The organism is Polaribacter sp. BAL334 (assembly GCF_015767435.1).
Classification (GTDB): domain Bacteria; phylum Bacteroidota; class Bacteroidia; order Flavobacteriales; family Flavobacteriaceae; genus Polaribacter.
Genome location: NZ_JADWOV010000255.1, coordinates 1 through 193,292 on the forward strand (window position 1 = coordinate 1; position 193,292 = coordinate 193,292).

The window sequence follows — 193,292 nt, forward strand, 5'->3', positions numbered from 1 at the left end:
AATGGCAACAATCTGGTTTTCGGTAAATTGGGTTGTCTTCATAAGTTTTCGGCTTTAAATTTAATAATTTTTACTGAACGCGCTCCTGCGTCGCTTGTCGAATTCTATTTTTAAATGGCCGAATTTTGGGGAAGCTTACAAGTGCATTCCAAATTCTTCAAGAAATGGGCACGCTTTACAATCCGTCAAATGCTAAAATTCAATTAGCAAATCTTGACCCAATTCGTGCTTCATTGCAAACAACCCTCAATGAGCTGAATAGCAAAAAACCAATTTATAAAAATGCGGTTTCAGAACGAGAAGATGCCATGGCATCCCTTGGAAAATTGGTCACCAAAGTATTAAACTATGCCAAATCCATAGACATTTCGGCAGCAGACAAAGAAAACATTGCCAATCAAGCTAAGAAAATTCGTGGCGACCAAAAGGCAAAAAAAACAAACCCAGAAACCACAGAGGCAATAGGCATTTCTACCTCGCAAATGAGTTATGACAGTCGTATTGCTAATTTAGATGTATTCATCAAACAATTAGGGTCTCATGCCAATTACGCACCCAATGAATCTGAAATACAAGTGGCTAGTTTGGAAACCTTACATGGCAATCTTGCCACGCTAAGCACCACCGTAAACACGGCAGGCAATGCCTTGATTACCGCAAGAATCAATAGAAACAATGTGTTATACAACAATGATAACAATGTCATCCAATTGATGCGGGATGTGAAATCCTATTTAAAATCTTTAGGAGACAGCGCAAAACCATATCATAGCGCCATGGTAAAACTGAAATTCATAGAAAAAGTATAAACAACATTCATAAAGAAAAGGGCAATCGCCCTTTTTTTTATGTGTTTTCAAAAAATAACTGTTTAATAATAAAATCCTATTAACAAACCGTCATTTCCTATTAACGCATCGCCAAACCTTATTAACACATCGTCAATTCCTATTAATCAACCGATATTTCCTATAAACGCATCGCCAATTCCTATTAACGCATCGTCAAATCCTTTTATTGCATCGTTAATTCCTATTAACATACCGACATTTCCTATAAATGCATCGCCAATTCCTATTAATGTACCGACATTTCCTATGAATGTATCGTAAAATCCTTTTAATCAATCGTAAATCCCTATGTATATACCGACATTTTTTATAAGTAGATTGCCAATTCTTATAAATAAACAGGTATTCCTTACATATAAATCAGTGTTTACAGTGTATTGGGAGATTGAATGCTATAAAAAGTAAAAGGTGTTGTTTTTAGGATATTGTGGTACATTATTTTTTTTCTTTCAATTTTTTAAAGCTTTTCAGTAGGTATATATTTTATGAATTTTGGGATTTTTCTTGCTACAAATTTCTTATTTTTGAAAGACAATCTACACCATCAACCGTATGAAAACGAAACACTTAATTCCAATCTTTATTGCCTTTTTTACCATTATTTCATGCAATAAAAAGAACATTGAACCCAATAATATTTATAAATTCAAAGAGTATATCAAGTATACTACATCAGGAGTTGTTTCTGTGGAAGAAAAAATTACGGTGAATCTTGCCAAAGATGTGGATGGTTGGGAACCAAATCAAGAAATTACTGCCGAAATTATTGACATCAATCCTATTGTAAATGGGAAAATCAAGATTTTAAATAAGCACGCGTTTGAGTTTATTCCTGATGAAAATTTAACTCCAAATACAGCCTATGCAGTTACTGTAAAATTAGGAAATTTGTATAAAAATACTCCCAAAGAATTTGAAACATACACGTTTCAATTTAAAACAATTACACCAAGTTTTAGTATCAAAATAGGTACAATTCAATCCTATTCTAGAGAGTATCAATACATAGAAGGAATATTGCAATCTGCTGACATCATTGATTTACAAAAAGCTAAAATGCTGATTCAAGCTTCCCAAAAAGGCACAAAAAAAAAAATTATTTGGAACGAATCGTACCAAAAAGAACGTTTTTTTGAGTTTAAAATAGACAGTGTGCAGCGTTTTGATACGAAATCTGTTGTCAAAGTTTCTTGGGATGGAAAACCAATAGATGCTGATTCAAAAGGAGAAAATGACATTTCGATTCTAGGAAAAGAGATTTTTAAAGTGTTGAGCATTTCACCCATAGATGCTGATGAACAGTATATTTCCATCAATTTTTCTGATCCTTTACATAAACAACAAAATTTTGATGGTTTGGTAACCATTGAAAATGAAAAAAATCCGCGTTTTATCATCAATGGAAATGAATTAAAAGTGTTTTCAGAAGTGAAATTTTCTGGAAATATCAAAGTTTCCGTTTTTCAGGGAATTAAAAGTACGGACGATTTTTTAATCAAAAATCCCTTTTCTGAAACCATTACTTTTGAACAACAAAAACCTGAAATTAGAGCTATTTCAAGTGGTGTGATTTTGCCTGATTCACGCAATTTGGTCTATAATTTTGAAGCCATCAATCTGAAAGCGGTTGATGTAAAAATCATCAAAATTTATGAAAAAAACATATTGCAATTTTTGCAAGAGAATAATTTGAATAGTACAGACGAATACCAACTAAAAAGGGTAGGAAGGAGAGTGGCAAAAAAAACCATTACGTTGGTTGCTGACCCAAAGAATTACATCCAAAATTGGAGAGCCTATAGCATTGATATTTCTAAATTGGTAAAAACGGAACCTGGTGCTATTTACAGAATTGAAATTAGTTTTAACCAGCATCAAAGTTTGTATTCATGTGATGAAAATACCATTTCAAAAGAAATGGATGAGCACAAAAATCCAGCTGATTTTTCGGATGAAGATGAAAATGAAGAGTTGTATTGGGACAATCAATTGTATGATTATCGCGATTATGAGTATGATTGGAATGAACGAAATAATCCCTGTAATAAAGCCTATTATAAAAGTGGTGAGCGTTTTATTGCTCAAAATTTATTGGCTTCCAATCTTGGAATTACCGCCAAAAAAGGAACCAATAACGAGTACTTTTTTGCCATTACAAATATTGTAACCTCCAAACCTGAAGGCAATGCAAAAGTGCAATTGTTCAATTATCAACAACAAGAAATTGCAACTAAAAACACCAATTTAGAAGGGATTACAACAATTGTAAGCGAAAAAAATGCGGCTTTTGCAGTGGTTACAAAAGGCAGAAACAAAGGATATATCAAACTTGAAGATGGCAATACGTTGTCTGTCAGTAATTTTGATGTTGAAGGAACACAAACTCAAAAAGGAATCAAAGGATATTTGTATGGAGAACGTGGCGTTTGGAGACCTGGAGATGCTATGTATTTGACATTCTTATTGAATGATATTGAAAATCCATTGCCCAAAAATCATCCCGTAAAATTGGAAATTTTAGACCCTCAAGGCAAATTGATGTATAAAAAGGTAACCTCGGAAAACGTCAATAATTTTTATAGTTTCAGAGTACATACGGCTCCTGAAGCAAAAACCGGAAATTATGAAGCGATTGTTTCTGTGGGTGGTGCCAAGTTTTACAAGTCTTTAAAAGTAGAAACTGTAAAGCCAAATCGCCTGAAAATTAAGGTAGATTTTGAAGATGAAATGCTATCCAATCAAAAACCCATTAATGGAACATTAGATGTAAAATGGCTTCATGGAACACCTGCAAAGAATTTAAAAGCAACCATTACAGCAAAAATTTCAGCAACAAATTTCAATTTTAAAAAGTATCAAAACTATTTATTTTCAGATCCTTCTAGAAGTTTTGAAACCGAAGAAATTAGTTTTTTTGATGGAAATTTGAATGAAAATGGAATTTCAAAAATCAATAAAAATATCAAAATTGGTGAAAATGCGCCAGGTATGTTACGAGTTCAGTTTTTGGTGAGAGCGTTTGAAAATGGAGGTGATTTTTCCATTGATGCATTCTCTAAAAACTATGCGCCTTATACTTCTTTTGTAGGATTAAAAACACCAAATCAAGATAAAAACACAGCTTTTAACACAGATGAAAATCAACAATTTTCAATAGTTTCTGTCAATGAAAACGGAAATCCAATTCAAAATACTGAAGTTGAGGTGGCTATTTATCAAATTGCTTGGCGTTGGTGGTGGAGCGCAAGTAATGATAATTTATCAAAATATACAGCAAGTAGTTATCACAAACCCTATAAAACACTTCAACTGAAGACGAATTCAAAAGGAGAAAGCAATTTTACATTGAATATTCCTGAAACTCAAAGAGGTCGTTATTTGGTAAGAGTTTTGGATAAAAAAAGTGGACATGCCACAGGAAAAGTAGTTTATTTTTATAAAAATTGGTGGGAAAATGCTACTTCTGGAGACAAAGAAGCTGCCAAAATGTTAGTCTTTTCTTCAGATAAAGAAAAATATGAAGTGGGTGAAACTGCAAAAATTACATTTCCTTCTGGCTCTAAAGGAAATGCATTAGTGAGTATTGAAAATGGCACCAAAATTTTAGAAACGAAATGGGTAGCAGTTCAAAAGGGAATGACCACCATCGAAATTCCAATTACCAAAAATATGGCGCCCAATGTGTATGCAAGTATTTCATTATTGCAACCTCACCAAATTTCTGAGAACGATTTACCAATCAGACTTTTTGGAACAATTCCTTTGTTGGTAGAAGATGCATCCACCAAATTAGAACCGCAAATTTCGATGCCCAATGAGTTGCAACCAGAAAAAGAATTTACCCTTTCTGTATCTGAAAAAAATAACAAATCCATGACCTATTCTATTGCAATTGTTGAAGATGGATTGTTGGATTTAACCCGTTTTAAAACACCCAATGCTTTTGATAATTTCTTTGCAAGAGAAGCTTTGGGCATCAAAACTTGGGATATTTTTGATGATGTTATTGGTGCGTATTCAGGAAGTGTTGATCAGGTTTTTGCGATTGGTGGTGACGGAAATTTGGAGAAAGGAAAAAATCCAAAAGTGAATAGATTTGAACCTGTTGTAAAATATTTAGGGCCTTTTCAGTTGGATAAAGGGGCTAAAAAATCGCACAAAATTACACTGCCAAATTATATTGGTTCTGTTCGAACAATGGTTGTTGCTGGAAATGTGAATGAGGAAGCTTATGGAAGTGCAGAAAAAACAGTACTGGTAAAAAAACCTTTGATGATATTGGCAACATTACCCAGAAAATTATCGCCAAAAGAAAAAGTTCGTTTGCCTATCAGCATTTTTACGATGGATGATAAAATCAAAAATGTTTCTATAAAAGTCAATACTAGCAAAGGATTGAAAGTTACTGGAAACAATTCACAAACCATCTCTTTTTCAAAATCTGATGAAAAAATGTGCTATGTTGATTTGGATGTTTTGAATGTTACAGGAACTCAAACTGTTGAAATCATTGGCACTGGAAATGGTCAAACTTCTAAATACAAAGTAACTTTAGAAGTCATAAATCCAAATCCAATAGCTTCTCAATTGATAGAAACTGAGTTGCAACCAAATGCTGAGAAAATTATTGATTTTCAAACATTTGGAGTTGAAGGTTCCAATACAGCAATGCTTGAAATCTCTACAATTCCTGCTATGAATTTTACCTCAAGATTGGCGTTTCTGATTCAATATCCTCATGGATGTTTGGAGCAAACTACGTCAAGTGTTTTTCCACAATTGTACATGCCCTCTATTTTTGATATTTCAGCTTCCAAAAAACAAGAAATTCAGGAGAATATTACTCAAGGAATTCAAAAAATTGGGAATTTCCAAAAACCAAATGGTGGTTTGAGTTATTGGTTAGGTGAAGATGAAACTAGCGATTGGGGCACTTCGTATGCAGGACATTTTATGCTGGAAGCTGAGAAAAAAGGATTTGTATTACCACTCACTTTCAAAACAAATTTTATTGCCTATCAAAAACAAGTTGGCCGAAATTGGAGACCAACTTACAACAACTATTTGGGCGATTTGGAACAAGCTTACAGATTGTACACCTTGGCATTGGCAAACAATCCTGATTTATCAGCAATGAATCGTTTGCGCGAATTTCCACAATTATCCAATGACGCAAAATGGCGTTTGGCAGCTGCTTATGTGTTGGTTGGACAAAAAGAAGCCAGTGATGCTATTTTGAAAAATGCCAAATTGGATTTTTCTGAGAGTGATTTTTACAACTATGGCTCCACTACCAGAAATGCTGCAATGGCTTTAGAAACGTTACTATTGACAAATAATAAAAACACCAAAGAATTGGCAACTTCCATAGCAAAAGAGTTGTCTAGCAATCAATGGATGAGCACACAAACCACGGCTTTTAGTTTGTTAGCAATTGGAAAAATGGTAGAAAAAAACGGAGGAAAATCGATGAAAATTAGCCTGACAAATGGTGCAAAAACGGAGAAAATTGACACAAAATCTTCATTAATTCAACGAAATATTGTGGTGAAAAATGGTAAAAATTCCATCCGAATTAAAAATAATGAACCGAATGTAGTGTATGTTAGATTGTTAAATTTTGGAAAACCTGCTCTTGGCAATGAAATTTCTGAAAGTAGAGGTTTGAGTGTTTCTGTACAATACAAAGATTTGAAAGGAGCTCCAATTTCAGTCAATGAATTGAAACAGGGACAAGATTTTGTTGCAACAATTACCGTAAGTAATCCAAAAAATACGGATGTAAATGACATTGCTATTACTCAAATTTTTCCATCAGGATGGGAAATTGTAAATACACGTTTTACTGATTTTGGAACTTCCATCAAAAGTGAAGCACGTTATACAGATGTAAAAGATGATCGTGTTCATTTTTACATTGATTTGAAAAAACAAGTTTCAAAACCAGCATCAAAAACATTTACAGTGTTGCTGAATGCTGCCTATTTAGGAACTTATTATTTGCCTGGAATTCAGGTAGAAGCGATGTATGACAATGATTATTTTGTAAAAACCAAAGGAAGTTGGACAAAAGTCGTGGAATAATACATCAAAGCAAAGGGTTTAAAATATTTTTTAAACCCTTGGTTTTAAAATCAATCGTTATTTCAATATTCCTATTGTTGTATGCCTTTTGTTTGCCCAAAAAATTGTTTACAAAACCAACATCAACCGTAATTGTCAGTGAAAAAAATGAGTTGATAGGAGCATTGATTGCAGAGGATGGCCAATGGCGTTTTCCTCATGAAAACGAAGTGCCTGAAAAATTCAAAACTTGTGTTGTCCAGTTTGAAGATGCCTATTTTTACAAACATCCAGGATTCAATCCAATATCGATTTTCAAAGCTGTTTACCAAAATTTTGAGGCAGGAAAAGTCCAAAGAGGAGGAAGTACCATCACACAACAAGTGATTCGTTTGAGCAGAAATAATCAATCCAGAACCTATTTTGAAAAAATCATTGAAATGATGTTAGCAACACGTCTAGAAATCAGAAATTCCAAAGAAGAAATTCTTGCTTTTTGGGCATCAAACGCTCCTTTTGGAGGAAATGTTGTGGGATTGAATGCAGCTTCTTGGCGGTATTTTAATCGTAAAGCAACTGAACTTTCTTGGGCAGAAGCAGCCACTTTAGCGGTGTTGCCAAATGCACCAAATTTAATTTATCCAGGAAAAAATAAGCAGCAATTATTGGAAAAAAGAAATCGATTATTGCGAAAATTACTACTTGAAAAAAAGATAGATTCACTTACTTATCAATTGTCTATTTTGGAGGAAATTCCTGAAAAACCGTATGCTTTACCACAAATTGCGCCCCATTTATTGCAAAAAATCCATCAGCAAAAAAAAGGAAATTTTGTGCAAACCACTATTGATAAAAATCTACAACAACAAGCCAATGAAATTGTGGAACAGCATTATAATCAGCTTTCTAAAAATGGCATCAACAATATGGCTGTATTGGTTTTGAATGTAAAAACTCGAAAAGTTTTGGCATATGTTGGCAATTCTCCAACAACCAAAAACAACCAAAAAGATGTTGATATTATTGACAAACCCAGAAGTACAGGAAGCATTTTAAAACCGTTTTTATATGCAGCCATGTTAGATAATGGCGAGTTATTGCCAAACACTTTAGTAGCTGATGTTCCAAAGAATTACGGAAGTTACCATCCTGAAAATTTTGATAAAACGTATGCAGGTGCTGTCTCAGCAAAATTAGCCTTGTCAAAATCTTTGAATGTGCCAACAGTTGGCATGTTGCAGCAATTTGGATTGGAAAAATTTCATCATTATTTGCAGCAATTACAGTTGAAAGACATTAAAAAAAGTGCCAATCATTATGGATTGACATTGGCTTTAGGTGGCGCAGAAAGCAATTTGTGGGATTTGTCAAAAACCTATGCTTCTATGGCTTCAACCATCAATCATTATACTGAAAATTCGAGTCAATATTTTACAAATGAGTTTTGCGAACCTACTTTTTATGCTGAAAAAAAAGTAGATTTTGGAACAAAAACATCTCAAAAAACCATTTTTGATGCAGCTTCTTGTTATCTCACTTTCGAAAGTTTAAAGGAAGTCAACAGACCAGATGCTGAAGAAAACTGGGAATTTTTTGATTCTTCCAAACAGATTGCCTGGAAAACAGGAACGAGTTTTGGTTTTAGAGATGCTTGGGTAATTGGTGCTACCAAAGATTTTGTTGTGGGAGTTTGGGTTGGCAATGCAGATGGTGAGGGCAGACCAGGTTTGGTGGGTGTGCAAAAAGCTGCGCCTATTTTGTTTGCTATTTTTGATAAACTCCCAAATTCATCGTGGTTTGAAAAGCCATTTGATGAAATGACTGAAGTAGAAATTTGTTCGAAAAGCGGATATAGAGCCACACAAATTTGCGAAGAAAAAAGGCCAATTTTCATTCAAAATAGTGGATTAAAAACAGCTCCATGCCCATTTCATATGTTGGTTAATGTGGATATTTCTGAGCAATATCAAGTAAATACTTCGTGCGAATCGTTTGCAAATATCAAACAGAAATCTTGGTTTGTATTGCCACCATTGATGGCATATTATTACAAAGAAAAAAATCCGTTTTATAAATCATTGCCCGATTTTCGAAAAGATTGTATTTCTGATGAAAATAACGCCATGAAATTTTTATATCCCTCTGAAAAAACGACCATTTTTTTGCCGAAAGATTTTGAAGGAAAAACCAACGAATTGATTTTAAAAGTAGCCCATTCTAATAAAAGCGCAACGCTTTTTTGGTATTTGGACGCCGTTTTTTTAGGGACAACATTTGAGTTGCATCAAATGGCAATTGTTCCAAAAGTAGGAATTCATAGCATTTCTGTAACTGACAATTTTGGTTCAGAAATTCGACAGCAAATTGAAATAAAATAACAATGAAACATCCTGCAAGGTTTTGAAAACCTTCAGGAAAAGCGCAAAATTTGTTTACAAAATCATAAAAAAGACAAAAAAGATTTGCAACCATTTTGAAATGATTATTTTTATAACCTATTTCGTGAAGAACTTTTTTTACAATGACTATATATCCTATTGAAACAGGAAATTTTAAATTGGATGGAGGTGCCATGTTTGGCGTGGTTCCAAAATCAATTTGGCAAAAAACCAATCCTGCAGACGCCAATAATTTGATAGAAATGAGCATGCGTTGCTTGTTAATCGAAGACGGGAATCGCTTGATTTTGATTGATGCTGGCTTGGGAAACAAACAATCTGATAAGTTTTTCAGCCATTATTACCTTTTTGGGGATTTTTCTTTGGATACTTCTTTGAAAAAATTAGGCTTTCATAGAGATGATATTACCGATATTTTTTTGACCCATTTGCACTTTGATCATTGTGGAGGAGTCATTCAAAAAAACAAAGATGGATTGCTAATTCCTGCTTTTAAAAATGCCAAAGTATGGTCAAATGATAATCATTGGAAATGGGCAACTGAACCAAATCCAAGAGAAAAAGCCTCTTTTTTATCAGAAAATATTTTACCTATTCAGGAAAATGGTCAATTGAATTTTATCCATAGAAATGCCAAAGATCAAATAGGTTTTGACGTACTTTTTGTGGATGGTCATACAGAAAAGCAAATGTTGCCTATCATTCAATATCAAGGAAAAACCTTGGTTTTTATGGCAGATTTGTTACCCACAATTGGGCACATTCCATTGCCATATGTGATGGGTTATGACACAAGACCACTCATTACTATCAAAGAAAAAGCGGCTTTTTTAAAACAAGCTGCTGATCATAATTTTTACCTTTTTTTAGAACACGATGCAACTCATGAAATTTGCACTGTTCAGCATACAGAAAAAGGCGTTCGATTGAACACCACTCACCAATTTACAGAAATATTTACGTAAGAATTTTACAGAAATGAGAATCCTAAAATCAATTTTTTTAAGTGCCTTTGTGGCTCTTTTTTTAGCAAGTTGTGCATCAACTCAAAAAGTTTTATCACTTCCCAATTTTGATGCTCCAATTAAAATTACTCCAAAACAGTCAGTACTTTCCGAAGAAGAGGAAAAGTTTTGGTCGCATGCAGATTTAACAAAAGATTCAATTGCAGGAATGAGTTTGGAAAAAGCATATCAGTTTTTGGAAGGTAAAAAACCAACATCAGTGATTGTTGCCATTGCAGATTCTGGTGTTGATATTGAACACGAAGATTTGAAAGATGTACTTTGGATGAATACCAAAGAAATCAAAGGAAACAAGATTGATGATGATAAAAATGGGTATGTAGATGATATTTATGGATGGAATTTTCTCGGAAATGAATCAGGAAAAATGATCAATGCTGATCAACTAGAAATCACACGTTTGGTGAAAAAAGGACGTGAGAAATTTGCAAATAAAAAAGCTGATGAAATTGATGAAAAAGACAAAGCCGCATTTGAAGCGTACCAAAAAATGGAAGAAGAATATCGTTTAACCATCAGTCAAAAAGAATTTGAAATTCAAGATATGGAACAAACGCAAAACAATTTGGAACGTTTGAAAGCGGTTTTTGAGGATGTAAGGAGATTTGCAGGCAAAGAAAAATTGAAAATTAGCGATTTAGATAGCTTAAAACCAACGAGTTTATTAATGATTACACAAATAGAAACCATCAAAAAAGTGTTAGAAAATGGTGCTACAGAAGAGGATTTAATTGGCTATTTGAATGAAGTTAAAGATTATAAAATTGAGTTAGTGAAAGCGATGAAAGGCTATGATTTGGACTTGAATGATCGTGAAAAATTAGGCGATAATTTACATGATATCAATGATAAATTTTATGGAAATAATAATGTAATTGGCGATAAAGATTTGGAAAAACATGGGACACATGTTGCTGGAATTGTTGCTGCTTCAAGAGATAATAACAAAGGAGCAAAAGGAGTTGCCAATACCGTAAAAATAATGACAGTTCGTGTGGTTCCTGATGGAGATGAGCATGATAAAGACGTAGCTTTGGGAATCAGATATGCTGTTGATAATGGCGCGAAAATCATCAATACAAGTTTTGGAAAACGTTTTTCACCCAACAAAGAATGGGTTTTTGATGCTATTGAATATGCTGCAAAAAAGGATGTTTTGATAGTAAATGCAGCTGGAAATGATGGAAAAAATATTGACATTCGTGAAACATATCCAAACGACTCTAAAGATTTAAAAACAGAATTTGCAGACAATGTGATTACAATTGGCGCAAGTAGTTTATACTATAATGAAGAATTGGTAGCCAATTTTTCAAACTATGGTAAAATCAATGTGGATGTTTTTGCGCCTGGAGTTGATATTTATTCCACTGTTCCAAAAAATGAATATGAACCTTTGAGTGGCACCTCAATGGCTGCTCCTTCAACCTCTGGAGTTGCAGCATTGATTCGTTCTTATTATCCAAATTTAACAGCAAAAGAAGTAAAATATATTTTGATGAATTCAGGAGTAAAAATCGATTTTAAAGTCATCAAACCGGGTTCTCCGACTGAAGAAAATCCAACAGGAGAATTAGTTCCTTTTGAGGATTTGTCAGTTTCTGGAAGACTTGTAAATGCTTATAACGCAATGCAATTGGCAGATTATTTATCAAGAAAAAAACAATAAAAATTCAAAATTTAAAGTCCAAAATTCAATATTAAAATTAAAAAGGTTTAATGATTTAATAATCCAACAATCTAAAAATCTAAATATCAAACCATGAAAAAAACTCTTTTTGTATCACTATCAATGATTGTAATGTTTGCTTGCGCACAAACCAAAGAAACTACATACACTCAAAAAAAAGTAAAAAATAAATTTTATTGGCAGCAACATGCTGATTACACTATGGATATTGATATGAATGTAAACAACTATCAATACAAAGGAATTCAAAAATTGGTGTACACCAATAATTCACCTGATGAACTCAATAAAGTGTTTTATCATTTGTATTTCAATGCCTTTCAACCAGGTTCTCAAATGGATATTCGTTCATTGACCATCAAAGACCCTGATCAAAGAGTTGGAGATAGAATCAGTAAACTGAAACCAGATGAAATTGGATATATCAAGGTAAATTCTTTGAAGCAAAATGGAGCTGTAGTTACTTATGAAACTGTGGGAACCATTTTAGAAGTTACGCTCAATAAACCCATAAAATCTGGAGAATCTGTAACGTTTGACATGCTTTTTGAGGCGCAAGTTCCCATTCAAATTCGCAGATCTGGAAGAAATAGTGAAGAAAATGTTGCTTTGTCTATGGCACAATGGTATCCAAAAATGGCAGAATACGATTTTGAAGGTTGGCATACACCTCCTTATATTGCTAGAGAATTTCATGGAGTTTGGGGAAATTTTGACGTAACAATTCATATCGATAAAAAATATACGATTGGTGGTACAGGATATTTGCAAAATCCGCAAGAAGTGGGTCATGGTTATGAAGACAAATCAAAGGGTTTAAAATTGCCAAAAGGAGAAAAATTGACATGGAAATTCAAAGCGCCAAGAGTTCACGATTTTATGTGGGCTGCTGATCCTGAGTACATTCATGATACGTATAAAATGGATAATGGGATTGATTTACATTTTTTCTATAAGAAAACATTGGAAGAAAAATTCTTAAAAAACTGGAAAGAATTGCAGCCAAAAACGGCAGAATTAATAACGTATTTTAGCACAAATGTTGGGCAATATCCCTACAAACAATATTCTGTAATTCAAGGTGGAGATGGGGGAATGGAATATGCTATGTCAACATTGATCACTGGACATCGCAATTTTGGAAGTTTATTTGGAGTAACTGCTCATGAAATGGCACACACATGGTTTCAATTTTTATTAGCAACCAACGAAAGTTTGCATCCTTGGATGGATGAAGGATTTACCTCTTATATTTCTAACAAAGCAGAGAATGAAATTTTAAAGGAAGGTAAAGAAAATCCACATTCAGGATCTTACAGAAGTTACAGAGGAATTGTTGCTAGAGGTTATGAAGAATCACTTTCTACACATTCAGATAGATACGAAACAAATTGGGCATATGGTACAGCAAGTTATTCTAAAGGAAATATCTTTTTATCACAATTAGAATATGTGATTGGCGCAGAAAATGTAGCAAATGGAATAAAAAAATATTTTGCAGATTTCAGTTTTAAACATCCAACACCCAATGATATCAAACGTTCTATGGAGAAAGTTTCAGGCATTCACTTGGATTGGTATTTGAATGAATGGACACAAACCACTCACACCATTGATTATGGCGTAAAAGCAGTAGATGGCTCAATTATTACCTTAGAAAGAATTGGTCAAATGCCTATGCCTATTGATATTGAGGTTGTTTTTACTGATGGTAGCACACAAGAATTCAATATTCCAATAGAAATGATGAGAGGTTCAAAACCAACAAACGCTACCATTTTACAGGATTGGGCTTGGGCAAATCCAATCTATACTTTTGATGTAAAAAAATCAGTAAAATCGGTAATGATTGATAAAAGTGGTTTAATGGCAGATGTAAATTTGGAGAATAATAGTAATTTGAAGAAAACGAGATAAATGGATTCATTTTAAATCAAAAGGTGAGGTTTTAACTTCACCTTTTTTTTGTGATTTTTTGTTGAAGATTTAAAAATCAAATCCAATATTAAAACTAAATCGTGAACCGTCAGCACCTGAAAACAAACCAATACTTCCTAAAAATTTATCAGCTACATTGAAAAAAAGGCCTCCTCCTGTTGAGGTATGAAGTTCTTGGTTTGCAAAGGGAAGAATTGTCAATGTTCTTGGAGTTCCCCAAACCATTCCATAATCAAAACCTCCATAAATTCCAATATGCAATGGCAATAATCCTGTTTTTAGTTTTCGCAAATCCCAACGAATATCTGTAGAATGATAAAAAGAATTTTTTCCATTGAAACGCTCGTTTCTAAAGCTTCGCAAACCTTCATTGGCACCAATATTTGCTGCTTGATAAAATTCAAATTCTTTTCCAAAAATAAAATGCCCTTTTGCTTTTGATGCAAAAACGAGTTTTCCATTTGGAATTATTTTGTGAGTAATTGCCAAAGAAGTACTGTTGTAAAAAAAGTTTCTTTGATCTTTTAGATTGCTGGTAAAACCATTTCTGGTTTCAAACTCCATTCCTAAAGTTGTAAAAGCGTTATTATCAGCATGTGAGTAAAAATAACTTGCCTCAAAATTTACAAACTCTTGATCTGAAAAAATCCTGTTTGATGCAGCAAACTGTGTTTCTAAAAATCTTCCTGGCGTTCTTTCTACTTCAAACCGTTGAAATTGCACACCAATTTTGATTTCTGCACCCAAATATCCTCGCCATTTAAAGAAAGTTCCCAAATGAAATTGTTCAATTCGAACTCTGTTAAAATCATTGTCACCTTCTTCTTTTTTTGCTTCTAGATTGGGAGAACTATTGCCAAATCCAAAGAAATTTCTTGCAAAATTTGGACTTGTAAATTTCCCAGAAACACCCAAATTCCAATTGCCAAAAACATTCGCAAATTCACCTTCGTAATTCAATTCATATCCTTGTGTCGCAAAGTAATAATAACCAGAAATCACATGACGTTTTGAAAACGGATTTCGAACCAATCCATTTTCTATATAGGTATTTTTAACGCCTAATTTAATTCCATCATCAGGATTGAAGCCAAAACTTGGAGAAACCAAGTTTGCATTGTTTTTGAGTTTTGTAAAATCATAGGTATTGATGTCATATTCATCCGTTAATTTTCTCCGAATTTCGTCCGAAGAAAAGGTGTTTTTAGTTGATTTATAATCATATACTTTGATATTGGTTGGTGTTTTTAAATCATAAATATCATTACTCAATCCACCAATAATTTTGATTTTTATACTTCGATTTCCAGTGAAACCAATTGAAGTAAAACGATCAGCATCATCCAAACCATACAACCAAATTTCTTTGGTAACGTCGATATTGTATCTTCTTTGGTGGATAATTGCCCCTTTTTCTCCGTCTTTGATATTGTATACAGTAATGTTTGTATCACCATTCAAAAAACGTTCTATTTCAAACCAATCATCTTTATTTGTTCCTGTAATTACTTGAAATTCATTGAGATAATTGTAATAATTGTTAGCAATTTTTTGCAGATTTTTTCTTCTACCTTGCAGTTTTCTTTTGATTTCTAAGACAGTTTCATCCTGAACTTCTTTCGGAAATTGTTGAAATGCTTCATCAATGATTTCATCCGTAATTTGAGATTGAATTCGTGCTACTTGTGCATCCCAAACTTTTTTGGTGGATTGATTGATAAGCGCAATGTCTAATGGATATGCTGAATAACTAAACCATTTTGGATTTTTCAATTCCTCGTCATAAGAACGCATTCCTTTTAATGCTGGAATTGAATTTGTTAGGAAATTCAATAAAAAACCGTCTCCAAAAATAGAAAATGCTTGGTCTCTATCTCTTGGAACAGGTTTGTAAATCACCTTTTTTCCTTCTTCAAATGCAGCCCATCTCCATTGATCTTGATGCCTGTCCCAATCTCCAATCAACATGTCAAAAAGCCGCGCTCTAATATAAGTTTCTTCGTCAACAGCGTATTTTTTATCCTTGGCTAAATTATTTCGCAAGTCATCTGTGCTAATCAATTCATCCGAAAAACCAAAATTCTTTTTATCTCCATGACCCTCATCTGTTCGTTCTTCAATCATGTACAATTCATCGCCAAAATCCTCATTAAATTCGCCTAAACGTTGCTGTTTAGGTACAAAATACAATACCGGTTTTGTATGATAAATTTCGATGGCTTCTGCTAATTTATCAATCGTAAAAGGAGCGTAAGGATGTGAACCTGTAAAAACATCCATCAGCAAATTTTCTGTCAAAGTTTTATCTAGTTCACCTTCAAGATATTGATCTTTAAAAACGACTGCTTGCAAATATTGCACTGCATTTTTCCGCAAAGCACGCATTACATATTCTCTACCTTTATTGTCTTTTAAACGAAGTGATTTTGATTGATGACCTCCACCTTTGCGAATTGGTTCTAAACCACCATATAAAGTATCCAAAGAAACAGTGGGCGCAAGTACTTTTGTGCCAAAATATTCACGATATCTTTCGCCCCATAAAAATGTAAAAAAATTAGATTTTTTAATTTCTTCTTCAGCATATACTGACGCTTTTTTTCCTTGAAGAGATGTGTTGGGAAATTCTTTGAAAACAGGTTTTTTATCTGCCTCAAAAACGGTGGTTTCAAAAACTATTTTTTGATCTTTAACTGCATAAAAATGCACTTTTGATGCCCCATCTTCGTACACATCCAATCGTGCAAAACCATTTTCACCATAAGAAAAAATACTTCCATTGGTGTTTTTTACAGCCGATTTTTTGGAACCTGAACCACTTACGATTTGGGGAATATTGTCTCTTACAATGTACTGCAAACTGTGCTCATGACCCGAAACAAAGATGACTTTTTCGTTTTCTTGTGCTAATGTAATGATGCGCTTTCTTAGCTCGTTGTATTTTTCATTTTGTTGGTCTGCATTGCTAACACCTGAAGTTTTTCGGAGTAAATTTTTTACAGTTCCTAAGATTGGAACAGGTTGTAGATGACTTTTAAAATCGTAATATCCGCCATGAGAACCATTTGTAAACATAGGATGATGTAAGGCAATCAGCGTTGTTTTTCCTTGCGATTTTTTAATGGCACTTTCCAATTCATCTAAAATCTTTGCCCTTGTTTTGATGTCACAATCTTCATTTATTTTAGGATGTTTATCCCAATTGGTTACATACCAATGTGTATCAACAATGATCAAACTGATGTCTTCATTGATAGTTACTCTTTCAATTGGACAGCCATTTCTGGGTAAAAAAGAATTTTTTCCCAACGCTTTTTCAACCAATTCTTGTTGTTCTTTCAAACCATGTAAACCACTATACCAATCATGATTTCCAGGAATGAAGATTGATTTTCCAGGAAATTGTTGGGCAATATCCGTTTGAACCTGCAATCGATGTGTAGCGAGTTTGTATTTTTTCTTCTTTTTTTTCTTCGGAATTCCAACTTCATATACATTATCACCTAAAAAAAGTAAGGTTGATTTTGTAGTTGCTTTTTGGATTTCTTTTTCCAAATATGCCAAAGCAGCATCTTTTTTTCCCAATTCAGAATTTCCTGCATCACCCACTAAATAGAAGGAATGAATGATTTTTGAGGTATCTTTTTTTGAAGAATTGAACTCTTTTTCAGTTACTTGTATTTTGTTTGTTGCGCAATTGTAAAAGAAGAAAAGGAACAGCAAATAGCCGAATATTTTTGAAAAATTCATGAAGATTGGTTCGTTTTTAGATGCTTTATATACTTTTCGTAGTCGTCTTTGGTGTCTAAATCTATCAAAATTGCATTGAAATCAGTAAAAATTACTTGCTCTTTGTGCTGTTGAAGAAATTCTTTGGCACCTGAATCTCCCTCTAAAGTAGCCAATTCATGGAAGAATTCTTTTGGAAAAACAGCAGGGACACCCAAATTTTTAGGGTATTTTGATGCAACAATTTTAGTTGGATTTTTATCAGAAAAGTGAAGTAAGTTTTTCAAATATTCCACGTTTATAGCAGGTTGATCCGCTAATAAAATCAAAACGCGCTCTACAACTTCATCCTTTTTCTGAAGAGATGTAATGCCACATACAATACTAGTACTCAATCCTTTTGAATAATTTTTATTGATGATAAATGTTACCTTTTTTGACGAAATATGTTCTTGGATTAATTCCGCATTTGCACCCAAAACACAAATTACGTTGACCGATGAAATCGCTATTGCTTTTTCTAAAACATGTTCCAAAAGTGTTTGATTACCAATTTTTAGCAATTGTTTTGGCGTTTGCATTCGTGAAGAAGCACCTGCAGCCAACACTAAAACAGCCAAATTTCTCATACTTTATGAATGAATTTTTCCTTTCAAATTCCGAAGTGAAAAAGGTTCTTTTTCATTAAAAACACTTAAAATTTCTGCAATAATGGAAATGGCAATTTCTTCGGAAGTTTGTGCACCCAAATGCAATCCAGCAGGCGTGTAAATGCTATTTAAAAAAGCTTCAGAAATGTCAGCATTTTGTTCAAAAAGTTCATTAAACAAACGTTCACCTCTTTTTGGTGCGCCTAAAATTCCGATATATGTTGGTTGATAGGAAACTAATCGTAAGACAAATTTCAAATCTTGAACATAGCTGTGATTCATAATCACAATAGCGGTATTTTCTTCGATATTTTCAAATTGAATGGTTTCAGGAGTTTCTCCAATTACCGAATTTGCACCTGGAAAATCCTTCAAGGTTTTTGGGTCTTTTGCGGAGGTAATTACATCAATTTCCCATCCAATATTGGCTCCAATTTTACACAATTTTACAGCATCATGTTCACCTCCAATAATCAACAATCTGAAGGCTGGCTTTAAAATTTGGGTAAACAAGGCAATTTCATTTTTGGTTTGAAGCGTAAATTTTTCATAAAAAGAATGTGTTTCTTGATGTTGAAAAACACATTGTGAACCAAAATTGCCAATAGCCTCATCATTTTTGATAAAAAAACTATTGATTTCTATAGATTCACGATTTTTCAAAGCGGTAGAAAACCGATTCAAAAATTCATTTTCAACATAAAATGGTTCAATCAAGATGTATAAAATTCCTTCACAACCCAATCTATATCTCCCATCATACGTTATTATTTTTGCTTGATTATCAAGGAAAACACTTTGCGCTCGGTGAATAATTTCTTTTTCCACACAACCTCCACTTACAGCGCCAACAGTTGATAAATCTTCAGAAATCAACATGCGAACACCTGGTTTTCTATAGGATGAACCTTCCAAAAAAACGACAGACGCCAACACATTTTTCAATCCTTTTTGTTGATTGATAATGGCATGTTGAATAATTTCTTTGAATTCTTGAATCATACTCATTTGGTTGCTTAAATATACACTTTTTTACGAACTACAACTCAGCATGGAACAACCAACTTTGTCACGCGCCCATTCAGGTCTTTTCGCAAACCATTTTTGATATTTTGGTTGCTCATCATAGGGTTTTTTAAGGAGTTGAAATAATTCATCTATCAATGAATAATCTTTCAAATTTGCAGAATCAATAGCCAATTGCGCCATGTAATTTCGCAACACATATTTTGGATTGAAAGCATCCATTTTTCGTTTTCTTTCAAAAGTGGAAATGGATTCATTTTGCAAACGATTTGCATAGATTTCAAACCAATTTTGCCATTTGCTTTTGATATTTTCAGTGATATTTTCAACATCATAAAAAGCCTCTTGTATCAATTCAAAACCATTTTTTTCTGAGGAAAAATCACTCAATAATCGAAAGAAAATGGTCATATCAGTTTCTGTCAATTGCAAGGTATCTTCTAAATTTTGAATGAGTTTTTGATCGTTTTCATCTGAAGAAAAAAGTCCCAATTTGGTTTTCATCATCTGTAAAGATTGACTTTCAAAATTGGTTTTATACTCCTCTAAAATAGCTTCCAAAGGCGCAGCTTCTTCAATCAAAGGGAACAATGCATTTGCGAGTTGATACAAATTCCACAAACCTATATTGGGTTGATTTCCATAACGATAACGCTTATGTTGACGGTCTGTGGTGTTGGGTGTCCAGCCAAAATCAAAGCCTTCTAACCATCCATAAGGACCATAATCAATGGTCAATCCTAAAATGGACATGTTGTCAGTATTCATCACACCATGCACAAAACCAACACGTTGCCAATGAATAATTAGGGTTAAAGTGCGTGCTGCAACTTCATTAAAAAATTGAATATAGGTTTCTTTTGATGGATTTCCCAAATGAGGAAAATGATGTTTGATGGTGAAATCAACCAAGATTTTTAGATATTTTTTATCATTCCTAGAAGCAAAAATTTCATAATTTCCAAAACGTAAAAACGATGCTGCAACTCTGGTAACAATGGCGCCTTTTTCATAGGCTGGATTTCCATTATACATCACATCACGCAAAACAGGATCTCCTGAAAGACTCAAAGAAAGTGCACGAGTTGTAGGAATTCCCAAATGAAACATGGCTTCACTGCACAAATATTCTCTGATTGATGAGCGCAATACAGCCAATCCATCAGCATTTCTTGAATAAGGAGTTTCGCCTGCGCCTTTTAATTGCAGATGCCAATTTTTGTTTTGATGCTCAATTTCGAACAAATTAATCGCTCTTCCATCACCCAATTGTCCTGCCCAAGAGCCAAATTGATGACCTCCATAACACATGGCAAAAGGTTTTGTATTGGGATAAATGACATTTCCCGTAAAAACATCTCTGAAAAAATCTGTTTTTGATTCTGCTGTTGAAATACCTAAACTTTCTAACATTTCATCAGAAACATGAATCACTTTTGGCGAACTTGTTTTTTTAGGATTTACAAATGAAAAAACAGCTTCATAGACTTGTCTTCTTGAGTTTTCAAGGTTGTTGTCTGAAGGTAATTCTTTCGTAAATGTTTCTCTAATCGTTAGATTCATTGGAGTTTATCAGCGTATAATTTTCGGAGTTTAGCGAGTTTTGGAGTGATTACATATTCGCAATATCCTTGTGATTTGTTGTTTTGATAATAATTTTGATGATAGTCTTCTGCCTCGTAAAAAATAGGTAATGGACTGAGTTCAGTTACGATTTTTTCAGCATAATAGGCTTGCACATTTGCAATCACTTTTTCAGCAATTTCTTGTTGGATTGAATCGTGATAAAAAATTACGGAACGATATTGCGTGCCAACATCTGCACCTTGTCTGTTCAAGGTTGTTGGATTGTGTGTGGTTAAAAAAATCACTAAAATGTCTTCAAAACTGATGATATCAGCATCAAAAGTAACTTGAATTACTTCTGCATGACCTGTCAATCCTGAGCAAATTTCACGATAGGTTGGTTTTCCAGGAACATTTCCACCTGCATAACCAGACACTACTTTTTCAACGCCTTTTATTTGTTGAAATACTGCTTCTGTGCACCAAAAACAGCCTCCTCCAAATGTGGCAATTTGTATGTTTTTTATCATTTTTTATTGCTGTTTTTCTAGTTGCATAGATTCTGAATTGATACAATAACGCAAACCACTTGGTGCTGGTCCATCAGGAAAAACATGTCCTAAATGCGCCTCACAAACATTGCAAAGTACTTCAACACGCACCATTCCATAAGAAATATCTTTGATATATTTAATCGCATTTTCTTTGATAGGTTGCGTAAAACTTGGCCAACCAGAACTGGATTCAAATTTGATAGTGGAATCAAAAAGCGGCTGATTACAACAAATACAAGTGTATTTTCCTGTTTCATAAATCGAACATAATTCTCCAGAATAGGGTCTTTCAGTACCTTTTTGTCTGGTAATTCTAAATTGTTCTGGAGTTAAAACTTCTAGCCATTCAGTGTCCGTTTTTTTGATGATTTTATCAGGTGTTGGATTTCCTGTTGTGGCAAAATGAATGATATCTTTCCAAGTTAACATAAAATAGTTTGTTTTTTTTAATGAAAATTTAGTTGTAAAAAGTTAGGTAAATTTACGACAAAACCCTCAGTTAAAATAGCCATTTAATTTGCTTACATTTGTTTTTATAAAAATTTTGTGATTATGAACACGTTGCTTTCCGAGGTTGAAAATTATGTAACTCATCTTTTAGGTTCTCAACTAAAAACGGAGTATGTATATCATAATTTGGCACATACACAACGCATTGTTGAGGTGGTTAAAGAACTTGCTGAAAATTCGCAATTGACTGAAAATGAATCAGAAAACTTGATGATTGCTGCTTGGTTTCACGATACTGGTTTTATCAAAAATGAAAAAAACCATGAAGAAGAAAGTGTGCAAATTGTGACACGTTTTTTAAACGAAAGGAACATTTCTACTGAAAGAATTGAACAAATTGTTGCGATAATTTTAGCAACAAAATTAGGACATCAGCCAAAAAATGAGTTAGAAAAAATAATTATGGATGCTGATTGTGCGCATTTAGCGTTAAAAAATTATGATGAATTTGCGACTTTATTGCGAAAAGAATGGGAATTAACAGGATTTAAAACCATGTCTGATTTGGAATGGACCACTCAAAATATCCATTTTTTGATGGAAGAACATCAGTATTTTACTACTTATGCATTGAAACATTGGACACAATCAAAATCAAAAAATCTATCAAAATTATTAAAAAATCAAAAAGAGTTAAAAGAGAATTCCTTGAAATTTAATAAAAAAAACGAAGCCATAAAAATTAAAAAAAGCAAAGGAGATGTTCCTGAACGAGGCATAGAAACCATGTTTAGAGTAGCATTGCGAAATCACATTACGCTGAGTGATATTGCAGATACCAAAGCAAATATTTTGTTATCAGTCAATGCGATTATCATTTCAATTTCATTTTCAACATTGATTCCAAAATTGGACAATCCCAATAATCATTTTTTAATTGTACCAGCTGTCATTTTTATGTTATTTACAGTGGCAAGTATGATTTTATCAATCATGGCAACAAGACCCAATGTTACTCAAGGAAAATTTTCGAAAGAAGACGTTGCAAACAAGAAAGTAAATTTGTTGTTTTTTGGTAATTTTCATCAAATGAAATTGGAAGATTTTGAGTGGGGAATTTCAGAAATGATGCAAGATCGAGATTATTTGTATGGCTCTTTAACCAAAGATTTATACTTTTTAGGATTGGTGTTGAATAGAAAATATGGCTTATTACGAACAACCTACACCGTTTTTATGATAGGAATTATTGTAAGTGTTATTGCTTTTGGATTGGCGTTTGTGTTGTAAATTGAATTTAAAAAAATTACTAAACCGCAATTTCCTTCATCAAATCATCAAAAGTAATCGTCTTTTTTTCACTGAAATCTTTTTGATAAATGACTTCAATACGAAGTGCTTTTAACCCTGAAACACCAAGCAAATCCTCTAATTCGAGAAATTCAATTTTTCCAATTTGGTTTTTAGATTGCAAGAAATGAATATATTTGATATATTCTAGCGCATCTTTATCTTGCGAATATACAATGGCAATTTTTCCAGGAGTTGTGAGTCGCTCAGTAGTTCCTTTGATGTGCGCTTTGTCAATACGTTTTTTAATGATTTCATAGCGAATATTATAAGCGCCATCCACATCAAACTGTTTTTCATCCATTCTAAATTTTATCGACAATGGATTGTTGTGAACCAAAATTAAGGATGCAACACGTAAATCATGAGCCATATTTTTTCGCTCTTGAAAAGCGATATTTTCCATTTCAACCATAGTTTGCAATTGCCAAAGTCGCAAATTGTACAAATAAATTTCATCAAAATGAGTATCCTTATTGATTGATTTTCCAATATACATATTGAATTCAACACCATCTGTTTTGTATCTTTCAAAATAATGAGGATACATTTTTTGAGCTTCTTTTTGCTTTGAATCTAAAAATTTTGCCAATCTATTGTTGAGCGTATTTACGCTATCTTCATAGTTTTTTCTTTTTTCATAAACCACTCCCAAATCAGGATTCAAGTGCGATTTATAATCAGTAACTTTTGCTGATAATTGATGATTAATCAATTGAATATGATTAAAAACTGGATAAATTTCCCGTTTCAAAAATGTTAAAATATTGATTTCATCTCCTGCTTTTAATCCCATTTTCACCTCTTTCAAATACGCAGTGACTCTAAACATCAACTCCTCATAAATGGGTAATTTTTCCACTTTACAAGCTTCTTTTAAAACAGTTATTGCCAAAGAAAGTTGCGTGCTTAAATCTTCCTGAATCGCACTATTTCTTGCTTCTGATGAACCTTTGATATCACTTTGTCCAAATAATGGATACACATCTTTAAAGATGATTTCATCCAATTTTGCATTTTCATCTAATTGAACAGCAGTTTGATATTTTTCAGCAGCTTCATAAAATCGCCATTTTACAGCAGGATGAATGGCTGTATAATTCTCTTGAATGGTAGCTTCTAACACATTTTGGCGCTCTTCAGAACTGCGTTTTACAGCGGCATCAAAAACAGGAATAATGTCTTTTAGTTTTTTGATATTTACGGAATTTAATTCATAAGCTCTTGGCGAAGCAATCTCTAATAATGCGATATCACCTTCAGTGGCAGCTTTGATAGGAATTAAAATAATGCTTTGAATACCGGCCTTTTGTAAGTTTTTGTAGAAGAAATTGTAATTCATTTTTTGACCATATTCTTCAACATCCGAAATCACAACAGGCTCTTGCCCATTAAAAATTTTATGCATCACATTTGCACAAAAAAAGTTGGTGTCACATTGCATATTTCCAGCATCACTTAAAATAATGCTATTCGATTTTTTGGAAACAGATTCACAATGATTTGTTTTTGTTTTGTTGTAAAACGAATATCCCAACAATAAATCTTTATTTCCAAAAAAGTCTCTCAAGTTATTTTGAAGTTTTGGAATCAACTCATTTCCTCCTGAAAGTAAATTGGCTTTGATTGAGGAGATACTTTCTTCAGCAGTAACATCAAACAAATTGATCAATCCAAAACCCTTGAAATGATAGCTATTTGGAGGGAGTTTTTCTTTCCAAATTTCGATGGAATCATAATTTTTTTGAAGAATTTTAAAATCTTCTTCTGTAAGTTTTGGGGCATTTTCAGTGGGCGTAATTTCAGAAAAATCAGCATTAAAAGCCGCTCTGTAATATTTCATAGTTCCCGTATTTTCATCAGGAATATCAAAATAAAACGGTCTTTTCATATCGATTTTAAAACCATAAACAGCGCCTAAAATAAAGGTACAAGCCATGATATACATACCATCATTTTCAAAATTACGAACGGTGAGTTCAAAATTTTCACCAGCATTTTTTACAATGTTTTGAAATCGAGTTGAAAATTTGAATGTGGTAAATGAAAAGGGAATACTTGCTGCTTTGATTTCGTTCAATTGCAATGCTTCAGGAAACAAAGGTTCTAGCAAAACATTGATGGAATCTTTGAGATTTTTCACCAATGTTACATCCGAAAAGCCTTGAATGAGTTCAGGATGTTTGGTGACTTCCGCTTTTATATGTTTGGCAAAAGTGTGTAAAGGATGTTTTTCAAAAGAATCATTGGCATATTTTTCATACACTTGATACAACTTTTCAAATGAAATTTGAAGTTGTAAAGGCAATGATTCTTCACTTATTTTTCCTTGAGCAAACATGGTAATTAAAATAGAATTGATATCAAAAATACGAAATTGTGAGTGAATTGTCGTTTTGAGTGAAAGTAACTTACGGAAAAGATTCGTTTAAATTTTAACCTTATTTCTGTCTAAAATAAATCGTGATTGGCACTCCAGAAAAGTTGTAAATCTCACGCATTTTATTTTCTACAAATCGTTTGTAAGGTTCTTTCACATATTGAGGCAAATTACAGAAAAACACAAATTGTGGTGTTGGCGTAGGCAATTGCATACAATATTTGATTTTTACATATTTTCCTTTGATGGCTGGTGGTGGAAACGTTTTTACCAATTCTAACATCGCTTCATTGAATTTCGAAGTAGGAATTTTGTTTTTTCGATTTTGAAAAACTTCCACAGCAGTTTCAATTGCTTTGAAAATACGTTGTTTGGTCAATGTTGAAATAAAGATAATTGGCACATCTGTAAAAGGTGCAATCTGAGTTCTGATGTTGGCTTCAAAATCACGCAATGTATTGGTTTCTTTTTCCATCAAATCCCATTTGTTGATGAGAATTACAACTCCTTTTCGGTTTTTTTCTGCCAACCAAAAAATATTTTGATCTTGTCCTTCAAATCCACGAGTGGCATCAACAATCAAAATAATAACGTCTGCATATTCAATAGTTCTCACAGCACGCATCACAGAATAAAACTCTAAATCGTCTTTTACTTTCGATTTTTTTCTGATTCCTGCAGTATCAACCAAGTTGAAATCAAACCCAAAACGATTGTATTTCGTGTCAATGGCATCTCTAGTTGTGCCAGCAATATCTGTAACAATGTTTCTTTCCTCGCCAATCAAAGCATTGATAAAAGATGATTTTCCAGCATTTGGTCTTCCAACAACGGCAAATCTTGGCAATTCTTCTTCCTCAGGATTTATGGCTTCTGGTTCAGGCATTTTTGTAGTAATTGCGTCTAACAAATCGCCAGTTCCACTTCCATTCATAGAAGAAATCGTATGATAATCGCCCAAACCTAAGTTGTAGAATTCCAATGCATCTGTTTCGCGCATAGAATTATCCACTTTATTAACCACTGTAAAAATTGGTTTTTTTACTTTGTGTAATAATTTTGCAACTTCAGCATCCATAGGAGTAATGCCTTCTTCAACATCTACTACAAAAATGATAATATCAGCTTCGTCAATGGCTAAAGCAACTTGTTTTCTAATTTCTTCTTCAAAAATATCATCAGAACCAATTACATAACCTCCAGTGTCAATCACCGAAAATTGTTTTCCATTCCAATCCGATTTTCCGTAATGACGGTCTCTGGTTACACCACTTACTGAATCAACAATTGCGTCTCTACGCTGAACCAACCTGTTAAAAAGTGTTGATTTTCCTACATTTGGTCTTCCTACAATGGCAACTATACTATTCATTTTATTACGGATAATTTTTTGCAAAGGTACAATTTACAATACGATTATTTATTGTAAATTTCAACACTGCCAAATGAATTCATTTTATGGATAAAAACACCACACTTTTGATTGAAAAAAGAAATGCAGAACTTTTTTTAAGACCACGTTTTTCAATTGACTTACCAGCCAATTCTCAAAGTATCATCACGCTTTTTTCAGAAGTATTTAAGGCAAAAAAAACGACTTGCAGAGGGGTCATTGTAGATCATCATATTTTTATGAGTGTTCCTAAAAAAGAGGAGCATTTTTGGTCTCCACAATTGCATTTAGAAATTGTTGAAAAAGATAAAAATACTACTGAACTTAAGGGATTGTTTGGTCCTAAACCACAAGTTTGGACGTTCTTTATGTTCATTCATTTTGTGGTTGGTGTGTTGTTTTTGATTTTTGCAGCCATGTTATATTCCAAAATATCATTGAAAGAAGCTATTATTTTTCCTTTGATGATGGTAATTTTATTACCAATTATTTGGATACTGCTTTATTTTTTTGGGACTATTGGGAAAGATACTGGCAAACCTCAAATTAAGTATTTGCATGATGTAATGATTCAAATTGTGACAAATCAACTTTGATCGTATCCAAAACGTTTTAGTTGGTTTCTGTCACTTCGCCAATCTTTATTCACTTTCACATACAATTCAATAAATACTTTTTTCATAAAAAAGCGCTCCAAATCTTTTCGTGCTTCAGCGCCAACTCTTTTGATAGCAGTTCCTTTATGACCAATGATAATCCCTTTTTGGGTGTCTCTTTCCACCATAATTACGGAGCGAATTCGGACAATCGTTTCTTCTTCGATAAAACTTTCAGTTTCCACTTCTACAGAATACGGAATTTCCTTTTTGTAGTGCATCAGAATTTTTTCACGAATCTTTTCATTCACAAAAAAACGCTCAGGTTTGTCCGTTAATTGGTCTTTTGGATAGTATGGAGGTCCTTCTGGCAATAATTCAATGATTTTATAAAAAACCGTATCTACATTGAATCGTTCCAATGCTGAGATGATATATACAAACGAATTAGGCACTTTTTCTCGCCAATAGGCAATTTTTTCAGCAACTTCTTCTTGGGTAGATTTATCAATTTTGTTCAATAATAAAATCACAGGAATTTTACTATTGATAATTTTATTGAAAAAGGCTTCGTTTTTTTGAGCAGTTTCTCCCACTTCCACCATGTAAATCAAGATGTCTGCATCATCCAAAGCGGATTTTACAAAATCCATCATAGAAGCCTGCAATTCATAAGCAGGTTTGATGATTCCTGGTGTATCAGAAAAAACAATTTGGTATTCTTCGTGATTGACGATGCCTAAAATTCGGTGTCTTGTGGTTTGCGCTTTTGGAGTGATAATGGACAATTTTTCGCCTACCAAAGCATTCATCAAAGTTGATTTTCCAACATTTGGATTTCCAATAATATTAACAAAACCAGCTTTGTGCATCATAATTGCAAATATAAAGAGTTTTATGAGTAATGAATACGTTTTATTGATGAATAATTGATAAAAGCCTTTTCGGATTTTTGTAAGTTTGCACGCATTTTAAGTTTCCTTATTTTATGGATGAAAAATTTACCCAACGAATTGCGTTGAGCACTTTCTTTTTTTTATCAGGATTGACCTTTGCAAGTTGGGCTTCACGGATTCCAACCATCAAAACTTTTTTTGATTTGAATGAAGCTGAATTAGGCTCGTTGTTGTTAGCTATGCCCATAAGTTCATTGGTTGGAGTTCCTATTTCGGGTTGGTTAGTAGCCAAATTTGATAGTAGAAAACCACTATTGATTTCGTTTTTATTCTTCAATTTTACATTGATTTGGATTGGATTTGCCACTTCAATTGCGTCATTACTAATTGGAATTAGTATGTTTTCATTCTTTATGAGAATTTTAAATATTTCAATCAATACCCAATCCATTGTTTTACAAAACAAGTATCAAAAACCCATAGTTGGGTCGTTTCATGGTTTGTGGAGTTTGGGAGGTTTGATGGGAGTTCTTTTTTCAACATTGATGGTAAAATGGCAAGTGAACATTGGAATTCATTTTACAGGCGTAGGAATTTTAACCAGTATTTTGATTGTAATTGCCTATTTTTATATCATTAAAAATGACAAATCACCCACAGGAAATAAAATTATTTTTGGAAAACCAGATCCATTTATTTTAACACTTGGACTCATTATTTTTTTAGCAGCTATTTGTGAAGGAGGAATGTTTGATTGGAGTGGTGTGTATTTTAAAGAAGTTATCAACGAGGATGTTTTTACACTAGGATACCTTTCATTTATGGCTTGCATGGCATTATCAAGATTTTTTTCAGATAAATTTATTGTAAGATTTGGCATCAAAAAAACCTATCTTTTTAGTGCAATTACGATTCAAATAGGCATTTTAATTGCCATTTTATTTCCATTTTTCTGGACAGCTCTGCTTGGGTTTTGTTTGGTAGGTTTTGGCACAGCAGCTATTTTTCCTATGACATTTGCTTTGGCAGGAACCTCCAAAAAATATTCTCCAGGTATGGCAATCTCTATCATTTCGACGTTTGGTATTGTTGGAATGTTTGTTGGACCGCCATTGATTGGTTATTTAGCACATGCCTTTGGTTTGCAAAAAGCTTTCTTGGTTTTTGTTGTTGGAGGCTTTTTGATAATTCCAATTTCACGATTATTTTTTAAAACACAAACACAATAAAACACAGCAAATAAAAAACACTAAATAAAATTTGGAGTTTAGTTGTGAACTGTTGTATCTTTGCAATCCAAATCGCGGGATAGAGCAGTAGGTAGCTCGTTGGGCTCATAACCCAAAGGTCACTGGTTCGAGTCCAGTTCCCGCTACTAGTAGAACCTTCAACTTTTTGTTTGAAGGTTTTTCTTTTTTTATAGTAAGTTAAATACTTAAAGAATTAAATTTCTCCAATTCTTTACTAATTAAGTTAGATAATTTTTCTGTTTCCACTACTAAAACAAAAAAGACAAGTTTTTCTTAAACCTGTCTTTTTTTTATTTTTAGAACAGCATATTACATTTGTAAAAATTGTTCTAATTCTGAATCTTTTCAATTGCAAAAGGCAAAATTCTTCCAACAAATTTGGTGTAAGCTAACTCAGATGGATGCAAATTATCTGAGGCTACTAAAGCTGTATTTGTGAGGCCTTCGCGAGTGATATCAGTAATATTCACAAAGGTAATTCCATTAGCTTCGCAATAATTTTTTGCAAAATTGTTGTAGTTGTCAATTTCTGTTGAAATAGTAGTATTTCCTCTTCCAAAAGGCGTAAATGCATAATCAGGAATTGAAACAACAATTACATTTTGCTTGTCGTTATTGGTTGCTTTAATGGCTTCATTCACTAATTTTGGAAATTCTGTTTCATAAATTGAAAAATCTCTGCGTTGATATTGGTTATTTACACCAATCAAAAGTGTTACTAAATCATAATCAGAAGTACTATTTTCTGCATCAATTGCAGCTATTAAACTGGTTGTTGTCCAGCCTGTTTTGGCAATTACTTTTAGTTCGATAGTAGTTTCTGATCCAAATTCTTTCAGAATACTATCTTTTAATTGTTCAGGAAGTTTACATTTTTCGCAGACACTTTCTCCAATGGTATAACTATCTCCAAGGGAGAGGATTTTTAAGTTTTTCTTAGAATTGGTATCTTCTATTGGCTCATCATCTGGAATAATTATTTCTTGAGAAGTTTCTTCTTCCAACGTATTTCCGCAAGAAAAAACAATCAAAATAGCTACAAAAAATATCCAATAATGTTTCATAAAAATAGAATTCAATTACTTAAATGCATTCAATCCAGTAATGTCTAATCCAGTGATTAACAAGTGAATATCGTGAGTTCCTTCATAAGTAATGACACTTTCAAGGTTCATAGAATGACGCATAATGGAGTATTCTCCTGTAATTCCCATGCCACCTAAAATTTGTCTTGCTTCGCGAGCTACGTTGATGGCCATAGCAACATTATTTCTTTTTGCCATTGATATTTGAGCAGAAGTAGCTTTCCCTTCGTTTCTTAAAACACCCAATCTCCAAGCTAATAATTGCGCTTTGGTAATTTCGGTAATCATTTCTGCTAATTTTTTTTGTTGCAATTGAAATTGACCAATTGGTTTTCCAAATTGTTCTCGCTCTTTTGCATATCGTAAAGCGGTGTCATAACAATCCATGGCAGCACCAATGGCGCCCCAAGCAATTCCAAAACGAGCAGAATCTAAACATAGCAAAGGAGCTCCCAAACCAGATTTATTGGGTAATAAATTTTCCTTTGGCACTTTTACATTATCAAAAATCAATTCTCCTGTTGATGAAGCACGCAAAGACCATTTGTTGTGCGTTTCTGGCGTTGAAAATCCTTCCATGCCTCGTTCTACAATCAAGCCATGAATTCTTCCTTCTTCATTTTTTGCCCAAACAACAGCAATTTGCGCAAAAGGCGCATTCGAAATCCACATTTTTGCGCCATTCAATAGATAATGATCACCCATATCTTTGAATTTAGTTTCCATATTTCCTGGATTTGATCCGTGATTTGGCTCAGTCAACCCAAAACAACCCATCCATTCTCCTGAGGCCAATTTGGGTAAATATTTTTTACGTTGTGCTTCATTTCCAAATTTATAAATGGGATACATCACCAAAGAGGATTGCACAGAAGCTGTTGAACGCACACCAGAATCTCCACGCTCTATTTCTTGCATTATCAAACCATACGCAATTTGATCTAAACCTGCACCTCCATATTCCTCAGGAATATAAGGACCAAAAGCGCCAATATCAGCCAAACCTTGAATGATTTGTGTTGGAAATTCAGCTTTTTGCGCATATTCTTCTATGATAGGGGAAACATCGCGTTTTACCCAATCACGAGCAGCTTCTCTCACTAATTTGTGCTCTTCAGTCAATAAATCATCAATGTTATAATAATCAGGTGGTTGAAAGTTATCTGGTTTCATTTGTTGGGTTTTATTCAATTTTACCACAAATTTATTGAAAAAAGCATAAAAAGAAACTGTTTTTTTAAGAATTAAATAATCAATTTTTATAAAAATAATTTTTTTAAATCAATAGCAATGGATTCCTTTTTTATTGCGAAAAGTCTGTTTAAGTTTGTTGCAATGAAATTAACCCTAGGAAAACAAGAACGTTTAAAGAGCAGAAAACTCATTGAAAAGCTTTTTTTAGATGGAAAATCTGTAAAAAATTTTCCATTAAGAATGGTTTTTTTACAAACTTCGCATACTTCTTTATTTCCAATTCAGGCAGCATTTTCAGTTCCGAAACGAAATTTTAAAAGAGCTGTTGATCGGAATCGAATCAAAAGATTGTTGCGAGAAACCTATCGTTTACAGAAAGAAATTGTATATTCGAAAGTAGAAAAACCAACAATTTGTATGATTTCGTATATTGGAAAAGAAGAACTTTCATATGAAATACTTTTTTCAAAAATGACCCATTTACTGAATTTATTGATCAAAGAAACCACAAAAAATGATGAAAAACCTCACATCTAAAAGAACTGTTTTTACAATTATTCTGATTGGGATGCTATTTTTATCCTTTTCATTCAAATCAAATTTCTTCGAAATTGCCAAGCAAATCGAAATTTACAATACGCTTTTCAAAGAACTAAATATGTATTATGTGGATGAAATAAATCCTGCTGAATTGACTGAAAAAGCGATTAAAAATACCTTGAGTTCCTTAGATCCCTATACCAATTTTTATAATGAACAAGATGTAGAAAACGCAAAAATTGCCAGAGAAGGAGAATATGGTGGAGTGGGAGTCAATGTTTTTTACACCAAAGAAGGCATTCATATTCGGGAAATTTACAAAGGATTTTCAGCGGATAAAGCTGGATTAAAACCTGGAGATATCATCATTTCTGTAGACAATCAATCATTGAAAAACATGAATTCAGCCCAACAATCTGAGTTTTTAAAAGGAGTTCCTGGAAGCAAAATTTCTGTGGAAATGAATCGTCAAGGAAAAATTTTTAAAAAAGAGCTTAGCAGAGAAAAAGTCATTATGGATGCTGTTCCATTTTCTGAAATGATTGACGCTGAAACTGGATATATTGTCTTAACACAATTCAATGAAAAAGCTTCATCCGAAGTGAAAAAAGCCTTTAAAGAATTGCAAAAAAAAGGCATGAAAAAATTGGTTTTTGACTTGCGTTCCAATCCTGGAGGATCACTTTTAGAGGCAATCAATATTTCTAATTTCTTTATCCCGAAAGGGAAAACAATTGTTTCAACCAAAGCAAAAGTGAAAAGTTTGAGTACGATTTACAGAGCTTCTAATGAGCCTTTAGACCTAGAAATTCCTATAGTTGTTTTGATCAATAGACGTTCTGCTTCTGCTTCTGAAATTGTGAGTGGTGCATTGCAAGATTATGACAGAGCTGTGATTATGGGCGAACGTTCTTTTGGGAAAGGCTTGGTGCAACGTTACAGAGAGTTGACTTATGGAACGCAATTAAAAGTTACGATTTCAAAATATTATACGCCAAGTGGACGTTGTATTCAAGAATTGGATTATACAAATAGAGACCCAAAAACAGGGGAAGTTCCCAAGTTTTCGGACAAAACTGTGAATGCGTTTAAAACTGAAAATGGGAGAACAGTGTTTGATGGTGGTGGTGTTTTGCCTGATGTAGCTATTGTTACCTCTAAAAGATTGCCACTTACAGACAATTTGTTGGATTCAAAAGCTATTTTTAACTACGGAGTACATTATATGTATCAAAATCCAGCAATTACATCTTTAGATAATTTTCGATTTTCAACAACTGATTTTAAAGATTTTACCAATTTTTTAATTACAGATACCACTTTTATAACCCAACAAGAAAAACTTTTTCAGGATGCTTTTGAAGCTTCCAAAGACATCGAAATCAATAAAGAATATCAGAAAATTAAAGAAAAGTTAGCGCAGGTTAAAATTAGTGAAGTTGCTAAAAATGAGGATATTATTACTGAAGTTATCAAAGAAGAACTCTTGAAAAATTATTTTTACGAGGAAGGATGGTTTCAATATCAACTAAAAAATGATAAAACAATTTTGCAAGCAGTGCAACTTTTAAAAAACAGTGCCAAATACAATCAAATATTATCGGGGAAATAATTTTATCTTGCAGCCCAAAAATTACACTTATGAAACCAATCAGAAGTTTAGAACGAACAAGAGCACAAGAATCAACCAATGCAATTGAAAAATTATACATTTCAATGCGTCATTTATTCACAAGAGGATTTTACAAACCTATGGGAATTTCGGGTGAAACCTTGCGAAAATCACTCTTATTGTTACGTCCTGAAATTTATGGTTCTATTGCTGAAGATAGAATTGAATTGAATGGATTGGTGTATGTAATTGAACGTTTGCCTGAAGGAATTGAAGAATGTCAATTTATCAATTTAACTACGGATGAAGGTTATAAAAGTTCTCATTTCAAGGCTATTGTTCCTCCAAAAAGAAGACGAAATTGCTACAGAATAGACAAAGACCAAATGAATATTGAGATTACAAGAGGAAGATCAGAAATCTATGATATATTAACTCATTTGACTTTTTTATACATTGAATCTCACAAAATCCAACAAAGAATTTCTATCAATGAAGGGGAAGATTATATCCGAGAATGGAAATATTTAGAAGAAATTGTTTTGTATCAAAAACCGATTTCTGAAAATGAAAAAGAAGTCTTAATAGTTCATTTAGGAAATATTTTAGGACGCACTTTTGAGGAAGTTTCTGCGGTTTACAACACTTTTTCAACAGAACAACATCCTCATAAATTTTTCAATTTGATTTATTGGTTAGGAAAATTGGCCATCAATGAAGTGGAAGAATCAAAAAAACGAACGATTACATTTAGTTCTGTTTTGATTGAAGAAATTGGACATCACATTTATGGTGAAATTTGGGCAAATGAAATAAAGAAAATTCTGAAAGAAAATAATTTATTACACAGACCAATTCATATCATCAGTGCAAATATGCACAGTGTGATGAATTCTATATATGCAAAAAATGCGCTTCCTGAAGAGGCGAAAAAGCATCAAGATTTTAATTTATTTAGATTGCTTAGCACTACAGACAGCAAAGTATTGCAACAAAAAGTAAAAGAATTTGCTACAGAAAATGGATTGATTTCTGTGGATGATACTTCAGGAACCAATATTGATGTACAAATTATTGATACCAATAAAATAAACTTTGATGTTTTTTCGTTTGATAAAAAGGATTTATTAGATGAGAATCCTGTAATTTTGGTAATGGATTACGCTTTTGGTGAGCAAGCATTTGAAACCATGGACGAATTGCTAAAACCATTGAAAAAAGACGGAAAAAAAATACATTTGGATGTGCAATCAATTTCTATTATGGGAAAAGCAGGGATTTTAGAAGGAGGAAAAGGAGATATCATGATTCCAACTTCCCATATTTTTGAAGGAACTGCTGATAATTATCCTTTTGATAATGAGCTTTCTAAATCGGATTTAGAAGGATTTGGAGTAAAAGTTTATGATGGCGCCATGATTACTGTGTTAGGAACATCACTTCAAAACAGAGATTTATTAAAATTCTTCCACGATTCTACTTGGAATGTAATTGGATTGGAAATGGAAGGCGCACATTATCAAAAAGCCATTCAATCTGCATCAAAAATTAGAGGAAATATTTCAGAAAATGTGAAAGTTAGGTATGCTTATTATGCTTCTGATAATCCAATAGAAACTGGTGCCACATTGGCTTCAGGAGGTTTAGGTATGACTGGAGTTGTACCAACATATGCCATCACACAAAGAATTTTAGAACAAATTTTATAAGAAATTAAAAACGAATCAAACTAAAATGTCAACAAACCAACCACAAAAAAATAACGAAGAAGAAGTAGATTTAGGCTCGTTATTTGTCATTATTGGCAGAGGATTTTCTAAATTTTTCAATTTTATTGGAAGTGTTTTTACAGGAATTTTTCATGCATTTATTTTGATATTAATTTTTATCAAAGAAAACATCGTTAAAATCGGAATTGCTACTGTAATTGGAATTATTGCTGGAGTTTTTTTAGAGGTACAATCTCCTAAAAAATATGCATCAGAATTGTTGATTGAACCCAATTTTAAAAGTAGTTTGCAATTGTATAATAATGTCAATTACTACAATGATTTGGTTAAACAAAAAGACACTCTAAAACTGCAAGAGACTTTTAATTTGACCAAAGCTGAAGCAGCATCTCTTAAAAAATTCGAAATTCAAGCAATCAAAAATGAAAAAGATATTGTAAATGCATATGATGAATTGATTTTGGCTGTGGATACTTTAACGATTAAAAGTTATGAATTTGATCAATTCAAAGCTTCATTTACTAATTTTGACTACAAGGTTCATAAAGTTACTGTAACTGCATCAAAAAGTAATGTTTTTGAAAAGTTGGATGATGTCATCATTTCATCTGTAGTTAAAAACAAGTATTTCAATCGATTAAAAGAATTGACCAATGAAAATTTAAATATTACAGATTCTGTTTATAAAGAAAATTTAGCTCAAATTGATTCATTGCGAAAAGTGTACATGCAGGTAATGTTAGATGAAGCAAAAAAAGAACAATCAGGAACGAATATAGATTTAGGTGGGCAAAATCAATCAACTAAAGAACTAGAATTGTTTGAAACCAATCGTAAAATTATTAGCGATTTAAGATATATTGCCAATGAAAAATCAAAAAAATACGAGGTAATTAATGTGATTTCAAACTTTCAGCCAATAGGATATGAAATCAAAGGAATCTCAAAAAATCATGCTTTTCAATTAGGAGCTTTAGGTGCAGGACTAATGATTTTCTTTCTCTTATTGATAAAACTAAATGTGTATTTGAATAATTACAAAAAGTAAACCATGCAAACCGTTTTGATAACTGGTGGATCAGGTTTTATAGGGTCGAATTTTATACCCTATTTTTTAAACCAAAATCCAACTTTTCAGCTGGTAAATTTAGATTCTTTGACCTATGCTGCAAATCTTGACAATTTAAGTGAAGTTGAGAACCATGAAAGATATATTTTTGTAAAAGGAGATATTTGCGATAGAGAGTTGGTTACACATCTTTTTGAGAAATACCATTTTCAGTCAGTGATTCATTTTGCAGCAGAGTCGCATGTAGATAATTCTATCAAAAACCCTGATACTTTTATAAAAACGAATATTTTTGGCACCTTTGTTTTATTAGATGTTGCAAAAAAATACTGGATAGAAAACGCAAATCAACCCAAAAAGGGATTTGAAAATGCTCGTTTTCATCACATTTCAACAGATGAAGTTTATGGAGCTTTGGGTGAAACAGGCTATTTTTCAGAAGAAACTCCTTATGCACCAAACAGTCCTTATAGTGCTTCAAAAGCGTCTTCAGATTTTCTGGTAAGAAGTTATTATCATACCTATGGAATGAATGTGGTCACTACCAATTGCTCCAATAATTATGGCCCAAAACAGCATGATGAAAAGTTGATTCCAACCATCATCAGAAAAGCGATTTTTGGAGAAAATATTCCCATTTATGGCAATGGTAAAAACGTGCGAGATTGGTTATTTGTGTTAGATCATTGTTCGGCAATTGACTTGGTTTTTAAAAGAGGAAAAAAAGGAGAAACCTATACTATTGGTGGAGATAGTGAACAAAATAATTTGTATATTGCTCATAAAATTTGTGCAATTTTAGATGAAATTCGTCCTAAAAAGAATGCTTACAAAGAACAAATTACGTTTGTTACAGATAGATTAGGTCATGATTTTAGATATGCCATTGACGCATCAAAAATAAAAAGAGAATTGGGCTGGAAAGCCTCCGAAAATTTTGAGACAGGAATTGAAAATACTGTAAAATGGTATTTAAGAAAATATGAAAACTTATGAAAGGAATTGTTTTAGCAGGAGGTTCTGGTACAAGATTGCATCCAATTACAATTACAATAAGCAAACAATTGATGCCTGTCTATGACAAGCCCATGATTTATTACCCAATTTCTACGTTAATTTCAGCAGGAATTAATGAAATTTTAATTATTTCAACGCCCCAAGATCGCCCTCTTTTCGAAAAATTATTAGGAAATGGAAATCAGATTGGATGTCATTTTGAATATGCAGAGCAGGAACATCCAAATGGTTTGGCGCAGGCCTTTTTGATAGGAGAAGAATTCATAGGAGATGATAATGTAGCACTGATTTTGGGGGATAATATTTTTTATGGAACAGGTTTGTTAAAACAGTTGAAAAAAAACACAAATCCTGATGGTGGAACTGTATTTGCGTATCATGTACATGACCCTGAACGTTATGGAGTTGTTGAATTTGATGAACATCAAAAAGCAATTTCTATTGATGAAAAACCTTTACATCCAAAATCAAATTATGCAGTTCCTGGGATTTATTTTTATGACAACTCAGTAATTGAAAAAGCTAAAAAATTAACTCCAAGTAAACGTGGTGAATTAGAGATAACTGACATCAACAAAGCCTATTTAGAAGAAAAAAAATTATCAGTAAGCATTCTTGACAGAGGAATTGTTTGGTTTGATACAGGTACATTTCACAGTTTGATGCAGGCAAGTACCTTTGTAGAAGTAATTGAAGAACGGCAAGGATTAAAAATTGGATCGATTGAAGAAGCTGCTTTTAGGGCAGGATTTATTGATAAAAATCAATTACATGAACTGGCAAAACCCTTGTTGAAAAGTGGTTATGGAAAAAATTTGATGGAAATTTAATGAAAATAATAGAGACACATTTAAAAGGCTGTTTTATTATAGAGCCCACAATTTTTGATGACGGAAGAGGTAGTTTTTTTGAATCTTTTAATTTAAAAGAATTTGAAGAAAAAGCGGGGCTGAATATCAATTTTGTTCAAGACAATCAATCAATATCACAAAGAGGTGTTTTAAGAGGTTTACATTTCCAAAAGGGTGAGTTTGCTCAAGCTAAATTAGTAAGGGTAATAAGAGGAAAAGTGTTGGATGTAGTTGTTGATATTAGAAAAAATTCAGAAACATTTGGACAGACTTTTTGCATAGAATTGTCAGGCGAAAATAACAAACAATTATTTGTACCAAGAGGATTTGCACACGGTTTTGCTGTTTTAGAAGATGACACAATATTTTTTTATAAGTGCGATAATTATTATCGCAAAGATTCAGAAGGAGGAATTATCTATAATGACGAAAGTTTACATATTGATTGGAAATTAAAAGAAGAGGAAATTACACTATCAGAAAAAGATAAATTTTTGAAAAAATTCAATTATTTTGAGTTAAAAAATGTATTTCAAGATGTTTTTTAAAAATACAAACAACTCCTTATTTTAGAATCAAAATAAGCTATGAAATGAAAAAAATTTACTGCGTAACACCTGTTTACAATGATTGGGAAAGTTTTCAAGTTCTCATTTCTCATTTAGAAAAACTCCAAATAGAACAAGTTGATAGATTTCATTTTTCGGTAATTGCTATTAATGATGGTTCTAATGAGGAGAAAAGTTTCTCTAAATCTTCTTTGGATATTACGATTTTAAATCTGAAAATAAATATTGGGCATCAAAGAGCTATAGCTACAGGACTTCAATATATTTACAATGAAATTGAAGAAAAAGACTATGTGATTGTGATGGATTGTGACGGCGAAGACAAGCCAGAAGATATTATCTTGTTGCTTGAAAAAGCTGAAAATCAGAATGATAAAAAAATTATTTTTGCACAAAGAAAAAAAAGACAGGAATCTTTGTTATTCAAGTTTGGATATCTTGTGTATAAAAAATTGTTCAAGTTATTTACTGGGCAAAAAATAAATTTTGGAAATTTCAGTGCAATTCCAGCCTCACTTTTATCAAAAGTAATTTATCAAAATAACATTTGGAATCATTTTTCTGGAGGTGTCATTCAATCAAAAATTCCTTATGATCGCGTTTTATTAGACAGGGGAAAAAGATTTCATGGAGTATCAAAAATGAATTTTTATAATCTCACAATTCATGGATTAAGTTCTATTTCTGTTTACTTTGATTTTTTATCATTGCGAATTTTAAAATTTACTTTATACGGAATTTTACTCTGCGCAATCTCCATTTTTTATATTCTATATCAAAAAATATTCACTGAAAATGCCATTCCAGGGTGGGCTTCAAGTTTGACTCTTATTCTAACAGGAATTATGCTTCAGTTATTTACAGTAACTTTAATTGTATTGTTATTACAACTTAGTTCTAGAAAAAACATTGCTGTCCCCAATTCAAAAACATATGTAGATTTTATAGAGAGTATAGATGATGTCAAAAAACAATAACCATAAATTTCTTGCAATATCCATAGTATTGAATTTAATAATTTTTCAATTAAGTTATGGATTTCAGATAATTATACCAACAAATATAAATTGGTTAATGACTGTTTATCATGACTGGGGTCAGCATTATTTAGGCTGGGCTTATTTTCGAGCTGAACCTTGGCATTTTCCTATTGGAAGCATTGAAAATTATAATTTTCCGGCTGGAACAAATGTTGGTTTTACAGATTCAATTCCTTTGTTAGCCATAATCTTCAAACTATTTTCATTTTTATTATCAGATACTTTTCAATACTTCGGAATTTGGTTTTTATCTTGTCATCTATTATTAGGTTATTTTACTTTTAAGCTTTTAAACCTTTTTACTAAAAATTATATTCTCATAGTTGTTGCTGTCCTTTTGGTGTCATATAATCCAATTATATTGTATAGAGCTTTGCATCCTGCTCTTTGCGCTCAATGGTTACTAGTTGCTTCTATGTACTTTTATTTAAGAAATACTTCAAAAGAAAATGTTCATATAATCAACAAAAAACAACTTTTTATTCTTGTTTTAAGCGCACTTATTAACCCATATTTATTTTTGATGGTTTTTGGATTTGCTGTTATACTGCCTTTTAAAAATTATTATTTTGATAAGTTAATTTCTTTAAAACAGGTTTTCTTATATATATTTTCTGGTCTTTTTATAGTTTTTGTTAGTTGGTTATTAATTGGGATGGTTTCATTTTCCACTACCAAAACTATGGAAGTTCAAAACAGTTATGGACTTTATGGATTCAATTTAAATTCATTTTACAATTCTAGTGGTTGGTCTTCCTTCTTTCAAGCATTAAAAACGTATTCTCCAAGACAATATGAAGGTTTTTCGTATTTGGGTTTAGGAATATTTATTTTAATCATTATAAGTTCTATTTATCTAATTTATATAGCCTCTAAAAAATCACTTCACATAAAAAAGTATTACAAATTATTTCCTTTTTTTCTACTCATATTCATAGCAACTATTTTTGCAATAACCAATAAAGTTACAATCAATAATACCTTGTTATTTGATTACTATTTGCCAGAAATAATACTCAAAATTGGAAATGTATTTAGAGCTAGTGGAAGGTTTATTTGGATATTGTTTTATGCAATTTTATTTTATTTTTTATGGATTCTTATCAAGTCGAAGATTCCTGAAAAAGCAAAGATATTTTTGATGATTCTTATATGTAGTATTCAGTTTTACGATACAAAACTTTTGCTTACTAAAAATTTACAACCTGGAGATTATAAAGTTTTGCCGCTCAACGAAGATAAATGGACTGAGATTTCTTCCAATTTTCAAAAGATAATTACGTATCCACTTTATAATAATAGCCTGTTATACAATTCTGATTATCAAGATTGGTGTTACATTGCCCTAAAAAACAAATTGCCAATTACCAATGGTTATGTTGCAAGAGAATCTGGCACAAAAAACTTGATGTATCAACAACAATTTCAAGAGGAAATTGCCAATGCAATCATCAATGAAAATGATTTAATTATCACAACCCCTAAATATTTATCAGATTTTAATTCATTAATTTACAAACAGCGAGTAGATATTGGATTTATGGATGGATTTTATTATTTATATTCAAGAGAAAATGCAAAAATGAACAAGCATCATTTTTCTAAATCGGAATTGTTTAAGGCAGATTCTATTTTCAGTAAATTGAAAAATACTTATAAAATAACTACTATCAATAAACCTATCATTCATGAAAATAAAATGCAATTTAATATTGAGAAATTTACTTTTCAAAATCAAATAATTAATCTAAAAGGATGGGCTTTTTTGAATGATAACCCGAAAGTTAATGATGTTATTTTTATTGCATTAAGCAATGATAAGAATACATATTTACTAAAAACAAATAGTATTGAAAGATTAGATGTCTCAGGTCATTTTAAAAATGATAATCTTAAAAACGCAGGTTTTAAGACTAGTTTGATTACTGATGAGATAGAAAATGGCGTTTATAATATGAGCATTGGAATCCAATCAGGAAATGAAATATTATTTCAATCTGCCAATAAACCTGTAATTGAGATAATGAATGAAATAAATCCTATAATTTTAAAAGAATTACCAAAAGTTACAAATTCTATTACTTATAACTTAGAAGAAAGTTTGATAAAATCAAATAAAATTATACTATCAGGTTGGGGATTTATGAACGAAAAATCAATGAAGAATACTAAAATTTCTATTATTTTAGAAAGTGATTCTCTAATTTATTCTTTAAACACTACAATCATTCCACGCCCAGATGTAGCTAACCATTTTGGTGAAAAAATAGATTCAGAAAATGTTGGATTTAAGTTAAATTTTGAACAACAAATTTTGAAAAAAGGAGAATACAAAATAGGTATTTTGTTTACAGATAATGAAGGCAAAAAAGAAGCATTTATAATCACTGATAAAACCATAAAAAATTAAGTGAATAATAAAGTATTTTTAGATAATTTAATTGAAATTTGCTGACTGAATAATTCCAATTTTAAGAATGAAAAAGGAATTTTATATAGTTCTATTATGCTATATATCATGAGATTTGTATAGGATAAAAAGAATGTTACTTGAATGGATAGAAAAAAAATTTTAATTAAAAACATTTCATTAGGCTTGGTTTATAAGTCTATAAATTTATTGATTGTTTTTACTACCATTCCATTGTTGCTGAATTACTTGGACAAAGAATTGTATGGAATTTGGGCTACTATATTTTCTTTAATCAACATCATCATTTTTGTTGACGGAGGAATTGGAAATGGTTTAAAAACGAAATTAGCAGAATCTTTGAGTTTGCAAAACTTTCATCTTGCAAAAACTTACATTTCAACAGCCTATGTTTCTATTCTAGTAATTTCTTTAGTTCTGTTCGCTGTTGCCTCTTTATTTATCTACTTAACAGATTTTCAAAAACTTTTCAATACAGCTCTATTAACAAATAGTGAATTTCAAATTATTTTAACAATCACCTTTTTTTTAGTAATTATTGGATTTATACTAAATCTCTACAAATCCTTCTACTACGCAAATCAACAAGCATCTAAAGTAGAACTTTCATTGTTGATTTACCAGATAATTATATTGATATCGATTACTTTGTTGATGCAATTTTATTCAAAAAGCCTTCTATTGATTGCGATAATTTATGGAGGATCAAACGTATTGATTGGGCTTTGGTTTTCGTTTCAGTTTTTTAAAAGAAACAAGCAAATTATACCAGAAATCAGTTTTTTTAACAAAGAAAAAGTAAAATCATTGATGGGTTTGAGTTTAGAGTTTTTTGTTATTCAACTTTCAATGATTGTTATTTTTACAACAGATAATTTAATAATCACGAATCTCATTGGACCAAAAGATGTGGCAACTTATGACGTTGTTTATAGATTATTTCATTTACTGATAACACTCTCTGCGATAGCTCAAGATCCATTATGGGCTTTATATACAGATGCTTATCAGAAAAAGGATTTTAATTGGATAAAAAAATCAATCAAAAGATTGAATAAATTATACTTATTATTTATACTGGTTGTGATCATTTTATACTTTATTGCAAATCCATTTATCCAATTTTGGACACAAAAAGATTTAGGCATCCTAGATAGTTTATTATTAATAATGGCGATTTTTGTTTTGATAAGAGTTTATGGATTAATTTATATGGTTTTTCTAAATGCCATTGGTAAGATAAAACTTCAAATGTGGTTATTTGTATTTGGTGCGATCATCAATATTCCAATTTCAATTTTCTTAGTTAAAAATACTGATTTAGGAAGTGGAGCTGTTATTTTAGGAACAGTTTTGAGTATTTTTAGTTTATCGATACTTTTACCCATTCAAACAAATAGAATTTTATCTAAAAAGTAAGTTTTCTTAATCAAATTTAAAATTGAGTATTAATGTATCAAAACATCTTGTTTTTCAATTAAAAATAAAGCAATACCAAAGTAATGATGAAATTATTTTTAAGCGTAATTACAGTAAGTTTAAATTCTGAGGTGACAATTGAAAAAACAATTCAATCAGTTTTGAACCAAAATTTCACTAGCTTTGAATATATTATAGTTGATGGAAATTCATCTGATAATACAATTAAAATAATTAAAAAGTATGAATCTAAATTTCATCAAAAAAACATTCAATTTACTTGGATAAGTGAACCTGATTCAGGTATTTATAATGCATGGAATAAAGGGTTAAAGCTTGCCAAAGGAAATTGGATTTCCTTTTTAGGCTCTGATGATATTTATTTAGATAATGTTTTAGAAAAATATGCAAGTGTAATTTTAGCCAATCAAAATGCAGATTTCATTCATTCAAAAGTGAAACTAATGGATAAAAATAAGGTGAAATTTATATTTTCTGATACATGGAAATGGACTGAATTTAGAAGATATATGAAAATTGCTCATGTAGGTTCTTTTCATAATAGAAAGTACTTTGAAAAATATGGAAATTTTAATGAAAAGTATAAAATAGTAGGGGATTATGAAATGTTGTTGAGGGCAAAAGACACTTTAAAAACTGTTTTTATTGATGAATTTACAGCCGAAATGAATGATGGCGGAGTTAGTAATCAAAATGTAGTAAGAGCCTTTAGTGAAGCAAGAATTGCTAAAATTTCAACGGTTCATGTTTTAAAACCAATAGCCTATTTTGATTTTTATTTTTCATTATTAAAATATTATATGTCAAGTTTTTTGAAAAAAATGAATCTTAATCTCAGAAAAAAATAACTAAAAGTTTATAATTTTATGAAAAATATACTTTTTGTTCATCAATCTGCAGATTTGTATGGTTCAGATAAAACACTTTTATTGCTTGTTAAATCTTTAAAAGATACTATAAATCCAATTGTAGTTGTTCCTGAAGAAGGGCCGTTAACGGATGAGTTAAAAAAAAATGGTGTTGAGGTTTTAATAATACCTGTTTTAAAAGTTTCTAGAGATCTTTTTACTTTCAAAGAAATTTTAAAATTTCCTTTTCAAATAATTAAAGCAATTTATAAACTTAGAAAAAAAATTGGAAATAGAAAAATTGATATCATTCATTCCAATACACTAGCCGTTTTTTTGGGGGCATTTTATGGGAAACTATTCCGAATTAAACACGTTTGGCATGTTCACGAAATTATTTTATATCCCAAAATTGCTGCAAAATCGTACCCTTTTTTAGTAAATTGGTTCTCAGATGAGGTAGTATTTAACTCTTTAGCGTCTGCTGAAAATTTATTTACTGGCAAAAATACTCTACAATTAAAATCCCAAATTATATATAATGGCATACATAGGGCTCAATCATTTCTGGCTGATGAAGAACGGAATTTAATCAGAAAAAATTTATTTAAAAGCATACAAAATAATTCCATAATAATTGGATTGGTTGGAAGAATAAATAAACATAAAGGTCAACAATTATTACTTTCTGTTTTTGATAAATTAAAAAAGGAAAGCTCAAAAAATATATATTTATTATTTATTGGTTCTACTATAAAGTCACAACAGTTTTTATTAGACGTACTACAAAGGGAGATTCAAAATAGAAATATTGAAGATGTGGTTACAATAATCGATTTTCAAAAAGATATTTGGAAATATTACGATTGTTTAGATATCATTGTTGTTCCAACAACAGACCCTGAACCTTTTGGTTTGGTTGCAGTTGAAGGAATGCTTTCAAAAAAACCTGTAATCGCTGCCAATCACGGAGGTTTAAAAGAAATTGTGGTGCATCAAAAAACAGGATTGTTATTTGAGCCATGCAATGAATCTGATTTAAAAAACGCTATTGAAACACTCATAAAAAATCAACATTTGATTGAATTATTTGGTTTGGAGGGTGAAAAAAGAGCAAAATCTGAATTTTCCTTAGAAAATTATATCAAGAGCTTTAGAGAACTCTATGATAAGAAATTATAAAAATAATACGTTATATTAAAAGATTAAATGAAATAACTCAGAACGTAAATGGTTACCATAAATAAGTATCAAGCTCTTTTTGGATTTATAACATTTTTAATCATTCAATTTTCAATATTTGAATTGCATTTTGGGATATATGTATTAACGAGTTTCATTTGTTTTTCAACAATTTCTAAAAATGTTATCAATCTTATTTCTTACATTATTATTTTATTAATAATTGCGGGTATTTCATCCATATTTCAAAAACCCACGTTATACGATTTCATTAAGGATTTTGCGTATTTTACAAAGCCCATTATTGCGTTAATTGCAGGCTATTTATTGGCAAAAAAAATAGCCGATTTTTCAAGTTTTTTAAGAACATTCATCTATGTGGTTTGTTTGCTTTCGGTGTTTCATATATTCAATATTTTTCTCAATGTTGATTTTTCTCAAGCCTCTGTTACAAAAATCAGAACAATTGGAGGGATTTCTAATTTATCAGAAGTGATTGCATTGACAATTATTATTGCCTCATATCGAATTCAATTTTTGGATGTAATTAAAAATAAACTACTCAAAAAAGTAATTTTAAGTATTATTTTTCTATCATTTTTTCTCTATTTTTCTAGAACCATGTTTGTTTCTTTAGGATTGTTTTTATTGGCTATTTTTGGCTATTTAAAAATCACTTCAAAAGGCTTGAAATATGGATTTTTAGCATTATCAGCTTTTTTACTATTTTATGTGTATCTTTTTAATGCCAATTTAGAACGTGATAAACCTGGATTAGAATCTTTTTTATACAAATTAAAAATAGCTCCTTCCGAAATTTTTACTCCTATTAGAACAGTAGATCCAAACAATCATGCCTATTTATGGGATCATTGGAGGGCTTATGAGGCAACTTTGGCAATTGATCAAATAAATACTCCTGTAACTTTTCTGATAGGAAAAGGTTTAGGAGCTTTAGTCGATTTGAAATTTAAAGTATATCTTGGCGATTCAGAAATGAGATATATTCCTATGCTTCATAATGGTTTTGTGCTTGTTTTTTTTAAAACGGGTATCATTGGATTTTTTATTTACCTCCTTTTTTTAATCAATATGTACCTTTTTGCATATGCAAAAATAACATCAGAGAAAACGAGAATCATCAATAATTTAATTTCAGGTTTTGGGGTTTATTTCATATTTTCTTCATTAATTATTAGTGGGATATATAATATTGAGGACTTTTATATGTTTATAGTTGGAACACTACTTTTTTTTAGAAAAGAGGCTAAAATTAATTTGATTGAAGAATGAAAATAGCGATTATTGGAACGAGAGGAATTCCGAATCATTATGGTGGTTTTGAGCAATTTGCAGAATATTTAGCGGTTTATTTAGTAAAGCATAATTGCGAAGTGTATGTGTATAATTCTTCTAACCATCCATACAAAGAGAAGACGTTCAATGGCGTAAACATCATTCACTGTAATGATCCAGAAAATAAAGTGGGTACTGTTGGGCAGTTCATTTATGATTTGAATTGTATCCTTGATACCCGCAAAAAAGACCTTGATGTTATTCTTCAATTAGGATATACAAGCAGTTCTATTTGGTCGTTTGTTTTTCCTAAAAAACCTCTTATTATTACCAATATGGATGGCTTGGAATGGAAGAGAAGTAAATATAATTTTTTAGTAAAACAGTTTTTGAAATTTGCGGAAAGATTAGCTGCCAAATACAGTGATTTTCTAGTTGCAGATTCTGAAGGCATCAAAAAATATATCGATAAAAAGTATCAAAAAGATTCTAAATTTATAGCATATGGTTGTGAGGTTGTATCTGATGTTGATGAGAGTATTCTTAAAAAATATCATGTTGAGAAGTATGGTTACAATATGCTCATTGCTAGGATGGAACCAGAAAATAATGTGGAAACAATTCTTGACGGAGTTGTATTAAGCGATTCAAAAACACCATTTTTAGTTATTGGAGATTATACAATCAATAATTTTGGTCAAAGAATTAAAGAGAAATTTAGTAATAATTCGCAAATTATATTTTTAGGTAGTATTTATAATAATTACGAGTTAAATGTTTTGAGGTTTTTCTGTAATTTTTACTTTCATGGGCATTCTGTTGGGGGCACAAACCCGTCTTTATTAGAAGCCATGGGTTCAAGTAATTTTATTATTGCACATAATAATATTTTCAATAAAGCGGTTTTGAAAGAAAATGCTTACTATTTTTATACCCCAGAAGATGTTAGTTTTTATTTGAAAAATAAAGATAAAAAACTTGAAGAAGGTAAAATTCAAAGAAATCTTGAAAAAATAAACAACGAGTATGATATTAACAAAATAAATGGCAGCTATCTATCCTTTTTTGATGAATGCTTACAAAAAAAGCATCAGTAATATTGACGAATTATTAGTTACTCTTATTTTAATTACACTACCACTTGGGGGGTATGCCATCAATAGCATCGTTGTAATTTTGTTTTTTTTACTCAGTGTTTATAGGTATTTTACTTCAAAACCATCAATAGTTTTTTCAAAATTACCTTTTTTATTTATTGCTTTTTATGTATTGTGTATCTTATCATTACTTTGGACAGATTCTATTAAAAATACTTTTGATGGATTAATTCGTTTTTTATCGTATTTAGTACTTCCTTTAGCTTTTGTGATAAATGCAGAAAACACATTCAGCATTGATAAAATCTTTGAGAGATTTTCAAAATCGATGGTCCTTTTCGCTTTGTATTGCCTAATTATTGGATTCATAAAGGTTCTTAAATACGATGACATCAATTTCTTATTTTATCATGAATTAAGTGGAAATTTAAGTCAATTAAATGCTATTTATTTATCCGTTTTCATCAGTTTGGCTATTGGATTTTTTTTATTTAAAAGTAAAAAATCAAAAGCAACACTTTTTTATGCCATTTTTTTAGGTGTTTTTTTGGTGTTACTTTCCTCGAAAATCATCATTTCAATGACTTTTGTATTCATTATATGGTATTTTTTAAAAAATAATATTTTAAAAAAAGTAAAACCTATACATTTTATTACGGTTATTCTGATGTCGTTTATTTTTATGATTTCTTCTATAAACCTTGTAAACCGTTTTAAAACTGAATATGAAAAAACTAAAATCAATGAGGTTTTAGAAACAAAAGATTTTGGACATGTATATCTCTGGACAGGTGTTGGTTTAAGGGTTTTCCAAACAAAAGCCTTTCTAGAAATATTGACCGAAAAAAAAAGAATATTCTTGGGAAGTGGTTTACATAATTCTCAGGAAGACCTTAATAATAAGTACAAAGAATACAATTTATACCCAGGTTTTTTAAACTATAATTTTCACAATCAATACTTGCAAGTACTTGCAGAATTAGGATTGATCGGATTCAGTTTATTAGTATTAATTTTGTATCTTGTACTCTATAAATCGATTATTGAAAAAGATTATTTTGCATTATTTTTTATCATATTAATAGGGACAGTTTGTATTACAGAATCATTTTTATGGAGACAAAGAGGAATGATTTTTTTTATTACAATAACGTTGTTAATCAATCAAAAGCTAAAAAAAATATAGTTCTTGAAACGTAAAAAATACATATCTATTAGGTCATTAGTTATTCTAATCGATTTAATCTGTATTGTCGGAATAAAGTATGCTGTTTCCGACAGAATGTATTTTAATTTCCCATTTTTAACGTACAGCTCCATTTTTTGGTTTTTTATTGCATACTACAACAAATTTTATGTTGTTCATAGTTACACTCATTTTATTGATTTAGTACGATTACTCATCACACAGTTTTTCGTATTTAGTCTTGCTTACTTTAGTTATTTCACCCTTTTTAAAGAAGGTGAAGTCATTGACAATCAATTCTTAATTCTTGGATTGATTTTTGGCTTTGTTACTTTTTTTAAGTTTTTTATATTTTTTGTTCAAAAGGAATTCAGAATTAAGCAAAAAGAATTCAAGAAAGTAGTATTGTTTGGAGATGTAAATAGCGCAACAAAACTGGAATCATTATTTAAAGAAAAAATTGAATTTGGATATGAGTTTTACGGATTTTTCTCAAGAAAAAAAGAAGAATCTCCTAAATATTTAGGACATGCAAAAGAAGGATTTGAATTTGTGTTAGCACATAAAATCGAAGAAATATATTGCGATCCTGCACATTTTTCTGATAAATATTTAATTAAAATCAGACAGTTTTCTGAAGAGCATGATCTTGAATTGAGATTTTTGCCTGAGACAAAAGCCATTTATAGTAAGGATTTTACCTTAGACTATTTAGGGACTGTACCCATTTTAAAACCAAAACCACTTCCTTTTGAAAAAATAGAAACTCATGTTATTAAAAGGTTATTTGATATCCTTTTTTCTTTAACAGTTTGTGTATTTATATTATCTTGGCTCCTTCCAATATTATGGATTATCGTAAAAAGTGATTCAAAAGGACCCTTATTTTTCAAGCAAAAAAGAGATGGATTGGATGGGAAACAATTTTATTGTTACAAATTGAGATCAATGGTAATAAATGATGATGCTGATAAAATTTCAGCAACAAAAAATGACCCAAGAATTACAAAAGTGGGTGCTTTTTTAAGAAAATCAAGTATTGATGAATTGCCACAATTTTTTAATGTGCTTTTTGGTGATATGAGTGTAGTTGGGCCTCGACCTCATATCAATGTTCAAAATGAAAAATATGCTTCTGAAATTGACAATTATTTATTGCGAAATTCAGTAAAACCAGGCATTACAGGTCTTGCACAAATAAGTGGTTTTAGAGGAGAAGTAACAAAAAAATCAGACATTAAAAATAGAGTTCGTTTAGATGTTTTTTATATTGAAAATTGGTCTTTTTTCTTAGATGTAAAAATAGTCATACAAACATTTTTAAACTTTTTTAAAAAAGAAGAGAAGGCATATTAGATGAGAGAAAACATAATTTTGACAGGGTCAATTGTTTTGTATGAAGAGAATTTAACGGATTTAGATGCTACAATTCAATCCTTTTTAAACATTCCAATTTCAAACAAGATACTTTATTTGATAGATAATACAGATGAAAACTTTTATGAATATGTTTTTGTTCTTGAAAATATTCAATACATTCCATCAGAAAAAAATATTGGATTTGGAGCTGGTCACAACAGTGTCATTGAAAAAATCAAAAAAACTTCAGACTATCATTTGATTTTAAATCCCGATGTAAGTTTTAAAGAAAAAGTAATTCCAAATCTTATTTTGCAATTGGAAAAATATCCTGATGTTGCCATGATTGCTCCTAGAGTTTTCTTTCCTGATGGCAGTCATCAATATTCATGCAGAAGATATCCAGTGATTAGTGAGTTGCTTGCAAGAAGATTTACGTTCTTACATCTTATTTTTAAAAATAAAGTTTTTAAAGGTGAATACCGTGAAAAAAACCTATCAGAACCCTTTTTTGCAGAGTATTTGACAGGCTGTTTTCAATTGTATAAAACCGAAGATTTTCTTGCTTTAAACGGTTTTGATGAGCGCTATTTTTTATATATGGAGGATGTTGATATTTGTAAAAAAATTGATCTTTTAGGAAAGAAAAAATTATATTATCCACAAGAGCAAATTATTCATATTTTAAAACAAGGGTCTTTAAAAAATGCTAATCTTTTTTTTAGTCACCTTTCATCTGCAATAAAGTATTTTTTAAAGTGGGGATTTTAGTTTCCAACTTTTTTTAAAATATATTTGCAAACAAATCAACAAAAAATGAAGGTACTTATTTTAGGTTCAGGAGGAAGAGAGCACGCTTTTGCTTTCAAATTAGCCGAAAGTAACAAAATCACACAACTTTTTGTAGCTCCAGGAAATGCAGGAACACAAGAATTGGCTATCAATTTAGACATCAATCCAACAGATTTTGAGGCTGTAAAAAAAGCTGTTTTAGAGAATGCTATTGAAATGGTAGTTGTGGGTCCAGAAGCACCTTTGGTGGCAGGAATTCATGATTTTTTTCTTGCGGATGCTACGTTAAATCACATTCCTGTGATAGGCCCTAAAAAAGATGGTGCTTTGCTGGAAGGAAGTAAAGATTTTTCAAAAAAATTCATGCAAAAACATGGAATTCCAACTGCAAAATATCAATCTTTTACGAATGAAACCTTAGAAAATGGATTCAAATTTCTCGAAACTTTACAACCTCCTTTTGTACTAAAAGCAGATGGTTTGGCTGCAGGAAAAGGGGTTTTGATTTTACATTCTTTGGCAGAAGCAAAAGCGGAATTGAAAGAAATGTTGACAAATCAAAAATTTGGGGAAGCTTCATCAACTGTGGTAATTGAAGAATTTTTGAAAGGAATTGAATTGTCAGTTTTTGTATTGACAGATGGAAAATCATACAAAATATTGCCTTCAGCAAAAGATTATAAAAGAATTGGAGAAGGAGATGCAGGATTGAATACTGGTGGAATGGGTGCCATCTCTCCTGTGCCATTTGCGGATGAAGATTTCATCAATAAAGTAGAGGAATTAGTGGTGAAACCAACCATAGCTGGACTGCAAAAAGACGGAATTGATTATCGTGGTTTTATTTTCATTGGGTTGATGAATGATGCTGGAAATCCATCTGTTGTTGAATATAATGTGAGAATGGGAGATCCTGAAACCGAAGTTGTAATACCAAGAATTGAATCGGATTTGTTTGAATTATTTGAGGGTGTTGCCCATCAAACTTTGCATGAAAAATCGTTTCAAGTTTCTTCAAAAACAGCAACAACTGTCATGTTGGTTTCTGGTGGTTATCCAGATGAATATGAAAAAAATAAAGAAATTGTAGGTTTTGAAAACGTAGAAAACTCTATTGTTTTTCATGCAGGAACTACCCTGAAAAATGGGAAAGTAGTTTCGAATGGAGGCAGAGTAATGGCAATAACTTCTTTTGGAAATACGATGGAAGAGGCTTTAGAAAAAAGTTATAAAAGCATAGATAAAATCTGCTTCGAAAAAATGTATTTCAGAAAAGATATTGGTTTTGATTTGAAATAAAATCAATATTATTTCGCTTTTTCAATCGTAAAAGAAAACTCAGATCCTTCTCCATAAGTACTTTTTAGGAGTATGTTTTCATTGTGAGCTTCTAAGATGTGTTTTACAATTGACAATCCTAATCCAGATCCACCTTGTTCTCTTGACCTGCTTTGATCTACTCTGTAAAATCGCTCAAAAAGTCTTGATAAGTGTTGTTTTTGAATGCCTTCCCCATTGTCAATCACTTTCACAATGAATTTATGATCGTTATAAGCTTCAACACCAACAACGGTAGTTCCATTTGGCTTGCCATATTTGATAGAATTTACCACCAAATTGATCAGCACTTGCTCAATTTTTTCAATATCTGCTTTTACAAACATTGGAAATTCATAAATCCTATCAAATTGTAAGGTAATATTTCTTTTTTTAGCTCTCATTTCAAACAAATCAAATACATTTTGAATGAGTTCTAAAATATTAAAAACTTCTACATTAAGTTTTAAACTTTCGGTTTCTAATTTGGCAATCATATCCAAATCTTTGATGACAGCTACCAATCTCTCTACGCCTTTATTTGCCCTGTCAAGATATTTCATACGGATTTGTTTGTCATTAATAGCACCTTCCATCAATGTCAAAATATATCCTTGAACTGTAAAAAGAGGTGTTTTTAGTTCATGTGCAACATTTCCTAAAAAATCTCTTCTGAAGGAATCTCTTTCTGTTAAACTTTTGATTTCTAGTCTTTTGCCTTCTACAAATTCTTCCATACTTTTTGATATATTTTCAATATCTGTAATGGTTGAATCTTTTTTTAGATTTTTAGCATCCAAAATAGAAACATCATTGTAAATCTTTTTTAGTCGCCTGTAAATAAAATGTTCTGCTCTGTATTGAATGAAAAAAAAGGAAATTATAAAAAAGGAAAAAATAGCAACTAAAATGGTGTAATTGCCAAGAACATCATGAACATAAAAATAAGAAATGGCTGCAATAATGACAAAAAGAAGCGTCAAATAGAAAGCAGACCAAAATGCGTACGAATAGGTTTTTTTGAATTTCATTGCATCAAAACTACTTATCTTGACCCTTTAAAACAAATTTATAACCAACTCCTTTTACTGTTTTAAAATAATCATCACCAATTTTTTCACGCAATTTTCGAATATGAACGTCAATAGTTCTTCCACCTACAACAACTTCATTTCCCCAAACTGTATCTAAAATAGCTTCTCTTTTGAAAACTTTTCCTGGTTTTGAGGTAAGTAATGAAAATAATTCAAATTCTTTTCTAGGAAGCTCAATTTTTTTGCCAGATTTGTAAATAACATATTCATCTCTGTCAATAACAATATCACCAATTTTAGTATTTTCTTCCTCATTTTCTGGCTCCGTTTTTAACCTTCTTAGCAATGATTTAATTTTACTAATCAGTACTTTTGGTTTGATAGGTTTTGTGATATAATCATCTGCACCTGCTTCAAAACCAGCAACTTGAGAATAATCTTCGCCTCTAGCTGTTAAAAAAGCAATAATCACATTTTCCAATGATTTTGTTTTTCTAATTTTTTCACAGGCTTCAATACCATCCATTTCAGGCATCATAATATCCAACAAAATCAGATGAGGAATGTGTTTTTTTGCAGCTTTAATAGCCTCTAAACCATTTTCAGCGGTATAAACTTCATAGCCTTCATTTTTTAGATTGTAACCAACTATTTCCAAAATATCTGGTTCGTCATCTACCAATAGAATTTTAATATCGTTTTTATTCATATAATTTATATAGAAATCGTTCAAAAATACTCATAATTTTGTAAGAAATTGTTGTTGTTAACAATCATTTAATCTTAGTGGTTTTCGTTTACAATTATTTAATGTATACTAAAGAGTTGATATACAGGTTATTTTCCTTGATTTTTAAGGACTTAACAATTTAGTAACCCTATTTTTGTGAATTATAAAGTAAAAAAATTTGTAGTTTTGGAGGACTAATCAATTAAATTCAAATTCAATTAAATATGAAAAAAAATTACTTTTTAAGTTTATTAGTGGCTATTATTTTTTCTGGGCTTTCATTTAGTCAGGATTTAATAATAACTGGTATTATTGATGGTCCACTTCCAAGTGGCTATCCTAAAGGAATCGAGTTATATGCTAAAAATGCGATTGCTGATTTAAGTATTTATGGTCTAGAAAGCACAACAAATGGAGCAGCAGCAGCAGGAGTAGAATATACTTTTCCTGCAGATGCTATTGCTGCAGGGACATTTATATATATATCAACAACTGGTGGTTCTGCTGGCTTTTTACAATATCTAGGTGTTACACCTCAATATGAAGATGGCGTTGTAAATATAAATGGAGACGACACTGTTATTTTATATAAAAATGCAGTAATTGAGGATTCAATAGGTGTAATTGGTGAAGATGGTACTGGAAAAGATTGGGATCATCTAGATGGATGGGCCTACAGAAAAGACGGAAAAGGTCCTATTGCTACTTTTGATTCTTCAGAATGGACATTTAGTGGAGCTAATGCATTAGATGGTTGTGATAAGGCTGATGATACAGGAACGAATGCAGAATGTAGTTCTATTTTTCCAATTGGGACTTATAAATCTGTAGCATCAACAGCACCAGAATTAACTATTATTTCTCCTAAAGAAGAAGAATTAAGTGCAAGAACCTCTGTTGATGTAGAATTTTCGGTTTCTAATTTTAATGTAGCTGCTGCAAATGCTGGTGATGGTTATGTAAAATATAATATAGATAATGGTGCTTCTGTTGATTTATTTGATACAAATACATTTTCAATTCCTGTTACCCCTGGTCAAGCGTATAATTTGAATATGGAATTGGTTGATAACTCTGGGAATTCATTATCACCTGCAGTTTTCAAAAATGTTAATTTTTCAATTGCTTATCCTTGTGATTTAAATTTAGGAGCGATTACAACAACTTGCATTACAAGTACCTCTGCAACAGATACATATGATATTTCAATTGCTTTTACAGGAGGAAATACTTCTACTTACATATTAGCAACAGATAATGGAACAATAGGTGGTGATAATCCTTCTACAAATGCTACTGGTACCATTTTAATAAGTGGAGTAACAGAAGGTACAAATGTTGTCTTTACTGTTCAAGGTGATGGTGCAAATAGTAGTTGTGATTTAACAAGAAACATTTCTAGTCCAACTTGTGCTGCATTTCCTGTAGTTGATGAATTTAATTATACAGTTGGAGCTAATTTAGCAGATCAAACTCCTTGGACAAAAGTAAATACTGGTGATGATATGCTTATTGCGGCTGGAAATTTAGATTTTACAGGCTTAAAAGCATCTACAGGAAATAAAATTACATTTGATGGAGGAGGTTCTGAATCATATATTTCTTTTGCAGATGTAACTTCAGGAACTGTGTATGCATCTTTTCTACTAAAAGTTACAGATATTTCAGCAATGACTGATGTTGCAGACGGTGGATATATAGCTTCTTTGGCAGGTAGTACAAGTGGTTACGATGCTAGATTTTGGGTAAGACCAAATCCAGATGCAAGTGGCACCACTTTTGATATTGGTTTTGGACCAGAATCCTCTAACCCACCTTTTACTAGTGGTACCTATAATGTAAATGATGTTCTTTTTGTGGTAATGGCCTATAATAAAGATAATAATATTGTTAGTACTTGGATTAATCCAGATGCATCTTCTTTTGAGGGTACAATACCTACAGCAACTTTATCGTCTACAGATACTTCAGCACCATCTTCGATAAACTTATTTATTTTAAGACAAGATTCAGATGGAGAAACCCCTTTTGTTGAGATTGATGCTTTACGAATTTCTGATAACTGGGCAGATGTTACACCAAAAGACGCTACTGCATCAGTAAAAAACAATACTATCAAAGGTTTTGCAACCTATCCAAATCCTGTAACAAGTGATAACGTTACAATTACAAGTAATAGTGCTGAAAATAAGCAAGTTGTAATTTTTAATGTGTTGGGTAAAAAAGTAGTTTCTACCAATTTTACGGGTACAAAATCTGATATTAATGTAGCAAATTTAGCATCTGGAATTTATATTTTGAAAGTAACAGAGGGAACAAAAACGGCTACTTCAAAATTAATCATCAAATAAATTTTCTTAAATATTTTAAAAAAGCGCTGATTTTCAGCGCTTTTTTTATACTTTTATTCGAAAGAAAAATCATTTGCTATGAATCTTACCATTTCCTTACATGATATCTTATTTTTAGATATTGAAACTGTTCCTCAACAAGCTCATTGGAATGAACTTCCACAAGAAAATCAACTGCTTTTTGAGCAAAAAACACAATACCAACGAAAAGACGAAATTTCAGCTGAAGATTTTTACGAAAGAGGAGGAATTTGGGCTGAATTTGGGAAAATAATTTGCATTTCTGTGGGATATTTTGTGATTCAAAATAACGAAAAACAATTTAGAGTGCGTTCATTTTTTGGGGATGACGAACATACCATTTTATCAGATTTTAAGGTTTTATTAGACAAACATTTTTCTAAAAAAGAACATGTTTTATGTGCTCATAATGGCAAAGAGTTTGACTTTCCTTTTATTGCTAGAAGAATGATTATCAATCAAATAGAATTGACTAAAAAATTAAATTTATTTGGAAAAAAACCTTGGGAAGTGCCTCATTTAGATACTTTAGAATTGTGGCGTTTTGGCGATTATAAGCACTATACATCACTCAAATTATTAACTGCAATTTTAGGAATTCCTTCTCCCAAAGATGATATTGATGGTAGCGAAGTTGCAAAAGTGTATTATGAGGAAAAAAACATCCAAAGAATTGTAACCTATTGCGAAAAAGATACCATTGCAGTGGCTCAAATTTTATTGCGATTTAACAACGAAAACTTGCTAACGGAACATCAAATTGTAAGGGTTTAGATACTATTTGATGAATTAATTTTTAACCAATTTAGCTACAAATTGACCTGCTTTAATATAATAAAGACCAGCACTGATACTAGAAATATTTACATATTGATTGCTAGTAAATGAAGTCAAATTTTTGTGAATCAATAATTTACCTGTTATAGAATACACTTCAATTTTTGATGCTTTAACAATTGAGTTATCAAAATTAAAACTATTTTCAGATGGATTTGGATATATTTTTAAGGTTTTAGTTAACGTAATTTTATCTAAAGACAAAGTGCTTTTTAAAACATGTTCTAATGCATCATTTGCCATTAATTGTCCATTATGATCAACATTGGCAACTTCATCTTTTTCCCAATTAAAAGGAGTATTCATTTCTTGGGCTTTTGTTTGGCTAGTTCCAAAAAAATACTGTCCACGAACAAACCTATTCAAACCTTGTTGATTATCAACAATAGTATTATGCCTTAAGCCTGCGGAATTTGGATCAGTATCATTTTTACCTAAATGAATAATTATTTTTTTAGTAAATGCAGCTGTTAAATCAGTAATTGATAATTCTCCATTTTTAAGTCCGTAAGGAAAATTCACAGTAAAATCAGGCACTGTATACCATCCTGAATTTGAACATACAATAATATCTGCTTTGCTGTTGGGCATATACAGTACAAATCGTTGCAAAAATTGTGCACCTGCAGAATGTCCCCAAGCATTGTATTTTTGTTGTGTGCCAGAAACAGCCGTTTTGATGTTTTCAAAAAGCGGATCTAATATGGAAAATGTCCACTCATTTGTTGGATTAAAACTTGATTTAGTTGGATTGTCTCCATCATCAAAAATATTGGCAAGATTAAAGGCATCTCCACCAGGAAAATTATTTTCAGAAAATTCTGGCGCAAAAACCATAAATTGATTTGAATTTGCCATGGCTATCCAATAATCTCTGTAATCATCAGCATTTCGTTCAGCTCCATGAAAAGACATGAGTATTGGCATCTTTGTAATATCACCATTTGGGATATGATAAAATACTTTAATAGGTTTTGAACTTAAAGGACCAGTTGGTGTAAACACAAATGAACCTGTAGTATTTTTTACTAAATTTTGACTATTTAGTATAAACGCATTAAAAAATAATATAATAAAAATATTTTTCATTTTGTTTAAAAAGCGATTTGAAACATCAGTTCAAATTGACTTACACTAGCCCCCAAAGAGGGATTCATTTTAGTGTATGCAGCTTGCATTTTTAAACTATTATTGTTAAAGTATTTTGAAATTCCGAAAGTAAATGCATTCATGTCTTGTAAGATTGAATTTACATTAGTTTTAAATTCAGGACTTGCAGTTTCATAACGAACATCAAAACTGAAACCTCCTTGAGTTACGTAACCTGCTTGCATGTTAAAACTATCGCCTAAAAATAGAAACTCGCTGATTTGTTGAGGTACTAATATTTGAGCACCATTTGTGTCTAAATAAGCTTGACCTATATTTTGTGCACTTGCATTTGCGTATTCTGTTAAAAGAGAAAATCCTTGATATTTTAATAAAAAATCTACATATAATTGAGTATAATCTGGCAAGTTATTATTACCTGCTGCATCATACAAAAGAAAATCTCCATGACCTTCACCAGTTGCATTACTAGCTCCTTTATTTTGACTAATTGCAGTTCCAATTACAAATTTTAAGGTCTCCTCTCCAGCTAAATCAACACTTGTCAAATCATTTCCTTCTTTAAAATATCCTAAAGGATACAAGTCTAAACGACCTCCAATTTTCATTCCACCCAAATCAGTATCTCTAGAATTGGCTCCAAATGAATTTCTGCCATCACCAGAAGTTAATGCAACCATTGGAACAATTCCGAATTTTTCTCCAAACCTAGATTCAACAAAAACCCCAAATTCACGACCAGTATTGCTTAAGTTTTGACTTAAAAAACTTCTGTTATTAAATTGCAGTCTATCTTCTCTATAAATCATTTCTCTATTATTTAAAAACGATTGTTTTTGACCAGCTGTAATGGTAATATTTTCTGTTGGATGATAGGCGATCCAAGCATCAAGCATTGGTTCAGAAAGACTATAATCTAATTGAAAAAGAAAACTCACCTTTTCTTTTTTTGCTTTTCCTGAAAATTGCAGAAAAGATCTTTTAGAATTGTATTGATTTTCGGAATCAAATCCACTTATTTTTTCAGATAAAAGTGCAGGTTGAATAAATCCACCTAAATTAAACTGATAATCTCCTTGATTGAAAGAGAAACTCAATCCATCTCCCAAAGCGAAGTTTGCGTTGTTTTTTTTCTCTTTTTCTTGAGCTTGTAACATAAAAGACAAGCAAAAAAGTAGGATTGTAAATACTGTTTTCATAGGATTAAGGTCTTGTAATCGTTTCATAATCGATTTTTATTTATTTGCGCTTAGTTAAGTATTCTATAAATTGGTAGCAATGCTCCTTTTGATGTTTCTAAAACACCAAAACTCACAAAACTGTTGGGTGCTTCAGGTTCTAAAACTTCTAAAATAATATTTGATCTTCGTTGATTCATAGAAATTTTAAAAGTTCCTTTTTTAAAGTTTTTTTTCTCTTCAGTCAACTTTACAGTTACTGTTTGTTGATTCATTTTTTCATAAGTGACACTACTTCTGTCATATTCGTCTATTTGAAATGTTTCAACAGTAATTTCAGTATCCTCAGTAAGTTGTTCAATTTCTGCACCTAATATTTTTAGTTTTTCAATGATTTCTTTTTGATTTTCATCAATTAAATAGGCAATAGGTCTTTTTCTAACAATATCTGGTTTTGATTTTAAAGCATCTCTTAAGGTTACTTCAAGTGCTATAATTTCGTTGGTATCTAAATCTATAAAATCAACTTTGTCTTTATAAACAGCACGAACACTTGTAACTACAACATCATTTTTTTGTTGTGATGCTTTTTCAATAGCCAATTTTACCAATTGTTGATTTTGAGAAGCTGTTTTTAGATAAGAAATAGCAATTAAAAAAGTAACATTTATTCTTCTTTTAAATGATGTTCTTCCCAAACCTACACCTCTAACTTCAATAAGTGTAGCAATTGCGTTAGTCAATGCATAATTTGTAGCACTTGATCGTGCACTAACAGAACCGTGGCTAAAATGAGTTTCTCCATTAACTTTGGTTGTAGAAATATAAGGATGATGTTTTAATTTGTTTTCATCTAATATTTTTCTGGCATTTTCAACAAAAAGAGTATCTGTTATTTGACGTAAGTTTTTGGGTACATTTAAGTTTCCACTGTATAAAAACATGGCATCATAAAGAGCAGTAACTCCAAAATCACTTAGGGTTGCATAATCTTTTCTGTAAGGAGTGTATTCATGAAAATCTACACCAACTTCAGGATTAAAATTTGTGTATGCTTGTTTTAAAACAACACTTTCTGGTGCCATTAATTTTGTTTGATCTCTATTTAAATCCAAACCATTTGCTGCATATCTATCTACTTTTAAATAGCCGTCAATATTTGCCATAGGCACAATGGCTAAATCAATATCATTTAAAAGTGAAGTATAACTTTCATCATTTAAAAGACGGTCTAATAAATACAGCATTCCTTCAGTACTTGCAGATTCATTTCCGTGCAAACCACCTTGCATCCAAACCTTTATTTTTTCTGAAGAATTAGGATTTGTTAAACGAACCATGGGTATTTTTTTACCTTTTTGACTTTCGCCTATAAAACTGAGTTGTATTTTTTGAGGATGTTTTGCAACAAGATTGTTTAAAAAAGCTATTAGCTCTTCATAATCAGTGAATCCCTTTTTTTTAAGTAGTGCAGGAGTAGTATTTAAAATTTCTTCATTTTCTGGAAAAAATTTCTCAGTAATTTTTTTTGATTGCGGACTTATTTGTCCCACAACTGAGATTGAGATCAAAAAAAATAAAATAGTATAAATATGTTTCATCATTGTTAAAATGCTAAAGTTAAAATGAGTCTGAAAAGATTTTCATCTCCAGTTATTGGATTTCCAGCATTGTTATTTATACCCAAACTACCATCTATAATTGTGTATGAAGCTTGAATTTTAGCGCCATAATTTCTTGATAAATATTTGGTTACACCTAAGGTATAATGGTTAGGTCTGTTGTAAACAGTGGCATTGTTTAAAAAAGAATATTCATCAGCATTTAAATGCGTATACCTACCATCAATTGAAATCCCATTTTTAAAAACATAGCCCATTTGAATGTTGTAAGCTTCTCCTAAAATCATTCTGTCTTTTACATAATTTTCAATGTCTTGAATTCCGTTTACATCAAAAGATGAAGAGATTGTACCATCAACACGAACTCTTTGCGTGATTGCATCAGGAACAGTTGCATTAGATTTTACATACTCGCCTAAGACAGAAAAACCATTGTATTTAAATAGAAAATCTGCTCCGTATTTGGTGTAGTTTGGCAATGTTTCTTCATTAGCTGCATTTAAATAAATAATATCTCCACTTCCTCTTCCTCTTCTGCTGCTCATTCCATTATTATGGCTAAAATTAACCCCAACAACAAGTTTAGGAGCATTTTCTCTTACCACATCTGCTTGTCTAAATTGCCCAAAGTTGGTAAACAATCCAAAGGGTAAATAATCAATTCTACCACCAACTTTTAAACCACCTCTATCTTTTCTAAACACATTTGCTCCATCACCATTTGTTAACACAAAATAGGGTCGTAAGTAAGAGCCTCTTCCTGCTTTAAAGTTTCCACTTAAAAATAAGCCAAACTCTCTAATTGTTGAGAATGCGGAAGTTAGTCTACTACGTTCTGGCAATTGAAGGGCAGAAGAGTTCATAAATAATTCTCTGTTGTCTGTATAGGTTGCGCGTTGCCCAAAACTTACTTCAATTCTATTTGTAATATCATAAGAAACATAAGCGTCTAATAAGTAATTGTTAATATCGTCATCACTTTCATCAGCACCTGCTAAATCTACTTGAAAACGGTAACTAAAACGTTCATTTGCTGATTTTCCATTAAGTCTTAAACGCATTCTACGCATTCTGTATCTATTTTCAGTAGCATCAAATTCGGTGTAGCTTTTAGATTCAAAATAAGGTTGTAAATATCCTTCAAGTTGAACTGTACTGCCGTTTGCATTTCTAAAGTTGAGCCCTTCTCCAAATCTGTAGCTACTTAATTCTGTGTTTTGTGCAAAAAACTCACTGCAATTGAGAGTTATAATGACAACAAAAATGATTTTTAAAATCTTCATATTTATAGGTTTGATTCTATGATTCAAAATTTCCTTTTACAATTACTATGCTATCTTTCATCATTTGTTTTCCTTTTGCAAACACATTTGTTAAATTTAAATGTTCGTCAAAAATGCAAAAGTCGGCATCATTACCAACAGCAATAGTGCCTTTGTGTTTTAAACCAAGGTTTTTTGCAGGATTACAGGTGATTAATTTAAAAGCTTCTTCAATAGGTATTCCGCCTTTTTGAATCAACTGAACAACTTGTTTTAAATTTTGGTCAATTGGCGCTACTTTTGATCCAATAAATTCCCCATTTTCGTTTGTTTTTCTCAAACCTGCATGGCCATCAGTACTAAATGTTATGTTTTCAATAGGAGCACCATTTTCTAAAGCCATTAAAACAGCTTTATAAGGTTCTGTAAATTTTGATGCACCAGTGGTAATATCAATAGTTCCTCCTTGTTTTGCAAATTCGATAGCTTGTTCAAACAAGGGTTTTGTTCTGGCAACATGAGTGGGAGAGATGTGTTCAATGGGGAATTGATATTTTTGAACCAACTCAAACAATACATCCATTTTTGAATCTAAATTTCCCAAATGAATGTGTAAGATTCCTTTTTTGTTAGCAATAGTTCCTCCTACTCTTATTTCTGAAACTTTTCTAAGCAATTCAAGTGCTGTTGGATACGAACTTCTGATGTCGCTAATGGCAATTTTACAACCCAACACTTTATCAATAAAAATCATGTCAGATTGAATGCTTTCAGTAATTGTTACAGAATCAATTCCATAATATCCACAATACATGTATGCAGATATTCCCTCTTGTTCTAATGATTTTACTTTTCCATACAATGTTCTGATACTTCTTGTTTTTCCGTCAGTACCTAATAATCCAACTACTGTTGTTGAACCGCAAGCAATTAAATCGCTTAAATACACTTCAGGAGTCATAGAGTAAAAACCACTTGTGCCTCCAGCTCCAGCTATATGAATGTGTTGATCAATCAATCCAGGAGTGATTATTTGACCAGAAAAATCAAAAACTTCAGCTTCTGAGATGAAGGAATCTAAATTGGTAGCTATTGCTACAATTTTATCATTGGCGATCAAGATATCTTGATTGCCTAGTTTTTGAGGAGCATATATAGTACAGTTCTTTATTAATTTGAACATATGATTTGTTATATAAAGTGAAAAATTAGCATTATCACCAATGCTACCGTTAATGGAATGACATTTCTTTTTACTATTTGTAAAGTGGTTACTCCTGCAATTTCTGAAACGGCAATTATAAGGCCTGCAACAGGTGAAACAGTTCTACCCATAGAAGCTGAAAGTTGCATGGGTAAAATCATGATAGTGCTTTCAACACCCAATGTTTTCGCAATTTTAGGAACTAACGGTCCAAAAGCAAAAAACGAAGCATTTCCACTTCCCATTAATATAGAAGCTAAGAATATCATCACCGCCATTACAATTCCAATTCCTGTAGCATTGAAACCAATATTTTGAGTTAAAGAAATGAGTCCATCAATAAAACCTAAACTAATAAGACCTTGTGCAAAAATATCAGCAGCAATAATTAGTGTAACAACGGTTTTAAAAATATTTCCCATTCCATTCCAAAATATTTTTAAAGATTCAAAAACCTCTTTTATATTTTTTATTCGTATCAATTCAAAAAGTAGCGCCACAAATAAACTAATAAACATTGCTGTGGTTGTGTCTAATTTTATTGGAGATGGAAAAAGACTAAAGATTTCAGAGAATACAATTAATAAAATAATGGGCAAGATTGGTATAATTGCATAAATCACTGGAACTTGAATTTCTTGTTTTATTTCTTCTAAATCTGATTTTTCGAAATTATTTTTTTTATCATAATATTTATTTACAAAATAGTAAGTAATCATCATTGAAATACTCAAAGGAGCAGCCAAAACTATTTGGTGATTTACAAAATAATTGATAGATTCTAGACCAATAATAGCACTTGCACTTGCGGTAATTGCAGATGCTGGCCCCAAAGCAAACGCAGTGGTTGCAGTGATTACTGAAGCAGCAGAAATTTTACTAACACCTAAATTTACTAATATTGGAAATAAAGAAGCCATTAATAATAATGACAATCCAGCTGCTGAAGGAATGGCAATAAATAATATTTGTCCAATAGGAATCACTAACGAAGCTGCAATGTAAGGATGTTTTTTAAAGAGATTTAAAGGTTTCATAGCTACGTACACTAAGGCGTTAGATGCGCCTATTTTATCAATATATGCTACAAAACCACCAATTGCCATAATCATTAATCCAACGCCAGCATTTGTGCTACTGAAAGATTCTTTAATGAAAGCAAACAAATCAAATCCCGAGAAACCTGTTGGATTTTTTAAAGGTGGTAAATCGTTTTTTAAAAGCAATGAAATCAGCAACATGGCGAGACCTGCAATTAATAAAACGGCATGTGGATTGTACTTTTTTAACAAAAGCCTAGCAACAACCCCTACAAAAACAACTGATAATAGTACACCTATATAATTCATGTGTTTTTTGACTGTTTAAAATGAGGTTCCATTTAATTTTGTTCCTGGAGTATATGCTTTTCCATTTGCGGATGTAATAGTGGAATGTAATTGAAAACTGCCTGTTACATCAGGGTTTCTAGTGTATGATTCATCTGGATTTCCATCTAAACCATTAATATCAAAAATTACGACTACATTTCCTGAAGCATCTCTAACAGTCATGATATCGCCAGCATTATTCATATTTAAAACGGCTTCTGAACTAGTTTGTACAATTGCTCCGCCAAAAGTACCTGTTGGAGTTCCTCCACCAAAAACAACAATTACTCCGTTTAAAGGAACTATTGTTCCTGAAGGAAAAATATGTCTTACTCTATCAGCATCTGAAATAGTATAACCAGAAATATCTAATGCTGGACCAGAATTAAAAAATTCGATAAATTCATCATTATTTGCGTCTCTTATTCCATCACCATTTGCATCACCACTTATATTTGTAGCAGGATCGTACAATACTTCATTGATTAAAAAACCTAAAAAAGGACAGCCATTGTTTAAAATGTCACCAGCTTCATTTGGGCATAAATCTTCTGAATCAAAAACGCCATCTCCATCTGTATCAACATCATCATCAGCAATATTTATTTCAATAAAAGTACCTGAAATTGCATAGAAATCTGAATTGTTTGCAATACTAAAAACGATGGTTTCATTTCCTTCTATTAAAACATCCTGAATGCTTGAAATTGTAATATTACCAGAATTACTTCCTGCAGGTATTATTATTTCAGTTGATGAAAGGGAATAATCAGTATTTAAAGTTGCAGTACCTGTAACCGTAAATGGAATTGCTTTTGCATTTGATAAAGTAGTATTCAAATTTACAGAAAGCGTTACACTACCACCATTTTCGCTCAAACTTGAGTTAGAAACAGAGAACTCTATTGTTGGTAGAATATCTTCTGTGGTGCATGAAACATTTGTAAAAATACCTAGAATTAATACAGGAACTATGTTAATGAAATAGCTTAATTTCTTCATTTTATTTGAATTTATTCAGTTAAAAAAGTGGTTTTTTGGTATGTAAAAAACCACTTTACTTAATTATTTTTGGGTGTTATTCTATCAGTATTTTTTTGGTTGTAACACTATTTAGCTGTGAAATCTTTAGTAAATAAAATCCCTTTTTAAGGCCTGAAATATCTATTTGATGATTAGTAACTGTTTGTTTATTTACTTCTTTACCTAGAATATTGTATATAACAACATCCATTTTTTCTGATGATTTAGAAGTTATTGTCACAAATTTATTAGCTCTAGTTACTGGGTTTGGGTATATGCCAATATTTTCTAAGGAGTTATTTTCAGTAGATAAAGATGAAACAAAAGGATAAATACAAGTAGAATCAAAAATTGTTGCAGTATTATCTGTACAATTTACAACTCCGTAAACCCATCCTGAAGGCCAAACAGCACCAGGAGTTGATTTATAAGCCCAAGAGTCTTCATAATTCCAAGATGTTGCTACTGCATCATTAATATCACCAAAAGTTTCTACAACAGAACCATTTTTAAATAATTCTACAGCATCATTACCATTTCCGTCAGTTGCTGAACTTCCAGGGTTTACAATTACTACAGTAAACAAATTTATTCCTGCAGTAGTTAAATAAGTTCCCATTGCTGCTGCATTTCTTACAAGTAAAATATGACTACCATTAGTAACAGCCTGAGCAGGGAATGTATATTCTTGTCCATCAGTACCACCACCATTGTTTGCGCTTCCTAAACCATACACACTTAAATCAGCGATATCTGCTGTTGCAACTAAATGAATTGCTTTCCCATCAGAAGCTCCAAGACCAAAATCAAGAACTCCCTTTAATTCTAAATCTACAGTTCCAGTTGGTAAACACACAGGACTAGTTACGTTTCTAGATAGTGAGCAAACACCACCTCCAGCTGTATCATTTAAAGTAATAGTAATATCTGTTCCTTCTGGAATTCCTGTAATTGTAATAGTTCCGTCTGCAACATTAGTAGGGTTATCTCCACCAATTGTTCCTACAGTTGTAGTAACTATAAAAGTTGTATTTCCTGCACCTGTATACGATAAAGAAACATTGTAGGTGTCTACACCTGATGTTTGAGCATCGCAAGTAGCTGTTTGAGATCCTAATGATACTTGACAAGTTGGTGCACAAGCATTGTTTGCAGCGCCAGGTGTGCCTTTGTTATTATTTGTTGCGTCATATACTGTTGTTGATACACACCAACTATTGCCAGAATTATTATCACCAGATAATAAAGCAGAATCTAACTGCATACTTGCTCCAGTGGTATCAGGAAAATTAGCATCCGTGTAAAAAACTTCGTCTATAACAATAAAGCCACCTTGACCATCTGGTCGCTCTAAAATAACTTCATCATCACCATTTGCCATCAAAAAAGCAAAGTCATAAACATAAGCGTGTGTAATTCCTCCATTAAATTCTGGACTTGCGGTGTCAGTTACACCACCTCTACCAAGTGTTATGTATCCGCCAGCAGGTACAATAACTGAACTTGTTATAGTTACACTATTTTGTGAAGTTCCTGGTTGATCTCTTATGACCCAGTTTAATAAATCAATAGGTGCGCCAGTGGTATTGTGTACTTCAAACCACTCACCATAATCATCGCTAATTGTAACAGGATCTTTCATAATTTCCGTGATTACAATATCACCAGGATTTTGTGAAAAACTGTTAAATGAAACTAGCATTAATAAAAATAAAAAGTAGATTTTTTTCATGATTTTTAAAAAGATTTAATAGTTATAAAATAATTTAATTACTTAAATGATGAAACACCTAAACATATTTTATATGTTTAGGTGTTTTGGGTTTTTACTAAAATCCGTCACCAGGTGCAGCTGGGCTTTGCGCTTGTGCTTTTTGTGGATTTAAAATAAGATACGTTCCAAGTGCAGTTAACGCTGCATATTTACCATAGTTTCCTATTTTTTTGATTGCCTCTTTTCTTGTGATTTCTTCTGAGTTTGTATCTTGATTTTTCATGAGATATATTATTTTTAAGTGATTGATATTATTCTAAAACGATTTTTTTGTTCAATTTGCCAGTAGCGGTTTCTAACTGAATGATATACATTCCTGTTGCTAATTTTGGCAATGAAATGTCTTTCACTCCTGTTGAACTAAAAGAAGTTTGCATCACTTGTTTTCCTAAAATGGTGTACATTTTTACATTCGCATTTCCTGAAGGTAAGCCTACAACCCTCAAGGTACTGTTGTTGATTGCGTAAATACTTGTGTTTTGTAAAGCAACTTCATCAGTGCTCAATACTCCTGATGCTTTTGTGTGTAAAAAGAAACGTCCTGTTCCGTTTAAAGCATCATTTAAAGTTACTTTGTATGATGAATTTGCTTCGTCTAAACGTGTAATGATATTTGTCAATCTATCTTCTAAAAACACTTTAGTATCTCCAGGTAAATTCATAGCATCAGCAGTAAAGGTGATTTCTTTTCCAGCAGCTGCTTTTATACCAACAGGAACGATCATCGTTTCTAAATCTGAGTTTGGTAAGGATTGAATTGCATATTTTACACCAACATTTTCTGATACTAATTCTGAAAATATTGAGAAGTTGTCAGTAACTCCACCAAACATTTTCCCATCAAAACCATTGTCAAAACCTTTTGTAGTTCCTTCAATATAGAATACTTCTAATTTTCGTGATTGAGAGCCTTCAGATACTAATAGTTTTACTTCTGGACTTGTATTGGTTGATTTTTGAAAAGTGTCAGCAGCTTCATGCGATTGCAATGCCTCTGTAAAAGTTACATTGTTAGTTGTTTTTGCTTCAACAAAAAACGCTTGTCCTGGGGCGATTTTAAAATTAGGACTTGTTCCAGTTGTTCTTGTATCATAGCTAGTTCCGTTCCACATCCAAAAAGTCAACTCTACATTTGCAGCTTCGTTTGTTAAAAAAGTAGTGCTATTAATAAATGAAGTAAAAGGATTCCCTACTAAGTTATAATTGTTTGTTCCTTGTGTTAAAGGAAAAGTAACATCAGATGTATTTGCTGTACCTGTAAAACTAATATCTCCAGGACTTGCTAGTCTTACTGAATATCCTTTACCATTCATAACGCTTCCAGTTAAAGCATCTGTAGCATAAGTCCAAGCAGCACCAGTATTGTTAAATGTAGAAAAACCAATATTAGGTGGTGTTCCTGTAGCAAAAGTGTGATTTGCAATTAAATCTTCAATAGTTTCTCCAGCAACTGGACTTGATACCAGGTACCAACTATCTGTTGTAGGTAAGTTTCTTTTGTAGGTTACAGAGCCAGATACACTTGTTTGAGCAATTAAAGTTGCACCAGAATAAAGAGTTATTGGATTTGAGTTTGTTACAGCACCATTTATAGTTACAGATGCATTCGCTTTAATATCTAAATATGCAACATTTACAGCACCAGCAGCAATTGGGTATGAAGCAACATCTTTAATAATTGCAGACATGCTTGAGGTTGACACTCCATTATCCCAGTTTCCTGCAGTATCCCAATCAGTATCAACTGCGCCTGTCCAAATTGTAATTTTATCAGCATCTAAACCTGGAGAAAAATATGGATTTCCACCAACAACAGAACTATGTAAAACAAAATCTCCTGTTGCTTTTGGATTTCTGGTAATGGATTGATCTGGATTGCTACCAAAAGAAGTATAATCATAGGTCTCAATTACATCATCATTTGAATTTGTAACATTTATAATTACGCCACTATTTATCAAACCAAGAGCATTTGTAGAAGCAACTTGAACTATGGCACCACCAAAACTCCCTGTAGGTGTAACATCACCAAAAACCACTAAATAGCCATTTGCAGGAATAATACTACCAGAAGGAAATACATGTCTTGGTTCTGCATTGGTTACATAAATTTTATATCCAGAAATATCTAGAGGAGCACCTGAAGTGTTCACAAACTCTATAAATTCGTCATCACCTGCATCTCTAAGTCCATCACCATTTGCATCTCCAACATCTCCACCAGTAACATCATAAAATATTTCATTCATTACTAATGGAATACATGCAGGACTATCTATGTTTTTTGTTTTACTTGTTGTTCCACCATCAGCTGTATCACTAGCAGTAAAAGTAATATCAGTTCCTTCTGGTATATTTGAAATTGTTATTGTACCAGTTGAAGAAGATGTTGGCGAATCTCCACCAATAGTTCCAGCATTTGTAGTTAGCACAAAATCGTTGCCATTTAAACCTCCAATAAAATCAATAGTTGCATTATATGTATCATCTGTATCTCCAGAACCTCTTGAATTACACGTTGTAGTTACTTCGCCAAGTACTAACTCTGAAGCCACCATAATACCAGCCCAGCTTGTACCAACTCTGATTCCATCTATTGTTGCATTTGGCCCTCCTGTTGCTTGTCGAAATGCAACACCTCCTAATGAAGTTGCATCTGTACCTGAATTTGTTGATACTTCAGCAGTAACAGGCTCTGTTAAAGATATAGCAGGAAGTACATATAATGATGTTGCACCTGCTGTAAAATCATACTTTAAAACTAATAAATAGGTAGTGTTTAATGCAAAAGAGGTTGATCCAAAAATAGTGCCAGCACTATCTGAAGTTGTTTCTCTAACGCCAAAAACCATTCCACCAGATCCATCTGTTTTAGTGTAAATTAATGAGTGATAACCACTTCCTTGTCTTAAAGTAAAAAAATAAGTTCCATTTGCACCTGAAGAGACACTACTAGCATTGAACAATGCGCTTGCGTATACGACACCAGAAGTAACTGCAGTAAAACTTCTTTCAGCATCTTCTGACACATCATCAATAGTTACAGAACCTCCTATTCCAGAGGAAGGATAATCTGTCATTGATAAACTAGTTGAAATGTATCCAATTGGTCCTGTACCAGAAAAACCTGTCCAATTAGTAGTTATTGTTGTTAGGTCTCCTGGAGTAGCTCCATAATCAAAATTTTCATTTAATAGAGTTTGACCAAAAGAAAATGATGAAAACAGTATCGTAATCAATAAAAAGTAAAATTGTTTCATAGTAATAAGTTGATTAAATTAATTTTAGCGATGAAATATCCCATAAAATTATATGAAACAGCACGTTACAATAGATACCAATTAAATAAAATTATTAATACCAATTTTATTTTAGAAATTTAGCCAACAATATGTACAAGTTGTTTTACCTTTTTTTCAAGCATTCCTGGCCTTACAGAGGAGAATCCTAAAATAAGACCCTGCTGTCTTTGATGCTGAATAAAACACTTGCTTAAAGAGTGTGTTGTAATTTCGGCATCTTTTAATTTTTTAATTATGAGGGCTTCTTCTTTTTGGGAAATTGTTTTCCTAAAATTTGCTACCATGTGCAAACTAGAAAAATGTTGATTATGAATAACCATGTTATCACTTTTATTAAATTCCGAGAGAAAAAGCGCTTGTCTTTCTTGTGCAACTTCAATGACGTTTTTTAAATGTTGGTACAAATAATTACGCTCAATAAATTCACTCATAACCATTTGCACTGAAGGTGACACAAAACGATGCGAAAATTCTTGCAAAGCTTCTACAGCTTTAATTAAGTATTTTGGAACAATCATATATCCCAAACGTATTGAAGGATGCAATAATCGATTAAAAGTTCCCATATAAATAGTACGATCTTCGGTGTCTAAACTGTAAATACTCGGAATTTTATTAAAGTGATTTGCTACTTCATTTTCGTAATCATTTTCAATAATAAACGCTTTGTTTTGTGATGCCCAGGCCAAAAGTTCTTTTCTTCTAGTGAGGCTCATTTTTGTTCCTAAAGGATAATGATTGGATGGAGTTACGTGAACTAACTTCGGATTTAAATGATTTAAATCATTCATTTTATGCATGTTAATTCCGTTTTCGTCAGTTGTTACAGGCAGTAAATTTGCTTGAATACTTTTAAATAAAAAATGCACATTTGGAAAAGCAGGATCTTCTATGATTACATTATCTCCTTTATCTAATAAAACATTTCCAATTAAATATAGTGATTGTAAAGAGCCAGAAACAACCATAATTTGATTGTAATCGCACTTAATATTTCTGCTAATATTTAAGTAATTACTAATGCTTTTTTTTAGAGGATCAATACCTGTTGAGCGCTCATAAGATAAGTTTGATGATTTTACAAATCGCCAATAACTATTCAATAAATTTTTCCATTGATTGATTGGAAAGATGTCTAAAGGAGGAAGTCCTGGTCTAAATGCAACACTTGTTCCCATGGATCTATTGTATTCTGAAAAAATAGTTAAAAACGATTTTCCTTGGCTAGAAATTTCAGGATATCTATCAGTATCAATTGGTTGTTGCGTTGTTTCTGTGTCTTTTTTATCGGAAATATCATAATTTATTTTAAATCCAGAGCCAGTTTTAGATACAATTAGTTTTTCGAGTTGTAATAATTCGTATGATTTTAAAACAGTTGTTCTAGAAATTGCCAACTCATCAGCCAATATTCTGGTTGATGGTAAAGCCCAATCATGAGGCAATTCAATCGTTTTTATACAATCTTTAATGGCCTTATAAAGTAGAATGTATTTATTCTTATGAGGTTTTTTTTGCTGTTTTTCTAAAGATTTCTTAATTCTTTCAATAGTAAAAGCATAATTGGTATTCATTTTTTAAAAAAATTGGTATTGCTAAAGTACTAAAAATTAAACGTACTTTATTGTTTATTTTTTATGATGTTAAAACACATTTTAAAAATGAATTTTACGAGTAGCTTTTTTAAAGTAAACAATAAAACATGAAAAAATTCAAATTTATAAAAACACTTTTGCTTGTTGGTTTTGCAATTATACTTACAAGTGGTTATAGAATAGTGCCACAAAATGGTATCACTTCTTTTAAAGAAACAAAAGGATATTCAATTAGTAAATTAGATACATTAAGAGATTTTTTAAAAAAAAGTGGTGCATCTTCTATGATGATAATGTTGGATGGAAAGGTTGTTTTTGATTGGGGAAATACCGATGAAAAACACGTTATACATTCCATCAGAAAACCACTAATTCACGCTTTATTAGGAATCGCAGTTGATCAAAAAAAAATTGATACTTCAATGACACTAAAGGATTTAGGATTGCAAGATATTCATCCTGAATTATCTGAATTGGAATTATCTGCAAGAATAGCAGATTTGTTAAAATCAAAATCTGGCGTTTATCATTTGTCATCTGCAATGACTAAAAACATGATAAAAAACCTTCCAAAAAGAAATTCATTCAAACCTGGAGAGCATTATTTTTACAATAATTGGGATTTTAATACTTTAGGAGCAATCCTCGAAAAACAAACTGGTAAAACTATTTATCAATTATTTTTAAATCAGATTGCAATACCTTTAGGAATGAGAGATTATAAAGGATTGTATAAAAATATTGATGGAGATGCTAACGAAAATGAAGATGTTTCTGAAGTTGATGGCTATTATAAACATCAAAAAAGCAAGTCAAAATATCCTGCATATCATTTTAGAATGTCAAGTCGTGATTTAGCGCTTTTGGGACAGCTTTATTTAAATGATGGTGTTTGGAATGGGCAACAAATAGTATCAAAAGAGTGGATAAACATTAGTAAAAAACCCTATTCAATAATTGATGATAAAAAGGGGATTGCTTATGGCATGTTATGGCGATTAAAATTAGCTGAAAATGGCAAGGATGTTTTGTCTTTTTATCATACAGGTCTTGAAATGCAAATATTGGCAATTTATCCAGATTCAAAAATGGTAATTGTTCATAGGGTAAATACAGAAAAAAAGTACCAATACAACAAAGACGATTTAGAAAAAACGTTGCAGCTTGTTTTTGATTCTAAGATAAAATAAGGCTGCTATTCTAAAAATTTTAAGGTTAAAATTCATATAATAGTTTCATTAAATTTTAATGAAACTATTATTTTTTATAATGTTTATGAGTTCATTGGTTACTTCAGTAGTTGTTGCAGTACCTCCCAAATCTCTTGTTAAAACTTTTCTAGAAAAGGTAAGTGTTTCAATAGCATCCATTAATAATTTTGCTGCTTCAAGTTCTCCTAAATGCGCTAACATCATTGCACCTGTCCAAAAACAAGCAATAGGATTTGCAATATTTTTACCAGCAATATCTGGTGCGCTTCCATGCACAGGCTCAAACATACTTGGAAATATTTTTTCTGGATTAATATTTCCTCCAGCAGCAATACCAATTCCACCAACAACAGCAGGTCCTAAATCAGACAGAATATCCCCAAATAAGTTACTAGCAACAACCACATCAAACCATTCAGGATGCTGAACAAAATGCGCACATAAAATATCAATATGAAATTGGTTTTTTTCAACATTTGGGTAGGCTGTTCCAATTTCTTTAAAACGTTCATCCCAATACGTCATAGTGTGTATAATACCATTTGATTTTGTTGCGCTTGTTATTTTATTGTTTCTTTTTTGCGCCAACTCAAAGGCATATTTCATTACCCTATCAACACCTTTTTTGGTAAAAATACTTTCTTGTTTTACCATTTCATTCTCAGTGCCTTCATTAAATCTTCCTCCAATATTCGAGTATTCGCCTTCGCTATTTTCTCTAACAATCATATAATCAACATTTCCAATATTTTTTAAAGGAGAATCTACACCTTTCAAGAGTCTAACAGGGCGTAAATTTATATATTGATCAAAAGCTCTTCGAATTGGAATTAACAAACCCCAAAGCGAAATATGGTCAGGAACCCCAGGATACCCTACAGCTCCTAAAAAAATTGAGTCACAATCACGCAATTTCTCTAAACCATCATCTGGCATCATTTTACCTACTTTTGCAAAATTTTTGCAAGAATAATCGTAGTGTTTATAGGCAAGTTGAAATCCAAATGTAACTGCTAAAACATCAAGTACTTTTATAGAAGCTGGTATTACTTCATTTCCAATACCATCTCCAGGTACTACTGCTATTTCATATTTGTTCATTTTTTGTCTATTTTTTGTTCCAAATGTAATGGGATGCTTTTATTAAAAAAATACCAAATACAAAATAAATTAAATACCAATTGAATGATCCGATTTTAATCTTTAAGGCTACTTTTACACTTTAGTAGTTTGTTTTAAAAGGTTTTTAATGGTTTGTAGTATATATTTTTCTGATTTTGCTAGTGTTTCAGATATATATAAAACAATAAATCATTAATTGGTATTAATTATTTATAAAAATTGGTATTCTTAAAATAGCAAGAACTGTCCTTAATTTACCTCATGAAAAATTTAGCTTCAGCTGCAAGCATCATTTTGGTTTTATTCATATCATTTTTTTTGATGACATGCGCTGATGTTTCAAATTCATTTTTGGATGAACCAGAAATTCTAACTGAAAATACTGTTGGTGAGGGTTTTTTTAAATATTCAGGGTATGCTCCTTTTGCAAATAAAGTGATGAATGTCTACTACTATATTCCTGCAAATACCAATTCAAATACTTCCATTTTATTTGTTTTTCATGGCACAGGAAGAAATGCAAAAGATTATAGAGATGCAATGATTTCAAAAGCTACTCAGCATAATTTTATTGTCATTACTCCTGAGTTTTCAGTAGCTAATTTTCCTGATGGTGATAGTTTTAATCTTGGAAATGTTTTTATAGATGGTGATAATCCTTCTGCATCAACTTTGAATCCTGAAAGTGAATGGACGTTTTCTGTAATAGAACCTTTATTTGATTTTGTTAAACAAAGCATTCACAATACTTCTGAGAAATATCATATTTTTGGACATTCAGCAGGTGCACAATTTGCACATCGTTTTGTCATGTTTAAAACAAATGCACGTTTTGATAAAGTGGTTGCATCTGCTTCAGGTTGGTACACAGTTCCAGGATTTACTATTTCATTCCCTTATGGATATAAAGATTCACCATTAGAAACAATATCTTTATCAAATTTATTTCAAAAAAAATTGATGATTCAAATTGGAGATTTAGACAATGACCCAAATTCATCTGGATTAAGACACAATCAATTTGCAGATGCACAAGGATTGCATAGATTTGATAGAGCAGTGTATTTTTTTGATGAGGCTTCAGAAATAGCAGATTCAAATAAGTTGCAATTTCAATGGCAATTATACATCAATAAAGGAGTAGATCACAACTATGTTATTGCATCAAAAAATGCAGCAGATTTAATTTTTAAGTAAGTAAAAAAGTAATATATGAAGTTAACAAAGCAAAATATTGGCCTACTACTTGGTCCTTTAAGTTTTATCATAATCAAGTATTTTTTTCATCCTGAAGGATTATCAGTAGAAGCAAATGCCATACTTGGTAGTGCAGTTTGGATTGCCATTTGGTGGATCACAGAAGCAATTCCGATTGCAGTAACAGCGTTATTACCAATCATTCTTTTTCCATTATCTGGAGGTTTGGGTCTCAATGAAACTACAGCTTCTTACGGTCACAAATATGTATTTCTTTATATTGGTGGATTTATTTTAGCAATCGCCATCGAAAAATGGAAATTGCATAAAAGAATTGCTTTAACCATCATCAAAATTGTAGGTACCAATGTCAATTTTATCATTTTAGGATTTATGATTGCGACTGCTTTTTTATCCATGTGGATTTCAAATACGGCATCTGCAGTCATGATTTTACCAGTTGGAATGGCCATTGTTTCGCAGTTAAAAGACAATCCTGCTACAAGTGAAAACGAAAACATGATTTTCGGAAAAGCCTTAATGTTGGCAATTGCATATAGCGCTTCTATTGGCGGAATTTCAACCTTGATTGGAACGCCTCCAAATTTGGTGTTGGCAGGTGTCATCAAACAAACGTATGATATTGAAATCACCTTTTTTCAGTGGTTTATTTTTGGATTTCCAATAGCAATCATACTATTATTTTTATGTTGGATCTATTTAACACGATTTGCTTTTCAATTCAAGCAAAAAGAATTTCCTGGTGGAAGACAAGAAATTAAAAAGCAATTGCAAGAATTGGGGCCTATTTCTTATGAAGAGAAAGCCGTTTTTTTAGTTTTTTTATTGACCGCTTTTTCTTGGATTACACGATCTTTTTTATTAGAAAGTTTTATTCCAACAATTGATGATACCATTATTGCAATTTTCTTCGCAATTCTGTTATTCATTGTACCCTCAAAAAATAAAAGCGTCAAATTAATGGCCTGGGAAGATGCTGTAAAATTACCTTGGGGAATTGTGTTGCTTTTTGGTGGTGGAATGGCGTTGGCTTTGGGTTTTGAAACGAGTGGTTTGGCAGTTTGGATTGGTCATCAAATGACTTCTTTAGAATCATTTTCACTATTGATTTTACTCTTGATTTTAGTAGCTTCTGTGAACTTTTTGACAGAAATTACGTCAAATTTAGCCACTACAGCAATGTTATTGCCAGTATTAGTTTCATTGGCAGCTGCACTTGGTTTGCATCCTTTTTATTTATTGATTGGCGCAACATTGGCAGCTTCATGTGCCTTTATGTTGCCAGTGGCCACACCTCCAAATGCAGTGGTTTTTGGTTCAGGATATTTAAAAATTGAAGATATGGTAAAAAAAGGGTTTGTTTTAAACCTTATATCCATTCTTTTAGTTACCTTTTTTGTCTACTATTTATTGCCAGTCATTTGGGATTTACCAGAAATTACAGCGTTAAAAAAATAATACGTTTAGGATTTTTAACTAAAAAGTCATTTTTTTTTGCAGTTAGTTCTACTCCCCTCCTTTGGAGGGGTTGGGGGAGGCTTTTACCCTTCCAATTTCATAGAAAGCTCCAACCAGCGTTCTTCTTTTTCTTCTAAAGAAGTAATAATTTCTTGTAATTCTTCCGATTTTTTTTGAATTTCATCAGGTGTAATTTCGAAATTCAAAAACTGGTTTTCAATGGTAGTTTTTCTGTTTTGAAGGCGTTCTATTTCCACTTCCAAGGCTCCAAATTCTCTTTTTTCTTGAGAATTCAATGTGTTTTTTGAAGGTTCTTTTACCGTTTTTTCAATCGGATTTTTCTCCACTTTTTCTTTCGGAGTTGAATCTTCATACGCTCTAAAATCGGAGTAATTTCCTGGAAAAGTTTCTACAACTCCTTCACCTCTAAACACAAAAAGAGCATCTACAATCTTATCCATAAAATAACGATCGTGAGAAACCACCAATAAATTGCCAGGATAATCCAATAGGAAATTTTCTAACACATTTAGGGTAACTACATCCAAATCGTTTGTGGGCTCATCCAAAATCAAAAAGTTTGGATTTTGTATCAAAACTGCACACAAATACAAGCGTTTTTGCTCTCCTCCTGAAAGTTTTTCAACAAAATCATATTGCTTTTTTTTATCGAATAAAAAGCGTTCTAACAATTGTGATGCTGAAATTTTTTGTCCTTTTGTAAGTGGTATGTATTCTCCAAATTCTTTGATCACTTCAATGACTTTTTGTCCTTCTTTAATCACAATTCCAGATTGTGAATAATAGCCAAATTTGATAGTTTCTCCAACCATTACTGTGCCAGCATCTACTGGATTTTTTTCAGTAATAATATTCAAAAAAGAAGATTTTCCAGTGCCGTTTTTTCCAATAATTCCTATACGTTCTCCGCGTTTAAAAACATACTCAAATCCATCTAAAATTTTCTTTTCTCCATAGGATTTTTTCAGTTTATGCAATTCCAAAATCTTACTTCCCAAACGTTCCATATTGATTTCCAATTGCACTTTATGTTCCGTTCTTCGTTGTTGCGCTTTTTCTTTGATTTGGTAAAAATCATCAATACGCGATTTGGATTTTGTGGTTCTAGCTTTGGGTTGCCTGCGCATCCAATCCAATTCTTTTTTGAACAAATTTTTCGCTTTTTCAGTGGTAACTTGTTCTAATTGAATACGTTCTTCTTTTTTTTCTAGATAGTAAGAGTAATTACCTTTGTATTTATATATTTTTCCTTCATCCAATTCTATGATTTCATTGCACACACGTTCCAAAAAATAACGATCGTGAGTAACCATAAAAAGGGTGATTTTTTCTTTGGCAAAATAAGCTTCCAACCATTCTATCATCTCTAAATCGAGGTGATTTGTGGGTTCATCTAAAATCAAAAAGTCGGGTTTGTGAATCAACACAATTGCCAATGAAACCCGTTTTTTTTGTCCACCAGAAAGCGAAGAAACTTTTTGACTTAAATCTTCGATTTTTAATTTTGATAAAATTTGCGTGTATTGTGTTTCAAAATCCCACGCATTGTATTGCTCCATCAACTCAAAAGCTGCTTGATAAGCATCAGTGTCATCCAAGTTTTTCAACGCTTTTTCATATTGATTTACAATAGAAAGAATTTTATTTTCGGTCGCAAAAATGGTTTCTTCAATGGTCAAATCTGGATTTAACTCATCATTTTGAGATAAATATGCCATCGAAATTTCTTTTCTGGTGACAATTTGCCCTGAATCAGGCGTGTCTAATCCTGCAATAATATTTAAAATAGACGTTTTTCCACTGCCATTTTTTGCTACAAAAGCTACTTTTTGGTCTTTATTGATACCAAATGAAATGTCTTCAAACAACACACGCTCTCCATACGATTTGGAGATATTTTCTACAGATAAATAGTTCACTTTTTGAAATTTTCAGCAAAGAAACGAAAAATTGAGCGGATTAACCGCAAAGACGCAAAGACGCAAAGTAATTTACTCTCTTTGAATCGCTGAGGCAAAAAGACTCAAAGTGATTTTCTTTTTACATTGGGAACTTTGCGAAAACTTAGCGTCTTTGCGGTTTTATTGAAAGTTTATTCTCTAAAAAGTATTTTTTGTATCTATCAATAAATAGTATCTTGCATCAAATTTGAAACAAATAAATACATGAAAATAATCGTTCCTATGGCTGGTATTGGTTCTCGTTTAAGACCCCATACATTGACTGTTCCAAAACCGCTAACTGTGATTGCTGGCAAACCAATTGTTCAACGTTTGGTAGAAGATATTGCAAGTGTCATCAATCAAAAAATTGATGAAATTGCTTTTATTATTGGTCCAACAGCAAAAGGTTTTCCTGCAGATACTGAACAAAAATTGTTGAAAATTGCATCAGAATTAGGTGCAAAAGGAAGTGTCTATGTGCAAGAAGAAGCAATGGGAACTGCGCATGCCATTTATTGCGCCAAAGAATCGTTGAGTGGCCCTTGTGTTGTAGCGTATGCAGACACACTTTTCAAAGCAGATTTTACCTTAGATACCAATGCTGATGGTGCCATTTGGGTAAGTAAAGTGGACAATCCAAGTGCGTTTGGTGTGGTGAAATTACAAGATGGTTTTATCACAGATTTTGTTGAAAAACCGAAAGATTTTGTCTCTGATTTGGCAATTATTGGGATTTATTTTTTCAAAAGTGGTGAAAAATTATTGGAGGAAATTCAATATTTGATTGACAATGATTTGCGTGAAAACAACGAATATCAACTAACAAATGTGTTGGAATCTTTAAAACAACAAGGTGCCAAATTTATTCCAGGAACTGTTTCTGCTTGGATGGATTGTGGCAAAAAAGACCCAACAGTTGATACAAATAAGCAAGTGCTAGGTTTTGAATATGCTGAAGGAAATAATTTGGTTTCAGAAGATGTAGTTTTGAACAATTCAGAAATCATTCAGCCTTGTTTTATTGGTAAAAATGTGGTGTTGAACAATTCAAAAATTGGTCCTTTTGTTTCTTTGGGAGCAAATAGTGTTGTAAACAATTCTATCATCGAAAATTCGTTACTACAAAGTAATGTAACTATTTTAAATGCGAATTTAGACAACGCGATGATTGGAAATCATGCTATTTTTAATGGAAAATTTACCTCTGTAAGTATTGGAGATTATACAGAATTGACATAAAAAAATGATTCAAAAACTAGCTTTACAAGTTTATTCTGGTAAGAAAAAATATGCAGAGATGCTGTTTTTCTTGTTTTTTGTATGGCTAATTTTAGGCAATTCAAAGGTATTTTCTCAAGACAGTATTCCAGATAAAAAGGATTTGACCGAAGAAAAATCAATACAGTTTCAGGAATTTTTCTTCAAAGCATTGTCTGAAAAATCGATAGAAAATTATCAAAAAGCGATTGAAAACTTGGAAAGTTGCAATCAAATTATAGAAAATCAAGTAGCTGTATTTTTTGAGTTTTCAAAAAACTATTTCGCTCTTAATAATACTGCCTTAGCAAAAGAATACATTCAAAGAGCCTTGCAAAAAGAGCCTGAAAATAGTTGGATGTTAAAGCATTTAGTCGCCATTTATGACCGCGAATCTAACTTTTCAGAAGCTATAAAAACACAACAAAAAATTGCAACCATCAATCCAAAAGAACGGGAAAATTTGGTGAGATTGTATTTGATGAACAATCAATTGAAAGAGGCATTGGCGTTAGTATCAATTTTAGAAAAGGAATCTGTCTTGTCATCAGAGTTTGTTTCGTTAAAAAATAGGTTGGACAATTCGAAAGTTCCAGATGTAAAAGAGATAAAATTAGACGATGTAGAAGGATTAAAAGGTCAATTTGAAAATAACAAATCGTATGAGATTTTGGAAAAGATTCTACAAAAATCCGACAATAATATGGATGATTTGTTGAAGTTTAGCAAAGAGGGAATAACTCTTTTTCCTGAACAACCTTTTGTGTATTTGCAATATGGAAAGGCATTGATTTCTAAAAAAGAGTTTCAAAAAGCGCTGAATTCATTAAAAAATGGTTTGGATTTTGTGATTGAAACATCCATGGAAAAGGAGTTTTATATTGAAATGGCAAAAGCCTTTAAAGGTTTAGGAAATTCGATTGAAGAGAAAAAATTCGAACAAAAAGCAACCAATTTGAAAATTTAAAACATGAAATTTATAATTAGGATTGTCATTTTTATATTTGTATTCACTTCTTGCAAAAGCACTAAAAGCATGATTGAAAAAACGGCAATAGCTTCCGAAACTTCCGCTAAAAAAGTGGCTAAAAAGCATGTGGATGCGCATTTTGATAAAAAAACGATTGATGCAAAATTGAAAGTGAATTTTGATAATGGCAAAACAAATCAGAGTTTGACTGTGAATTTACAAATCGAAAAAGACAAAGTTATTCATATCAAGGGGACTAAATTTATTACCGTTTTTAAAGCGAAAATTACACCTACTTCAGTGAGTTATTATTCGCCTTTTGCAAAAAATTATTTTGAAGGAGATTTTTCATTAATTGAAGAATTATTGGGTGTTGAAATCAACTTTGAACAGCTTCAAAACTTGTTTTTAGGACAAGCCTTGCAAAACCTAAAAAAGGAAAAACAACAATTGGAAATTGTCGATAATACCTATGTTTTATCGCCTGAAAAACAAGCGGCCATATTTGATATTTTCTTTACAATCAATCCGTCACATTTTAAATTAGAAAAACAAACCATCGTAAATGACGCAAAAAAAATGCGTTTGGATATGAGGTATACAGGATATAATTTTATTGATAAAACACTTTTTCCTGAAGAAATAAAAATCATTGCGAAATCAGAAAGCACTATAACAAACATCGATTTAATCTATAAATCTGTTGTTTTTGACACTACATTTACGCCTCTTTTTGAGATTCCAAAAGGGTATAAAAGAATAGAATTCTAATGAAAATAAAGTCCGTTTACTTCCTTTTTTTTATTTTTTTGTTGATAGGTTTTTCAAGTTTTGGACAAACCAGAAAACAACTTGAAGAACAACGAAAAAAATACCAAGCAGAAATTGTGCAGCTCAATAAATTGCTTTTTAATGAGAAAAAAAAGGAGCAAAATGCTATGGATGATTTGAAAGACATCAAACAAAAAATTGAAGTCAGAAACAAATTAATTGCCACAATTCAGCAAGAAGCACTATTGTTATCCATTGAAATCACTGAGAAACAACGAGAATTAAACAAGTTAAATAAAAAATTGACAGACTTAAAAGCAGATTATGGGGATATGATTTACAAATCTTATCGAAGTAAATCGCAACAAAGTAGATTGATGTTTATCTTGTCTTCACAAAATTTTTATCAAGCTTACAAACGATTGGAATATATGAAACAATATACTTCTTTTCGAAAAAAACAAGGCGAAGAAATTGTGGTACAATCATTAGAAGTTAAAAAACTTTTTGATGCATTAACCGTTCAAAAACGTGAAAAGGAAACCTTGCTGGCATCTGAAGAAGAAGAGAAAAAGCAGATGGAATTGGATAAATTGAAACAGGAAAATTTTTTAGTAATCATCAAAAAGAAAGAGAAACAATACAAAAAAGACATTCAAAAAAGAATCAATGATGAGAAATTGATTGTTGCTAAAATTGACAAATTAATCAAAGAAGAAATTGAAAAAGCGAATCGAAAAATTGTTAAAAAGGATGTGAAAGCAACCAAAGATGAGTTTTTTCTAACACCAGCAGCAAAAGCTTTGGCGAATGAATTTGCGAGTAATAAAGGAAGATTGCCTTGGCCTGTAAAAGAGGGAATTGTGGTGCGTAAATTTGGAGACCAACCTCATCCAACCTTTCCTGGAATTACCATTACCAGCTCTGGTTTGCATATAGTAACAAGCAATGGAAGTTATGCAAATACGATTTTTAATGGCGAAGTAATGAATGTGTTAGTGGGTTCAGGAGGTGTGAAAAATGTGTTGATTCGTCACGGAAATTTTATCTCTTCGTACAATAATTTAGAAAATTTATTAGTAAAAAAAGGAGATAAAGTCGTTACAGGTCAACGAATTGGGCAAATATTTACAGATAAACTCTCTAACAAATCAACCCTTATTTTTGTGGTGTTTAAAAATACTACTCGTTTGAATCCTGCTGAATGGATATTACCACGCTAAAAGTCTGTGTGTTGAAACTTGATGTTTTTTTGTAAAATAATTGAATTTGGAACGGTTATATATTCCTTTTCCTTTGTTTGAAGTGTGATAAAAAAAGCACCAATATCTTTAATTTCACCGCTAATATCATTGTCTTTTTCAAGGATTGTAATGGTGTCACCAATTTTTACAGGATAATTTACAAAGAGAATCAATCCTGCAGTAATATTGGATAATATAGACCACTGTGCAAAAAAAGCAATCCCCAAAATCGTTAAAAATGACGAAATAAATAGGAATAATTCTTCTTCATTCACTCCCCAAATAAAAGCAATGATGATGACAACAGATGCATAAATTTGAAGGGTAATTATTTTGTTTATGATTAAAACTCTATTTTTTTGAAATCCAAATTTCTTACGAACATTGGTCAGCGATTTTGTAGCCAAAATTCGCAATAAAGTACCTAAAGCAATCACAATGATGGATTCAATAGTTTTGAAATTGACGAAAAATTCTTGCAATTCTTTCATATAAACAATGCTTTTAATTCAGTTGCTTCATTGGGGTTTAATTTTCCGGCTAATATCAAACTGAGCTGTTTTCTTCGCAATGCACCATCAAAACGCTCTTTTTCTAACTCAGTTTCAGGAATAATTTGAGGAATATGAACAGGTTTTCCAGTTTCATCAACAGCCACAAAGGTATAAATTCCCTCATTGACTTTCGTTTTTTGTCCTGATTGACGGTCTTCAATCCAAACATCTACATAAATTTCCATCGAAGTTTTAAACGCTCTCGAAACTTTTGCTTCTAAAATAACCACACTTCCCACAGGAACAGATTTGTTAAAAGCTACATGATTTACAGAGGCTGTAACTACAATTCTCCTAGAATGACGTCTTGCAGCAATACTACAAGCTCTGTCCATTCTTGCCAATAATTCTCCTCCAAAAAGGTTGTCCAAATAATTGGTTTCTCCAGGCAATACTAAATCTGTAAGAATTGTCAAAGAATCGTTGGGTGTTTTTGCGTCCATTAAAAAAATTTCTGCAAAGATAGGTATCAACGAATTAAAAAACTAGTTTTTAATAAGCAACCAAGCGTCTTTTGAAGTCGAATTTTGAATCTTGTATAAATAGTTTGTAGCGTCATTTTTATCAGAAAAACTAGCAAAAACAACTTGAGTTAATCCCCATTTATTCATACCAATGATAGAGGCATCATGTCCTTCAGCTTTCAATTGCGCCACTTTTCTTTCTGCATTTTCTGGGATTTGAAAGGCGCCTGCAACCACATGAAATTGTTTTGGAAGTTCTTGGGCAACAGTCAAATCAATGGTTGGTAATGGATTTGAAATGACAAAAGTAGCTGTTTGGATTTTTTTCTCTAGCGCTTTTTGCTGTTTGGCAAATACTTCTTTCTGAACAGTTGTTTCGTTATTTGAATATAAAGAAATTCCTAGTGCTACTAAAATGGCAGCAGAGGCAGCATATTTTATAAAAATAGGAAAGCCTTTTTTATCCTTATTGGTTACTTCTGGAATGATATTTTTAACTTCTTGTTTGTATCTTTTAATGGCTGAACTTTCAAAAGAATGCAAACCAAATGATTCTGACAAAAAGTTAACATAGGTTGTCGGTTCAAAAATAATTTGACGATTTTCATTCAATCTTAATATCCCTATTGTTTCTAAAACAATAGGTTTTGTCTGAATTTCATTTTGCCATTTAATGACGGATAAAGCAATGGCATTTGATGCTTTTTCGAAAGAAATATTTTCAACAGAAGCGATATAATTCGCTAATAACCCATCATTATTATTCAAATTTCTATTGAAAGAAAGCTGTTTTGATGGTGGAAAAAATTGATGAGTTGCTTCATTGACTTTTGCGCTGATTCTTTTGGTCACAAATCCGCCAAAATCAGGAACAATCACGCAATCGTATCTATATAATAAATTTTTAATGTAAGTTTCTAAATTCATAAAACAAATATAGTTTTTTTGTTTTTTTTTTAAAGAAAATCACTAAAAATTTATCAACAAAATTCTATATCTTGTTCGTTAAAATTGAACAACTTGGAAAAAGAGAAATTACTAGCCATTCTGCGGTTGCAAAAAAGCAAAGCAATTGGCGATATTTTAGCAAAAAAACTCATTGTGGCTGTTGGTGATATTGAACAGCTTTTTAAAGAAAAAACCTCCACATTGCAAAAAATTCATGGAATTGGAAGTTTTGCCATTCAACATTTGTTTGATAAAGAAAATATCAAATTAGCCGAACAAGAACTCGCATTTATTGAGCAAAATAACTATGAAGTAGTCTATTTTTTGGATGCAAATTATCCAAAAAACCTACATCAATGTATTGACAGTCCTATTGTATTATTCAAAGATGGGAATATCAATTTAGAAAATACGAAAATACTGTCCATTGTAGGAACTAGAAATATGAGTACCTATGGAAAGGATTTTTGCGAAAAAATGATTGAAGAATTGACGGCTTACAATCCTATTATTGTAAGTGGATTTGCGTATGGAGTGGATATTTGTGCACACAAAGCAGCTATGAAAAATGGGTTGCAAACCATAGCCGTTTTGGCACACGGATTTGAACAAATTTACCCAAAAGTGCATAAAAAATACATGCGTCAAGTAATGGAAAATGGCGGATTTTATACCGAATTTGGCTTTGAAGAAAATCCGTTACGAGAAAATTTTTTAAGAAGAAATCGCATTGTCGCTGGAATTTCTCAAGCCACTATTATCATAGAAAGTGCTGAAAAAGGAGGCTCGTTAGTTACTGCAGATATTGCCAATTCTTATGACAGAGAGGTGTTTGCATTGCCAGGAAGAACATCAGATTTGTATAGCAAAGGTTGTAATAACTTGATTAAAAACCACCAAGCCGTTTTGTTGACATCTAGCAATGATATTGTAAAAATGCTCAATTGGGATGTGATTTCAAAACCACAAAAAGCCATTCAACAAGAACTTTTCATCATGTTAACAGACCAAGAGCAAACCATTTACAATCATTTGAAAGCGCAAGGAAAACAATTGTTAGATCAAATTTCGTTGGATTGTAACATTCCCATGTATCAATTATCCTCGGTTTTATTGCAAATGGAACTCAAAGGAATTACAAAACCTTTGCCAGGAAAGATGTTTGAACTTGCATAATAATCCTTATTTTTGAACCAATTCAAAAAAAACAATCATGTCTTCTGACGAAAAATTAATATCCAAAAAGAAACCAACATTTCCTGTCAGTACTTTGTTAAATAACTATTTAACAGAACACAATAGGAGTATCAAAATCCCTATTTTTTATGATGATTTGTTGCGTTTTCATGGATGTGTCATTGTGTATGATAAAAATGATGATGACACACTTTGGGTAAGAACCTATTTTTCTGAATTTGAAAGGGAAGAAATTGACTTGTGTTTAAAAAAAATCTACACTTTGCTTCATTCTGATGGAAATGAAGACACCATTCCTTTTTTAAATGTAGATGCCATTGATTACTGCACTTTTGGAAATTCAAAACCTTTTAGAATCAAAATCAGAAATATTCTCAATGACAATTACACGTATTTTTATGTAAAAAAAGCAGATGCATCTAGAGTGTATGGATTGGAATTAGAACATATTTTATCACCTCATAGCATCAATTTTCTAATCTATAAAGATACACTGATTGAAGAACACATTTCAGGAATTGCAGGAGATGTTTTTATTAGGGATTTTTTACCAAAATGTTCTGAATCGGAGAAATCGCAGATTGCCAAAGAATTTGTGAAGTTCAAAGAGCGTTGTTTGGTGCGTTTATTAGGAGATATGCGTTCTTACAATTATGTGATTGCACCTATTCACGATTTTGACCAAATCGTATATAAAATTAGAGCCATCGATTTTGACCAGCAATCATTTGAAGGAAATTTAAAAGTATATGACCTTCAATTCATGAAAGAAAATAGAAAAATGATGGAAATGATTGGTCATAAATTGAAAAACAGTTCTATCATACAATACAAAATTGAAGAGCGTTCCTTCATGGCAAAAAGGATGATCATGTATCCCCTAAGAATTGCAAGTTTGTTACATTGCATGAAGAATGATACCATTTCTTTTCCAGAAAATGTGATCAAATTGAAAAAACAAGTGGAGGATTATACGAGTGACATCAAGTTTAGAGAATGTGAAAATATGGGCGATATTCTTGAAAGTATATTGGCATTTGTAAAAAGAAATTATTTAGACATCAGTAATAAAGAACTTTTTTAAGATTCATCTTACTTTGTGCCCCTTTTTGGACTATAATAACCCCTTTCATTTTGAAAAAAGCATTTATATTTGTATGATTTTTTTATGATAAACGAGTGATATAACCTAAAAAAATGGAATAAATAGGAGATTTTCTTATCAAAAATATGGATATTGCACTCGTTTACAACTAATATCTAAATTTACAACCAACTAAATTAATTTTTTATTCTATGACAGCAAGTTTTGAAATGTTAGATTACGCCATCTTTATAGCCTATGCTATCTTGATTTTAGGCGTAGGATTATGGGTTTCTAGAGACAAAAAAGGGCATCAAAAAAATGCCGAAGATTACTTCTTAGCCAGTAAATCATTGCCTTGGTGGGCAATTGGAGCCTCGTTAATTGCAGCAAATATCTCTGCAGAACAATTCATTGGAATGTCTGGTTCTGGATTTGCATCAGGATTAGCCATTGCATCTTATGAATGGATGGCAGCCATCACCTTAATTATTGTAGGGAAATATTTCTTACCTATTTTCATTGAAAAAGGATTGTACACCATTCCTGAATTTGTGGAGAAAAGATATTCTACCAATTTAAAAACCATTTTAGCCGTTTTTTGGATTGCATTATATGTATTTGTAAACTTAACTACAGTGTTGTATTTAGGTTCATTGGCATTAGAAACCATTATGGGAGTTCCTATGATGTATGGTGTGATTGGATTGGCATTGTTTGCAGCTGCATATTCATTGTATGGTGGACTTTCTGCAGTGGCTTGGACAGATGTGATTCAGGTAGTTTTTTTAGTGATTGGAGGATTAGTAACCACCTATTTAGCCTTAAATACCGTTTCAGATGGACAAGGAATGTTTGCGGGATTAACGACTATTTATGAAGCTGTTCCTGAACGATTTGCCATGATTTTGGACGAAACAAATCCTGAGTATAAAAACTTACCAGGAATTGCAGTTTTAGTTGGAGGAATGTGGGTTGCGAACTTGTATTATTGGGGTTTTAATCAATACATCATCCAAAGAACCTTGGCAGCAAAATCATTAAAAGAAGCACAAAAAGGAATTTTATTTGCAGCTGGATTAAAATTAGTAATTCCATTAATCGTAGTAATTCCTGGAATTGCGGCTTATGTAATGGTCAATGACCCTGAAATTATGGCAAGATTAGGAGCTGCAGGATTGGAAAATTTACCAACAGCAGAACAAGCTGATAAGGCATATCCATGGTTGTTACAATTTTTACCAACAGGATTGAAAGGAGTGGCATTTGCAGCTTTAGCAGCAGCTATTGTATCTTCTTTAGCTTCGATGTTGAATTCTACTTCAACCATTTTTACAATGGATATTTACAAACAATACATCAATAAAACAGCTTCTGATAAAGCGACTGTAAATATGGGTAGAATTTCTGCTTTTGTTGCTTTGATTATTGCGTGTATCATGGCGCCATTATTAGGAAACTTAGACCAAGCATTTCAATTCATACAAGAATATACAGGCGTGGTAAGTCCAGGGATTTTAGCCGTATTTTTATTAGGATTGTTCTGGAAAAAAACCACGAACAAAGGGGCAATTATTGGAGCATTGGTATCCATTCCAATTGCCATGTATTTTAAAGTAGCACCCAAAGGATGGTCAACAAGTTCATTGTTTGTAGATGTGCCTTTTATGGATCAAATGGGATATACCTTATTATTAACAATGTTGGTCATTGGTTTGGTAAGTTACTTTCAACACAAAGGTGCAGATGATAAAAAAGGAATTGATATTACCAAAGAATTGTTTAAAACAAGTCCATTATTCAATATTGGTTCGTTTGCAATCATTCTAATATTGGTAGCATTGTACGCAGCTTTTTGGAATTAATAATTCCATTTTTACAAACTAAAAAACACGTTGTTTGATAAAAGCAACGTGTTTTTTTATGGTTTTTTTTAGACACGAATTTCACGTATTGTCACGGATACATTTTGGTGAAATATTTTTAAAAGAATTTAATTCGTGAAATTAGTGCAATTAGTGTCAGATTTTTTGAGACACGAATTTCACAGATTTTCACAAATTTGGTTTGGTGAAATATATTTAATTGATTGTAATTCGAGGAATTAGTGCAATTAGTGTCAGATTTTTTGGACATAAATTTCACGAATTGTCGCGGATACATTTTGGTGAAATATTTTTAAAAGAATTTAATTCGAGGAATTAGCGTCTAATTTTTTTAAAAATAGAAATTCCTAAAAATCACTTTTTCTTAAGTTTCTCAATCAACTTCAATAAGGCTTCTCTATTTTTTGCTTCGTGATAAAATTTGGGTAATTTTTCCAACAAAGTAAAATGCGAACGGTCTTTGTGTTCGCGCAATTTAGCACCAATATATTGTTCCAAATACAACAAATGAGCCTCATTATAAGCAAAAAAGTAATCATTTTTAAAAGAGGATGCATACCAAAGATTCGCATCAAAATAGCTATCAGCTGAGGTTTGAAAATGAGCTGCGAATCCTAAATGGGTTAAAAGTGTCGATTTTGATTCATAAAATCCACAATGACTACAAACTAGTTTGGCTTTCTTTTCTTCAAAATTGACAGTTGCTTGCGCTTTCTTTTCACATTTAGGGCAAGTCACAGCCACTTCTTCTTGGAAATCTTTGAGGCGTAAGTTTTGATCTTGAAAACGGTTTTGCATTTTTTGTTTTTTCTTTATTGAAAGATAAATAGTTTCCTTTGATGCAATATTACCTTATTTAAATCATATTAAAAAAGAAATAGTATATTGATCATCTGTTGTATGAAATTATTTTATTGGATAGTAGATTAGATTTTTTTGCGAAGAATTCACCAATTTTAAAGATTTCATCTCCATAATTTTTTTCATCTTTGATGAAAATTCAAATTTATAGGATTCATAGTTATAAAAAATCCGTGAATTCGTGGCAATTTCATTTTAAAATTCGATTACACCCAACAGGTTGCAAAAATATATTTCAATGAAACTCACTCCCCAGAAACCCCCAAATCCCAAGTTGCCTCTCATGTCAAATAGGGAATTTCTCTGTTGAATTTTATAGGTAACCAAATGTATTTTGAACTAAGTATGATATAAATATTTTAAATCATATTGAAAATACAACTCCTAATAATTTTCTTTATGTCCTTAAATTTCGGAAAATAATATGCAAAAGAGTAGCCTATTTTATCATTTCCAAATCAAAATCAAGTAAAATAAAAATAGACTAAAAGGATACTCTTTCAGCCTCTTTTTCTAACTTCTAACTTCTAACCTCTAACCTCTAACGAATATCGACCATCGATATTCGACTATCACTCAAACTTCCCCTTATCCATCTGATATTGCCAACTTTTCACCACCACATCATTCTTAAAAATCAATTCTAGGCATTCTTGTTGCAAGTTCATGGCACCAGGTTTAAAGCCTAAATTGTAATTCCATTTATCAGGAGAATTCGCTTTGATGCTGTCATCCCAACCATACCATTCGCTAGTACCCAAAAGAGCTTTTACTTCACTTTTGGTCTTGCCTTTAAATAGATCATTCCCCACAATCTCATTGCTCATTTCATAGCGCAATGCAGGTTTCGATTTCCAAGCAGCCGCATCAAAATGTTTTTCATGATGATACGAGCTGAAAATATTCAACAACGGATAAAAAATATAAAAATACACCACAGGCGTCAACACCACACTCACTAATATGTTGAGCCATTTGCGCTCGTCAATAGTTCTAACAAAAAGCCATACCAACACAAAAGTGATGAGCAACATAACAATAAAAAAAGGAGTAAGAACCATAGGCTACTAAGCTATAAATAAAGTGAAATTACTGTTTTCAATAAAACAATGGCAAAATTACAAAACAGAAACTACTTGAGCAAGGATAGAAAACGATGCGCAATTAATGGGCGAATCACTATTTTTTTCAGATTCATTCTAAGTATTTATAATAAAATATTGAAACAGAGTATCAGTTAATGTTTTTCAAAAGGTGTTGTTTAATTATACAAGCAAAATATGTAATCCTAAAAAATATAAACTATATCCAACTGTATTTATACAAAATCAACTCAAAAATAGCAACTTTTACAAAGGGTAGCTTCTAAAAAAAAGACCTCTCTTACGAAAGGTCTTTTAATTCAGGGGACTTAATTTTACTTTTATTGTTTAATCACTTTTTTAACCATGCCATCATTAGTTTTAAGAATATATATTCCAGATGGATAATTGATTTCTAAACTTGTGGTATGATGTTTTTCAATTAATTTTTTTCCGGTAATATCAAATAAACTTACGGAAACTTCTTTATCAAAATAAATCATTCCATCTTTTACGGGATTTGGATATACTGTAAATGGCGTAACATTGTTTTCAAAATTTTCTGTACTCAATACATCATTCGCTATTTGGTAAATACTTAAAGTTGCACTTACTTCATTTGCCATAATTACCAATCCTTTGGAAACAGGGCTTTCAGAAGGAGCTATATAAATAATGCCTTCTGGTGCTAAATCGCCTCCTACAGTGTTGGTAGTTCTACTGTTTTTGTAAGAAACAAAAACGGGTGATGAAGGATTCGTAATATCGTAGGTCATCATTCCACCAGTTCTTTCTAGAGTAATAAATGCATACGTAGCACCATTTATTGTTGCTACAGTAATTCCTTCTGGTTCAGGTCCTTTGTTGTCACTTCTGTTCTTTAAATTATTATTATCATTACTAACATTGAATAAAACACCAAATGTAGGATCGTTAGCTGTAATTTTTTCAAAATCATCACCACTGTCATACACCAATTGACCAGTATTTGCATTCCAAATACTGAATGAACGTGTTCCAAATACATGTATTTCATCAAAATCTCCATCATTGTCAGTATCACCTGTGGCATTTGTTACAGTCAATCTTCCTAAATTAGAGTTCTTTTTTAGCAAAGCAGCATTGGGAAAAGTAGTTGGATCTAATACGTAAGCACTGCTTCCCACACGAACTTCTTCTTCTAATGCATTATAATCTCTTGCATCTCCTTCGTTAGCTGTTACCAAATAAGTGGTTCCAGCTATTGTATAATTGGCAATAGCATCAGGCATATACATCCCTTTTACAGGCCAATTTGCCATAAAAATTTCACTAAATTGATCTGATGCGTCTAACGAATTACCAGCTACATTATGGTCTTTTAGCCCTAGAGGAGTGATAGCCGATATTTGATTTGTTGTTAAATTAATAGTAGCCACGGCATTGTTTTCTTGCAAAGTTACCCAAGCTGTTAAACCATCATCAGCTACAGTAATGAATTCTGGCTCAACATCTTTTGATACTGTTGGATTGATACCAAAAACTCTCAATCCATTGGCTTTTAAAGTGGCTATCTCACTATCAAAAGCATTGAAATTTAAAGTGGTAACATCCGTTTGTTGCACATTGTTAAAACCACCACTTACATTGATGATGGAAATGCTTCCTTCAGGATCAATCGTATAATCACCATTTGGTTGGCCTTCATTGGCTGTTAAAACTTTTGTTCCATCAGGTGTAAATGCAATCATATCTGGCAAAACACCGGCTTCCACCACTGAACCTATGTTTCCACTAGCATCCATAAACACTACTTTTCCATTGGCATAATCTGCACCTTCAACAGTGGCAGCTAAAATACCATTTTTAAAAGCAATGCTTGTTCCACCAATTCCATAAGACGATAAATCTACTGAAGTAATAGAAGTGATAGCACTAGGATTCGAAAAATTTAAAATTTCTACTTTAGAGGCAGTAGAATTCATTACAAATAAACGTTGAGTAACAGGATCGTGAGCCACAATTTCTGCAGAACCAGTAGCATCTACTAAATAGCTTGATAAAAAGCTGATGTCTAATGCATTAGAGGCTGTTTTAACCTCTTTTTCATCATCAAGAATATAGATTAGGTTTTCTGAAATTCCTTGAATGTTTGCGCCAGAAGGGTTTGAAATTGTCAAAGCAAAGTAACTGTCTCCTTGTGCAATAGCATCATTGTTTAGGGTTATTAAAACATCCTTTGAAGTTTCACCTATCTGAAACGTAACTGTTTCATTGTTATAAGAAAACTGAGACCCGTTAGTTGCTGTCCCTGTATTTAGCATCACAGAAACATCAACCGTAACAATAGATGCAGCAGCGTTTGAAAGTTTCAAATTGATAGTAGCTGTTCCATCATTTTCATTTACAATGGTAGTTTCGGAAGCAAAAGTTATGTTGGAAGCAATAATTGGAGTAAAAGTACCTGGCGATGCAAAAACATCTAAACCAATAGATTGTCCTACTAAATTTGTAGCGGGTGCCCAATTTGTACCATCATTTAAATTTCCATTAGGATTTAATAATTCCAATGAAGGACCATTTCCGTCTGGGGAAGTTGGCCAAGGGGCTGCATCATCATAAGTTACTTGACTAATAATTGCTCCTGTTGAGTTTAAGATTTGAATATTTTCACCACCATTTCCTAAAGCATTACTGATTCCTTGTGGTAAATCAATAAAAGAAACACCATAAAAAGCATCAGCACTTGTTTTATCTGTTGCCAGTAATACAATACCACCAGCTGCAATGTTTAATTCTTCAAATTCAAAAGTAAAGTTACTTTCGTCTTTTACCTTTATGCCACCCAAAGCAATGGATGAAGTAGTGTTATTATAAATTTCTATAAACTCTAATTGATTTGAATTCGCAGAGGGTGCATTATACATAATTTCAGAAATGATCAATCCTGAAGTTAAAACATTATAAAACAAATTAGGACTAACATAAGAAGATGTCAAAAAGTTGTTAGCAGTATCTTTAATGTTACTAACCGTTAATTGATATGCAGTTCCTTCAGTAAAACCAGAATGTGTTAAGGTAACTGAATTTAATGTTGCATTATAAGCAGCATTCGTAATCGTTAAACTTGGAGCAAAAACATAGTTTGTAATAGTTTCTGCGGAAACTTGATCTAAACTTTCTGAGAAAATAACTTCAACTGTGTTTTGAGTTAATACATTTACAATAGCAACTGTTGGTGCAGAAGTATCGTTAGCAGAAATAACAAATGGAGTTGCGTTAAAAGGCAAATCTGGAGTTGTACTATTATTGTGGTCATCTGCTGAAGTGTCTTCCACTTGCCAATTGGTTGGATTATTTAATTGAGATAAATAACCATTGGCATCTAAACCTGTTCTAACACCATTATAATTAGCAATATCTGTACCTTCTGTTAAAACAATAGCAGTAGTTCCAAGTGTTAACCCTGAATTTGTTAAATCTCCAAATCCTGTTGAAGAATTAGAAATAGCAGCTAACATAGTAGAAACAGTTCTTGGTGATGTTCCTAAAAAAGCAAACATGGCATCGCTAGAAGATGAAAGACCACCTGCATTATTTACAGTGATACTTCCTACAGAAGGAGTAATTGTTGCACTTAAACTATTGATAGTAATCACAGTCCCTGCAGGAATTACGGTAGCTCCAGAAGTCCAAGTAAAATCACCTTCATCAGTGCCAAAACTAGTGCCATTCCACTCAGAATCACAAAAAAGGATGGTTGAATTTGCAGGAATGTCTTTAAAAGTTACAAAGGCAATGTCATCATCACCATCCGCATTAAAGCCCACAAAAGCAATATCGCCAGCGGTAGACAACTGTGCTTGCATCAGGTAAGATAGTAAACAAAAGAATAGCGTAAATTTAATTTTCATAAGATATGTTTTTGGTTAGCTTCCAAAATTACCCCACATTTTGTGCATATCCTGTTAAGTAAAAGTCATTAAATTGTTCCATAAACATCAATGTATTGTTAATTTATAATGAACACCGAATAAAAAAGTGGTGTTGTTGCTGAAAGCATCAATCCAACAATAGTATCTGTAGGTTGCAACCGAAAATATTAAATGTCAGTTTCAGGTTTTTTGTATGAGAGGACATCCTTTATTATGTTTATGTATTCTTAATACAAAAACAATAAGTTAGGTAGTATTTATGGTATCCCAAAAAATGAAAAAAATACCATTTGAAATGATAAAATTAGACGAAAATCATAAAACGCTAAAATACAATAAGTTAGTTGATATATTTTTTTTAAAACAAATGAAGTAACTGAAAATCAATTACTTATAAAATTATAATAGATTATAAAAAAGTCAAAATTGTTAAAAACTTTGCACTAATTGTGAATAACTATGGTTTGATGCTCTTTTTAGACCCTTTATCTTTACAAATGTAAAAAAGCCCAAACGTTGCGGTTTTGGACTTTTTTAGATTTTTGTAGTCTCATAAAGAAACTAACTTTTGCTTGACACATCAAAGCTAGGCAATCTTTATGGGATGACAAAAAAAATTTTATAAAAAATTTTTTTAAAGTGATCATAGATGTTGGCATCCGCTAACCAACATCGACTTGTAAAGACAGAGCAGCCATCATCAACTTCTTCTTTTTACCCAAAAATGGGTACTAAAGTTTGTTTTGAAAAAATCGTTCAAAACAATGCACAAGGTGTAAAGAAACCATCCAAAAACGAATTTTGAAACGGGTAAGAGGCAGTCGTCGGCAACACCTCTGTAAATAAAGTTGCCACAAATAATAATTTAAATACAATAAAAAAATGATTTCAATAAATAAAGTAGAGCGTCCAAATCCTCAAGATAGAGCAGCGGACAATAAGTTTTTTGCCCAAGTAAAAACAAGTGGTAAAACAGATTTAGAACGATTGGCATACTTGGTATCCAATCAAAGTACAGTAAGAGAAGGAGACTGTTATGCAGTAATCTTATCATTAATACACAATGTTATTGATGAGCTCAAGCAAGGCAGAACAGTAAAACTCGATAAGTTGGGTACTTTCAAATTGAGTGTGCGTTCGGAAGGGGCAAACACGAAAGGCGAGTTGACCCAAACCAATATCAAAAGTTTGCATGTGCATTTTATAGCCGACAAAAGGTTGAAAAATAACTTGAACTTAGGTACTGTTTCGTTCTCGATAAGCCAATCGTAATCGTTATTTTTTGATAACGTTTTACTAAGAAAAACCTCAACAGCTTGCTGTTGGGGTTTTTTGTTTCAAAGCCCTGAAACCTCCCAAAAACAATAGTACTCCCCTAAAAACACATACGTATACGAATATAAACACATACCTATGCGTTGACAATCACATACGCATGCGTTGCTTTTTACATACGTATGTACATAAAACACATAGGTATTTTTTTTACATCCCCTTTTTTCCTCCCAAAAAAAGAGGTTCTACTAAAAATCAATCGAAAAAACGCTTCAAAAAGACGGCTTTACAATCCCTAGAAAAATAAAGTTATCAACAAAATAGCGGCTAGCTATTGGCCGTTAGTTGTTGGCTTTTGGCTAAAATAAGTTCAAGATTTTAAGTTCAAGATTCAAAAAACTCCGTAAAACTCCCTGCCTGCCGCAGGCAGGTGTGCCTACTTTGTGAAACGCTGTGACACAAAAACCACCGTGAAACCCCCTGCCTGCCGTAGGCAGGTGTGATAAACTCCGTGCAACACTGTGGAACAAAAAAACACTAAAAACAATTTTTTTTCACTATTTTAGTCCCACCAATCAAAAAAAATCCCAACTATGAAAAACCCAAAGAAATCCCTCCACTTAGACTTCGATAAAAACCCTGTAAACATTGACTATATAGACCACGCCAATGGCATGAGCTATATAGAAATTACCGAAACAACGCCCGATGAAAACGGCAAAAAGAAAAAAGCGCGTTTAAGCAAAGCCCAATTTAACACGCTCGTAAATGGCCTTTTACAGTTTCAAACTAACTTTCAGGAAGAACTAAACCAAGAGTTTCAGGCATTGACAGATGCTGAAAAACAACACATTACCCAGCAATACCAAGCAGGCGCGTCTGCCAAAGAATTGGGCGACAGCCTACACACCACAGAAGCCCTGATTAAAATGGTGTTGCAAAGCCAAGGGATTAAAAATCCTTAGAGAGGGATTGAAAAGGGGAATTGGGGAGGTTGTTGGAATTTTAATGGTTTGGTTTTTTTATTTAATTTCAAATATTTGTACAAGCTAAAATGTTTTAATTCAGTTCAAGCATATGTTAACCATTGAAGAAAAAATAGAATACTTACAAGAAATTTTATTTAAATAAGAGGGGAATTATTTTGACTATTTTAAAGACGATATCATAATTTTTATTGATGAATTTAATATTAACAATGAACGCTTAGTGTTTTTAAATAACTTAATTTCATTAAATGAGATTAATAATTGGATTGAAAATTTAGTATCGAGGATTGTCTTAAAATTTGATGAAGAAAGTGAACAAATTAATGATTTTATTTACGATTACATTGAAAATGGTTAGTACTTCATTCATAAAAAAAAATAATTTAAAAAATGAAAACCATCATAGAAACCAAGCAATTAGAATTTGACAAGAGTACTTTTCTAATAGATTTAGTGAGACATGAAAATGGGAGTTTGTATGTTGAAATGCTTCAAAATATTTTTGATTCAAAAGAGGAAAAGAATTTAATAAAAATCAATCCAACTGTACTAACAGACATTATAAAAGTGCTTCAAAACTATCATGCAAAAATTCATAATAACACTGAAGTAAATCATAAACATATCACGGATACAGAGCAGCAAAAAATACAAGAAAGGTATTTAAAAGGTGTTTCTATCAAAGATTTAGCAATGCAATTTGATCAATCAGAAGCATTGATTGAAATGGTTTTAAGAAATAATGGGATTGAGATTGTTGAAAATAAATTACCCAAAACAAACCATAAGAAACAATTTTATAGGAAAGAGAAATAAATATAACTACGGAATAAAGATTACATAAAATAAAGGGTCTTAAAAAACCAAAAGTTTGATTATTTATTTATTTTGAATACTTTGGAACTTGATAACTTAGATATTGATTTTTACTGATAGAGATATGACTAAAATCCACAATACTATTGGATGCCTCAGAGAAATTAAATCAGATTTAATTAAGAATAAGATTACTGAATTTACTTCTGTAAAAGAATTGATTCGTTTTCAGAATAATTATTTAGAACAAAGAAATCAAATTATTTTAAATCATACGTTACTTATTGAGCAAGAAAAAAATAATCTTAGCCATGAAATTCCCTCACTAGAGGAATCATTAGATTTGAAAAAGAAAAGTATTAAGCAAAAACATCAATCAGAAATTTCGGATTTAGAGGATAAAATAAAACATACAAGGGCAACTTTTATTAATTATATCTTACAATCAATTAAAAATCAATTTATCAATTATAATATATTAAAAGAAAGGATCTTATTAGAAATTAAACTTTCTAATTCTTTCAAATTTGAAGAGAAATTATTGCTTCAAAAAAAGAAAAGGCTTGTATATCTTAGTGAGAATTTTGAAGAAGCAGTTTGTACAAGTTTTAAATATGAAATAGATGAAATTGACAGAAAAAAAGTAGTTATTGATAATTTGAAAAAGTTTATTTATGGAGCTCAAGGAGAGCAAAAAGTTGTTAACGAGCTAAAAAAATTATCTGATGAACATATCCTAATAAATGATTTTTGCTATTCATTTCACCCAAATATTTACAATAAAAGTGAAGGTTTTTATGTGAAATCTATACAAATCGATCACCTTTTAATTTCACCTTCAGGTATTTTTATAATAGAAACCAAAAATTGGAGTGATAAATCTTTAAATAATTCAAGTTTGTTTTCTCCAATTCAGCAAATTAAAAGAGCAAATTTTGCGATATATAATTTGTTAAGGAAAAATAATTTAGTTCAAAAAAAACATCATTGGGGTGAAACAACTATCCCAATTAGAAATATTATTGCGCTCACAAATAGTAAACCAATAGAAGATTTTAAACATGTAAAAGTTTTGACATTGAGTGACCTAAATGGATTTATAAATTATTTTAAACCTATCTACACGAATAACGAAATAGATAAGATTGCAGATTATTTTATTAGAAAAAACGAGCGTTGATGTATAATATAATATTAAAAGTAAAAATTGCTTTAAAAATGGTTATTTTAGTAGGCAGATAAAAATGCTTTTTTACTAAAGAATTTAAAAATTAATTATGAAATTAAGAATTAATGGAATTTAACAAAGAAATAATAATTGCTGCGATTAAAGAGATTGATGAAAATCCAGACTTAAGGAATAAAAGACACTTGTCAACATACGACCTAGTTTTTAATGGTCAAAAATATCCTCCTATTCTAGTATTATCTGTTGCCAATAAATTAAATGGCAAAAATGAATTAACTCTAGAAGATTTTGGTAACAATGTTGAAACTCCATTTAAAATATTGAGAGATAATGGTTTTGAAATATTAAAAAAGGAAGAATCATATTATGAGGAATTAATTGAGTTTTTAAAGCAAGCTCTTACAGATAATTTGAAGTATTCAAAATATAAGAAATATTTTGATGGATTAGACGTAAAAGTTAGTTTTGGTCAAGGTGGCTCAGCAAAAATTCCCTGGATTTCATTTTTAAGAAAAGGGATTACAACTGCTAATGGAATTTATCCGGTTTATCTTTATTTTAAAAATGAGAACTTATTAATACTTGCATATGGTATAAGCGAAACTAATGTGCCTAAATATAAATGGCCATTAAGTAATCTTACGACAATTGATAATTACTTTAAACATAATAAATTAGAAAGTCCATTTAGATATGGTAAATCATATATTTATAAAGTCTATAATGTAAATGATTTGCCAAAAAGACATATAATTAATAATGATTTAATTGAACTTTTAAACTTTTATAAATCAGTTGAATTAGATATAAAAATGACTTCATTCAAAAACGAAACTACCGATTTTAATATTAGAAATTATCAAGACGGTCTACAAAATTCGAAACTATATTTTTCTTATGAATTAATTCTCCGTTTCATAGCTTCACTTTCAGCTAAACCTTTCGTAATTCTTTCAGGTCTTTCAGGTTCTGGAAAAACGAAATTAGCACAGAGTTTTGTACAATGGATATGTGAAAACAATTCACAGTACAAAATTGTACCTGTAGGTGCTGATTGGACAAATCGTGAACCTTTAGTTGGTTACCCAAATGGGTTGGAAGCAAAAGAATATATAACTCCTGATAGTGGAGTAATACATTTATTACTAGAGGCAATCAAAGAAGGAAACGAAAATAAGCCTTTCTTTTTAATCTTAGATGAAATGAACTTAAGCCATGTAGAGCGCTATTTTGCAGACTTTTTGAGTATCATGGAATCCAACGATACCATAAAATTATATACTGGGCAAAAAAGAAAAAGTTTAGATGGTTTAGAAATTGATTTAGAAATAGGTTGGCCTAAAAATTTATTTATTATTGGCACTGTCAATATTGATGAAACAACTTATATGTTTAGTCCAAAGGTATTAGATAGAGCTAATGTAATAGAATTCAGAATTACAGATAATGAAATCAAATCTTTTTTAACAAATCCTGGCATACCAAAACTAGAAGAATTAGAAGGTAAAGGAATTGCTATGGCAGCAAGTTTTTTAAACATTGTAGATGATAAAATAATTGAACAAAATGAATTCATAACAAATGAATTACTTTCATTTTTTAAACAATTGCAATTGGTGGGTGCAGAGTTTGGTTACCGAGCAGCAAGTGAAATATTGCAGTTGGTTTCAAAATTAAAAACAATAGACTCTTCATTTAAAGATAAAGATAATGAATGTTTAGACATTGCCATTATGCAAAAATTGTTACCAAAATTGCATGGTTCTAGAAGCAAGTTGGTGAAAATATTAATTTCGTTGTCAGGTTTATGTGTGAAAGATGTAAACAAATCTGAATTTGAAAAGAATTTTGAAGACTATTATAAAAATGGCTTTGAAGGTTTAACTATAAAATATCCTATTTCATTTGAAAAGCTAATCAGAATGTATAAAAATGTATTAGCGAATGGTTTTACTAGTTATGCTGAAGCCTAGAATAAAATGGAGGTTATCAAACAACATATTCAAGTACCTTTAGCATTTTTCAACGAAACAGACTTTTTAGAAATCTATCCTGAGAATAAGGCGAGACTTTTTGAAATTACAGAAGAAGAAGCAAATGAAAATGGCGAAAGTATCTTACAAATTTTGGAGGGTAATAGTTATGAATATGCCTTTACTGATAAAAAATACCGCTTACATTGTAGTATTGATGGTATAGTTTCTCAATCAATGCGAGAGCCTTCTCAAGGAAGGATTGTCCCAAATATTTATGTTGGCACACTTACATTATTTGTTACCGATACAACCCAAGATGGTAAAGAATGTGAAATTACTATTGAAGTTTTAGCCACAAAGTTTGACACAGAATTAGATAAAAGTTATCGTGAAAATTATCGTTTTATGTTGAAAGACATAACAGATAAGTGTACAGAACTTTTAATGCAAATCAATTCACCTGTTGAACAAAATTTTGAAACAGACTTTTCAAGAGATAATCAAACTATTTACCAACGATTTAGTTTTATAAATGCTATTGTTCAAAACAAAGATTTTGAAGAAGCGGTTCTTAAAATCATAGCTTCTCCTAAAACGAATTGGGATACTGAAGAAGAAATAGTAGATATTCGAAGAATAAAGAGATTCACAAATACCGCAACAAAACAAATAACCTCAGGGAGCAATAGGATTCCATTAAATTTATCACATTCATTATTCAATGCAGGTATTCATTCCATACCCAATAAAATAAATAGTTTTAGAAAAATTGAGCATACAGATACGTCTGAAAACCGATTTGTAAAACATGCATTAGAAGTTTTTTTAAATTTTGCTGAGGATTGCCAAAAGTATTTCAAAGAAAATCGATTAAATAGGCCGAATATAGAAGCCTCAAATTTAGTTGCAAAACTGGATGGCTTTTTGAGTCAATCATTCTTTAAAAATATTTCTAGACCAATTTCATTAAAATTGAATAGCCCAGTTTTACAGCGGAAAAGTGGTTATCGTGAAATTTTAAGTACTTGGTTGCAATATGATTTAGCATCGAAATTAGTTTGGAAAGGTGGTGACGATGTATATAAAGCAGGTAAAAGAGACATTGCCACGTTATATGAATATTGGTTGTTTTTTACATTATACGATTTATTTAAATCTAAGTTTAAAATAAAAGATATAGAGCACGAAGACCAATCTTATAACCATCTAATAGAGCCAACCAAAGATGGTTTGAATGTAATGGTAAAACAAGGAAAGCATACTGCTTTATATGGTGATTTTATCACAAAAAATAGAGCATTAAAAGTTAAATTCTCTTACAATAGGTCTTTTAAAGGCGGCACAAAATATACAGATGAGCAAGCAGGTAGTTATACAACTACTCTAAGACCAGATTATACATTATCAGTTTGGCCAGCAATATTAAAAGAGAAAGAGGCTGAAAAACAAGAACTTATTGTACATATACATTTTGACGCAAAATATAAAGTAACTCAATTCCAAATTCAAACTTCTACTAATAATGATTTAATTGAAGAAGAGGAAAATAACGAGCGGAAAGGAATCTATAAAAATGCAGATTTGTTAAAGATGCATGCTTATAAAGATGCTATTAGGAGGTCAGGAGGTGCTTATGTTTTATATCCAGGTACAGAAAAAAAGGAAATCAGAGGTTTTCATGAAATTATTCCTGGATTGGGTGCGTTTTCTATCAATCCAACAAGCAATAACAATGATATTTCTGATTTATCAAAATTTATAGATTCAGTAATTGACCACTTGTTAGATAGAGCATCTCAGAGAGAAAATATTAGTTATAAAGCTCGTGAAGTTTATAAAAACGTCAAAGAAGATAAAAATACTCTTCATACACCATTACCCGAATATATTAATAATGTAAAACTAATTCCAGACGACACGTTTGTTTTAGTTGGTTATGCAACAAGTAAAGAACGTTTCAATTGGTATGAAGAAAACGGAAAATATATTTTCAGAATGGATGAAGAAATTGGGTCTCTTGAATTGAATAATGAAGTTGTAAACGCAAAATATTTATTATTGAGAAGAAGTGGCGAATCTACAGCATCAGATTTGTACGAAATTACTAGTAAAGGCCCAAAAGTATTTTCTACATTATATTTAGAAGAATTGAAATATCCTAAAGCTAAAAATCCAAAAGACTATTATTTGTCTATTGATATTCAAAAAGTATCATCTAATGAGTTCGAAAATGTCATTTGGAATTTTAAAGAATTGGGTGAGTTTAAGAGAATACAACAGGTTGTAAGAAATCCTTATTCAAAGGTTGGGATGCCATTTACAGTATCACTTACTGAGTTAATGAATAAAAAAATAAAACTCTAACCTGTATAACTATAATAGGATTTATGTAATAACCTGTATAGTTATTTTTGGACAAAGATTCTAGGGAGATACTTAGGGGATACTAGGGGGATACTTAGGGGATAGTGTTGGGTAAGCTAAAAAAGGTTCCAATAATGTACATCTTACATCCTCAGCCCAACTTACCAAGATGCTCAGAAAGGGTTATAGCGTACCAAAGCCAATGCAAAGCCAATGCAAAGCCGTTGTATATCCGATACAACCCCAATGCAACCAATTCACAAAATCAGGGTATCAAACAGGATTTCGTTCAATGAAATGATGCATTCTTGAATTAGTGAAATTCGTGCAATTTGTGTCTAATACTTAAAAAACTAAATCTTCGCTTGGTAAGTATACAAATCATAATACCTGCCTTGCAACGCAATCAATTCATGGTGAGTGCCTCGCTCAACAATCCTGCCTGCTTCAATCACTAAAATTTGGTCGGCTTTTTTAATCGTACTCAGTCTGTGAGCAATCACAATCGTGGTGCGGTCTTTGATCAATTCTGCTAAACTTTGCTGTATCAATGCCTCACTTTCGGTATCCAAACTAGAAGTAGCTTCATCCAAAATAATAATTTTAGGGTTTGCCAAGATGGCACGTGCAATCGCCAATCGTTGGCGTTGACCTCCAGAGAGTTTTACACCACGTTCACCAATCAAGGTATCCAAACCATCGTCAAAACGGTCAGTAAATTCGTTGACATACGCAGCTGTTACAGCATTTAGCAATTCAGCTTCTGTAGCATTCGGTTTGGGAAACAAGATATTTTCTCTGATGGTACCTTCAAACAAAAATTCATCTTGCAACACCACTCCCAAATATTGTCGATAACTGGGCAACACTACTTTGGATAAATCGTGGTCATCAATCAACACCGTTCCAGAAGTAGGCGTTAAAAACGTAGCCGACAATCCTGCAATGGTAGATTTCCCTGAGCCTGAGCTACCAACCAATGCCACCACAGAGCCTGCTGCGGCTGTGAAACTGATATCGTGCAACACTTCTTTGCCTGCTTCATACGAAAAAGAGACGTTGTGAAAAGTGAGTTCGCCTTTCAAGTCCTGCAACTGAATATGGCGTTCATGGTCATCTGCTTCAGAGGTAGCATTCATCAATTCTTCGGTTCTGTCCAAACCCGCCAAAGCTTCTGTCAATTGACTACCAATATTGCTCATCTGCACAATGGGCGCAATCATAAACCCCAAAATAAGCGTAAAAAATAAGAAATCACCTGTGGTCATTTCTCCTTGAATCATATAATAGCCCCCAATTCCCATAATTCCTGTGGTAGCCACGCCAATTAAAAAGGTAGAAGCACTCGTCATAAAGGCAGTGGCAGTCAAGCTTTTTTTGATATTTTGATAGAGTTTGTCAACGCCTTTTTCAAAGACAACTTGTTCTTGTGCCTCTGCATTAAAGGCTTTGATGACACGCACACCTGCTAAAGTTTCTGTCAACCTACCTGTAACTTCGGCATTGATTTTTCCACGAGTCCTAAAAATAGGGCGAATGTATTTGAATGCTTTCAAAGCGATATACCCAAAAATAGACAAGGGCACAAACACAAATAAGGTCATCCAAGGATTCAATTTGATCAAAATCACCAAAGAGACAATGGCCGTAAAACTTCCACCCACCAATTGCACCAAACCAGTACCAATCAGGTTTCGTACGCCTTCCACATCATTCATAATCCTTGAAACCAACGCCCCTGATTTGGTATTGTCAAAAAAGGAAATGGGCAATGACAAGACCTTTTTTTGCACTTGTGCACGCAATTCACTGATCAAATATTGCGCTTGCACACTTAGAATTCGGGTCAATAAAAAAGAAGAAACTGCTTGCACCAAAATAGCGCCCAACACAATGCCAATCAAACTATACAATTGTGTCATGTTTTTATTCGGAATCACCTCGTCTAACAAAATCTTGCTTTGCCAAGGCAATATCAATCCTGACAAACTTTTAATGACAATCAATCCCAAACCAATAAACACCAAATTTCTACGCGGCCAAATGATGGTGGTAAAGGCTTTCGCCATGGTTACTTTTGGGGTAGAGGTATCGGTTTTTTTTGTATTGGTTTGTAAATGTTGCATGGGTTGTATTCGTATAGAAATGAATGACAAAAATAACCATTTTAGTGGGTTGATTTGTAAAATAGGTTGCACAAAAAAAACCACTTACTAAAAGTGGTTTTCATTTTGGAAATACCATAAATAAAGTGAGTTCAATATCACTTTTGTTGCATTGTGCTGATAGGTAATTTCTTTAGTCCCAAAATTTCTAAACTTTTAGAAACTCCCTGCCTGCCGCAGGCAGGTGTGCCTACTTTGTGAAACTCTGTGTAACAGCTAAATGAAGCTCAGGTTACATACTATTTGCGATTCGCTTTCTTTGCAGTTTTTGCAGCTTTCTTTTCTTTGGGTGTTAAAACAGCTTCCTTTTTAACGTTCTTTTTAGCGTCTTGTGATTTTGCCATGGTGATGTTATTTTAATAATTATTAGTTTGAGACAATTCCTTTGTGAAACTCTGTGCCTCCTTTGTGCCTTTTGTGACACAGCTATTACACTAAGGTTCACAAAGCAATCACACCTGCCTGCGGCAGGCAGGAAGTTACACGAAGTTTTTAATCGGATGATAGAAATTGTAAAATGCAACCGAACTTAGCATATATATAAAGTAAAAATAAGCATCAATGCATATATTTTTACTTTGTGCCTTTTGTGCCTTCCCTGCCTGCGGCAGTCAGGTTTGTGATTTTTGTGGCATAGCTTGTACAAAAACCAATCACGAAGAAGAAGATCAAGTTTACATTTTCAACACAATTCGAAAGCGTGCTTTTCCATCTTCCAAATGAGCAATCGCTTCATTAACATCTGCCATTTGAAATTCCTCAACAGTAGGATAAATACCATGTCGTACACAAAACTCCAACATTTTTTTGGTCAATCCGATACTCCCTGTAGGACTTCCACCTACCGATTTTTCACCCATAATCAAACTAAAAGCCGGAATTGCCATAGGCTCTAAAACAGCGCCTACCGTATGCAATTTTCCTTGTGGAGCCAATGTAGTTAAATAAGAATTCCAATCAAGAGTGACATTGGTGGTATTCAAAATAAAATCCAAGCTACCTGCAATTCCTTGCAAGGCATCTGAATTGGCAGAATCCACGACTTGATGGGCGCCCATTTGTAATATTTCAGCTGTTTTAGCAGGATTCGAGCTAAAGGCAGTCACCTCACAACCCCATGCTTTTAAGAATTTAATCGCCATATGTCCCAATCCGCCAACACCAATCACACCCACTTTGTCAGTAGGTTGCACTCCCGACAATACAATAGGGCTAAAAACCGTAATCCCCCCACAAAACAACGGACCTGCTTTTGCCATGTCTAAGTCTTTTGGCAACGCAATGACCCACGACCAATGACCTCTCACATAATCTGCAAAACCCCCATGACGTCCTACAATAGTGGCTTCCGAGCTACCACACAAATGCTGTTTTCCGTCCAAACATTGGTTGCAGTGCATACAAGCGGCTGAATTCCAACCCATACCCACTTTGTCACCAATTTTCAAACCTTTAACATCTTTGCCAATAGCAGCCACTTCACCCACAATTTCATGACCAGGAACCAATGGAAATTGACTCATTCCCCAATCGTTGTTGATCATACTAAGGTCTGAATGGCACATACCACAATAAGACACTTTGATATCCACTTCCTCGTTTCCAATGGCGGGCAATTCGTACTGAAAGGCAGTTAATTTAGATCCTGCTTCTGTAGCAGCGTAGGCTTGTACTTTTCTCATAATTCGTTTTTTAATTTGAAGTGGTTAAGGTACAAAATTAATTCTACCCATCAGAAAAGATTTCCCAAAGCAATGGTTTTTAAGCTCTTGATTCTTTATTCTTTGCTCTTAGTTCTTTGCCTAAGTTTTTCGTCTAAGCTCTTTGTTCTTGGTTCTTTGCTCTTTATTCTTTATTCTTTGCTCTTAGCTCTTAGTTCTTCGTTTTTAATAAAAATTTTTTTAAACAGAATCAGTTCATTGATAAACTGTTTTCTTACCAAATCATTACATTCTGCAATTAACTCATTGACAACCCAATCCAAAAAATATAGGCATTTAAAAGCATAAAAAATAGTGCTGGCAAGGAAACCCAAAGACTGTCTTTTAATTTGAAACGGACAAGCAAACCAAGCAACATCATTAATGATAATCCAGCAGCGGAAATCAACAACAAAGGCGTGTAAAACCAAAAACCTAAGAGCAATCCAATAGCACCTAATAATTGCAAAATAATGGTGAGCAAACCTAATTTTTCAAGCTGAAAGCGTTTGAATTCACTTTTCATATGTGGGCTTGTAAAATAAGAAATGCCATACCCTAAAAATGAAATACTTGAAACGAAAACACTTAGTGTGTAAAACGACATATTTTAAAAAAGGTTAGCGGCATTGAACGCAATAAAAACACACAATGTCAGTAGGATTAGAGATGGTAATCGCTGTTTCATGGGATTGTTTGCTTTGAAATGAAAATACTGTGCAGCAACCATAAAAAATCCCATCAATATTGCTGAAAACAAAATCAAAGATGGAAACCAAATTCCCACAATTAACAATGTAGCCAAAACTGTTTTCGCAAAACCTACAAAACTTCTTACTAGAATGCTCAATCCGAATTGATCAAACTCTTTGATTACATTGTGTGTTCTAAAAATCCAAACAAATGCCACAGAGGCAGCCACAACAATTTGAGCAATGGTGATTAAATTAATCATAAAAATGCGATTTAAAATTGCGTGAAAGATACTAACTATCTACAGAAGATAAACGAAATGAATGGTTTAAAAAATGGAATCAAGGTGTTGATTGTTATTATTTGGAATGGAATCAAATTAGATTTCTAATCAAATGAAATACTCATTTAAATCATTGATTTTGAATAACAATAGAAAACTTGAAAAGTATTCACATATAAGATTTCTAAAAGCCAATTTCAAAAGAAAACAAGTTATTATTTTGTAAAATATTTATTTCATTTTTGTCATTTTTGTACACATAAAGTAACTGTACAATAATTTTGAATTAACATTTGTTTGTAAACACCACAATAGTTTTGCATCACAAATTAACTTCAAATTCAAACAAATGAAATTTAAATTTTTACTTACGATAGTAGCTTTTTTCAGCTTATTGTCAATCAATAGCCAAAACACAGCAACCCTAAAAGGAACTGTAAAAACTGCTCAAGGTGAGCCAATTATGGGTGCAAACATCTCCATTAAAAATTCAAACAAAGGGACAACCTCAGATATTGACGGAAAATATGAATTGAAATTATCTGAAGGAAAATCCATTATAGTTGAAGTTTCATTCTTAGGGTACAATACCATTAAAAAAGAAGTTGTGGTTGCAAAAGGTGAAATCACTCAAAATTTTATTCTTGAAGAAAGTTCCTATCTTTTAGAAGGTGTGGTGGTTTCTGCTCAAAAAAGAGAACAAAGAAACAAAGAGGTGCCAATTGCGATTACTTCTTACGGAACTGATTTTATCAACAATCAAGGTACTTTTGAATATGATGCATTGTCAGAATTTGTACCTGGTTTTCAAGTGCAAATCCAGAGTGCCAACAATCCTGGAATCGTAGTAAGAGGAATTACGAGTGATAGTGGAGACTCAAGAGTTGAACCTAGAGTTTCTATTTTTCAAGATGGTGTTTCTATCAGTAAATCAAGAGGTTCAGTGGTTGAATTATTTGACATTGAACGTGTAGAAGTTTTAAAAGGACCACAAGGAACCTTATTCGGACGCGGTGCACAAATTGGTGCAATGCACATTATCCAAAACAAAGCAAAAAACGAAAATTCTGGGTCATTGAAACTTGGTTATGGAAACTTCAATCAGTTTTTAGCAACTGGTCATGCCAATACAGTGTTGTCTAAAGACAAAGTGTTTTTAAGAGTTGCTGGGATTTACAATCGCAGAGATGGTTATATCGAAAATCGTTCTGGAGGAGATTTAAACGGAAAAGAAACAGTGGCTTTCAGAGCATCTTTATTGTATTTAATTTCTGATAACACAACTTTAGATGTGATTGCAAACTGGCAACAAGATACGCCTCCAGGAACTTCTTTTAAAAGTGGTACATTTGCGCCTTTAGGTGGTGATTTAAGTCCAAATACTTTTGCTGATTTAGAGAGAGGTGAAGAATTGGGTCTTGACAGAACCGTTTATGGAATCACTGGAATTTTAAAACACAGTTTCAATGATATTTGGGATGTAACTGCAACTTCAGCTTATCGTGAATTTGATTCAAACGAAGCTTTTGATGCTGATGGAACAGCTGCACCAGCGTTGTACTTTAGAGAAATTGCAAAAGGAAAACAATTCAGTCAAGAAGTTCGTTTCAATTTTGATACAAAAGATAAATTCAGAGGATTTTTTGGGGCTAACTTTTTCTTCGAAGATGGTTCACAAGAAGTGCCTTGGTATTTTGACGAAAGAAGTTTAGCTGTTTTATTATTAAGTCCTCAAGCATTGGTCATCAATGGCGTGCCAACGTTATTCCCAGTATTGCCCAATATCCCACAACTAGGTCCTTTGGCTGGTGCACCTTTATTAGCAAGCAACAGCGAAACTTTTACCAATTATGGTAAAAACTATTCAGGAGATATTTTTGCAGATGCTTCCTATGATTTTTCTGATAAATTCTCTATGACTTTAGGATTGAGAGCTACTTGGGAAAACATCAACGCAGGTTTTAAAGTAGATGATATCGAAAAACCATCATTTTTAGCATTCTTAACTCCAGGAAGTGGTTCTAATATTTTGAGTTTACCAACCAACGGAAAAATCACTGCAAGCGAAAACTTTTTATCAGCAGTTGGACGTTTGGCAATGAATTATAACTTGAACGAAAACATCACTTTATTTGCAACAACTTCTAAAGGAAGACGTCCAAACGTAATCAACATAACCTCAACCACAACAGATGTTCTTTCTGATGAAACAGTTTGGTCTTATGAAATTGGTGCAAAATCTTTGTTTATGAACAACAGATTGCAGTTTGATGTAAATGCATACATGTATGATTATTCAAACTTTCAAACCACAATTACAAAATTTGAAAACGGTAACCTTACTTCAATTCCTGAAGATAGTGGAAACGCAAGTTCTTTTGGTTTAGAAATGGCGACTCAATATGCGTTTACTAAAAACAGCAGTTTCTTTGCAAACTATGGCTATATTGACGCTAGTTTTGATGAAACTGATGCCAACGGAAATGCACAAGCATTGGCTGGAAATACTTTCAGATTAACTCCAAAACATTCATTTTCAGCAGGTTTTAACTTCAATCAAATTGTGAATGAAAACTTGGATTTCTTCTTCAGACCAACCTATACGTATAAATCAAAAGTGTTTTTTGAAGAAACGAATTTGCCTAATATTTCTCAAGATGCTTATGGTTTGTTTAACTTCAGATTGGGTTTAGATATTCAAAAGAAATATGAAGTTACCTTTTTCATGAACAATGTAATGGATAAAAAATACATTATTGATGCAGGAAATACAGGAGGTGCTTTCGGAATTCCAACTTTTATTGGAGGTGCTCCAAGATTTTTTGGGGTGCAATTGAAAGCGGATTTCTAAAAATAATAACAATCATTTAAAAAACTACATTAATTAAGTTAATGTAGTTTTTCTATTTTTATAAGATCATATCACAATCATCATAAAAACATCAAACAGATGAAAAAAATAGCTACAATCATTCTCTTTTTAGTCGCTTGTTATCAAACAATTCAGGGACAAATTCTTAGTCAACAAACCACGATTTCAAACTTAGAAGAAGCCATTAAAACTGCTGAAAATAAGGTTGAAAATATAAAACCAAACAACGAAGCTAAAATCATTTGGGCAAAAGGTTTCAAGGAAAAACAATCAAAAATCGCATTTGTATATTTGCACGGTTTTGGCGCAAGTCATAGAGAAGGCGAACCTGTCATGACCCAACTTTCTGAAAAATACCAAGCTAATGTTTTCATGTCTCGCCTTGAAGAGCATGGAATTAATAGAGGAGATAGTTTTAAAAATTTGACACCCGAGAACTATATTGCTTCAGCAAAAGAAGCACTGCAAATTGGAAAAATGTTGGGCAAACAAATTATTCTGGTGAGCACCTCAACTGGAGGTACTTTAAGTTTACATTTGGCTTCAGAAGATGAATCGATTGCAGGATTGATATTGTATTCTCCTTTTATCGGATTGAAAAATCCTGCATTTGCAGCCATACTCTCAACAGAAGGAAAAGCGGGATTTATCAAAATGAATGGAAGCGAAATTATGAAACAAAAAAGGGATGAAGAGGAAGCAAAATATTGGTCAACTTCCTATCATATTGATGGATATGTTGCTTTGATTAAAATGCTCACTACTACAATGACCCCGCAGACGTTTGCAAAAGTGAAAGCACCTGTTTTTATGGGCTATTATTATAAAAACGAACAAGAACAAGACCAGGTAGTTTCAGTGCCAGCGATGCTAAAAATGTTTGATGCTTTGGGAACAGCCGCTGATAAAAAAGAAAAAATGGCCTTTCCTGAAACTGGAAATCATGTCATTGCATGCGATTTAAGATCGAATGACTGGAAAAATGTGTACCAACAAACATTGAATTTTATGGATGATATCATTTTGAACAAACAACCTCAATTCGATTTTGAATTGCAAGGTCATAGAGGTGCAAGAGGTTTGCAACCTGAAAACACTTTGCCAGGTTTTAAAAAAGCGATTGAGTTGGGCGTAAACACCATAGAATTGGATGTGGTGATCAGTAAAGATAAAAAGGTGGTGGTTTCGCATGAACCTTGGTTCAATCACGAAATCACTTTGGATATGAAAGGAAATAGCATTACAAAAGAAGTAGGTTTTGCGTTTAATTTCTATAAAAACGACTATCAATCAATCAAAAAGTATGATGTAGGTGCGATTGGTAATCCTAATTTTCCTGAGCAAGAAAAAGTAAAAGCATATAAACCATTATTATCAGAGGTGATAGATTTTGCAGAGGCAAAAAACCCAAAGATTCTTTACAATATCGAAATTAAAAGTACACCAACAGAAGAAGCAAAAGGGTATCAACCTGCAGTAAATGAATTTTGCGACCTTGTGGTAGCCATACTTAAAAAATCAAAACTTCCTATTGAAAGAGTGGTGATTCAAAGTTTTGACCCAAGAGTGTTAGAATACATTCATAAAACCTATCCTGAGTATTATTTAGCTTTTTTAACTTATCAGAATAATATGGAAACCAATTTGAAAATGCTGAGTTTTATGCCTCAAATTTACAGTCCATATTTTAATTTAATGTCGGACAAAGAAGTTGAAAATTGTCATCAAAAAAACATGAAAGTAATTCCATGGACAGTCAATAAAATAGAAGACATGATACGTTTATTGAAAATGGGCGTGGATGGTTTGATTACAGATTATCCAAATATTGCGATTCCATTAAGAAAGTAAATTTATCAAAAGTCTATAAAAAGGGTTAAAGGAAGATGTCTTTTAGCCCTTTTTTATTTTGAAAAGAATACTTTTTAGTTATTAATTTTCCAGACAATTTTTTCGAAAATTATTAAAAATGATACAACAAATAAAGTTGCACTTTCCTGAAAGTCTTTTTTAACCTCTCAAAAGAAACAACAGAGACAACAAAAACCCTTAAACTATTCTTTTCTCTTTATTCTTTATTCTTTGCTCTTGGTTCTTCGTTTTAAATAACCCCCAGCCATGAACCTTAAATCCAAAATCTTGAACCCATCTAAACCCGAACAACACAAACCAATATTTGTTATCTTTGTAAAAAAGTAACTCCATGAATCATTTTGATACAAGGAAATGATGAACAGTAACACCATAGCATGAATTACAAAATATCCTTTCAGGAAAGAGCGGCTTTAGCCATGATGCAGTTATCCAAGCAATTGCCAATCACCTTAGAACAAGCCAAAGAGCAAGTCCAATGGCTAAAGAAAAACACCAAAACAAATCAAAAGAAACAGCGAGTTTAATTGCATTTGCGCAACAGCATCAATTATTTTACAACGAAATTGATGAACGAAATTATGTTGCAGAAGGTGCAGAGCAAAAGGTTTTCATTAAAGATAATTTGTATGTTGTCAAGTTAAATGATGCGATTTACTATGCCTCATGGGAAGATTACTTCCACAATTCTTTTCTCTTTGCTCTTTATTCTTGGCTCTTAGCTCTTCGTCTTCACTATCCCCAACCTTAAATCCAAAACCTTGAACCCTCCCCAACAGGCAAACAACAGAAACAAAAGAAACCCTTAAACAGTTCTTTTCTCTTTGCTCTTTATTCTTTTCTCTTTATTCTTTATTCTTAGTTCTTCGTTTTTAATAACCCCCAACCTTGAACCTTAAATCCAAAATCTTGAACCCTCCCCAACAGGCAAACAACAGAAACAAAAGAAACCCTTAAACAGTTCTTGGTTCTTAGCTCTTTATTCTTTATTCTTTGTTCTTGATTCTTTATTCTTTATTCTTAGTCCTTCTTTTTTAATAACCCCCAACTTTGAACATAGAATCCAAAACCTTGAACCCCTCCAACCGCTAACCCCTAAACAAAAAAAAGGTTTCACCAGCACAAGCCAGTAAAACCTTTTAGGGGTAAAGTAATTAGCAATTTATTTCATTATAATTTTTTGAGTCCCAAAGTTTACGGCTGTACTCAATATTTTCATGAGTAAAATTCCAGGAGCTAGGGCAACATTCATTTCAAAAGTATTCATTCCTTTTTGCAAGGTCATTGGCATATTGTAAACTACTTTGCCAGTAACATCCATCAACAACACGGTTGCTTGGGTGCTTTGAGTACTCAACAAAGTTGTTTTTAAATATCCTTTTGTCGGATTTGGAAACGCAGAGAAGCTATTCTCTGCAATCGTCAACTCATCTTGTTTCGCTTCAAAAGAATCCTTGATGGCAGTTTTTGATTGTGCCTCACCAACGGTTACAGTAACATATCCAACATCGGCAAAACCTTTGCTATCTGTAATGGTATAATCAAAAGAATCAATGCCTGTAAAACCATTTTTAGGTGTGTAGGTTACTTTTCCGTTTACAATGGCAATATCACCACCTTTCACACTGGCATGAAATATTTTACCATTTGTTAAGGTCAATGCATGAGTCGTATTGGGGCCGTTAACACCAAAACTGTCATTGGCAGTCACATCAATGATGGTGTTTGATCTTCCAGGCTCAACCGAAATAGCATCATTTACTGCATTCAATGGGCCACTTGCTACAACGACTGCTTTTACAGTAAGCGTTACAATTGCTGTAGATGTCAATCCTTCTGCATCAATGATGGTATACGAAAAACTATCTGTTCCTAGATATCCACCAGAAGGCGTGTAAGTGAGCGAAGAAGCACTACCACTAACTGTAAATCCTTGTGCACTAGTGGCATCAAAAGAAAGGATGGAGATTCCTGAGCCAATATCATTCGCCAAAACATCGAGGCTTGTAGCGGTATTTTCAACAATGTCAAAAGCATCATTAGTGGCTAAGCCAGGAATGTTTCCTCCAACAGTAACAGTTACAATTCCGTGGTCAGCAAATCCTTTTGAATCGGTTAGGGTATAGGTAAAAGTGTCAATACCTGCAAATCCGTTTTTAGGAGTATAATTTACTTTTCCATCCACCACACTAATGTCCCCGCCATTAGTGCTAGCATGAAATATTTTTCCGTTGGTTAATGTCAAAGGATGGGTTGCATTGGGACCATTCGCACCAAAATTATCGTTGGCAAGTACATCAATAGGAGTATTGGTACTATTGATAGCTACTGTTGCTACATCATTTACGGCATCTAGTAAACCAGTTGAAACCACAGCTGCTTTTACAGTGATTGATACAGTAGCTGTAGATTGATTTCCATTAGTATCTTCTATACTATACGTAAAACTATCTTGTCCTAGATATCCTCCAGTGGGAGTATAAGTTAGCGAAGAAGCCGAACCTGTTACTGTAAATCCTTGCGCACTAGTGGCATCAAAAGAAAGAATTGTCAATCCTGAGCCAGTATCGTTTGCCAATACATTCAATGGAGTTGCAGTATCCACCACTACCTCAAAAGTGTCATTTACAGCGACAGCAGCCAAAGCGCCCCCAACAGTAATGGTTACAATTCCTTTATCAGCAAATCCTTTGCTATCGGTAAGGGTATATTCAAAAGAGTCTGTTCCTGTAAATCCGTTTTTAGGAGTATAGTTTACGTTGCCATTCACCACAGCAATGTCTCCTCCTTGAGCACTAGCAGTAACTAATTTTCCGCCAGGTAAGGTAAGGGGATGAGAAGCGTTAGGGCCATTCACGCCATAATTGTCATTAGCAGTTACATCAATAGAAGTGCTTGAGCTATTCACAGCAACAGTGATGCTATCATCTACAGCATTGAGCACACCATCAGCAACCACAACTGCTTTCACAGTGATTGATACAGTAGCTGTTGCTTGATTTCCATTGGCATCTTGAATGATGTACGTAAAACTGTCTTGTCCTAAAAATCCACCTGTAGGCGTATAGCTCAATAAAGTACCAGTATTTGTAACGCTAAATCCTTGTGCACTAGTGGCATCAAAAGAAAGTATAGACAATCCTGAACCAGTATCGTTTGCCAACACGTCCAAATTGGTAGCCGTATCCACCACAACATCAAAAGCGTCATTAGTAGCATTTGCGGGTAGATTTCCGCCTACAGTAATCGTAACAGTAGCAGAATCTGCATATCCACCACCATCGGTAATGGTATAAACGAATGAATCCACTCCCGTAAAACCAGTAGGAGGGGTGTAGTTTACTTTTCCGTCAACCACAGCAATCGCTCCTCCATTAGCACTAGCAGTAGCTATTTTTCCACCTGGAAGTGTAATAGGATGAGAAGGATGTGGGCCACTTGGGCCATAAAAATCATTTGCGATGACATCAATAGCCGTATTTGAACTACCAGGTGCAACAGTTATGGCATCTGGATTGGCATTGAGTGGTTCAATATATTCTTGTACAGTAATTCTTGCAGTGGCAGTTGCTTGCACTCCATTAGCATCTTGAATGGTGTATGTAAAACTATCTTGACCTAAAAATCCTCCAGAGGGAGTATAAGTAAGTAAAGAACCATTTAATGTGATGGGAAATCCTTGAGCACTTAGGTTGTCAAAAGTTACAATAGTGGTATTTGAAGAATCGTTTGCCAATACATCAAGGGATGCTGCTCTGTCTTCATCTACGACAAAAGTATCATCCAAAGCAAAAGTGATGTTTTCCAAAGGCTCTATTTTCAAATAGTCAATAACCAATGTATGCGTGCCACTCCAATTGAAATCTCCTGCCCAAGGCAATTGTCGGAATCCAATAATCACTTCAGAAACTCCTTCTGCTACACTAGTAGTGATGGTTTCTTGAATAACACCATCAATAAAAAAGTCAATGCGATCAGCTCTCCAATCAATCGTATAGATGTGAAACTCATCATCAATCAATGATATTTTTTCATTGTTTTGGTTTACAACAGCTTTCATGGTACCTGTAAAAGGTTGGTTGGTGTTTTCGTTGGCATTTCCCCAAGTGTTGTAACGGGCATCTGTCCATCCACCATTAAAAGGCAATGTTTCGTGCCATGGAACAGCGCTATCTCTAGCAACAACTTCAATATCTACTTCATTAAAGATTTCACCTTCTTGATTATAGGTAAATAAAAATCCAACCAAGCCACCATCAACAACAGCACCTTTCATACGAACTTCCAAACGATGGTTTTGGGCAACACCACCAAACTCAAGTGTTTGAAAAGGATGAATCCAATCCAAATCATTGCTGATATCAGCATCTACAGTCAGATAAGCGTTTCCATCTCCAGGAATAAAATCGTTCCAAGAAACTTGGTTTGGGTAAATTTCATTATGAAATGTCCAATAACTTCCAGCAGGAATATTCGTAGGATAGCCTGGTGAATTGAAATCTTCATAATATGTGATGGGATTTGGACTAGTTTGAGCAAACGTTTCCAAAGAAAGTAAGGCAAACAAAAGTGCACTTACTGCGAATTTACTGCATAGCATAGCAGTAAACATAGGGGTATTTCTTTTAATCATTGTAGGGGTTTTAGGGGTGTTGATTAAAACGCAATAAAATTTTTGGGGGAAGTACAAATGTAAAAAAAAAACACATATAAACAACACTTCCAAAAAAAAAAGGAAAATATTCTTCTTAGAAAGCAATTTTACTTACAGTAAACGAATAGTGTAAAATACGGATACACAAATTTTTAAGTCCAAATTCTAATCAACAGAAACAACAGAAACCCTTACACAGTTCTAAATTCTTACTTCTCGCTTCTTTGCTCTTACTTCTTGGCTCTTACTTCTTGCTTCTCTGTTCTTAGTTCTTCATTTTCACTTCCCCCAACCATGAACCTTAAATCCAAAACATTGAACGCTAACCAGCCTTAAAAACTTTGTACAGTAATTGTCTCCGACTGAAATTTATTTTTACCAAAATCCAACGTTCTGATTGGAAACGGAATATTGATATTGTGGGAATTATAAGCAGCTTTGATTGCCATGATTCCAGTGCTTTCCGCTTCTAATATTTCTTTTTTTCCAGTGGCATCAACCCAAAAACGAATGACATAATTAATTGAACTATCACCAAAAGCGGTGTAGAAAAAATCGATTTCTTCGTTTTGCTCTTGTTTGTAAAGAGCAGTAATCGCTTCAATAGTAACTTTTTTTACTACCTCCAAATCACTTTCATATCCTACTCCACAACTGATGGTAACTTTTGTTCTTTCGGTGGTGCTAAAGTTTTTGAAGGGAGCATCAATAATTTTAGAATTCGGAATCACAACAATATTATTGTCAGCTTCCATGATGGTTACGCTTCGTAAATTAATATCAATTACTTTGCCTTCGTGACCATTTGATACAATCCAATTACCAATTTGGATATTGGGTAAAAATGATAAAATAAATCCTGAAAAGGTATTGTGTAGCGTGCCTTGCAATGCCAAACCAATGGCCAAACCAACCACTCCTGCTCCTGCTAAAACAGACGTTAGTACTTTGTCTAAATCTAAGATGGCAAGTGCTGTAAAAAAACCAATTACCACTGTAATAATAAATGAGGCTCTTGCTAAAATGGATTTTATAGATTCTTGTGCTACTTTTTGGAGGACAACATTTTTGATGAATTTGCTCAGATATTTTCCAACATACCAGAATATGATAAAAACAAGAATGGCAAGAAGAAAATTGGGCGTTTTCAAAATAATATCTTCTCCCCAACCATATAATTTTTCAACTACTTTCTCGAAAGCTTTTTGAATGTCAAAATTTTTGATGAGTAGTGTGTTCATAATTTAAAATCAATTTTTTGAGTTATACTTTTTTCAAAGATACGATTTTTAGTTTTTGCAATTCAATGGAATCAATGAGGAAATGGAGAAATGAACCAATGAAATAGTGAATTGATGAAGATTTTACCTAATGAATTACCCAAAAATATTTTCACGCAAAGTCCTATAAAGTCTCCACAATTAGATGCAAAAAAAAGACCTTCTTTTCAGAAAGTCTTTTTACATAATTGTAAATGAGATATAAAAAACCTATTCTTTTCTAGGCTCTCTTGGTCTGCGATCATCACGTCCACGATTATCACGACCGCGATTATCACGATTGTTGTCTCTTGGACGATCATTGTTTTCTCTTGGTGGTCTTGCTACATAACCTTCTGGTTTTGGCAAAATCGCTTTACGAGATACTTTTTCTTTACGTGTTTTTGGGTCAATTCCGAAGTATTTTACTTCAAACACATCTCCCATGTTTACTACATCAGTAACGTTTTCAGTTCGTTCCCAAGCCAATTCGCTTACATGCAATAAAACCTCATTTCCAGGAGCGTCTGTATATTCAACAACAGCACCAAAATCAAGCATTTTGATGACTTTCACTTCATATACATTCCCTACTTCTGGTTTAAACATCATAGATTCTAAACGTCTCAACACGGCTTCAACACCTGCTGGTTTTGTGCCTAAAATTTCGATGATACCATTTCCTGTTGCTGGGTCTTCATTGATAACAATCGTAGTTGCTGTTTCTTTTTGCAATTCTTGGATGTGTTTTCCACCTGGGCCAATAAACGCTCCAATCAAACTATTTGGAATTGTTCTTGTAATGATTTTAGGCGCATGAGGTTTTACTTCTGCATTTGGTTGAGGAATGGTTTCTGTCAAGATATTTAAAATATGCAAACGTCCATCACGTGCTTGTTTCAATGCTTTGATAATCACATCATAAGGCATTCCTTTGATTTTCATATCCATTTGACAAGCGGTAATTCCGTCAGCAGTTCCAGTTACTTTAAAGTCCATATCACCCAAATGATCTTCATCACCCAAAATATCAGACAAAACCGCAAAACGCTCTCCATCAGAAATCAATCCCATGGCAATTCCAGATACTGGTTTTACCATCTGAACTCCTGCATCCATCAACGCCATGGTTCCTGCACAAACAGTTGCCATAGAAGAGGAACCATTTGATTCTAATACTTCAGAAACAATTCTTACGGTATAAGGACAATCTGCTGGAATCATATTTTTTAAGGCACGTTGTGCCAAGTTTCCGTGACCAATTTCTCTTCTTGAAGTTCCTCTTAATGGGTGTGCTTCTCCTGTAGAAAAAGGAGGGAAATTATAATGCAAATAGAATTTTTCTTCTCCTTGATACGAAGGCATGTCCACTTGATTTGCTTCTCTTGAAGTTCCTAAAGTTACGGTTGCCAATGCCTGAGTTTCTCCACGTGTAAAAATAGATGAACCATGCACAGAAGGCAAATAATCTACTTCACACCAAATAGGTCTGATATCAGTAGTTTTTCTTCCGTCTAAACGCAAGCCTTCTGCCAATGTCAATTCTCTGACAGCTTCTTTTTCAACTTTATAAAAATAAGTTTTAATCAATCCGCCATTTTCTGCCAATTCTTCTTCAGTAAAAGAAGCCAAAACTTCGTCTTTTACAGCTGAAAAAGCATCACTTCTGTCTTTTTTACCATGTGCACCTTTTGCAATTGCATAGATTTTATCGTAAGCAATTTCTCTTACTTTTGCAGCAATAGCCTCGTCTTTTTTAGCAGGCTCGTATGTTCTTGTTTCTTTTTTTCCAAATGCTTCTGCCAATTTCACTTGAGCTCTACATTGAATTTTGATAGCTTCATGCGCAAAACGAATCACTTCTACCATTTCTTCTTCAGAAATTTCTTTCATTTCACCTTCTACCATCATTACGGAATCTTCTGAGGCTCCAATAACCATATCCACATCAGACAATTCTAATTGTGCTTGGTTTGGATTGATGATCAATTGACCGTCAATTCTACCCACACGAACTTCCGAAATAGGACATTCAAAAGGAATATCTGACAATTGAATTGCTGCAGAAGCTGCTAATCCAGCCAAAGCATCTGGCATCACATTTTCATCATGCGACATCAATTGAATCATTACTTGCGTTTCTGTTCTATAATCTGATGGAAAAAGCGGACGTAAAACACGATCTACAATACGCATTGTCAACACTTCACCATCACTAGGACGTGCTTCTCTTTTGAAAAAACCTCCAGGAAAACGACCTGCAGAAGCAAATTTCTCACGATAATCTACCGTTAATGGAAAGAAATCCAAACCGCTTTCTTTGTACGAAGAAACTACGGTACATAATAACATGGCATTACCCATTTGAACAACAACTGAACCGTGCGCTTGTTTCGCTAATTTACCGGTTTCTAAGGAAATGGTTCTTCCATCTCCAAGGTCAATGACCTCTCTAAATACTTGTGGAATCATAAATGTTTACTAATAATTTTTTTAAACTGTTTGTTGTTGTTGTGTTGTGGTTGTTTTCAATGGAAACTCAAAAATGCTGTTACTATTTTTGATTTTTTTTATACTATTTGTAATATCTCAATTTGAGACGTCTAAGATATTGAAAAAACAGCGTTGAAAAGTATAGAAAGTTGTTTTTTTGATAAAAAAAGAGGCACATTTTCAGTGCCTCTTTTGGGAACATTATTTTCTAATGTTTAATTCTTTGATAATTGCACGGTATCTTTCGATATCTTTTTTCTTCAGATAATCTAATAAACTTCTACGTTTTCCTACCAACATTACTAAGGAACGCTCTGTGTTAAAATCTTTACGATTTGCTTTTAAGTGTTCCGTTAAGTGGTTGATTCTGTGTGTAAACAACGCAATTTGACCTTCTGAAGAACCAGTATCATTTTTTCCTTTACCGTGTTTTTCGAAGATGCTTTCTTTTACTTCTTTTGTTAAGTACATGCCAATATTATTTAAATGATTTTTATGTATTTCAATGAACTCTTTTCATTGAGGGTGCAAATATAGGATTTATTTTTTGTTTTGAAATACTTTTTAATATTAAAAACAAAGTCAATGAATTGAATGTCAATGATACTAATTACATTTTAAGGATAAGAAATCTGTGGAATCTTAATTTTTTATAGAAAAATAGGTATCAATTTTTACTTCCTTCCAAATTCTCCCCTTTGGGGAGTTAGAGGGGCTTTTACTTTCTTATCGGTAAATTCTGAATCAAATCAATAAACAAGTTTACTTGTTTTTTCAGGTCTTTACGCTCGTAAATGGCATCTAAAAAACCGTGTTCTAGCACAAATTCTGATCGTTGAAAACCTTCAGGCAATTCTTTTCCTGTGGTATCTTTTACTACTCTTGGTCCTGCAAAGGCAATCAAGGCATTGGGTTCTGCAATATTAATGTCACCTAACATAGCATAAGAAGCTGTGGTTCCTCCCGTTGTTGGATCTGTACATAACGAAATATAGGGAATTTTAGCATCTGCCAATTGTGCTAATTTTGCAGAGGTTTTTACCAATTGCATCAATGAAAGTGAAGCTTCCATCATTCTAGCTCCTCCTGATTTTGAAATCATCAAAAACGGAATTTTATGCTCAATAGAATAGTTGATGGCACGTGCAATTTTTTCTCCCACAACTGAACCCATAGAACCACCAATAAAAGCAAAATCCATGGCAGCTACTACCAAGTCTTTTCCTAATGATTTTCCAACGGCTGTTCTTACAGCATCTTTTAATTTTGTTTTTGCTTGGGCTTCTTTTAAACGATCAGGATATTTTTGAGTGTCTTCAAATTTCAATGGGTCTTTTGAAGTCAAATTTTCATTCAGTTCTGTGAAGGTATTGTTGTCAAAAAACAATTCAAAGTATTCTTTACTGCCAATTCGAACATGATATCCGTCTTCTGGACTTACGTATAAATTCTTTTTTAACTCTTCTGTATCAATTATTTTACCACTAGGAGTTTTGTACCAAAGACCTTTAGGCGTGTCTTTTTTATCCTCAGTAGCCGTTTGAATTCCTTTATCTGTTCTTTTAAACCAAGCAGTCATATGATTCTTTATTTAAAGTTGTTGTTTGTATTTTAAAAGTACTTTCAACTTTTCTGAACAGCAAATGTAAAAGATTTTTTGTAGACGATTAAAATTTCCTCCATAAAAAAAGCATCTTTCATTTTTGAAAGATGCTTTTTAGCTAATTATGAAATAATTTTTTACAAGGTATTCACATTATTCAAATCTTGGAATGCTTGTTTTAAACGCGCTTTGAAAGTGTCTTCGCCCAAACGCAACCATTTTCTTGGATCGTAATGTTTTTTATTTGGCTGATCTGCTCCTTCAGGATTCCCAATTTGATTTGCCAAATAAGGAGCCATTTTTTGCATATAATCTCTGATGCCTTCTGTAAAAGCGAATTGTAAATCGGTATCAATATTCATTTTGATAACTCCATAACCAATGGCTTCTCTGATTTCCTCAACAGTAGAACCTGAACCTCCATGAAATACAAAATCAATCGTATTGTGAGGCACATTATAGGTTTTTGAAATGTATTCTTGTGAGTTGCGTAAGATTTTTGGTGTTAATTTTACGTTTCCTGGTTTGTATACTCCATGCACATTTCCGAATGCTGCAGCAATCGTAAACTGTGGAGAAACTTTTAACAATTCTTCGTAAGCATACGCCACTTCTTCTGGTTGAGTATATAATTTTGATGAATCCACATCCGAATTGTCAACACCATCTTCTTCACCACCTGTAATTCCTAACTCAATCTCTAGAGTCATGCCCATTTTGCTCATTCTTGCCAAATATTCTTTGCAGATTTCGATGTTTTCGTGCAAAGGCTCTTCAGATAAATCAATCATGTGCGAACTGTACAAAGGTTTTCCAGTTTCTGCAAAGTGTTTTTCTGATGCATCTAACAAGCCATCAATCCAAGGCAGTAGGTTTTTAGCACAATGATCTGTGTGTAAAATTACAGTAACTCCATACGCTTCTGCCAATTCGTGAATGTGTTTTGCACCTGCAATTCCACCAGCAATAGCCGCTTTTTGGTTTTCGTTAGACAATCCTTTTCCGGCATTGAATTGCGCTCCACCATTCGAAAATTGAATGATAACGGGTGCATTTAATTCTTTGGCAGCTTCTAACACACCGTTAATTGTACTAGACCCAATCACGTTTACGGCTGGGATTGCAAATCCTTTTTCTTTCGCAAGCTGAAATATTGCTTGAACTTCTTTTCCTGTAGCTACTCCAGGTTTTATTGTATGACTCATTTTTGATGTATTGATATTATTCCTCAAAAGTAATAAAAATATGCCTTTTTTCTATGGAAATATGACTTTAAAAAAACGAAAACGATGTATTTTTAGAAAGGATAGTTGATTCCGATGTTATAGACAGCATTTGAAAAGTTATAATTTTTAAACCACTTGTTGCCCTCTAAATAAGGTTCATAGGTTTTAAACCCGATGTCAAAACGTAAAATTAAAAAGTTAAAATCCAATCGTGTTCCAAAACCTGAACCAACAGCAATGTTTTTTAATGAAGAAAGGTTTTTAAATCTTGCATCATTATCCACAAATTCTGATCCTGAAATGTCCCAAATATTTCCAGCATCCACAAAAATGGCACCTTTTAATTTGCTTATGACATCAAAACGGTATTCAGCACTAGTTAAAAATTTAAAACTTCCAGTATTGTATTCCAATCCAGTGTTTCTTCTTCCTGGACCTAATTCATAGGTTTGCCAAGCTCTGATATCATTAGAACCTCCTGCAAAATAACTTTTGATAAATGGAATATCAGAATTGTCATAGGTAATAATTGCGCCAATCATGGTTCTAAATGCAAAAACGGAATTGTTTCCTTTGTCCCAAAATTTCTTGTATTCAATATCGGTTTTAAAATATTGCGCTAACGGAATATTTAAAAAGGTTTTTTTGTCATTGCTATTTCTGCTTTTGGATAATAAACCCATTATATTTCCAGAATTTGCAACTCTTACTTTTAAAAATGAGAAATTATTGTCATTTACATCCGATTGATTATTAAAGGTAAATGAATACGCAATAACAGGAATTAAGAAATCGGATGTAACAATATTAAATCGGTTTTGAATGTTTAAAACGGTGTTGTATTCAGTGGGATTTGTTGCTTGAAAACTTGCATCCGCAGCTACATCTGACATGAATTTCACTGATTCTTCATATTTAGTGGCGTCTGTTGGTAAATTTCCTCCAACTCCAGGATATATTTGTGCAATGTCATTCAATCTCGAAAACTCTGAGCTATAAATATCAAAAAAGCTGGTAACATTCAGGTTTTTAACATATTGGGTGTTAAAAATCTCTAAGTGTATATTCTTTTTCGCATTGAATTGCCACTTAAAATCAGTCATGAATGTAAATGTTTGTCTGTCCAAACCAATATTTTTTTGAAAACTAGAACCAATAGAAATATACGTTCTAGGAGACATTTCTTTAGGAACCAATTTGCTAAGATTGAATGGAGCTAAAAAACGAGGAACTTCCACAGAAATATCAGCACCCAATTCCCATCCAGGACCGTTATTGGAATTAAACCACGAACCCAAAACAGACATTTTTAGCAATTCTGCTCCTCTAAAAGCATTTCTATTGGTTATCGAAAATTTGGCAGATGTTCCAATATTTCTAATGTTGGAATGAGTGATTTCGGTTTCTAAACTTAAATTATATTTTTCAATTGGAGTTAAAAAAACATCCATTCTCAAGTCGCCATTTTCTTCAGAAAGTGGCGTGAATTTTAAGTTTGTTGATTTGAAATTTTGTAAGGATTTCAAATGATTTCTAGTCAAATTTCTGAGCGTGTCTTTATATATTTCTCCAGGTTTTAAAAAGATGGATTGTGACAAGTATTTTGGGTTGAATTTTACCTTTTCGTTTGCGATAAAATTGATTCCTTCATAAGAAATGGAATCTTTGATTGCTTCTTCTTTTTTCAAAAATGAATAATCAGTGTGAACTGTTACTTCCTTGATTCTATGAACTTTATAGGGTCTTTCTACATAGTTTCCATTCTCTTCTGTCAATCTGTTGGTTGAAATTAAAAACTCCACATTGGTTTTATAATCCGTTCTTGTGGAATCCACATAAAACCCTAAAGCAGCTTCAGAAAAATGAAAAATTCCACTATTTCTAAAAAGTTTTACAATACTACTTGCTTCGTTTCTAAAATCTTGATCTTTGTATTGAGCACCTGTTTTTAGATAGCTTTCGTGTTTTGAATTTTTATAAATAGAGTCCAATTCTGGAGAGGCAATTTTCACGAGAATACTATCCAACATTGTTGGTTTTCCCTTTTGAATATGATATTCAACAATCGCTTTTTTATCGTTATTTCTTTTGATAATGGTGTCAACTTTCGATTTGAAGTATCCTTGCGTTTTGTAATAAGCCCATAAATTATCGGCTGTTTTTTGAATTTTTGATTTGTTTACAATTTCAGGAGCGTCGTTTTTCAAATACCAATTATTCAAATTGATAAACGAATTTGCATAGGCAATACTCTGTTTTTCGGAAAAAATGCTTTTGATGAATTGATACGATTTTGGGTTTTTTTCAGCCCATTCTGAATGAGTTTTTGGTTTGTCAGGATTTCCAAGATTGTAAAAATAAAGGCCAAAAGGAAGTCCTAACAAGCGATTATTTGGTTTTTGAAGGATGTATTTTTCCAAATCTCCACTTTTAGATTTCACACTATCTATAAAAAGTAAATTTTCTCTTAACAAGTATTCTCCCTCAGCAACCTGTTTTGTGGAATTACAGGAGGCAAAAAAGATAGCCAATAAAAAATAGAAAGCGAGTTTTTTCATTATTTTAGCAACGGTAATAATGCCAAAAATAGTATTTTTCATCGGTTTATTTTTATTTACAAACAATTAATGAGCATTTCAAAAAATCAACTTAAAGTCATTCAAAGTTTATCGCAAAAAAAATACCGTTCAAAGCATCAATTATTCATTGCTGAAGGGGTAAAAGTAGTCAACGAATTGTTGCATTCTTCATTTGAATTGGAAGCTATTTTTGCTACTGATGGTTTTAAATGCGATGATTTTTTAGATAAAAAAACAACCATTTCCGAATCGGAATTACAAAAAATAAGTCAGTTAAAAACGCCCAATAATGTATTGGGGTTGTTTAAAATCCCATCTAAAAAATCACTTAAAAAAAATGGTTTGACAGTGGTTTTAGATGCGATAAATGACCCTGGAAATTTGGGCACTATCATTCGTTTATGCGATTGGTTTGGAGTCACACAATTGGTTTGTTCTGAAGATACTGTAGATTGTTTCAATCCAAAAGTAGTGCAATCAAGCATGGGATCTTTGTCAAGAATTGACATTCATTATACAGCTTTAGAACAATTTTTAAAAGATACTTCATTGCATATTTTTATGGCAGATATGAATGGCGAAAACGTGTATAAAACGATACTTCCTGAAGAAGGAATTTTACTGATGGGAAATGAAGCGAATGGCGTTTCTGAAGGTGTGAAAAAATTCGCAAATCAAATCATTTCTATCCCAAGATTTGGGGATGTTCAACAAACCGAAAGTTTGAATGTTGCCACAGCAACTGCCATTTTATTAAGTGAATTTAAAAGAGGGAAATAAGTTTTTTGAATACCTACAAGGTTTTTATTTCCGAAACTTTTGATTGTAATGTTGTTTTTTTATTCAATTAGAGAACAACAGAAACAATAGAAACAACAAAAACCTTACAACTTTTTTAGAGATGGTTACTCAAAAGCAAACGTTAAGAAAACGCCACGTGTTCCCATATAATTGATAGGAGCAGTCCATTGACTATTGGGGTCATCATCATATTTCACCTCATTATTGATGGCAAAAACGCCACGAATGGAAGGTGAAAATTTAAAGAAATACAAATAAATATCAATTCCAATTCCCACTTCATACATGAAATTGTGTGTTTTCATTCGGAATTCGCCAGCAGAATTATCATCTTGATTGGCTTCATTGCTCGAAAAATTGTGGTCGTAAGAAATGCCTGCTAACACATAAGGGCGAATGTTTTTATAACGATCTGTACTGAATTTGAGCAACAAAGGAACATGCAAATATGTTGAACCAATTTCACGGACACTGTCTCTAGGAATTGCCAAATGATTGAAATAAATTTTCTTGGAATTACTCACCAAACCTGGTTCGAAACGTAAATTTAGGTTTTTGTGCAAACGCAAATCTGCAATCAAACCCACATTAAAACCTGCTGTTGGAGACACTGTAATGTCTGCATTTGCAATCGAACTATTTCTGAGATTAAGTTTGAAATCATTTTGATTTAACCCTAGATAAAAACCATAATGCAGTCTTTTTTCATCAAAAGTTGGGAGCTTTTCTATGCGTTCTGATTGCGCAAAAGCAACCACAGAAATCAAAAAGAAGAATCCAATAAAAAACTTTTTTTTCATCATTTTATTTTCGTGCTGTATAAATTGTGGCAACTCCAAATGTTACAGGATGATGCGTTACATCACTAAACCCATTTTTTCGCAAAATATTGTTAAACACTTCTCCAAAAGGAAAAGAATTTGCAGATTCTGATAAATAGGAATATGCAATTTTATCTTTAGAAAATAATTTTCCAATCAATGGCAATACGAAATTGGTGTACAATTTATAGCCATGTTTGAATGGAAATTTTGTAGGATTAGAGGTTTCTAAAATCACCAAAACTCCTGTTGGTTTTAAAACTCTAGCAATTTCTTTGATTCCTTTGTCAAGATTTGCAAAATTCCGTACGCCAAATGAAACAGTAATGGCATCAAAAGTGTTGTTTTCAAAGGGCATTTCTTCTGAATCACCCACCATCATTGTTATTTTTTCTGAAAGGTTTGCTTTGTTGATTTTTTGTTTTCCAACTTCGAGCATTCCAGCAGAAATATCCAAACCAATAATTTTATCAGGATTCAAATTTGCCATCATCAACGCCAAATCTCCAGTGCCAGTGGCAATATCAAGAATTTGTTTTGGATGATTTTTGCCAACAATCTTGACTACTTTTTTTCGCCATTTCACATCAATTCCCAAAGAAATTACCCTATTTAAGCCATCATAATTTCCTGAAATAGCATCAAACATTTGGGTTACTTGTTCTTTTTTTCCAAGTTCAGAATTTTTATAAGGCTTTATAATTTCAGACATTTATAGCTTTTTTATCCATTAATAGCAACAACGCCATTGATTTGGTTTGGCAACATTTCTTTCAATAAATTTTCGATACCATTTTTTAAAGTTGCTGTGGAAGAAGGACAACCACTGCAAGCGCCTTGCAATACAACACTGACAATTTTGTTAGATGCATCATAAGAACGAAATGCAATATTTCCTCCATCACCAGCCACAGCAGGTTTGATATATTCATCTAAAATAGCTACAATTTCTCCTGCAATTCCATCTAATTTTACTTCAGGAATTTCTATGCTATTTTTTGAGGATGTTTCTGGAGTTGGCAAATCCGTAAAAATCGGTTTTTTAGCCACCAAATATTCTCTAATAAAACTGCGAACTTCTGCAAAAATTTCATTCCAATCTACCATATTGTATTTGGTAATGGAGATATAATTGTCAGAAATAAAAACCTCTTTTACAAAAGGAAATGAAAAAATGGCTTGTGCTAAAGGGGAAGATTTGCTTGCCTCTTCAATGTTTTTATACTCCACATCTGTTTGAGTAATTACTTTGTTCAAGCCAAATTTCATCACAGATGGATTTGGAGTCACCTCAGCATACACTTCTATGGCTTCTTTTTTGGAGGCATTTGTTTCTTCATTCACCACCAAATTTCCTTCGTTGATAAAATGTTCAATTTGCTCACGAACTTCTTCTTGAACATCGCTCCAAGCAACAATGTCATACCGTTGAATGGCAATGAAATTGGGCGTGATAAACACTTTTTTTACAAAAGGCAAATAGAACAATTGTTGGGCTAATGGCGAATTTTTTGCTTCATCAATATTTGCATATTCATAGCTTCCTGCATTTATCAAAGTGGAATTGCTATTGAATTTTAAGATGGTATCGTTTGTTGAATTTTGAATGGTAATTTTAGTCTCTTGCATGATTTTCAAATAAAAAAGCAAAATTACGGCAAAAAATTCACATTACTAAAAAAGACCTTGCATGTTTTCATGACAAGGTCTTTTTTGATGTGTTAAAAATCTTATAAATTGATAGAAACAGATGCTGTAAAAATGCGATTATCTAAGGTTAAATTTGCTGGATTTACATTGAATCCTGAATAGAAATTATAGGCAGCAGTTCTATTATTAGTTCTGTAGGCAAAATCCAATTTAAAACTTCCGAAGTTATATCCTGCTCCAAAAGAGTATTCGTTCAAATCATCTGAATTGATTGCAAAAGCATCTGGACTTTGCTCAAAACGATAACCACCTCTAACACTAAATTTATCAAAACGCCATTCAGTTCCTATTGAAAAGTTGTGCGTATTTACAAAATCATTCTGAAATGCTTGATTTTCTTGTATAAAATTAGCGCCAGAAAGTTTGGTTCTCGTGTAATTCATGTTTGAATAATCAACACTTATTAAACCCATTTTTCCAAAAATAAATGCAGTACTTGCTGTTAATCTGCTTGGTGTTCTTAGCCTATAAATAAGCGATTGCGTTGGGAAAAATCCGTCAGCAGTATTTGAATACACTACATTATCATTGCTCACTGCAATTTCTGCATCTCCAAAAAATCCATCGTTATTTATGATATTGCTATCTTCTAAAATTTCTGAAAACCAAGTAGGCGTTTGATAGGACAATCCTAATCGAAAACTATTGTTTACCTTGTAAATAAATCCAGCATTCAAAGAAAATCCGGTTCCTGTGGTAAAGTTTTCTTGATATAAATTGGCATCCAATTCATTACCATTTACATCACTATTGAATTCAGTTAAATTTGAACGCTGAGTGAAATTCAAATCATAAAAATTTAATGACATCCCAATATGTAATTTTTCTTGATAAACAGATGAAAATCCAACATTGAATTCACTCAAATCACCACTGTAAGCGTTGTTAAAAATCTGTTCATCAGCTATGTCATACACAAATGGATTTGCATTAGTATCTAGAGGAAAATCAATAAAAGTAGCAATACCACTATTTCCCTGAGCAATGAATCCATCAGTAAAATCTTTGGTGATTCTGTAATTAAATCCCATTGCAAATTTGCTCCAATCACTTCTGTAAGCACTATCAAAAACCAGTACACCACCAGCTTGAGAAAGATTTATAAATTGGTCTTGAGTAGTAAGTCTGTTTCCATAATAATCAGCCATGATGTCTGAACTTCTAGAATTAAAACTTCCAGAAAAAACACTGTTATTGAACACAGATAAACCTGCAGGATTGATATTAATACTAGATATATCTCCTCCTAATGCGCCAAAAGCCCCACCCATTGCTGTAAAACGCGCAGTTCCATTGTTATCATTTTGAGAAAAAAGAATACCCAAATCTTGATATCCTAACGATTGGCTATTTGTTGCGAACACTGTTGCAAAAAAAATAGCAGATGCAATGATTTTTTTCATTTTAAAAACCTTTTATACGTAAAAGTGATGATTTAATTCCCTCCTCTTCTTCCTCTTCCAGAAGTTGAGCCTCTGCCAGAGTTTGATGTGTTTCCACTACTTCTTGTAGTAGTTGTTGATCTTCTAGTTGATGAATTGGTGTTGTTATTGTTGTCAGAATTATTTCTTGAAGAATAATTTGAGTTACGGTCATTAGATTCGTTTCCTCTGATAGTCGAACTTCTTCTAACAGGAGTGCCAATAGAGCTTCTTCTTGAATTATTTGAATTTTGATTGTAATCAAAATAATTTCTTCTGTTTGTAGTAGAATTATTTCTTACAAAACCATTTGTATCTCTTCTTCCATAGGAATTATTTGTATTTCTTCTTCCATAGGTATTGTTTCTGTATAAACCGTTATTGTTCCAGCGATTGCTGTAAAAATAGGGATTATAGAAACCGCCATTCCAACCCCAATTATTAGCATAAGGATGCCAATATGGATTTCCAATCCATCCCCAATTATTCCATCTATTCCAACCCCATCCTACATTCCAGTTATTCCATCCCCAATTGTTCCATCCCCAGTCATTCCAACCCCACATTCCAAAACCATTTCCATACCAAAAAGGGTCGTTCATCAAGTTTACATTGACAATAACATTGTCATTTTGATAACCCCAAGGTTCATTTTGATTATAATTGCCATTATTGTCAGAATAATTAGGATTTGAGCTGTAAGAATCTACATCTGTAAATATTTCATATTCAGATATTCTCTCTAGACTATCTAATTTTTTTGTGAAGTAATTCTCTTCAAAATTATTGTTTGTTCTTTCAACAACTACAATTTGTCGTTTTTCTCTTTTTTCAGGAGAGCTGTAAATACCATCTTCATAGTATGCAGTTTGGTAAGTTCCGCATGAAACTAAGACCAAATTAGCGGTTGCAAAAATTATTAATGATTGAATGCTGAATAGTTTATTTTGTAGTTTCATGATAAAATGTTTTTATAAAAATACTGAATTAATTATAAAATTTGTGTTAAAAAGACTAATTTATAGTAGTTTTGTAACCGTCTTAAAAAGTTTTTAACACGAAATTTATATCAATAAAAATAACAATATTTGTGCCAAAGTAAAGAAATATGAGCAAGAGTTTAACAAAAAGAGAAGAAGATTACTCAAAATGGTATAATGAGTTGGTTGTAAAAGCGGATTTAGCAGAAAATTCGGCTGTGAGAGGGTGTATGGTCATCAAACCTTATGGATATGCCATTTGGGAAAAAATGCAAGCAGAATTGGATAGAATGTTCAAAGAAACAGGACATCAAAATGCGTATTTTCCATTATTTGTTCCCAAAAGTTTGTTTGAAGCAGAAGAAAAAAATGCAGAAGGTTTTGCAAAAGAATGTGCCGTAGTTACCCATTATCGATTGCAAAATGACCCCGATAATCCTGGGAAATTAAGAGTGGATCCTGAAGCGAAACTGGAAGAAGAATTGGTGGTTAGACCAACATCCGAAGCAATTATTTGGAGCACATACAAAGGTTGGATTCAGTCTTACCGAGATTTGCCTTTGTTGATAAATCAATGGGCAAATGTGGTTCGTTGGGAAATGCGAACACGCTTATTTTTAAGAACTTCGGAGTTTTTATGGCAAGAAGGTCACACAGCTCATGCTAGCAAAAGTGAAGCAATTGCGGAAGCACAACAAATGCAACAAGTGTATGCAACATTTGCGGAAGAATTTATGGCAATGCCAGTCATCAAAGGAGTAAAATCTGATAGTGAACGTTTTGCAGGAGCAGAAGATACCTATACTATTGAAGCATTAATGCAAGATGGAAAAGCATTACAAGCAGGAACAAGTCATTTTCTAGGACAAAATTTTGCAGAGGCATTTGATGTGAAATTCACAAACAAAGAAGGAAAACAAGAATATGTTTGGGCAACTTCTTGGGGAGTTTCTACACGTTTGATAGGTGGATTGATCATGACACATTCAGATGATTTTGGGTTGGTTTTACCTCCAAAGTTAGCTCCAATTCAAGTGGTTATTGTACCTATATATAAAGGAGAAGAAGAATTGGCATTATTGTCAGCTAAAATTGGTGGAATCGTAAAAGATTTTAAATCAAAAGGCATTTCTGTAAAATATGATGATAGAGATACATTAAGGCCTGGTGCAAAATTTGCAGAATATGAATTGAAAGGAGTTCCTTTAAGAATTGCCATGGGTAAAAGGGATTTGGATAATAATACGGTTGAGGTTGCTAGAAGAGATATGTTGCATAAAGAAAGTATTTCTCAAGACACATTGATTGATTTTGTGGCTAATTTGTTAGAGGAGATTCAAGATAATTTATTCAAAAGAGCTTTAGAATACAGAAACAGTCATATAACAAATGTAAATTCATTCGATGAATTCAAAGATGTGATTGAAAATAAAGGTGGATTTGTTGCTGCACATTGGGATGGAACTGAAGAAACTGAAGAAAAAATAAAAGAATTGACAAAAGCAACCATCAGATGTATTCCAAATGATGTAAAAGAAGAGGCTGGAAACTGCGTGTTTACTGGAAAATCATCCTCAAAAAGAGTGCTTTTTGCGAAAGCATATTAAATTTTTAAAATTTTTTAAAAAAAAATTGTAGGATTTTAAAAACGTTGTATATTTGCATCCGCAATTAAGGATATACATAATTGTGATGGTCCGTTCGTCTAGGGGTTAGGACGCCAGGTTTTCATCCTGGTAACACGGGTTCGATTCCCGTACGGACTACAAAGTTTTAAATAAAAACGAAGAAAATAATATTATGGCAAATCATAAGTCAGCATTAAAAAGAATCAGAAGTAACGAAGCTAAAAAGTTACGTAATAAATACCAACACAAAACAGCTAGAAATGCTGTGAGAGATTTGCGTGTATTAGAAGATAAAGCTGAAGCTGAAGGAAAATTAGTAAACGTTATTTCTATGTTGGATAAATTGGCTAAAAAGAATATTATCCACAAAAATAAAGCTGCAAACTTAAAATCTAAATTAACAAAGCACGTTGCTGCATTGTAAGATTTTACAGATTTAAAAAATATAAAAGCTCTGAATTTTCAGAGCTTTTTTTATTGTACTTATTTCAGGTAAAATTGGTTCATTTATTGTTTCAAAAAAAACTGTACTTTACCAATCATACGTTTTATGAGCATCCAATCTTATAAAAATAAAAAGTAATATCGTAAAACCCCATAAAGAAGAACCTCCATAACTAAAAAAAGGTAGAGGAATTCCCACGGTTGGTAACAAGCCAATTACCATTCCAATATTGACAGTAACATGGAAAAATAAAATAGATGCAACACCATAACCATAAATTCTACCAAATTTATTAGCATGTGTTTCTGATAAATATACAATTCTTGCAATCATCAACATAAATAGAATTATAACCAAAGAACTCCCTAAAAATCCCCATTCTTCACCTACAGTGCTGAAAATATAATCTGTGTGTTGTTCTGGAACAAAATCGCCTTTGGTAATATCTCCATTCAAAAATCCTTTGCCAGTTAAACCTCCAGAGCTAACTGTCAATTCGGATTGATAGGAATTATAACCAATGTCTTTATTGTCAATTTTTAATCCTAACAGAACTTCAAAACGATCTCTATGGTGTTGTTTAAAAACGTTTTCATACACAAAACCAGTCCCGAAGATAAATAAACCCAAACCTAAATACGTTATTAAAATTTTATGCCAATTAAATCGAAGTAAACGTTTTCCTCCCCTGTATATTAGGTATATTACAATAACTGTGATTATTGAAAATAACCAAATAAACATGGTGTTAGTTCCCCAAAAAATTGTCAGTATAAATATTGATATTGACGCTGTTCCAAAAATGATATAATTCAGAGTTAAGCCTTCTCGGTTCAACACTAAAAAAAAGGCCAAATAGATCAATGCAGAACCTGGATCTGGCTGTAAAACGATTAAAATGGCTGGTAAAAAAATAACCGTAAAAGCTTTGATTTGATTTTTTACTAGCGAAAGATTGTATTGACGGTCACTTAATAATTTCGCAAGGGCAAGTGCAGTAAAGGCTTTTGCAAACTCTGCAGGTTGTAAACTCATAGACCCAAAATTGAACCAAGCTTTGGCACCATTAATTTCTTTTCCAAGAGGGAAAATTAAGATCAATGAGAAAATGACTATGAGGTAAAATATACTTGCAAATCGCTCATAAAACTTAGCGTTAAAAAATAAAACAAAAATTATTATTGGAACGCATAACAAAATCCAGAGTAGCTGTTTGCCGTATTTTGTATTGAAATCTAAGATGTTTATTTGTTCATCAGATATTGATGCTGCAAGAATATTGAACCAACCAAAGCCAACTAAAATCAGGTAGAAAAAAACAAGAGTCCAATCAATACCCGCAAAAATATTATTCTTTTCTTGACGCAACTTCCCTGTATTTTGGTTTGTAATAATTGTAAATATCTTGCAAACTTAAGTTCAACATGTTTGTTTCTCTGAGTTTATTTTCTTCTGAAATATATCCATTTAAATATTTTTCAATCATCAAACTGGTAATTGGTGCTGCAATGGTTGAGCCATAACCTCCATTTTCAACAAAAACGGCTAAGGCGATTTTCGGATTTTCTTTGGGCGCAAAAGCTACCAAAATAGAATGATCAGGCAATTGCTGTTTATAGCCATTGATTCTGATAAAATTTTCTGAAGTTCCTGTTTTTCCACAAATTTCAATTCCCTTTACTTGACTCCATCTTCCTGTACCTGTTTTAAAAACTTCGTGCATTGCTTCGATTACTGGTTCAAAATATTCACTTCTGATGGTTGTTTGTTTTTTTATGGTATAATTCGGATTATTTATAGGTTTTCGTGCTATTTTTTTAACGATATGAGGTGTATAAAAATAGCCTTTGTTGGCAATTGCAGCTGTAAAATTTGCCAATTGAATGGGAGTCGTTAAAATTTCTCCTTGTCCAATAGCATTTGAAATTGTTGTTGAAGCGCTCCATCTATATTTGTAACGACTGTCATAATATGCGCCATCAGGAATCAATCCAGGAGAACCAGATGGTAAATCATACCCAAGATAACTTCCTAATCCAAAGCTAGTTACATGTTTATTCCAAATATCTAGAGATTCACTTGCTTTTCTTTTTTTCTCAATAATTTTTCTGTAGGTATTTGAAAAATAACTGTTGCAAGATTTTGCAATAGCTGTTTTTAACGCAATTGGTGAATCATAAATTCCACAGTGACAACGCATAAAATCGGTTGCTTTTCCTCCATATCTATATCCCCCATAACATCTAAAACTTGTTTCGGTGTTGATGGCATTTTCTTGCAAACCAACCAAAGCATTCATCATTTTAAAAGGTGACCCTGGAGGATATGCAGCTAATAAAGCTCTGTCATAAGTGGGCTTTTCAGGATTTTTTGGATCCATTAATATTAATGAATTTTTAGAACGATCTCGTCCAACCAACATATTTGGATCGTAAGAAGGAGAAGTAACCAATGCTAAAATCTCTCCAGTTGATGGTTCAATTGCCACAATTCCTCCTCTTTTTCCATTCATCAATTGTTGCGCATACATTTGCAATTCAATATCAATAGTTAAAGTCAAATCTTTACCACTTTCAGGCAACGTATCCATTTGCCCATTTTTATAAGAACCAGTAACTTTATTGAATCGATTTCTGTTGTAATATTTTTTGCCTTTTCGTCCTCTTAAAATTTCTTCATATTCTCTTTCAACACCTTCTTTTCCTTCCAATTCTCCTTGTTCATAATCATTATTAGTCCGCGCTTTTTCTTCATTTACTTCGCCAATATATCCCAAAACATTGGCTGCAGCATTCATTGGATAATCTCTAATAACTCTTTTTTGAATGTAAAAACCATTGAATTTATGCAGTTTTTCTTGAAGAAAAGCAAAATCATCCTTGGCTAATTGTTTTAAAAAAACGGAAGGCAAATAGGTTGCGTAGTTTTCTGCTTTTTTAAATCGAGTGATAAAATCTTCTTTTTCTATTTTTAGCAATTTGCACAATTCAAGTGTGTCAATATTTTTTACTTGATTGGGTTGTACCATTACATCATATGAAAGTTGATTTGCTACCAAAAGGCGCCCATTTCTATCATAAACATAACCACGCTCAGGATAATCATAGTCAATTTTTACTGCTGCATTATGCACAGGGTCAAATTCAACCCCTTTTACAATTTGCAATTGAAAAAGTCTTCCAATAAAAAATATTCCAACAATGGAAATCAAAAAATAAAGTAAAAAGCTTTTTTGCATTATTCGTTTTTGGTAAAAATGGCTGAGCCAATAAAATATAAAACCAATGTAAAAATACTCGAAAAAAATGTATTACTCAGTACATTAGTAAAATTATGAAAGCTAAAGTTAGCCAATGAAAAAAATATAAAATGGTGAATGACTGTTAATGTTACTACATAATTAAAAATTTTACCAAAAGATTCTGTTTTCAAACTGAAAAACGGGTAGTCTATTTCTAATTTATTGAAATAAATTTTCACAAAAAAAAGTCGGATGTAAGCTATAATTGTGATGGAAAATGCATGAATTCCCCCAGTATCAGAAAAAAAATCAACAGATAAACCTAATAAAAATGAGTAAAATAATAACGGAATCTTATTTTCTTTTAATGGATATAAAAAAACAAAAACAATATACAGATAAGGATTTATGGAGTTAAAAAGTAAAATATTATTGAACATAAATACTTGAAGAAATAACAGCAAAAAGAACAACAAGATTTCTCTAAATGGATTATTCATTTTCTAAGTTTTCAATTGTTTTTATTTCAAGTTTATCAAAATTTTTAATTACATAAACAGTTCCCAGACTGCTCATATCATTGAAAAGCTTTATGATGACTCTGTTTTCGGCAGAATTTCCTCTATTAATTTTTAATACTGTTCCAACCAAAATTCCTTCAGGAAAAATAGTAGATTTTCCTCCAGTTTCTATTGTATCACCTATTTTTAAAGGTGCTTGTCTAGGAATATCAATCAATTGAACTGTTTTGTAATCGTCACCATTCCAATCTAGTGTTCCAAAGTAATTGCTGTTTCTAAGTCGTGCGTTGATTTTGCTATTTTTGTTTAAAATGGACTGTACTCTAGCATATTTTGGAGAAGTATTGTCAATAATTCCAATAATTCCCAAACTATTAATAACGGCCATTTCTTTTTCAATTCCTTGATTTTTTCCAATATCAAGTGTCAAAAAATTGAATTCTTTGTTATAATTATTGTTGATTATTTTGCCTTTTGTAAATGAAAATTTTTGAAAATACCTTACTGTATCAACGATTGTTGAATCTTTAAATTGAGTTGCAAAAACTTTTTTCTGAAGTTCATTTCTTAAACGTGCGTTCTCAGCTGCCAATACTTCATTTTCAGTTTTCAGATTGAAATATGCTGTAATTTTTGATTTTTGCGTATAAATTCCTCCAACTATTGAATTGGTAGAATTCACGAATTTACTTTTCTGAAAATTTAGATTCGTTAAAATCAAACTAAAGGCAATAGATTCTAGCAATAGAAAAAATAAGAAATATTTAAACCTCTGAATAAAAAAAATCAGTTGTTGCATTGATAGAATTTAAAGACTAATTCATTAGTACATTCTTATATTTTACAAGTTCTTTTAAAGCAACTCCTGTTCCACGAACTACTGCTCTCAAAGGATCTTCTGTTACATAAACTGGTAAATCTGTTTTTCTAGATAATCGCTTGTCTAAACCTCTCAACATAGAACCTCCTCCTGCAAGATAAATTCCTGTATTGTAAATATCTGCGGCTAATTCTGGTGGAGTTTTAGATAAGGTTTCCATGACAGCGTCCTCAATTCGAAGAATAGATTTGTCTAATGCTTTGGCAATTTCACGATAGGAAACTTGTACTTGTTTTGGTTTTCCACTTAATAAATCCCTTCCTTGAACCAACATTTCTTCTGGTGGATTGTCTAAATCTTCAGTAGCTGCACCAATCGTAATTTTTATTTTTTCAGCAGTAGTTTCACCCACATGTAAATTGTGTTGCGTACGCATGTAGTACATGATGTCGTTTGTAAATAAATCGCCTGCAACTTTTACAGATTGATCGCAAACAATTCCGCCCAAAGCTATGACAGCAATTTCTGTAGTTCCTCCACCTATATCAATAATCATGTTTCCTTTTGGTTCCATGATGTCAATGCCAACTCCAATTGCAGCTGCCATTGGTTCATAAATCAGATAAATTTCTTTCGCATTCATGTGTTTTGCAGAATCTCTTACAGCACGTTTTTCAACTTCTGTAATTCCAGATGGAATGCAAATGACCATACGCAAAGCTGGTGGAAATAATTTCTTTTTAATAGATGGAATTTGCTTTACAAATTCTTTAATCATCTCTTCAGATGCTTGAAAATCAGCAATAACACCGTCTTTTAAAGGACGAATCGTTTTGATATTTTCGTGTGTTTTTCCTTGCATCAGGCTCGCTTCATGACCAATGGCAATGATTTTACCTGTAATTCTATTTCTTGCAACTATTGATGGACTATCAATCACCACTTTTCCGTTGTGAATAATTAGCGTGTTTGCTGTGCCCAAATCAATGGCAATATCTTCCGTCATGAAATCGAAAAAACCCATAAATTTCTATGTTATTTTTTAATGATGTATTCTTACAAAACTACTAAAATAATTCTGTATTTTGATAGCTATTTTATTAATGTTTAAAATGTCTTGTTCCAGTGGTTACCATTGATACGTTGTTTGCATTGCAATAGTCAATACTCAACTGATCTTTGATTGATCCTCCAGGTTGAATCACACTTTTGATGCCAGCTTTATCAGCAATTTCTACACAATCTGGAAAAGGGAAAAACGCATCACTTGCCATGGCTGCTCCATTCAAATCAAAACCAAAGTTTTTTGCTTTTTCAATGGCTTGATGTAACGCATCAACTCTGCTTGTTTGTCCAGTTCCACTTGCTAAAAGTTGTTTGTTTTTTACCAAAACAATGGTATTAGATTTGGTGTTTTTACACAATTTTGATGCAAAAAGCAAATCTTCAATTTCTGTTGCACTTGGTTTTGTATTGGTAACGTATGTTAAGTGTTCAATAGTATCTGTAATAAAATCTTTGTCTTGAACCAACAAACCATTCAAGGAAGTTCTTACCAATTGTGTAGGCAATGCAACTTCTTTTTGCACTAAAATGATTCTATTTTTTTTCGATTGTAATATCTCTAAAGCACTTTCAGTATAGCTTGGTGCAATTACTACTTCGCAAAATAAATCATTGATTTCTTGTGCAGTAGCATCATCAATAGTTGTATTTGCGATTAAAATTCCTCCAAAAGCAGAAACTGGATCACCAGCCAAAGCATCAACATACGCTTCTTTAATGGTATTTCTTTGTGCAAATCCACAAGCATTGTTGTGTTTTAAAATCGCAAAAGTAGGTGCTTCTCCTTTGAATTCTTCCATCAAATTAACAGCTGCATCCACATCAAGCAAATTGTTGTAACTCAATTCTTTTCCGTGAATTTTATCAAACATAGCATCTAAATCTCCAAAGAAATAGCCTTTTTGATGTGGATTTTCTCCATATCGCAATACTTGCCCTTTTTGTTCGCTAGCTTTAAAAACCACTTCATCTTCATTGAAATAATTGAAAATAGCAGTGTCATAATGTGACGAAACATTGAATGATTTTGCCGCAAACTTTTTTCTTTGTGCTAGAGTTGTGATCCCATTATTTTCGGAAATAATATGTAAAAATTCCTCATATTGTTCCATGGAAGAAACTATAAAAGTGTCTTTAAAATTTTTGGCTGCAGCTCTAATCAATGAAATACCACCAATATCAATTTTCTCAACAATATCTGCTTCTGATGCACCAGAAGCCACTGTTTTTTCAAAAGGATACAAATCAACAATCACCAAGTCAATCTGCGGAATTTCATATTCTTTCATCTCTGCAATATCGCCTTTGTGATCTTGTCTGTTAAGAATTCCTCCAAAAATTTTCGGATGCAATGTTTTTACTCTTCCACCTAAAATAGAAGGATAAGAAGTAACATCTTCCACAGGAATGACATCAATTCCTAGTTCTTTGATAAAGGTTTCTGTTCCTCCAGTTGAATAAATAGTAACATTTAATTCGTTCAATTTTTGAACGATTGGCGCTAAACCATCTTTATGAAAAACCGAAATTAAGGCAGATGTAAGTTGTTTTGAATTGCTCATTTTTTGCTTTTTGATTAAGCATGCGAAATTACGCAATCATTGAATGATTATCAATAAAAAGATAATAACAAAAACAATAAATAATTAACAAAGAATCTTTTGGGTGAAATTAATACAAAAATGAATTTGAAACAACAGATTATTATATAGCCACATAGAAACATAGAAAAAAGAGATAGATAGCCCAATTCTTGGGATTCACGTAGCTATGAGTTTCTAAAATTGAGTGAAACGTCTTTAAAAAAAATCAGTAAAACTATGTTTCTATGTGGTTTTTATTATTGAAAATTGAATTACACTTAACAGCTTAACAAAGAATGTTTTTTAAAACAAACTAGCCACTTTTTGACAAGTATATTCTAGTAAAATTTCATCGTTTTTGGTAAAAGGACTCACTGTGTGCGAATCAATATCAATTTGACCAATATTTTCACCATTCACAAAAATAGGAATTACAATTTCTGATTTCACTTTCCAACCACAAGAAATGTAATTTTCTTGTTCGGAAACATCTTGAACCACAAAGTTTTGATTGCTAATAGCTACTTGTCCGCAAATCCCTTTTCCAAATGGAATAATCGTATGTTCTGTTGGTTCGCCTTTAAATTGCGCCAATTTCAACTCATTTTTGTCACCATTTTTAAAGTAAAAACCTACCCAATCATAATAGGAAATTTGGCTTTCTAAAAAATCACAAATGGCTTGTAATTTTTCGTCTTTTGTGTTTTTTGAAGCGAAAATGGTATCAATTTCTTGTTGTAAAAAGGCTACATTCATTTTGATTATTTTGTTGGCAAAAATAAGTGATTTTTTGAACTTCCATAGAAATTAAGCAAAGTGCTTGAAACTTTTTTATATTTTTGTGTAATTCCTTAAAATTCAAAAGGAACTGGAAAACCTGAAAACCTAAAACATTAATAACAGAAAATGACTAAAAAAGATTTATTTATTTTATTGATAAAAATATTCGGACTTTACTCCTTAATAACAACTATTTTTTCAGTCTTACCAAATAACATTGCATTTGTTATCCAAAACATTGATTCAACAGGAATAATTTGGCTTATTTGTACTGTCTTTATTACTGTAGGTTTATTTTATTTATTAATAACAAAATCTGAAAAAATATCAAATACTTTAAAATTAGAAAAGGGATTTGATGATGATAAAATTGAATTTGGAAATCTAAAAAATATAGATATTATTAAGTTCGTGATTTTAATAATTGGTGGTTTTTTGTTCATCGAAAACTTACCTATATTTTTAAGTAATACTTTGTTTGCTTTTAAATCTTCAATTCCAAAAGGATTTGATGATGCATATGGAAATCCAGGTTTATTAAAATATAACCAAATTGAAGACTATGTATATTGGATTACAAGTGGATCGAATTTATTAATAGGTTATTTATTGATTAGTAATTATAAGAATATAAGTGACTTTTTGAATAAAAAACTGAATTAAAAAAAAATAAACTTTAAACAACAAACAACCAATAAATATCCAACCAATCTCAACCCAATTCCTTAAAACCCAATAACCCAATTTTAATTTATAAAACGAGTCTTTTCGTTTGCGTCATTAGTAAACAACTCAATATTAAAAACTTACAGATGGTGAGATATTGATTTTAACAAAACAAAAACGTTATTTCTTGTTAACATAGCAAACAAAGTTGTAATTTTGCATTCGATTATGAAACAATCAGTAGTAAAAATAACTTCATTTGCACTTGCACTATTTGTGCTTTTTTCAACCCTATCTTTTACGGTTGAAAAGCATTTTTGTGGAGAATTTTTAATGGATGTTTCTTTCACTGGTGAAGCAGCAGATTGTGGAATGGACATGGAAAAAGTTGCTAAAACCAAACAAAAAAATTGCTGTAAAGACGAAATCTTCCACATTGAAGGTCAAGATGAATTGCAACAATTTTCTTACTCAGATTTTGATTTAGAAAAACAACAATTTGTTCTCGCTTTTTATCAATCGTATCAAGAACTTTTTGTTCAAAAAATTGCTAAAAAAACCTTTTACAAAGATTTTTCTCCACCTGATATTCCCAAAGACTATCAAGTCTTGTATCAGACATTTATCATTTGATTTTTAAATTGTTAACTCGTTAAAATCTTCTTTTCAGAGGGTTTTAAAAACACGTTATTTAATTTAAAAATCATATATAAATGAAAAAATATATCCTCAGTTTTTTACTGATTTTTGTTTCAACATTCCTTTTTTCTCAAACCACTTTTACAGGAATGATTATGGACAAAAACAACCCAACAAATGCTTTGGGAGTAGAAGGCGCAAGCGTTCACTGGTTAGATACCAATGTGAGTGCAATAACCAATAAAAAAGGCTGGTTTTCAATAGCTTACAAACCCGAATATAAAAAATTAGTGGTCAGTTATGTAGGTTTTAAGACAGATACCTTAACCATCACCAACTTAGAAACCTTGCATCATTTTTTGACTCCACAAGGTGATTTGGAAGAGATTACTATCAAAAGTAAAAAGAAAGCGATTCAAAAATCGTTGTTTTCAACGACCAATGTTTTTACGGTAAACAGTGCAGAATTGTTGAAAGCTGCTTGTTGTAATTTGGCAGAAAGTTTTGAAACAAATCCTTCTATTGACGTTAGTTTTTCTGATGCGTTGACAGGCACAAGACAAATCAGAATGTTGGGTTTAACAAGTCCGTATTTGTTAATTACTCAAGAAAATATTCCGTCTGTAAGAGGAGCAAGTCAGGTTTTTGGACTTACATTTACCCCAGGAACTTGGGTAGAAAGCATCCAAATAACCAAAGGTGCAGGAAGTGTAGTGAATGGTTTTGAAAGTATTTCAGGACAAATTAATACAGAATTGGTAAAACCTGCTACTGACAAAAGTTTCTTTTTGAATGCTTTTGCATCGCAAATGGGACGTTTTGAAGTAAACACCCATTTCAATAAAAAAGTTTCTGAAAAATGGCACACAGGTTTGTATGTTCATGGAAATTATACAGGTCAAAAATTTGACATGAATGATGATAATTTCTTAGATATGCCTTTGGCAAAACAACTCAATGTTTTGAATCGTTGGCAGTTTACTGATGCCGAAAAAGGCTGGGTAAGTTTTATCAATGTGCGTTTTATGAATGATGAAAAACAAACAGGAGAACTCAATTTTAATCCTGAACTTCACAAAGGAACAACCCAATTTTGGGGAAGTGAAATAGATACCAAACGATTTGAAACCTCTGCAAAAATAGGCTATGTGTTTCCAGAAATGCCCTATCAAAGTTTTGGTTTTCAAATTGCCTACAGTGATCATCAACAAGATTCTTATTTTGGTTTGAATTCGTATGATATTCAACATCAAAGTGTGTATTCGAATTTATTATTTAATTCGATTATTGGAGATACTCGTAATAAGTTCAAAACAGGACTTTCATTTACGCACGACAATTATGATGAGTTTGTAAATATGTCGGATTTTGGAAGAAAAGAAACTTCTGTAGGAGCCTTCTTTGAATATACATTCGACAATTTGGATGATTTTTCATTAGTAGCAGGCTTGCGTGCAGATTCTCATAATTTATTAGGAAATTTCATTACACCTCGTTTGCATTTGCGCTATAATCCTTGGGAAGATGGGGTAATCAAAGCTTCATTTGGTAGAGGAAAAAGAAGTGCGAATATCTTTGCTGAAAATCAACAATTGTTTGCAAGTTCAAGACAAATTAATATCGAAAATAACAATGGAAATATTTACGGCTTGAATCCTGAAATTGCTTGGAATTATGGAATTTCATATTTGCAGAAATTCAATGTTTTCAATCAAAAAGGAGACATTACGTTTGATTATTACAGAACCGATTTTAACAATCAAGTAGTGGTTGATTGGGAAAATCCACAAGCCATTTCTTTCTATGATTTGGATGGAAAAAGTATTGCCAATAGTTTTCAAGTAGAGGTAAATTATTCGCTGGCAACCAACTTAGAATTGAGAACAGCATATAAATATTTTGATATTGCAACCACTTATAAAAGCGGAGATTTGCAAAAACCTATTCAACCACAACATCGATTTTTTGCCAATCTTTCGTATGAAACGGAACTTGAAAATGAAAAACAATGGCGTTTTGATGTTACTTTTAATGCCATTGGAAAACAACGATTGCCAGACACGAGTTCAAATCCTGTACAATATCAACTGCCAGAATTTGCAGCTCCATATCAACTGTTGAATTCTCAAATTACGAGAGTTTTTTCAGATAGATTTGAGGTGTATATTGGTGCAGAAAATTTGACCAATGTGCAACAAAATAATCCAATTTTGGGGAATGACAATCCTTTTGGACCCAATTTTGATACCACTATTGTATATGCACCCATTTTTGGACGTGCAATGTATACAGGCTTACGATTTAACATCAATTAACTATAAATCAATAATTTAATATTTTAAAATCATGAAAAAAATCATTTTAGTAATTAGTATTTGTTTGATTGGATTTTCAGTTCAATCTCAAGAAGTAAAGAAAAATAAAAACGCCAAAGTTACCCTAGAAGTTGATGGAGTTTGTGGCATGTGCAAAAAGCGAATTGAAACAGCATCCTTAAAAACACCAGGAGTAAAATTTGCCATTTGGGATGTAAAAACCCATCAATTAAACTTGATTTTGGACGAAAATAAAACGGATGTTGCCACTATTCAAAAAAATATTTTAGCAGTTGGGCATGACATAATTTTGAGTAAAGACAAAAAAATATCAGCCAAAGAGGAAGCATATAATTCAGTACATCCTTGTTGTAAATATCGTGATGAAGAAATAATTTTGGATCATGAAGGAGGAATGAAAAAACAAAAAAAACAATAATATCATGAAAATAAATGTAATCATTATCGCAGTTATTATTTTATCAAGTATCGTTTTTACTTCTTGTAAAACTGAGAAAACAGCGCCTCAAAAAGGGGAAGTTGTTACTGAAAAAGTAGCGTATCAATGTCCCATGAAATGTGAAGAAGAAAAAACCTATGACAAAGAAGGCACTTGTCCCGTTTGCAAAATGAAACTTAGAGAAAAATCTACGGAAAGTGAACATCATGAGCATAAAAATCATTAATCATAAAAGATAAACAATTATGAAACATACCTATATTGTAAGTGGCATGACCTGTAGTGGATGTAAAGCCTCAGTGGAAAAATCGCTTACTTCTTTAGAGGATGTCACCAATGTAACTGTTGATTTAGAGTCAGCTGAAGTGGTTATTGATATGAAAAATCATATCACACTATCAAAACTTCAAGAGGTTTTATCAGCAAAATATACAATCTCAGAAAAGAAGAATGAAAAATTGCAAAGTTTTGATTCATCTCCAAAAAAATCAGAAATACAACAATTATTTCCGTTGTTTTTGATTTTTGGATATATTACTGTTGCTGCAATAATTTCAGCAATCAATCCTTGGAATACCAATGATTTCATGCTCAATTTTATGGGGCTTTTTTACATCGTTTTCAGCTTTTTTAAGTTGTTAGATGTAAAAGGTTTTGCAATGAGTTTTGGGATGTATGATCCATTGTCAAAAGTAATTCCTAGGTATGGTTTTGTGTATCCTTTTATTGAGTTGGCTTTGGGAATTTTCTTTTTAATGCGCTTTCAAATTTTTGCTGCGTTGTTGATTACCTTAATTATTTTAGGAATTACAACAGTGGGAGTTACAAAATCATTGTTGGATAAAAAATCGATAAAATGTGCGTGTTTGGGAGCAGTTTTAAATTTGCCCATGACCAAAGCAACGTTTATTGAAAATTCAATTATGATTTTGATGGCTATTTTGATGCTTTTTGAATATGTATAGCTTCGAAAAGATTAAAATAAAAAAAACCGTTCAAAGTACTTTGAACGGTTTTTTTTATTTTTAGATTTTGTTTTTAACCATTCATTGAGATTAAAAACTCATCATTATTTCTTGTTTTCTTAATTCTATCATTGATAAATTCCATTGCTTCAATTGGATTCATATCTGACAAATATTTGCGTAAAACCCACATTCTTTGTAGCGTTTTATCATCCAATAATAAATCATCACGTCTAGTTGAAGATTTAATCAAATCAATTGCAGGATAAATTCTTCTGTTAGAAATATTTCTATCCAATTGCAATTCCATATTTCCTGTTCCTTTAAATTCTTCGAAAATTACTTCGTCCATTTTTGAACCAGTTTCAGTAAGTGCAGTTGCGATGATGGTTAATGAGCCTCCACCTTCAATATTTCGTGCAGCACCAAAAAAACGTTTTGGTTTGTGCAATGCATTGGCATCAATACCTCCAGATAAAATTTTTCCAGAAGCTGGTGCAACAGTATTATACGCTCTTGCCAAACGCGTAATAGAATCTAATAAGATTACTACATCATGTCCACATTCCACCAATCTTTTCGCCTTTTCTAACACGATATTTGCAACACGAACATGTTTTTCTGCAGGTTCATCAAAAGTAGAAGCAACTACTTCTCCACGAACACTTCGTTGCATATCTGTAACCTCTTCAGGACGTTCATCAATCAATAAAACGATTTGATAAACTTCAGGATGATTAGACGCAATCGCATTTGCTACGTCTTTCAACAACATGGTTTTCCCTGTTTTTGGTTGCGCTACAATCATACCACGTTGTCCTTTTCCAATAGGTGAAAATAAATCAATTATTCTTGTGGATAAAGAACTTCCTTTTTGTGCTAAATTGAATTTTTCTTGAGGAAATAATGGTGTTAAATGCTCAAAAGAAACACGATCTCTCACAATATTTGGATTCAATCCATTGATTTTTGAAACTCTAATTAAAGGAAAATATTTTTCACCTTCTTTTGGAGGTCTTACAATTCCTTTAACAGTGTCACCTGTTTTTAAACCAAATAATTTTATTTGAGATTGAGAAACATAAATATCATCAGGTGATGACAAATAGTTATAATCTGAAGAGCGTAAAAAGCCATAACCATCAGGCATCATTTCAAGAACACCTTCACTTTCTATAATTCCGTCAAATTCAAAATCTGGATCTCTGTATCTGTTTCCATTTTTTTGACCTTTTGGAACGTTGTTTTTAGGGTTATTAGGATTGTTTTCTTTGGCTTTATTTTTTTGATTTGCATTATTCCCATTCTGTTGGTTTGGGTTTTGCTGATTGCCATTTTGCTGATTGGAATTTTGTGGTGCAACATTTTGCTGATTCCCATTCTGTTGGTTTGGGTTTTGCTGATTTCCATTTTGTTGGTTGGAATTTTGTTGCACAGCATTTTGTTGATTCCCGTTTTTTTGATTTGGATTTTGTTGATTTCCTGTTTTTTGCTGATTTCGAGGTTGGTTATTAACAGGTTTTTTTTCAACATTATTTTCTGGAGTAGTTTCTTTTTCTGTCACTTTTTTTACCTCTTCAATGACGATTTTTGGAACTACTTTTTCCACTTCCACTTTTGGAGTTTCAGCAACAACAATCGCTTTCACAACTTCTTTTTCGTTAGTTTTAACAAGCCTTTTACGCTTAGTTTTGTCAACTTTTGGGATTTCTTTAGAAGGTTCTTTTGGAGGTGTTGTTGGATTTGCAGCTTGGATATCTAAAATTTGATATACCAAATCTAATTTTTTTAATTGGCTTATTTTTGGAATACCAATAGCTTTTGCAATCACTTGCAAGTCAGCAAGCGTTTTTTCTTTTAGTTCAGAAATTTCGAACATGTATGTGATTTATTAAGTTTAATTCTTAAGATAATAAGGTAATTATAAATTGTTTAAGGCTTTTGTTATTGTATATAGTGCTATACAATAGTCTTGTGCGGTTTTTAACATTGCAAATATAACCTTTTTTTTTAAATTCCAAATTTTACTGATTAAAAAAGAAATACTATTTTTGCGATACATTAAAAACAATGATACAAAGAATTCAAACAATCTATTTATTACTAACCTCCATAGTTTCTGGTGGATTCATTTTCATTTTTAACCTGTGGAAAGTTGCTGAGGAAAAAATATTTATTGTAGATTTGTTTCATCAGGAATCAATTCAATTAAAAATGATTCCAACAACGTTCTTAGCGTCTTCAATATTGGCAATTGTAACTATTTTTCTGTTTAAAAACAGGCAATTACAATTTGTTTTAGGACGCATCAATATTTTGATAAACCTTTTTTTATTAGGATTATTGATATATTTATCACTAACAGTATCTGGAGAAGCCTCGGTTTCGGAGAAAGGTATTGGGATGTTTTTACCGATTTTAGCTATTTTGCTTCTTGTTTTGGCAAATAAAGCGATTAAAAAGGATGAAGATCTCGTAAAATCTGTTGATAGATTGCGATAAACTAACAAATAGTATATTTAGTGCGACTAAAACCGAGAAGTTCTTCTCGGTTTTTTTATTTTTACGAAACAATTTGCTTACATCTGCTTTTTTTAGAAAAAAATATTTTTTAAAACTTTGAATGTTAGTTAAAAAATGGGCAAAATTTTAAATAATCATTTATCTGATAATCAGTATTTTAAATTTTTTCATCTACGTATTTATACGTAGATGTCTACGTATAAATACGTAGATGAAAAAATCAGTATAAATGGGTATTGTGGAAACTATAAAAGCAATCTAAATTTGTAATATAAATAATGAAAAAAAAGATTTACGTTCACGTAGCTGATGATCATAAAATAGTAATAGAAGGAATCATCGCTGTAATAAATACTGATAACGAAATTGCAATTAATGGTTATTCATTAACCGGAGAAGAAGTAATCGACTTTTTTGATAAAAAAGGAAATAGGGTAGATGTGCTAATTTTAGATATTACAATGCCTATTTTAGATGGAATTGAAGTGTTAAGACATTTTAAGGAAAATAAAATAAATCAAAAGGTAATTATTTTATCAAGTTATGATGATATAAAAATTGTTGAAGAAGTTTTAAAACTAGGATGTAAAGGGTATATTACAAAAAATAGTGCAGGAGAACATATAGTTAATGCAATAAAAGCAGTAGCAAATGGAGAACAATATTTTAGTAACGATATTCAAAAGTCATTGTTTACAACTTTTTCTGGTCAACAAGTTTCTCAAAAAGGAGATGTGCCTGATAAATTTTTGATTGATTCACTCACAGAAAGAGAAGTTGATGTAATACGTTTGATAGTAAAAGAATATAGTTCTCAAGAAATTGCAGATGAATTAAATGTAAGTACAAGAACAGTAGAAACACATAGAAAAAATTTAATAAAAAAATTAAAAGTAAAAAATTCGGTAGGCTTGGCAATGTATGCTGTAAAAAATAAGATAGTATAATCCCCCAACTATTTTAAAAATTACACAAAAGACCTTTGACTTGAAAAAGTCACCCCCTATAAAGGTTTTTTTAATATTGTCCCCCAATTTATTGCAAAACATATATCGCAAGCCTACCTATTTTTAAGTAAATATTAAAATTTAAAACCAAACCAAAATGAAAAAAAGTAGCTTATTAGTGTTTGCAATTATAGCATCACTCCTTTTTTCTTCTTGTTCAAGCAATGAAGAAGGTATTATTAATACTGATGTTAACGCAAAATTATTGAAAAATTTTACTGTTAAAAGAGATGCAAGTGGGGCATATTCTCTTGATTTTAATGTTACCGAAAACACGAAAGTTGATAAAGTAGCAAATCAAAATTTAAACAGTAACGAATTTTATTTGTATTCTTCTGAAAATAATTCTACCACAAAAATTGCTGAACAATTATTGATTGATAACAATCAATTGAAAGTAGGTTTTATTGATACAAACTCGGAAAGCAAGAAGGCAAGTGTTACTGTTTATGATGATGATATTACACTTGCTAAAGGAGATTTAAGTTCAAAATTAAAATCTTACAGCATCACAAAAAATGACGACGGTTTGTATGATGTAGTTTTTGAAGTGAAAAATAATGTTGCTGTAAAGTACGCTTTCAATGAAAAAGAAGATGCTTTTGAAATTCATTTAACCAATGGAAAAAGTGCAGATGCTAATTTTTCAACAACATTAGAGAAAAAAGAAGGAGTTCCATTAAAAATTGTATTTGTAAATTATGTTGGAAACACAAATGCTAAATCAGAAAGCACAGATTTAACACCAATTAGAAAACCAGTTATTATTATTGATGAAGATTAATAATTTATTTATTTAAATCCCCCAATTTTTTTAAAATAGATTTTTAATAAATAATTTAAAATAATTGAAAAAGAATAGTTTTTTAGTAATACTTGCAGTTTTTATTGGTTTTTATTTGACTAAAGCAATGAATCCCCCAATAAAGGAAGCCTTACTTAGTAAGGTTTCTTTTTTTTATATACAAGATTCAACTTCCATACACAAAAAATATACTGAAATCGTAGAAAATTTCAATAAAAAAAATTTTGAAGTTGCTCTTAAAAAAAGTTTGGATTTTATTTCTGAATATTCTAAAATTACTTTTAATAAAGACACCGTTGATTATATATATGAAGTAAACTTCATTATTGGAGAAATATATAAAAATATAAATAATCATTCGAAATCAATTCAATATTATAAAAACGCCATTCAGCAAAGAAAAATGAATGGTGACTATGCTGAATTAAAGAAAATACAAAACGATACTAAATTAGAATCTATTTATTTAAGAATTGCTAATGAATTTCTTAGAGATAGTCAAAAAGATTCAGCAAAAAGATATTACGATTTAATTGTTCAATCAAACTCACTAGATAATAAAATCCTCTCCATTCAAGCAATAGCATTTTCCAATTTATCAGGAATTTACAGACAGGATTCTCTTTTCGATTTAGCAAAAGAATACGCTTTAAAAGCAGTAAAAATTCATGGAATTGAAAATAATAAAATTTCGGAATCAGCTGCTTTAGGTAATTTAGCTAGTATCTATTTAGATCAAAGTAATTTTAAAGAAGCTAAAAAAAACTATCAAAAAGCACTTTCTTTGATAGAAAATGATACCACAGATAAAGCACTTAGAATTAAAGAAAATTTGTATTTTAATTTAGCATACAATCTCTATAAGTTAAAAGATTATGAAGCCTATCAATACCAAGAAAAATCCTATTTGATAAAAGATCGCTTAAGAGATATTGAAATCAGGAGAATGATTGAAGAAATTGGTTTTAAATTTGATTTTGACGCTCAGAAAAAACTATTTCAAAAAGATGAAGAAGTGAAATTGCTTAAAGAAAAGCAAAAGGTGAGAGATTTAGTGGCTATAGGAATTTCTACGGTTGTGATTTTTATTTTTATCATTGGTTTTTCCATGTTTCGTCAAAAAAATCTTCAACTGAAATTGGCAAAAACAGAACTGATTCAAGAACAAAAAATCGAAAAATTAAAATCAGAATCACAAGTTCGAATTTTGAATGCCACTATTGATGGGAAAGAAACCGAGCGTAAAGATATTGCAGAGACTTTGCATGATAATGTGAGTGCGCTTTTGTCATCAGCTAGCTTGCATTTACAGGCTACTAGAAAACAATTTGACGGCGAAGCTCCTATAGAAATTGAAAAAACTCAGCAGATTATCAATGAAGCTGCCGAAAAAATTAGAGATTTATCTCACACGTTAGTTTCATCGGTTTTATTGAAATTTGGATTAAAATATGCGATTAAAGACATTGCCGAAAAATATCAAAATTCTGAACTTCAAATTGATACTAATTTAGGTAAATTAAGGCGCTATCATCAAAATTTTGAGATTAAAACTTATAACATTGTTCAAGAATTTATCAATAATATCATTAAACATAGTGAGGCTAATCAGGCTTTGATAAAAATGCATGAGGAAAATAACAAAATTTTGTTAACCATCATAGATAACGGAATTGGCTTTGACAAAACAAAAGTATTATCAAAAACAGGTATTGGCATCAATCAAATTGAAGCTAGAATTCAAATGATGAAAGGACATTTTTCTATTCATTCTGAAAAAGGAGAGGGAACTAAAATTAGTATAGAATTGCTTATTCAAGAACGTGAAATAGTTACTAACGAGCTGCCAATTCTATAATTTCAAGGTTTTTAATTTCTCCATTTTCTAATTCAAAACGCAACATCGTTCGTATTTTATGAAATCCATGTTTTCCGGCAGCTCCAGGATTCATGTGTAAAAGTTGCAATTTTTTGTCATACTGTACTTTTAAAATATGAGAATGACCTGAAATAAATATTTTTGGAGGATTTTTTTGAATTTCATCCTTAATTCTCAAGTTGTATTTATTGGGATAACCTCCAATGTGAGTGATCCAAACAGATACATTTTCAACCGAAAATTTTTCATCCAAAGGAAAAGACATTCGTGCATTGGCATCATCAATATTTCCAAAAACCGCTCGTAAAGGTTTCAATGCTTTAATTTGATCAGTAACAGAAAGATCGCCAATATCTCCTGCATGCCAAACTTCATCTGCTTGCTTCACAAATTTCAGAATTTGTTCATCAATAAAACTATGTGTATCTGATAATAATAAGATTTTCTTCACAATCCAAAAATAAGAATAACAAAATAAATTCCGTAATTTTGAGCACTTCAAAAATCAATTTTTCTTGAGATATTTTATAGAATTTTCTTATAATGGAAAAAAGTATCATGGTTGGCAAATTCAACCTGAAGCAATTTCTGTACAAGAAAAATTAAATGAGGCTTTGAGTACGATATTTCGTCAAAAAATAGAAGTGGTTGGTGCAGGAAGAACAGATACAGGTGTGCATGCTTCACAAATGTTTGCGCATTTTGATATTGAAGACGTTATGATAAATGATATTGTTTTCAAACTCAATTCCATTTTACCTGATGATATTGCTATTTATCAAGTTTTTTTGGTTGACGATTCAAAACACGCCCGTTTTGATGCCGTTAGCAGAACGTATCAATATAAAATTTGGTTAGGCAGAAATCCATTTTTATTGGATTTTTCTTGGCAAATTCATTCCTTAAAACCAAATGTTTCTAAGATGAATAAAGCCGCAAAAATCCTTTTGGAATATGAAGATTTTCAATGTTTTTCAAAAGTAAAAACCAATGTTCATACTTTTAATTGTACAATTTTTGAAGCGTTTTGGGTTCAAAACGGCAATGAATTGACATTTACAATTTCGGCAAATCGATTTTTGAGAAATATGGTAAGAGCCATTGTAGGCACTTTGATGGATGTTGGTTTGGAGAAAATTTCTATTGACGATTTTCGAAAAATTATTGAAAGTAAAAATCGAAGCAATGCAGGTTTATCAGTTCCTGCAAAAGGATTATTTTTAACAACTATAAACTATTAAAATTTTGTCAGAAAATTCAGGAAAAGCATTTGATATGCAAATTTTTTCAAGACTCATGAGTTTTGCAAAACGCTATCGTTTGTATTTTTTTATAGCCTCTTCATCAACCATATTATTGGCGCTTTTTTCAGTATTATCACCCTATATTTTAATCAGTACTGTTGATGAATATATGATTTCCAAAGATAAAGTTGGGTTGCTAAACTATTCTTTATTGATGTTGGTGATTTTGTTCGTGGAAGTTTTCTTACAATTTGTGTTTATTTATTATGCAAATTGGGTAGGACAGCACATTATTAGAGATATGAGAGCTCATATTTTTCGACACATATTGAAATTTAAAATGTCTTATTTCGATACCAATTCTGTTGGAAAATTAGTGACAAGAGTCGTTTCTGATATTGAAACAATTGCCGCTTTTTTTAGCAATGGTGTTTTTACCATTTTGAGTGATATTCTGAAAATGCTAGCTGTTGCAATCATCATGTTGGTTTTAGATTGGAAACTCGCTTTGATAACGATGTCAGTTTTACCTATTTTAGTATATGCAACCAAGGTATTTCAGGTGGCAATCAAAGCTACTTTTCAAGAAGTTCGAAATCAAGTTGCCAATTTGAATGGATTTGTGCAAGAGCGAGTTACAGGAATGAAAATTGTGCAACTCTTTAATAGAGAACAAATTGAATATCAGAATTTTAAAGAAATAAATGACAAACATAAAACAGCGAATATCAAAACAATTTGGTATTATTCTGTATTTTTTCCTATTGCTGAAATTTTATCTTCCATTGGAATTGGATTAATTGTTTGGTTTGGAGGTGGTCAAGCCATTCAAGATTCAGGAATTTCTGTGGGAATGATTATGGGATTTATTCAATTTGCACAAATGTTATTCAGACCATTGCGTCAAATTGCGGATAAATTTAACCAACTTCAAATGGGAATTGTTGCAGGCGAACGAGTTTTTAAGATTATTGATACACAAAGTAGTATTGCAAAAAACGGAACTTTAACCGCAAATAATTTACAAGGAAATATCATTTTTGACAACGTTCGTTTTAGTTATATCAAAGGTGAAGAGGTTTTAAAAGGAATTTCTTTGGATGTAAAAAGTGGTCAAACCATTGCCATTGTTGGTGCAACAGGTGCTGGAAAATCTACCATTATTAATCTTATCAATCGCTTTTATGAAATTGATTCAGGAACTATTTCCGTTGATGGAATTTCTGTAGACAAATTTACATTGGAAAGTTTGCGAAATCAGATTGCTATTGTGTTGCAAGATGTGTTTTTATTTTCTGACACAATTTTCAATAACATCACTTTAAAAGACGAAACAATCAGTATAGAAACTGTTGAAAACGCCGCCAAACAAATTGGAATTCACGATTTTATCCTTTCACTTCCAGGAGGTTATCAATATAATGTGAAGGAAAGAGGAGCAATGCTTTCTTCAGGTCAAAGACAATTGATTGCTTTTTTAAGAGCGTATGTTAGCAAACCAAGTATTCTAATTTTGGATGAAGCAACTTCCTCTGTTGATGCAAATTCAGAACAAATGATTCAATTTGCTACTGAAAAAATTACCAAAGGAAGAACTTCTATTGTGATTGCTCATAGATTGGCAACTATCAAACAAGCTGATAAAATTATAGTGATGGACAAAGGGTTGATTGTTGAGGAAGGAACTCATTATGAGTTACTTGAAAAAGAAAATGGCTATTATAAGAATTTATATGATAAGCAATTTAGCGTAGAACAAGCCTCTTAAATTCAGGTTACATCAAATCTTTTTTCAGTTTTTCGTTCAATTCTTCAGGAGTTGTGTACAACACAAATTCACCATCTTTGATGTATGAAATTTCTCCAGTTTCTTCGGAAACTAATAAGCAAACAGCATCTGTTTTTTCGCTGATTCCCAATGCAGCTCTGTGTCTTAAACCAAATCTTGCAGGGATTCTTGAATTATCAGAAATGGGTAAAACGACTCTTGTTGCCACTATATTATTGTCTCTAATAATAGTAGCTCCATCATGTAAAGGACTGTTTTTAAAGAAGATACTTTCTAAAATTACATGATTGATATTTGCGTTGATGGCATCTCCAGTATTGATTAAAAAGTCCAAACTATTGGTTCTTTCAATAACAATTAAGGCACCTGTTTTCGTTTTAGAAAGATTATTACAGGCTTTTAAAATGCTTTCAGTATCAATTTCTGGACTAATTTCAGATTGTAAAAATCGCAATTGTTTTAAAAAACTCTTCTTGTTTGAAAAATTGGTTGTACCAATCATCAATAAAAATTTACGAATTTCTTGTTGAAAGACAATCATCAATGCAATGACTCCACCAGAAAGTAAGTAGCCCAAAATGCTGCTTAACATTTCCATTTTTAAGGCTTGTGTTATTTTCCAAATAATGAAAATCAGTGCAATTCCTATGAAAATATTGATAGCAACAGTTCCTTTTAAAAGTTTGTAGATATAATACAGCAACATTGCTACCAACAAAATATCCAACACATCTAAAAAAGAAAAAGGAATAAATTCTAACATCTAATCATTTTGATTTAGGGTAAAAATAAGCATATTTTTTTTGAAAAATGCAATTTTATAAGTGTTAACTTTCTTTCAACAGTTTTACAATTTTGATAGCTTCAACAGCTTCTTTTACATCATGAACTCGCAAAATAGACGCACCATTTAAAAGGGCAATTGTATTGGCTACTGTAGTGGCATTCAACGCTTCTTTTGCAGTAATTTCCAAAGGTTTATACAACATCGATTTTCTTGAGATTCCTGTTAAAATAGGAACATCCAACTGTTTGAAAAGAGATAAATTTGACAAAAGTGCATAATTATCTTTCACTGTTTTTCCAAATCCAAAACCTACATCAATGATAATATCGTTCACTTTCAGTTGGTGTAATTTGTAAATTTGTTTAGAAAAAAAAGTAATAACATCTATTGTAACATCTTCATAAACAGGATTTTGTTGCATGTTTTGAGGTGTTCCTAACATGTGCATTAAAATATAAGGAACTTGTAAATCTGCCACAGTTTGAAACATGTTTTCATCCATTTTTCCTCCAGAAATATCGTTGATCATTGCAGCACCATTTTCAATAGTTTTTTGGGCAATTTCACTCCGAAAAGTATCCACAGAAAGAATGATTTCAGGGAAATTTTTCACCAATAAATCAATAACAGGAAGTATTCTACTCAATTCCTCTTTTTCGGAAATATGAGCAGCTCCAGGTCTTGATGAATAGGCACCAACATCAATAAAAGTGGCCCCTTCATGAAGCATTTTTTCTGTTTGAGTAAGGATTTCTAACTCGTTTTTATATTTTCCACCATCGTAAAAAGAATCAGGTGTAATGTTCAAAATTCCCATCACTTTTGGTGATGAAAGATCGATTAAATTTCCTTTGCAATTGATAGTCATTTTAACGGACAACTTTTTGGATTACAGCTACTTTTTCAGGCGCTTTGTATTGATTCATTTTGTGCATAAGTCCTTCAACAGTGGCATCAATAATTAGTAAATTTTTGTTTTGCGGTTTGATATATCCTTCTTCAATCATTTTGTCAATTTGACCTAAAATTGGATCAAAAAAGCCATTGATATTTAATAAACCAACAGGTTTTTGTTCAATTTGCAATTGATTCAAAGTCAATGCTTCAAAGAGTTCATCAAGCGTTCCAAATCCGCCAGGAAGTGTAACATAACCATCTACTAATTTACTCATGATTACTTTTCGTTCGCTCATTTTTTTGCAAACAATCATTTCTTCAACGCCAGGATGAACAACCTCTTCTTTCTCTAATAATTTTGGAATCACACCAATTACTTTTCCATTTTTTGCTAGTATAGTGTCTGATAAAATCCCCATCATTCCTATTTTTCCACCACCATACACCAATTCAATATTTTCTTTTGCCAGATAATTTCCCAAAGTGATTGCAGCATTTTTATAAATAGGATTAAAACCTAAACTTGAGCCACAAAAAACAACAATTCTTTTCATAAAATAAAATAATGAATTCATGGTAAAAATAAACGAAAAACACCTAAGATTTACTATTTTTACGCAATTACTTTCAATGTTACCATGCAAGATACCTCAAAACAATACGATGCAGTCATAGAAGATTGCAGAAGTTTATTTGTCAAAAAAATGTCTGATTATGGAAGTGCCTGGCGAATTTTACGCTTACCTTCGTTGACAGATCAACTATTTATAAAGGCCCAAAGAATTCGCCAATTGCAAGAAAATGAAGTGCGAAAAATAGATGAAGGAGAGATTTCTGAATTTATTGGAATTATCAATTATGCGTTGATGGCATTGATTCAGTTAGAGTTGGGTATTTCTGATACTCCAGATTTGTCAGTTGAAGAAGCAACAGAGTTGTATGATAAACATCTACATATCACCAAAGAATTGATGTTGAATAAAAACCATGATTATGGTGAGGCTTGGCGGGATATGCGCGTTTCTAGTTTGACAGATTTGATTTTACAAAAAATATTACGCGTCAAACAAATTGAAGATAATAAAGGAAAAACGTTGGTTTCTGAAGGAATTGATGCCAATTATCAAGACATGATCAATTATTCCGTTTTTGCATTGATTCACTTAAATAACTAATTCCACATGAAAATTCTTGTCCATTTTATTCGATTTATAGTAGGTGTTTTATTCATCTTTTCGGGATTTGTAAAACTGGTTGATCCTATTGGTTCGCAATATAAATTTGAAGAATATTTCTCAGAAAGCGTGTTGCACATACCGTTTTTAATTCCGTATGCATTGCCTTTTGCCATTTTTTTAATCATTGCTGAAATTGTTTTAGGAGTAGCACTTTTGGTAGGATGGAAACCAAAATTCACAGTGAGAAGTTTGTTTTTTATGGTGTTATTTTTCTTGTTTTTGACAGGCTATTCTGCATATTATGATAAAGTTACTGACTGTGGATGTTTTGGTGATGCTATTAAATTAAAACCTTGGGAAACCTTTTATAAAGATGTCGTTTTAACAGTAATGATTTTCTTTTTAACTTATAAAACCAAATTGATTACACCTTTAAAATCAAAATATTTCCCAGGAAAAGCAGTTTTTTGGTCTTTGATTATTTCAGGATTTATAACCTATTATGTGCTAGCACATTTACCCATTATTGATTTTAGGCCTTATGCAATTGGAAAAAATATTCCTGAAGGAATGAAATATCCAGAAGATGGAAGTTTGCCGAAAGTACATGATTTTATGTTGGAAGATTCTCAAAATGATTTGGCTCCACAAATTTTGAAAATGAAAAAGGTGGTTTTGGTGATTTCTTATAATTTGGATAAAGCCGATTATGAAGCTTTTCCTGCCATCAAAATAATGGCTGATGAAGCTATCAAGAAAGGATATAAAGTCTATGGAGCTTCTGCTTCTTTTTCCGATATTTTAGAATTGACTAAAAATAAATTTCAACTTCCTTTCGAGTTTTTATTTTGCGATGAAACGACCTTAAAAACGATGATTAGAGCCAATCCAGGAATTATGATTTTGAATGAAGGAACTGTAGTTGATAAGAAAAGCTGGAACGATATTGAAGATTTGAAATTAGAATAAATCAATTTTAAGAGAAAATGAATGAATTTGTAATCTATCAATCAGAAGAAAATTACGCTATAATTACCATTCAAAATGGAAAAGCAAATGCGATTTCACACGAAGTAATTGAGGGAATTCATGCTTGTTTGGATGAAGCAGAAAAACATCAGAAAGTAGTTATTTTAACAGGAAGTTCTGGAATTTTTTCAGCAGGTTTTGATTTAAAAGTGATGATGAAATCTCCTGAATCTGCCAAAGAATTAGTCACGAAAGGCTCGGAATTATCATTGAGAATGTTGTCTTTTCCCACTCCAATAATTATTGCTTGTAATGGACATGCCATTGCAAAAGGTGCGTTTTTATTGCTTTCAGCTGATTACAGAATTGGGGTAGAAGGTGATTTTAAAATCGGACTAAATGAAGTCATGATTGGAATGACCATGCATCATGCAGGAATTGCCATTGCAAAAGCACGTTTATCAGAAGTTTATTTGAATAGAAGTATCAATAACTCCGAAATTTATACTCCAAAAGAAGCTGTAAACGCAGGTTTTTTAGATGCAATTGTTCCTGAAAGTGAGCTTATTTCTGTTGCGATTTCTGTTGCGTTACAAATATCAAAAATCAATTTTAAAGCGCATGCTGCAACCAAATTAAAAGTTCGAAAAGCGCATTTGGAAAATATAGAAAAAGCAATCAAACTGGATTTAATGGAAACAATTTCAATCAATCCTTAATACTTTTTAAAATTTTTGATACCTGCTTTGATTTCAACATTTAAGTGATTTTTTCTTGGTGTTAATGGACAAGAATACTTCTCATTGTAGGCACAGTAAGGGTTATACGTGTTATTAAAATTTAAAATCACTGTATTTTTTTTGGTAATATCGGTCGTCATTACATCCATATAACGCCCTCCACCATAAGATTCGTTTCCAGAAGTGTCATCTGTAAAAGGTAAAAATAAGTAGTTTTTGTACTTTTCATCTCTCAAATCATCCTGACTTTGATAGATAGTTAGCTGACAATCAACTCCTTTTAAGGTAAATTGTAAAACTCCATATTCTTTATATAATGGTTTTCTATTGGTAGTTGTTGCCATTTCAAAAGTAGGAGCATTTTCTGTTTTTATAAATGTTGCTTGAACAATAAACGAAGAATCCACAGGAAAAAAATCTAGTCCTTTGAAATTTTTCAAATCTTTTGATTTTAAAGGGGAAGTTGAGGCATCCTTGTAACTAGCATTTAATTTTTGTTGATACGGAGTTTCGCCAATTAATGCTCTTTTTCCTTGAGAATTACAAGCAAATAAGGTTCCAAAAACAATGGCTATGATTAGTCTGAATCGATTCATTTTAAAGTAATTTTCTAATTGCTATAAAAATAAATATTAATAATGAGTATCCTATAAAAAATGGAATAATATATTCTTTTAAACCAGTAATTAACATGAATGCAATTATAAGCAATTGAAAACCTAATCCAAAGGTAGATATTGCTGTCATTAACCATTTTGGTGGAACTTTTTCATGTGAAGCATGTTTGTCTAGATTGTAAATAATTTTATCAAATCCTCCATAAAAAATTTTATAGAGTCCAAACAATACATTCACATTTTTTTGCTTTTCTCCTTTCATTGCAATTGGGGTAGAGTATTCAAAAACACGACTGGTACTATCGCCATTAAAATGATTTCTTAATATTACATAATAATAATTGTAAAGGGTTCCTTGCAACTGAATTCCTAGAAAGGCAATAATTGTATTCATAATACTAGCATTTGTTATGAACCATAATGAAATAAAAATGATCGCATTTAATAAAATATCTGCAACTGAATCTAAATAACGACCTGTGTAAGAAGGTGTTTTTCGAATACGAGCCAATTCACCATCTGCAGCATCAAGTATTGATTTGATTACAAGAAAGATGGCTGCAAGCCAATAAAAATCATTGATTATAAATAGAACTGCAAGTAAACCCGCAATTATAAATCCAATAGTTACATGTATTGGGGTGAAAATACTTTCTTTTAATGATAGTGAAATGACTTTTGCTATTGGTCTTCCATAGTCTGAAAGATCAATAAATTTATGTGACGCTGGTAATTTTGACATTTAAAATGTGAATTCAAAAATTTTTGTAGGATTATACCTTAATATTCAAATGAAGTTTTATTTTCTTTTATGTAATCTATCATCAAACCCAAAATATCTTCACCTGTATTTAGTAAATCTAGTTCTAAGTCAGACCATTTTTCTAAATCTGAATCTTTTAATTTTCCCATGATTTGCCTTCTTAAAATAATATCTTTAGGTACAGGTATTTCAGGAAAAATACGGATAGCTTTGTAAAAAATAGTGGCATTTTCAATGGCATTAATGGTGCTGAAAGCTTCTAAAACTTCATGAGAAAATTCACCTGAAGTATTGTAAAAAAAGCCATAAAAACCATCATGGTTTATTTCACTTTCAAAAATATCTATGTAAATAAAATTTCGTTCTGGGAATGATAAATTCTCAAAAACTTTATTCTCATTTAATTTATTCCAAATGACAGTTCCAACAAATTCAATAATTTCGGTATCTTTTTTTTGCTGCAAAGCAAAATCAATTTCGGTCATTAAGTATCAAATTTTTTGGTGTGCAAATGTACGATTAATAAATAGGATAGTTTTTGGTTCTTTATAAACAATACTTATAACTATCCTCAATTAATAATCTTGAAAAGCGAATTTTTTAAATTTAAATGGAATTTTCAAGTACTAAAAAAGTTTGTAATTGAATTTATTTATAAAGTCCAATAAATAAATCCCGAATAAACTAAAAGTAAAACAACTCCGTCAATCCAATTTAATCGCAATCCTTTTGGGAAAAAGACCAAAGGCAAAATGAGTAAAGCAGTACCTAACATCCAATAAATATCATTGGATAAAAACTTTTGATCAACAACTTCAATTGGGGTAATTATTGCAGTAATTCCAATAACAGCAAGGATGTTAAAAATATTTGAGCCTACTAAATTTCCTAAAGAAATGGCTTTTTCTTTCTTAATAATTGCGATAATAGAAGCCGCTAATTCAGGAATACTAGTTCCAACTGAAACTACTGTAACTCCGATAATTCGTTCACTTACCTCAAAATCTTCTGCTAAAGAAATAGCTCCTTTAATTAATAATTCTGAGCCACCCCAAAGTCCAACACCCCCAATACTAATAAAAAACACAATTTGATGAAGAGGTAAAGGCTTATCATCTTCTGGAAGTTCGTCAATTACAGCAGTTTTTTGAAAACGTAAAAGGAAAATTAAAAATACCACCAATAACGACAATAAAATAATCCCCTCATATTGCAAGATAATTTGATCGTCCTTTAAAAAGTAAAAAAGGATGAAAGATGATAAGATCATCACAGGCCAATCCGTTTTGTAAAAACTTTTTTGAACTTCCATAGTTCCGAAAAGTAAGGTGATTCCCAAAACTAAAGAAATATTTGCGATGTTAGATCCTACAACATTTCCCAAAGCCAAATCCGAAGCTCCACTCAAAGCAGCCCTAATACTTACAATCAATTCAGGAGCAGAGGTTGCAAATGAAACCACTGTCATTCCAATCACAATTTTAGGAATCTCGAGCTTTAAAGAAAGTGCTACAGCAGATTTTAACAACCAATTTCCGCCTAAAATCAATAAAATTAATCCTCCAAGAATTAGTAAAAAATCCATTTTTTTATTTTGTGCGAAGATACATCAGAAAGAATTTTAAAAGAAGTTCAAAAACGGTAATTGCTGTTTTTTAGATTTTTTTTATGATAAATTCTTCATAATTTAAAATGATCAATGAAATTAGTATTTTAATTTCTTAATTTTTAGTAAATTTGAGAAACATTCAATTATAATGAAGAAAAAATGTTTTAAAGTAATGGCGAAAATAAATAAAATGATTTTGCCTTCTTTTACTAAAAACGGATTAGATATTTCTAAAGCAAGTAAATTTCAATTGATGATTATTGGATGGAAAGCTTTTGTAACAATGAATTCTTTGGACTAAAAACTCTAATTATGAATGATGAATACCAAAAATTATTTACCAACTCAATGATTATTATAAAAGGACTTACAATTCTTTTAGAAGAGAGTGATATCAAGTATATTATAAAAGATCGATTTGAATCTGCGCGTTTGTCGGGTTTTGGAGAATTTATGAATGCTGCTGAAATTCACGTACAATCTTCACAATTGGAAATTGCCCAAGAGATTCTTGAAAAGTATAAGTTGACAATAAACTCAGAAATTTAAAAATAGATTTTCTAGATTCAAAAAATGAGGTTATATTTGCACCCGCTTTAAGGCCTCGTGGCGCAACTGAATAGCGCATCTGATTACGGCTCAGAAGGTTACTGGTTTGAATCCAGTCGAGGTCACTCTTTCGGAGAATTGATTAATATTAATCGGTTCTCCTTTTTTTGTTTTTCAATTTCTTTTGATAGTAGCGGAATTGCAGATAATAAAGCATTGACTTTATTGGTTTGAACTGTATCATTTTGCTTGTTGTAACCTATTCTGGAAGGAAATACAAGGTTTTGAGTTTTGTTTACCATGGAATGGCTTTGTTTTTATTGAGTATCGTACGCTATACCCCTAAATATATTACGTCATACATACGCTATACCTATGTTATAGCATAGTATGATCCTATACTTTGCATTCTATTAAGTACCTTTTTGACTTGGCTTTTATAACTTTTTACTTAATTTATTGTAACTTGCTTTAAATTGTTTACAAACTATGGCAAAGCTAGAAGGTATTATAAAGTTGCAGGGTACTTTGGATGGGATGAATTTTTACTCCTACAATGGTAAAACTGTGGTGCGCAAAGCAGGTGGTGGTTTTAACGGAAATGCGATTAAAACGAGCCCAAATATGCAACGCGTTCGAGAGAATGGCAGTGAATTTGGACATAGCTCTCGTGTTAATCGTGTGTTTCGAAATGCCATTCTTTCGCTTACTTTTGGAACACCCTTTCCCAATTTTCATCGATATTTGATGCCTTTATTTACCAATTTACAAAAATTGGATACCACAAGTGTTCGTGGAGCGCGAAAAGTGAGTCAAGGTTTTGCAACTGCTGAGGGCAAAAAAATGTTTTGCCAATTTGGTTATACACCCGATTGTACTTTTACCAAAATGTTGCCTTTTGATGCCACTATTGAGGCTGAAACTTACCGTTTGGAATTGCAATTTTTGCCATTCCATTCCATGAAAGCTCCCAAAGGTGCAACGCATATTTCGTTGCAGTATGGAGTGCTGGCAATTGATTTTGATCGTTTTGAAACCCAGTTGTACCAAGCAACTCCTTTGGTATTGCCTTTGACAACAGATGAAACACATTTTGATTTGGTGCCTGAAATCCTGCCTTCTGTTTTGCCTCATCATATTTGTATATTGGGAGTGCGTTATTATCAACAACAAGAAGATACTTTGTATTTGCTGAACGCTAGGGAAAGTATTGGTTTGCGGATTTTGGGAGTCGTATAAGGAGCTTTTTAATTGGTATTAAAGTGAATTTTACAAAATCTTAAACTATTGCAAATTTGATTTTCATACAGGTCAACCTATTTGGAAATATACAATAGCTGATTTTGAATTTGTGCAACTTAGAGAAAGATTCAACATTGTTGAAAGAAGTACTTAATTAACGTGAGTTCGATTTTAATTTTGTTGTAATTTGCTGATAATTAATTTTATAGTCCCAAAATTTCAGAGCTTTAAGAAACTTTGTGTTTTCTTTGAGAATTTTGTGCAATAGCTATGGCACTAAGTTACACAAAGAAGACACAAAAGACACAAAGTGGAAATTTTTAATTCAATAGGGTCAAATAAATACTTTTTTATCGCAAAATGATTTTTATGGATTAGAAAAAAAATAATTCTTAAAAGCGAACAAGTACGAAAAGAAAAATTATATTTGAATTTTAGATTATTGAAAGTATTGAAAAAGAAAGGTTCTGTCGCATCTGCTAAAATTAAGCATCAAGTTTTAAACTAATTTAATTTTTTAAGAAGCTAATGATATAAATGATTTGTAGGTTGAACTTTCAGGGTTCACCAGTTGATTTTTCTTTATCACTCTAGCTACTTCTATTCCTGATATGGTTCTCTTTGCTGATTCAAATTCTTTAAAACCTAGACCTAGCATAATACGCCACTTTATCATTCGATGGTCTTGTTCTACAATATTATTGAGGTATTTGCATTGCCTTATTTTTATGTTTGAATAGTTTCTTCGATTGTATAGTTTTATCGCAGCTTTATTCGCCCCACTCTTATCGATGTTTATAAGTTCTGGATTCACAGTATTCTCTATGGCTTTGATTAAAAATTTCTGTGCAGATATACGTTGTCTTCTTTTAGTTAACAAAAAGTCTATAGTATTTCCTTCTTTATCAACTGCTCTGTATAAATATCTCCACTCACCCTTTACCTTAATATAGGTTTCATCTAGTCTCCACCTTTTTCCAACTAATTTTTTTCTCTTTCTGAATTGTTGTTCTACAAGGGGTGTGAATTTGAATACCCAGCGTTGAATAGTAGCATTATCCACTTTGACTCCTCTGATAGATAAAAGTTCTTCTACATCTCTATAGCTAAGACTAAACCTTAATTTGAAGTAAACAGCTTGTAATATGATTGCTTTAGGAAAACAGTGACCTTTGAACATCTTTTTTGTTGTAAATATAAAAAATTTGATTTTTCCTTATATTAGATGCGACAGAACCTAAATTTTAAACAATAGTTCTTACTCTCTAAAGTGGTGTTAATTTATTTTAGGTAGAAGTGAGAATTTTATTATTAGTACTATGATTTCATTTTTTTTTAAAAAAAATGTGCTAGTTGGTTATTGTTTTTTTTAAGTGCTCGTTAGTTTTGATAACTATTAATACTAGGGTTTAGCTCAATGTTAAATTATCAAATTACAAAAAAAGTATATAGGTATATGTATGCTTCATAGTTGATGCAGGAGGACGAATTTGTAAAAAATATGTATTGATTTACAATACGTATTTTTTTTTTGAATCTAAATTTGATGTTTAAAATAACATTAAGTATATGGATAATTACAGTGTAAGACATGTCCCCTTCCTCAGGCCGTAAAAAGTATGATACTCAATAATTGAGAGAAGAATTTTTAATAGATAACCTGATGTCAGAAGATGAGTTGGATATGGTGTATACACATTATGATAGTTATATTGCAGGTTCTGCAGTACCCGTAAAAAAACCAATAAAATTAGAAACAATAGACCCATTAAAATCTTCTTATTTTTTAGAAAGAAGAGAAATGGGTATTATAAATGTTGGAGGAGATGGCATTTTTTAGGTTGATGGAGAAGTGTACGAACTTACTTTAAAGGATGTACTCTACATAGGGAGAGGGGTAAAAGAAGTTGTATTTAAAAGTAATGATGAAAACAACCCAGGAAAATTTTATATAAATTCTGCACCCGCTCATAAAGCGTTTCCAACTAAAAAAGTTAGTAAAGCTGATGCAAATAAAATTGAGTTAGGTTCTTTAGAAACTGAAAACCATCGCAAAGTAAACCAACAAATTATTGGATATATAGTAGAAACATGTCAACTTCAAATGGGTATAACTGAACTTAAAATAGGTAGTGTTTGGAATACTATGCCTGCCCACGTTCATGATCGTAGAATGGAAATTTATTATTATTTAGATATTCCTCAAGATCAAGCAGTTTGCCATTTTATGGGGCAACCACAAGAAACGCGTCATATATGGATGCAAAATCACCAAGCAGTAATTTCTCCACCATGGTCTATACATAGTGGTTCTGGAACTTCAAATTATACATTTATTTGGGGTATGGCAGGTGAAAATTTAGATTATGGAGATATGGATGTTTGTAAAATTAATGAACTAAGATAAAATTAAAAGGATGAAAAATTTATTTGATTTAACAGGTAAAAGAGCCTTAGTTACTGGTGCTGTTCATGGTTTAGGAATGGCAATGGCAAAAGGATTAGGACACGCAGGAGCAGAATTGATTGTAAACAACCATACACAAGATATGCTTGATACTGCAAAAAGCGAATATGAAAGCGAAGGTCTTAAAGTACATACTTATGTTTTCGATGTTACAGATGACGAAGCTGTTAAAAAACATATCGATTTAATTGAGAAAGAAGTTGGTCCAATTGATATCTTAATTAATAATGCAGGTATTATAAAAAGAACGCCTATGGAGGATATGGAGGTTGCAGATTATAGAGCAGTTATCGATGTAAATTTAGTAGGGCCATTTATTGTATCTAAATATGTGGGGAAAAAAATGATAGAAAGACGTGCTGGAAAAATAATTAATATCAACTCTATGATGAGCGAGTTAGGTAGAAATACAGTTTCTGCTTATGCAGCATCGAAAGGAGGTTTAAAAATGTTAACTAAAAATATGGCTACAGAATGGGCCAAATACAATATTCAAACAAATGGTATTGGTCCTGGATATTTTGCAACTTCACAAACGGCACCTATTCGTGTTGGCGGACATCCATTTAACGAATTTATAATCAGTAGAACACCAGCTGCACGTTGGGGAAATCCAGAAGATTTAGTGGGAGCAACAGTTTTTTTAGCCTCTAAAGCAAGTGATTTTGTAAATGGTCAAATTATATACGTAGATGGTGGAATACTAGCTACTATTGGTAAACCAGCAAACGAAGATTAGTATGAAATTAGCATCAAAAATTTCTTTACTTTTTCTTTGTGTTTTATTTTTTAATTGTAAAACAAAATCTGAGCAGGTTGTTACTATCAAAAATACGTTAGACATACCTAGAAGTTTCGAAACTGTTGAAATTGGTGTGTCTGATATCATTTTATCAAAAGATGAAAGTGTTGAAAATATTGGTGTTGTAGATATTCAAACCAACAAAGAGTTAGTATCTCAATTAGTAGATACAAATCAAGATGGTATTTCAGATCTTTTATTATTTCAACCAGAAATTGAAGCAAATACAGAAAAAAAATATAAGCTAATACAAATAGATTCAGGTAAACGCACAAAAACTATCGACTATTGTTATTCTAGATTTGTGCCAGAAAGAACCGATGATTACGCTTGGGAAAATAACAAGGTAGCATTCCGAACTTATGGTCCCACAGCTCAAAAAATGGTAGAAAACGATGTAAAAGGAGGTACGCTATCAAGCGGAATTGATGCGTGGTTAAAACGTGTAGATTACCCAATTATCAACAAGTGGTATAAAAAATACCTTAAAGACAGCAATGCTTATCATAAAGATACTGGAGAAGGATTGGATAATTTTCATGTTGGTAGAAGCAGAGGTGTTGGTGGTGTAGCCTATAAAAAGGATAGCACATTTTACACTTCTAAAAATTTCATTAGTTATAAAACATTAACCAATGGGCCTTTAAGAACCAGTTTTATTCTTAATTATGAGGTATGGAATGCCAATGGAACTAAAATAAAAGAATCTAAAAAAATAAGTTTAGATTATGGAAACAACCTTTCAAAATTTGAGATTGCTTTAGAAGGTGTTGATACTATTTCGGCGGGTCTAACTTTACACGAAAAAGATGGTGTGGTTTCATACCGCGAAGGTGAAACTTGGTTAAATTATTGGCAACCCCATGCAGATTCAGAACTTGGTACTGCAATTGTAGCTTCCCCAGTTTACTTTATAGAATCTGAAAAGTATGAAACTCAAGCTAAAGATTTAAGTCATGCATTTTCACATCTTAAAGTCATTAATGGAAAAACAAGCTACTATGCTGGTTTTACTTGGCAAAAAAGTGGTCAATTTAAAAACCAAAACGAATGGCAAGAATATTTAAGAGCATTTGCAAAAAAAATAGAGCACCCATTACAAGTTCAATTATTAAAATCATAAATAATGAGCAATAACGATTTATTTGATATCAAAGAGAAAGTCATTGTAATTACGGGTGGTGCAGGAGCATTAGGGAGCAGCATAGCTTCTTATTTACTCAGTAAAGGAGCAAAAATAGCTATTCTAGACTTGTATAAAGAAAGTGTTGAAGATAAAGTTTTAGAATTAAAAAAGGTAGGTGGAGAAGTAATAGGGCTTTCTGGAAGTGTTTTAGATGAAAGCGATCTTAAAAAGGCGAAATCTATAACGCTTGAAAAATTTGGTAAAATAGATGTACTTATTAATGCAGCTGGGGGGAATATGCCTGGAGCAACAATTGGTGTTGATCAGACTATTTTTGATCTTAAAATGGAAGATTTTAGAAAAGTGTCTGAATTAAATTTAGATGGCTCAGTCCTTCCTTCATTAGTGTTCGGGAAAGAAATTGCCAATCAAGGTTCTGGAAGTATTATTAATATTTCTTCAATGACCGCAAGTAGAGCTATAACTAGAGTTGTAGGTTATTCAGCATCCAAAGCAGCTATTGATATTTTTACAAAGTGGATGGCAACAGAAATGGCTTTAAAGTTTAATGATAAGATTCGTGTAAACGCGATAGCTCCTGGGTTTTTTATTGGAAATCAAAATCGAGCTTTATTAACCAATGACGATGGAAGCTATACTGATAGAGGGCATCTAATTATTCAAAAAACACCTATGAAACGCTTTGGTAATGCAGACGAATTAAATGGAACCATCCACTGGTTAATTAGTGATGCAGCATCTTTTGTAACAGGAACAATTACGCCAATTGATGGCGGTTTTAGCGCCTTTAGCGGAGTTTAAAAGATAAAAAATGAAAGAAACATTTAGATGGTTTGGAAGCTCAGATTCCGTAACATTAGCAGATATAAAACAAACAGGTGCCAAAGGGGTTGTAACTGCTTTACACCATATCTCTAATGGTGAAATTTGGGAAATTCAAGAAATTCAAAAGGTAAAAAATACAATTGAAAATGCAGGTTTAAAATGGTCATTTATTGAGAGTATTCCCATCCACGAAAATATCAAATTAAGACAAGGAGATTACTTACAACGTATTGAAAACTATAAGCAGAGTTTAAAGAATATTGCACATTGTGGCATTAAAAATGTGTGTTACAATTTTATGCCAGTTTTAGACTGGACTCGTACCCATTTATTTTGGAAGTTAGATGATGGTAGTACAGCCTTACGATTCGATAAAGTTGAAATGGCCGCTTTCGAGGCTTTTATAATGCAGCGTAAAGATGTAGAAAAAGACTATGATAACGCTATTTTAGAAAAAGCTGAAAAACGCTTTAATGAAATGACAGCTGCCGAAAAACAGCGCTTACAAGATGGTATTTTAAAAGGATTACCAGGAACTGTAGACGACCTTACCATTTCTCAGTTTAAAGAAATGATTGCTCAGTATAAAGATATTTCGCATCAAGACTTAAAAAATAACCTCAGTCTCTTTTTAAATGAAGTGATTCCAGTTTGTGAAGAAAACGGCATTAAAATGGCGATTCACCCAGATGACCCTCCCTTTGATATTATGGGTTTACCTCGTATTATAAAATCTGAAAATGATCTAGAGGATTTGGTAAATTTTATCGATAGCCCTTCAAATGGTATTACTTTTTGTACAGGTTCATTAGGGGCAAATCCAAAGAATGATTTACCAAAAATGATAGAAAAGTTTAAAGATAAAATTCATTTTCTGCATTTAAGAAATGTAAAAAGAGAAGCGGATGGCAGTTTTTATGAAGATCACCATTTAGAAGGTTCATCTAACATGTTTGAGATTGTAAAAGCGGTTTTAAAAATTGAAAAAGAAAAAGGAATATCAATTCCAATGAGACCAGACCACGGACATCAAATGTTAGACGATTTAAAAAATAACAATGCTTATGCAGGTTATACAGCTATTGGCAGATTGAAGGGTTTAGCTGAATTAAGAGGATTAGAGCTAGGAATATTAAAAAGTAATATATTTTGAAAACATTAATTAATACACCAAAAAGTTTTATACACGATAATTTTTTATTAGAAAATAAATATGCTGAAGAATTATATCATAATTACTCTAAAAATCAGCCTATTATAGATTATCATAATCATCTGCCTCCTCAACAAATTGCTGAGGATAAAACCTTTAAAAATATAACAGAGGTTTGGATTAATGGCGACCATTATAAATGGCGAGCAATGCGTACATTAGGTGTAAACGAAAAGTTTATTACTGGTGACGCTTCCGATAAAGATAAGTTTATGCAATGGGCAAAAACCGTGCCTTATACCATGCGTAACCCATTATATCATTGGACGCATTTAGAATTATCTCGTTATTTTGGAATTTCAGATTTGCTAAACGGAAAATCGGCAGAAAAAATCTGGGAAGAAACGCAAATAAAACTGAATACAGAAGGCTACACTTGTAGAGGTTTGCTAAAAAAGGTGAATGCAGAATTAGTTTGTACTACAGAAGATCCTTTAGATAATTTACACTACCATAAAGAAATGGCATCTGAAGATTTAGGTTTTAAAGTAAGTACTGCTTTTAGACCAGATAAGGCTATTTTAATTTCAGCAGTTGGTTATACTACATACCTTAATGAGCTAGGAGAAAAGGTAGCGTTTGAAATCAATTCTTTTTCAAGTTTATGTCATGCTTTAAGAAATAGAATTCAATTTTTTCACGATAATGGCTGCAGATTGTGCGATCATGGGTTAGATCAAATTTATTTTGAAAACTATACCGAAAATGAGGTCAACACAATCCTTCAAAAAAAGATTTCAGGAAAGGAAATTTCAAACGAGGAAGCTTTAAAATTTCAAAGTGCTGTATTGGTTTACTTGTGCGAAACGTATCACGAGTTTGGTTGGGTACAACAATTCCATTTAGGTGCTTTAAGAAATAACAATGCACGTATGCACAGAATTTTAGGACCAGACACAGGTTGGGATTCTATTGGAGATTATCCACAAGCTCAAAAACTATCTGCGTTTTTAAATGCATTGGATAGTAAGGATAAACTAACTAAAACCATTATATACAACTTAAATCCTGCCGATAATGAAGTGATGGCCACTATGATTGGTAACTTTAATGATGGTAGTGTAAAAGGAAAAGTACAATGGGGCTCTGGATGGTGGTTTTTAGACCAAAAAGACGGCATGATAAAGCAATTAAACGCATTATCTAACATGGGTTTAATTAGTTGCTTTGTTGGGATGTTAACCGATTCTAGAAGTTTCTTGTCGTTTCCACGTCATGAATATTTTAGACGTATTCTATGTAATCTCTTAGGTGATGAAATAAAAAAAGGAGAATTACCGAATGATATGGAGTGGATTGGAAAAATAGTATCTGATATTAGTTATTTAAACGCAAAAGAATATTTCAAATTTTAAACTAAAAAACAAAATATAGTATGAGTAGAGTAGTAACCTTTGGAGAGATCATGTTACGTTTAGCACCACAAGGATTTTTAAGATTTTCACAAGCAGATAATTTTGATGTTGTTTATGGTGGTGGAGAATCTAACGTAGCAGTTTCATTAGCAAACTATGGAGTATCTGTAGATTTTGTAACACGCTTACCAAAAAATGACATTGGCGAATGTGCCATGATGGAAATGCGCAAGAGAGGTGTTGGTGTTGATAAAATTGTTTGGGGAGGAGATCGTTTAGGAATTTACTTTTTAGAAACTGGAGCAGTAAGCAGAGGGTCAAAAGTAGTTTATGACCGTGCACACTCATCAATGTCAGACATTCAACCAGGTATGGTGAATTGGGACGAAGTATTTGCAGGAGTAGAATGGTTTCATTGGACAGGTATTACACCAGCAATCTCACAAAGTTCAGCAGATGCTTGTTTAGAAGCCGTAAAAGCTGCAAGTAGGTTAGGTTTAACCATTTCAACCGATTTAAATTACCGCGCTAAATTGTGGAAATACGGAGGCAATCGTGAAGCAATTATGACAGAATTAACATCGTACTGTGATGTTATTTTAGGAAATGAAGAAGATGCAGAAATGCACTTTGGAATTAAGCCTGAAGGAGCTGCAGTTCAAACACACGGGCACGATGTAAAAGCAGAAGCATTTTTATCTGTTTGTCAGCAAATGATGGAGAAATTTCCAAGAGCTAAAAAAGTAATTACAACATTACGTGGTTCAATTTCAGCATCACACAATACGTGGGCTGGTGTTTTATATGATGGAAAACAAATGTTACAAACACGTCAGTATCAAATTACAGATATTGTAGACCGTGTTGGTGGAGGAGATAGTTTTATGGGAGGTTTAATTTACGGATTGTTAACTTACCCAGGAGATGATCAAAACGCATTGGATTTTGCAGTAGCAGCTTCTTGTTTAAAACACACAATTAAAGGTGATGCAAACTTGGTAACTGTAGAGGAAGTAAATAAGTTAATGGGTGGTGATGCCTCTGGTAGAGTTGCTCGTTAATTAAAAAATATTTATTGGCTATTATCTTTATTAAAATCAAAGTCAATTGAGATTTTGTAAAGTCATAATAATGATTAAATAAATTGTTAATTAATTTTTGGTTTTAAGGATGTTGGGTTGCTTGATGCGCAACTCAACAGTCCTTATAGAAAAGTTCGATTAATTCCAATAAAACAAAGAAAATGGCACAATTTATAAGAATAGATGTTGTATCAGCCATAAAGCTATCACAATAAAAATGAATAAATCAATAGCTATACTATGCGGAGGTGGACCAGCACCTGGAATCAATACAGTAATTAGCACTTTGGCTAAAACATTTATAAAAGATGATTATAAAGTTTTAGGCGTTCATCATGGTTATAAAGGCATATTATCTGACAATCCATCAATAAGGATTTTTGATTATCAAAGTGCAGACAGAATTTTTAGTTTAGGAGGTTCTGTTTTAACAATGAGCAGATTTAAACCAAAAGACAGCGATTTTAAAGCTGATTTTTTTGTAAAAAACAATGTAAAATTACTGATTACTATTGGAGGTGATGATACTGCATCAACAGCAGGTCGACTTACAAAATACCTTTCAAGTCAAAATTTAGCTGTGGCACACATTCACGTGCCTAAAACCATAGACAACGATTTACCATTACCAGATCGCAATCCAACATTTGGATTTCACACAGCAAAAGATGAAGGTGTAAGAATTGGAAATACCGTGTATGAAGATGCCAGAACAAGCGAAAACTGGTTTGTAGTTTCAGCTATGGGACGTTCAGCAGGTCATTTGGCATTTGGCATTGCTTCAGCCTGTCATTTTCCAATGATGATCATTCCAGAAATGTTTAACAAGACCAAAATTACTTTTGAAAAATTGACAAATATGATTATTTCATCAATCATAAAAAGTAAAATTAGAGGTATAGAGTATGGTGTAGCTTTGGTAAGTGAAGGTGTTTTTCATTTTATGGGAGAAGATGAAATTATCAATTCGGGTATAAATTTCACGTACGATGATCACGGGCATCCGGAATTAGGAAATGTAAGTAAATCTCATATATTCAATTATTTATTGCAATTAAAGCTAAAAGAATTGGGTTTAGATATTAAAACCAGACCTGTTGAAATAGGCTACGAATTGCGATGCTGTAAACCAATTGCATTTGATTTAACACTTTGTACTTTGTTAGGTATTGGTGTTAAAAAATTATATGACAATGGTGTAACTAGTTGTATTGTAAGTGCAAATTCTAGAGGAGATATTACGCCTTTGTATTTAAAAGATTTTGAAGACGAAAACGGAAAAGTACAGCCTAGATTGGTAGATATTGAGTCGGATATGGCACAACTTTTTATCAATAATTTAATTTATATCAGAGAAAAAGATTACGAATCAGCAAAACAATATGTCGATAATCCTACAGATTACGATTTTAAAAAAATATTGAATTGGGAGTAAAATTGCGTAGGGAATTTTAAATTCTAAAGTCTGAAAGTTATTGGTGGTTGAGTTTAGTAGAAGCCCAACAACCACAAAATAAATAAAAAAAACAAATAAAATGGCACAATTTACAAGAATAGAAGTTGCTACGGCAATGAAAGAAACAGGGATGATTCCTTTGTTTTTTAACAGTGATATAGAATTAAGTAAAAAAGTACTAAAAGCGTGTTACGATGGAGGTGCACGATTGATGGAATTTACGGCTCGAGGTGATTTTGCTCACGAAGTTTTTGGTGAATTAACCAAATATGCGATTAAAGAATTACCAGGAATGATTATGGGAGTTGGCTCTGTTACAGATGCAGCAGCCGCTTCATTGTATATGGCATTGGGGGCCAATTTTATAGTAACACCCGTTTTAAGAGAAGACATTGCCATTGCATGTAACCGTCGTAAAGTACTATGGTCACCAGGTTGTGGAACATTAACTGAAATAACAAGAGCTGAAGAATTAGGCTGTGAAGTTGTAAAATTATTCCCTGGAGATATTTACGGACCTCAGTTTGTAAAAGGCATTAAAGGCCCTCAACCTTGGACAAGCATTATGCCAACAGGAGGTGTTTCACCAACTAAAGAAAATTTATCAGCTTGGTTTGCTGCAGGTGTAACTTGTGTAGGTATGGGTTCTCAATTAATTTCAGGAGAAATCATCAAAAATAAAGATTACGCAAAATTAGAGCAAGATGTTAAAAACGCAATGGCTTTAATTAAAGAAATCAGAAAGTAATACTCGTTAATAATCTATTTAAAATTGAATATTTGGGTAGACAATAAATAGTAAAATAATTAAACTAAAAAATTATGAGTGAATCGAATAAAAAAATAGGAAATTATCGGTACCGAATTTTGGGGCTTCTGATGTTCGCTACTACCATCAACTATTTTGATAGAAGTATTATTGGTGTAATGGCACCAACCCTTGAAAAAATGTTTGGATGGACCAATAGTGATTATGCAAACATTATGATTTCCTTTAAAATTGCCTATGCCTTAGGTTTACTTTATATGGGAGGTTTAATTGACCGTTTAGGTACTAAAAAAGGGTATACTTTATCTATTGCAATTTGGAGTGTTTTTGGGATGCTTCATGCATTAGTTCGTCCAGGATTTAGTGTAATAGGATTTGCAGCAGCACGTTTTGGATTGGGTTTTGGAGAGGCAGGAAATTTTCCTGCAGCCATTAAAACTACAGCAGAATGGTTTCCAAAAAAAGACAGAGCATTTGCAACAGGATTATTTAATGCAGCAACCAGTATTGGAGCCATAGCAGCACCATTTGTTGTTGGTTGGATCGTTCACGAAGATGGTAAAAACTGGCAAATACCTTTTTTAATTACAGGGGTTTTAAGTTCAACTTGGGTGTTTTTATGGTTTAATATGTACAAAAAACCAGAAGTTCATCCTAAAGTATCAAAAGAAGAATTGGCGTATATTCAAAGTGATTCTACTGCTGAAAATGAAGAAAAACTACCTTGGAAAAGTGTAGCAGGGAAACGTCAAACTTGGGCGTTTGCATTGGCAAAAGTAACAGACGCAGTATGGTGGTTTTATTTATTCTGGGGAGCAAAATTCTTAGCAGAAACTTTTGATGTAAATATTAAAAATATAGCCTTACCTTTCTTTGTTATCTATATCTTGGCAGATGGTGGAAGTATTTTAGGAGGGTATCTTTCTGGAGTATTTATAAGAAAAGGATGGTCTATCAATAAAGCTAGAAAAGTTACACTTTTAATATGTGCTTTAATTATATTACCAGTGGCATTTGTAGCCATAACAGACAATAAATGGGTAGCTATCTTCTTAATAGGATTAGGAGCTGCTGGTCATCAAGCTTGGTCTGCAAACATTTTTACATTGGCATCAGATGTATTCCCTAAAAAAGCCACAGCTTCGGTTGTAGGTATTGGTGGAATGATTGGAGCCGTTGCTGGTATTGTAGCCGATTTTGCCTTGGGTTCTGTATTAGATCAAGCTGGAAATACAGGTTATTTTTGGGCATTTTTAATAGCAGGGTCATGCTACCTAGTTATTCTTGGGTTGGTGCATTTAATCATGCCTAAAATGACTCCATTGGATGAAAATCTCCAATTAATTGAAGAGAAATAAAAAGAGAAATAAGAACTTAAGCGTAAGTTCTTCCAAAAGAAAACAATATAATATAATGAAGTTAAACAGAGGTAACTTAGGCCTAGAAAGCAAATTTCCAATAAAAATCGTACAATTTGGAGAAGGTAATTTTTTAAGAGCTTTCATAGGAGATGCTTTTCAAAAATTAAATCAAGAAGCAGATTTTAATGCTGGTATTGCAGTTGTGCAACCCATAGATAGGGGTATGGTAAAAATGCTAAACGATCAAGATGGATTGTATACCTTGTTTTTAAAAGGCGTTCAAAAAGGTGAAGAAATTCAGCACAAAGAATTAATTACAAATATTGTAAAAGGAGTAAATCCGTATGCAGATTTTAATGATTATTTGAGTTTAGCTAAAGAAGAACACTTAGAGTTTATCATTTCAAATACTACAGAAGCTGGTATTGCATATGTAGATAGTGATACTTTAGAAATGCAACCACCAAGTTCATTTCCTGCAAAATTAACAGTATTACTACACGAAAGATTCATCCATTTTAATGGGAGTTTAGATAAAGGGGTAACTGTTATCCCTTGTGAACTCATCAATCATAATTCAGAGCAATTAAAAGAAATTATCTTAAAATATGCAAATGATTGGAATTTAGGAAACGAATTTATCAATTGGATACATAATGCGTGTGCTTTTCATAGCACATTAGTCGATAGAATTGTACCTGGTTATCCAAAAGACGAAATTGACGACTACAATTCAAAATTAGCGTATAAAGACAATTTGATTGTAGCTGCAGAAGTGTTTTTACTTTGGGTGATAGAAGGTGGTGAAGATTTAAAGAAAAAATTACCTTTTCATAAAACCGATTTAGATGTAAAAATTGTAGATGATATGCAACCCTATCGTACAAGAAAAGTACGTATTTTAAATGGTGCGCACACCTCTATGGTTCCTTTTTCTTTGTTATATGGCAATGAAACCGTAAAAGAAACCGTAGATAATTCATTTACAGGGGCGTTTGTTAACAAAGCAATTTTTGATGAAATTAATGACGTGCTTCCAATGCCAAAAAGCGAGTTAGATAGCTTTGCTGAAGATATTTTAGATCGTTTTAGAAATCCGTTTATCAAACATAAATTAGCAGACATTGCTTTAAATTCAATTTCAAAATTTAAAGTACGTGTGTTGCCAAGTTTATTAGAATACGAAACAAAAAATGGTAAATTACCAACGCATTTAACCTTTGCATTTGCCTGTTTAATTCGTTTTTATAAAGGTACTTGGAAAGGTGAAACTTTGCCAATAAACGATAGTAAAAACATAATGGATCATTTTAAGGATATTTGGAAAAATAAGGATTACAACGTGATAGCGAATAGTGTTTTGTCTCATCAAGAGTATTGGGGCGAAGATTTAACGCAAATCAAAAATTTATCTTCAGCACTAGCGTTTGCTTTAGCGGAAATAGACTCAAATGGCATTGAACTTGGTTTTAAAAACTTTAGTAAAAAGTAATAAAGCTATTTTTTAAACTAATTTATTATGAGTATTCAAAAAGAAATCATAAAAGTACATCCGTCAGATAATGTTTCAGTTGCTTTAATCAATCTAAAAGCGGGTCAGGTAATTAATTTCGAAAACCAAGAGATCAAAGTCCTTTTCAATGTAAAAGCAAAACATAAAATTGCTTTAGAAACATTTAAAAATGGAGATCACATTATTATGTATGGCGTTTTGGTGGGTAAAGCAAGTGCTATTATTGAAAAAGGAGCTGTTTTAACGACAGAAAATGTAAAGCATCAAAGTCAAAAAGTAATCGGACGAACCGATACTTTCCAGTGGCAAGCGCCCAACATAGAAAAATGGAAAGACAGTACCTTTATGGGATATCATAGAGAAGATGGACAGGTGGGTACAGAAAACGTTTGGTTGTTTTTTCCCTTAGTGTTTTGTGAAAACAGAAACGTAGAAGCCTTAAAGGAAATTTTTGAAAAAGAGCTTTTAAAGAAAAAAGAAAACCCTCATCAAATGTTACTCCGATCTTTAGTAAATGGAGGTGAAGCAACCCAAGTTGATGAAAAATCGGTGGATGTTTTTGATAATATTGATGTGAAGTTTATCACGCATCCAGGGGGTTGTGGAGGCATACGACAGGATTCAGAAAGTTTAGCGAAATTATTGGCAGGTTATGTAAATAATCCTAATGTGGCTGGTGCTACAGTACTTAGTTTAGGATGCCAAAATTTACAAATTAATATTTTTGAAAAGGCCTTAAAAACAATTAATCCAAACTTAAAAAAGCCGGTTTTAATCTACGAACAGCAACAAATGGGAACTGTAGATGAAATGTTGTCTACCATTATAAAAGAATCTTTTGAAGCCATTAAAAAAGCCAATAATATAACACGTAAACCAGCACCTTTGTCTAAACTAAAAATAGGTTTAGAGTGTGGGGGTTCTGATGGTTTTTCTGGTATCTCAGCCAACCCAACTTTAGGAGCAGTATCCGATATTTTAGCAGCTTTAAACGGTACAGCTATTTTAGCGGAATTTCCAGAATTATGTGGTGTTGAGCAAGAAGTTGTAAATAGATGCGTAAATGATGAAGATGGCGAGAAATTTTTAGAGCTGATGAAAGCTTACGAAAAGTCTGTTGTTGATGCAGGTTCTGGTTTTGATATGAATCCATCACCAGGAAATATAAAAGACGGACTTATTACAGATGCTATGAAATCGGCAGGAGCTGCTAAAAAAGGTGGTACATCACCAGTTCAGGCAGTTTTAGATTATGGAGAATACATACATAAACCCGGTCTTAATTTATTATGTACACCAGGTAATGATGTGGAAAGTACTACAGCTATGGTTGGTTCTGGAGCTAATATAGTGTTGTTTACAACAGGTTTAGGTACACCAACAGGAAATCCTATTGCTCCAGTAATTAAGGTGTCTTCCAATACCGAATTGAAAGAAAAAATGCCTGATATTATCGATATAGAAACTGGCGCAGTAATTCGCGGTGAAAAAACCATTGATGAAATGGCAGAAGAAATGCTAGCGTTTATTATTAAAGTAGCTAGTGGCGAAATTCAAACGAAAGCTAAATTATTAAATCAAAACGATTTTATTCCTTGGAGAAGAGGAGTATCACTATAATGAAATACTTGGGGAGTCGTTTTTCTTAAAGTAAGTAAAGTATAAAATATCGAAGGTTGTAGCAACCCTCGATATTTTTTTTCTTAGTTTCGTTTCTTGTTTGAACAGATTAAAATAGAACCTCTTTTGTTACACTTGATCCAGAAAAATCACCTTCTGGTAACTCAAATAAAAGTGTAGCATTTACATTTTCCATAGTTGATTTATCGCTTTGTTTTTGAGTCTTTGAGATTGAAACTTCAATAAAACCATTGAGTTGTGCAGTAGGGTCTGCCACAGAAATAGAATATCCTGTTGTAAGGGTTTCAATTAATAATAAACACGGTTTGTTTACAGATACGGTTAGATTTTTATTAAATTGCACACTTTCATTCTCCACATAAAAACTAGCCCCATAAACGCCTTTTTTTTGATAAGTTACTGCTTGTACTTTATCATTATTTACAAGGGTTGTATAGGTGTTTTTCCAATTTTTTAGCTGCTTTGTGGTTTTTGAAGGAAGTGTAATGTATTCATATTGATCTCCTATGGGTTGCTTTCCATGGTCTAGAAACAGACTAAATACTTTACGACTCACCAAAGTGCTATCCTTACTGTTTAAATTAACATCACTTCTGCTTCCTGTTTGTATTCTATTAAAGACATTCACGTTCTGGCTAGCAGGAAAAAAGTAACCAATACCCTGATGATGTACCCATTGTATATCTTTCGCCGTAAATATTGGGTCTTTTAGTTTAATTTCAGCTTTTTCTGTGGAAATGGTAACAACATCAGATGAATTACATTGATTAATATTGGTTAGAACAGGATAATCGGCATTGCCCGTAATACCACCTCCAATACTATACACACCTTCATCTGTCATTAAATCGAGTTTATAAGCAGAAACAGGTTTAAAATCAGGATTGCCATTACTTCCCTTTGCAGGTTTTATGTCAAGTTTGTTTTCTGAGTTTAATAGTTGTTTGTAAACGGAAAGTCCATATCTTCCATTAGAGACACCCCCAGCAAAATCAAAAGGAGGATACATGATCCATTTTCGAATTGTAAATTCTTTTTCAGATTCAAATGTGGTACCAGGTAATCGCGACCAATCCCAAACAATGGGCATCCCTTTGTATTCATTACCATCCAACATAATACACTTATTTCCAAGCCCCATATAAGCGTTTTTTGCGTTTTCACCATTTATAGTTTCTGTAGAAACTGAGCGAGAAGAAGTATTTCGAATGGAGATATACCAATCACTACCTCTTTGAATCATCATATCACTTTTCCAGAAATGCTGATTTCCTGGCAAGGTAAATGCATTGCCCTTGATGTGATCTTTAAAAGTAAGCAATTCAGCTTTTTGTTCAACATCAGCCGCAATAAGTTTGTTTATGGGGCTTAGCAATCCATCTGCATCAAAAGGGTATTGTGTTAATTGCCTGCCAGAAACCCCATAATCATAAGCATTATAATGAATAACCCATTGTTGCCCTTTTAAGAGATAATCCGTTAAAATCTTAGTAGCGTTTGCATCAAATTCAAATGCTGTTCCAGAAGCTAGTGCATAATAATCTACACTCATATTCACAAACTTAGAACCATAACCCTGAAAATAGATCAATTCTCTGTGTTGTTGCCAGCTATAATCTACTTTTAAACCTTCTTCTTTTCCGGAAGTAACTTTTATGACCCCAGAAATAGCCTTAAAGGCTTTTTGCATTTGAGCTGAATCTTCTTCTATGGCAGCCTTAAAAAGACTAGGCTGATTTACATATATAATATTTACGCCGTTTACTTCTCGTTCACAATACGATAATAAACTAGAGAACTTTTGTAAGTCAGATTTTGAGAAACCAAATTCATCATCAGTTTTCATAAGCAACAGTCCTGGAAACCAATTTGAAGGAACAGTAACAAGCTCGGTATGCCAATGGCTAGAGGGCTTATAGTGATCATAGAAATAATTTGCAATAAGTAATAATTTGTTTTTTACCTCTTTAAGATGATAAAACTTACTATGATTTTGTTGGTAAGCAATGGCTATTTGGTAGAATCGTTCTACGTGTTTTAAAGCTGGATAGGGTATGCCAATAATTTCATAATTGATATCATCCCAACTTCCATTTTTAGTTAAGGTAGATAAATAGTGATCTGCTTTTACATCGTCTGGTTTTACCGTAACTTTTGCGGGTATGTTACCGTTTAAAGCCATATCGTATAGCCGCTCCTCTATAACCGCTGTTTGTGAGTATCCAAATTGAATGCTAAATAATAAATATAAGAAAAAATGAAACTTCATAAAATATAATTTCTTGATTAGTAGTAATTGTGTTGGATGTTTAACAAACTAGTAATCATTAGATTATTAGATAACATCTATAAGTTTATAAAACCAAATACCATTTTAATTATTTTGGTAAATGTTTTGCCAGTTCATTTTTAATGGCATTCATTTCTGGTTTATCAGCCAAGTTATACCATTCATTACTATCGGTTTGGTGGTCATATAGTTCCTCAGAACCATCGTTGTAACGTAAATATCGGTAACGTTCGGTTTGAATGGCAAAGCTATTTTCTTTGTACCCAATAATCGATGGCCATTTCCAATCATTTTCAGGATTTTTAAGTAATGGAAGCAAACTATGACCTTCTACTTTTTTGTTGGCAGGAAGTTCACATAAATCGGTTAGTGTTGGATAAATATCTAATAAACTTACCACTTTTTCACATCTATTTTTTTCTATTTGTGGGCCAGCAATAATTAGTGGTGAATGGCTAGAACGTTCCCAAAGTGTTTCTTTTTGAAACGTATTTTTTTCACCCAAATGATATCCGTGATCTGAAAGTAACACAACAATGGTGTTCTCTTTATATGCGCTAGCCTCTAATGCGTTAAGCACTCTGCCTACTTGATGATCTACAAAACTAGTACTTGCTAAATAGGCGTGTAAAATATTTTTCCACTGGTTATTCTCAATGGCCCAATCTGTTTTTGGATATTGAGGCAAAATACTAATACGTTTTGCAGTTTCAGATACATCATCAAGGTCATTTTTATAAAACGGAGGTGTTGTAATTTCTTCTTTATTATATAAGTCGAACCATTTTTTTGGCACATACCAAGGCACATGAGGTCTAAGAAAACCTACCATCATAAAAAAAGGGACCTTATGTTCAGATGCTAATTGTTCAACGGCCCAAGATGCCGATTTGTAATCGGCAAGTTCTTCATCTTGTTCAGGCGCCATAGCCCAATCAGTTTGTGTCCCTTTTACATCCCAGTTTTTTCCTAAACGTCCTGTGCCTTCGTTAAAAGGTAGGCGTCCACCACTTATATCTACACTTCCATCTGGTATATGATCGTGTAAAATTTTACCCACAGCCATTGTTTTATAACCATGTTCTGCAAAATAAGTATGAAGCAACTTAGAGTCAAGATTAGTAACACGTTCTTGTACTTCACTGTCTTTCATATGTCCAGTATAATTTAATGTAGATGGTAACATACCAGACATAAAACTAGCACGAGAAGGTCCACACAATGGAAACTGTGCATGCGCATTTGTAAATACCATACCTTGGTTTGCCAATCGATCCAGATTAGGTGTTTTTGCTACGGTATTACCGTTCATAAATGCAGGAAAATCATTGAGGTCATCTACCACAATAAACAGCACATTTGGTTGTTGTGGTGTGTTAGCACTATCTGTTAATGGTGCATCATCTGCATTACTTTTTATACTTTTTTTTAAACTACAAGCAGTAAAAAGTATTACAACGAATAACCCTAGAATGTAGACATGTCTTTTTGTACTAATATTCATGATTTTTTAGGATAAAGTTAATATAAAAGGTCTTAAGCATCAATAGTGTTAATGGTTTAAAAGGCATATACATATAAAAAATTTTTAAATTAGGATTAAGGTATTTCGAATTTACTAGGCTCAAGCGCCTTAGGAGATACTTTTACCCATCCTATTTCTCCTTTAAACCAATGTACTTTATTTTGTCTCACTCCAATAGAGGTTTGACCAACAGAAATGGGTTTAAAATTGTTTACAACGCCTTCCAACTCTAAAGTTCCGTTTACATAATTTTTCATTTTTCCGTTTTCTACCACAAGGGCTAAATGATACCATTGATTCAAAGGATGTAAGAACGCAGAACTTTTTAGCACACAATCTGAGTCTCCAGATTTTATATAGGTATCTAAATACCAATGCCCATCATCTGTAAGTCTAGTTTCAAATAGTAACCGATCATCATCAATAGATCCAAGATGTAAAAATCGTTGCGCTTTGGCACCTTTTGTTTCTGGTTTAAAATATACTTCAATAGTAAAACTGTTCAATCCTTTTATTGGATTTTCTTCTATAAAAATAGCATCTTCACTACCATTAAAGTGTAGGGCATTTGATGTAGGTTTGGGCAATCCAAGTTTTACAACACCCTTTTTATTAGTGGTACCTAAAGTTTTTAGTTGCCATATTATTGGACTTTTTTTTTATAATACGCTTGTAATAAGTAAAAAGCCTGTTTTTTTTCGCCAAATTCAGAGATTAAACCTTTTCGATTATAGTAATCTTGATAATCAGGCAGCAAGCGTTTTGCAGATCTAAAGTCTTTTAAGATCCATGGAGATGTACCTCTAAGAAAAGGAATCTTATCTAACATCGGAAACTGACGTTCATACACACGTGCTTGAAACTCTTCGCTCCATCTGGTATCTGCATCTGCGTGAAAACCTTGCAGGGCTCCAGCACCAAATTCACTCATAATAAGAGGTTTATTGTACTTTGTTTCCCATTTATAATCAAATTGTTTTGGGTCCGTATTTCCATACCAACCTGTATATTCATTGCAAGCTAATATATCCATATACGCTCCAATAGGGTCGTTTATGGTCATTTTTCCATCTACTTTGCCATGTAAAAGTGCTGCAGAAATTAATCGGGTAGGATCTTGCGCCCTTGCTTGATCTGCTAAATTTCGTAAAAAAGTATTTCTAGCATCCGATTTTGGTGTTTCATTAGCCACAGACCATATAATAACCGACGCTTTATTTTTATCGCGAGTAATCATGTCTTTCAATTGGGTAGATGCATTTTTATATACTTCTGGGTTGTCCCATTCTAAGGCCCAATATACGGGTATTTCAGACCATACCATAAGCCCCATTTTATCCGCCAAACGAGTCATATATTCATTATGAGGATAATGCGCCAAACGTACATAGTTGCAATTTAGCTCTTTTGCCCAATTTAAAAGTATTTGTGCATCTTCTGGAGTATATGCTCTACCTTCTCTAACAGGAGATTCTTCATGAATGCAAATGCCATTTAATACAATAGGTTTACCATTCAATAAAATATCTGTCCCTTTTACTTGAATAGATCTAAAACCAATTTCATCTGTTATTTTAGCAGTCTCAGCATTAATATGAACTGTATATAATTTTGGGTTTTCAGGAGACCAAAGCGTTAGTTTGGTGTTTATCGTAAACGCAGCATAACCATTAGCATCTGTTTTAATGGTTTCAGATACGTTAGCTTCTGGAATACTAATGGTTACCTTTTGCTGTTTATCTTTACCATTTAATTGCACCCAACCTTTAATTTTCTCAAAACTATCTTTAGCAAGTTGTATGTGGTAGTCTTGTACTAAGGTTTGTTCTTCTTCAATTAATAATACACGACGATTAATACCGCCGTAGTTCCACCAATCTAGCATTGTGGAAGGTATCGCATCTTTTTTTCGGGTGTTATTAACTTTAACCACCAACGTGTTTTTTCCTGACGCAACAAAATCTGTAATTTCAAAATTAAAAGGAGTAAAACCACCAATGTGGGTTCCTATTTTCTTTCCGTTAAGATATACAACAGCCTCGTAATTAACAGCACCAAAATAGACAAACAAACGTTTGTTTTTGGGTAAATTATAGTTAAAATGCTTACGATACCAAATGGTACCTTCATATAAAAATAATTTTTCTTTTTGAGAGTTCCAGTCACCAGGAACATGCAATTTCTCACTAGTATCAAAACTGTATTCTAAAAGTTCTGTTTTATCTTTAGGTTTCGCATCAGAGAAAAAACCTTTTGCTGCACCTTCAGCATATTCATTTAAATGAAAATTATAATAGCCACTTTCTAAGGGGTCCACAATAATATCCCATTGTCCGTTAAGTGATTGTGTATCTCGATGATCTACATTAATTAGTGTTTCTTGTGTATACGATAATGTCTGTACACCAAAAATAAAGGCTAAAAAAAGAAAAATTTTGTGGATCATATGTCTCTTTAAATTGTATCAGTAAAACTAAAAAATCTACAAAGTTATTGCCAATTAAAAACTTCCATTTTTTTTACACAATTGTCCAATTTGTGTAAACGGTTTTTTCTGTGATTGTACAAAAACAGTTCTTTTTTTTGGTGGCATTTCTAAAGAGTTGATTTGTATGTATTTATAAAAAAAACGTACAAATTTTATAGTAAACACTTCGTAAAAACTATTTAGTTTGCTGTGACCAATAAATATATTAACAACTAAAATTTTTAATTATGAAATTTAGATTACTTTTATTTTTAACCGTATTTGCAGCTTTGTTCTGCTATACTACTCAGGCGCAAACCACCGTCGAGCAATGGACCTTCGATGGCGCAAACCCTGAAACCGGCATCAATGGAATGACCCAAAACCAATGGACCACCACTGCGCCCAACAGCGTGCCGTCTGCCGGAGTGCTGCGGTACGCAACCGATGGCAATGGTAATTCGGCAGCGCTTGCTGGTGGCTCGATTAGCACGTCAGCCATCAGTTCCTTGACACTGACAATCGAACTTACTGATATGAATATTGGAAGTCAGGTGGCTTTCCAATTTGGAGAAGATGGGACGGGCAATATGGAGGTGGAGTTCAATACTTTCGCAACTAATGAGTTTTCGCTGGATGTCGAGGGCAACGGAATCGAACTGAGCCCTGCTGCTATCCTCGACCAAGATGATTTTGCCGGCGCTATTCCTCTAGTGGTTGCAGTCACTTGGGATTTCGAAAACAACGAAATGAGATACACAGTGACTGGCTCAGCTACGGATTCCCAGTCGATCTCGGCCGATCTCTCCGGCATTACCTCGATCACCGATTTCCGTCCGAGGGGCGGAGCTATGGCTGCAAATGGAACCTATTTGGATTTCGCTACCATCACAATTGAGACCGTGGCTGGTCCTACTACCTGGACAGGAGCTACAGATTCAAATTGGGCAACAGCCTCTAACTGGAGTACAAATACTGTACCTACAGCAACCGATAACGTGGTAATACCTGAGGTAACGAATGCTCCCGTTATTGGGGCTTTAACAGCAGCAGTTTGTAATAATTTAACCATAACAGAAACAGACGGGGTAACCGTATCTTATGGAGGTTCATTAACGGTAAACGGTACATCTTCGGGTGCTATTAATTATGTCAATTACCAGTTAGTGCCAAATGGTGATTTTAGCAATACCGCTGATGATTTGGGTAGTGATGGTGTCGTAGGCGCAAGAGACTGGCGTTTACAAGTCAATGATATTGCAGTTGCCACTGGAGACATATTTGAGGAGGCTGGTAATAATGTGTTCAGAGCTGTAGTTACTACAGTTCCTCCTGCTACTTCTAATTTGAGATTACGTCAAGAGGATGTTGTGTGTCCTGCAACAGCCACAAAATTGATTTTTAGAGCAAAGGGAAGCGAAGATGCTATGGATATGTATGTTCGGTTTAGTTCACCAACAAAAACAGATTCTGGAATAACACTAACTACTTCTTGGGTATATTATGAAATCGATTTAAATCCTGCTTCTCCTGGAGCAAATGCCAGACTAGAATTTCAATTGAAAGCTACAGGAACCTATTATATAGATGATGTAGCATTTGAATCTCCAGTAACTTGGACAGGAGCTACAGATTCAGATTGGGCAACAGCTTCCAATTGGGTTACAGGTGTTGGACCTATAGCAACCGATGATGTTCTGATACCAGAAGTAACAACTGCACCCGTTATTGGGGCTTCAACAGCGGCAGTTTGTAATAATTTAACTGTAACTGAAACAGATGGGCTTGTCATTAACTCTGGAGGTTCATTAATTGTAAATGGAACTTCTTCTGGTAATGTAACCTATAATAGAAACCTAGGTACAGAAAATTGGTATTTGGTATCAAGTCCTGTTGTAGGTGAGACATATGACAATGCGTATATTGCTGCAAATTCATTGGCAATTAATGGTATAAACAATGCTATTGGTTCTTATAACACAGCTGATAATACATGGTCTTATATGCAAACAAATGGAGGTAGTACTTTTGCAGCAGGAACAGGATACTCTGTGAGAAGAGCTAATGGTGCTGGTGCAGGAAATATTTCTTTCACTGGAACCATCAATACTTCAGATGTTTCTGTTGGAGTAAGTAACGCAGGAACAGGATTTAACTTGCTTGGAAATCCTTTTACATCATTCATTAATAGTGCTACTTTATTAACTGACAATGGTGAAAATTTAGTTTCAACTGACATTTGGGTTTTTAATCAAAGTTCAGGTAATTATGAAGTGAAAAACTTAGCTGCTTCATTTGTGTTGGCTCCTGCTCAAGGTTTCTTTGTAAGATCTTCTAACGGTACAAACGTAAGCATTGCTGAATCTTATCAAACAGCTACTGGAGATGCATTCCAAAAAACTGCAAAACCTGAAATCACCTTAAATATGACTGATGGTTCAAATAACAGATTTGCAAAAATCTATTATTTAGACAATGCAACAACTAGCTTTGACAATGGTTATGATGGTGAAACTTTTGGTGGTGTTGTAAATACTGTGGATGTATTTACGCATTTAGTAGCTAATAGCGAAGGGAAAAAATACCAAGTACAATCCTTACCAAACTCAGATTTTGAAAACATGGTGGTTCCTGTAGGTATCAAAGCTGCTGCTGGAAAAGAAATCACATTCTCTGCTGAAGCGATGAACATTCCTGATGGTTTCAACGTCTATTTAGAAGACAGAGCTGCAAATACAGTAACTCTTTTAAGTGAAGCAAATGCCACTTACAAAGTTACCTTAGGGGAATCTTTGGATGGAATTGGACGTTTCTACTTACACACAAAAGCTTC

Annotated in this window: 150 protein-coding genes, 3 tRNA genes and 2 pseudogenes; 86 read left to right on the plus strand and 69 right to left on the minus strand. The window is 32.3% G+C overall.

Annotated features, from left to right (window positions below):
* Positions 1-125 precede the first annotated feature (125 nt).
* From IU405_RS04345 to IU405_RS04370, 6 genes are all read left to right on the plus strand, one after another.
* Positions 126-809: a hypothetical protein gene (locus IU405_RS04345; protein ID WP_197437390.1), complete on the plus strand. Its 684-nt coding sequence runs from the start codon at positions 126-128 to the stop codon at positions 807-809.
* A 594-nt stretch (positions 810-1,403) separates the two neighbouring features.
* Complete coding sequence (locus tag IU405_RS04350) at positions 1,404-6,935, plus strand: alpha-2-macroglobulin family protein (RefSeq protein ID WP_197437391.1); 5,532 nt, start codon at positions 1,404-1,406, stop codon at positions 6,933-6,935.
* Between the two features lie 23 nt (positions 6,936-6,958).
* The gene (gene pbpC, locus IU405_RS04355) at positions 6,959-9,292 is read left to right on the plus strand and encodes a penicillin-binding protein 1C (protein ID WP_197437530.1); all 2,334 of its coding nucleotides are present in this window, start codon (positions 6,959-6,961) and stop codon (positions 9,290-9,292) included.
* Positions 9,293-9,435: 143 nt separating this feature from the next.
* Positions 9,436-10,278 (plus strand): MBL fold metallo-hydrolase, encoded by an 843-nt coding sequence (locus IU405_RS04360; RefSeq protein ID WP_197437392.1) that lies wholly within the window; start codon positions 9,436-9,438, stop codon positions 10,276-10,278.
* A 13-nt stretch (positions 10,279-10,291) separates the two neighbouring features.
* On the plus strand, positions 10,292-12,007 hold the full coding sequence (locus tag IU405_RS04365; protein WP_197437393.1) for a S8 family peptidase: 1,716 nt from the start codon (positions 10,292-10,294) through the stop codon (positions 12,005-12,007).
* A gap of 93 nt (positions 12,008-12,100) precedes the next feature.
* Complete coding sequence (locus IU405_RS04370; protein WP_197437394.1) at positions 12,101-13,945, plus strand: M1 family metallopeptidase; 1,845 nt, start codon at positions 12,101-12,103, stop codon at positions 13,943-13,945.
* Between the two features lie 69 nt (positions 13,946-14,014).
* Here IU405_RS04370 and IU405_RS04375 read toward each other — a convergent pair whose 3' ends face one another.
* Genes IU405_RS04375 through msrB form a run of 6 tightly spaced genes read right to left on the minus strand, consistent with a single transcriptional unit; the run spans position 14,015 to position 21,920 of the window.
* Entirely contained in the window at positions 14,015-17,716 is a 3,702-nt protein-coding gene (locus IU405_RS04375) for a metallophosphoesterase (protein ID WP_197437395.1), read from the minus strand.
* Positions 17,713-18,324, minus strand: coding sequence for an NTP transferase domain-containing protein (locus tag IU405_RS04380; RefSeq protein WP_197437396.1), 612 nt, complete (start codon positions 18,322-18,324; stop codon positions 17,713-17,715). Before IU405_RS04380 ends, IU405_RS04375 begins: the two co-directional genes overlap by 4 nt.
* Positions 18,325-18,327: 3 nt before the next feature.
* Positions 18,328-19,347 (minus strand): XdhC family protein, encoded by a 1,020-nt coding sequence (locus IU405_RS04385; RefSeq protein WP_197437397.1) that lies wholly within the window; start codon positions 19,345-19,347, stop codon positions 18,328-18,330.
* A 30-nt stretch (positions 19,348-19,377) separates the two neighbouring features.
* The gene (locus IU405_RS04390; RefSeq protein WP_197437398.1) at positions 19,378-20,934 is read right to left on the minus strand and encodes a protein adenylyltransferase SelO; all 1,557 of its coding nucleotides are present in this window, start codon (positions 20,932-20,934) and stop codon (positions 19,378-19,380) included.
* Positions 20,931-21,467: a peptide-methionine (S)-S-oxide reductase MsrA gene (msrA, locus tag IU405_RS04395; RefSeq protein WP_197437399.1), complete on the minus strand. Its 537-nt coding sequence runs from the start codon at positions 21,465-21,467 to the stop codon at positions 20,931-20,933. Before msrA ends, IU405_RS04390 begins: the two co-directional genes overlap by 4 nt.
* Positions 21,468-21,470: 3 nt before the next feature.
* Positions 21,471-21,920, minus strand: a complete 450-nt coding sequence (gene msrB / locus IU405_RS04400) for a peptide-methionine (R)-S-oxide reductase MsrB (RefSeq protein ID WP_197437400.1) — start codon at positions 21,918-21,920, stop codon at positions 21,471-21,473.
* Between the two features lie 123 nt (positions 21,921-22,043).
* On the opposite strand from msrB, the gene IU405_RS04405 reads away from it, so the two are divergent.
* Positions 22,044-23,231 carry a Pycsar system effector family protein gene (locus IU405_RS04405; protein ID WP_197437401.1) on the plus strand — a complete coding sequence of 396 codons (1,188 nt, stop codon included), beginning with the start codon at positions 22,044-22,046 and terminating at the stop codon, positions 23,229-23,231.
* 19 nt (positions 23,232-23,250) lie between these two features.
* On the opposite strand, the gene IU405_RS04410 is transcribed toward IU405_RS04405, so the two are convergent.
* The gene (locus tag IU405_RS04410; RefSeq protein ID WP_197437402.1) at positions 23,251-25,632 is read right to left on the minus strand and encodes a GAF domain-containing protein; all 2,382 of its coding nucleotides are present in this window, start codon (positions 25,630-25,632) and stop codon (positions 23,251-23,253) included.
* Between the two features lie 100 nt (positions 25,633-25,732).
* The gene (gene der, locus IU405_RS04415; RefSeq protein WP_197437403.1) at positions 25,733-27,043 is read right to left on the minus strand and encodes a ribosome biogenesis GTPase Der; all 1,311 of its coding nucleotides are present in this window, start codon (positions 27,041-27,043) and stop codon (positions 25,733-25,735) included.
* Between the two features lie 86 nt (positions 27,044-27,129).
* On the opposite strand from der, the gene IU405_RS04420 reads away from it, so the two are divergent.
* On the plus strand, positions 27,130-27,660 hold the full coding sequence (locus tag IU405_RS04420) for a GTP-binding protein (protein WP_197437404.1): 531 nt from the start codon (positions 27,130-27,132) through the stop codon (positions 27,658-27,660).
* Here IU405_RS04420 and era read toward each other — a convergent pair.
* Positions 27,651-28,535 carry a GTPase Era gene (gene era, locus IU405_RS04425; RefSeq protein ID WP_197437405.1) on the minus strand — a complete coding sequence of 295 codons (885 nt, stop codon included), beginning with the start codon at positions 28,533-28,535 and terminating at the stop codon, positions 27,651-27,653. The two genes, IU405_RS04420 and era, sit on opposite strands and share 10 nt — an antisense overlap.
* 113 nt (positions 28,536-28,648) lie before the next feature.
* Between era and IU405_RS04430 the strand changes: the two genes are divergently transcribed.
* The gene (locus IU405_RS04430) at positions 28,649-29,785 is read left to right on the plus strand and encodes an MFS transporter (protein ID WP_197437406.1); all 1,137 of its coding nucleotides are present in this window, start codon (positions 28,649-28,651) and stop codon (positions 29,783-29,785) included.
* A 73-nt stretch (positions 29,786-29,858) separates the two neighbouring features.
* Positions 29,859-29,931: transfer RNA gene (locus IU405_RS04435), tRNA-Met, on the plus strand.
* Between the two features lie 204 nt (positions 29,932-30,135).
* On the opposite strand, the gene IU405_RS04440 is transcribed toward IU405_RS04435, so the two are convergent.
* Together IU405_RS04440 and IU405_RS04445 are read right to left on the minus strand one after the other, a co-directional pair.
* A complete protein-coding gene (locus IU405_RS04440; protein ID WP_197437407.1) occupies positions 30,136-30,870 on the minus strand; it encodes an SGNH/GDSL hydrolase family protein in 735 nt (244 codons plus the stop codon).
* Positions 30,871-30,885: 15 nt separating this feature from the next.
* Positions 30,886-32,064 (minus strand): acyl-CoA dehydrogenase family protein, encoded by a 1,179-nt coding sequence (locus IU405_RS04445; protein WP_197437408.1) that lies wholly within the window; start codon positions 32,062-32,064, stop codon positions 30,886-30,888.
* Between the two features lie 162 nt (positions 32,065-32,226).
* Here IU405_RS04445 and rnpA point away from each other — a divergent pair, with 162 nt between their 5' ends.
* From rnpA to purD, 18 genes are all read left to right on the plus strand, one after another.
* Positions 32,227-32,622 (plus strand): ribonuclease P protein component, encoded by a 396-nt coding sequence (rnpA, locus tag IU405_RS04450; RefSeq protein ID WP_197437409.1) that lies wholly within the window; start codon positions 32,227-32,229, stop codon positions 32,620-32,622.
* Entirely contained in the window at positions 32,600-34,237 is a 1,638-nt protein-coding gene (locus tag IU405_RS04455; RefSeq protein ID WP_317193347.1) for a S41 family peptidase, read from the plus strand. The genes rnpA and IU405_RS04455 overlap by 23 nt, the downstream gene beginning before the upstream one ends.
* 29 nt (positions 34,238-34,266) lie before the next feature.
* A complete protein-coding gene (locus IU405_RS04460) occupies positions 34,267-35,946 on the plus strand; it encodes a DUF6909 family protein (protein WP_197437410.1) in 1,680 nt (559 codons plus the stop codon).
* 25 nt (positions 35,947-35,971) lie between these two features.
* Positions 35,972-37,015, plus strand: a complete 1,044-nt coding sequence (locus tag IU405_RS04465) for a hypothetical protein (RefSeq protein WP_197437411.1) — start codon at positions 35,972-35,974, stop codon at positions 37,013-37,015.
* 3 nt (positions 37,016-37,018) lie between these two features.
* Entirely contained in the window at positions 37,019-38,032 is a 1,014-nt protein-coding gene (gene rfbB / locus IU405_RS04470; RefSeq protein ID WP_197437412.1) for a dTDP-glucose 4,6-dehydratase, read from the plus strand.
* The gene (rfbA, locus tag IU405_RS04475) at positions 38,029-38,883 is read left to right on the plus strand and encodes a glucose-1-phosphate thymidylyltransferase RfbA (protein WP_197437413.1); all 855 of its coding nucleotides are present in this window, start codon (positions 38,029-38,031) and stop codon (positions 38,881-38,883) included. Before rfbB ends, rfbA begins: the two co-directional genes overlap by 4 nt.
* On the plus strand, positions 38,883-39,452 hold the full coding sequence (gene rfbC, locus IU405_RS04480) for a dTDP-4-dehydrorhamnose 3,5-epimerase (RefSeq protein WP_197437414.1): 570 nt from the start codon (positions 38,883-38,885) through the stop codon (positions 39,450-39,452). Before rfbA ends, rfbC begins: the two co-directional genes overlap by 1 nt.
* Positions 39,453-39,496: 44 nt before the next feature.
* On the plus strand, positions 39,497-40,450 hold the full coding sequence (locus tag IU405_RS04485) for a glycosyltransferase (protein WP_197437415.1): 954 nt from the start codon (positions 39,497-39,499) through the stop codon (positions 40,448-40,450).
* Positions 40,434-42,923, plus strand: a complete 2,490-nt coding sequence (locus IU405_RS04490; protein ID WP_262894632.1) for a DUF6311 domain-containing protein — start codon at positions 40,434-40,436, stop codon at positions 42,921-42,923. Before IU405_RS04485 ends, IU405_RS04490 begins: the two co-directional genes overlap by 17 nt.
* Before the next feature lie 144 nt (positions 42,924-43,067).
* Positions 43,068-44,363: an oligosaccharide flippase family protein gene (locus IU405_RS04495; RefSeq protein WP_197437417.1), complete on the plus strand. Its 1,296-nt coding sequence runs from the start codon at positions 43,068-43,070 to the stop codon at positions 44,361-44,363.
* A gap of 83 nt (positions 44,364-44,446) precedes the next feature.
* Positions 44,447-45,232 (plus strand): glycosyltransferase family 2 protein, encoded by a 786-nt coding sequence (locus tag IU405_RS04500; protein ID WP_197437418.1) that lies wholly within the window; start codon positions 44,447-44,449, stop codon positions 45,230-45,232.
* A gap of 18 nt (positions 45,233-45,250) precedes the next feature.
* A complete protein-coding gene (locus tag IU405_RS04505; protein ID WP_197437419.1) occupies positions 45,251-46,414 on the plus strand; it encodes a glycosyltransferase family 4 protein in 1,164 nt (387 codons plus the stop codon).
* A gap of 48 nt (positions 46,415-46,462) precedes the next feature.
* Positions 46,463-47,707: an O-antigen ligase family protein gene (locus IU405_RS04510; protein WP_197437420.1), complete on the plus strand. Its 1,245-nt coding sequence runs from the start codon at positions 46,463-46,465 to the stop codon at positions 47,705-47,707.
* A complete protein-coding gene (locus IU405_RS04515; RefSeq protein ID WP_197437421.1) occupies positions 47,704-48,807 on the plus strand; it encodes a DUF1972 domain-containing protein in 1,104 nt (367 codons plus the stop codon). The genes IU405_RS04510 and IU405_RS04515 overlap by 4 nt, the downstream gene beginning before the upstream one ends.
* On the plus strand, positions 48,755-49,993 hold the full coding sequence (locus IU405_RS04520) for an O-antigen ligase family protein (RefSeq protein ID WP_197437422.1): 1,239 nt from the start codon (positions 48,755-48,757) through the stop codon (positions 49,991-49,993). The genes IU405_RS04515 and IU405_RS04520 overlap by 53 nt, the downstream gene beginning before the upstream one ends.
* Before the next feature lie 3 nt (positions 49,994-49,996).
* Positions 49,997-51,349: an exopolysaccharide biosynthesis polyprenyl glycosylphosphotransferase gene (locus IU405_RS04525; RefSeq protein ID WP_231749542.1), complete on the plus strand. Its 1,353-nt coding sequence runs from the start codon at positions 49,997-49,999 to the stop codon at positions 51,347-51,349.
* Positions 51,350-52,123, plus strand: a complete 774-nt coding sequence (locus tag IU405_RS04530) for a glycosyltransferase (protein ID WP_197437423.1) — start codon at positions 51,350-51,352, stop codon at positions 52,121-52,123.
* Positions 52,124-52,168: 45 nt separating this feature from the next.
* Positions 52,169-53,443, plus strand: coding sequence for a phosphoribosylamine--glycine ligase (gene purD, locus IU405_RS04535; protein WP_197437424.1), 1,275 nt, complete (start codon positions 52,169-52,171; stop codon positions 53,441-53,443).
* Between the two features lie 8 nt (positions 53,444-53,451).
* Here purD and IU405_RS04540 read toward each other — a convergent pair whose 3' ends face one another.
* Positions 53,452-54,492, minus strand: coding sequence for a sensor histidine kinase (locus IU405_RS04540; protein ID WP_197437425.1), 1,041 nt, complete (start codon positions 54,490-54,492; stop codon positions 53,452-53,454).
* Between the two features lie 10 nt (positions 54,493-54,502).
* The gene (locus IU405_RS04545; protein ID WP_197437426.1) at positions 54,503-55,204 is read right to left on the minus strand and encodes a response regulator transcription factor; all 702 of its coding nucleotides are present in this window, start codon (positions 55,202-55,204) and stop codon (positions 54,503-54,505) included.
* A gap of 245 nt (positions 55,205-55,449) precedes the next feature.
* Here IU405_RS04545 and IU405_RS04550 point away from each other — a divergent pair, with 245 nt between their 5' ends.
* A complete protein-coding gene (locus IU405_RS04550; protein WP_197437427.1) occupies positions 55,450-57,576 on the plus strand; it encodes a T9SS type A sorting domain-containing protein in 2,127 nt (708 codons plus the stop codon).
* Between the two features lie 78 nt (positions 57,577-57,654).
* Complete coding sequence (locus IU405_RS04555; protein WP_197437428.1) at positions 57,655-58,371, plus strand: 3'-5' exonuclease; 717 nt, start codon at positions 57,655-57,657, stop codon at positions 58,369-58,371.
* A gap of 15 nt (positions 58,372-58,386) precedes the next feature.
* On the opposite strand, the gene IU405_RS04560 is transcribed toward IU405_RS04555, so the two are convergent.
* The 11 genes from IU405_RS04560 to IU405_RS04610 form a co-directional block, all read right to left on the minus strand.
* On the minus strand, positions 58,387-59,523 hold the full coding sequence (locus IU405_RS04560; protein WP_197437429.1) for a T9SS type A sorting domain-containing protein: 1,137 nt from the start codon (positions 59,521-59,523) through the stop codon (positions 58,387-58,389).
* Positions 59,524-59,528: 5 nt separating this feature from the next.
* Positions 59,529-60,770 (minus strand): hypothetical protein, encoded by a 1,242-nt coding sequence (locus tag IU405_RS04565; protein WP_197437430.1) that lies wholly within the window; start codon positions 60,768-60,770, stop codon positions 59,529-59,531.
* Between the two features lie 23 nt (positions 60,771-60,793).
* Positions 60,794-62,275, minus strand: coding sequence for a M14 family metallocarboxypeptidase (locus tag IU405_RS04570; protein WP_317193348.1), 1,482 nt, complete (start codon positions 62,273-62,275; stop codon positions 60,794-60,796).
* A 53-nt stretch (positions 62,276-62,328) separates the two neighbouring features.
* Entirely contained in the window at positions 62,329-63,627 is a 1,299-nt protein-coding gene (locus tag IU405_RS04575) for a porin (protein WP_197437431.1), read from the minus strand.
* 16 nt (positions 63,628-63,643) lie between these two features.
* Positions 63,644-64,789, minus strand: coding sequence for a beta-aspartyl-peptidase (gene iadA, locus IU405_RS04580; RefSeq protein ID WP_197437432.1), 1,146 nt, complete (start codon positions 64,787-64,789; stop codon positions 63,644-63,646).
* 8 nt (positions 64,790-64,797) lie between these two features.
* Entirely contained in the window at positions 64,798-66,159 is a 1,362-nt protein-coding gene (gene dcuC / locus IU405_RS04585) for a C4-dicarboxylate transporter DcuC (protein WP_197437433.1), read from the minus strand.
* A 15-nt stretch (positions 66,160-66,174) separates the two neighbouring features.
* The gene (locus IU405_RS04590) at positions 66,175-67,182 is read right to left on the minus strand and encodes a lamin tail domain-containing protein (protein ID WP_197437434.1); all 1,008 of its coding nucleotides are present in this window, start codon (positions 67,180-67,182) and stop codon (positions 66,175-66,177) included.
* A 76-nt stretch (positions 67,183-67,258) separates the two neighbouring features.
* The gene (locus IU405_RS04595; protein ID WP_197437435.1) at positions 67,259-68,935 is read right to left on the minus strand and encodes a lamin tail domain-containing protein; all 1,677 of its coding nucleotides are present in this window, start codon (positions 68,933-68,935) and stop codon (positions 67,259-67,261) included.
* Between the two features lie 97 nt (positions 68,936-69,032).
* The gene (locus IU405_RS04600) at positions 69,033-69,200 is read right to left on the minus strand and encodes a hypothetical protein (protein WP_197437436.1); all 168 of its coding nucleotides are present in this window, start codon (positions 69,198-69,200) and stop codon (positions 69,033-69,035) included.
* Positions 69,201-69,228: 28 nt separating this feature from the next.
* A complete protein-coding gene (locus IU405_RS04605) occupies positions 69,229-72,237 on the minus strand; it encodes a lamin tail domain-containing protein (protein WP_197437437.1) in 3,009 nt (1,002 codons plus the stop codon).
* 119 nt (positions 72,238-72,356) lie between these two features.
* Entirely contained in the window at positions 72,357-73,853 is a 1,497-nt protein-coding gene (locus tag IU405_RS04610; RefSeq protein WP_197437438.1) for a PLP-dependent aminotransferase family protein, read from the minus strand.
* A 128-nt stretch (positions 73,854-73,981) separates the two neighbouring features.
* Here IU405_RS04610 and IU405_RS04615 point away from each other — a divergent pair, with 128 nt between their 5' ends.
* Positions 73,982-75,064: a serine hydrolase domain-containing protein gene (locus tag IU405_RS04615; protein WP_197437439.1), complete on the plus strand. Its 1,083-nt coding sequence runs from the start codon at positions 73,982-73,984 to the stop codon at positions 75,062-75,064.
* 48 nt (positions 75,065-75,112) lie between these two features.
* On the opposite strand, the gene IU405_RS04620 is transcribed toward IU405_RS04615, so the two are convergent.
* Positions 75,113-76,186 carry a tartrate dehydrogenase gene (locus tag IU405_RS04620; protein WP_197437440.1) on the minus strand — a complete coding sequence of 358 codons (1,074 nt, stop codon included), beginning with the start codon at positions 76,184-76,186 and terminating at the stop codon, positions 75,113-75,115.
* A gap of 282 nt (positions 76,187-76,468) precedes the next feature.
* Here IU405_RS04620 and IU405_RS04625 point away from each other — a divergent pair, with 282 nt between their 5' ends.
* Together IU405_RS04625 and IU405_RS04630 are read left to right on the plus strand one after the other, a co-directional pair.
* Positions 76,469-77,404: a hypothetical protein gene (locus tag IU405_RS04625; protein WP_197437441.1), complete on the plus strand. Its 936-nt coding sequence runs from the start codon at positions 76,469-76,471 to the stop codon at positions 77,402-77,404.
* A gap of 15 nt (positions 77,405-77,419) precedes the next feature.
* Positions 77,420-78,883, plus strand: a complete 1,464-nt coding sequence (locus IU405_RS04630; protein ID WP_197437442.1) for an SLC13 family permease — start codon at positions 77,420-77,422, stop codon at positions 78,881-78,883.
* Between the two features lie 83 nt (positions 78,884-78,966).
* Here the strand turns inward: IU405_RS04630 and IU405_RS04635 are convergent, their stop codons facing one another.
* Positions 78,967-80,823, minus strand: a complete 1,857-nt coding sequence (locus IU405_RS04635; protein WP_197437443.1) for an ABC-F family ATP-binding cassette domain-containing protein — start codon at positions 80,821-80,823, stop codon at positions 78,967-78,969.
* A 246-nt stretch (positions 80,824-81,069) separates the two neighbouring features.
* Here IU405_RS04635 and IU405_RS04640 point away from each other — a divergent pair, with 246 nt between their 5' ends.
* Genes IU405_RS04640 through IU405_RS04655 form a run of 4 tightly spaced genes read left to right on the plus strand, consistent with a single transcriptional unit; the run spans position 81,070 to position 85,068 of the window.
* The gene (locus tag IU405_RS04640; RefSeq protein ID WP_197437444.1) at positions 81,070-82,086 is read left to right on the plus strand and encodes a sugar phosphate nucleotidyltransferase; all 1,017 of its coding nucleotides are present in this window, start codon (positions 81,070-81,072) and stop codon (positions 82,084-82,086) included.
* Between the two features lie 4 nt (positions 82,087-82,090).
* Positions 82,091-83,071: a tetratricopeptide repeat protein gene (locus IU405_RS04645; protein ID WP_197437445.1), complete on the plus strand. Its 981-nt coding sequence runs from the start codon at positions 82,091-82,093 to the stop codon at positions 83,069-83,071.
* 3 nt (positions 83,072-83,074) lie between these two features.
* On the plus strand, positions 83,075-83,845 hold the full coding sequence (locus tag IU405_RS04650) for a DUF4292 domain-containing protein (RefSeq protein WP_197437446.1): 771 nt from the start codon (positions 83,075-83,077) through the stop codon (positions 83,843-83,845).
* Positions 83,845-85,068, plus strand: coding sequence for a murein hydrolase activator EnvC family protein (locus IU405_RS04655; RefSeq protein ID WP_197437447.1), 1,224 nt, complete (start codon positions 83,845-83,847; stop codon positions 85,066-85,068). The genes IU405_RS04650 and IU405_RS04655 overlap by 1 nt, the downstream gene beginning before the upstream one ends.
* Here the strand turns inward: IU405_RS04655 and IU405_RS04660 are convergent.
* Genes IU405_RS04660 through IU405_RS04670 form a run of 3 tightly spaced genes read right to left on the minus strand, consistent with a single transcriptional unit; the run spans position 85,065 to position 87,034 of the window.
* Complete coding sequence (locus IU405_RS04660; protein ID WP_197437448.1) at positions 85,065-85,580, minus strand: mechanosensitive ion channel domain-containing protein; 516 nt, start codon at positions 85,578-85,580, stop codon at positions 85,065-85,067. The genes IU405_RS04655 and IU405_RS04660 overlap by 4 nt on opposite strands.
* Positions 85,577-86,086, minus strand: coding sequence for an acyl-CoA thioesterase (locus IU405_RS04665; protein ID WP_197437449.1), 510 nt, complete (start codon positions 86,084-86,086; stop codon positions 85,577-85,579). The genes IU405_RS04660 and IU405_RS04665 overlap by 4 nt, the downstream gene beginning before the upstream one ends.
* 42 nt (positions 86,087-86,128) lie before the next feature.
* Complete coding sequence (locus IU405_RS04670; protein ID WP_197437450.1) at positions 86,129-87,034, minus strand: SPOR domain-containing protein; 906 nt, start codon at positions 87,032-87,034, stop codon at positions 86,129-86,131.
* A gap of 93 nt (positions 87,035-87,127) precedes the next feature.
* Here IU405_RS04670 and dprA point away from each other — a divergent pair, with 93 nt between their 5' ends.
* From dprA to IU405_RS04685, 3 genes are all read left to right on the plus strand, one after another.
* Complete coding sequence (dprA, locus tag IU405_RS04675) at positions 87,128-88,231, plus strand: DNA-processing protein DprA (RefSeq protein WP_197437451.1); 1,104 nt, start codon at positions 87,128-87,130, stop codon at positions 88,229-88,231.
* A gap of 37 nt (positions 88,232-88,268) precedes the next feature.
* Entirely contained in the window at positions 88,269-89,336 is a 1,068-nt protein-coding gene (locus IU405_RS04680) for a hypothetical protein (protein ID WP_197437452.1), read from the plus strand.
* Positions 89,337-89,548: 212 nt separating this feature from the next.
* Entirely contained in the window at positions 89,549-91,201 is a 1,653-nt protein-coding gene (locus IU405_RS04685; protein WP_197437453.1) for a sodium/sugar symporter, read from the plus strand.
* Between the two features lie 375 nt (positions 91,202-91,576).
* On the opposite strand, the gene IU405_RS04690 is transcribed toward IU405_RS04685, so the two are convergent.
* The 3 genes from IU405_RS04690 to IU405_RS04700 all read right to left on the minus strand — a co-directional run bounded on the left by IU405_RS04690 (position 91,577) and on the right by IU405_RS04700 (position 97,058).
* The gene (locus tag IU405_RS04690) at positions 91,577-92,020 is read right to left on the minus strand and encodes a hypothetical protein (protein ID WP_197437454.1); all 444 of its coding nucleotides are present in this window, start codon (positions 92,018-92,020) and stop codon (positions 91,577-91,579) included.
* Positions 92,021-92,655: 635 nt separating this feature from the next.
* The gene (locus tag IU405_RS04695; RefSeq protein WP_197437455.1) at positions 92,656-93,144 is read right to left on the minus strand and encodes a hypothetical protein; all 489 of its coding nucleotides are present in this window, start codon (positions 93,142-93,144) and stop codon (positions 92,656-92,658) included.
* Positions 93,145-93,506: 362 nt separating this feature from the next.
* Positions 93,507-97,058 (minus strand): choice-of-anchor I family protein, encoded by a 3,552-nt coding sequence (locus IU405_RS04700; protein ID WP_197437456.1) that lies wholly within the window; start codon positions 97,056-97,058, stop codon positions 93,507-93,509.
* A gap of 903 nt (positions 97,059-97,961) precedes the next feature.
* On the opposite strand from IU405_RS04700, the gene IU405_RS04705 reads away from it, so the two are divergent.
* The 6 genes from IU405_RS04705 to IU405_RS04730 all read left to right on the plus strand — a co-directional run bounded on the left by IU405_RS04705 (position 97,962) and on the right by IU405_RS04730 (position 105,688).
* Positions 97,962-98,351 (plus strand): HU family DNA-binding protein, encoded by a 390-nt coding sequence (locus IU405_RS04705; RefSeq protein WP_197437457.1) that lies wholly within the window; start codon positions 97,962-97,964, stop codon positions 98,349-98,351.
* Positions 98,352-98,947: 596 nt separating this feature from the next.
* Positions 98,948-99,319: a hypothetical protein gene (locus tag IU405_RS04710; protein WP_197437458.1), complete on the plus strand. Its 372-nt coding sequence runs from the start codon at positions 98,948-98,950 to the stop codon at positions 99,317-99,319.
* Positions 99,320-99,733: 414 nt separating this feature from the next.
* Entirely contained in the window at positions 99,734-100,159 is a 426-nt protein-coding gene (locus IU405_RS04715) for a hypothetical protein (protein ID WP_197437459.1), read from the plus strand.
* Between the two features lie 124 nt (positions 100,160-100,283).
* Positions 100,284-101,339 carry a nuclease-related domain-containing protein gene (locus IU405_RS04720; RefSeq protein WP_197437460.1) on the plus strand — a complete coding sequence of 352 codons (1,056 nt, stop codon included), beginning with the start codon at positions 100,284-100,286 and terminating at the stop codon, positions 101,337-101,339.
* A gap of 113 nt (positions 101,340-101,452) precedes the next feature.
* Positions 101,453-103,321 carry an MrcB family domain-containing protein gene (locus IU405_RS04725; RefSeq protein ID WP_197437461.1) on the plus strand — a complete coding sequence of 623 codons (1,869 nt, stop codon included), beginning with the start codon at positions 101,453-101,455 and terminating at the stop codon, positions 103,319-103,321.
* A 6-nt stretch (positions 103,322-103,327) separates the two neighbouring features.
* A complete protein-coding gene (locus IU405_RS04730; protein ID WP_197437462.1) occupies positions 103,328-105,688 on the plus strand; it encodes a DUF2357 domain-containing protein in 2,361 nt (786 codons plus the stop codon).
* A 353-nt stretch (positions 105,689-106,041) separates the two neighbouring features.
* Here the strand turns inward: IU405_RS04730 and IU405_RS04735 are convergent, their stop codons facing one another.
* The 4 genes from IU405_RS04735 to IU405_RS04750 form a co-directional block, all read right to left on the minus strand.
* Positions 106,042-107,814 carry an ABC transporter ATP-binding protein gene (locus IU405_RS04735; protein WP_197437463.1) on the minus strand — a complete coding sequence of 591 codons (1,773 nt, stop codon included), beginning with the start codon at positions 107,812-107,814 and terminating at the stop codon, positions 106,042-106,044.
* A 713-nt stretch (positions 107,815-108,527) separates the two neighbouring features.
* Positions 108,528-109,535, minus strand: coding sequence for an NAD(P)-dependent alcohol dehydrogenase (locus IU405_RS04740; protein ID WP_197437464.1), 1,008 nt, complete (start codon positions 109,533-109,535; stop codon positions 108,528-108,530).
* A gap of 277 nt (positions 109,536-109,812) precedes the next feature.
* Complete coding sequence (locus IU405_RS04745) at positions 109,813-110,160, minus strand: DoxX family protein (RefSeq protein ID WP_197437465.1); 348 nt, start codon at positions 110,158-110,160, stop codon at positions 109,813-109,815.
* Between the two features lie 3 nt (positions 110,161-110,163).
* Positions 110,164-110,508: a DoxX family protein gene (locus IU405_RS04750; RefSeq protein WP_197437466.1), complete on the minus strand. Its 345-nt coding sequence runs from the start codon at positions 110,506-110,508 to the stop codon at positions 110,164-110,166.
* A 370-nt stretch (positions 110,509-110,878) separates the two neighbouring features.
* Between IU405_RS04750 and IU405_RS04755 the strand changes: the two genes are divergently transcribed.
* The 4 genes from IU405_RS04755 (at position 110,879) to IU405_RS04770 (ending at position 116,024) form a co-directional block, all read left to right on the plus strand.
* The gene (locus IU405_RS04755) at positions 110,879-113,380 is read left to right on the plus strand and encodes a TonB-dependent receptor (protein WP_197437467.1); all 2,502 of its coding nucleotides are present in this window, start codon (positions 110,879-110,881) and stop codon (positions 113,378-113,380) included.
* Between the two features lie 99 nt (positions 113,381-113,479).
* Positions 113,480-115,252: a glycerophosphodiester phosphodiesterase family protein gene (locus IU405_RS15650; protein WP_231749545.1), complete on the plus strand. Its 1,773-nt coding sequence runs from the start codon at positions 113,480-113,482 to the stop codon at positions 115,250-115,252.
* Positions 115,253-115,650: 398 nt separating this feature from the next.
* Positions 115,651-115,800 (plus strand): hypothetical protein, encoded by a 150-nt coding sequence (locus IU405_RS04765; protein WP_197437468.1) that lies wholly within the window; start codon positions 115,651-115,653, stop codon positions 115,798-115,800.
* The gene (locus IU405_RS04770) at positions 115,752-116,024 is read left to right on the plus strand and encodes a hypothetical protein (RefSeq protein WP_197437469.1); all 273 of its coding nucleotides are present in this window, start codon (positions 115,752-115,754) and stop codon (positions 116,022-116,024) included. Before IU405_RS04765 ends, IU405_RS04770 begins: the two co-directional genes overlap by 49 nt.
* A gap of 411 nt (positions 116,025-116,435) precedes the next feature.
* On the opposite strand, the gene IU405_RS04775 is transcribed toward IU405_RS04770, so the two are convergent.
* The 7 genes from IU405_RS04775 to IU405_RS04805 all read right to left on the minus strand — a co-directional run bounded on the left by IU405_RS04775 (position 116,436) and on the right by IU405_RS04805 (position 129,108).
* Positions 116,436-119,906 carry an Ig-like domain-containing protein gene (locus IU405_RS04775; protein ID WP_197437470.1) on the minus strand — a complete coding sequence of 1,157 codons (3,471 nt, stop codon included), beginning with the start codon at positions 119,904-119,906 and terminating at the stop codon, positions 116,436-116,438.
* A gap of 353 nt (positions 119,907-120,259) precedes the next feature.
* Positions 120,260-121,168 (minus strand): mechanosensitive ion channel family protein, encoded by a 909-nt coding sequence (locus tag IU405_RS04780; protein WP_197437471.1) that lies wholly within the window; start codon positions 121,166-121,168, stop codon positions 120,260-120,262.
* Between the two features lie 249 nt (positions 121,169-121,417).
* The gene (locus IU405_RS04785; RefSeq protein ID WP_197437472.1) at positions 121,418-123,658 is read right to left on the minus strand and encodes a polyribonucleotide nucleotidyltransferase; all 2,241 of its coding nucleotides are present in this window, start codon (positions 123,656-123,658) and stop codon (positions 121,418-121,420) included.
* Positions 123,659-123,880: 222 nt separating this feature from the next.
* Entirely contained in the window at positions 123,881-124,150 is a 270-nt protein-coding gene (gene rpsO, locus IU405_RS04790; protein WP_197437473.1) for a 30S ribosomal protein S15, read from the minus strand.
* A gap of 247 nt (positions 124,151-124,397) precedes the next feature.
* A complete protein-coding gene (gene accD / locus IU405_RS04795) occupies positions 124,398-125,258 on the minus strand; it encodes an acetyl-CoA carboxylase, carboxyltransferase subunit beta (RefSeq protein WP_197437474.1) in 861 nt (286 codons plus the stop codon).
* 161 nt (positions 125,259-125,419) lie between these two features.
* On the minus strand, positions 125,420-126,487 hold the full coding sequence (fbaA, locus tag IU405_RS04800; protein WP_197437475.1) for a class II fructose-bisphosphate aldolase: 1,068 nt from the start codon (positions 126,485-126,487) through the stop codon (positions 125,420-125,422).
* A 92-nt stretch (positions 126,488-126,579) separates the two neighbouring features.
* The gene (locus tag IU405_RS04805) at positions 126,580-129,108 is read right to left on the minus strand and encodes an outer membrane protein assembly factor (RefSeq protein ID WP_231749547.1); all 2,529 of its coding nucleotides are present in this window, start codon (positions 129,106-129,108) and stop codon (positions 126,580-126,582) included.
* 27 nt (positions 129,109-129,135) lie between these two features.
* Here IU405_RS04805 and IU405_RS04810 point away from each other — a divergent pair, with 27 nt between their 5' ends.
* The gene (locus tag IU405_RS04810; RefSeq protein ID WP_197437476.1) at positions 129,136-129,867 is read left to right on the plus strand and encodes a TrmH family RNA methyltransferase; all 732 of its coding nucleotides are present in this window, start codon (positions 129,136-129,138) and stop codon (positions 129,865-129,867) included.
* Positions 129,868-129,992: 125 nt separating this feature from the next.
* On the opposite strand, the gene IU405_RS04815 is transcribed toward IU405_RS04810, so the two are convergent.
* The 5 genes from IU405_RS04815 to IU405_RS04835 all read right to left on the minus strand — a co-directional run bounded on the left by IU405_RS04815 (position 129,993) and on the right by IU405_RS04835 (position 134,799).
* The gene (locus tag IU405_RS04815) at positions 129,993-130,691 is read right to left on the minus strand and encodes a porin family protein (RefSeq protein WP_410896741.1); all 699 of its coding nucleotides are present in this window, start codon (positions 130,689-130,691) and stop codon (positions 129,993-129,995) included.
* 1 nt (position 130,692) lies between these two features.
* Positions 130,693-131,421 (minus strand): bifunctional demethylmenaquinone methyltransferase/2-methoxy-6-polyprenyl-1,4-benzoquinol methylase UbiE, encoded by a 729-nt coding sequence (gene ubiE / locus IU405_RS04820; RefSeq protein WP_197437478.1) that lies wholly within the window; start codon positions 131,419-131,421, stop codon positions 130,693-130,695.
* Between the two features lie 11 nt (positions 131,422-131,432).
* Complete coding sequence (locus IU405_RS04825; RefSeq protein ID WP_197437479.1) at positions 131,433-132,338, minus strand: NifU family protein; 906 nt, start codon at positions 132,336-132,338, stop codon at positions 131,433-131,435.
* Between the two features lie 101 nt (positions 132,339-132,439).
* Positions 132,440-133,822 (minus strand): OmpP1/FadL family transporter, encoded by a 1,383-nt coding sequence (locus tag IU405_RS04830; RefSeq protein ID WP_197437480.1) that lies wholly within the window; start codon positions 133,820-133,822, stop codon positions 132,440-132,442.
* A gap of 32 nt (positions 133,823-133,854) precedes the next feature.
* Positions 133,855-134,799, minus strand: coding sequence for a hypothetical protein (locus IU405_RS04835; protein WP_197437481.1), 945 nt, complete (start codon positions 134,797-134,799; stop codon positions 133,855-133,857).
* Positions 134,800-134,948: 149 nt separating this feature from the next.
* On the opposite strand from IU405_RS04835, the gene proS reads away from it, so the two are divergent.
* From proS to rpsT, 3 genes are all read left to right on the plus strand, one after another.
* Positions 134,949-136,427 (plus strand): proline--tRNA ligase, encoded by a 1,479-nt coding sequence (gene proS, locus IU405_RS04840; protein ID WP_197437482.1) that lies wholly within the window; start codon positions 134,949-134,951, stop codon positions 136,425-136,427.
* Positions 136,428-136,514: 87 nt separating this feature from the next.
* Positions 136,515-136,586 (plus strand) — tRNA-Glu (locus IU405_RS04845).
* Positions 136,587-136,620: 34 nt separating this feature from the next.
* The gene (gene rpsT / locus IU405_RS04850; RefSeq protein WP_105046322.1) at positions 136,621-136,872 is read left to right on the plus strand and encodes a 30S ribosomal protein S20; all 252 of its coding nucleotides are present in this window, start codon (positions 136,621-136,623) and stop codon (positions 136,870-136,872) included.
* Positions 136,873-136,980: 108 nt separating this feature from the next.
* Here rpsT and rodA read toward each other — a convergent pair whose 3' ends face one another.
* From rodA to IU405_RS04885, 7 genes are all read right to left on the minus strand, one after another.
* Positions 136,981-138,261 carry a rod shape-determining protein RodA gene (rodA, locus tag IU405_RS04855; protein WP_197437483.1) on the minus strand — a complete coding sequence of 427 codons (1,281 nt, stop codon included), beginning with the start codon at positions 138,259-138,261 and terminating at the stop codon, positions 136,981-136,983.
* The gene (gene mrdA, locus IU405_RS04860) at positions 138,242-140,131 is read right to left on the minus strand and encodes a penicillin-binding protein 2 (RefSeq protein ID WP_197437484.1); all 1,890 of its coding nucleotides are present in this window, start codon (positions 140,129-140,131) and stop codon (positions 138,242-138,244) included. The genes rodA and mrdA overlap by 20 nt, the downstream gene beginning before the upstream one ends.
* The gene (gene mreD / locus IU405_RS04865; protein ID WP_197437485.1) at positions 140,131-140,634 is read right to left on the minus strand and encodes a rod shape-determining protein MreD; all 504 of its coding nucleotides are present in this window, start codon (positions 140,632-140,634) and stop codon (positions 140,131-140,133) included. The genes mrdA and mreD overlap by 1 nt, the downstream gene beginning before the upstream one ends.
* Complete coding sequence (gene mreC / locus IU405_RS04870; RefSeq protein ID WP_197437486.1) at positions 140,627-141,454, minus strand: rod shape-determining protein MreC; 828 nt, start codon at positions 141,452-141,454, stop codon at positions 140,627-140,629. The genes mreD and mreC overlap by 8 nt, the downstream gene beginning before the upstream one ends.
* Positions 141,455-141,470: 16 nt before the next feature.
* Positions 141,471-142,499 carry a rod shape-determining protein gene (locus IU405_RS04875; RefSeq protein ID WP_197437487.1) on the minus strand — a complete coding sequence of 343 codons (1,029 nt, stop codon included), beginning with the start codon at positions 142,497-142,499 and terminating at the stop codon, positions 141,471-141,473.
* Between the two features lie 76 nt (positions 142,500-142,575).
* Complete coding sequence (gene purH / locus IU405_RS04880; RefSeq protein WP_197437488.1) at positions 142,576-144,102, minus strand: bifunctional phosphoribosylaminoimidazolecarboxamide formyltransferase/IMP cyclohydrolase; 1,527 nt, start codon at positions 144,100-144,102, stop codon at positions 142,576-142,578.
* Between the two features lie 324 nt (positions 144,103-144,426).
* Entirely contained in the window at positions 144,427-144,879 is a 453-nt protein-coding gene (locus IU405_RS04885; protein ID WP_197437489.1) for a GAF domain-containing protein, read from the minus strand.
* Between the two features lie 150 nt (positions 144,880-145,029).
* Between IU405_RS04885 and IU405_RS04890 the strand changes: the two genes are divergently transcribed.
* The 6 genes from IU405_RS04890 (at position 145,030) to IU405_RS04915 (ending at position 149,948) form a co-directional block, all read left to right on the plus strand.
* Complete coding sequence (locus tag IU405_RS04890) at positions 145,030-145,566, plus strand: hypothetical protein (protein ID WP_197437490.1); 537 nt, start codon at positions 145,030-145,032, stop codon at positions 145,564-145,566.
* A gap of 231 nt (positions 145,567-145,797) precedes the next feature.
* The gene (locus tag IU405_RS04895; protein ID WP_197437491.1) at positions 145,798-146,202 is read left to right on the plus strand and encodes an HYC_CC_PP family protein; all 405 of its coding nucleotides are present in this window, start codon (positions 145,798-145,800) and stop codon (positions 146,200-146,202) included.
* Between the two features lie 80 nt (positions 146,203-146,282).
* Entirely contained in the window at positions 146,283-148,523 is a 2,241-nt protein-coding gene (locus tag IU405_RS04900; RefSeq protein WP_197437492.1) for a TonB-dependent receptor domain-containing protein, read from the plus strand.
* A 31-nt stretch (positions 148,524-148,554) separates the two neighbouring features.
* Positions 148,555-148,962, plus strand: coding sequence for a heavy-metal-associated domain-containing protein (locus IU405_RS04905; protein WP_197437493.1), 408 nt, complete (start codon positions 148,555-148,557; stop codon positions 148,960-148,962).
* A gap of 4 nt (positions 148,963-148,966) precedes the next feature.
* The gene (locus tag IU405_RS04910) at positions 148,967-149,209 is read left to right on the plus strand and encodes a heavy metal-binding domain-containing protein (protein WP_197437494.1); all 243 of its coding nucleotides are present in this window, start codon (positions 148,967-148,969) and stop codon (positions 149,207-149,209) included.
* Positions 149,210-149,228: 19 nt separating this feature from the next.
* Entirely contained in the window at positions 149,229-149,948 is a 720-nt protein-coding gene (locus IU405_RS04915) for a heavy-metal-associated domain-containing protein (protein ID WP_197437495.1), read from the plus strand.
* A 73-nt stretch (positions 149,949-150,021) separates the two neighbouring features.
* Here IU405_RS04915 and rho read toward each other — a convergent pair whose 3' ends face one another.
* Positions 150,022-151,827 carry a transcription termination factor Rho gene (rho, locus tag IU405_RS04920; RefSeq protein WP_197437496.1) on the minus strand — a complete coding sequence of 602 codons (1,806 nt, stop codon included), beginning with the start codon at positions 151,825-151,827 and terminating at the stop codon, positions 150,022-150,024.
* A 191-nt stretch (positions 151,828-152,018) separates the two neighbouring features.
* On the opposite strand from rho, the gene IU405_RS04925 reads away from it, so the two are divergent.
* The 4 genes from IU405_RS04925 (at position 152,019) to IU405_RS04940 (ending at position 156,141) form a co-directional block, all read left to right on the plus strand.
* Positions 152,019-152,450 (plus strand): DUF4293 family protein, encoded by a 432-nt coding sequence (locus IU405_RS04925; protein WP_197437497.1) that lies wholly within the window; start codon positions 152,019-152,021, stop codon positions 152,448-152,450.
* A 299-nt stretch (positions 152,451-152,749) separates the two neighbouring features.
* Positions 152,750-153,418, plus strand: a complete 669-nt coding sequence (locus IU405_RS04930) for a response regulator (protein WP_197437498.1) — start codon at positions 152,750-152,752, stop codon at positions 153,416-153,418.
* Positions 153,419-153,575: 157 nt separating this feature from the next.
* Positions 153,576-154,262 (plus strand): hypothetical protein, encoded by a 687-nt coding sequence (locus IU405_RS04935; protein WP_197437499.1) that lies wholly within the window; start codon positions 153,576-153,578, stop codon positions 154,260-154,262.
* Between the two features lie 64 nt (positions 154,263-154,326).
* Positions 154,327-156,141, plus strand: a complete 1,815-nt coding sequence (locus IU405_RS04940; protein ID WP_231749550.1) for a tetratricopeptide repeat-containing sensor histidine kinase — start codon at positions 154,327-154,329, stop codon at positions 156,139-156,141.
* Here the strand turns inward: IU405_RS04940 and IU405_RS04945 are convergent.
* Positions 156,119-156,613: a metallophosphoesterase family protein gene (locus IU405_RS04945; protein ID WP_197437500.1), complete on the minus strand. Its 495-nt coding sequence runs from the start codon at positions 156,611-156,613 to the stop codon at positions 156,119-156,121. The two genes, IU405_RS04940 and IU405_RS04945, sit on opposite strands and share 23 nt — an antisense overlap.
* 64 nt (positions 156,614-156,677) lie before the next feature.
* Here IU405_RS04945 and truA point away from each other — a divergent pair, with 64 nt between their 5' ends.
* Both truA and IU405_RS04955 read left to right on the plus strand, forming a co-directional pair.
* Positions 156,678-157,403, plus strand: coding sequence for a tRNA pseudouridine(38-40) synthase TruA (truA, locus tag IU405_RS04950; protein ID WP_197437501.1), 726 nt, complete (start codon positions 156,678-156,680; stop codon positions 157,401-157,403).
* 55 nt (positions 157,404-157,458) lie between these two features.
* Positions 157,459-159,174: an ABC transporter ATP-binding protein gene (locus IU405_RS04955; protein WP_410896742.1), complete on the plus strand. Its 1,716-nt coding sequence runs from the start codon at positions 157,459-157,461 to the stop codon at positions 159,172-159,174.
* 7 nt (positions 159,175-159,181) lie between these two features.
* On the opposite strand, the gene cdaA is transcribed toward IU405_RS04955, so the two are convergent.
* The 3 genes from cdaA to IU405_RS04970 all read right to left on the minus strand — a co-directional run bounded on the left by cdaA (position 159,182) and on the right by IU405_RS04970 (position 161,433).
* A complete protein-coding gene (gene cdaA / locus IU405_RS04960) occupies positions 159,182-159,958 on the minus strand; it encodes a diadenylate cyclase CdaA (RefSeq protein ID WP_197437503.1) in 777 nt (258 codons plus the stop codon).
* A gap of 64 nt (positions 159,959-160,022) precedes the next feature.
* Positions 160,023-160,850, minus strand: coding sequence for a dihydropteroate synthase (gene folP, locus IU405_RS04965; protein WP_197437504.1), 828 nt, complete (start codon positions 160,848-160,850; stop codon positions 160,023-160,025).
* A gap of 1 nt (position 160,851) precedes the next feature.
* Positions 160,852-161,433: a TIGR00730 family Rossman fold protein gene (locus IU405_RS04970; protein ID WP_197437505.1), complete on the minus strand. Its 582-nt coding sequence runs from the start codon at positions 161,431-161,433 to the stop codon at positions 160,852-160,854.
* Between the two features lie 84 nt (positions 161,434-161,517).
* On the opposite strand from IU405_RS04970, the gene IU405_RS04975 reads away from it, so the two are divergent.
* The 3 genes from IU405_RS04975 to IU405_RS04985 are packed head-to-tail and all read left to right on the plus strand — an operon-like array spanning position 161,518 to position 163,745.
* Positions 161,518-162,054, plus strand: coding sequence for a DUF1599 domain-containing protein (locus IU405_RS04975; RefSeq protein WP_197437506.1), 537 nt, complete (start codon positions 161,518-161,520; stop codon positions 162,052-162,054).
* 6 nt (positions 162,055-162,060) lie between these two features.
* Positions 162,061-163,026, plus strand: coding sequence for a BT_3928 family protein (locus tag IU405_RS04980; RefSeq protein WP_197437507.1), 966 nt, complete (start codon positions 162,061-162,063; stop codon positions 163,024-163,026).
* Positions 163,027-163,043: 17 nt separating this feature from the next.
* Complete coding sequence (locus IU405_RS04985) at positions 163,044-163,745, plus strand: crotonase/enoyl-CoA hydratase family protein (protein WP_197437508.1); 702 nt, start codon at positions 163,044-163,046, stop codon at positions 163,743-163,745.
* On the opposite strand, the gene IU405_RS04990 is transcribed toward IU405_RS04985, so the two are convergent.
* The 4 genes from IU405_RS04990 to IU405_RS05005 all read right to left on the minus strand — a co-directional run bounded on the left by IU405_RS04990 (position 163,742) and on the right by IU405_RS05005 (position 166,731).
* Entirely contained in the window at positions 163,742-164,362 is a 621-nt protein-coding gene (locus IU405_RS04990) for a DUF1684 domain-containing protein (protein WP_197437509.1), read from the minus strand. The two genes, IU405_RS04985 and IU405_RS04990, sit on opposite strands and share 4 nt — an antisense overlap.
* 1 nt (position 164,363) lies before the next feature.
* Entirely contained in the window at positions 164,364-165,125 is a 762-nt protein-coding gene (locus IU405_RS04995) for a CDP-alcohol phosphatidyltransferase family protein (RefSeq protein ID WP_197437510.1), read from the minus strand.
* 38 nt (positions 165,126-165,163) lie between these two features.
* A complete protein-coding gene (locus tag IU405_RS05000) occupies positions 165,164-165,631 on the minus strand; it encodes a DUF4375 domain-containing protein (RefSeq protein WP_197437511.1) in 468 nt (155 codons plus the stop codon).
* Between the two features lie 167 nt (positions 165,632-165,798).
* The gene (locus IU405_RS05005) at positions 165,799-166,731 is read right to left on the minus strand and encodes a calcium/sodium antiporter (RefSeq protein WP_197437512.1); all 933 of its coding nucleotides are present in this window, start codon (positions 166,729-166,731) and stop codon (positions 165,799-165,801) included.
* Positions 166,732-166,903: 172 nt separating this feature from the next.
* On the opposite strand from IU405_RS05005, the gene IU405_RS05010 reads away from it, so the two are divergent.
* The 4 genes from IU405_RS05010 to IU405_RS05025 all read left to right on the plus strand — a co-directional run bounded on the left by IU405_RS05010 (position 166,904) and on the right by IU405_RS05025 (position 168,543).
* On the plus strand, positions 166,904-167,056 hold the full coding sequence (locus tag IU405_RS05010) for an SsrA-binding protein (protein ID WP_197437513.1): 153 nt from the start codon (positions 166,904-166,906) through the stop codon (positions 167,054-167,056).
* An 11-nt stretch (positions 167,057-167,067) separates the two neighbouring features.
* The gene (locus IU405_RS05015; RefSeq protein ID WP_197437514.1) at positions 167,068-167,304 is read left to right on the plus strand and encodes a putative signal transducing protein; all 237 of its coding nucleotides are present in this window, start codon (positions 167,068-167,070) and stop codon (positions 167,302-167,304) included.
* A 51-nt stretch (positions 167,305-167,355) separates the two neighbouring features.
* Positions 167,356-167,429 (plus strand) — tRNA-Arg (locus tag IU405_RS05020).
* Positions 167,430-167,793: 364 nt separating this feature from the next.
* Positions 167,794-168,543: a hypothetical protein gene (locus IU405_RS05025; protein WP_197437515.1), complete on the plus strand. Its 750-nt coding sequence runs from the start codon at positions 167,794-167,796 to the stop codon at positions 168,541-168,543.
* 520 nt (positions 168,544-169,063) lie between these two features.
* Here the strand turns inward: IU405_RS05025 and IU405_RS05030 are convergent.
* A complete protein-coding gene (locus IU405_RS05030; protein ID WP_197437516.1) occupies positions 169,064-169,726 on the minus strand; it encodes an IS6 family transposase in 663 nt (220 codons plus the stop codon).
* Positions 169,727-170,137: 411 nt separating this feature from the next.
* Here IU405_RS05030 and kduI point away from each other — a divergent pair.
* From kduI to IU405_RS05090, 12 genes and pseudogenes are all read left to right on the plus strand, one after another.
* Positions 170,138-170,953, plus strand: a pseudogene (kduI, locus tag IU405_RS05035) (5-dehydro-4-deoxy-D-glucuronate isomerase).
* A 10-nt stretch (positions 170,954-170,963) separates the two neighbouring features.
* Positions 170,964-171,752, plus strand: a complete 789-nt coding sequence (locus IU405_RS05040) for a gluconate 5-dehydrogenase (RefSeq protein ID WP_197437517.1) — start codon at positions 170,964-170,966, stop codon at positions 171,750-171,752.
* A 1-nt stretch (position 171,753) separates the two neighbouring features.
* Entirely contained in the window at positions 171,754-172,938 is a 1,185-nt protein-coding gene (locus IU405_RS05045) for a DUF4861 family protein (RefSeq protein WP_197437518.1), read from the plus strand.
* Positions 172,939-172,941: 3 nt separating this feature from the next.
* Complete coding sequence (locus tag IU405_RS05050) at positions 172,942-173,763, plus strand: SDR family oxidoreductase (protein ID WP_197437519.1); 822 nt, start codon at positions 172,942-172,944, stop codon at positions 173,761-173,763.
* Positions 173,764-173,773: 10 nt separating this feature from the next.
* Complete coding sequence (gene uxuA, locus IU405_RS05055; RefSeq protein WP_197437520.1) at positions 173,774-174,940, plus strand: mannonate dehydratase; 1,167 nt, start codon at positions 173,774-173,776, stop codon at positions 174,938-174,940.
* Positions 174,937-176,355: a glucuronate isomerase gene (uxaC, locus tag IU405_RS05060; RefSeq protein ID WP_231749553.1), complete on the plus strand. Its 1,419-nt coding sequence runs from the start codon at positions 174,937-174,939 to the stop codon at positions 176,353-176,355. Before uxuA ends, uxaC begins: the two co-directional genes overlap by 4 nt.
* A 20-nt stretch (positions 176,356-176,375) precedes the next feature.
* The gene (locus tag IU405_RS05065; RefSeq protein ID WP_197437521.1) at positions 176,376-177,416 is read left to right on the plus strand and encodes a sugar kinase; all 1,041 of its coding nucleotides are present in this window, start codon (positions 176,376-176,378) and stop codon (positions 177,414-177,416) included.
* 238 nt (positions 177,417-177,654) lie between these two features.
* Positions 177,655-178,872 carry a 6-phosphofructokinase gene (locus IU405_RS05070; RefSeq protein ID WP_197437522.1) on the plus strand — a complete coding sequence of 406 codons (1,218 nt, stop codon included), beginning with the start codon at positions 177,655-177,657 and terminating at the stop codon, positions 178,870-178,872.
* 100 nt (positions 178,873-178,972) lie between these two features.
* Positions 178,973-179,641: a bifunctional 4-hydroxy-2-oxoglutarate aldolase/2-dehydro-3-deoxy-phosphogluconate aldolase gene (locus IU405_RS05075; RefSeq protein ID WP_197437523.1), complete on the plus strand. Its 669-nt coding sequence runs from the start codon at positions 178,973-178,975 to the stop codon at positions 179,639-179,641.
* A 74-nt stretch (positions 179,642-179,715) separates the two neighbouring features.
* Complete coding sequence (locus IU405_RS05080; protein ID WP_197437524.1) at positions 179,716-181,020, plus strand: MFS transporter; 1,305 nt, start codon at positions 179,716-179,718, stop codon at positions 181,018-181,020.
* Between the two features lie 52 nt (positions 181,021-181,072).
* Positions 181,073-182,515 (plus strand): tagaturonate reductase, encoded by a 1,443-nt coding sequence (locus tag IU405_RS05085; protein ID WP_197437538.1) that lies wholly within the window; start codon positions 181,073-181,075, stop codon positions 182,513-182,515.
* Between the two features lie 27 nt (positions 182,516-182,542).
* Positions 182,543-184,156, plus strand: a complete 1,614-nt coding sequence (locus tag IU405_RS05090) for a UxaA family hydrolase (protein WP_197437525.1) — start codon at positions 182,543-182,545, stop codon at positions 184,154-184,156.
* Between the two features lie 109 nt (positions 184,157-184,265).
* On the opposite strand, the gene IU405_RS05095 is transcribed toward IU405_RS05090, so the two are convergent.
* From IU405_RS05095 to IU405_RS05110, 4 genes are all read right to left on the minus strand, one after another.
* Complete coding sequence (locus IU405_RS05095; RefSeq protein WP_197437526.1) at positions 184,266-186,359, minus strand: polysaccharide lyase family 8 super-sandwich domain-containing protein; 2,094 nt, start codon at positions 186,357-186,359, stop codon at positions 184,266-184,268.
* A 196-nt stretch (positions 186,360-186,555) separates the two neighbouring features.
* Positions 186,556-187,971, minus strand: coding sequence for a sulfatase (locus IU405_RS05100; RefSeq protein ID WP_197437527.1), 1,416 nt, complete (start codon positions 187,969-187,971; stop codon positions 186,556-186,558).
* A 95-nt stretch (positions 187,972-188,066) separates the two neighbouring features.
* Positions 188,067-188,579: a LamG domain-containing protein gene (locus IU405_RS05105; protein WP_197437528.1), complete on the minus strand. Its 513-nt coding sequence runs from the start codon at positions 188,577-188,579 to the stop codon at positions 188,067-188,069.
* A gap of 56 nt (positions 188,580-188,635) precedes the next feature.
* The gene (locus tag IU405_RS05110) at positions 188,636-190,438 is read right to left on the minus strand and encodes a glycoside hydrolase family 2 protein (protein ID WP_197437529.1); all 1,803 of its coding nucleotides are present in this window, start codon (positions 190,436-190,438) and stop codon (positions 188,636-188,638) included.
* Positions 190,439-190,707: 269 nt separating this feature from the next.
* On the opposite strand from IU405_RS05110, the pseudogene IU405_RS05115 reads away from it, so the two are divergent.
* Positions 190,708-193,292: pseudogene (locus IU405_RS05115) on the plus strand (hypothetical protein); the annotation flags it as partial.

Coding starts and splice junctions, on each gene's coding strand:
- IU405_RS04350 (WP_197437391.1), top strand. CDS start 1,404: ATGAAAACGAAACACTTAATTCCAATCTTTATTGCCTTTTTTACCATT.
- IU405_RS04360 (WP_197437392.1), top strand. CDS start 9,436: ATGACTATATATCCTATTGAAACAGGAAATTTTAAATTGGATGGAGGT.
- IU405_RS04365 (WP_197437393.1), top strand. CDS start 10,292: ATGAGAATCCTAAAATCAATTTTTTTAAGTGCCTTTGTGGCTCTTTTT.
- IU405_RS04370 (WP_197437394.1), top strand. CDS start 12,101: ATGAAAAAAACTCTTTTTGTATCACTATCAATGATTGTAATGTTTGCT.
- IU405_RS04375 (WP_197437395.1), bottom strand. CDS start 17,716: ATGAATTTTTCAAAAATATTCGGCTATTTGCTGTTCCTTTTCTTCTTT.
- IU405_RS04380 (WP_197437396.1), bottom strand. CDS start 18,324: ATGAGAAATTTGGCTGTTTTAGTGTTGGCTGCAGGTGCTTCTTCACGA.
- IU405_RS04385 (WP_197437397.1), bottom strand. CDS start 19,347: ATGATTCAAGAATTCAAAGAAATTATTCAACATGCCATTATCAATCAA.
- IU405_RS04390 (WP_197437398.1), bottom strand. CDS start 20,934: ATGAATCTAACGATTAGAGAAACATTTACGAAAGAATTACCTTCAGAC.
- msrA (WP_197437399.1), bottom strand. CDS start 21,467: ATGATAAAAAACATACAAATTGCCACATTTGGAGGAGGCTGTTTTTGG.
- msrB (WP_197437400.1), bottom strand. CDS start 21,920: ATGTTAACTTGGAAAGATATCATTCATTTTGCCACAACAGGAAATCCA.
- IU405_RS04405 (WP_197437401.1), top strand. CDS start 22,044: ATGAACACGTTGCTTTCCGAGGTTGAAAATTATGTAACTCATCTTTTA.
- IU405_RS04410 (WP_197437402.1), bottom strand. CDS start 25,632: ATGTTTGCTCAAGGAAAAATAAGTGAAGAATCATTGCCTTTACAACTT.
- der (WP_197437403.1), bottom strand. CDS start 27,043: ATGAATAGTATAGTTGCCATTGTAGGAAGACCAAATGTAGGAAAATCA.
- IU405_RS04420 (WP_197437404.1), top strand. CDS start 27,130: ATGGATAAAAACACCACACTTTTGATTGAAAAAAGAAATGCAGAACTT.
- era (WP_197437405.1), bottom strand. CDS start 28,535: ATGATGCACAAAGCTGGTTTTGTTAATATTATTGGAAATCCAAATGTT.
- IU405_RS04430 (WP_197437406.1), top strand. CDS start 28,649: ATGGATGAAAAATTTACCCAACGAATTGCGTTGAGCACTTTCTTTTTT.
- IU405_RS04440 (WP_197437407.1), bottom strand. CDS start 30,870: ATGAAACATTATTGGATATTTTTTGTAGCTATTTTGATTGTTTTTTCT.
- IU405_RS04445 (WP_197437408.1), bottom strand. CDS start 32,064: ATGAAACCAGATAACTTTCAACCACCTGATTATTATAACATTGATGAT.
- rnpA (WP_197437409.1), top strand. CDS start 32,227: ATGAAATTAACCCTAGGAAAACAAGAACGTTTAAAGAGCAGAAAACTC.
- IU405_RS04455 (WP_317193347.1), top strand. CDS start 32,600: ATGATGAAAAACCTCACATCTAAAAGAACTGTTTTTACAATTATTCTG.
- IU405_RS04460 (WP_197437410.1), top strand. CDS start 34,267: ATGAAACCAATCAGAAGTTTAGAACGAACAAGAGCACAAGAATCAACC.
- IU405_RS04465 (WP_197437411.1), top strand. CDS start 35,972: ATGTCAACAAACCAACCACAAAAAAATAACGAAGAAGAAGTAGATTTA.
- rfbB (WP_197437412.1), top strand. CDS start 37,019: ATGCAAACCGTTTTGATAACTGGTGGATCAGGTTTTATAGGGTCGAAT.
- rfbA (WP_197437413.1), top strand. CDS start 38,029: ATGAAAGGAATTGTTTTAGCAGGAGGTTCTGGTACAAGATTGCATCCA.
- rfbC (WP_197437414.1), top strand. CDS start 38,883: ATGAAAATAATAGAGACACATTTAAAAGGCTGTTTTATTATAGAGCCC.
- IU405_RS04485 (WP_197437415.1), top strand. CDS start 39,497: ATGAAAAAAATTTACTGCGTAACACCTGTTTACAATGATTGGGAAAGT.
- IU405_RS04490 (WP_262894632.1), top strand. CDS start 40,434: ATGTCAAAAAACAATAACCATAAATTTCTTGCAATATCCATAGTATTG.
- IU405_RS04495 (WP_197437417.1), top strand. CDS start 43,068: ATGGATAGAAAAAAAATTTTAATTAAAAACATTTCATTAGGCTTGGTT.
- IU405_RS04500 (WP_197437418.1), top strand. CDS start 44,447: ATGATGAAATTATTTTTAAGCGTAATTACAGTAAGTTTAAATTCTGAG.
- IU405_RS04505 (WP_197437419.1), top strand. CDS start 45,251: ATGAAAAATATACTTTTTGTTCATCAATCTGCAGATTTGTATGGTTCA.
- IU405_RS04510 (WP_197437420.1), top strand. CDS start 46,463: ATGGTTACCATAAATAAGTATCAAGCTCTTTTTGGATTTATAACATTT.
- IU405_RS04515 (WP_197437421.1), top strand. CDS start 47,704: ATGAAAATAGCGATTATTGGAACGAGAGGAATTCCGAATCATTATGGT.
- IU405_RS04520 (WP_197437422.1), top strand. CDS start 48,755: ATGGCAGCTATCTATCCTTTTTTGATGAATGCTTACAAAAAAAGCATC.
- IU405_RS04530 (WP_197437423.1), top strand. CDS start 51,350: ATGAGAGAAAACATAATTTTGACAGGGTCAATTGTTTTGTATGAAGAG.
- purD (WP_197437424.1), top strand. CDS start 52,169: ATGAAGGTACTTATTTTAGGTTCAGGAGGAAGAGAGCACGCTTTTGCT.
- IU405_RS04540 (WP_197437425.1), bottom strand. CDS start 54,492: ATGAAATTCAAAAAAACCTATTCGTACGCATTTTGGTCTGCTTTCTAT.
- IU405_RS04545 (WP_197437426.1), bottom strand. CDS start 55,204: ATGAATAAAAACGATATTAAAATTCTATTGGTAGATGACGAACCAGAT.
- IU405_RS04550 (WP_197437427.1), top strand. CDS start 55,450: ATGAAAAAAAATTACTTTTTAAGTTTATTAGTGGCTATTATTTTTTCT.
- IU405_RS04555 (WP_197437428.1), top strand. CDS start 57,655: ATGAATCTTACCATTTCCTTACATGATATCTTATTTTTAGATATTGAA.
- IU405_RS04560 (WP_197437429.1), bottom strand. CDS start 59,523: ATGAAAAATATTTTTATTATATTATTTTTTAATGCGTTTATACTAAAT.
- IU405_RS04565 (WP_197437430.1), bottom strand. CDS start 60,770: ATGAAACGATTACAAGACCTTAATCCTATGAAAACAGTATTTACAATC.
- IU405_RS04575 (WP_197437431.1), bottom strand. CDS start 63,627: ATGAAGATTTTAAAAATCATTTTTGTTGTCATTATAACTCTCAATTGC.
- iadA (WP_197437432.1), bottom strand. CDS start 64,789: ATGTTCAAATTAATAAAGAACTGTACTATATATGCTCCTCAAAAACTA.
- dcuC (WP_197437433.1), bottom strand. CDS start 66,159: ATGAATTATATAGGTGTACTATTATCAGTTGTTTTTGTAGGGGTTGTT.
- IU405_RS04590 (WP_197437434.1), bottom strand. CDS start 67,182: ATGAAGAAATTAAGCTATTTCATTAACATAGTTCCTGTATTAATTCTA.
- IU405_RS04595 (WP_197437435.1), bottom strand. CDS start 68,935: ATGAAAAAAATCTACTTTTTATTTTTATTAATGCTAGTTTCATTTAAC.
- IU405_RS04600 (WP_197437436.1), bottom strand. CDS start 69,200: ATGAAAAATCAAGATACAAACTCAGAAGAAATCACAAGAAAAGAGGCA.
- IU405_RS04605 (WP_197437437.1), bottom strand. CDS start 72,237: ATGAAACAATTTTACTTTTTATTGATTACGATACTGTTTTCATCATTT.
- IU405_RS04610 (WP_197437438.1), bottom strand. CDS start 73,853: ATGAATACCAATTATGCTTTTACTATTGAAAGAATTAAGAAATCTTTA.
- IU405_RS04615 (WP_197437439.1), top strand. CDS start 73,982: ATGAAAAAATTCAAATTTATAAAAACACTTTTGCTTGTTGGTTTTGCA.
- IU405_RS04620 (WP_197437440.1), bottom strand. CDS start 76,186: ATGAACAAATATGAAATAGCAGTAGTACCTGGAGATGGTATTGGAAAT.
- IU405_RS04625 (WP_197437441.1), top strand. CDS start 76,469: ATGAAAAATTTAGCTTCAGCTGCAAGCATCATTTTGGTTTTATTCATA.
- IU405_RS04630 (WP_197437442.1), top strand. CDS start 77,420: ATGAAGTTAACAAAGCAAAATATTGGCCTACTACTTGGTCCTTTAAGT.
- IU405_RS04640 (WP_197437444.1), top strand. CDS start 81,070: ATGAAAATAATCGTTCCTATGGCTGGTATTGGTTCTCGTTTAAGACCC.
- IU405_RS04645 (WP_197437445.1), top strand. CDS start 82,091: ATGATTCAAAAACTAGCTTTACAAGTTTATTCTGGTAAGAAAAAATAT.
- IU405_RS04650 (WP_197437446.1), top strand. CDS start 83,075: ATGAAATTTATAATTAGGATTGTCATTTTTATATTTGTATTCACTTCT.
- IU405_RS04655 (WP_197437447.1), top strand. CDS start 83,845: ATGAAAATAAAGTCCGTTTACTTCCTTTTTTTTATTTTTTTGTTGATA.
- IU405_RS04660 (WP_197437448.1), bottom strand. CDS start 85,580: ATGAAAGAATTGCAAGAATTTTTCGTCAATTTCAAAACTATTGAATCC.
- IU405_RS04665 (WP_197437449.1), bottom strand. CDS start 86,086: ATGGACGCAAAAACACCCAACGATTCTTTGACAATTCTTACAGATTTA.
- IU405_RS04670 (WP_197437450.1), bottom strand. CDS start 87,034: ATGAATTTAGAAACTTACATTAAAAATTTATTATATAGATACGATTGC.
- IU405_RS04680 (WP_197437452.1), top strand. CDS start 88,269: ATGTCTTCTGACGAAAAATTAATATCCAAAAAGAAACCAACATTTCCT.
- IU405_RS04685 (WP_197437453.1), top strand. CDS start 89,549: ATGACAGCAAGTTTTGAAATGTTAGATTACGCCATCTTTATAGCCTAT.
- IU405_RS04690 (WP_197437454.1), bottom strand. CDS start 92,020: ATGCAAAACCGTTTTCAAGATCAAAACTTACGCCTCAAAGATTTCCAA.
- IU405_RS04695 (WP_197437455.1), bottom strand. CDS start 93,144: ATGGTTCTTACTCCTTTTTTTATTGTTATGTTGCTCATCACTTTTGTG.
- IU405_RS04700 (WP_197437456.1), bottom strand. CDS start 97,058: ATGAAAATTAAATTTACGCTATTCTTTTGTTTACTATCTTACCTGATG.
- IU405_RS04705 (WP_197437457.1), top strand. CDS start 97,962: ATGATTTCAATAAATAAAGTAGAGCGTCCAAATCCTCAAGATAGAGCA.
- IU405_RS04710 (WP_197437458.1), top strand. CDS start 98,948: ATGAAAAACCCAAAGAAATCCCTCCACTTAGACTTCGATAAAAACCCT.
- IU405_RS04715 (WP_197437459.1), top strand. CDS start 99,734: ATGAAAACCATCATAGAAACCAAGCAATTAGAATTTGACAAGAGTACT.
- IU405_RS04720 (WP_197437460.1), top strand. CDS start 100,284: ATGACTAAAATCCACAATACTATTGGATGCCTCAGAGAAATTAAATCA.
- IU405_RS04725 (WP_197437461.1), top strand. CDS start 101,453: ATGGAATTTAACAAAGAAATAATAATTGCTGCGATTAAAGAGATTGAT.
- IU405_RS04730 (WP_197437462.1), top strand. CDS start 103,328: ATGGAGGTTATCAAACAACATATTCAAGTACCTTTAGCATTTTTCAAC.
- IU405_RS04735 (WP_197437463.1), bottom strand. CDS start 107,814: ATGCAACATTTACAAACCAATACAAAAAAAACCGATACCTCTACCCCA.
- IU405_RS04740 (WP_197437464.1), bottom strand. CDS start 109,535: ATGAGAAAAGTACAAGCCTACGCTGCTACAGAAGCAGGATCTAAATTA.
- IU405_RS04745 (WP_197437465.1), bottom strand. CDS start 110,160: ATGTCGTTTTACACACTAAGTGTTTTCGTTTCAAGTATTTCATTTTTA.
- IU405_RS04750 (WP_197437466.1), bottom strand. CDS start 110,508: ATGATTAATTTAATCACCATTGCTCAAATTGTTGTGGCTGCCTCTGTG.
- IU405_RS04755 (WP_197437467.1), top strand. CDS start 110,879: ATGAAATTTAAATTTTTACTTACGATAGTAGCTTTTTTCAGCTTATTG.
- IU405_RS15650 (WP_231749545.1), top strand. CDS start 113,480: ATGAAAAAAATAGCTACAATCATTCTCTTTTTAGTCGCTTGTTATCAA.
- IU405_RS04765 (WP_197437468.1), top strand. CDS start 115,651: ATGAATTACAAAATATCCTTTCAGGAAAGAGCGGCTTTAGCCATGATG.
- IU405_RS04770 (WP_197437469.1), top strand. CDS start 115,752: ATGGCTAAAGAAAAACACCAAAACAAATCAAAAGAAACAGCGAGTTTA.
- IU405_RS04775 (WP_197437470.1), bottom strand. CDS start 119,906: ATGATTAAAAGAAATACCCCTATGTTTACTGCTATGCTATGCAGTAAA.
- IU405_RS04780 (WP_197437471.1), bottom strand. CDS start 121,168: ATGAACACACTACTCATCAAAAATTTTGACATTCAAAAAGCTTTCGAG.
- IU405_RS04785 (WP_197437472.1), bottom strand. CDS start 123,658: ATGATTCCACAAGTATTTAGAGAGGTCATTGACCTTGGAGATGGAAGA.
- rpsO (WP_197437473.1), bottom strand. CDS start 124,150: ATGTACTTAACAAAAGAAGTAAAAGAAAGCATCTTCGAAAAACACGGT.
- accD (WP_197437474.1), bottom strand. CDS start 125,258: ATGACTGCTTGGTTTAAAAGAACAGATAAAGGAATTCAAACGGCTACT.
- fbaA (WP_197437475.1), bottom strand. CDS start 126,487: ATGAGTCATACAATAAAACCTGGAGTAGCTACAGGAAAAGAAGTTCAA.
- IU405_RS04805 (WP_231749547.1), bottom strand. CDS start 129,108: ATGAAAAATACTATTTTTGGCATTATTACCGTTGCTAAAATAATGAAA.
- IU405_RS04810 (WP_197437476.1), top strand. CDS start 129,136: ATGAGCATTTCAAAAAATCAACTTAAAGTCATTCAAAGTTTATCGCAA.
- IU405_RS04815 (WP_410896741.1), bottom strand. CDS start 130,691: ATGATGAAAAAAAAGTTTTTTATTGGATTCTTCTTTTTGATTTCTGTG.
- ubiE (WP_197437478.1), bottom strand. CDS start 131,421: ATGTCTGAAATTATAAAGCCTTATAAAAATTCTGAACTTGGAAAAAAA.
- IU405_RS04825 (WP_197437479.1), bottom strand. CDS start 132,338: ATGCAAGAGACTAAAATTACCATTCAAAATTCAACAAACGATACCATC.
- IU405_RS04830 (WP_197437480.1), bottom strand. CDS start 133,822: ATGAAAAAAATCATTGCATCTGCTATTTTTTTTGCAACAGTGTTCGCA.
- IU405_RS04835 (WP_197437481.1), bottom strand. CDS start 134,799: ATGAAACTACAAAATAAACTATTCAGCATTCAATCATTAATAATTTTT.
- proS (WP_197437482.1), top strand. CDS start 134,949: ATGAGCAAGAGTTTAACAAAAAGAGAAGAAGATTACTCAAAATGGTAT.
- rpsT (WP_105046322.1), top strand. CDS start 136,621: ATGGCAAATCATAAGTCAGCATTAAAAAGAATCAGAAGTAACGAAGCT.
- mrdA (WP_197437484.1), bottom strand. CDS start 140,131: ATGCAAAAAAGCTTTTTACTTTATTTTTTGATTTCCATTGTTGGAATA.
- mreD (WP_197437485.1), bottom strand. CDS start 140,634: ATGAATAATCCATTTAGAGAAATCTTGTTGTTCTTTTTGCTGTTATTT.
- mreC (WP_197437486.1), bottom strand. CDS start 141,454: ATGCAACAACTGATTTTTTTTATTCAGAGGTTTAAATATTTCTTATTT.
- IU405_RS04875 (WP_197437487.1), bottom strand. CDS start 142,499: ATGGGTTTTTTCGATTTCATGACGGAAGATATTGCCATTGATTTGGGC.
- purH (WP_197437488.1), bottom strand. CDS start 144,102: ATGAGCAATTCAAAACAACTTACATCTGCCTTAATTTCGGTTTTTCAT.
- IU405_RS04885 (WP_197437489.1), bottom strand. CDS start 144,879: ATGAATGTAGCCTTTTTACAACAAGAAATTGATACCATTTTCGCTTCA.
- IU405_RS04890 (WP_197437490.1), top strand. CDS start 145,030: ATGACTAAAAAAGATTTATTTATTTTATTGATAAAAATATTCGGACTT.
- IU405_RS04895 (WP_197437491.1), top strand. CDS start 145,798: ATGAAACAATCAGTAGTAAAAATAACTTCATTTGCACTTGCACTATTT.
- IU405_RS04900 (WP_197437492.1), top strand. CDS start 146,283: ATGAAAAAATATATCCTCAGTTTTTTACTGATTTTTGTTTCAACATTC.
- IU405_RS04905 (WP_197437493.1), top strand. CDS start 148,555: ATGAAAAAAATCATTTTAGTAATTAGTATTTGTTTGATTGGATTTTCA.
- IU405_RS04910 (WP_197437494.1), top strand. CDS start 148,967: ATGAAAATAAATGTAATCATTATCGCAGTTATTATTTTATCAAGTATC.
- IU405_RS04915 (WP_197437495.1), top strand. CDS start 149,229: ATGAAACATACCTATATTGTAAGTGGCATGACCTGTAGTGGATGTAAA.
- rho (WP_197437496.1), bottom strand. CDS start 151,827: ATGTTCGAAATTTCTGAACTAAAAGAAAAAACGCTTGCTGACTTGCAA.
- IU405_RS04925 (WP_197437497.1), top strand. CDS start 152,019: ATGATACAAAGAATTCAAACAATCTATTTATTACTAACCTCCATAGTT.
- IU405_RS04930 (WP_197437498.1), top strand. CDS start 152,750: ATGAAAAAAAAGATTTACGTTCACGTAGCTGATGATCATAAAATAGTA.
- IU405_RS04935 (WP_197437499.1), top strand. CDS start 153,576: ATGAAAAAAAGTAGCTTATTAGTGTTTGCAATTATAGCATCACTCCTT.
- IU405_RS04955 (WP_410896742.1), top strand. CDS start 157,459: ATGAGTTTTGCAAAACGCTATCGTTTGTATTTTTTTATAGCCTCTTCA.
- cdaA (WP_197437503.1), bottom strand. CDS start 159,958: ATGTTAGAATTTATTCCTTTTTCTTTTTTAGATGTGTTGGATATTTTG.
- folP (WP_197437504.1), bottom strand. CDS start 160,850: ATGACTATCAATTGCAAAGGAAATTTAATCGATCTTTCATCACCAAAA.
- IU405_RS04970 (WP_197437505.1), bottom strand. CDS start 161,433: ATGAAAAGAATTGTTGTTTTTTGTGGCTCAAGTTTAGGTTTTAATCCT.
- IU405_RS04975 (WP_197437506.1), top strand. CDS start 161,518: ATGCAAGATACCTCAAAACAATACGATGCAGTCATAGAAGATTGCAGA.
- IU405_RS04980 (WP_197437507.1), top strand. CDS start 162,061: ATGAAAATTCTTGTCCATTTTATTCGATTTATAGTAGGTGTTTTATTC.
- IU405_RS04985 (WP_197437508.1), top strand. CDS start 163,044: ATGAATGAATTTGTAATCTATCAATCAGAAGAAAATTACGCTATAATT.
- IU405_RS04990 (WP_197437509.1), bottom strand. CDS start 164,362: ATGAATCGATTCAGACTAATCATAGCCATTGTTTTTGGAACCTTATTT.
- IU405_RS04995 (WP_197437510.1), bottom strand. CDS start 165,125: ATGTCAAAATTACCAGCGTCACATAAATTTATTGATCTTTCAGACTAT.
- IU405_RS05000 (WP_197437511.1), bottom strand. CDS start 165,631: ATGACCGAAATTGATTTTGCTTTGCAGCAAAAAAAAGATACCGAAATT.
- IU405_RS05005 (WP_197437512.1), bottom strand. CDS start 166,731: ATGGATTTTTTACTAATTCTTGGAGGATTAATTTTATTGATTTTAGGC.
- IU405_RS05010 (WP_197437513.1), top strand. CDS start 166,904: ATGAAGAAAAAATGTTTTAAAGTAATGGCGAAAATAAATAAAATGATT.
- IU405_RS05015 (WP_197437514.1), top strand. CDS start 167,068: ATGAATGATGAATACCAAAAATTATTTACCAACTCAATGATTATTATA.
- IU405_RS05025 (WP_197437515.1), top strand. CDS start 167,794: ATGGCAAAGCTAGAAGGTATTATAAAGTTGCAGGGTACTTTGGATGGG.
- IU405_RS05030 (WP_197437516.1), bottom strand. CDS start 169,726: ATGTTCAAAGGTCACTGTTTTCCTAAAGCAATCATATTACAAGCTGTT.
- IU405_RS05040 (WP_197437517.1), top strand. CDS start 170,964: ATGAAAAATTTATTTGATTTAACAGGTAAAAGAGCCTTAGTTACTGGT.
- IU405_RS05045 (WP_197437518.1), top strand. CDS start 171,754: ATGAAATTAGCATCAAAAATTTCTTTACTTTTTCTTTGTGTTTTATTT.
- IU405_RS05050 (WP_197437519.1), top strand. CDS start 172,942: ATGAGCAATAACGATTTATTTGATATCAAAGAGAAAGTCATTGTAATT.
- uxuA (WP_197437520.1), top strand. CDS start 173,774: ATGAAAGAAACATTTAGATGGTTTGGAAGCTCAGATTCCGTAACATTA.
- IU405_RS05065 (WP_197437521.1), top strand. CDS start 176,376: ATGAGTAGAGTAGTAACCTTTGGAGAGATCATGTTACGTTTAGCACCA.
- IU405_RS05070 (WP_197437522.1), top strand. CDS start 177,655: ATGAATAAATCAATAGCTATACTATGCGGAGGTGGACCAGCACCTGGA.
- IU405_RS05075 (WP_197437523.1), top strand. CDS start 178,973: ATGGCACAATTTACAAGAATAGAAGTTGCTACGGCAATGAAAGAAACA.
- IU405_RS05080 (WP_197437524.1), top strand. CDS start 179,716: ATGAGTGAATCGAATAAAAAAATAGGAAATTATCGGTACCGAATTTTG.
- IU405_RS05090 (WP_197437525.1), top strand. CDS start 182,543: ATGAGTATTCAAAAAGAAATCATAAAAGTACATCCGTCAGATAATGTT.
- IU405_RS05095 (WP_197437526.1), bottom strand. CDS start 186,359: ATGGCTTTAAACGGTAACATACCCGCAAAAGTTACGGTAAAACCAGAC.
- IU405_RS05100 (WP_197437527.1), bottom strand. CDS start 187,971: ATGAATATTAGTACAAAAAGACATGTCTACATTCTAGGGTTATTCGTT.
- IU405_RS05110 (WP_197437529.1), bottom strand. CDS start 190,438: ATGATCCACAAAATTTTTCTTTTTTTAGCCTTTATTTTTGGTGTACAG.